At 72.1% G+C, this 229,605-nt stretch carries 206 protein-coding genes, 3 tRNA genes, 1 pseudogene and 1 riboswitch (2 of these 211 cut by a window edge); of the genes and pseudogenes, 143 read left to right on the forward strand and 67 right to left on the reverse strand.

Features of this window, described 5'->3' with window-relative positions; all coding sequences use genetic code 11:
• Nucleotides 1-955, reverse strand: the 5' portion of a protein-coding gene (gene ilvD, locus KBX46_RS09295) for a dihydroxy-acid dehydratase (protein WP_210792125.1). 893 nt of this gene lie to the left of the window's left edge; 955 of the gene's 1,848 nt are visible here — the first part of the coding sequence; its start codon is at nt 953-955; the stop codon falls past the left edge of the window.
• Between the two features lie 129 nt (nt 956-1,084).
• Here ilvD and KBX46_RS09300 point away from each other — a divergent pair, with 129 nt between their 5' ends.
• The 5 genes from KBX46_RS09300 to serA all read left to right on the forward strand — a co-directional run bounded on the left by KBX46_RS09300 (nt 1,085) and on the right by serA (nt 9,229).
• On the forward strand, nt 1,085-3,439 hold the full coding sequence (locus KBX46_RS09300; protein WP_247667267.1) for an EAL domain-containing protein: 2,355 nt from the start codon (nt 1,085-1,087) through the stop codon (nt 3,437-3,439).
• Nucleotides 3,440-3,626: 187 nt separating this feature from the next.
• On the forward strand, nt 3,627-5,510 hold the full coding sequence (locus tag KBX46_RS09305; protein WP_141908174.1) for an acetolactate synthase large subunit: 1,884 nt from the start codon (nt 3,627-3,629) through the stop codon (nt 5,508-5,510).
• 82 nt (nt 5,511-5,592) lie between these two features.
• Nucleotides 5,593-6,108: an acetolactate synthase small subunit gene (gene ilvN, locus KBX46_RS09310; RefSeq protein ID WP_088946549.1), complete on the forward strand. Its 516-nt coding sequence runs from the start codon at nt 5,593-5,595 to the stop codon at nt 6,106-6,108.
• A gap of 93 nt (nt 6,109-6,201) precedes the next feature.
• Entirely contained in the window at nt 6,202-7,215 is a 1,014-nt protein-coding gene (gene ilvC / locus KBX46_RS09315) for a ketol-acid reductoisomerase (protein ID WP_088946550.1), read from the forward strand.
• Between the two features lie 415 nt (nt 7,216-7,630).
• Nucleotides 7,631-9,229: a phosphoglycerate dehydrogenase gene (gene serA / locus KBX46_RS09320; RefSeq protein ID WP_088946551.1), complete on the forward strand. Its 1,599-nt coding sequence runs from the start codon at nt 7,631-7,633 to the stop codon at nt 9,227-9,229.
• A gap of 75 nt (nt 9,230-9,304) precedes the next feature.
• Here serA and KBX46_RS09325 read toward each other — a convergent pair whose 3' ends face one another.
• Nucleotides 9,305-9,661: a hypothetical protein gene (locus KBX46_RS09325; protein WP_210792127.1), complete on the reverse strand. Its 357-nt coding sequence runs from the start codon at nt 9,659-9,661 to the stop codon at nt 9,305-9,307.
• 385 nt (nt 9,662-10,046) lie between these two features.
• Nucleotides 10,047-10,889 carry an FAD:protein FMN transferase gene (locus tag KBX46_RS09330; RefSeq protein ID WP_088946553.1) on the reverse strand — a complete coding sequence of 281 codons (843 nt, stop codon included), beginning with the start codon at nt 10,887-10,889 and terminating at the stop codon, nt 10,047-10,049.
• Nucleotides 10,890-11,120: 231 nt separating this feature from the next.
• On the opposite strand from KBX46_RS09330, the gene KBX46_RS09335 reads away from it, so the two are divergent.
• Nucleotides 11,121-12,152 carry a 3-isopropylmalate dehydrogenase gene (locus tag KBX46_RS09335; RefSeq protein ID WP_210792128.1) on the forward strand — a complete coding sequence of 344 codons (1,032 nt, stop codon included), beginning with the start codon at nt 11,121-11,123 and terminating at the stop codon, nt 12,150-12,152.
• Nucleotides 12,153-12,315: 163 nt separating this feature from the next.
• The gene (locus KBX46_RS09340) at nt 12,316-13,413 is read left to right on the forward strand and encodes a branched-chain amino acid aminotransferase (protein WP_088946555.1); all 1,098 of its coding nucleotides are present in this window, start codon (nt 12,316-12,318) and stop codon (nt 13,411-13,413) included.
• 79 nt (nt 13,414-13,492) lie between these two features.
• Here KBX46_RS09340 and KBX46_RS09345 read toward each other — a convergent pair whose 3' ends face one another.
• Both KBX46_RS09345 and KBX46_RS09350 read right to left on the reverse strand, forming a co-directional pair.
• A complete protein-coding gene (locus KBX46_RS09345) occupies nt 13,493-14,248 on the reverse strand; it encodes a tyrosine-protein phosphatase (RefSeq protein WP_308159435.1) in 756 nt (251 codons plus the stop codon).
• Between the two features lie 56 nt (nt 14,249-14,304).
• Nucleotides 14,305-14,763 (reverse strand): hypothetical protein, encoded by a 459-nt coding sequence (locus KBX46_RS09350; RefSeq protein WP_088951510.1) that lies wholly within the window; start codon nt 14,761-14,763, stop codon nt 14,305-14,307.
• Between the two features lie 366 nt (nt 14,764-15,129).
• Here KBX46_RS09350 and cimA point away from each other — a divergent pair, with 366 nt between their 5' ends.
• Nucleotides 15,130-16,713, forward strand: coding sequence for a citramalate synthase (gene cimA, locus KBX46_RS09355; RefSeq protein ID WP_210792130.1), 1,584 nt, complete (start codon nt 15,130-15,132; stop codon nt 16,711-16,713).
• 121 nt (nt 16,714-16,834) lie between these two features.
• Here cimA and KBX46_RS09360 read toward each other — a convergent pair whose 3' ends face one another.
• On the reverse strand, nt 16,835-17,842 hold the full coding sequence (locus tag KBX46_RS09360; protein WP_210792131.1) for an endonuclease/exonuclease/phosphatase family protein: 1,008 nt from the start codon (nt 17,840-17,842) through the stop codon (nt 16,835-16,837).
• A gap of 339 nt (nt 17,843-18,181) precedes the next feature.
• Between KBX46_RS09360 and KBX46_RS09365 the strand changes: the two genes are divergently transcribed.
• The 7 genes from KBX46_RS09365 to arfB all read left to right on the forward strand — a co-directional run bounded on the left by KBX46_RS09365 (nt 18,182) and on the right by arfB (nt 23,752).
• Nucleotides 18,182-18,691, forward strand: a complete 510-nt coding sequence (locus KBX46_RS09365; RefSeq protein ID WP_210792132.1) for a hypothetical protein — start codon at nt 18,182-18,184, stop codon at nt 18,689-18,691.
• Nucleotides 18,692-18,958: 267 nt separating this feature from the next.
• The gene (locus KBX46_RS09370) at nt 18,959-20,002 is read left to right on the forward strand and encodes a MoxR family ATPase (protein ID WP_088946562.1); all 1,044 of its coding nucleotides are present in this window, start codon (nt 18,959-18,961) and stop codon (nt 20,000-20,002) included.
• Entirely contained in the window at nt 19,999-21,018 is a 1,020-nt protein-coding gene (locus tag KBX46_RS09375; RefSeq protein WP_141908182.1) for a DUF58 domain-containing protein, read from the forward strand. The genes KBX46_RS09370 and KBX46_RS09375 overlap by 4 nt, the downstream gene beginning before the upstream one ends.
• Nucleotides 21,015-21,974 (forward strand): VWA domain-containing protein, encoded by a 960-nt coding sequence (locus KBX46_RS09380; protein WP_088946564.1) that lies wholly within the window; start codon nt 21,015-21,017, stop codon nt 21,972-21,974. Before KBX46_RS09375 ends, KBX46_RS09380 begins: the two co-directional genes overlap by 4 nt.
• Nucleotides 21,975-22,012: 38 nt before the next feature.
• On the forward strand, nt 22,013-22,885 hold the full coding sequence (locus KBX46_RS09385) for a S1C family serine protease (RefSeq protein WP_088946565.1): 873 nt from the start codon (nt 22,013-22,015) through the stop codon (nt 22,883-22,885).
• A gap of 110 nt (nt 22,886-22,995) precedes the next feature.
• On the forward strand, nt 22,996-23,292 hold the full coding sequence (locus KBX46_RS09390; protein WP_088946566.1) for a hypothetical protein: 297 nt from the start codon (nt 22,996-22,998) through the stop codon (nt 23,290-23,292).
• Nucleotides 23,293-23,326: 34 nt separating this feature from the next.
• On the forward strand, nt 23,327-23,752 hold the full coding sequence (arfB, locus tag KBX46_RS09395; RefSeq protein WP_099851126.1) for an alternative ribosome rescue aminoacyl-tRNA hydrolase ArfB: 426 nt from the start codon (nt 23,327-23,329) through the stop codon (nt 23,750-23,752).
• 13 nt (nt 23,753-23,765) lie between these two features.
• On the opposite strand, the gene KBX46_RS09400 is transcribed toward arfB, so the two are convergent.
• Nucleotides 23,766-24,632, reverse strand: a complete 867-nt coding sequence (locus KBX46_RS09400; protein WP_141908183.1) for a 3-methyladenine DNA glycosylase — start codon at nt 24,630-24,632, stop codon at nt 23,766-23,768.
• A 33-nt stretch (nt 24,633-24,665) separates the two neighbouring features.
• Entirely contained in the window at nt 24,666-26,102 is a 1,437-nt protein-coding gene (locus KBX46_RS09405) for a hypothetical protein (protein WP_210792133.1), read from the reverse strand.
• Between the two features lie 172 nt (nt 26,103-26,274).
• Between KBX46_RS09405 and KBX46_RS09410 the strand changes: the two genes are divergently transcribed.
• The 4 genes from KBX46_RS09410 (at nt 26,275) to KBX46_RS09425 (ending at nt 27,702) form a co-directional block, all read left to right on the forward strand.
• Nucleotides 26,275-27,078 (forward strand): fumarylacetoacetate hydrolase family protein, encoded by an 804-nt coding sequence (locus KBX46_RS09410; protein ID WP_210792134.1) that lies wholly within the window; start codon nt 26,275-26,277, stop codon nt 27,076-27,078.
• 108 nt (nt 27,079-27,186) lie between these two features.
• Nucleotides 27,187-27,258 (forward strand) — tRNA-Gln (locus KBX46_RS09415).
• A gap of 135 nt (nt 27,259-27,393) precedes the next feature.
• Nucleotides 27,394-27,466: transfer RNA gene (locus KBX46_RS09420), tRNA-Glu, on the forward strand.
• A 163-nt stretch (nt 27,467-27,629) separates the two neighbouring features.
• Nucleotides 27,630-27,702: transfer RNA gene (locus tag KBX46_RS09425), tRNA-Glu, on the forward strand.
• A 195-nt stretch (nt 27,703-27,897) separates the two neighbouring features.
• On the opposite strand, the gene KBX46_RS09430 is transcribed toward KBX46_RS09425, so the two are convergent.
• The gene (locus tag KBX46_RS09430) at nt 27,898-28,584 is read right to left on the reverse strand and encodes an IclR family transcriptional regulator (protein WP_007456408.1); all 687 of its coding nucleotides are present in this window, start codon (nt 28,582-28,584) and stop codon (nt 27,898-27,900) included.
• Between the two features lie 49 nt (nt 28,585-28,633).
• On the opposite strand from KBX46_RS09430, the gene leuC reads away from it, so the two are divergent.
• From leuC to KBX46_RS09450, 4 genes are all read left to right on the forward strand, one after another.
• Entirely contained in the window at nt 28,634-30,079 is a 1,446-nt protein-coding gene (gene leuC, locus KBX46_RS09435; RefSeq protein WP_210792135.1) for a 3-isopropylmalate dehydratase large subunit, read from the forward strand.
• Nucleotides 30,080-30,093: 14 nt separating this feature from the next.
• Nucleotides 30,094-30,681, forward strand: a complete 588-nt coding sequence (gene leuD, locus KBX46_RS09440; RefSeq protein WP_088946572.1) for a 3-isopropylmalate dehydratase small subunit — start codon at nt 30,094-30,096, stop codon at nt 30,679-30,681.
• A 172-nt stretch (nt 30,682-30,853) separates the two neighbouring features.
• Nucleotides 30,854-31,558 (forward strand): HU family DNA-binding protein, encoded by a 705-nt coding sequence (locus tag KBX46_RS09445; protein WP_172861965.1) that lies wholly within the window; start codon nt 30,854-30,856, stop codon nt 31,556-31,558.
• Nucleotides 31,559-31,698: 140 nt separating this feature from the next.
• Entirely contained in the window at nt 31,699-33,612 is a 1,914-nt protein-coding gene (locus KBX46_RS09450) for an endonuclease/exonuclease/phosphatase family protein (RefSeq protein WP_210792136.1), read from the forward strand.
• 25 nt (nt 33,613-33,637) lie between these two features.
• Here the strand turns inward: KBX46_RS09450 and KBX46_RS09455 are convergent, their stop codons facing one another.
• From KBX46_RS09455 to cofC, 5 genes are read right to left on the reverse strand one after another with little or no spacing between them, the layout of a single operon-like run.
• A complete protein-coding gene (locus KBX46_RS09455; protein ID WP_088946575.1) occupies nt 33,638-34,516 on the reverse strand; it encodes an NUDIX hydrolase in 879 nt (292 codons plus the stop codon).
• Complete coding sequence (locus KBX46_RS09460) at nt 34,504-36,024, reverse strand: CYTH and CHAD domain-containing protein (RefSeq protein ID WP_210792137.1); 1,521 nt, start codon at nt 36,022-36,024, stop codon at nt 34,504-34,506. The genes KBX46_RS09455 and KBX46_RS09460 overlap by 13 nt, the downstream gene beginning before the upstream one ends.
• A 24-nt stretch (nt 36,025-36,048) precedes the next feature.
• Complete coding sequence (locus KBX46_RS09465) at nt 36,049-38,403, reverse strand: RNA degradosome polyphosphate kinase (RefSeq protein WP_210792138.1); 2,355 nt, start codon at nt 38,401-38,403, stop codon at nt 36,049-36,051.
• 54 nt (nt 38,404-38,457) lie between these two features.
• Nucleotides 38,458-38,655: a cold-shock protein gene (locus KBX46_RS09470; RefSeq protein ID WP_030335323.1), complete on the reverse strand. Its 198-nt coding sequence runs from the start codon at nt 38,653-38,655 to the stop codon at nt 38,458-38,460.
• 23 nt (nt 38,656-38,678) lie between these two features.
• Entirely contained in the window at nt 38,679-39,329 is a 651-nt protein-coding gene (gene cofC, locus KBX46_RS09475) for a 2-phospho-L-lactate guanylyltransferase (protein WP_210792139.1), read from the reverse strand.
• Nucleotides 39,330-39,457: 128 nt separating this feature from the next.
• Between cofC and KBX46_RS09480 the strand changes: the two genes are divergently transcribed.
• From KBX46_RS09480 to KBX46_RS09500, 5 genes are all read left to right on the forward strand, one after another.
• A complete protein-coding gene (locus tag KBX46_RS09480; protein WP_088946579.1) occupies nt 39,458-40,195 on the forward strand; it encodes a 1-acyl-sn-glycerol-3-phosphate acyltransferase in 738 nt (245 codons plus the stop codon).
• A complete protein-coding gene (locus KBX46_RS09485; RefSeq protein ID WP_088946580.1) occupies nt 40,192-41,199 on the forward strand; it encodes an NAD(P)H-dependent glycerol-3-phosphate dehydrogenase in 1,008 nt (335 codons plus the stop codon). Before KBX46_RS09480 ends, KBX46_RS09485 begins: the two co-directional genes overlap by 4 nt.
• Before the next feature lie 8 nt (nt 41,200-41,207).
• The gene (locus KBX46_RS09490; protein ID WP_210792140.1) at nt 41,208-42,338 is read left to right on the forward strand and encodes a cystathionine gamma-lyase; all 1,131 of its coding nucleotides are present in this window, start codon (nt 41,208-41,210) and stop codon (nt 42,336-42,338) included.
• Nucleotides 42,335-43,123, forward strand: coding sequence for a putative protein N(5)-glutamine methyltransferase (locus tag KBX46_RS09495; protein WP_210792141.1), 789 nt, complete (start codon nt 42,335-42,337; stop codon nt 43,121-43,123). Before KBX46_RS09490 ends, KBX46_RS09495 begins: the two co-directional genes overlap by 4 nt.
• An 84-nt stretch (nt 43,124-43,207) precedes the next feature.
• On the forward strand, nt 43,208-44,257 hold the full coding sequence (locus KBX46_RS09500; protein WP_088946583.1) for an ROK family protein: 1,050 nt from the start codon (nt 43,208-43,210) through the stop codon (nt 44,255-44,257).
• 171 nt (nt 44,258-44,428) lie between these two features.
• Here KBX46_RS09500 and KBX46_RS09505 read toward each other — a convergent pair whose 3' ends face one another.
• Nucleotides 44,429-44,629: a DUF397 domain-containing protein gene (locus KBX46_RS09505; RefSeq protein ID WP_088946584.1), complete on the reverse strand. Its 201-nt coding sequence runs from the start codon at nt 44,627-44,629 to the stop codon at nt 44,429-44,431.
• Between the two features lie 5 nt (nt 44,630-44,634).
• On the reverse strand, nt 44,635-45,480 hold the full coding sequence (locus tag KBX46_RS09510; protein WP_099851149.1) for a helix-turn-helix transcriptional regulator: 846 nt from the start codon (nt 45,478-45,480) through the stop codon (nt 44,635-44,637).
• Between the two features lie 278 nt (nt 45,481-45,758).
• Between KBX46_RS09510 and KBX46_RS09515 the strand changes: the two genes are divergently transcribed.
• Together KBX46_RS09515 and KBX46_RS09520 are read left to right on the forward strand one after the other, a co-directional pair.
• Nucleotides 45,759-45,977 (forward strand): hypothetical protein, encoded by a 219-nt coding sequence (locus tag KBX46_RS09515; protein WP_088946586.1) that lies wholly within the window; start codon nt 45,759-45,761, stop codon nt 45,975-45,977.
• 195 nt (nt 45,978-46,172) lie between these two features.
• Nucleotides 46,173-47,273: a D-alanine--D-alanine ligase family protein gene (locus KBX46_RS09520; RefSeq protein ID WP_088946587.1), complete on the forward strand. Its 1,101-nt coding sequence runs from the start codon at nt 46,173-46,175 to the stop codon at nt 47,271-47,273.
• Between the two features lie 76 nt (nt 47,274-47,349).
• Here KBX46_RS09520 and KBX46_RS09525 read toward each other — a convergent pair whose 3' ends face one another.
• Both KBX46_RS09525 and KBX46_RS09530 read right to left on the reverse strand, forming a co-directional pair.
• Nucleotides 47,350-48,009 (reverse strand): DUF3515 domain-containing protein, encoded by a 660-nt coding sequence (locus tag KBX46_RS09525; protein ID WP_088951511.1) that lies wholly within the window; start codon nt 48,007-48,009, stop codon nt 47,350-47,352.
• Nucleotides 48,010-48,018: 9 nt separating this feature from the next.
• On the reverse strand, nt 48,019-48,252 hold the full coding sequence (locus KBX46_RS09530; protein WP_030487446.1) for an Lrp/AsnC ligand binding domain-containing protein: 234 nt from the start codon (nt 48,250-48,252) through the stop codon (nt 48,019-48,021).
• Nucleotides 48,253-48,405: 153 nt separating this feature from the next.
• Here KBX46_RS09530 and KBX46_RS09535 point away from each other — a divergent pair, with 153 nt between their 5' ends.
• The gene (locus KBX46_RS09535; protein ID WP_374223644.1) at nt 48,406-49,338 is read left to right on the forward strand and encodes a thiamine-phosphate kinase; all 933 of its coding nucleotides are present in this window, start codon (nt 48,406-48,408) and stop codon (nt 49,336-49,338) included.
• Between the two features lie 29 nt (nt 49,339-49,367).
• On the forward strand, nt 49,368-49,829 hold the full coding sequence (locus tag KBX46_RS09540) for a GNAT family N-acetyltransferase (protein WP_099851152.1): 462 nt from the start codon (nt 49,368-49,370) through the stop codon (nt 49,827-49,829).
• Between the two features lie 200 nt (nt 49,830-50,029).
• On the opposite strand, the gene rpmB is transcribed toward KBX46_RS09540, so the two are convergent.
• Complete coding sequence (gene rpmB / locus KBX46_RS09545; RefSeq protein WP_007456456.1) at nt 50,030-50,221, reverse strand: 50S ribosomal protein L28; 192 nt, start codon at nt 50,219-50,221, stop codon at nt 50,030-50,032.
• Between the two features lie 288 nt (nt 50,222-50,509).
• On the opposite strand from rpmB, the gene KBX46_RS09550 reads away from it, so the two are divergent.
• Both KBX46_RS09550 and recG read left to right on the forward strand, forming a co-directional pair.
• Nucleotides 50,510-52,123, forward strand: a complete 1,614-nt coding sequence (locus tag KBX46_RS09550; RefSeq protein WP_210792142.1) for a DAK2 domain-containing protein — start codon at nt 50,510-50,512, stop codon at nt 52,121-52,123.
• A complete protein-coding gene (recG, locus tag KBX46_RS09555) occupies nt 52,120-54,318 on the forward strand; it encodes an ATP-dependent DNA helicase RecG (protein ID WP_210792143.1) in 2,199 nt (732 codons plus the stop codon). Before KBX46_RS09550 ends, recG begins: the two co-directional genes overlap by 4 nt.
• A 107-nt stretch (nt 54,319-54,425) precedes the next feature.
• Here the strand turns inward: recG and KBX46_RS09560 are convergent, their stop codons facing one another.
• Nucleotides 54,426-55,430 carry an LPXTG cell wall anchor domain-containing protein gene (locus KBX46_RS09560; RefSeq protein WP_210792144.1) on the reverse strand — a complete coding sequence of 335 codons (1,005 nt, stop codon included), beginning with the start codon at nt 55,428-55,430 and terminating at the stop codon, nt 54,426-54,428.
• A gap of 451 nt (nt 55,431-55,881) precedes the next feature.
• Here KBX46_RS09560 and rsmD point away from each other — a divergent pair, with 451 nt between their 5' ends.
• The 9 genes from rsmD (at nt 55,882) to KBX46_RS09605 (ending at nt 63,806) form a co-directional block, all read left to right on the forward strand.
• The gene (gene rsmD / locus KBX46_RS09565) at nt 55,882-56,445 is read left to right on the forward strand and encodes a 16S rRNA (guanine(966)-N(2))-methyltransferase RsmD (protein WP_088946594.1); all 564 of its coding nucleotides are present in this window, start codon (nt 55,882-55,884) and stop codon (nt 56,443-56,445) included.
• Nucleotides 56,442-56,924 carry a pantetheine-phosphate adenylyltransferase gene (coaD, locus tag KBX46_RS09570; RefSeq protein WP_088946595.1) on the forward strand — a complete coding sequence of 161 codons (483 nt, stop codon included), beginning with the start codon at nt 56,442-56,444 and terminating at the stop codon, nt 56,922-56,924. The genes rsmD and coaD overlap by 4 nt, the downstream gene beginning before the upstream one ends.
• A 226-nt stretch (nt 56,925-57,150) precedes the next feature.
• Entirely contained in the window at nt 57,151-57,648 is a 498-nt protein-coding gene (locus KBX46_RS09575) for a hypothetical protein (protein ID WP_099851159.1), read from the forward strand.
• Nucleotides 57,649-57,757: 109 nt separating this feature from the next.
• Nucleotides 57,758-58,321 carry a DUF177 domain-containing protein gene (locus KBX46_RS09580; protein WP_088946597.1) on the forward strand — a complete coding sequence of 188 codons (564 nt, stop codon included), beginning with the start codon at nt 57,758-57,760 and terminating at the stop codon, nt 58,319-58,321.
• A gap of 5 nt (nt 58,322-58,326) precedes the next feature.
• Nucleotides 58,327-58,500 carry a 50S ribosomal protein L32 gene (gene rpmF / locus KBX46_RS09585; RefSeq protein ID WP_030335284.1) on the forward strand — a complete coding sequence of 58 codons (174 nt, stop codon included), beginning with the start codon at nt 58,327-58,329 and terminating at the stop codon, nt 58,498-58,500.
• Between the two features lie 111 nt (nt 58,501-58,611).
• Nucleotides 58,612-59,598, forward strand: a complete 987-nt coding sequence (locus tag KBX46_RS09590) for a hypothetical protein (protein ID WP_088946598.1) — start codon at nt 58,612-58,614, stop codon at nt 59,596-59,598.
• Nucleotides 59,595-60,515: a ribonuclease III gene (rnc, locus tag KBX46_RS09595; RefSeq protein WP_374224952.1), complete on the forward strand. Its 921-nt coding sequence runs from the start codon at nt 59,595-59,597 to the stop codon at nt 60,513-60,515. The genes KBX46_RS09590 and rnc overlap by 4 nt, the downstream gene beginning before the upstream one ends.
• A complete protein-coding gene (gene mutM / locus KBX46_RS09600; protein WP_210792145.1) occupies nt 60,508-61,365 on the forward strand; it encodes a bifunctional DNA-formamidopyrimidine glycosylase/DNA-(apurinic or apyrimidinic site) lyase in 858 nt (285 codons plus the stop codon). Before rnc ends, mutM begins: the two co-directional genes overlap by 8 nt.
• 221 nt (nt 61,366-61,586) lie before the next feature.
• A complete protein-coding gene (locus tag KBX46_RS09605; protein ID WP_210792146.1) occupies nt 61,587-63,806 on the forward strand; it encodes an MMPL family transporter in 2,220 nt (739 codons plus the stop codon).
• A 269-nt stretch (nt 63,807-64,075) separates the two neighbouring features.
• Here the strand turns inward: KBX46_RS09605 and KBX46_RS09610 are convergent, their stop codons facing one another.
• Nucleotides 64,076-64,918: an endo alpha-1,4 polygalactosaminidase gene (locus KBX46_RS09610; protein WP_210792147.1), complete on the reverse strand. Its 843-nt coding sequence runs from the start codon at nt 64,916-64,918 to the stop codon at nt 64,076-64,078.
• Between the two features lie 117 nt (nt 64,919-65,035).
• Nucleotides 65,036-66,184: a CAP domain-containing protein gene (locus KBX46_RS09615; protein ID WP_307871301.1), complete on the reverse strand. Its 1,149-nt coding sequence runs from the start codon at nt 66,182-66,184 to the stop codon at nt 65,036-65,038.
• Nucleotides 66,185-66,557: 373 nt separating this feature from the next.
• Between KBX46_RS09615 and KBX46_RS09620 the strand changes: the two genes are divergently transcribed.
• The 3 genes from KBX46_RS09620 to KBX46_RS09630 all read left to right on the forward strand — a co-directional run bounded on the left by KBX46_RS09620 (nt 66,558) and on the right by KBX46_RS09630 (nt 71,345).
• The gene (locus KBX46_RS09620; protein ID WP_007456482.1) at nt 66,558-66,752 is read left to right on the forward strand and encodes a hypothetical protein; all 195 of its coding nucleotides are present in this window, start codon (nt 66,558-66,560) and stop codon (nt 66,750-66,752) included.
• Between the two features lie 358 nt (nt 66,753-67,110).
• Entirely contained in the window at nt 67,111-70,725 is a 3,615-nt protein-coding gene (smc, locus tag KBX46_RS09625; protein ID WP_210792148.1) for a chromosome segregation protein SMC, read from the forward strand.
• Nucleotides 70,725-71,345 (forward strand): HAD-IA family hydrolase, encoded by a 621-nt coding sequence (locus KBX46_RS09630; protein WP_210792149.1) that lies wholly within the window; start codon nt 70,725-70,727, stop codon nt 71,343-71,345. The genes smc and KBX46_RS09630 overlap by 1 nt, the downstream gene beginning before the upstream one ends.
• 13 nt (nt 71,346-71,358) lie before the next feature.
• Here the strand turns inward: KBX46_RS09630 and KBX46_RS09635 are convergent, their stop codons facing one another.
• Nucleotides 71,359-72,309 (reverse strand): SMP-30/gluconolactonase/LRE family protein, encoded by a 951-nt coding sequence (locus KBX46_RS09635; RefSeq protein ID WP_247667230.1) that lies wholly within the window; start codon nt 72,307-72,309, stop codon nt 71,359-71,361.
• A 77-nt stretch (nt 72,310-72,386) separates the two neighbouring features.
• Between KBX46_RS09635 and KBX46_RS09640 the strand changes: the two genes are divergently transcribed.
• A complete protein-coding gene (locus tag KBX46_RS09640) occupies nt 72,387-73,358 on the forward strand; it encodes a helix-turn-helix transcriptional regulator (protein ID WP_210792150.1) in 972 nt (323 codons plus the stop codon).
• Nucleotides 73,359-73,371: 13 nt separating this feature from the next.
• Here the strand turns inward: KBX46_RS09640 and KBX46_RS09645 are convergent, their stop codons facing one another.
• From KBX46_RS09645 to KBX46_RS09665, 5 genes are all read right to left on the reverse strand, one after another.
• A complete protein-coding gene (locus tag KBX46_RS09645; RefSeq protein WP_088946607.1) occupies nt 73,372-73,902 on the reverse strand; it encodes a DinB family protein in 531 nt (176 codons plus the stop codon).
• A gap of 42 nt (nt 73,903-73,944) precedes the next feature.
• A complete protein-coding gene (locus KBX46_RS09650; protein ID WP_247667231.1) occupies nt 73,945-74,439 on the reverse strand; it encodes a universal stress protein in 495 nt (164 codons plus the stop codon).
• Between the two features lie 11 nt (nt 74,440-74,450).
• Nucleotides 74,451-76,070, reverse strand: coding sequence for an MDR family MFS transporter (locus KBX46_RS09655; protein ID WP_210792151.1), 1,620 nt, complete (start codon nt 76,068-76,070; stop codon nt 74,451-74,453).
• Nucleotides 76,071-76,214: 144 nt separating this feature from the next.
• A complete protein-coding gene (locus KBX46_RS09660; protein ID WP_231927243.1) occupies nt 76,215-76,655 on the reverse strand; it encodes a MarR family winged helix-turn-helix transcriptional regulator in 441 nt (146 codons plus the stop codon).
• Between the two features lie 9 nt (nt 76,656-76,664).
• Nucleotides 76,665-78,392: an alkaline phosphatase D family protein gene (locus KBX46_RS09665; protein WP_210792152.1), complete on the reverse strand. Its 1,728-nt coding sequence runs from the start codon at nt 78,390-78,392 to the stop codon at nt 76,665-76,667.
• Between the two features lie 149 nt (nt 78,393-78,541).
• Here KBX46_RS09665 and ftsY point away from each other — a divergent pair, with 149 nt between their 5' ends.
• The 9 genes from ftsY to KBX46_RS09710 all read left to right on the forward strand — a co-directional run bounded on the left by ftsY (nt 78,542) and on the right by KBX46_RS09710 (nt 89,964).
• The gene (gene ftsY, locus KBX46_RS09670) at nt 78,542-79,729 is read left to right on the forward strand and encodes a signal recognition particle-docking protein FtsY (RefSeq protein WP_088946610.1); all 1,188 of its coding nucleotides are present in this window, start codon (nt 78,542-78,544) and stop codon (nt 79,727-79,729) included.
• A gap of 6 nt (nt 79,730-79,735) precedes the next feature.
• Nucleotides 79,736-80,599 (forward strand): aminoglycoside phosphotransferase family protein, encoded by an 864-nt coding sequence (locus KBX46_RS09675; RefSeq protein ID WP_172861967.1) that lies wholly within the window; start codon nt 79,736-79,738, stop codon nt 80,597-80,599.
• Between the two features lie 276 nt (nt 80,600-80,875).
• Nucleotides 80,876-82,285 (forward strand): ammonium transporter, encoded by a 1,410-nt coding sequence (locus KBX46_RS09680; RefSeq protein ID WP_088946612.1) that lies wholly within the window; start codon nt 80,876-80,878, stop codon nt 82,283-82,285.
• A 25-nt stretch (nt 82,286-82,310) separates the two neighbouring features.
• The gene (locus KBX46_RS09685) at nt 82,311-82,649 is read left to right on the forward strand and encodes a P-II family nitrogen regulator (RefSeq protein ID WP_172862163.1); all 339 of its coding nucleotides are present in this window, start codon (nt 82,311-82,313) and stop codon (nt 82,647-82,649) included.
• A 16-nt stretch (nt 82,650-82,665) separates the two neighbouring features.
• Nucleotides 82,666-84,942: a [protein-PII] uridylyltransferase gene (locus KBX46_RS09690; protein ID WP_210792153.1), complete on the forward strand. Its 2,277-nt coding sequence runs from the start codon at nt 82,666-82,668 to the stop codon at nt 84,940-84,942.
• 383 nt (nt 84,943-85,325) lie between these two features.
• On the forward strand, nt 85,326-86,489 hold the full coding sequence (locus KBX46_RS09695; protein WP_247667232.1) for a sensor histidine kinase: 1,164 nt from the start codon (nt 85,326-85,328) through the stop codon (nt 86,487-86,489).
• Nucleotides 86,486-87,142, forward strand: a complete 657-nt coding sequence (locus KBX46_RS09700) for a response regulator transcription factor (RefSeq protein ID WP_088946614.1) — start codon at nt 86,486-86,488, stop codon at nt 87,140-87,142. The genes KBX46_RS09695 and KBX46_RS09700 overlap by 4 nt, the downstream gene beginning before the upstream one ends.
• A 114-nt stretch (nt 87,143-87,256) precedes the next feature.
• Complete coding sequence (gene ffh, locus KBX46_RS09705) at nt 87,257-88,819, forward strand: signal recognition particle protein (RefSeq protein WP_088946615.1); 1,563 nt, start codon at nt 87,257-87,259, stop codon at nt 88,817-88,819.
• Nucleotides 88,820-88,884: 65 nt separating this feature from the next.
• A complete protein-coding gene (locus KBX46_RS09710) occupies nt 88,885-89,964 on the forward strand; it encodes an amidohydrolase family protein (RefSeq protein WP_210792155.1) in 1,080 nt (359 codons plus the stop codon).
• A 174-nt stretch (nt 89,965-90,138) separates the two neighbouring features.
• On the opposite strand, the gene KBX46_RS09715 is transcribed toward KBX46_RS09710, so the two are convergent.
• Complete coding sequence (locus tag KBX46_RS09715; protein ID WP_210792156.1) at nt 90,139-90,741, reverse strand: TetR/AcrR family transcriptional regulator; 603 nt, start codon at nt 90,739-90,741, stop codon at nt 90,139-90,141.
• A 241-nt stretch (nt 90,742-90,982) separates the two neighbouring features.
• On the opposite strand from KBX46_RS09715, the gene proS reads away from it, so the two are divergent.
• The 12 genes from proS to KBX46_RS09775 all read left to right on the forward strand — a co-directional run bounded on the left by proS (nt 90,983) and on the right by KBX46_RS09775 (nt 99,359).
• Nucleotides 90,983-92,389, forward strand: coding sequence for a proline--tRNA ligase (proS, locus tag KBX46_RS09720; protein WP_210792157.1), 1,407 nt, complete (start codon nt 90,983-90,985; stop codon nt 92,387-92,389).
• 83 nt (nt 92,390-92,472) lie between these two features.
• Nucleotides 92,473-93,120: a DUF402 domain-containing protein gene (locus tag KBX46_RS09725; RefSeq protein WP_210792158.1), complete on the forward strand. Its 648-nt coding sequence runs from the start codon at nt 92,473-92,475 to the stop codon at nt 93,118-93,120.
• A 229-nt stretch (nt 93,121-93,349) separates the two neighbouring features.
• Nucleotides 93,350-93,868: a 30S ribosomal protein S16 gene (gene rpsP, locus KBX46_RS09730; RefSeq protein WP_099851197.1), complete on the forward strand. Its 519-nt coding sequence runs from the start codon at nt 93,350-93,352 to the stop codon at nt 93,866-93,868.
• The gene (locus KBX46_RS09735; protein ID WP_172862164.1) at nt 93,843-94,103 is read left to right on the forward strand and encodes an RNA-binding protein; all 261 of its coding nucleotides are present in this window, start codon (nt 93,843-93,845) and stop codon (nt 94,101-94,103) included. The genes rpsP and KBX46_RS09735 overlap by 26 nt, the downstream gene beginning before the upstream one ends.
• Nucleotides 94,103-94,663 (forward strand): ribosome maturation factor RimM, encoded by a 561-nt coding sequence (rimM, locus tag KBX46_RS09740; protein ID WP_210792159.1) that lies wholly within the window; start codon nt 94,103-94,105, stop codon nt 94,661-94,663. The genes KBX46_RS09735 and rimM overlap by 1 nt, the downstream gene beginning before the upstream one ends.
• 12 nt (nt 94,664-94,675) lie before the next feature.
• Nucleotides 94,676-95,449, forward strand: a complete 774-nt coding sequence (gene trmD / locus KBX46_RS09745; protein ID WP_099851201.1) for a tRNA (guanosine(37)-N1)-methyltransferase TrmD — start codon at nt 94,676-94,678, stop codon at nt 95,447-95,449.
• A gap of 142 nt (nt 95,450-95,591) precedes the next feature.
• Complete coding sequence (gene rplS / locus KBX46_RS09750) at nt 95,592-95,948, forward strand: 50S ribosomal protein L19 (protein WP_088946622.1); 357 nt, start codon at nt 95,592-95,594, stop codon at nt 95,946-95,948.
• Nucleotides 95,949-96,129: 181 nt separating this feature from the next.
• Nucleotides 96,130-96,999: a signal peptidase I gene (gene lepB, locus KBX46_RS09755; RefSeq protein ID WP_210792160.1), complete on the forward strand. Its 870-nt coding sequence runs from the start codon at nt 96,130-96,132 to the stop codon at nt 96,997-96,999.
• Between the two features lie 10 nt (nt 97,000-97,009).
• Nucleotides 97,010-97,645 carry a signal peptidase I gene (gene lepB, locus KBX46_RS09760; RefSeq protein WP_210792161.1) on the forward strand — a complete coding sequence of 212 codons (636 nt, stop codon included), beginning with the start codon at nt 97,010-97,012 and terminating at the stop codon, nt 97,643-97,645.
• Between the two features lie 54 nt (nt 97,646-97,699).
• The gene (locus KBX46_RS09765) at nt 97,700-98,233 is read left to right on the forward strand and encodes an NUDIX domain-containing protein (protein ID WP_307871307.1); all 534 of its coding nucleotides are present in this window, start codon (nt 97,700-97,702) and stop codon (nt 98,231-98,233) included.
• Nucleotides 98,227-99,039, forward strand: a complete 813-nt coding sequence (locus KBX46_RS09770) for a ribonuclease HII (RefSeq protein WP_088946626.1) — start codon at nt 98,227-98,229, stop codon at nt 99,037-99,039. The genes KBX46_RS09765 and KBX46_RS09770 overlap by 7 nt, the downstream gene beginning before the upstream one ends.
• Nucleotides 99,036-99,359, forward strand: a complete 324-nt coding sequence (locus KBX46_RS09775; protein ID WP_007075222.1) for a DUF2469 domain-containing protein — start codon at nt 99,036-99,038, stop codon at nt 99,357-99,359. Before KBX46_RS09770 ends, KBX46_RS09775 begins: the two co-directional genes overlap by 4 nt.
• Before the next feature lie 81 nt (nt 99,360-99,440).
• Here KBX46_RS09775 and KBX46_RS09780 read toward each other — a convergent pair whose 3' ends face one another.
• On the reverse strand, nt 99,441-100,568 hold the full coding sequence (locus tag KBX46_RS09780; protein WP_210792163.1) for a sulfite oxidase: 1,128 nt from the start codon (nt 100,566-100,568) through the stop codon (nt 99,441-99,443).
• Nucleotides 100,569-100,729: 161 nt separating this feature from the next.
• Here KBX46_RS09780 and KBX46_RS09785 point away from each other — a divergent pair, with 161 nt between their 5' ends.
• Together KBX46_RS09785 and KBX46_RS09790 are read left to right on the forward strand one after the other, a co-directional pair.
• Entirely contained in the window at nt 100,730-101,176 is a 447-nt protein-coding gene (locus KBX46_RS09785) for a DUF4240 domain-containing protein (protein ID WP_210792164.1), read from the forward strand.
• Between the two features lie 119 nt (nt 101,177-101,295).
• Nucleotides 101,296-102,033: a M23 family metallopeptidase gene (locus KBX46_RS09790; RefSeq protein WP_210792165.1), complete on the forward strand. Its 738-nt coding sequence runs from the start codon at nt 101,296-101,298 to the stop codon at nt 102,031-102,033.
• Here KBX46_RS09790 and KBX46_RS09795 read toward each other — a convergent pair.
• The 5 genes from KBX46_RS09795 to KBX46_RS09815 form a co-directional block, all read right to left on the reverse strand.
• Entirely contained in the window at nt 101,954-103,135 is a 1,182-nt protein-coding gene (locus tag KBX46_RS09795; RefSeq protein ID WP_210792166.1) for an aminotransferase class V-fold PLP-dependent enzyme, read from the reverse strand. The genes KBX46_RS09790 and KBX46_RS09795 overlap by 80 nt on opposite strands.
• A gap of 43 nt (nt 103,136-103,178) precedes the next feature.
• Entirely contained in the window at nt 103,179-104,282 is a 1,104-nt protein-coding gene (locus tag KBX46_RS09800; protein WP_210792167.1) for a tyrosine recombinase XerC, read from the reverse strand.
• A 295-nt stretch (nt 104,283-104,577) separates the two neighbouring features.
• Nucleotides 104,578-105,792, reverse strand: coding sequence for a DNA-processing protein DprA (dprA, locus tag KBX46_RS09805; RefSeq protein WP_210792168.1), 1,215 nt, complete (start codon nt 105,790-105,792; stop codon nt 104,578-104,580).
• Nucleotides 105,789-107,309 (reverse strand): YifB family Mg chelatase-like AAA ATPase, encoded by a 1,521-nt coding sequence (locus KBX46_RS09810; RefSeq protein ID WP_210792169.1) that lies wholly within the window; start codon nt 107,307-107,309, stop codon nt 105,789-105,791. The genes dprA and KBX46_RS09810 overlap by 4 nt, the downstream gene beginning before the upstream one ends.
• A gap of 32 nt (nt 107,310-107,341) precedes the next feature.
• Nucleotides 107,342-107,701: a YraN family protein gene (locus tag KBX46_RS09815; protein WP_099851219.1), complete on the reverse strand. Its 360-nt coding sequence runs from the start codon at nt 107,699-107,701 to the stop codon at nt 107,342-107,344.
• Nucleotides 107,702-107,860: 159 nt separating this feature from the next.
• Between KBX46_RS09815 and KBX46_RS09820 the strand changes: the two are divergent.
• From KBX46_RS09820 to KBX46_RS09855, 8 genes and pseudogenes are all read left to right on the forward strand, one after another.
• Nucleotides 107,861-108,968: pseudogene (locus KBX46_RS09820) on the forward strand (hypothetical protein).
• A 391-nt stretch (nt 108,969-109,359) separates the two neighbouring features.
• Entirely contained in the window at nt 109,360-110,274 is a 915-nt protein-coding gene (rpsB, locus tag KBX46_RS09825) for a 30S ribosomal protein S2 (protein WP_088946655.1), read from the forward strand.
• A gap of 133 nt (nt 110,275-110,407) precedes the next feature.
• A complete protein-coding gene (tsf, locus tag KBX46_RS09830; RefSeq protein ID WP_088946656.1) occupies nt 110,408-111,235 on the forward strand; it encodes a translation elongation factor Ts in 828 nt (275 codons plus the stop codon).
• Nucleotides 111,236-111,396: 161 nt separating this feature from the next.
• Nucleotides 111,397-112,164, forward strand: a complete 768-nt coding sequence (gene pyrH, locus KBX46_RS09835) for a UMP kinase (RefSeq protein ID WP_247667234.1) — start codon at nt 111,397-111,399, stop codon at nt 112,162-112,164.
• Between the two features lie 83 nt (nt 112,165-112,247).
• Nucleotides 112,248-112,805, forward strand: a complete 558-nt coding sequence (frr, locus tag KBX46_RS09840; RefSeq protein ID WP_088946658.1) for a ribosome recycling factor — start codon at nt 112,248-112,250, stop codon at nt 112,803-112,805.
• A 392-nt stretch (nt 112,806-113,197) separates the two neighbouring features.
• On the forward strand, nt 113,198-114,478 hold the full coding sequence (locus KBX46_RS09845; RefSeq protein ID WP_141908231.1) for a phosphatidate cytidylyltransferase: 1,281 nt from the start codon (nt 113,198-113,200) through the stop codon (nt 114,476-114,478).
• Between the two features lie 103 nt (nt 114,479-114,581).
• The gene (rlmN, locus tag KBX46_RS09850; protein WP_088946660.1) at nt 114,582-115,739 is read left to right on the forward strand and encodes a 23S rRNA (adenine(2503)-C(2))-methyltransferase RlmN; all 1,158 of its coding nucleotides are present in this window, start codon (nt 114,582-114,584) and stop codon (nt 115,737-115,739) included.
• Nucleotides 115,740-115,770: 31 nt separating this feature from the next.
• The gene (locus tag KBX46_RS09855) at nt 115,771-116,937 is read left to right on the forward strand and encodes a DivIVA domain-containing protein (RefSeq protein WP_099851225.1); all 1,167 of its coding nucleotides are present in this window, start codon (nt 115,771-115,773) and stop codon (nt 116,935-116,937) included.
• A gap of 85 nt (nt 116,938-117,022) precedes the next feature.
• On the opposite strand, the gene KBX46_RS09860 is transcribed toward KBX46_RS09855, so the two are convergent.
• The gene (locus tag KBX46_RS09860) at nt 117,023-117,244 is read right to left on the reverse strand and encodes a DUF2631 domain-containing protein (RefSeq protein ID WP_210792171.1); all 222 of its coding nucleotides are present in this window, start codon (nt 117,242-117,244) and stop codon (nt 117,023-117,025) included.
• A 199-nt stretch (nt 117,245-117,443) separates the two neighbouring features.
• On the opposite strand from KBX46_RS09860, the gene KBX46_RS09865 reads away from it, so the two are divergent.
• Complete coding sequence (locus KBX46_RS09865; protein WP_210792172.1) at nt 117,444-119,024, forward strand: Rieske 2Fe-2S domain-containing protein; 1,581 nt, start codon at nt 117,444-117,446, stop codon at nt 119,022-119,024.
• Between the two features lie 129 nt (nt 119,025-119,153).
• On the opposite strand, the gene KBX46_RS09870 is transcribed toward KBX46_RS09865, so the two are convergent.
• Nucleotides 119,154-120,749 carry an NAD(P)/FAD-dependent oxidoreductase gene (locus KBX46_RS09870; protein ID WP_210792173.1) on the reverse strand — a complete coding sequence of 532 codons (1,596 nt, stop codon included), beginning with the start codon at nt 120,747-120,749 and terminating at the stop codon, nt 119,154-119,156.
• Nucleotides 120,750-120,760: 11 nt separating this feature from the next.
• Nucleotides 120,761-121,600: a YhjD/YihY/BrkB family envelope integrity protein gene (locus tag KBX46_RS09875; protein ID WP_088946665.1), complete on the reverse strand. Its 840-nt coding sequence runs from the start codon at nt 121,598-121,600 to the stop codon at nt 120,761-120,763.
• A 51-nt stretch (nt 121,601-121,651) separates the two neighbouring features.
• Between KBX46_RS09875 and KBX46_RS09880 the strand changes: the two genes are divergently transcribed.
• Both KBX46_RS09880 and KBX46_RS09885 read left to right on the forward strand, forming a co-directional pair.
• Entirely contained in the window at nt 121,652-122,203 is a 552-nt protein-coding gene (locus tag KBX46_RS09880) for a GNAT family N-acetyltransferase (RefSeq protein WP_210792174.1), read from the forward strand.
• 374 nt (nt 122,204-122,577) lie between these two features.
• Nucleotides 122,578-126,270, forward strand: a complete 3,693-nt coding sequence (locus KBX46_RS09885; RefSeq protein WP_210792175.1) for a CARDB domain-containing protein — start codon at nt 122,578-122,580, stop codon at nt 126,268-126,270.
• A gap of 155 nt (nt 126,271-126,425) precedes the next feature.
• Here the strand turns inward: KBX46_RS09885 and KBX46_RS09890 are convergent, their stop codons facing one another.
• Complete coding sequence (locus KBX46_RS09890; RefSeq protein WP_088946668.1) at nt 126,426-126,869, reverse strand: hypothetical protein; 444 nt, start codon at nt 126,867-126,869, stop codon at nt 126,426-126,428.
• A 15-nt stretch (nt 126,870-126,884) separates the two neighbouring features.
• Between KBX46_RS09890 and KBX46_RS09895 the strand changes: the two genes are divergently transcribed.
• The 5 genes from KBX46_RS09895 (at nt 126,885) to ispG (ending at nt 131,799) form a co-directional block, all read left to right on the forward strand.
• On the forward strand, nt 126,885-127,145 hold the full coding sequence (locus KBX46_RS09895) for a hypothetical protein (RefSeq protein WP_210792176.1): 261 nt from the start codon (nt 126,885-126,887) through the stop codon (nt 127,143-127,145).
• 322 nt (nt 127,146-127,467) lie between these two features.
• Complete coding sequence (locus tag KBX46_RS09900) at nt 127,468-128,112, forward strand: Uma2 family endonuclease (protein WP_210792177.1); 645 nt, start codon at nt 127,468-127,470, stop codon at nt 128,110-128,112.
• Between the two features lie 43 nt (nt 128,113-128,155).
• Nucleotides 128,156-129,367: a 1-deoxy-D-xylulose-5-phosphate reductoisomerase gene (dxr, locus tag KBX46_RS09905; protein ID WP_088946670.1), complete on the forward strand. Its 1,212-nt coding sequence runs from the start codon at nt 128,156-128,158 to the stop codon at nt 129,365-129,367.
• Entirely contained in the window at nt 129,367-130,617 is a 1,251-nt protein-coding gene (locus tag KBX46_RS09910) for an RIP metalloprotease (RefSeq protein WP_210792178.1), read from the forward strand. The genes dxr and KBX46_RS09910 overlap by 1 nt, the downstream gene beginning before the upstream one ends.
• A gap of 9 nt (nt 130,618-130,626) precedes the next feature.
• Nucleotides 130,627-131,799: a flavodoxin-dependent (E)-4-hydroxy-3-methylbut-2-enyl-diphosphate synthase gene (gene ispG, locus KBX46_RS09915; protein ID WP_088946672.1), complete on the forward strand. Its 1,173-nt coding sequence runs from the start codon at nt 130,627-130,629 to the stop codon at nt 131,797-131,799.
• 176 nt (nt 131,800-131,975) lie between these two features.
• Here the strand turns inward: ispG and KBX46_RS09920 are convergent, their stop codons facing one another.
• Entirely contained in the window at nt 131,976-132,566 is a 591-nt protein-coding gene (locus KBX46_RS09920; protein WP_099851240.1) for a PadR family transcriptional regulator, read from the reverse strand.
• 112 nt (nt 132,567-132,678) lie between these two features.
• On the opposite strand from KBX46_RS09920, the gene KBX46_RS09925 reads away from it, so the two are divergent.
• Both KBX46_RS09925 and KBX46_RS09930 read left to right on the forward strand, forming a co-directional pair.
• Complete coding sequence (locus tag KBX46_RS09925) at nt 132,679-134,019, forward strand: MFS transporter (RefSeq protein ID WP_210792179.1); 1,341 nt, start codon at nt 132,679-132,681, stop codon at nt 134,017-134,019.
• Nucleotides 133,949-134,788, forward strand: a complete 840-nt coding sequence (locus KBX46_RS09930; protein WP_210792180.1) for a DUF4081 domain-containing GNAT family N-acetyltransferase — start codon at nt 133,949-133,951, stop codon at nt 134,786-134,788. The genes KBX46_RS09925 and KBX46_RS09930 overlap by 71 nt, the downstream gene beginning before the upstream one ends.
• 445 nt (nt 134,789-135,233) lie before the next feature.
• Here the strand turns inward: KBX46_RS09930 and KBX46_RS09935 are convergent, their stop codons facing one another.
• Nucleotides 135,234-135,797: a hypothetical protein gene (locus KBX46_RS09935; protein WP_210792181.1), complete on the reverse strand. Its 564-nt coding sequence runs from the start codon at nt 135,795-135,797 to the stop codon at nt 135,234-135,236.
• Nucleotides 135,798-136,687: 890 nt separating this feature from the next.
• On the opposite strand from KBX46_RS09935, the gene KBX46_RS09940 reads away from it, so the two are divergent.
• Nucleotides 136,688-140,245, forward strand: a complete 3,558-nt coding sequence (locus tag KBX46_RS09940) for an ABC transporter ATP-binding protein/permease (RefSeq protein WP_210792182.1) — start codon at nt 136,688-136,690, stop codon at nt 140,243-140,245.
• 58 nt (nt 140,246-140,303) lie between these two features.
• Here the strand turns inward: KBX46_RS09940 and KBX46_RS09945 are convergent, their stop codons facing one another.
• The 4 genes from KBX46_RS09945 to KBX46_RS09960 all read right to left on the reverse strand — a co-directional run bounded on the left by KBX46_RS09945 (nt 140,304) and on the right by KBX46_RS09960 (nt 144,586).
• On the reverse strand, nt 140,304-141,371 hold the full coding sequence (locus KBX46_RS09945; protein WP_210792183.1) for an NADH:flavin oxidoreductase/NADH oxidase: 1,068 nt from the start codon (nt 141,369-141,371) through the stop codon (nt 140,304-140,306).
• Nucleotides 141,372-141,441: 70 nt separating this feature from the next.
• A complete protein-coding gene (locus KBX46_RS09950; RefSeq protein ID WP_185755468.1) occupies nt 141,442-142,746 on the reverse strand; it encodes a dicarboxylate/amino acid:cation symporter in 1,305 nt (434 codons plus the stop codon).
• Between the two features lie 225 nt (nt 142,747-142,971).
• A complete protein-coding gene (locus KBX46_RS09955) occupies nt 142,972-143,628 on the reverse strand; it encodes a DUF998 domain-containing protein (protein ID WP_210792184.1) in 657 nt (218 codons plus the stop codon).
• Nucleotides 143,621-144,586 carry a glutathione S-transferase family protein gene (locus KBX46_RS09960; RefSeq protein ID WP_210792185.1) on the reverse strand — a complete coding sequence of 322 codons (966 nt, stop codon included), beginning with the start codon at nt 144,584-144,586 and terminating at the stop codon, nt 143,621-143,623. The genes KBX46_RS09955 and KBX46_RS09960 overlap by 8 nt, the downstream gene beginning before the upstream one ends.
• Before the next feature lie 106 nt (nt 144,587-144,692).
• Between KBX46_RS09960 and pcaF the strand changes: the two genes are divergently transcribed.
• The 6 genes from pcaF (at nt 144,693) to KBX46_RS09990 (ending at nt 152,238) form a co-directional block, all read left to right on the forward strand.
• The gene (pcaF, locus tag KBX46_RS09965) at nt 144,693-145,898 is read left to right on the forward strand and encodes a 3-oxoadipyl-CoA thiolase (RefSeq protein ID WP_210792186.1); all 1,206 of its coding nucleotides are present in this window, start codon (nt 144,693-144,695) and stop codon (nt 145,896-145,898) included.
• Between the two features lie 110 nt (nt 145,899-146,008).
• Entirely contained in the window at nt 146,009-146,821 is an 813-nt protein-coding gene (locus tag KBX46_RS09970) for an SAM-dependent methyltransferase (RefSeq protein ID WP_141908251.1), read from the forward strand.
• Nucleotides 146,822-146,825: 4 nt separating this feature from the next.
• Nucleotides 146,826-148,991, forward strand: coding sequence for a bifunctional diguanylate cyclase/phosphodiesterase (locus tag KBX46_RS09975; protein ID WP_210792187.1), 2,166 nt, complete (start codon nt 146,826-146,828; stop codon nt 148,989-148,991).
• A 55-nt stretch (nt 148,992-149,046) separates the two neighbouring features.
• A complete protein-coding gene (locus tag KBX46_RS09980; protein ID WP_088951520.1) occupies nt 149,047-149,547 on the forward strand; it encodes a DUF456 domain-containing protein in 501 nt (166 codons plus the stop codon).
• 60 nt (nt 149,548-149,607) lie between these two features.
• Nucleotides 149,608-150,354: an MBL fold metallo-hydrolase gene (locus KBX46_RS09985; protein ID WP_210792188.1), complete on the forward strand. Its 747-nt coding sequence runs from the start codon at nt 149,608-149,610 to the stop codon at nt 150,352-150,354.
• Between the two features lie 297 nt (nt 150,355-150,651).
• Nucleotides 150,652-152,238, forward strand: coding sequence for an amino acid permease (locus KBX46_RS09990; RefSeq protein ID WP_210792189.1), 1,587 nt, complete (start codon nt 150,652-150,654; stop codon nt 152,236-152,238).
• A 17-nt stretch (nt 152,239-152,255) separates the two neighbouring features.
• Here KBX46_RS09990 and KBX46_RS09995 read toward each other — a convergent pair whose 3' ends face one another.
• Nucleotides 152,256-153,401, reverse strand: coding sequence for a sorbosone dehydrogenase family protein (locus KBX46_RS09995; RefSeq protein WP_210792190.1), 1,146 nt, complete (start codon nt 153,399-153,401; stop codon nt 152,256-152,258).
• Nucleotides 153,402-153,492: 91 nt separating this feature from the next.
• Here KBX46_RS09995 and KBX46_RS10000 point away from each other — a divergent pair, with 91 nt between their 5' ends.
• From KBX46_RS10000 to KBX46_RS10025, 6 genes are all read left to right on the forward strand, one after another.
• Nucleotides 153,493-154,857, forward strand: coding sequence for a glutamine synthetase family protein (locus KBX46_RS10000; protein ID WP_099851258.1), 1,365 nt, complete (start codon nt 153,493-153,495; stop codon nt 154,855-154,857).
• Nucleotides 154,858-154,879: 22 nt separating this feature from the next.
• Nucleotides 154,880-156,235, forward strand: coding sequence for an aldehyde dehydrogenase (locus tag KBX46_RS10005; RefSeq protein ID WP_210792191.1), 1,356 nt, complete (start codon nt 154,880-154,882; stop codon nt 156,233-156,235).
• Nucleotides 156,236-156,240: 5 nt separating this feature from the next.
• Nucleotides 156,241-157,008: a 3-oxoacyl-ACP reductase gene (locus tag KBX46_RS10010; RefSeq protein ID WP_210792192.1), complete on the forward strand. Its 768-nt coding sequence runs from the start codon at nt 156,241-156,243 to the stop codon at nt 157,006-157,008.
• 173 nt (nt 157,009-157,181) lie between these two features.
• The gene (locus KBX46_RS10015; RefSeq protein ID WP_308159440.1) at nt 157,182-157,880 is read left to right on the forward strand and encodes a gamma-glutamyl-gamma-aminobutyrate hydrolase family protein; all 699 of its coding nucleotides are present in this window, start codon (nt 157,182-157,184) and stop codon (nt 157,878-157,880) included.
• A 47-nt stretch (nt 157,881-157,927) separates the two neighbouring features.
• Nucleotides 157,928-158,479 carry a pyridoxamine 5'-phosphate oxidase family protein gene (locus KBX46_RS10020; protein WP_088946691.1) on the forward strand — a complete coding sequence of 184 codons (552 nt, stop codon included), beginning with the start codon at nt 157,928-157,930 and terminating at the stop codon, nt 158,477-158,479.
• A gap of 193 nt (nt 158,480-158,672) precedes the next feature.
• Nucleotides 158,673-162,332, forward strand: coding sequence for a SpoIIE family protein phosphatase (locus tag KBX46_RS10025; RefSeq protein WP_210792193.1), 3,660 nt, complete (start codon nt 158,673-158,675; stop codon nt 162,330-162,332).
• A 21-nt stretch (nt 162,333-162,353) separates the two neighbouring features.
• Here KBX46_RS10025 and KBX46_RS10030 read toward each other — a convergent pair whose 3' ends face one another.
• Nucleotides 162,354-162,668, reverse strand: a complete 315-nt coding sequence (locus tag KBX46_RS10030) for an STAS domain-containing protein (protein ID WP_179782588.1) — start codon at nt 162,666-162,668, stop codon at nt 162,354-162,356.
• Nucleotides 162,669-162,763: 95 nt separating this feature from the next.
• On the opposite strand from KBX46_RS10030, the gene map reads away from it, so the two are divergent.
• Both map and KBX46_RS10040 read left to right on the forward strand, forming a co-directional pair.
• Nucleotides 162,764-163,621: a type I methionyl aminopeptidase gene (gene map, locus KBX46_RS10035; RefSeq protein ID WP_088946694.1), complete on the forward strand. Its 858-nt coding sequence runs from the start codon at nt 162,764-162,766 to the stop codon at nt 163,619-163,621.
• A gap of 55 nt (nt 163,622-163,676) precedes the next feature.
• Nucleotides 163,677-164,390 carry a VIT1/CCC1 transporter family protein gene (locus tag KBX46_RS10040; protein WP_088946695.1) on the forward strand — a complete coding sequence of 238 codons (714 nt, stop codon included), beginning with the start codon at nt 163,677-163,679 and terminating at the stop codon, nt 164,388-164,390.
• Between the two features lie 6 nt (nt 164,391-164,396).
• On the opposite strand, the gene KBX46_RS10045 is transcribed toward KBX46_RS10040, so the two are convergent.
• The 7 genes from KBX46_RS10045 to KBX46_RS10075 all read right to left on the reverse strand — a co-directional run bounded on the left by KBX46_RS10045 (nt 164,397) and on the right by KBX46_RS10075 (nt 170,849).
• Nucleotides 164,397-165,131, reverse strand: a complete 735-nt coding sequence (locus KBX46_RS10045) for a nucleotidyltransferase domain-containing protein (protein WP_210792194.1) — start codon at nt 165,129-165,131, stop codon at nt 164,397-164,399.
• Between the two features lie 92 nt (nt 165,132-165,223).
• Nucleotides 165,224-165,724: a nitroreductase family deazaflavin-dependent oxidoreductase gene (locus tag KBX46_RS10050; protein WP_088946697.1), complete on the reverse strand. Its 501-nt coding sequence runs from the start codon at nt 165,722-165,724 to the stop codon at nt 165,224-165,226.
• Between the two features lie 84 nt (nt 165,725-165,808).
• Nucleotides 165,809-168,580 carry an FtsX-like permease family protein gene (locus KBX46_RS10055; RefSeq protein ID WP_210792195.1) on the reverse strand — a complete coding sequence of 924 codons (2,772 nt, stop codon included), beginning with the start codon at nt 168,578-168,580 and terminating at the stop codon, nt 165,809-165,811.
• Nucleotides 168,577-169,311 (reverse strand): ABC transporter ATP-binding protein, encoded by a 735-nt coding sequence (locus KBX46_RS10060; RefSeq protein ID WP_231927249.1) that lies wholly within the window; start codon nt 169,309-169,311, stop codon nt 168,577-168,579. Before KBX46_RS10060 ends, KBX46_RS10055 begins: the two co-directional genes overlap by 4 nt.
• Complete coding sequence (locus KBX46_RS10065) at nt 169,308-169,910, reverse strand: PadR family transcriptional regulator (RefSeq protein ID WP_210792196.1); 603 nt, start codon at nt 169,908-169,910, stop codon at nt 169,308-169,310. Before KBX46_RS10065 ends, KBX46_RS10060 begins: the two co-directional genes overlap by 4 nt.
• A 52-nt stretch (nt 169,911-169,962) precedes the next feature.
• Complete coding sequence (locus KBX46_RS10070; RefSeq protein WP_088946701.1) at nt 169,963-170,400, reverse strand: ferritin-like domain-containing protein; 438 nt, start codon at nt 170,398-170,400, stop codon at nt 169,963-169,965.
• Nucleotides 170,397-170,849 (reverse strand): hypothetical protein, encoded by a 453-nt coding sequence (locus KBX46_RS10075; RefSeq protein ID WP_210792384.1) that lies wholly within the window; start codon nt 170,847-170,849, stop codon nt 170,397-170,399. Before KBX46_RS10075 ends, KBX46_RS10070 begins: the two co-directional genes overlap by 4 nt.
• A 230-nt stretch (nt 170,850-171,079) precedes the next feature.
• On the opposite strand from KBX46_RS10075, the gene rimP reads away from it, so the two are divergent.
• From rimP to KBX46_RS10120, 9 genes are all read left to right on the forward strand, one after another.
• Nucleotides 171,080-171,769: a ribosome maturation factor RimP gene (gene rimP, locus KBX46_RS10080; RefSeq protein ID WP_088951521.1), complete on the forward strand. Its 690-nt coding sequence runs from the start codon at nt 171,080-171,082 to the stop codon at nt 171,767-171,769.
• Complete coding sequence (gene nusA, locus KBX46_RS10085; RefSeq protein WP_210792197.1) at nt 171,766-172,809, forward strand: transcription termination factor NusA; 1,044 nt, start codon at nt 171,766-171,768, stop codon at nt 172,807-172,809. Before rimP ends, nusA begins: the two co-directional genes overlap by 4 nt.
• A 16-nt stretch (nt 172,810-172,825) precedes the next feature.
• Nucleotides 172,826-173,158, forward strand: coding sequence for a YlxR family protein (locus tag KBX46_RS10090; protein ID WP_088946704.1), 333 nt, complete (start codon nt 172,826-172,828; stop codon nt 173,156-173,158).
• A gap of 93 nt (nt 173,159-173,251) precedes the next feature.
• The gene (gene infB / locus KBX46_RS10095) at nt 173,252-176,287 is read left to right on the forward strand and encodes a translation initiation factor IF-2 (RefSeq protein ID WP_210792198.1); all 3,036 of its coding nucleotides are present in this window, start codon (nt 173,252-173,254) and stop codon (nt 176,285-176,287) included.
• 90 nt (nt 176,288-176,377) lie between these two features.
• Nucleotides 176,378-176,674: a DUF503 domain-containing protein gene (locus tag KBX46_RS10100; protein ID WP_088946706.1), complete on the forward strand. Its 297-nt coding sequence runs from the start codon at nt 176,378-176,380 to the stop codon at nt 176,672-176,674.
• Between the two features lie 126 nt (nt 176,675-176,800).
• Nucleotides 176,801-177,301 (forward strand): 30S ribosome-binding factor RbfA, encoded by a 501-nt coding sequence (rbfA, locus tag KBX46_RS10105; RefSeq protein ID WP_099851284.1) that lies wholly within the window; start codon nt 176,801-176,803, stop codon nt 177,299-177,301.
• On the forward strand, nt 177,298-178,356 hold the full coding sequence (locus KBX46_RS10110; protein WP_099851286.1) for a bifunctional oligoribonuclease/PAP phosphatase NrnA: 1,059 nt from the start codon (nt 177,298-177,300) through the stop codon (nt 178,354-178,356). Before rbfA ends, KBX46_RS10110 begins: the two co-directional genes overlap by 4 nt.
• A gap of 100 nt (nt 178,357-178,456) precedes the next feature.
• Nucleotides 178,457-178,864, forward strand: a complete 408-nt coding sequence (locus KBX46_RS10115) for a hypothetical protein (protein WP_088946709.1) — start codon at nt 178,457-178,459, stop codon at nt 178,862-178,864.
• The gene (locus KBX46_RS10120) at nt 178,864-179,073 is read left to right on the forward strand and encodes a DUF6186 family protein (protein WP_172862168.1); all 210 of its coding nucleotides are present in this window, start codon (nt 178,864-178,866) and stop codon (nt 179,071-179,073) included. Before KBX46_RS10115 ends, KBX46_RS10120 begins: the two co-directional genes overlap by 1 nt.
• A 566-nt stretch (nt 179,074-179,639) precedes the next feature.
• On the opposite strand, the gene KBX46_RS10130 is transcribed toward KBX46_RS10120, so the two are convergent.
• Nucleotides 179,640-180,542 carry a hypothetical protein gene (locus tag KBX46_RS10130; RefSeq protein WP_210792199.1) on the reverse strand — a complete coding sequence of 301 codons (903 nt, stop codon included), beginning with the start codon at nt 180,540-180,542 and terminating at the stop codon, nt 179,640-179,642.
• 194 nt (nt 180,543-180,736) lie between these two features.
• Between KBX46_RS10130 and KBX46_RS10135 the strand changes: the two genes are divergently transcribed.
• The 8 genes from KBX46_RS10135 to KBX46_RS10170 all read left to right on the forward strand — a co-directional run bounded on the left by KBX46_RS10135 (nt 180,737) and on the right by KBX46_RS10170 (nt 189,989).
• Nucleotides 180,737-182,077 carry an MATE family efflux transporter gene (locus KBX46_RS10135; protein WP_210792200.1) on the forward strand — a complete coding sequence of 447 codons (1,341 nt, stop codon included), beginning with the start codon at nt 180,737-180,739 and terminating at the stop codon, nt 182,075-182,077.
• Between the two features lie 57 nt (nt 182,078-182,134).
• On the forward strand, nt 182,135-183,019 hold the full coding sequence (gene truB, locus KBX46_RS10140) for a tRNA pseudouridine(55) synthase TruB (RefSeq protein ID WP_210792201.1): 885 nt from the start codon (nt 182,135-182,137) through the stop codon (nt 183,017-183,019).
• A gap of 75 nt (nt 183,020-183,094) precedes the next feature.
• Nucleotides 183,095-184,024 (forward strand): bifunctional riboflavin kinase/FAD synthetase, encoded by a 930-nt coding sequence (locus tag KBX46_RS10145; RefSeq protein WP_210792202.1) that lies wholly within the window; start codon nt 183,095-183,097, stop codon nt 184,022-184,024.
• A gap of 199 nt (nt 184,025-184,223) precedes the next feature.
• The gene (rpsO, locus tag KBX46_RS10150; RefSeq protein ID WP_030337594.1) at nt 184,224-184,493 is read left to right on the forward strand and encodes a 30S ribosomal protein S15; all 270 of its coding nucleotides are present in this window, start codon (nt 184,224-184,226) and stop codon (nt 184,491-184,493) included.
• Between the two features lie 227 nt (nt 184,494-184,720).
• Nucleotides 184,721-187,120, forward strand: a complete 2,400-nt coding sequence (locus KBX46_RS10155) for a polyribonucleotide nucleotidyltransferase (RefSeq protein WP_210792203.1) — start codon at nt 184,721-184,723, stop codon at nt 187,118-187,120.
• Nucleotides 187,121-187,167: 47 nt separating this feature from the next.
• Complete coding sequence (locus tag KBX46_RS10160) at nt 187,168-188,565, forward strand: pitrilysin family protein (protein WP_210792204.1); 1,398 nt, start codon at nt 187,168-187,170, stop codon at nt 188,563-188,565.
• A 109-nt stretch (nt 188,566-188,674) separates the two neighbouring features.
• Nucleotides 188,675-189,442: a 4-hydroxy-tetrahydrodipicolinate reductase gene (gene dapB / locus KBX46_RS10165; RefSeq protein ID WP_179782607.1), complete on the forward strand. Its 768-nt coding sequence runs from the start codon at nt 188,675-188,677 to the stop codon at nt 189,440-189,442.
• 61 nt (nt 189,443-189,503) lie between these two features.
• Complete coding sequence (locus tag KBX46_RS10170; RefSeq protein WP_210792205.1) at nt 189,504-189,989, forward strand: GNAT family N-acetyltransferase; 486 nt, start codon at nt 189,504-189,506, stop codon at nt 189,987-189,989.
• Between the two features lie 45 nt (nt 189,990-190,034).
• Here the strand turns inward: KBX46_RS10170 and KBX46_RS10175 are convergent, their stop codons facing one another.
• The gene (locus tag KBX46_RS10175; protein WP_210792206.1) at nt 190,035-190,619 is read right to left on the reverse strand and encodes a GNAT family N-acetyltransferase; all 585 of its coding nucleotides are present in this window, start codon (nt 190,617-190,619) and stop codon (nt 190,035-190,037) included.
• Nucleotides 190,620-190,654: 35 nt separating this feature from the next.
• Here KBX46_RS10175 and KBX46_RS10180 point away from each other — a divergent pair, with 35 nt between their 5' ends.
• Nucleotides 190,655-191,929, forward strand: coding sequence for a glycosyltransferase 87 family protein (locus tag KBX46_RS10180; RefSeq protein ID WP_210792207.1), 1,275 nt, complete (start codon nt 190,655-190,657; stop codon nt 191,927-191,929).
• Here KBX46_RS10180 and KBX46_RS10185 read toward each other — a convergent pair.
• A complete protein-coding gene (locus KBX46_RS10185; protein WP_141908279.1) occupies nt 191,828-192,379 on the reverse strand; it encodes a GNAT family N-acetyltransferase in 552 nt (183 codons plus the stop codon). The genes KBX46_RS10180 and KBX46_RS10185 overlap by 102 nt on opposite strands.
• Nucleotides 192,380-192,458: 79 nt before the next feature.
• On the opposite strand from KBX46_RS10185, the gene KBX46_RS10190 reads away from it, so the two are divergent.
• The 5 genes from KBX46_RS10190 (at nt 192,459) to KBX46_RS10210 (ending at nt 198,057) form a co-directional block, all read left to right on the forward strand.
• Complete coding sequence (locus KBX46_RS10190) at nt 192,459-193,688, forward strand: winged helix-turn-helix domain-containing protein (RefSeq protein ID WP_210792208.1); 1,230 nt, start codon at nt 192,459-192,461, stop codon at nt 193,686-193,688.
• 106 nt (nt 193,689-193,794) lie between these two features.
• The gene (locus tag KBX46_RS10195; RefSeq protein ID WP_210792386.1) at nt 193,795-194,340 is read left to right on the forward strand and encodes a DUF2752 domain-containing protein; all 546 of its coding nucleotides are present in this window, start codon (nt 193,795-193,797) and stop codon (nt 194,338-194,340) included.
• Between the two features lie 261 nt (nt 194,341-194,601).
• The gene (thyX, locus tag KBX46_RS10200) at nt 194,602-195,342 is read left to right on the forward strand and encodes an FAD-dependent thymidylate synthase (protein WP_088951523.1); all 741 of its coding nucleotides are present in this window, start codon (nt 194,602-194,604) and stop codon (nt 195,340-195,342) included.
• Nucleotides 195,343-195,389: 47 nt separating this feature from the next.
• A complete protein-coding gene (gene dapA / locus KBX46_RS10205) occupies nt 195,390-196,316 on the forward strand; it encodes a 4-hydroxy-tetrahydrodipicolinate synthase (protein ID WP_210792209.1) in 927 nt (308 codons plus the stop codon).
• A gap of 52 nt (nt 196,317-196,368) precedes the next feature.
• Complete coding sequence (locus KBX46_RS10210) at nt 196,369-198,057, forward strand: ribonuclease J (RefSeq protein WP_088946724.1); 1,689 nt, start codon at nt 196,369-196,371, stop codon at nt 198,055-198,057.
• A gap of 63 nt (nt 198,058-198,120) precedes the next feature.
• Here the strand turns inward: KBX46_RS10210 and KBX46_RS10215 are convergent, their stop codons facing one another.
• From KBX46_RS10215 to KBX46_RS10225, 3 genes are all read right to left on the reverse strand, one after another.
• Nucleotides 198,121-198,528, reverse strand: coding sequence for a hypothetical protein (locus KBX46_RS10215; protein WP_210792211.1), 408 nt, complete (start codon nt 198,526-198,528; stop codon nt 198,121-198,123).
• 70 nt (nt 198,529-198,598) lie between these two features.
• Entirely contained in the window at nt 198,599-200,248 is a 1,650-nt protein-coding gene (locus KBX46_RS10220) for a YbjN domain-containing protein (protein WP_210792212.1), read from the reverse strand.
• Entirely contained in the window at nt 200,245-200,724 is a 480-nt protein-coding gene (locus KBX46_RS10225) for a YbjN domain-containing protein (protein WP_088946726.1), read from the reverse strand. The genes KBX46_RS10220 and KBX46_RS10225 overlap by 4 nt, the downstream gene beginning before the upstream one ends.
• Before the next feature lie 113 nt (nt 200,725-200,837).
• Here KBX46_RS10225 and KBX46_RS10230 point away from each other — a divergent pair, with 113 nt between their 5' ends.
• The gene (locus KBX46_RS10230; protein WP_088946727.1) at nt 200,838-203,297 is read left to right on the forward strand and encodes a DNA translocase FtsK; all 2,460 of its coding nucleotides are present in this window, start codon (nt 200,838-200,840) and stop codon (nt 203,295-203,297) included.
• 98 nt (nt 203,298-203,395) lie between these two features.
• On the opposite strand, the gene KBX46_RS10235 is transcribed toward KBX46_RS10230, so the two are convergent.
• Nucleotides 203,396-203,641, reverse strand: a complete 246-nt coding sequence (locus KBX46_RS10235) for a hypothetical protein (RefSeq protein WP_210792214.1) — start codon at nt 203,639-203,641, stop codon at nt 203,396-203,398.
• A gap of 74 nt (nt 203,642-203,715) precedes the next feature.
• Nucleotides 203,716-204,030 (reverse strand): multidrug efflux SMR transporter, encoded by a 315-nt coding sequence (locus tag KBX46_RS10240; RefSeq protein ID WP_179782620.1) that lies wholly within the window; start codon nt 204,028-204,030, stop codon nt 203,716-203,718.
• Between the two features lie 56 nt (nt 204,031-204,086).
• Nucleotides 204,087-204,160: riboswitch (guanidine-III (ykkC-III) riboswitch) on the reverse strand.
• A 92-nt stretch (nt 204,161-204,252) separates the two neighbouring features.
• Here KBX46_RS10240 and KBX46_RS10245 point away from each other — a divergent pair.
• The 7 genes from KBX46_RS10245 (at nt 204,253) to KBX46_RS10275 (ending at nt 210,767) form a co-directional block, all read left to right on the forward strand.
• On the forward strand, nt 204,253-205,176 hold the full coding sequence (locus KBX46_RS10245) for an ornithine cyclodeaminase family protein (protein ID WP_210792216.1): 924 nt from the start codon (nt 204,253-204,255) through the stop codon (nt 205,174-205,176).
• An 88-nt stretch (nt 205,177-205,264) separates the two neighbouring features.
• Nucleotides 205,265-206,773 (forward strand): 30S ribosomal protein S12 methylthiotransferase RimO, encoded by a 1,509-nt coding sequence (gene rimO / locus KBX46_RS10250; RefSeq protein ID WP_210792222.1) that lies wholly within the window; start codon nt 205,265-205,267, stop codon nt 206,771-206,773.
• 77 nt (nt 206,774-206,850) lie between these two features.
• A complete protein-coding gene (pgsA, locus tag KBX46_RS10255; protein WP_210792224.1) occupies nt 206,851-207,444 on the forward strand; it encodes a CDP-diacylglycerol--glycerol-3-phosphate 3-phosphatidyltransferase in 594 nt (197 codons plus the stop codon).
• Nucleotides 207,445-207,642: 198 nt separating this feature from the next.
• Nucleotides 207,643-208,200: a CinA family protein gene (locus tag KBX46_RS10260; protein WP_210792388.1), complete on the forward strand. Its 558-nt coding sequence runs from the start codon at nt 207,643-207,645 to the stop codon at nt 208,198-208,200.
• A gap of 242 nt (nt 208,201-208,442) precedes the next feature.
• Complete coding sequence (locus KBX46_RS10265; RefSeq protein WP_088946732.1) at nt 208,443-208,883, forward strand: helix-turn-helix domain-containing protein; 441 nt, start codon at nt 208,443-208,445, stop codon at nt 208,881-208,883.
• Between the two features lie 199 nt (nt 208,884-209,082).
• Nucleotides 209,083-209,955 (forward strand): PspA/IM30 family protein, encoded by an 873-nt coding sequence (locus tag KBX46_RS10270; RefSeq protein ID WP_088946733.1) that lies wholly within the window; start codon nt 209,083-209,085, stop codon nt 209,953-209,955.
• A gap of 23 nt (nt 209,956-209,978) precedes the next feature.
• Complete coding sequence (locus KBX46_RS10275; RefSeq protein ID WP_088946734.1) at nt 209,979-210,767, forward strand: hypothetical protein; 789 nt, start codon at nt 209,979-209,981, stop codon at nt 210,765-210,767.
• Between the two features lie 32 nt (nt 210,768-210,799).
• On the opposite strand, the gene KBX46_RS10280 is transcribed toward KBX46_RS10275, so the two are convergent.
• Complete coding sequence (locus KBX46_RS10280; protein WP_210792226.1) at nt 210,800-214,405, reverse strand: hypothetical protein; 3,606 nt, start codon at nt 214,403-214,405, stop codon at nt 210,800-210,802.
• Nucleotides 214,406-214,571: 166 nt separating this feature from the next.
• Nucleotides 214,572-215,408 carry a DNA-formamidopyrimidine glycosylase family protein gene (locus KBX46_RS10285; RefSeq protein ID WP_210792227.1) on the reverse strand — a complete coding sequence of 279 codons (837 nt, stop codon included), beginning with the start codon at nt 215,406-215,408 and terminating at the stop codon, nt 214,572-214,574.
• 109 nt (nt 215,409-215,517) lie between these two features.
• Here KBX46_RS10285 and KBX46_RS10290 point away from each other — a divergent pair, with 109 nt between their 5' ends.
• Nucleotides 215,518-216,783, forward strand: coding sequence for a hypothetical protein (locus KBX46_RS10290; protein ID WP_210792229.1), 1,266 nt, complete (start codon nt 215,518-215,520; stop codon nt 216,781-216,783).
• Nucleotides 216,784-216,810: 27 nt separating this feature from the next.
• On the opposite strand, the gene KBX46_RS10295 is transcribed toward KBX46_RS10290, so the two are convergent.
• Nucleotides 216,811-217,053 carry a CPCC family cysteine-rich protein gene (locus KBX46_RS10295; RefSeq protein WP_088946738.1) on the reverse strand — a complete coding sequence of 81 codons (243 nt, stop codon included), beginning with the start codon at nt 217,051-217,053 and terminating at the stop codon, nt 216,811-216,813.
• An 83-nt stretch (nt 217,054-217,136) separates the two neighbouring features.
• Complete coding sequence (locus tag KBX46_RS10300; protein WP_210792230.1) at nt 217,137-217,634, reverse strand: GNAT family N-acetyltransferase; 498 nt, start codon at nt 217,632-217,634, stop codon at nt 217,137-217,139.
• Nucleotides 217,635-217,781: 147 nt separating this feature from the next.
• On the opposite strand from KBX46_RS10300, the gene KBX46_RS10305 reads away from it, so the two are divergent.
• On the forward strand, nt 217,782-218,348 hold the full coding sequence (locus KBX46_RS10305) for a hypothetical protein (protein ID WP_210792232.1): 567 nt from the start codon (nt 217,782-217,784) through the stop codon (nt 218,346-218,348).
• 154 nt (nt 218,349-218,502) lie between these two features.
• Here the strand turns inward: KBX46_RS10305 and KBX46_RS10310 are convergent, their stop codons facing one another.
• Nucleotides 218,503-223,149 (reverse strand): ATP-dependent helicase, encoded by a 4,647-nt coding sequence (locus tag KBX46_RS10310; protein WP_210792234.1) that lies wholly within the window; start codon nt 223,147-223,149, stop codon nt 218,503-218,505.
• 177 nt (nt 223,150-223,326) lie between these two features.
• Here KBX46_RS10310 and KBX46_RS10315 point away from each other — a divergent pair, with 177 nt between their 5' ends.
• The 7 genes from KBX46_RS10315 to mnhG all read left to right on the forward strand — a co-directional run.
• Nucleotides 223,327-223,713, forward strand: a complete 387-nt coding sequence (locus KBX46_RS10315; protein ID WP_210792236.1) for a hypothetical protein — start codon at nt 223,327-223,329, stop codon at nt 223,711-223,713.
• Between the two features lie 100 nt (nt 223,714-223,813).
• Nucleotides 223,814-226,648: a Na+/H+ antiporter subunit A gene (locus tag KBX46_RS10320; RefSeq protein WP_210792238.1), complete on the forward strand. Its 2,835-nt coding sequence runs from the start codon at nt 223,814-223,816 to the stop codon at nt 226,646-226,648.
• Nucleotides 226,645-227,124 carry a Na(+)/H(+) antiporter subunit C gene (locus KBX46_RS10325; RefSeq protein ID WP_088946744.1) on the forward strand — a complete coding sequence of 160 codons (480 nt, stop codon included), beginning with the start codon at nt 226,645-226,647 and terminating at the stop codon, nt 227,122-227,124. The genes KBX46_RS10320 and KBX46_RS10325 overlap by 4 nt, the downstream gene beginning before the upstream one ends.
• Entirely contained in the window at nt 227,124-228,629 is a 1,506-nt protein-coding gene (locus KBX46_RS10330) for a Na+/H+ antiporter subunit D (RefSeq protein WP_210792240.1), read from the forward strand. The genes KBX46_RS10325 and KBX46_RS10330 overlap by 1 nt, the downstream gene beginning before the upstream one ends.
• A complete protein-coding gene (locus KBX46_RS10335) occupies nt 228,626-229,237 on the forward strand; it encodes a Na+/H+ antiporter subunit E (RefSeq protein ID WP_210792242.1) in 612 nt (203 codons plus the stop codon). Before KBX46_RS10330 ends, KBX46_RS10335 begins: the two co-directional genes overlap by 4 nt.
• Nucleotides 229,234-229,497: a monovalent cation/H+ antiporter complex subunit F gene (locus KBX46_RS10340; RefSeq protein ID WP_088946747.1), complete on the forward strand. Its 264-nt coding sequence runs from the start codon at nt 229,234-229,236 to the stop codon at nt 229,495-229,497. Before KBX46_RS10335 ends, KBX46_RS10340 begins: the two co-directional genes overlap by 4 nt.
• Nucleotides 229,497-229,605: the start of a monovalent cation/H(+) antiporter subunit G gene (gene mnhG, locus KBX46_RS10345; protein ID WP_141912432.1), read on the forward strand. 251 nt of this gene lie beyond the right edge of the window; only the first 109 of its 360 coding nucleotides appear in the window; the start codon lies at nt 229,497-229,499; its stop codon lies beyond the right edge, outside the window. Before KBX46_RS10340 ends, mnhG begins: the two co-directional genes overlap by 1 nt.

The raw sequence follows: 229,605 nt of genomic DNA on the forward strand, positions 1-229,605 counted from the left end.
TCGGCGCGACCTTGGCCAGGCACGGCACCCGCCGGGAGATCGCGTCGATGTCGGCGACGCCGAAGTCCATCTCCGCCTCCCGGGCGGCGGCGAGCAGGTGCAGCACCGTGTTGGTGGACCCGCCCATCGCCACGTCCAGGGCGACCGCGTTCTCGAAGGCGGCCTTGGAGGCGACAGTGCGGGGCAGCACCGAGTCGTCGTCGCCGTCGTACCACCGCTTGGAGATCTCCACGACGGTGCGGCCGGCCTCGACGAAGAGCGACCGGCGCGCGGCGTGGGTGGCCAGCGTCGAGCCGTTGCCCGGCAGAGCCAGCCCGATCGCCTCGGTGAGGCAGTTCATCGAGTTGGCGGTGAACATGCCGGAGCACGAGCCGCAGGTCGGGCAGGCGGAGCGCTCGATCTCGCCGAGCTGCTCGTCGGTGACCGCCTCGTTCGAGGAGGCGATCATCGCGTCGATCAGGTCGATCTTGCTGTGCACGACGCCCTCGATCGCCATCGTCTTGCCGGCCTCCATCGGGCCGCCGGAGACGAAGACGGTCGGGATGTTGAGCCGCAGCGCGGCCAGCAGCATCCCCGGGGTGATCTTGTCGCAGTTGGAGATGCAGACCAGGGCGTCCGCGCAGTGCGCGTTGACCATGTATTCCACCGCGTCGGCGATCAGCTCCCGGCTGGGCAGCGAGTAGAGCATGCCGCCGTGGCCCATGGCGATGCCGTCGTCGACCGCGATGGTGTTGAACTCCCGGCCCACCCCGCCGGCCTCGGCGATCGCGTCGGCGACCAGGCCACCCATGTCCTTGAGGTGGACGTGACCAGGCACGAACTGGGTGAAACTGTTGGCGATGGCGACGATCGGCTTACCGAAATCGTCGTCGGTCATCCCGGTGGCCCGCCAGAGGGCCCGGGCGCCGGCCATCGTCCGACCGTGTGTGGAAGTCCTCGACCGCAGCTCAGGCATGCATACCAGCATGACACCGTCGCCACGGGGGCCGGCCCCGGTGGGCGCCGTGTCCCAACAGATGCACACCCAGCCCCCCACGACTCGCGCGCATCCGGCACTCTTGGGAGCGTGCATCTCCCCCCGGGCATGGTCGCTGTGGCGGCGCTCAGCGGGCTCGCCGCCGCCGTGGCCGCCGTGCTGCTGACCGTCGTCGCCTGGCGGCGTACCGGGCCGCGCCGGCCCGCACACGTGCTGCTCGCCGCGGCCGCCGGGGTCGCGCTGCTCAGTCTGCTGGCCGGGGTCGTGGCCGCGCTCAGCGCCAACGACCACTGGGCCCACGAGCAGGGGCAGCGTACGGGCTGGGCGACGGTGGTGGCGATCGGCGCGGCAGTGAGCGGGCTGGCCTTCGCCGCCGGTCTTCTCCGGCTGCCCGGGGTTGCCGCCACCGCGTCGGGAACGGCCCGGCTCGCCCTGGACGGGTTGGTCATGGCGGCCGCGCTGTGGTTCGTCGGCTGGGTGCTCTTCTCCGAGCCCACCCGGCTGCTCGGCGCCGCCACCCCGATGGCCTGCCCGGCGATCCTGGTGGCCACGGTGAGCGCCGCGCTCGGCGCTGGGCTCGCCGTGATCGTGGTCTTCCGGGCTGCGACCCCCCGTCGACGGCTCGCCGCGCTGGGTTCCGGCATCACCGCGGTGACCTGCGGTGGTCTCGGCCTGAGCGCCGGGCTCTGCCAGGCCGGGCCGACGATGGCGCTGACCGGTGCTGCGGTGCTCGCCGCCGGCCTGCTGACCGTCGCGCTCTCGGTGTACCGGGCGGACCGGCCCGGGCAGGTCGATCTGGACCTGATCGGCCGCGACGGCGAGTACGCCATCGCCCCGATGTTGGCGATGGCCGCGTCGGCGATGTACCACCTCGCCCAGGACGGCCGGTTCACGGCGGCGGGCATCGTGGCCGGCAGCGTGGAGGGCTTCGCCCTGGTGGCACGGCAATACCTCACCCTCCGCGACGTCCGGGGGTACGCGGACCGCCTGGCCGAGCGGGAGGCGCACTTCCGCGAGCTGGCGCACACCGACCCGTTGACGTCGTTGGCCAACCGGCGTGGTCTGCTCCGCGCACTGCACGACAGCGCCGCGACGGGCAACCCCCGCGTCCTGCTCGGCCTCGACCTGGACGGCTTCAAGAACGTCAACGACATGCGCGGTCACGACGTGGGCGACGCCGTGCTGGCCGAGGTGGGCCGGCGACTGCGCGCCAACCTGCGCCCCGGCGACGTGGCCGCCCGGTTGGGCGGCGACGAGTTCGCCGTCCTCATGCAGGGCCGGCCGGCCGAGGCGGACCGGGTCGCCGAACGGTTGCTCGGGGTGGTCAACCGGCCGTACGACGAGCCGGAGGGGCCGGTCTTCCTGTCGGTCAGCATCGGGGTGGCCGGGTCGGCCGGCGAGGGAGACGTGGAGCTGCTGCTGCGCCACGCCGACCTGGCGCTGCGCTACGCCAAGCAGCGCGGCAAGAACCGGATCGAGCGCTACGACGCGGCGTACGACCAGCTGTTGCGTCGGCGGACCGCGGTGGAGCATGAGCTGCGTGGTGCCATCGACCGCGACGAGCTGCGGTTGGCTTTCCAGCCGGTGGCGTCGCTGCCGTCGGTGCGGCCGGTCGGCGCCGAGGCTCTGCTCCGCTGGCACCACCCCGAGCTGGGCAACGTCCGTCCGGACGAGTTCATCCCGCTCGCCGAGGAGTGCGGGATGATCGCTCCGCTCGGTGCCTGGGTGCTGCACCAGGCCTGCTACCAGCTCTCCCGGTGGCTGGCCGACGGGCACGACGTGTGGGTGTCGGTCAACGTCTCCCCGCGTGAGCTGCACGCCCCGGAGTACGTGGTGCAGGTCGCCGAGGCGCTGCGCGCCCACCACGTGCCGCCGCAGCGGCTGGTGCTGGAGGTCACCGAGCACGCCGTCGCCACCGACCTGGACGAGCTGATCCGGCGGCTGACCGCGCTGCGGTTGACCGGTGTCCGGATCGCGCTGGACGACTTCGGGGCCGGCTACTCGTCGCTGGGGCAGTTGCGGCGGCTCCCGATCGACATCCTGAAGATCGACCACAGCCTGGTCGCCGAGCACGAGCCGGTCCGCCCGGTCGACCAGGACGGTCCGGCGTTCGCGCCGATGGTCGACATCGTCATGCGACTGGGCCACCAGCTGGGGCTGGAGGTGATCGCCGAGGGGGTGACGACGCCGACCGAGCTGGCCGCCGTGGTGGCCGCCGGATGCCGGTTCGGCCAGGGCGCGCTCTTCGGCTGGGGAGTGCCGGCCGAGCACCTGGAGGCGATGCTGGAGGCGGCGACCTCGCCCGGTGCGCGGCCTGCTCCGCTGCCCACGCCACGTCGGCATCCGGGCGGGTCAGGGCAGCTCAACCCGCCTGCCGACAGCGCGTCGCCGACCGACGCGCCGACGCCCGTTAACCAACATGTGGGATCAGTTGACTCATCGCGTGAGATGCGTCAGGCTTAGCCGCATGTCGTCGTACCGGTCGCTGCGAGTACTTACCTGAGCGCACTCTCCCTCCTGAGAGTGCGCTGGCCCCGTGCATCTGCACGAGGGCCGTTTTTATTGCCATCGGAACCTGGCGACGCGAGCCCCGCCCGTGTCGCATCGCTTGACTAGCCACCAGCCACTCCAGCCGAAGGCCAGAACCGTCATGACGAGACCCACGCCCGAGACCCTCGCCCACACCGCCCGCCGGGCCCGCGCCTCCGCCGACCCCGCCGTCGACGTCGACCCGGCCGCCGCACGCAGCGCGGCCACCCCGGCCGTCCCGGCGGTACGACCCACCGCCTCGGCCCAGGTCTCCGGGGCCGGCTCGCTCGTGCGGTCCCTCGAGGCGCTCGACGTCGACGTCGTCTTCGGCATTCCGGGCGGCGCGATCCTGCCCGCGTACGACCCGCTCTACGACTCCACCGTCCGGCACATCCTGGTGCGGCACGAGCAGGGCGCCGGACACGCGGCGACCGGGTACGCGCAGGCCACCGGCAAGGTCGGCGTCTGCATGGCCACCTCCGGCCCGGGCGCGACGAACCTGGTCACCCCGATCGCCGACGCGTACATGGACTCGGTGGCGATCGTCGCGATCACCGGGCAGGTGGCCAGCCCGTTGATCGGCACCGACGGCTTCCAGGAGGCCGACATCCAGGGCATCACCCTGCCGATCACCAAGCACAACTTCCTCGTCCAGAACGCCGAGGAGATCCCGCGGGTGCTGGCCGAGGCGTTCCACCTGGCCAGCACCGGGCGACCCGGCCCGGTGCTGGTCGACATCCCCAAGGACGTGCTCCAGGCGCCGACCACCTTCAGCTGGCCGCCGACCCTGGACCTGCCTGGCTACCGCCCCACCCTGCACCCGCACGGCAAGCAGATCCGGGAGGCGGCGCGGCTGATGGCCGGCGCCCGCCGGCCGGTGCTCTACGTGGGCGGCGGCGTGCTCAAGGCCGGTGCCACCGACGGGCTGCGCCGGCTGGCCGAGCTGACCGGCATCCCGGTCGTCACCACGCTGATGGCGCTCGGCGCGTTCCCCGACTCGCATCAGCAGCACCTGGGGATGCCCGGCATGCACGGCACTGTCGCCGCGGTCTACGGCCTGCAGAAGGCGGATCTGATCGTTGCGCTGGGTGCCCGGTTCGACGACCGGGTCACCGGCAAGCTGGACTCGTTCGCCCCGGACGCGACGGTGGTGCACGCGGACATCGACCCCGCCGAGATCGGCAAGAACCGGCACGTGGACGTGCCGATCGTCGGCGACGCCAAGCACGTCATCGACGAGCTGATCGCCGCGGTGACCGTCGAGCGGTCGGCGGGTCACAGCACCGACCTGGGTGACTGGTGGACCCAACTGGACGACCTGCGCAACCGCTACCCGCTGGGCTACGACGAGCCGTCCGACGGCACGCTCTCCCCGCAGTACGTGATCAAGCGCCTGGGCGAGATCGTCGGCTCCGACGCGATCTTCGTGGCCGGGGTGGGCCAGCACCAGATGTGGGCGTCCCAGTTCATCTCCTACGAGAAGCCGTACACCTGGTTGAACTCCGGCGGTCTCGGCACGATGGGCTACGCGGTGCCGGCGGCGATGGGCGCCAAGGTCGGCAAGCCGGACACGGTGGTCTGGGCGGTGGACGGTGACGGCTGCTTCCAGATGACCAACCAGGAGTTGGCCACCTGCGCGTTGGAGGGCATCCCGGTCAAGATCGCCGTCATCAACAACGGCAACCTCGGCATGGTCCGCCAGTGGCAGACGCTGTTCTACAACGAGCGCTACTCCAACACCGAGCTCGGCACCCACAAGCACCGCATCCCCGACTTCGTCAAGCTCGCCGAGGCACTGGGCTGCGTCGGTCTGCGCTGCGAGAACGCGGCGGACGTGGACAAGACCATCGCCGCCGCCATGGAGATCAACGACGCCCCGGTGGTGATCGACTTCGTGGTCGGCAAGGACGCGATGGTCTGGCCGATGGTCGCCGCCGGCACCAGCAACGACGAGATCATGTTCGCCCGCGGCGTCCGCCCGACCTTCGACGAGGATGACATTTAACAATGAGTGAGCGAAGCGAACGAATCATCGAGCTCAGTGATGCGCAGGGGCGTGCCAGGACCGAGCGAAGCGAGGTCGTGGCATGACGATGCACACTCTGTCCGTTCTCGTGGAGAACAAGCCGGGCGTGCTCGCCCGGGTCTCCGGCCTGTTCTCGCGGCGCGGGTTCAACATCGACAGTCTCGCCGTGGGTGAGACCGAGAACCCGGACGTCTCCCGGATCACCATCGTGGTCAACGCGGAGTCGTCCCCGCTGGAGCAGGTCACCAAGCAGCTGAACAAGCTGGTCAACGTGCTGAAGATCGTCGAGCTGGATCCCCAGGTCTCGGTTGCCCGCGAGTTGCTGCTGGTGAAGGTCCGCGCCGACAGGTCCGCGAGGTCCCAGGTGCTGGAGACCGTCAACCTGTTCCGCGCCCGGGTCGTCGACGTCGCACCGGACACGCTGACCATCGAGGCCACCGGCACCCCGGACAAGCTCGACGCGCTGCTGCGCGATCTCGAAGCCTTCGGCATCAAGGAGATGGTCCAGTCCGGCCTGGTGGCGATCGGGCGCGGCTCGCGTTCGATCACCGCCGGTCCCGCGCTGCGGGCCGCCTGACCGCCACCCGGTAGGCCCTGGCGGGCTGCCCCGGAACCCATCAACACAGACCACGACGGGCCGCCCCGGCCGTCGTACGAAAGGGAAGTTCTCATGAGCGTTGAGGTGTTCTACGACGACGATGCCGACCTCGGCCTGATCCAGGCCAGGAAGGTCGCGGTGATCGGCTACGGCAGCCAGGGTCACGCCCACGCGCTGTCGCTGCGTGACTCGGGCGTCGACGTGGTGATCGGTCTGCCAGAAGGCTCGAAGAGCCGTCCCAAGGCCGAGGAGCAGGGCTTCCGGGTCCTCACGCCGGCGCAGGCCTCCGCCGAGGCTGACGTGATCATGGTGCTCGCACCGGACACCGCCCAGCGTTCCATCTACTCGGAGTCGATCGCCCCGAACCTCGCCCCGGGCAAGGCCATCTTCTTCGGCCACGGCTTCAACATCCGGTACGGCCTGATCACGCCCCCGGCCGAGGTGGACGTGGCCATGGTCGCGCCGAAGGGCCCCGGCCACCTGGTGCGCCGCCAGTACGCCGACGGCAAGGGGGTGCCCTGCCTCGTCGCCGTCGAGCAGGACGCCAGCGGCAACGCGTTCGCCCTCGCCCTCGCGTACGCCAAGGGCATCGGTGGCACCCGCGCCGGCGCGATCAAGACCACCTTCACCGAGGAGACCGAGACCGACCTCTTCGGCGAGCAGGCGGTGCTCTGCGGCGGTGCCTCCGCACTGGTGCAGACCGGCTTCGAAGTGCTCACCGAGGCGGGTTACGCCCCGGAGGTCGCCTACTTCGAGTGCCTGCACGAGCTGAAGCTGATCGTCGACCTCATGTACGAGGGCGGCATCGCGAAGATGCGCTACAGCATCTCCGACACCGCCGAGTACGGCGACCTCTCCCGCGGCTCGCGCATCATCGACTCCCGGGTCAAGGACGAGATGCGCAAGATCCTGGGCGAGATCCAGTCCGGCGAGTTCGCCCGCGAGTGGGTCGCCGAGGACGAGGCCGGCCGGCCCAACTTCACCAAGTGGCAGGCCGAGGGTGCGGCGCACCCGATCGAGGAGACCGGCAAGAAGCTGCGCGGCATGATGAGCTGGGTCGACCGCCCGATCACCGAGACCGCCTGACGCATCCTGCGACACCGACGGCCCCGGCCGGCGCTCTCCCCAGCGTCGCCCGGGGCCGTCGACCATGCGCCGCCCGCCCCTCAACGCGCTCGATGCCCTCCGTGATCCGCGCAACATCAGGGATATTGCGCCCTCAGGCTGCTTCGAGGCAGCAGTTTCCCCGATGTTGCGCGGGTCATGGCGCCAGTGGGCGGGCGGGACCGTTTCGGCCCGGTGAATGGTCGATGTCCGTCGCCAGACCGGGCGTGTGAGGGCCCTCACCCCGAAGACCGGAACATGCTGGGCAGCAAGCCACCTACGATCGCGGGTAGGTGCAGCAGCCGGCACCTGACGGCCACGGCACGGATCAGCGCAGGGTGCAGTGCGGCGCCCCGCCCGCCCGGGCCGATCGCAAACACGACCTCTACGAGGACCGATGAATCCTGTCGTACTGATCGCCGAAGAACTCGCCCCCGCCGCCATCGAGGTGCTCGCCCACGACTTCGACGTCCGTCACGTCGACGGCACCGACCGTCCGGCCCTGCTCGCGGCGCTCTCCGAGGCCGACGCCGTGATCGTGCGCAGCGCGACCCAGATCGACGCCGAGGCGGTCGCCGCCGCGCCGCGACTCAAGGTGGTCGCCCGGGCGGGCGTCGGGCTGGACAACGTCGAGGTGCCGGCCGCCACCGCCCGGGGCGTCATGGTCGTCAACGCGCCCACCTCCAACATCGTCTCCGCCGCCGAGCAGGCCGTCGCACTGCTGCTGGCCGTCGCGCGTAACACCGCGAGCGCCAGCTCCGCGCTCAAGGCGGGGGAGTGGAAGCGGTCGAAGTACACAGGCGTCGAGGTGCAGGGCAAGACCGTCGGCGTGGTGGGGCTCGGTCGGATCGGGGTGCTCTTCGCGCAGCGCATCGCCGCGTTCGGCACCCGGCTGATCGCGTACGACCCGTACATCCAACCGGCCCGCGCGGCGCAGCTCGGCGTACGTCTGGTCGGTCTGGAGGAGCTGCTGCGGGAGAGCGACTTCATCTCCATCCACCTGCCCAAGACGCCGGAGACGGTGGGGCTGATCGGTGAGAAGGAGCTGGCGATCGTCAAGCCCGGCGTTCGCATCGTCAACGCCGCCCGTGGCGGGCTGGTCGACGAGCAGGCGCTCGCGAACGCGATCGCCGAGGGGCGGGTCGCCGGCGCCGGTGTCGACGTGTACAGCAAGGAGCCGTGCACCTCGTCGCCGCTGTTCGCCTTCGACAACGTGGTGGCCACCCCGCACCTGGGCGCCTCCACCCACGAGGCGCAGGACAAGGCGGGTCTCGCCGTGGCCAAGAGCGTCAAGCTGGCGTTGCAGGGTGAGTTCGTCCCGGACGCGGTGAACGTGCAGGCCGGCGGCGTGGTCGCCGAGGACGTCCGGCCGCTGCTGCCGCTGGCGGAGAAGCTGGGTCGGGCGTTCACCGCTGTCGCCGGTGGGGTTGCCGCCAGCGTCACGGTCGAGGTGCGTGGCGAGATCGTCAGCCACGATGTGTCGGTGCTCAAGCTCGCCGCCACCAAGGGCCTGTTCAGCTCGGTGGTCGAGGAGCAGGTCACCTACGTCAACGCCCCGCACCTGGCGGCCGAGCGTGGCGTCGAGGTCACCCTGGCGACCCTGGCCGAGACGGCCGAGCAGCCCACGTTGGTGACTGTGCGTGGCGCACTGCCCGATGGTCGTACGGTCAGCGTCTCCGGCACTGTCACCCACTCCGGTGCCCGGGACGTCCTCAAGCTGACCGAGGTGGACGGCTTCGACGTGGAGATCGGCGCGGAGGGCATCCTGCTCTTCCTGCGCTACGCCGACCGGCCCGGCGTCGTCGGCACCGTCGGCACCCTGCTCGGCGAGTCCGGCATCAACATCGCCGCCATGCAGGTGGCTCGGCGTGAGGCGGGCGGTGAGACGCTGATGACGCTCACCGTCGACCAGGCGCTCGGCGCGGACCTGCTGACCTCGGCCGCCGACTCGATCGGTGCCACGTCGGCCAGTGCTGCGGACCTGCGCGACGAGTAGCAGACGACAAACACTGTGGGGGGCCTGGCGATTCGCCGGGCCCCTCGTCATTTCCCGTCCGAGCCGCCGGTCAGGTCAGCCGGGCAGCCGGGCCGGGGGCGGGTAGACCGAGCCGTCCTGCGGGTCGAAGAGCATCAGCCCGTGCTCGCCGGCCAGCCGTTCGATGTCCAGCAGCACCTGGTCCGCGCAGGTCGCGTGCAGGTTCAACTCGACGTGATCGTGTGCGGCGTGCAGTGGCGCCACCGCCCACGGGCTGTTCGGGCCGGGGTGGCGGTCCGGATAGGAGGCGGTGATGGCGCGGTAGAAGCTGACCACCCTCGGGTCGGGGTAACGGTCCACGTGTCGCCCCTGTCGGCAACCGTCGACCGCTGTCCGTACGTCCTCGGGCGTCGCCCCGTGCTCCAGGGCCCACACGCTCAGATCGAAACTCACGGCGGACAGCGTGCCATCCGTCGTTCACCATGTCGAAACTGCCTCGCCGCCGGGTCAACCACCGGATACCGCAGTCTCCGGTCACGACGGTCCGCTGTGGAGACTCTTGCGTCGAGTTGCGTCGATTCGCTAGCGTACGTCTGCGGTCACTGGCCGAGTTCGAGGCGCCGGCCCGTCTTCGGGTGGCGCGGTCGACGTCCGGCCCGACCGGTCCGCACCCCTCGATTGTGCGAGCCACGCGCACTCGTCGCTGACCGGCCCCCACGGTCGTTGCCGAGACCGTGGGGGCCGATCGCATTGGCCCGTCCGGCCGCCTGTTAGCGGCCGAGGTGCGAATCGGGCCCGAGCGCCGCGGGGAGACGGGCTCGCTGCGACCGCGTTCTTCTCAGCGTCGGTGTGCGAACAGCGCCCGATAGTCGGAGTTGCCACGGAACCACGACAGGCCGGTGGGGCCGGCCGCGTAGAGCGCTGTGGCGTAGGCGTCGGCGATGGTGAGGTCGGGGCCCACGACGGTGGCGGCGACGAGCTGGTCGGCCGGCTCACCGGTGTGCGGGTCCACCACGTGCCCCTGCCGCCCGGTCACCCCGGACGTGCCGACCGCTCCGGCGGTCATCTCCAACACCAGCGGGGCGCGCTCGGGTGCGGTGGGGTGGTGCACCGCGACCCGCCAGGGCCCACCGTGCGGCGCGTGGCCGCGAACGACGAGGTCGGCACCGGTGAGGACGGCGTAGTCGTGGATGCCGGCGGCGCGAAGCCGCTCGGCGGCGCGTTCGACAGCCCAGCCGCCGAGCAGACCACCCGGGTCGAAGCCGCCGGGCACCGCCCAGGCGTCGAACCACCCGTCGGTGGCGGCGCGCATGGCCGTGCAGCGGTCCACCAGGTCGGCGAGTGGCGGGTACGAGTCGGGGCTGATCTCGCCTCTGCGCAGGCGGGAGACCAGGCTCTCCGGCCGGTTGGGACCGTAGGTGAGGTCGATGGCGCGCAGCTCCGCCACGCTGTCCCGCAGTGCCTCGCCGACGCCGCGGCGGCCGAGCCACGCGGGGGCGTTGAGCAGGAGGGTGTATTCGGCGGTCGCGGTGCGAACGGTGTGCTGCACCGCGATCCGGCCATCGGTGGCGGAGGTTGGGTCGATGCGGTGTCGACGGCTGCCGAGTCGGAGGTCCGGCCGGCGGTGGCGGAATGCGGCCGGGTCCGGCCAGCGGGTCCGCGGCTGCTCGTCGATGCGCATCGCATCTACCCCCTCGCGCTTGGCGTCGCGTCGTCGCGACGCCGATGGTCGGCAGGCCCCCGTGACCCGCTGACCACCACGGTATGCAGCGGACATGACCGCCCCATGAGTCTCAGCTGAGAGGGTGCTGTGCATCCGCGCGTCCCGAATAATGGAAGGCGCGTACCGGGAGGCGGGACACCCACGTACCGTTGCCCCGGAGGAGAACCCGTTGAGCAGAGGAGTGCGGTCGTGGCGCGGATCGCGGTGGTTGCCGGGGACGGTATCGGGCCCGAGGTGGTCGCGCAGGCCCGCAAGGTGCTCGACGCGGTGCTGCCCGGCGTGCAGGCCACCGAGTACGACCTCGGCGCCGCCCGCTGGCACCGTACCGGAGAGGTGCTGCCCGACTCCGTGCTGACCGAGCTGGCCGGGCACGACGCGATCCTGCTCGGCGCGGTCGGTGACCCGACGGTCCCGCCGGGCGTGCTGGAGCGCGGGCTGCTGCTCAAGCTCCGCTTCGCCTTCGACCAGTACGTCAACCTGCGCCCGTCCCGGCTCTGGCCCGGGGTCGCCGGCCCGCTGGGCAACGTGAAGCCGGGCGAGGTCGACCTGGTGGTGGTGCGCGAGGGCACCGAGGGTCTCTACGCCGGGGCCGGTGGTTCGCTGCACCGGGACACCCCCGCCGAGGTCGCCACCGAGGAGAGCCTGAACACCCGGCACGGCGTGGAGCGGGTCATCCGCGACGCTTTCGCCCGCGCCGGCCGCCGCGAGCGGCGCAAGGTCACCCTGGTGCACAAGACCAACGTGCTCACCCACGCCGGATCGCTCTGGTCGCGCACCTTCGACGTGGTCGCCGCCGAGCACCCGGACATCGCCACCGAATACCAGCACGTCGACGCGGCGGCCATGTTCCTGGTCACCCAGCCCCAGCGCTACGACGTGGTGGTCACCGACAACCTCTTCGGCGACATCCTCACCGACATCGCCGCCGCCGTCACCGGCGGGATCGGGTTGGCCGCCAGTGGCTGCATCAACCCCGAGGGGGCGTACCCCTCGATGTTCGAGCCGGTACACGGCTCGGCGCCGGACATCGCCGGGCAGGGCATCGCCGACCCGGTCGCCGCGGTGCTCTCCGCCGCGTTGCTGCTGGAGCAGCTCGGGCACGCCGAGGCCGCGGCCCGGGTCAACGCGTCGGTCGCCGTCGAGCTGGCCACCCGCGCTCCGGGCGTGACGCTGCGTACCGAAGAGGTAGGCGACCGGCTCGCCGCCCACGCCGTAGCCTGACCGACCCGACCCCACCAGCGACCGGCCCGGCCTCGGCCCGGCCGGGCCGCTCTGTCTCGCCCGAGCGGCGCTACCCGCTGAACGACCGTTCGGGGTAAGTTTCTGGCACAGCCAAGTCGGTGTGCGATTCCGCATGCCGTTGTCCCGCAGGGAGGTCAGCGCGATGAGCGGTGGTGACAAGCTCGACTTCGAGATCCGTCCGAATCCCGCACCGGTATCGGCCGCCGACCGGGCCGCCCTGCTGGCCAACCCCGGGTTCGGCCGCGTCTTCACCGACCACATGGTCACGGTCCGTTACGCCGACGGCAAGGGCTGGTACGACGCCCGGGTCGAGGCGCGGGCCCCTATCCCGATGGACCCGGCCAGTGCGGTGCTGCACTACGCGCAGGAGATCTTCGAGGGGTTGAAGGCGTACCGGACGGCCGACGGTGGCGTGACGATGTTCCGACCGGACGCCAACGCCGCACGCTTCGCCACGTCGGCGCAGCGGATGGCGATGCCGGTGCTGCCGCCCGAGGTGTTCGTCGACTCGCTGCACAAGCTCATCGAGATCGACCGGGAGTGGATCCCCACCGACGAGCACGGCAGCCTCTACCTGCGGCCGTTCATGTTCGCCAGCGAGGTCTTCCTCGGCGTCCGCCCGGCCAACGAGTACCTCTACATGGTGATCGCCTCACCGGTCGGCGCGTACTTCACCGGTGGCGTCAAGCCGGTCACCGTCTGGGTCTCCCCGGACTACACCCGGGCCGCGCCCGGCGGCACCGGCGCGGCCAAGTGCGGCGGCAACTACGCCGCGTCGCTGGCGGCCCAGGCCGAGGCCATCGAGGCCGGCTGCGACCAGGTCGTCTTCCTGGACGCGGTGGAGCGCCGGTTCGTCGACGAACTGGGAGGCATGAACGTCTTCTTCGTCTACGACGACGGCACGGTGGTCACCCCACCGTTGACCGGCACGATCCTGCCGGGCATCACCCGCGATGCCATTCTCGCGCTGGCCGGGGCGGCCGGGCACCAGGTCGAGGAGCGGCCGGTCAGCTTCGCCGACTGGCAGGCCGACGCCGCCAGCGGACGCCTGAAGGAGGTGTTCGCCTGCGGCACCGCCGCGGTGGTCACCCCGATCGGTGGGGTCCGCTTCCCGGACGGCGAGTTCCTGATCGGTGGCGGCGAGCCCGGCCGGGTCACCATGGCCCTGCGTCAGCAGCTGGTCGAGATCCAGCGTGGCGAGGCCGCCGACCCGCACGGCTGGGTGCAGCGGGTCTTCTGACATCCGTCGCTGCGCCGGCCCGTCCAGAGGGACGGGCCGGGGCAGTCGGACCGGTACAGGCGTCCGGAACCTCGGCGGTCTACGCCTCGGTGGGCTCGGCGAGCAGGTGGTCGCGGAGGGCGGCGAGCTGCTCGTCGGTCACGCCGGCGTGCCGCAGGTACGCCTCGACCGAACCGTGCCCCTCGCGCAGCTCGTCCAGGAAGATCTGCATCGCCTCGGCGGGTGAGGCCAGGAACGGCGCCGGCAGGTCCCCGCCGTCCGGGTTGATGGAGGCCAGCCACGCGCTGTACCGGGCCGACGCCTCGCTGCTGAGCGCGTAGTCCGCGGTGATGTCCGCGTCGTCGACGCCGAGCACGGCGAGGGTCAGCGCGCAGACGATGCCGGTGCGGTCCTTGCCGGCGACGCAGTGCACCACCACCGGGGCGTTGGCGGAGTCGGCGATCAGACCGACGGCCTCGGCGAGCCCGGCGGTGCCGGTCTGGGCCAGGGCGGCGTACCGGTCCGCGAGGTACCGGGCCAGGCTCGCGCCCTCCTCGTGCGGCACGCCCGCCCAGTCGTCGTGCTCCGGGTGGATGTGCCGGTAGGTCAGCCCCTGGTATGCCGGCACCCGGCCGTCCCGCTCCACCTCGGTGGGGCGGCGCAGGTCGATGACCGTGCGGATGCCGATCGCGACGAACGCGTCCCGGTCCTGTTCGGTGAGGCGGTGCAGCGAGTCGGAGCGGTAGAGCCGACCACGGCGTACGGGTCGGCCACCGTGCCCGAGGTAGCCGCCGGCGTCGCGGAAGTTGAAGGTGGCGGGGAGCGGGATCTGTCGGCTGTCGTCGATGGCGTCCACGCCCTCACGGTAACGGCCGGTGGGTCCGTGCCCCACCGGCCGTCGGGGCCGAACCGTCAGCGTGCCGTGCCGGGTGGAAGCGCACCGTACGTCTCGTCGTAGTAGCCGCCCAGCTGGTCCCGGTAGCTCGGGTCGCTGTGGCTGGTCTCGTCGTACTCCGGGGCGGCCTTGATCTGGTCGCGGGTCCGGTCGACGGAGACGGTGCGCTGGTCGTGGTCGACCTGGTTGACGGTGCCGGCCGGCAGCATCACCTTCTTACCGAAGATCCAGGGGCCGGTGTCCACGACCAGGTAGCTGCCGTCCACCTCGTGGCTGGCGCTGTCGATCTTGCCGATTCCACCGTCGGTGGCCTCGACCTTGTAGCCGACCAGGTCGGCGTCGGCCACCCCGGCCTGGTCCCGGTAGCGCCAGGGGTCGAAAGTGCCGGCCGGCGCGCCGCCGGGCACCGTGCCCTGGTCGCCACCGCGGAGCGGGTCCGGCCCGGCGTGGGTGGCGTGGGGATCGATCCTGTCCATGCCGTTCACTCCTGACTGTCGCCGATCGTCTCGGCGTAGGTGGGTGCGTCCCCGCAGGAGCTACCCGTCCGCCGGGGGCCGGAAACGGCGGGAGGCCGAGGCCGCGGCGCAGCGGGACGCCGAGCCGCGCCGTGTGGCGGCGGCCCGTCGGGGCGTACGTGCTCCGCCCGGCGCTGGGGGCCACCCAGAGTGACCGTCCCGCTATATGGATTGTTCCTCCCAAAACCACGGGCGGAGTGGCAGAGTGGCCATCGTGACCAGCACCGCCCTGATTATTGCGACCTAGCGCGCCGGCCCCCCTCCGCCGAGCGCGCAGACCTCCCGCATCCGCGGGAGGTCTTTTTGTTGCTCCGAGAAAGGATCCTGATGACGTTCCAGGTCTTCGACACGACGTTGCGCGACGGCGCCCAACGCGAAGGGCTCACCTACTCGGTGGTCGACAAGCTGGCCGTGGCCCGGCTGCTCGACGAGTTCGGGGTCGGCTTCATCGAGGGCGGTTGGCCGGGCGCGGTGCCCAAGGACACCGAGTTCTTCCGCCGGGCGCGCACCGAACTGGACCTGCGGCACGCCGTCCTGGTCGCGTTCGGCGCCACCCGAAAGGCCGGTGTGGCGGTCGCCGACGACCCACAGGTGCGTGCCCTGCTGGACGCGCAGACGCCGGCGGTGGCGCTGGTCGCCAAGGCCGACAGCCGGCACGTCGAGCGCGCGTTGCGCACCACCGGTGCGGAGAACCTCGCGATGATCCACGACACCGTCAGTCACCTCGTCCGCGAGGGCCGACGGGTCTTCGTCGACGGTGAGCACTTCTTCGACGGCTACCGGCACGATCCCGCGTACGGCGCGGCGGTGGTGCAGACCGCGCTGGCCGCCGGCGCCGAGCGGATGGTGCTCTGCGACACCAACGGCGGAATGCTGCCGTCCCAGGTGACCGCCGTGATCGCTGACCTGACCGACAGGCTGGGGGTCGACGCCGGGCTGCTCGGCATGCACGCCCAGAACGACACCTCCTGCGCGGTGGCCAACACGATCGCCGCCGTGGAGGCGGGTGTCCGCCACGTCCAGGGCACCGCCAACGGGTACGGCGAACGCCCCGGCAACGCCGACATCTTCGCGGTCGTCGCCAACCTCCAACTCAAGCTGGGCATGCCCGTCCTACCGGAGGGCTGCCTGGCACAGATGGTGCGGGTCTCGCACGCCATCGCCGAGATCGCCAACATCGCCCCCGACACCCACCAGGCGTACGCCGGGGCCGCTGCCTTCGCTCACAAGGCGGGGCTGCACGCGAGTGCGATCAAGGTCGACCCGTTGCTCTACAACCACGTGGACCCGTCGGTGGTGGGCAACGACATGCGGATCCTGATCACCGAGATGGCCGGCCGGGCCAGCGTCGAGCTCAAGAGTCGTGAGCTCGGCCTGGACCTGGCCGGCAGTCCGGAGGCGCTGACCCGGGTCACCAATCGGGTCAAGGAGCTGGAGGCGGGTGGCTGGTCCTTCGAGGCCGCGGACGCTTCCTTCGAGTTGCTGGTCCGCTCCGAGTTGCCGGAGGGCAGCCCGGCCCGACCGTTCACTCTGGAGTCGTACCGGGTGCTGGTCGAGCACCGCGAGGACGGCGCGGTGGTCTCCGAGGCGACCGTCAAGATCCGGGTACGCGGTGAGCGGGTAATCGCCACCGCCGAGGGCAATGGCCCGGTCAACGCGCTCGACGAGGCGCTGCGGGTGGGGCTGGCCCGGCACTACCCGCAGCTGCGCGACTTCGAGCTGGCCGACTACAAGGTGCGCATCCTGGAGGGTAGCCACGGCACCGGCGCGGTGACCCGGGTGCTGCTGGAGACCGCCAACGGCACCGGCCGGGACTGGACCACTGTCGGTGTGCACCCCAACGTCGTCGAAGCGAGTTGGCACGCCCTGGTCGACGCCCTCACCTACGGCCTGGCCCCCACCACGGTCTAACCCTCACCCACCTGGTCGATCATGGAGTTGTGGCGCTTCGCAAGACGGATTTCCGTTCCCAAAATGCCCACCACAACTCCATGATCGACCGCAGCTGGGTGGGCGTGACGACCGCAGGGGGTTACCGGGTTGGGAGGGTGACGGTGGCTAGGACGGGGCGGTGGTCGCTGCCGGGTAGGGCGAGCACCTTCACCGACCGGACCGCGATGCGCCGGTCGACGAGCACGTGGTCGATGGTGACCGGTGGGATGAGATCCCCGTCGTACGGGCCCCAGGTGCCGGTCAGGCCCTTTCCGGTGGCGTCGGCGGCGTCGACGTAACCGGTGCTCAGCAGGGCCCGCAGAGGGCTGTGGTCGAGGGTGGCGTTGAAGTCGCCGGCGAGGATCTGCAGGCCGCCGTCCGGGGTGGCCGGTGGTTGACCCTTCAGGTCGGCACGCCAGGCGCCCACCTGATCAACCGCGTACGGCGCCGAGGGGTGGGCCGACTCCACGCGGACCGGGGGCGCGTCGGGGATGGTTATCGTGCCGTGCGCCTGGGTGAAGCCCCAGCCGCCGAGGTTGCGCCGTAGGCCAACGTCGGTGAGCGGCCACCGCGAGTAGAGCCCGGAGCCGGGTGTGCCGATCTCCGGGTTGAGCTGCCGGTGCGGCAGCAGCCCGTCGAGGCCGAACCGATCCAGGGTCGCCTGTGCGTCCGGGGTGAACTCCTGCACGGTGAGCACGTCCACCTCGTAGCGCCGGACCAGCTCGACCAGGGTCGGCGCGTCGCCGGCGCCGGCGAGCAGGTTGGCGGTGAGCAGCCGGACGGTCGGCCCGGCCACCGTCGGCTGCGCGGAGGCCAACGCCCGGGGTGCCACGGCACCGAGCAGCGCCACCGCCGCCACCGCCGCGAGGGTCGCCGGCCACCAGCGCCGCAGGGCGAGGGCCAGGGCCAGGGGCAGCACGCTGAAGCCCGCGACGTACGGCGTGAAGGCGAGCGCCTGCACCAGCGGCCCCCGGTCCAGGCCGATCAGTCGGAGGGCGGCCCAGAGGGCTGTCGGGGCGACCACCAGCCAGCAGACCGCCGTGCGGAGCCGAGCGCTTCGGTGCCACCCCGGCGTGGGAGTGGGCGTTGACGGAGCGTCGACGATCATGGCGCTGATCCTAGTTCAGAAGACCGAAGCAATTTCGTGAATGGTGACGCGCTCATCTTTCACAATTATTTGACGGCTGATTGACAGCTCGACAAAGTGAGATCAACTATTGACTCCCGGCTTTTTCCGGTGCTACGTTCCATCTGGCCTAAACGACGCAACTCTGAGTAGTAATACCAGCTCAGATGGGTTGAAACTCGTTGAGAAATCAACCTCACTGGGTGCAGGAGAAACAACTTGCCCCCGCCCTGCCGTCGTCGTGTCGCCTATTTGAGGGCAGTCATCCGTCCCGCCCCGCGGGTCGGCCGAATTCGCACGGTCACACAAGGGGGACCTGTCATGAGCACATCTTTCCGACGTAAGGCGGCAGCGGTCACGTTCGCCGTCCTGGCGCTCAGCCTGGCTGGTGGGGGCATCGCTATCGCCCAGCCGTCGGCGAAGGCGCCGCAGGAGGCCGTCCAGCCGGCGGCCCGCGGCACGAACTCGCAGCCGCCGGTCACCGCCGAGTCGGCCCGGATGGCGAAGGCCGCGCTGAAGTCGGGTGCTGCCACCACGCTGGTCGCCAGCACCAGCGTCGTCGTCGTCAACTCCAACGGCACCAAGGCACGCGGCGTCGGCACCGTCATCAAGTACGGCGTCGGCCAGTACGAGGTCCAGTTCGGTTACACAGTCACGTCGGGCGTCTTCGTGGCCACCGTCGGCCGGGCTGACGCCTGCTGCATCCCGCCGGCCGGCGAGATCTCGGTCGCGCCCCGGCTCAGCACGCCCAACGGGGTCTTCGTGCAGACCCGCAACTCGGCCGGCACCCCGACCGACCTGGGCTTCCACCTGGTCGTCCACCTCCCCTGATCGACCGACGTCCGGCCCCCGTGCCTCGTGCGCGGGGGCCGCACCATGTCCGCTGCGGGGCCCACCGGTCCCAGCCCGACTCCGGCTCTGATCCACTCGGTCTCCCGCAAGGTCCGGTTTCCGTGGTCCCGAGTCGATCGGCCGTCGCCGCGTGCCTCGTGCCGTTCTTCACCCGTTCGCGCGGCTCATCCCCGTTCGGGTCACCCAGGGCCGGTCCGGCCCGCACAATCCGACGTTTGCCGGGCACGTGCCCGGGAAGCAAGCACCGTGACGGACATCTCGGACACCCTGGCCAGCATGCCCAGCTCGGTCGATCCCGAGCCGACGGGCGCCGAGCTGGAACAGACCCTCTTCGAGGTCAAACGCGTGATCGTCGGGCAGGATCGCCTCGTCGAACGCCTGCTCACCGCACTGGTCGCCAACGGGCACTGTCTCCTGGAGGGGGTGCCCGGCGTCGCCAAGACACTGGCCGCCCAGACCCTCGCCACAGTGGTCGGTGGCAGCTTCTCGCGGATCCAGTTCACTCCGGACCTGGTCCCCTCCGACATCGTCGGCACCCGGATCTACCGGGCCTCCAAGGAGACCTTCGACATCGAGCTCGGCCCGATCATGGCCAACCTGGTGCTGGCCGACGAGATCAACCGTGCCCCGGCGAAGGTTCAGTCGGCGCTGCTGGAGGCGATGGCCGAACGGCAGGTCTCGATCGGCGGGCGGAGCTGGCCGGTCCCGGAGCCCTTCCTGGTGCTGGCGACCCAGAACCCGATCGAGTCGGAGGGGGTCTACCAGCTCCCGGAGGCGCAGCGCGACCGGTTCCTGATGAAGGTGGTTGTCGACTACCCCAGCGACGCCGACGAACTGGCCATCCTCTACCGGATGAGCACCGACCGGCCGAGCCCACGGCGGGTGCTCGACGCCCAACGGCTGCGGGACCTCCAGCTCCACGCCGAGAGGGTCTTCGTCCACCACGCGCTGGCCGAGTACGTGGTGCGGCTGATCCTCGCCACCCGGGACCCGGGCCGGTTCGGGCTGCCGGAGATCGCACCACTGCTGGCGTACGGGGCCAGCCCGCGGGCCACCCTGGGCCTGGTCGCGGCCGCCCGGGCGCAGGCCCTGCTGCGGGGACGGGAGTACGTGCTGCCCGAGGACGTCCGTGAACTCGCCGTAGACGTCCTCGCCCACCGGCTGGTGCTCTCCTTCGACGCGGTGGCCGACGGGGTGTCGGCCGAGAGTGTGGTGCGCCGCCTGGTCGAGGCGGTGCCACCGCCTCGGCTGGCCAGCCCACAGCAGACGCCGGATCTGGCGGCGGCATGAGACGCGTGCAGGTGGCACCAGCCGCCGCGCCGGCCGACCCCGGCCTGGCCGAGCTGGCCCCCGACCAGCGGTTGCGCCGCCTGGAGCTGACCGTCACGCGCCGACTGAACGGCCTGCTGCACGGCCAGTACCGCGGCCTGCTGCCCGGACCGGGCAGTGAACCAGCCGGCAGCCGTGAGTACCGGCCGGGCGAGGACGAGGTGCGCCGGATGGACTGGGCGGTGACGGCCCGTACCGCCGTACCGCACGTCCGGCAGGTCGACGCCGACCGTGAGCTGACCACCTGGCTGTTGGTCGACGGCAGCGCCAGCATGGAGTTCGGCACCGCCGAGCTGGACAAGCGGGAGCTGGCGGTGGCAGCCGTCGCGGCGGTCGGGTTCCTGACCGCGGGCGTCGGCAACCGCCTCGGCGCCCAGGTGCTGCGCGCGGACGGGGTACGCCGCTTCCCCGCCCGCGCCGGACGTACCCATCTGCTTGCTCTGCTCCGCGCGCTGCTCGCCGCCCCTCGTGCCACCGCGCCCGGGTCGGAGGCCGGGGGACAACCCCGCCCGCCGGATCTGGCCGACGGGCTCGACGCGCTGCACCGGATCGCCAACCGGCGGGGACTGGTCGTGGTGGTGTCCGACTTCCTCGACGGGCTGCCCGACGACCCCGACAGGCAGGCGCCCTGGGAACGGACGCTGCGCCGGCTGACCGCCCGGCACCAGGTGCTGGCGATCGAGGTGACCGACCCGCGTGAGCTGGAGTTGCCGGACGTCGGCCTGATCACGCTGATGGACCCGGAGACCGGGCGTTGCCGTGAGGTGTGCACATCGGACCGTCGGTTGCGGGAGCGGTACGCCGAGGCCGCCGCCGCCCAACGCGATCAGGTCCGCCAGGCCTTGCGCCGCAGCGGGGTCACCCACCTGCCGTTGCGCACCGACGGGGACTGGAGCGCGGACATCGTCCGGCACGTCCACGCCCAACGTCGGCTCGCCGCCGCGCCGGCCGGCCACCGACGGGGAGGTGTCGCGTGATCTGGCAGTCGCCACTGCGACTCTGGCTGCTGCTCGGCGTGCTCGCCCTGGTCGTCGCGTATCTGGTGGTGCAGCGCCGACGCAGCCGCTACGCGGTCCGCTTCACCAACCTGCGGTTGCTGGACCGGGTTGCCCCCGAGCGGCCCGCCTGGCGCCGGCACGTGCCGGCCGGGCTCTTCCTGGCCATGCTGGCGCTGCTCGTGGTCGGGTTCGCCCGACCCAGCGCCGAGGTCCGGGTCCCCCGGGAACGCGCCACGGTGATGGTGGCGGTGGACGTGTCCACGTCGATGCTCGCCACCGACGTGGAACCGGACCGGTTGACCGCCGCGAAGCAGGCGGCCCGGCGCTTCGTCGAGGGCCTGCCCGACGAGTTCAACGTGGGGCTCGTCGCCTTCGCGGGCAGCGCCGCCGTGCTGGTGCCGCCCGGCACCGACCGGGGTGCCCTCGACGAGGGGATCGACCGGCTCGCCGAGGGAATCACCGGGGTGCAGGGCACCGCGATCGGCGAGGCCATCAACACCTCGCTCGGCGCGGTCAAGAGCCTGGACAGCGAGGCCGCGAAGGAGACGCCGCCGGCCCGGATCATCCTGCTCTCCGACGGCGCCAACACTTCCGGGATGGACCCGATGGAAGCGGCGGCGGAGGCGGTGACGGCCGAGGTGCCGGTGCACGCCATCTCGTTCGGCACACCGTCCGGGTTCGTGGACCGTGGCGGACGGCCCATCCAGGTGCCTGTCGACGGGCAGACGCTCAAGGCGGTCGCCGAGGAGACCGGCGGCATGTTCCACGAGGCCAGCACCACCGACGAGCTGCGAGCCGTCTACGACGACATCGGCAGCTCGGTCGGATACCGCACCGAGCGGCAGGACGTCTCGGCCCGGTTCATCGGCCTCGGACTGGTGTTCGCGATGGGTGCCGCCGCCGGCTCGATGCGCTGGTTCTCCCGGCTGCCCTGATCGCCGCGCACGACCGACGTCGACCGTGAGGAGTACGCATGGCAGTGCAGACCGGACTGGGCGAACCGCGCGGTCCCTGGTTCATCTCGCCGGAACTCGACCCGGACGGGCGCGGGTGGTGGGACCCACCCGAGCGGGAACCGGGCGGGCGACAGCCTGGGCGGCTGCTCGCCGTGCTGGCCGTGGTGGCGGTCTCCGCGGTCTCCGGTGCTCTCGCCGGTGGCGTGGTGGCCAGCCGGGACGGGGCTGGGGGCCCGGCAGCGGCGTCCGCCGCCCCGGTGCCGGCCGAGCTGGTCACGGCGGCGGAGCGGACCGTACCCGGGGTGGTGTCGGTGCTGGCCGGCGGCGGCGCGACCGGCGGGTCCACGACCAGCGGGTCCGCGACCGGTTCGGGCTTCGCCGTCGACGACCAGCAGCACCTCATCACCAACGACCACATCCTGGCCAAGGGGGGCGGTGGGCCGGTGACAGTGGAGCTGCCCGACGGCCGCCGGTTTGCCGCCGAGGTGGTCGGACGGGAGCCGCGCAGCGACCTGGCCGTGCTGAAGGTGCCGGCATCGGCCGGGCTCACCCCGTTGCCCCTGGCCAAGCCGGGAGCGACCCGGGTCGGCGAGCCAGTCCTCGCCGTCGGTTCGCCGCTCGGCCTGGCCGGGACGGTCACCGCGGGCATCGTCAGCGCGTTGGACCGCGAGGTGCGGCTGGGCAACAACCGGCACACTGCGGTGCAGACCGACGCCTCCATCAACCCCGGCAACTCCGGTGGGCCCCTCGTCAACGCCCGCGGGGAGGTGGTCGGGGTGAACACCGCGATCGCCACCATCGACGGAAACGGATCGATCGGCATCGGCTTCGCCATCCCGATCGACCAGGTGCAGCAGACCGCCGACACGATCATCGGCAAGGGTGGCTGAGCTGCCCGGACGGCCTCGCGGCGGGCGGTGGCAGCGCGGCCACTGTCAGATATCCGGCGGGACAGCATCGGGCCATGGAAATATTACGGTCGGTATGGATACTGGCGGAGGTGGAGAGTCCCCTTCTTGCGGTCCTCCTGCTGGTGGGCCTGGTCATCGGATGTGCAGTGGGGTCGGCGTACGCCCGGGCACGACGCGGGTGGAACGATTACCAGACCGTCAAGAAATCGGTGCCGGGCGCCCGTCGAGGCGCCTGGACACTCGTCCGTGGGCTCGTCGTCAAGGCCGCGGTGATCGCGCTGCTGCTCTTCGGCGCGGTGGCGTACGCGGCGGTCGGCGCCGACGAGGAAACCGCCGGGCCGACGCCCAGCCAGTCCCCGCCGCAGAGTGAGCGTCCGCACCGATGACCCCCGGCGGGTCGTCGCAGGTTAGCCTCGGGGCGTGGACGACGGACTGCGGGTGACCGACCGGTGGGTCGTCCCCGCCGGGGAGCTGCGGGAGCGCTTCTCCCGCTCGTCCGGGCCGGGTGGGCAGGGAGTGAACACCGCGGACTCCCGGGTCGAGCTGAGCTATGACCTGGCCAACTCGCCGGCCGTGCCCGAGTGGTTGCGGTCGCGGGCCCTGGCCCGGCTGGCCAACCGCCTGGTCGACGGGGTGCTGACGATCGCCGCCAGTGAGCACCGGGCCCAACTGGCCAACCGGGAGGCGGCCCGCGAACGGATGACCGCCCTGCTGCGGGAGGCCGCCGCACCCCCGCCGCCGGCCCGCCGAGCGACCCGCCCGTCGCGGGGGGCCAAGGAACGCCGGCTGGCTGAGAAGAAGCGCCAGTCCCAGCGCAAACGCGACCGCCGCGCCGACGACGACTGACTGGCGGCCCGGCTCAGGCCGGGACGGCGGCGAGCAGCCGGTCGCGCAGCACGGCGGCCCGGTCGGCGAACCCACGTTGCGCCGCCGCGTACTCCGCCCGACCCTCCGGCGTCTCCACCCGCACCGGCGGACAGCCCAGCGCCGCCAGGTCGTACGGGCTGGCCCGCATGTCCAGCGTGCGGATCTCCCGGGCCAGCTCGAACGCGTCGGCCACCAGTTCCGAGGTGACCAGCGGGGACAGCTTGTACGCCCACTTGTAGAGATCCATGTTGGCGTGTAGGCAGCCCGGCTGTTCGAGTGCGTGCTGCGTCTCCCGGGTCGGGGTGAGCAGGTTCAACTGTCGAGCCGGCGGCGTGAAGAACCGGAACGCGTCGAAGTGGCTGCACCGCACGCCGCGCTCCTCGACGACCGCGGCGGTCCGCTCCGGGGTCAGCCGCAGCGGCCAGGCGTTGTGCCGCAGCTCCTCACGGGTCTGCCGGTAGACCATCGCCCACTCGTGCATCCCGAAGCAGCCGAAGTGCGGGGCCCGCCCGGCTGTGGCCGCCAGCAGGGAGCGGATCCAGGTGATCGACTCGCCGCGCCGCGCGCGTACCGCATCGGTGTCGAGGGTGACCCCGGCGGCGGTGGCGCGGTAGTCCCGGCCGAACTCGGCCGGGTCGGCGTCGCGCAGCTCGACCCCGGCCCCCGGGTGCCAGCGACGGAGCTGGGCTGGTCGGTGCGAGTAGTAGGTGAACAGGAAGTCGGCCACCGGATGCCGCTCACCACGCCGTCGGCGGGCCAGGTGCGGCGTCAGCCAGACGTCCATGCGCTCCTCGTGGGCCCGTCGGCGGGCCTGCCACTGCGCCACGTCGAGCACGGCGGGGGCGAGGGCGGCGGTCACGCACCCAGGGTACGACCGCCGCCCGCACACCGGTCAGGGCATGTGCACCCGGACGCCGGCGGAGAACACCCCGCTGCGCAGCTCCAGTTGCTGGGGCGGGTCCCGCCCGTCGACGGTGAAGACCAGCGGGAGCACCATCCGGGTGCCCGCAGCCATCGGGTCGGCGAAGATGTCCCGACCCAGGTTGGCCGCCCGGGTGGCCGGCTCGTCGGTGCTCACCCAGCGCCCGCCGGGCAGGTACGCCCGTTGCAGTTGACCGTGCCAGGGCTGGTGGTCCCCGGTGACGTTGCGCACACCCACTGTGGCCTGGCAGCGTCGACCGTTGGCCGGTGCCGCACCACCGCCGTCGGTCTTCGCGGCAGAGCCGGGCGCACCACACGACATCCGGTACACGGTGAACTCGAACGCCGACTCACGCAGCGGCACACCCACCGGTCCGGTCACACCGCTACCCATCCACGCGCCGCTGGTCGGCTGCTTCTGCGTGTCGATCTCCGAGACCTGCCGGGTCGCCGTCCAGCCGGCGGTGCCGACGACGCCGGCCAGCACCACGACGGCGGCACCCACCAACAACCAGACCGGCGGGGTACGCCGACGACTCGCCGGCCTCGGGGCTGCCGGACGCGGATAGATCGTCCCGCGATCACCCTCCGGCCCGCCGCTGGTGGCCAGTGCGGCAGCCGTCACCCGACGTCCGCGCCGACGACGCCACACCCACAGCAGCGCGGCGCTGACCAACAGCAGGACCGCCAGGCCGGCGAGCAGCACCGGGTACCGCCGCCAGGGCGGCGCCTCGGTGACCTCGGCCGCCGGTGCTCCCGCCGCCTTCCAGGTGGCCGTCGCGCAGTCGTACGGCCGGCTGCCGTCACTGGTGAACGCGCAGGCCGGCGCGGTCAGCGGCTGGCCCGGTGCGGTCGCGGCGAGGGCGGTGCCCAGCGTGGTGCTGCTGTGCGCCGGCAGCCGCAACCGCCAGGTCACCTCCGTGCTGGACCCGCCGGCGCTGGTGGACCGGCCGCCGGCGCTGATCGCGGTCGGCGACGAGCCGGCCGGCAGCTCCTGACGCACAGTGGTGTCCACGGGCGCGTTGCCCACGTTGCGCACCTGGATCCGGTACCTCGGCGCCGGGCTGCTCTCCGGCGCGACCGCCACCGTGACCTGTTGCGGGGGCGCTGACGCCGGTGCCCGGGAGGGTGGTGCCACCGCCGGTGGCGCCGAGGGCGGGGTGGGCTCGGTCAGCCACGCGACCACCGCGACCGGCGGCTGCGTGACGGTCGGCCCGGCGGTCTCCGCCGGTGGCCGCGCGGCGCCCGGTCGTGGCGTCGCGGTCGTTGGTTGTGGCGTGGCGGCCGGTGGTCGTGGCGTGGCCGCCGCCTCCGGGGCCGCCGACGGCAGGGCCGGCACGGCGGCGAGGATGCCGAGGCAGTGTACGAACACTGCGAGGGCTCTGTGGTGTCGTGTCGATGCAGGCATACGAACGAACCTCCGGAGCCGACGGTAGGGGCGAGTTGCCTCCGTGCGGGTACGAAGTCGGGAAGACCGCCCCGCTCACCTCCTGCTCCGATAGGGTGCCGCGCTGACGTGTTGCGCACACCGCACGGCCGGTCCTGGCCGGTGGAGGTGTCGGCGGGGCTAGATTGGCCGGGTGCGTATCGCTCGTTTCGCCCATGCCAAGGGAATGTCGTTCGGTGCCGTCGAAGGCGAAGCGGGGGCCGGGCCGCAGGGCCTGACCATCGCCGAGATCGAGGGCCACCCGTTCGGCAAACTCTCCTTCAGTGGGGCCCGTTGGGCCCTTTCCGACGTTCGGCTGCTCTCGCCGATCCTGCCCAGCAAGGTCGTCTGTGTCGGCCGCAACTACGCCGACCACGCCGCCGAGCTCGGCAACGACGTGCCTAAGGAGCCGCTGCTCTTCCTCAAGCCGTCCACCTCGGTGATCGGCCCCCGCGACGCCATCCGACTGCCGATCTTCTCCAAGCAGGTCGAGCACGAGGCGGAACTCGCGGTCGTGATCGGGGCACCGGGGGCGCGCCGCGCCGACCGGGCGGCCGCCGAACGCGCCATCTTCGGCTACACCTGCGCCAACGACGTCACCGCGCGGGACCTCCAGCGCTCGGACGGGCAGTGGACCCGGGCCAAGGGCTTCGACTCGTTCTGCCCGATCGGTCCGTGGATCACCACCGGTCTGGACGTCTCCGACGTGGAGATCCGCTGTGAGGTGGGTCGCAACCCGGAGGAGATGGAGGTACGCCAGCTCGGCCGGACCAAGGACATGGTCTTCGACGTGGCGGGCCTGGTGTCGTACATCTCGCACGTGATGACTCTGCTGCCCGGAGACGTCGTTCTCACCGGCACTCCGGCCGGGGTTAGCCCGCTTGTCGAGGGGGATACGGTCACCGTGCGGATCGAGGGCATCGGCGAGCTCACCAACCCGGTGGTTCCCGTCGCCTGATCCGTCCGATGCCCCTGTTTTCGCAGCTCACGAGCGGTTCGGGGGGATCGGATTTGGCCAGTCGGCACCGGGAGGGTAAAGTTCACTCCCGGCGCCGCAAGGTGCCAATGGGGTATGGGGTAATTGGCAGCCCGACTGATTCTGGTTCAGTTAGTCTAGGTTCGAGTCCTGGTACCCCAGCGCTGCTGGAATTCGCGAGAGTTCCAGACGCTGGATTCTGACGGAGTTCGACTCCGCCCCTTCGGGGGCGGAGAGTGGTCTTCGGTAGAGTGCAGCTCCTCCGCCCGCACGGGTGGGGGAGCAAAAGCTAGTTCTGGCCCCGTCGTCTAGTGGCCCAGGACGCCGCCCTCTCAAGGCGGTAGCGCCGGTTCGAATCCGGTCGGGGCTACATTGTGCACAGCCCGTCTCACCTGGTGAGGCGGGCTGTTTTGTTGTCCGCTTTGCTGTCCGCGCCGGCCCGCTGTGCGCCCGCACCCCGCGATTACCCCGGCGCGACGGTGCCGCTAGACTACAGCCGTGCCGCCCGCGAGGGCGGTGAACGGAAAAGTTCTGGCCCCGTCGTCTAGTGGCCCAGGACGCCGCCCTCTCAAGGCGGTAGCGCCGGTTCGAATCCGGTCGGGGCTACAACACCCAAAGCCCGTCCCGCCAATGGCAGGACGGGCTTTCCCGTACCCCACCACCGGCCCCGGCCGCCTCCACCTCTGCCTCGGTGATCAAGAGCTTTGCGTCACCGCTTTCGGCGTGTCATGACGCAAACCTCTTGATCACCCGCGCTGGGTGGGAGGGGGCGGGGACAGGGGTGGGTGGGGGACAGGGGGGTTAGAGGCCGGAGAGGCGTTGGCCGGCTCTCACCACTGCCATGGCGTGGCGTTCGCCGGGGCGGCGGCCCAGGCGCTCTATCGGGCCGGAGATGCTCACCGAGGCGATCACCCGGCCGGTGCGGTCACGGATCGGCGCGGAGACGCTCGCCACACCGGCCTCCCGCTCGGCGACGCTCTGCGCCCAGCCACGACGGCGTACCTCGGCAAGGGTCCGGCCGGTGAACTTGCTGCGCGGCAGCAACGGCATCACCGCCTCCGGCGGCTCCCAGGCGAGCAGGATCTGGGCCGCGGAGCCGGCCGTCATCGGCAGCACCGAGCCGACCGGAACGGTGTCCCGCAGGCCGCTGGCGCGCTCTGCCGCCGCCACGCAGATCCGCTCGTCGGCGCGGCGCAGGTAGAGCTGTGCGCTCTCGCCGGTGGCGTCGCGCAGGGCGGCCAGCAGTGGCTCGGCGGCGGTGAGCAGAACGTCCGGTGCGGCGTTGGCCAGCTCACCCAGGCGGGGGCCCGGTCGCCACCTGCCCTGGGTGTCGCGCACCAGCATCCGGTGAATCTCCAGGGCCTGTGCCAGCCGGTGCGCGGTGGCTCGGGGCAGCTTGGTGCGTTCAACGAGTTCGGCCAGGCTGGCGCCGTCGACGCAGGCGGCCAGGATGACCACCGCCTTGTCGAGAACGCCGACACCGCTCATACTGTGTCCCACAAGCCGAAACTTACCTCCCAGAATTTAGGATGTCCAGATGGTGGGAGTCACTCCTGAGCCGAGGACCCTGGCCGAGAAGGTCTGGGACACGCACGTCGTACGGTCTGCCGCTGGTGAGCCGGACCTGCTCTTCATCGACCTGCACCTCCTGCACGAGGTGACCAGCCCGCAGGCGTTCGACGGGCTGCGGCTCGCCGGGCGCCGGGTGCGTCGTACCGACCTGACCCTCGCGACCGAGGACCACAACACCCCGACCGGGTACGCCGACCCGGCGTTCCGCCTCCGCCGTGGTGACCTGCTCACCATCGAGGACCCCACGTCGCGTACGCAGATCGAGACGCTGCGCCGCAACTGCGCCGAGTTCGGGGTGCGGCTGCACCCGCTCGGTGACGACAACCAGGGCATCGTGCACGTCATCGGCCCGCAGCTCGGTGTCACCCAGCCGGGCATGACGATCGTCTGCGGCGACTCGCACACCGCCACCCACGGCGCGTTCGGCGCGCTCGCCTTCGGCATCGGCACCAGCGAGGTGGAGCACGTGCTGGCCACCCAGACGCTGCCGCAGAGCCGGCCGAAGACGATGGCCGTGAACGTCACCGGCCGCCTCGCCCCCGGCGTCACCGCCAAGGACCTGGTGCTGGCGCTGATCACCCAGGTCGGCACCGGCGGTGGGCGCGGGCACATCGTCGAGTACCGCGGCGAGGCGATCCAGGCCCTCTCCATGGAGGGGCGGATGACCATCGCCAACATGTCCATCGAGTGGGGCGCCAAGGCCGGCATGATCGCGCCGGACGAGACGACCTTCGCGTACCTCAAGGGTCGGCCGAACGCGCCGCAGGGCGCGGACTGGGACGCGGCGCTGGCGTGGTGGCGGACGCTGCCCACCGACGAGGGCGCGCGCTTCGACGCCGAGGTGACCCTGGACGCCAGCCAGGTCACCCCGTTCGTCACCTGGGGCACCAACCCCGGCCAGGGGGCGCCGCTGAGCGCGCCGGTGCCGGATCCGGAGGAGTTCACCACCGACTCGGAGCGCGCCGCCGCGCGTCGCGCCCTGGAATACATGGACCTGCGCCCCGGCACCCCCCTGCGGGAGCTGCCCATCGACGTGGTCTTCGTGGGCTCCTGCACCAACGGTCGTCTGGAGGACCTGCGGGCCGCCGCCGACGTGCTGCGGGGGCACCAGGTCGCCGACGGCGTCCGGATGCTCGTGGTGCCCGGTTCCGCCGCAGTGCGGGAGGCCGCCGAGGTCGAGGGGCTGGACAAGGTCTTCACCGACGCCGGGGCCGAGTGGCGGTTCGCCGGCTGCTCCATGTGTCTGGGGATGAACCCCGACACGCTGAAGCCGGGCGAGCGCTCCGCGTCCACCTCGAACCGCAACTTCGAGGGCCGTCAGGGCCGGGGTGGGCGTACCCACCTGGTCTCCCCACCGGTCGCCGCCGCCACCGCCGTGGTCGGCCGGCTGGCCGCCCCCGCCGACCTGTAGAAGGGACCGAGGAGATGGACAAGTTCACCACCCACACCGGCACCGCCGTGCCGCTGCGGCGGTCCAACGTGGACACCGATCAGATCATCCCCGCCGTGTACCTCAAGCGGGTGACCCGGACGGGTTTCGCCGACGGGCTGTTCAACGCGTGGCGGGAAGATCCGGAATTCGTGCTCAACGATGACAGCTATTCCGGGGCGTCGATCCTCATCGCCGGCCCGGAGTTCGGCACCGGCTCCTCCCGGGAGCACGCCGTGTGGGCCCTGCGGGACTGGGGCTTCCGCGCGGTGGTGGCCCCGCGCTTCGGCGACATCTTCCGTGGCAACGCCCTCAAGGAAGGTCTGTTGCCGGTCGAGTTGGAATTGAAAGCCGTCGAAGAGTTGTGGGATCTGGTCGAGTCGGATCCAACCACCCCGGTGACCGTCGACCTGACCGCCCGCCAGCTCCGGGCGGGGGACGCCAGCTGGTCGTTCCCGCTGGACGACTTCAGCCGTTGGCGGCTGCTGGAGGGCCTGGACGACATTGGACTCACCCTTCGGCACGCCGCCGACATCGACTCCTACGAGGCGCGTCGACTGCCGTTCCTGCCCTCCGTGGCATAGCCGTACGCCCGCTCACACAGCGAATTCCACCCCCATCGGTCCAACCGGTGGGGGTGAATCCGTTACGACACAAGGGCTTTTTTCTACCGAATGTTTGTGTCTCGGCAGCACAGGGCATAACGTGCGCGCAGAATGGCTCGCGTCGAGTCAGTTGCACAATCGGGAGGAAGTCGTGAACAAGGCCGAGCTCATCGAGGCGCTCGCTGTTCGCCTGGGGGACCGGAAGATGGCGACGGCCGCGCTCGACGCGGTCCTCACCGAGGTCCAGGCGGCAGTCACCAAGGGCGAGAAGGTGGCGATCACCGGATTCGGAGCATTCGAAAAGCGTGTACGTGGCGCGCGAACAGCGCGCAACCCTCGTACCGGCGAGGCGGTGAAGGTCAAGAAGACGTCAGTCCCGACCTTCCGCGCTGGCGCCGGGTTCAAGGAGATGGTGGCCAGCGGCAAGGTGCCGAAGGCCACGGTGGCGACGAAGAAGGCCGCCACCAGCACCGCCACGGCCAAGGCGGCCGGCACCAAGGCAGCCGGCACCAAGGCGGCTGGCACCAAGGCTGCCGGCACGAAGGCCGCTGGCACCAAGGCGACCGCGGCCAAGACGGCCGCCAGCAAGAAGACCGCCCCGGCCAAGGCGAGCAAGAGCACCACGACGGCCAAGACGGCCGCCAGCAAGAAGACCGCCCCGGCCAAGGCGAGCAAGAGCACCACGGCGACCAAGACGGCCGCCAGCAAGAAGACCACCGCGGCGGCGAAGAAGACCACCGCGGTGACCAAGTCGACCGCAGCGAAGAAGACCACCGCGGCGGCGAGCAAGAGCGCGGCGGCCAAGAAGGCGCCGGCGAAGAAGGCTCCGGCCAAGAAGGCGGCCAGCAAGCGCTGACCGACCTGTTCCGAAAGGGCGTCCACCCGTGGGTGGGCGCCCTTTCGGCGTACGGGGACCGTTGACCCGCTCGCCTCGCTCGCGCAGAATCGCCGTGCCGGTCCCCCTCCGCCGGCCCGTCGACGCGAAATGGGGCGCCGGTGCGCTACCGCCAGCTCACCACCGGGACGCTCGCGCTGGGCGTCATCCTGCTCATCGACGTGCTGCGGGTCTGGCTGCCCGGCATCATCACCATCTTCGGCCAGGCGGCGTCCACGCCGGCCGAGCTGATGGGCGCGTTCGCCCTCGGCTGGTTCGTGCTCGCGCTGGGCGCACCCGCTGTGGTCCGCCGGGTCGGCGCCCGCCCCGTCACGGTCGTCGCCGCCGTTTTGCTCGCCGTCGCCCGGCTCGCGCTCACCGCAACACCCGGCGGGCGTACGCAGCTCTGGTTGGCCACCGCCGGGCTGCTCGCCGGGCTGGTCTGGCTGGTCGGCGTCGCCGCCGACACCGACCGCCCGGTTCCGGGGCTGGCGTTGGGTTTCGCTGTCAACGCGGCCCTGCACGCGGTGTTGGACACCGTCGACCTGGTGTGGCGGGGCGGCTGGTTGGCCTGGCTGCTCAGCTCCGTCGCGGTCGTGCTGTTCGTGCTCGGGACGGCGCAGCCCGGCACCCGTGCCGATGGCGTGACCGGTACCGGTGGGGTGCGGGACTGGCTGCTGGCCGGGCCGGCGCTGCTGCTGGCCGCAATGGTGGCGCTCTCCCCGGCACTGGCCCGGACCGGGATGTCGTACCTGGTGGCCGGGGACGGTGTGGCTCGTTCGCCGCTGTTCGGCCTGGCGCCGGTGTCGGTGGCGGTCGCCGGGTTCCTGTGTACCGCGTTGACCCGACCGCCCCGGGGGTGGAGCCGCGCGTACGGGCCGGTGGCGCTGCTGGCCGGCGCGGTGCTGTTCGCCCTCGACCGGGGTGACCTGCTCCTCCCGGCCATCCTGCTCGCGGCAGTCGGTCTCGGTGCCTGCCTCGCGCTGACCGACGACGCCAGCGGCCCGGACAGCGACACCGCGAACGCCAGCGACAACGCCAGCGCCAGAGCGGCCCGCCGGGGGTACTCGGTGGCCGCCGGCATGCTCGTCTTCGCGCTGGGGGCGGTCGGGTACTACTCCGCCTACGACCTCGGTTACCCCAACGCGGCGGTGCCCGTGCTGGTGGCCGGTCTCGCCGCCGTCGTGGCGTTCGCCGCCCGTCCCGTCGTGCACCGGCTCCCCGGGCCGTTTCCGCCACTACGGGCCGCCGCCGCGGTCACCGCGCTGGCCCTGCTGGCGCCGGTGCTCGCCGACGACATCCCGGTGGCCAGCAACCGGGACGGCCCGCCGGAGCGGCTGACCGTGGTGGCCTACAACATCCGGATGGGTTTCGGGCTGGACGGTCGGTTCGACCTGCCCGGCCTCACCGAGGTCGTCGAACGGCAACGACCCGACGTGGTGCTGCTCAGCGAGGTGGACCGCGCCTGGCTGCTCAACGGTGGGCACGACACCCTGGACCTGCTGGCGGGCCGGCTCGGTATGCCGTACGTCTTCGGGCCGGCCGCCGACCCGGTCTGGGGTGACGCGGTGCTCAGCCGTTGGCCGATGCGCGACCCGCGCAGCCTCCCGCTGCCGGCCGTCGGGGCGCCCACCGGTGCGCAGGCCCTCGCCGTCACGCTGGACCTGGGTGACGGTGTCCGTACCGCCGTGGTGAGCACCCACCTGCAACCGCCACCGGGGCGGGGCCCTGTGGTGCAGGCCCGCGCGGTCGCGGACTTCGCCACCCGGTACGCGGCCGGCCGACCCCTGGTTGTCGCCGGCGACCTGAACACCGAGCCCGGCGACGAGGCGTACACGGAGTTCACCGACGCGGGCCTGACCGACGCGTTCGCGACCGCCCGACCGCTGGCGACCAGCCCGGCGGACGACCCGCGCCAGCAGATCGACCACATCTTCGTCTCGCCCGGCCTGACTCCCGGCGACCCGGTGGCGCCCCGCAGCACGGCCAGCGACCACCTGCCGGTCGCGGTGACCCTGACCCTCCCGCCCCGCTGAAACGCCCTACAGGCGGTCGACGGCCCTACAGGCGGTCGACGGCCAACAGGCGGTCGGCGGTGAAGGCAAGCAGCCAACCGCCGCCCTTGGGCGTCGTGAAGTCCTCGTCGGTGCGGCCGGTGAGCTGCTCCAGGGCGCCCGGCAGCACCTTGCCCTGGCTGCACACCGCCACCTGCCCACCGGCGTTGGCCAACTCCAGCAGCCGGGCGGCGGTGGCCAGGATCTGCTCGTCGCTCTGCTGGCCGGGCTGGGGTTCGTCCAGGTCGCCGCAGATCTCGATCGGCAGGTCGAGCAGCGCCGCCGCCGGGTCCAGTGTCTGCACGCACCGTCGCGGTGACGCCGACACCAGCCGGGACGGCCTGATCAGGGCGACAAGGTCGGCCAGGGCGCTCGCCTGGGCCCGTCCCTCGGCGTCCAGGGGCCGCCCGACGTCCGGGCCGGACCAGGTGGCCCGCTTGCCTGCGTGCGCGTGCCGGACCAGCGCGACAGTCGCGGTCACCGGCGGCAGCGCGGCGAACGCCGCCAGGACCTCGGCGTCGTGCGGGTAGCTGACCAACCGGATCGCGTCGTCCACCGCGAGCCAGCGCATGTCGTCCACCTCGGTGTCCGGTTGGAAACCGCCGCTGGCCACAGCGAGCATCGACCAGTAGTCGACGAGCTTGGCCTGCCCCTCGCTGCGGTACCGCACCGACGGCAGCCGGACCTGCGGTACGCCCCGCACGTCGGACTCCTCGGCCACCTCACGGACCGCCGCTGCCAGCGCGTGCTCACCCGGCTCCAGCTTGCCCTTCGGCAGGGTCCAGTCGCCGTAGCGGGGGCGGTGCACCACACAGACGCGTACGCCGTCGGGGGTCGGCCGCCAGGCCACCCCGCCCGCCGCCCGGATGCCGATCACGGCAGCCAACTGGTCCGCCGTCGTCGGGTCGCCCGGTGCCAGGCGGCCGGAAGGAGGCCGCGTGTGCGGCGTACGGACCCGCGTTCCCGCTCGGCGAGCCGCCCGGCGGTGACCGCCAACTCGTGGTCGTCCGGCCGCTCGGCCGCGATCTCCAGCCAGGTGTCCGCCGCGACTGCCGCATCCTGGTGCTCGCCGAGCACGTCCTGAACCTGGGCCAGGGCGCGGGACAGGCGACGCGCACCCTTGCCGACCGTCGGTGCCACGGCGTTGACCGCGTAGCGGGCCTGCTTGGCCTCCTTGCGAACGGCGTGCCAACTGTCGTCCGGCGACTGTGCGTCGAGCCCGTCGACCCCGTCCGGCCCGGCCAGCCGCGTCCACGGACGGGCCACCAGCGCGGGCAGCACCTCACCTGCGGGCGCGGCCGCCCTGCGGGTGAGCCGGGGCGCGCGGGCGGCCAGCACCAGGGAATCCACCAGGGCCAGGTAACGCGCGGAGCGCAGCGCCTCGTCGATGGCGGCGTGCGCCGTCCGCTGCCGTTGGGCGAGCACCTCGTCCAAGCGGTCCACCGCGCCCTGGTCGAGCGGGCTGAGCGGGTCGGCGTCGGCGGTGCGGCGCAGCCGTGCGCGCAGCACCTCGGCGTCGCGGGCCGCGCCGAGGACACCGGCCAGCCAGCGCAGCTCGTCACGCAGCGGACGGGACCACGTCTTGCGGAGCAGCGGCCTGAAGGTGCGCAGGTCACTGCGCAGGCGTCGACAGGCGACCCGCATCTGGTGCACGGCGGTGTCGCCACTGGCGGCCGGGGCGCGTAGCCGGACCAGTGGGTCGTGCGCCAGCAGCCGGCGGATCTCCTTGCGGACCGCTTCGGTCACCACGTCGCCCGCGCTCGCCTCGGCGGGCAGCCCGGCCGGCGCGACCAGGTCCGGATCGGCCTGCGCCGTCTCGCCCAGCGCCCGTACGTGCTTCGGGGTGAACGACCCACCCCGGGCACCAGCCTCGCGCAGCACCGCGCCGATCCGGTCGAGCAGCTCGCTGTCGCCGGCCTTGCGTTCCGCCTCCACCTCGCGGAACGTGTCGGTGGTGGCGCCGGAGTCCTCCAGCACCGTCACCCGGTCGTCCACCACCTCGGCGAGCACCGTGCCGGCCTTGTCGCACACCTCGTACGCGTGCCGCACCGTCCGCACCACAGTCACCGGGGCCAGCGGCGCCCCCCGGTGCAGGACGGTGACCAGCTCCACCAGCTCCGGTGGTGGCCGCCCCTTCGGCCCTGGACGGGAGATCTCGTGCCGGACACCCGGTGTCCCGGTCGGCAGTTTCACCGTCCAGGGCAGCTCGTCGCCCTTGCGGTGGCGCAGTGAGGCACCGGCGCGGGCCAGCCGCAGGTCGACGGTGTCGAGATAGCGGGCGACCAGCGTCACCGGTGGCAGCGCCCGGACCCGACCCCCGGCCGGGGCCGTGGCGGCCAGGTCCGGCAGCACGTAGGCGTCGTCCACCTCGTACTTCTGCTCCTCCTCGACCATCAGCTCAGCCTATGCGCTGATCGTTCAGCCGGCCGTGCCACCGACGCGGCGCAACAACAGTTCCTGCAGATGCACCCGGGCGTTGTCGTCGGCGCTGGTCCGCCGGGTCCAGCTGCCGTCGCCGGCCAGCTCGAACGCGTCAACGTCCGGGCTCATCGCGGCGGTCAGCACGTGGTCCAGCTCGGCACGGGCGATCGGGTCGGTCACCTTCACCAGCGCCTCCACCCGACGGTCCAGGTTGCGGTGCATCAGGTCGGCCGAGCCCATCCAGAACTCCGCCTCGCCGTTGTTGCCGAAGCGGAAGACCCGCGAGTGCTCCAGGAAACGGCCGAGGATCGAGCGGACGCGGATGTTCTCCGACAGCCCGGGCACCCCGGGACGCAGCGTGCACATGCCCCGGATGAGCAGGTCGACGTGGACGCCGGCCCGGGAGGCCCGGTACAGGGCGTCGGTCACCCCCTCGTCGACCAGAGAGTTGACCTTGAATTGGACCAGGCCGGGCATGCCCAGTCGGACGTGCGAGATCTCCCGCTCGATCCGCTCGATGAGGCCGGTGCGGATGCCCTGCGGGGCGACCAGCAACCGCCGGTAGGCGGTCTGCCGGCTGTAGCCGGTGAGGACGTTGAACAGGTCGGTGAGGTCGGCGCCGATCTCGGGGTCGGCGGTGAGCATCCCGAAGTCCTCGTAGAGTCGGGCGGTCTTCGGGTGGTAGTTGCCGGTGCCGATGTGGCAGTAACGGCGGATCTGGTTGCCCTCCTGGCGGACCACCAGCGCGGTCTTGCAGTGCGTCTTCAGGCCCACGAGGCCGTACACCACGTGGCAGCCGGCGCGTTCCAGCGTGCGGGCCCAGCCGATGTTGGCCACCTCGTCGAAGCGGGCCTTCACCTCCACCAGCACCACCACCTGCTTGCCGGCGGCGGCCGCGTCGACCAACGCGTCGACGATCGGGGAGTCGCCGCTGGTGCGGTAGAGGGTCTGCTTGATGGCCAGCACGTTCGGGTCGGCGGCGGCCTGCTCGATGAAGCGCTGCACGCTGGTCGCGAACGAGTGGTACGGGTGGTGCACCAGGATGTCCCCGTCGCGCAGTGTGGAGAAGACGCTGCGCGGCACCTCGCCCTCGGCGAGCCGGGGGTGGGTGGAGGGCACGAACGGCGGGTCCTTGAGGTCTGGCCGGTCGGCCTCGCCGTAGACCTGCCACAGCGCGGACAGGTCCAGCAGTCCGGGCACCCGCAGTACGTCCTGGTCGTCCATGTCCAACTCGCGGACGAGCAGCTCCAGCACGTGGTCGGAGATGGACGCGGCCACCTCCAGCCGGACCGGTGGACCAAACCGCCGCCGGGCCAGCTCCCGTTCCAGAGCCTGCAGCAGGTCCTCGTCGCGGTCCTCGTCGACCTCCACCTCGGCGTTGCGGGTGACCCGGAACAGGTGGCACTCGACCACCTGCATGCCGCTGAACAACTGCCCCAGGTGCACCGAGATCAGGTCTTCCAGGGGCAGCATCCGTACGCCCGGCTGGCCCCTGTCGACCCGTACGAAGCGGGGCACGTTGTTGGGCACCTTCACTCGCGCGAACAGCTCGGAACCGCCGTTCGGGTCGCGGACCGCCACCGCCAGGTTCAGCGAGCGCCCCGAGATGTACGGGAACGGGTGCGCCGGGTCGACCGCGAGCGGGGTCAGCACCGGGAAGATGTGCTCCCGGAAGTAGGTGCGCAGGCGTTCCCGCTCCGGGTCGCCCAGCTCGCCCCAGCGCAGGATGCGGATGCCCTCGTCGGCCAGCTTGGGCAGCACGTCGTCGACGAAGCAGGCGGCGTGCCGGGCACCCAGTGCCGCGGTGCGCTCGGCGATCAGCTCCAACTGGGTACGCAGGGGCAGCCGGTCCCCGCCGCGCACCGGCAGGCCGGCGGAGAGTCGCCGCTTCAGCCCGGCGATCCGCACCATGTAGAACTCGTCCAGGTTGCTGGCGAAGATCGCCAGGAACTTGGCCCGTTCCAGCAGTGGGGTGCGCTGGTCCTCGGCCAGGGTGAGCACGCGGGCGTTGAAGTCGAGCCAGGAGAGCTCCCGGTTGAGGAACCGGTCCTCCGGCAGCGGCGCCGGCGGCTCGTCGTCCTCGTCATCGGCGCCGGTCGGTAGGTCGCCGGGCAGGACCTGGTGGACGCCACCGGCGGTCGGACCGGCAGCCTCGACGCTCGGCGTGGGGTCGAGGACCTCGTCCAGCCCGGAGGAGGCGGCAGCCGGGTCGTCGGCGAGGGTGTCGGCGCGGGCGGCGCTGGCCCTCTCCGCGCGGGACGGGCGGAAGCGGCCGTCGGTGCCGCGCGTGCGGGAGCCGTTGCGGAGGTCGGTGGTGGGCGGGTGGGCCGGTTGCTCGCGAGGGGTGCTCACCCGCTCATAATCACCCGATTACGGTGAACGCAAAATGAACTTGGGCTCGCCGGCTCAGATCATCGTCGGCAATGTCACCCGGACGACCTCTCCGTCGGGATCCGTGTCGATGCGGACCCGCTGGCCCAGCCGGAGCAACCGCAGCCCGGAGGCATCGAAGGCCCGCGCGGGGAAGCGCATCTCGGTGCCGTCGTCGAGCAGCAGCACACCGCTGCGTGTTGCCGCGTCATAGCTGGCCACCGTGCCCTGCATGCTGGCACCGTACACCCGGGGGGTCACCCCGCGGAGCGGGCCGGACGGCTGGCGGTGGCGACGAGCGCGGCGGTGCGTGGCCCCAGTCCGAGCCGGGCGGCGGCGGCCAGGTCCGCGGCGGTGTCCACGTCCCGGCGCAGGCTGGGCCAGTCGCCGGTCAGGGGCAGCGCCCCGCTCGCCGCGTGCGCGACCGCCGAGCCCACCCCGAAGCGAGGATCCAGCGGCACACCCGGCGGGGCGGCGAGCAGCACAGTGCCGCTGCCGGGCGCGTCCGGCACGAACCGGCGTACCCCTTCCCGGCCGTTCTGCGCCGCGAGCAGCGCGCCGGCCAGCTCGGCCGGGCGCAACGCAGGCAGGTCCGCGGTGAGCCCGGCCACCCAGCCGGCGGTGGTCCCGGCGGCGCCGTGTCGGAACGCCGCGTTCAGGCCGGCGTCCGGCCCGTCGGGCAGCACCCGCGCGCCGGCGCCCAGCGCCGCCGCCGCGACCCGGGCGTCGTCGGTGACCACCAGGACCTCGGCGACCGCCGGGCAGGCCAGCACCGCGCGGAGGGTGTCGGCCGCCAGGGCCAGCGCCAGCTCCTCGTGCGGTACGCCGGACAGCGCGCCCCGCAGCCGGCTCTTGGCAGCGGCCAGATGCTTCACCGGCACCACCACGGCCCACCTCGGCTGACTCACGCCCGCAATCCTGCCAGCCGCACGGCGGGACCCTCACTGGCCGTACCGGGGGCGAGCAGGCATGATTTCCGCTGCGGGTGTCGCGGGCGGGATTTCGCGGCGGGGTTGGGGCGCGACGAGGAGGCACAGTGGCACGGCGGAGGCTGGGGTTCTGGCAACGGTTCGCCGTGTGGCTGGTCAAGCCGGTGATGACCGTGTGGACCCGGCGCACCTGGCGGGGCCAGGAACACCTCGGCGGCGACGGTGGCGTGATCATCGTGGCGAACCACATCTCGCACGCCGACCCGCTCGTCTCCGCGCACTTCATCTACGACTCCGGGCGCTGGCCGCAGTACCTGGGCAAGGCCAGCGTGTTCCGGGTGCCGGTGGTCGGCTGGATCCTGCACCGGTGCCTACAGATCCCGGTCGAGCGGGGCAGCGTCGACGCGGTCCGCTCGCTGGACGCACTCGTCGCCGCGCTCGACGAGGGCGGTGCCGTGGTGATCTACCCGGAGGGCACCACCACCCGACAGCCGGAGCTGTGGCCGATGAAGGCCAAGACCGGTGCCGCCCGGCTGGCCCTGGCCACCGGCGCACCCGTCGTACCGGTGGTGATGTGGGGACCGGAGCGGATCTTCGACCCCCGGACCAGCCGCGTCAACCTGCGCCCCCGGACCCCGGTGACCGTCGTCGCCGGAGACCCGATCGACCTGAGCCGGTGGGCGGACGCCCCGCCGACCCGGGCCACCCTCGAGGAGATGACGGACACCATCATGTTGCGGCTGCGGGACATGCTCGCCGAGATCCGTGGCGGCACCCCGCCGCCGCTGTGGGAACGACCGGCCCGGTCCTCCGTCCGGCACGAGCAGCAGGGCGACCTGGCATGACCGGCCACGTCGCGGTGCTCGGCGCCGGTTCCTGGGGCACCGCGTTCGCCAAGATCCTGGCCGACGCGGGGCGTGACGTGACCGTGTGGGCCCGCCGTGCGCCGGTCGCCGAGAGCATCCGGACCGAGCGCCGCAACCCGGAGTACCTGCCCGACCTGCTGCTGCCGGCCCGGGTCACCGCCACCGCCGACGCGACCGAGGCGATCACCGGCGCGGAGCTGGTGGTGCTGGCGGTGCCGTCGCAGACCCTGCGCGGCAACCTCGCCGAGTGGGTCGGACACCTGCACCCCGACTCCACCCTGGTGTCGCTGATGAAGGGCATCGAGCTCGGCACCACCAAGCGGATGAGCGAGGTCATCGTGGAGACCGCCGGGGTCGCCGCGGACCGGGTGGTCGTCGTGTCCGGCCCGAACCTGGCACCCGAGATCGCCGCCGAGCAGCCCGCCGCGACAGTCGTCGCCGGGACGAACAGCCACCGCACCGCGCTCGTGCAGGCGTCGATCCGGACGCCCTACCTGCGCCCGTACACCAACGACGACGTGATCGGCTGCGAGCTGGGCGGGGCGGTCAAGAACGTGATCGCCCTGTCGTACGGCATCGCCACCGCGATGGGTTTCGGCGACAACACCCGGGCCATGCTGATGACCCGAGGGCTGGCCGAGACCGCCCGGCTGGGCGTGGCGCTCGGCGCGGACCCGATCACCTTCGCCGGCCTCGCGGGAATGGGCGACCTGGTCGCCTCCTGCTCGTCCCCGCTGGCCCGCAACCGCACCTTCGGCGAGCACCTGGGCCGGGGCGAGACGCTGGAGCAGGCCCAGACGGCCACCCGGCAGACCGCCGAGGGTGTGAAGAGCTGCCTGGCGATTCGCGACCTGGCCCGCGCGCACGGTGTGGAGATGCCCATCACCGAGCACGTCGAGCGGATCTGCCACGAGGGGATGGACCCACGCCTCGCCGTGGAAGCCCTGATGAGCCGCACCGCCAAACCCGAGTCGTACGAGTGAGGAATCCGATGAGCGAGTTGGGAGACGGCACCCGCTGCGTACGCGCCGGCCTGCCCGAGCCGGCACCAGGGGACCCGTTCCTGCCCGGGCCGGTCTTCGCCGCGCCGTACCACCTCGACCCGTTCCAGGGCCAGGGCACGTCGCCGAACGGCTACGGTCGCCCCGACAACCCGACCCGGCGGCTCCTGGAGGCGGCCGTGGGCGAGTTGGAAGGCGGCGACTGCCGCGTCTTCGCCACCGGTCAGGCGGCCATCACCGGCTTGCTGCTCACCCTGCTGCGCCCGGGGGACACGGTGGTGCTGCCCTCCGACGGATACTTCCCGGTCCGGGCGTTCGCCACCGACGTACTGGAGGGCATCGGCGTCCGGGTGCTGTTCGCGCCGACCGCCGGACCGTACCCGTCGTTCGAGGGCGTCCGGCTGGTGCTGGTGGAGACGCCCGCCAACCCGGGCCTGGACGTGGTCGACGTGGCGGCCCTGGCGGAGAGGGCGCACGCCGCGGGCGCGCTGCTCGCGGTGGACAACACCACCGCCACCCCGCTCGGTCAGCGCCCACTGGACCTCGGCGCGGACCTGGTGGTCGCCTCGGGCACGAAGGCGCTCACCGGCCACTCCGACCTGCTGCTGGGTTACCTGGCCAGCCGGTCCACCGAGCTGGTCGGGGCGGTGACGACCTGGCGTACGACCACCGGGGCGGTGCCGGGAGCGTTCGACGCCTGGCTGGCACACCGGTCGCTGGCCACCCTCGATCTGCGGCTGGCCCGGCAGAGCGCGAACGCCGCCGCGGTCGCCGACCTGCTGGCCGGCCGGCCGGACGTGACGGGCCTGCGCTGGCCGGGGCGGCCGGGCGATCCCGCGTACGCGGTGGCCTCGGCCCAGATGCGTCGGATGCCGGGGGTGCTCTCGTTCGATCTGGGTAGCGCCGACCGGGTGGGCCGGTTCATCCAGGCCGCACGGCTGGTGGCGGCGGCGACCTCCTTCGGTGGCCTGCACACCACGGCGGACCGGCGGGAGCAGTGGGGCGACGACACCGCACCCGGCTTCGTCCGGCTCTCCTGCGGTGTGGAGGACACGGCCGACCTGGTGGCCGACATCTCCGCCGCCCTGGACGCGGCCGGGTCGGTCCGAGGAGGCTCGTGACGTCAGCGCCCCTGGCCGACCGGTCCGCGCTCGTGGGCCGGCTACGCGCCGCCGGCTGCGTCTACGCCGAGGACGAGGCCGACCTGCTGCTGGCCGCCGCGGACACCCCGGCGGCGTTGGCTGAGCTGACCGACCGCCGGGTGGCCGGTGAACCGCTGGAGTACCTGCTCGGCTGGGCCGAGTTCTGCGGGCTGCGGATAGCCGTCGACGCTGGCGTCTTCGTGCCGCGTGGGCGGACCGCGCTGCTGGTCGAGGTGGCCGCCGAACTGACCGGCCCGGCCCCGGCCGTGGCCGACCTCTGCTGCGGCTCCGGGGCCACCACCGTCGCGTTGGCGCACCGGCTCGCCCCACGCTGGCTGGCCGGTGCCGACATCGACCCGGCGGCCGTGGCGTGCGCACGCCGCAACCTCGCCGGGCTGGACGCCGAGGTGTACGAGGGCGACCTCTTCACACCGCTGCCCCGGCAGTGGCGGGGTCGGCTGGACCTGGTGGTCGCCAACGCCCCGTACGTGCCGACCGACGCGGTGGCGCTGATGCCCGCCGAGGCGCGGCTGCACGAGGCCCCGGTGGCGCTCGACGGCGGGCCGGACGGGCTCACCGTGCTGCGCCGGGTGGGCGTCGGTGCCGCCTCCTGGCTGGCACCCGGCGGACACCTGGTGGTCGAGGCCAGCGACGCCCAGGCGGACGTGCTCTGCGCGGCGCTCGACGCCGCCGGGCTGGTGCCGAGCGTGCGACACGACGAGGACCTGGACGCCACAGCGGTAACCGCCCGCCGCCCCGACTGAGCCCGCTCGGGTGGCCGGGCGTAGCGGGGGAGGAGGGTTGGCACTAGCCTCGGCTCACACTCATGACGGCGGGAGGCGGTATCGGTGGGCAGCGCAGGTGTGCCGGTGGTCGTCGGGCTGGACAACGGCGGCACCAGCAACAACGCCACCGTGCTGACGGTGGACGGCCGCTTCCTGGTGGACGGGCTGTTGGAGATCCCCAGCGAGGTACGGGCCGGGCCGGAGGCGGCGATCGAGGCACTCGCCCAGGCGCTGGACGGCGCCCTGGCGCAGACCGGGGTGCCGCGCGACCTGGTCCAGGCGGTCGGGCTGGACACTCCCGGCCCCGCCAGCGCCGACGGCGTCATCTCGTCGCGGGGCTCCACCAACTTCTCCCAGCCGGCCTGGCGGGGCTTCGACGTGCGGGGCGCGCTGGAACGACGGCTCGGCCTGCCGGTCGTCTATCACAACGACGGCAACGCGGCGGCGCTCTACGCCCACCACGTGTACTTCGGCGCCGACGCGATGGGCCGCTCGTCGGTCTCCGCGATCGTGGGCACCGGCCTCGGCGGCGGTGTGGTCGAGAGCGGTCGGGTGATCGCCGGTGCGGCCGGAATGGCCGGGGAGCTCGGTCACGTGCACATCCCGCTGAACGGGCTGCTCAGCCCGGGGCAGCAGGAACCCACCTGTGCCTGCGGCTTCACCGGTGACGTCGAGAGCGTGGCCTCGCTGACCGGCATCGAGCGCAACCTGCTGCCGTACTGGCTGACCCGCTACCCCGACCACCCGCTCGCCGCCGAGCCGCTGGCTCGGGCGGCCAAGCTGGTTCGCGGGTACGGCGAACGGGGAGACGCCCTCGCACGGGACCTCTTCACCCAGCAGGCGATGGCGCTGGGCCGGCTTTTCACCGTTGCGGCGAACTTCACCGACCCGCACGCGTACTTCGTCGGTGGCGGGGTGGTCGAGGCGGCACCGGAGTTCCGCGACTGGTTCCTGGCGACGGTCCGCGAACACACAGTGCTCCGCGAGGAGCAGGCCGCGGTGGCCACCTTCGCGCTGGTGCCGGACCGGGACATGGCTGGCGCCCGGGGCGTGGCGATCGCCGCGCTGGAGGCCCTGCGCGCCGTCCCGGAGCCCCGCCCGCTGGTCGCCTGAGCCCACCGGGCCTGAGCCTGCCGGGCCTGAGCCTGCCGCGCCTGGGCCTGCCACATGCCTGGCCTGGCCCGCCGCGCGCCCTGATCGGCGGCGCGGCGGGCGGTCAGCAGGGGGCAGTGCCCGGTCCGGGCTGCGGTGGCCCCAGGTCGGGTCAGCGGTGCGACGGCCTGGTCAGCGGCGAGGTGGCGCCTGAGCGAAGGCGGCCCAGGCGCCCGTTGCGAACAGCAGAGCCGGGCCGGCCGGGTCCTTGGAATCGCGGACGGCCACCAGCCGCGGCAGCGCGGCAACCTCGACGCAGGCACCCTCGTCGCCGCTGCGGCTGCTCTTGCGCCACGCCGCCGCGGCCAAGGCCGCTGTGATTGTCGGTGTCATCGGTCCTACCGTCCCTTCAGGACTGACAGGAGCATCTCGCGGCTGTCCGCCGGGCTGAGCGCCACGCTTCGGAGATGCTCCATGATCTTGGTGCAGGTACGCGTCTCGCCGGCCCGGTCGAGGATCATCTGACCTGCCACGGTTTCCACCGAGGCGATGATCGGGTCCTCCGGGTCGGCGAACTCCAGGATGTGCAGCGAACCCCGCGTGCCCCGGTGGTAGCCGGCGGAGAGCGGGATCACCTGGACGCTGATGTTGGGCAGCTCGGCCATCTTGACCAGGTGACGCAGTTGCCCGTCCATCGCCGACTTGTCACCGACGGGACGCAGTAGCGCGCCCTCGTCGATGATCGCGTCGAAGATGGGCGGGTTGTCGCCGGTGAGCCGTTGTTGACGGTCCAGCCGGATTTTGACCCGTTGCTCCACCAGGTCGTCGCCGAGGGTGTGCGGCCCACCGCGCATCACGCCACGGACGTAGTCCGCGGTCTGCAGCAGGCCGGGCACCACCGAGGGCTCGAAGTTGGCGATGGCCGTCGCCTCGGCCTCCAGCGCGATGAAGTCGATGGTGCGCGGATCCAGCAGGTACGAGTACGACACCCACCAGCCCGGCTTGCGGGCGTCCTTGGCGAGCTGCACCGCCGCAGCCACCTCCTCGGCACCCACCCCGTACGACGTGAGCAGGGCGCGCACGGTGGCCGGGCTGATCAGGGTCTGGGCGTTCTCGTACCGGGAGAGGGTGCTGCGGGTGCTGTTGATCTCATCCGCCGCGGTTTCCAGCGTCAGACCGGCGGCTTCCCGGTGATGGCGCAGGGCGATGCCGAGCCGGCGGGCGCGGGCGGTCTTGGGGGCCATGCATCGATGGTCGCACACATTTGCGGGAACGTCTGCATGAGAAAACGTCGATGAGAGTTGCATTCACGGCTGTACACGTGTCAATCTGTTACCGCGTCCTCACCGCCGGTTGTCGTGGCGACGGTGGTGGTGAGCGACCGGAGGGGATGGGGCGCGCGGCGATCGGGTTTCTCCCCCGTGCCCGATCGTCGCGTGCCGCCCCGCCATCCCGTCCCGCCGGAAGGAGACGACGTGCGAACCTGTCCGGAGCCCTCCGCCGTGCACCCGGGCGGCTGTCGATGACCCGCTTCCTCGTGGTGCTCACCGACGTGCGCCCCGTCGAGGGCATCGACCGCAACGAGAGGGTCGCGCCCGAGCGGCGCCGACAGGTGGTCGGCGCCAGCAGTCGGGAGGCCGCCGACCGGATCGCCGGAGCGTTCATGGCGCTGGGCATGGTGCGGGCCGGCCGGCAACGGGTCAAGGTGATCGCGGTCGGTCGCCGGCACTCCCGGGACTGAGCAGGCCCAGGTCACCGGCCTGCGACACCGCGACTGTCCCGTCACGCACCGTACATCCTTTGTTGACCGATTGCCGTGTCGTGCTGTGGCTCGCCGGGTATCGCCTCGCCCTATCGCCACGCACAGTAAGGTCAACCGGGTGAGCGCCACCGGCGAGCACGACCAGCCGCAGTCGCGTACGAAGAGGTGACCGGAGTGACCACCCCAGGCAAGACCCGCGTGGCGATCGTGTTCGGCGGCCGCAGCCCGGAGCACGGCATCTCCTGCGTCAGCGCCGGCAGCGTCTTCGGCGCGCTCGACCCCGACGAGTTCGAGGTGGTGCCCGTCGGCATCACCCGGGCCGGCCAGTGGGTCCTGACCAGCGGAGATCCCGCCCAGCTCGCGATCAACGCCCGTCAGCTGCCGGAGATCACCGCCGACTCCGGCGACGACATCGTGCTGCGCGCCGACCCCACCGGCAACGGGCTCATGGTGCTCGACCCGACCGAGGGCCCCCGGGTGCTCGCCGACGTCGACGTGGTCTTCCCGGTGCTGCACGGCACGTACGGCGAGGACGGCACCATCCAGGGAATGCTGGAGATGGCCGGCATCCCCTACGTCGGGGCGAACGTGTTCGCGTCCGCAGCGGCGATGGACAAGGAGTTCACCAAGAAGCTCTGCGCCGTCGAGGGCATCCCGGTCGGCTCGTACGCCGTGCTGCGCAACGGCATGACGCTCAGCGAGCAGGACAAGGAGCGGCTCGGTCTGCCGGTCTTCGTCAAGCCGTCCCGGGCCGGGTCGTCGTTCGGCATCACCCGGGTCACCGACTGGGCGCAACTCGACGACGCGGTCGCCGCCGCCCGGCAGTTCGACCCGAAGGTCATCATCGAGGCCGCGATCATCGGCCGCGAGGTCGAGTGCGGTGTGCTGGAGGGCGAGGCCGGCGGTGCGCCCGAGGCGTCCGTGCTGGCCGAGGTGCGGGTCGTCGCCGACCACGACTTCTACGACTTCGAGGCGAAGTACCTCGACGACTCCTGCGAGTACGACATCCCGGCCGGCCTGCCGGACAAGGTGACCCGCCAGGTGCAGGAGTACGCCGTCCGCGCGTTCACCGCGCTGGACTGCGCGGGCCTGGCCCGGGCCGACTTCTTCGTCACCCCCGAGCTGGACGTCTACCTCAACGAGATCAACACGATGCCCGGGTTCACCCCGACGTCGATGTTCCCCCGGATGTGGGCGGCCTCCGGCCTGGAATATCCGAAGCTGGTCAACCGCCTGATCCGCACCGCCCAGCGGCGCGGCGTCGGCCTGCACTGAGCCACCCGGCCCAGGAGCGTCAGACAGCCGAGCCGCCCGGTCCCGCCCGACGTGCGTCAGGCGGCGCGGGATCGGGTCAGCGCTGGCAGCCGGACGGGATGGCGCCGCCGGAGGGCACTGTCGCCACGATCGTGCTGGAGATGGTCGTCAGCCACTGCAACGGCTGCTCGTAGGAGCGCGGGACACGCACCGTGATCAGCGTCTCCCGGTCGACAGTGCTGAGCACCGCCGCGTCGGCCTGCTCGGCCAGGTGCCAGCAGACCCGGTTCACCGTCCAGACCTCGTCGGTGCTGGGGAACTCCGGCTCGGTGCCGCCGCAGGCCACGGTGAGAGCGGGATCTCCGTACGCCGCGTTCTGCTCCGGGCCGGCGGTGACCGGCCGCTGGGTCAGGTCGCGGATGTTCGCCGGCAGTTGGGAGAGCAGGGCCCGGCAGACAGTGGCCGGGCGGGCGGCCAGCGCCGGGGCGGCCATCTCCACCGGGGCGGTGGACTGCACCCGGGGAGTCGTCGCGGACGGGGTCGGCGCGGCCGCGGGTGCGCCCGGGCTGAGCTTGTTGAAGGCCAGCACGGCCACCAGCAGCGTGATCGGCAGCGCGATCACCGTGGCCAGTAGCGCGGCGCCGCGAATGGTCCGGTCCCGGCCTGCCGGCGCGGCGGCGGCGGTGTCGGCCGGGTCGCGGTTACCGTCAGCCGGCTCACGCGTCCGGTCGTCGTCACGTGCAGAGGAGGCCGTCATCTCGTCCACTTACAGCCGCACCACCGAACACGTGAGGGTGCGGGTGATGCCAGGCACCATCTGCACCTTGCTGACGATGAGCTTGCCGAGCTCGTCGACGGTGTTCGCCTCGGTGAGGACGACCACGTCGTACGGCCCGGTGACGGCGTCGACGCGCACCACGCCGGGGATGTCCGCGATGAGACCCGCCACGTCACGTGCGCGGCCGACCTCGGTCTGGATGAGGATGTACGCCTGTACCACGACTCGACCTCCGTCCGTCGCCGCCCGGGAGCGGCCCGAAGGGTGAAACTACCTTACGGACCAGGTCTGATCCCTATCGGTCGTCAAGGAGCAGCGGTGAGCGAGCACGGCGGAGCCGGGCAGCACGGGCAGAACGCCGGCAGTGGCGCCAGTGTGTCCGGGATCGGGGAGTTCGGGCTGATCGGGAAGATAACTGCCCGACTCTCGTTCGGACCCACGACCCTGCTCGGTCCCGGCGACGACGCGGCGGTGGTGGCGGCCCCGGACGGCCGGGTGGCGGCCTCCACCGACGTGCTGGTCGACGGTCGGCACTTCCGGCGGGACTGGTCCTCGGCGCGCGACGTCGGGCACCGGGCGGCGGCGGCCAACCTGGCCGACATCGCGGCGATGGGCGCCACGCCAACTGCCCTGCTGGTCGCGCTCTGCATGCCGGCTGACCTGGAGACCGGCTGGGCGGAGGAGCTGGCCGACGGGCTCGCCGCCGAGGCGGCGACGGTCGGCGCCAGCGTCGTCGGCGGGGACATGTCGGCGAGCCCCACCCTCACCGTGGCGGTCACCGCGTTGGGCGACCTGGAGGGCCGCCCACCCGTGCTGCGCTCCGGCGCCCGTCCCGGTGACGTGCTCGCCCTGGCCGGGCGCAGCGGGTACGCGGCTGCCGGGCTGACCGTGCTCACCCGCGGCTTCCGCACTCCCCGGCTGCTGGTCGAGGCGTACCGGCGGCCGCAGGTGCCCTACCAGGCCGGCCCGCAGGCCGCCCGGCTCGGCGCCACCTCGATGATCGACGTGTCGGACGGGCTGCTCGCCGACCTCGGCCACGTGTCGGCGGCCAGCGGGGTGGCCATCGACGTGCGGCGGGACGCGTTCGAGGTGCCCCGGCAGATGGCCGACGCGGCGCAGGCACTCGGCGTCGACCCGTACACCTGGATCCTGGCGGGTGGCGACGACCACGCGCTGGCCGCGACCTTCCCCCCGGCGGTCGTGCTGCCGCCGGACTGGCGGCCGGTGGGCCTGGTCACGGAGGGTGCCGGGGTGACGGTCGACGGCGCGCCCCACGACGGCCCGACCGGCTGGGACCATTTCCGGTGAGGACTGGGGCCCGCCGTACCCTGGACACCGTGAGTGAGATCGAGATCCGGACGGTGCGGTTCGACGCACCGGTGGCACAGCAGTTGATCCAAGCCGCACTGGCCGACCTCGGCGCCCGCTACGGCGGCACCGGCGACGACACCCCGGTGGACGCGACCGAGTTCGAGCCGCCGGATGGCGCGTTCCTGGTCGCCTACCTGGCCGGCGAACCGGTCGGGTGCGGTGGCTGGCGCAGCCACGGCGCGGACACCGCGGAGCTGAAGCGGATGTACACGGCCCCGGCTGCGCGTGGGCGGGGCGTGGCCCGCACGGTGTTGGCGGCCGTCGAGCGCTCGGCCCGGGAGCAGGGCCGTAAGCGGGTGGTCCTGGAGTGCGGGGACAAGCAGCCCGAGGCGATCGCAATGTACAGCTCCGCCGGTTACGAGCGGATTCCGAACTTCGGCTTCTACAAGGACGCGGAGGGCTGCGTCTCCTTCGGCCGCACCCTCTGACTCCGTTGCGGTGATCGACTCGGGTTTCTTGAACTCGGGCTGTCCCCAGCGCCGGACACCCCGACTCCCGGAAAACCGAGTCGATCAAGGCGGCACGCCACAGCTCAAGCAGCACAGCTCAGGCGGCGACCGGACGCGACAGAGCCGGCGGACCTCAGGGTCCGCCGGCTCCGCCGTACGAGAAGGTGGGTGCTACCGCGTCAGGCGCGGGTGACCTTGCCGGCCTTGATGCACGAGGTGCAGACCTGCAACTTCTTGGTGTTGCCGCCACCGGCCGGGGTACGCACCGACTGGATGTTCGGGTTCCAGCGGCGGTTGGTCCGCCGGTGCGAGTGGGACACGTTGTGGCCGAAGCCCGGTCCCTTGCCACAGACGTCGCACACGCTAGCCACGGGATACTCCTGGGATTGATACGTTCATGGGGTCGCCGGCAGGTGCTGCCCGGGCAACCTGGTCAGGTTACCCGATGACTCGCCGACCCGGCCAACCGGCCCGGTCCGGCGCTCGCCCGTGCCCCGGCTTGTGCCTGGTCGTGGGCCCGCCCGCCCGTGGGTGGGACCGGCCCGGCGGCAAGGGTACCGGAGGAGTTTGCCCGTGTTACGGCCACCGCCGGAGCGGGGCGCGGGGGACACGCGGGACGAGTCCGACGCGTGTCGGTGCGCGCCAGTAGGCTTCTGGCCGTGCTGGACACCCTCGACGCCGCCGCGGTCCGCCGCTGGTGTGCGAGCGGGTTGGCCGCGCTCAAGCGTCACCAGGGCGAGATCGACCAGCTCAACGTCTACCCGGTGCCCGACGGCGACACCGGCACCAACCTGGTGCTCACCCTCACCTCGGCCCAGCAGGCTCTCGCCATGAACCTGGACACCCTCCCCGACAGCGGGCCGACCGCGCACGGGCACGCGTTGCGGCTGATGGCGCAGGGCGCGCTGCTCGGCGCGCGGGGCAACTCCGGGGTGATCCTCTCGCAGATCCTGCGGGGGTTCGCCGACGAGGTCGCCGGGGTGCCGGCGGTGCGCGGTCGGGAGTTGGCCGCCGCGCTGCGCTCCGGCTCCGCCGCGGCGTACACCGCGGTTGCCCGGCCGGTCGAGGGCACGGTGCTCACGGTGGTCGCAGCGGCGGCCACGGGCGCCGAACGGGCGGACAGCGACGACCTGCCGGCGGTGGTCCGCGCCGCAGCCCGGGCCGCTGCCGAGGCGCTCTCCCACACCCCGGAGCAACTGCCGGCGCTGGCCCGCGCGGGCGTGGTCGACGCGGGTGGCCGAGGGCTGTGCGTGCTGCTCGATGCCCTGGTCGCGGTGCTCACCGGGGAGAGCACCCCTCAGCCCGCGCCGACGCCGCGCTCCGCCCGCCCGGCGGCCACCGTCGCCCGGGAGACCGGTTCCGACGAGTACGCGTACGAGGTGCAGTTCCTGCTCGACGCCGGGGGGGAGGCGGTCGACGGGTTGCGACGGGCGCTGGACGCGCTGGGGGATTCGCTGGTCATCGTCGGCGACGGGCGTGAGCCCGAGGGCACCTGGAACGTGCACGTGCACGTCAACGACGTGGGCGCAGCGGTCGAGGCGGGGGTCGCCGCCGGTCGCCCGTACCGGATCTCGGTGACCCGCTTCGCCGACCAGCCGGAGCCGCCCTCGGGCCCCGTGACGGCCGGGCGGGCCGCGGTGGTGGTCGCCACCGGCGGAGGCATCGCCGAGTTGTTCGCCGCCGAGGGCGCCACAGTGGTGCCGGGCAACCCGTCCACGGGTGAGCTGCTGGACGCCGTGCGCAGCACCGGCGCGGCCCGGGTGGTGGTGCTGCCCAACGACGCCAACACCGAGGCGGTGGCGAGCGCGGCGGCCCGCGAGGCCCATCGGCACGGCATCAAAGTCAGCGTGGTGCCGACCCGATCGCCCGTGCAGGCGCTGGCCGCCCTCGCGGTCCGCGACGGCGACCGCCGCTTCGAGGACGACGTGATCGCGATGGCCGAGGCGGCCGGCGCCTGCCGCTACGCCGAGGTCTGCCACGCCAGCCGGGAGGCGCTGACCGTCGCCGGCCCGTGCCGTCCCGGCGACGTGCTCGCGCTGGTCGAGGGGGAGGTGCACCTCATCGGCACCGACCTCACCGACACCTGCGCCGCCGTGGTCGACCGGATGCTCGGCGGCGGTGGCGAGATGGTCACCCTGCTGGCCGGGGCAGACGCCCCGGCCGGGCTCACCGATGCCGTCCGCGCGCACGTCGCGAGACGCTGGCCGTTCGTCGAGGTGCACGCGTACCCGGGGGGCCAGCCGTTTTATCCGCTCCTGGTAGGGATCGAATGAGCGAACCAGCCACGGTGGACACTGCGCTGAAGAAGCTGGTCGGGGACAAGACGGCCAAGGCGCTGGCCACGCACCTCGACCTGCACACCGCGGGTGACCTGGTCTACCACTTCCCTCGTCGTTACGACGAGCGCGGCGAGCACACCGACATCCGCTCGCTGGACGTCGGCGAGCAGGTCACCGTGCTGGCCCAGGTGCAGCGCACCGCGGTGCGCCCGATGCGGCAGCGGCGGGGCAACCTGCTGGAGGTGACCGTCGGCGACGGCTCCGGCGGGGTGCTGACACTGACCTTCTTCGGCAACCAGGCATGGCGCGAACGGGAGCTGCGCCCCGGCCGGTGGGGGCTGTTCGCCGGCAAGGTCACCGAGTTCCGGGGCAAACGGCAGCTCAACGGCCCGGAGTACGTCCTGCTCGGCGAGGGTGGCGACGGCGAGGCGGCGGTCAGCGACGAGATCGAGGAGTTCGCTGGCGCGCTGATCCCGGTCTACCCGGCCGCCGCGGCCGTGCCGACCTGGGTGATCGCGCGCTGCGTGCGAGTCGTCCTGGACACGTTCACCCCGCCGGACGATCCGCTGCCGGGCACCGTGCGCGCCAGCCGCAAGCTGGTCGGGTTGGGCACCGCGTTGACCGAGATCCACCGTCCGTCCAGCAAGGAGGAACTGCACCGGGCGCGGCGGCGGCTCAAGTGGGACGAGGCGTTCGCCGTCCAGCTGACCCTTGTACAGCGCAAACACCGGGCAGCCGACTGGCCGGCGCGACCCCGCCCGGCACGGTCAGGTGGGCTGCTGGACGCCTTCGACGCCCGACTGCCGTACGAGCTGACCGCCGGTCAGCGCGACGTCGGTGTGGAGATCGCCGCCGATCTGGCCGCGCCGCACCCGATGCACCGGTTGTTGCAGGGCGAGGTCGGCTCGGGCAAGACAGTGGTGGCGCTGCGGGCGATGCTCCAGGTGGTCGACGCGGGCGGGCAGGCCGCGCTGCTGGCGCCCACCGAGGTGCTGGCCGCCCAGCACTACCGCGGCATGCTCGACCTGCTCGGGCCGCTCGGGCGGGCCGGCGAGCTGGGTTCCGCCGAGCACGCCACCCGGGTCGAGCTGGTCACTGGCTCGCTGGGCGCTGCCGCCCGACGGCGGGCCCTCGGTGAGGTCGCCAGCGGCGCCGCCGGCATCGTGCTCGGCACCCACGCCCTGCTCTACGAGGGGGTCGACTTCGCCGATCTCGGCCTGGTGGTCGTCGACGAGCAGCACCGCTTCGGTGTGGAGCAACGCGACGCTCTGCGCTCCAAGGCCGACCAGCCGCCGCACGTGCTGGTGATGACGGCCACCCCGATCCCACGCACGGTCGCGATGACCGTCTACGGCGACCTGGAGGTCTCCACCCTCTCCCAGCTGCCCCGGGGCCGGTCGCCGATCGCCTCGCACGTGGTTCCCGCCGCCGAGAAACCGGCCTACCTGGACCGGGCCTGGCGCCGACTGCGCGAGGAGGTCACTGCCGGCCACCAGGCGTACGTGGTGTGCCCGCGCATTGGTGAGGGGCCGGCCAGCGAGGAGGAGCCGCCACCGGTGGACGACAACGGCCGCCGGCCCCCGCTGGCGGTGACCGAGGTGGCCCCGTTGCTGGCCGAGGGGCCGTTGCACGGGCTACGGATCGGGGTGCTGCATGGCCGCCTGCCGGCCGACGAGAAGGACGCGGTGATGCGCTCCTTCGCGGCCGGTGACCTGGACGTGCTGGTGGCGACCACAGTGATCGAGGTCGGCGTGGACGTGCCGAACGCGACCGTGATGATCGTGCTGGACGCCGACCGCTTCGGTGTCTCCCAGCTGCACCAGCTCCGTGGCCGGGTCGGCCGGGGCTCCGCCGCCGGGCTCTGCCTGCTGGTCAGCGAGGCTGCCGAGGGTTCGTCGGCGCGTGAGCGGCTGGACGCCGTGGCGTCCACGAGCGACGGCTTCAAGCTCGCCGAGCTGGATCTGGAGCAGCGCCGCGAGGGTGACGTGCTGGGTGCCACCCAGTCCGGGCACCGCTCACACCTGCGGTTGCTGTCTCTGAAACGCGACACGGAGCTGATCCGCGACGCCCGTGCCGAGGCGATCACCCTGGTCGAGGACGACCCGGAGCTGACCCGCAATCCCGCGCTGGCCGCCTCGGTGGCCGCGCTGGTGGACGAGGACCGCGCGGAATACCTGGAGAAGGGCTGAGGATCGCCCGCTCCGTGATCCCCGGCCCGGCCGGTGATCCTCCGAAACAGACCAAGGGCGCGTCGACCGGGTGGTCGACGCGCCCTCAGTTGTCAGAGCGGGTTGTCTCAGGCGGTGAAGCGCACCCGACGACGACGCGCCATCACGAACAGGCCAGCACCGGCGGCGAGCAGCACCACGGCGCCCGCGATGATCCCGCCGGTCGCGGCACCGGTCAGGGGCAGGGTCGGCTCGTCCTTGCCGCCACCCTGACCCGGGTTGCACTCGGCCGGCTTGACCCACTTCACGGCCTCGGAGGCGTCGCCCTCCTCACCGTCGATGCTCGGAGTGACGGTCAGCCCCTCGTACGCCTCGAAGGAGACCTCGGTCTTCTTGCCCGGGACCAGCTCGAGCTTCTTGACGACCTTCTTCTCGGAGGTGAGCACCAGAGTCTCGGTGATGCCGTCCGCCGGGTTGTCGGCGGTGACGACGAGTGCGTCACAGTCGAAGATGATCTCGAACACCGGGGCGTTGGGCTCCTCCGGCACCAGCGGGCCGGTCGGCTCGCTCGGCTGCGGGGTCGGCACCGGGCTGGTCGGGGCCGGCGTGGTCGGGGCCGGGGTCGTCGGCGCGGGGCTGGAGGGCGTCGCGCTCGGCGTCACGCTCGGCGTCGGCGTGGGCTTCGTCGGCGTGGGGGTGGCGGTCGGCGGCGTGGCGGCGCAGTTCTTGCGCACGACAGCGGTGCCGGAGGCGGTGTTGGTGTGCAGCTTGCCGCCGCGCGTCCACTCCGCCGTGACCTTCAGCTCCAGCTTGGCGTCCTTCTTGGTGTACTGCACGCCGACCACGTCGCCCTCGGACGGCTTCGGCAGCGCAGTGTTCGCCGCGATGCCGGTGATGGCGGTGCCGGACGGGGTCCACACCTGCGTGATGGTGCCGGCGAGGTCGCGCTCGCTGTTCACCACCTTCCACTCAACGCGGTAAACGCCCTTCGTGTCCGTCTTGCAGGCGGTGCCGGAGATGGTGGTGTGGTGGGCGAGCGCCGGGGAGGCGACCGTCGCTACGCCGGTGAGGCCGATCAGCGCGCCGGCGGCGATGGCCGCGATGCGCCGGAACGGAGTCTTGGGAGGGTTCACGCAGGCTCCTGGTGAGGGGGTACGGATCGCGTGCGGGAGGGACGGGAGGCGGGACGACCGGGCGGGTCGTCTGCTCACCGGGGTGTCGCGCGACGCGGGGGTGTTCCCGCGCGAAGCGGGGACAGACGGTGACTGTACTGACGGGTCATGAATGAGGGGAGTTCAGATCATTGCCAGAAGGCAATGTAACGAATTCGTGATCTTTGATGTACGGATGGTGTCCAGCTGATCACCGTGGATCTCCGACGTCGATGGCTCCGCAATGGATCTGGAGCGGCTGCGTGTGCCCCGACCAGCCACAGAGCGGCCGCCCGGCTGCGTTCCGGTGGTCACTCCGGCTGGAGCGGCACGCGGTTACGAAACGTGGGAACGCGCCCACGCTGACATGGGTGGTGTCGGTCGTGATCTCCTCCGGCTCGCGTAGCGTCGCGGGCATGAGCAGGAGGAGACCGTGACCCGGATCGTGGCCGGGACGCTCGGCGGCCGGCGGATCGCCGCGCCCCCCGGTGCCGGCACCCGACCCACCTCCGACCGGGTCCGCGAGGCGCTGTTCAGTGCCGTCGAGGCCGAGGTCGACCTCGACGGCGCCCGCTTCGCCGACCTGTACGCCGGCTCCGGCGCGGTCGGGTTGGAGGCGCTCTCCCGCGGGGCCGCGCACGTGCTGCTGGTCGAGTCGGACGCGCGGGCGGCCCGGGTGATCCGGGAGAACGTGGCGGCTCTGCGTGCCGGCCCCGCCGCCCGCCTGGTCACCGGCAAGGTGGCGACGGTGCTGGCCGCCGGTCCGGACGGTGGGCCGTACGACGTGGTCTTCGCCGACCCGCCCTACGCCGTGCCGGACGCGGAGATCACCGCGCTGCTGACCACGCTGGTCGACGGCGACTGGCTGGCGCCGGACGCGCTGGTGGTGGTGGAGCGGTCCCGGCGGACCAGGGAGTTCGACTGGGTGGACGGGATCACCCCGGAGCGCAGTCGCCGTTACGGCGAGACCACCCTTTGGTACGGTCGCCGATCATGAGACGTGCGGTGTGCCCCGGTTCGTTCGACCCGGTCACCAACGGACACCTCGACATCATCGGGCGGGCCAGTCGGCTCTTCGACGAGGTGATCGTCGGTGTGCTGATAAATCAGTCGAAGAGTGGCCTGTTCACCGTCGAGGAGCGGATCGAGATGCTCCGCGAGGTGACCTCGTCGTACGGCAACGTGCGGGTCGAGTCGTTCCGAGGGCTGCTGGTGGACTTCTGTCGGGCCCAGCAGGCGAGCGTGCTGATCAAGGGTCTGCGGGCGGTCAGCGACTTCGACTACGAGTTGCAGATGGCCCAGATGAACATCGGGCTGGCCGGCGTCGAGACGCTCTTCATGCCGACCAACCCGCTCTACTCGTTCCTCTCCTCAAGCCTGGTCAAGGACGTGGCCAAGTGGGGTGGCGACATCTCCGCGCACGTCCCCGACCTGGTCCGTGAGGCCCTTCAGGCCCGGCTCGGCCCCCGCCCCTGACACTCCCCGTCCGGCGGTCCTGCCGCTTCGGTCGCCGTGACGCCCCTTTTGCGGAAAATTGACGCAAGAGTGCGGGCAGGGTGGGCGCGGTGTGACGATGTCGCGACGCGCCGGGTTGGGGTGGATGGGGCCGGTGTGGGGCCGGCACGACATGATTGGTGGCGCGGGGAACGGCCGTAGCCCGCATCATGGAGGTCGGCCGAAGAACGACAGGAGTGAGGTACCGGTGGACCCGCTCGATCGCATCGACGAACTGATCGCCATGGTGGAGCAGGCCCGCTCCGTCCCGATGTCGCGTAACAACTGCATGGTCGACCGGGGTGAGATGATCGCGGTCCTCGACGAGATGCGCGCCGACCTCCCCGCCGACCTGCGTCGCGCCGCCGCTCTCCTGGAGGAGCGCGACAAGATCATGGAGGCCGGCAAGCGCGAGGCGGACCGGATCATCAGCGAGGGTGAGGCAGAACACGCCCGCCTGGTCTCGGTGAACGAGATCACCGTGTCGGCCGAGCACGAGGGTGCCCGGATCATCGCCGAGGCCCGGGCCGAGGCGCAGCGCCTGCGTGAGGAGGTCGACGACTACGTCGACACCGCGCTGGCCAACTTCGAGCAGTTCCTCACCCGGGCGCTGGCCTCGATAGAGCGCGGCCGGGACAAGATGCACGCACTGCGGGAGATCGGCACCTTCGCTGGGGATGAGGCGGAACGCCCGCTACCCTTCTGAGCGGCACCTCACCAGCCGACTTCTCAGGCGGGCGTCGCCCCCGGTTCGACGGTCCGGCGGTCGTCCAGGTAACCTTTTTTGTCGGCCTCTCACCGGCCGGAGTCTGACTATGCCCAAGCACTCGCCATCGACACTCAACCCCAGGTCGCCGTTGGTCCTCGACACGAGGGACCTCCCGCGCCGCCCTGGCGCGTTGCGTGAAGTCCGGCGGGTCGTGCCGGCACCGGCGGACCTCGGTGTGGAGTTGATCGGCGTGCCGGAGGGCGCGGACCTCGACCTCGATCTGAGGTTGCAGTCGGTGTCCGAGGGCGTGCTCGTCTCCGGGACCATCACCGGTCCCGTTCAGGGCGAGTGCGGCCGTTGCCTGCGCGAGATCAACGACTCGATGGGCGTGACGATCCAGGAGCTGTACGCGTACGAGGACAGCACCACGGACGCCACGACCGACGAGGACGAGGTGGGCCGGATGCAGGGCGATCTGATCGACCTGGAGCCGGCGCTGCGGGACGCGTTGGTGCTCACGCTGCCGACCAACCCGCTCTGCCGGGAGGACTGCCCAGGACTGTGCCCTGAATGTGGGGCGCACTGGGACGATCTGCCGGCCGACCACAGTCACCAGCAGATCGACCCGCGTTGGGCGGGCCTGTCGCAAATGACCGTTACAGAGGAGTAAGAACCGTGGCCGTCCCGAAGCGCAAGATGTCGCGCAGCAACACCCGGTCCCGCCGGGCGAACTGGAAGGCGACCGTGGTCGCGACCGTTGCGTGCCCGCAGTGCAAGTCCCCGAAGCTGCCGCACGCCGCCTGCTCCGTCTGCGGCACCTACAACGGCCGCCAGGTTCTCGAGGTCTGACCTGGACGCCGAGTGACGCCCCCGACCCCAGGTCGGGCGGCGCGCGCATCCTGGCATTCGCCCGGTGCCCCGGCTCCCTCCGACGCTCGGCCCACTCCGGCCGGCGTCCCGGTGGAGCCGGGCACCGCGCGGATCGCCGTTGACCTCCTCGGCGGGGACGACGCTCCCGCCGTCGTGGTTGACGGCGCTCTGCGGGCCATGCGCGCCGACCCTGACCTGCACCTGCTCCTCGTCGGCCCGACCGAGGTCGCCGACGGGATGATTGCTGCCCTCGATCCGGCGCAACGTGCCCGGATCACTGTGCGGCCCGTCCGCGATGTCGTCGGTATGGCCGACCACCCCAGTGCCGCCCGCGCGGAGAGCACCGTCCGGGCCGCGGTCACCGCCGTTCGCGACGGCACCGCCGACGCCCTGGTGTCCGCCGGTGCCACCGGTGCCACCGTCACCGCCGCCGTCCTCGGCCTCGGCCGTTGGCCGGAGATCCGCCAACCTGCCCTGGCCGCCACCCTGCCCGCCGTGGCCGGGCCGGTCGTCCTGCTCGACGTCGGCGGCTCCCTCGAACCCCGCCCGGCCACTCTCGCCCGCCACGCCGTGCTCGGCGCCGCGTACGCCGCGGTGGCGCACTCGATCGCCGCGCCGCGGGTCGGCCTGCTCTCGGTCGGCACCGAGGCCGGCAAGGGCGACCGGGTCCGCCGGGCCACCGACCCGTTGCTCGCCGTCGAGCCGCTCCCCGGCGGGGCGCGCTACGTCGGCCTGGTCGAGGGGTACGACGTGGCCCTCGGCGCGCGCGCCGATGTGGTCGTCACCGACGGCTTCACCGGTAACGTGCTGCTCAAGGCCATCGAGGGCGCGTACGCCATGGCTGGCGGCCCTCCCAGCGGGGGCGGCGCGCCCCGCGCGGCCGCCCTGTTGGGCGTCGCGGGGACTGTGGTCGTCTGCCACGGTTCCGCCCGCGCCGACGACGTCGCCTCCGGCATAGCTCTCGCCGCTCACCTGTGGCGGCGGCGCGCCACCGATCTGGTCTCCGCGTTGCTCGACGGCGACGCCGCGACGGACCGCACCGACCGTTCCACCGACACCGAGGTACGCACATCATGAGCAACGACAAGCGGCGGCGGGCGTCCGTCGGTCACCTGGAAGCCGCCTTCGGCGTGAGCCTGGAACCCGAGCTGCTGCAGCGTGCGCTGACCCACCGCTCGTACGCGTACGAGAACGGCGGGTTGCCCACCAACGAGCGGCTGGAGTTCCTCGGCGACTCGGTGCTCGGCGTGGTGATCACCACGGCGCTCTTCCACAACCACCCGGACCTCCCCGAGGGGCAGCTGGCCAAGCTGCGCGCCAGCGTGGTCAACATGAGGGCCCTCGCCGACGTGGCCCGTGGTCTGGGCCCGGACGGCCTCGGCGCGTACCTGCTGCTCGGCAAGGGCGAGGAGACCACCGGCGGCCGGGACAAGGCGAGCATCCTCGCCGACACGCTGGAGGCGCTGCTCGGCGCGATCTACCTCCAGTACGGGTTGGACACCACCGGGATCGTCATCCACCGGCTCTTCGACCCGCTGATGGCCGAGTCGGCCGGCCGGGGCGCCGCCCTGGACTGGAAGACCAGCCTGCAGGAGTTGACGGCGGCGCTCGGGCTCGGCGTCCCGGAGTACCGGATCGAGGGCACCGGCCCGGACCACCTGAAGACGTTCACCGCCTGGGTGGTGGTGGCTGGCAACCGGTACGGCGGCGCCGAGGGGCGCAGCAAGAAGGAGGCCGAGCAGCGGGCCGCCGAGGCCGCCTGGCGGACGCTCGCCGAGCAGAACGGCCAGAACGACGACGGTCAGGACGGGCGGGCCGACGACGGGCGCGAGGACCAGCCGGTCGACCGGGGCGGCTCGGCCGACTCCGACGAGCCGTTCGGGCCGTTGGAGCGCGCCGAGCGGGCGGCCCAGGCCGAGCAGGCCGACCACCTGGCGCATGCACTGCCGGCCGGGGGTGCCGACGGCCACGAGACGGGGTCACGGGGTGCCTGAGCTGCCCGAGGTGGAGACCGTCCGGCAAGGGCTGGCCCAGTGGGTCGTCGGCCGCCGGATCACCTCGGTCGAGGTCCGTCACCCGCGTGCGGTCCGTCGGCACATCCCGGGTGACGTGCACTTCGCCGACGTGCTCGCCGGCCGGACGGTGCTCGACGCCCGCCGTCGCGGCAAGTACCTGTGGCTGCCACTGGACAGCGGCGACGCCATCATCGGGCACCTCGGGATGTCCGGCCAGATGCTGCTCCAGCCACCCGGCACCACCGACGAGACCCACCTGCGGGTCCGGTTCCGGTTCGCCGACGACGGGCCGGAGCTGCGCTTCGTCGACCAGCGCACGTTCGGCGGGCTCTCGGTGAGCGAGGGCGGCGCCGAGCTGCCCGACGAGATCGCGCACATCGCCCGCGACCCGATGGACCCGGAGTTCTCCGACGCGGAGTTCGTCGCCGCGCTGCGCCGCCGGCACACCGAGGTGAAGCGGGCCCTGCTCGACCAGACCCTGATCTCCGGGGTGGGCAACATCTACGCCGACGAGGCGCTCTGGCGCGCTGGGCTGCACGGCTCCCGACCCACCGACGCGCTGACCGGCCCTGCCGCGCAACGCCTGCTCGGCCACGTCCGCGACGTGCTCGGCGAGGCGATCACACAGGGCGGCACCAGCTTCGACGCCCTCTACGTCAACGTCAACGGCGAGAGCGGCTACTTCGACCGGGCGCTGAACGCGTACGGCCGCGAGGGTGAGCCGTGCCGGCGGTGCGGCGCACCGATCCGACGCGAGGCGTTCATGAACCGGTCCTCGTACAGCTGCCCGCACTGCCAGCCACGGCCCCGGGGTTCCCTTCGGGGATGACCCGGAGCCGACTCCGGGGTGGTGCCGGCGGGTCGCGGCCGGCCGCTCCGGGCTGGACCCTGGCGTACGTCCCGATAGCGGGCTGACGCCCGCCGAACCGACCCCCGCGCGCCCTGCGGTGATTCCGGGGTGCGCCGGGGCCGATCCCCGATGTGACCGCCTCGTCACGCACCTAACGTCAGCACCGATCACTGGGGGGCTGACGTGACAGGGGAGTCGGAATGAGGAAAAGACCGGTGACGGTGCGGCTGGCGCGGTGGAGCGCCGAGCACCCGTGGCGGGCGCTCGCGATGTGGGCGGTGTTCGTGGCGGTGTGCTTCGTCGGCGGCAGCGCCGCCGGTCTCAACGAGGCCACCAGCGGCGACCAGGCGATCGGCGAGACGGGGCGGGCCGGCCTGATCGTGGACGCCGCTGACTTCGACGACCCGGCCGTGGACAACGTCCTCATCACCTCCCGGGGCGGTGCGCTGGACGAGGCGGCGGCCCGGGCGGCGGCCGACGACGCGGCGGCCCGGCTGCGCACTGTCGTCGGGGTCGCCTCGGTGGGCCAGCCGGTCACCGCCCGGGACGGCTCGGCGCTGCTGCTGCCGATCACGATGTCCGGTGACCCGGAGACGGCCTCGGAACGGGTGCAGCCGTTGCGCGACGCCACCGCCGGCGTGCAGGCCGAGCACCCGCAGTTGCGCGTCGAGCAGGTCGGCGGGCCGTCGATCGGCCAGGCCCTCGACGACACCCTGGGCAAGGACTTCAAGCGTGCCGAGCTGCTCAGCCTGCCGGTCACCCTGGCGATCCTGATCATCGCGTTCGGGGCGCTGATCGCGGCCAGCGTGCCGGTGCTGCTGGCGCTCTCCTCGGTCGCCGCCGCGATGGGTCTGTCCACTCTCGCCTCACACCTGGTGCCGGCCACCGACACCACCGCCCCGGTGATCCTGCTGATCGGCATGGCGGTCGGGGTCGACTACTCGCTGTTCTACATCCGTCGGGAGCGGGAGGAACGTGCCAAGGGCCGATCCGGCCTCGACGCCGTGGAGATCGCCGCGGAGACCTCCGGACACGCGGTGGTGGTCTCCGGCTTCGCGGTGATCATCTCGATGGCCGGGCTGCTGCTCGCCGGCGACGTGGTCTTCTCGTCCCTCGCCGTCGGCTCGATCCTCGTGGTCGCCGTCGCGGTGACCGGCTCGCTGACCGTGCTGCCCGCCCTGCTGGCCAAGCTCGGCCGCTGGGTCGACCGGCCCAGGGTGCCACTGCTCTGGCGGCTGACCGCGCCGCGCACCGGCCGGCACGGCGAGCCCCGCAAGCCCCGGCTCTGGCCCGCGGTGCTCCGGCCCGCGCTACGCGCTCCGGTGGTGACGCTGGTCATCTCGGTCGGATTGCTGCTCGCGCTGGCAGCGCCGGCGCTCGGCATGAAGCTGAAGTTCCCCGGCATGGAGGACCTGCCCCGCACCACGCCGGCCATGCAGGCGTACGACCGGCTCACCGCCGCCTTCCCGAGCACCGGCACCAATCACGTGGTGGCCGTGCGGGCGCCGGCCGAGCAGACCGACCGGGTTCGCGCCGCCCTCACCGAACTGTCCACCCGTGCCGCCGGTGATCCGTTGTTCGCTCCGGTCGAGGCGGACGGTCCGAAGATCGAGGTGTCGGCCGACCGGCGGGTGTCGGTACTGGACGTGGCCACCCCGTACGCCAGTCGGGACGACCGGTCGGTGCAGTCACTGGAGAAGCTGCGCGCGGACCTGGTCCCGGCGGAGCTGCGGGGCATCCCCGGCATCGAGTACGCGGTCGGCGGCAGCGTGGCCGACAGCGAGGACTACGCCGCTCACGTCCGGCAGAAGTTGCCGCTGGTCATGGGCTTTGTGCTGGTGTTGACCTTCCTGGTCATGGTGTTCACCTTCCGGTCGGTGGTGATCGCGGCGAGTTCGATCGCGCTGAACCTGCTCTCCGCCGGCGCCGCGTACGGGCTGCTGGTGCTGATCTTCCAGGGTGAATGGGCCGAGGGTTTGCTCGGTTTCACCTCGATGGGCGCCATCGTGTCCTGGCTGCCGCTGTTCCTCTTCGTGGTGCTCTTCGGCCTCTCGATGGACTACCACGTCTTCGTGGTCAGTCGGATCCGCGAGGGGATCCGGGCGGGGATGCCCAACCGCGACGCGGTGTCCTACGGGATCACCTCCTCGGCCGGGGTGGTGACCAGCGCCGCGATCGTGATGGTCGGGGTCTTCTCGATCTTCGCCACGCTGAGCACGATCGACATGAAGCAGCTCGGCATCGGCCTCGCGGCGGCGATCCTGCTGGACGCCACGATCATCCGGGGCGTGGTGCTGCCGGCACTGATGACCATGCTGGGCGACGCCAACTGGTGGGCCCCGCGCTTCCTGCGCCCGCGTCCGGCGCCCGCGCCGGCCGACCCGCCGGCCCCCGCCCCGGAGCTGGTGCCGGTGCCCTGACCCCATCCGGAAACGGCCCGCGCCGTCCCCGCCCCACCGCTCGCCGTTCTTGCCCCTTGATCAACTCGGGTTCATTGATGTCGCGGTATCCCAGGGCGCCTGATACCGCGACATCATGAAAGGCGAGTCGATCAAGGGGCGGAGGCCAGCGGGGCGGGGAGCGGTGGGGTGTGGCGGGGCTGGGCTGGGTGCAGCCGGGCTGGGTGCAGCCGGGCTGGGTGCAGCCGGGCCACGGCCACGGCCGGGCCACGGCCCGGCCCACAGCCGTGTCAGGGCAGGGGGCAGGCTTCCCGCCAGGCGTCCAACGGACGGTCCTTCCGGATCGACGCGAAGCCGTAGCCGACGGTGGTGACGCAGAACTCGTCGGTCGAGCTGGCGTACTCCACGTGGAAGACCGGTTTGCCGGCGTCGACGAACGGCAGCAGCTTGGCGCACTGGCCCAGCCGGACGCACTCCTCGTTGACGACGAAGTCGAAGTCCGGGGCCAGTGCGGCGAGCTGGGGCACGTCGTTGACCAGCCCGGGGGAGAGGCTCAGCGCGCGGGCCAGCTCGGCCAGCCGGCGGTTGAACAGCAGTTGGTCGTCGAAGTCGAGCGGGAAGCCGGTGCGGGACGCGTACCCGTCGGCGTCGGCGAGCGCCACCGCGCCGAAGCCCTTGCCCCGGCAGAGTCGGAAACGGTCGGCCAGTACCGGCTTGAGCGCGTCCCAGCTCCGCACGTCCAGCCACCGGCTGTCGGGCCGACGTCCGGTCGAGCCCTGGACGATATCCGGGAACCGGCTGGCGTCCGGGTCGGTGGTGCGGACCGACCCGACGTGCACCTGGCAGATCAACCGGCGGTCCCGGGAGCGCAGGTCGGCGGTCTGTTCGGTGGTGGTGACCACCGGGTCGAGCAGGAAGACGTCTGCTTCCACCGTCGGGTCGAGCGGGCCGCTGAGCTGCCACTGCCACTGCCAGGTGCGGGCAGACGCGGCCGGCCAAGCGGTGGGCGCGCCGGGCGGGGTCAGCTTGGCTCGGCACCCGTACGCCGGCACGACCAGGAGGAGCGCGACGCCGGCCGACAGGACGCGGCGCAGTGGGCGTACGGCGACGTGTCGCCGCGGCCGGATCCACATCGGCAGCTCCCGGGTCCCGGACGGCCCGTCGCCGCCCGCACCGGTACGCCGCCCCGCACCCTCGGCCCGACGTACCTCACCGGGTCAAACGAGCGCGGGGGCGCGGACGACGCGCGGTCAGCGCGGCGCGGCGAAGACCTGCGTCCAGTACGGCCCGTTGCTGTTGGCGATGCCGACGCCGATCTCGGTGAACGCGCAGTTCAGGATGTTGGCCCGGTGGCCGGAGCTGTTCATCCAGGCATCCATCACCGCGGCCGGGGTCTTCTGGTTCCAGGCCACGTTCTCGCCGTACGTGCGCCAGGTGTAGCCGACCCGGTTCAGGCGGGTGCCGGCGTTGCTGCCGTCGCTGCCGGTGTGCGACATCTTCCGGTGGTCGGCCTGGTCCTGACTGTGCTTCTGTGCGGCGGTCATCAGCTTGGCGTCGATGCTCAGCGCCTTGCAGCCGGCCTTGGCCCGCTCGGCGTTGACCAGGTTCACCACCTCGCGGGCCTGGGCGCTGACGGTGCCGCTGGAGCCGCTGGACCCGCTGTTCGTGTTCGGCGCGGTGCTGCGCTCGACGCTGCGGCGCGACGCGGCGGTGGTCCGTGATGCCGCCGGGGTCGGCTTGACGACCTTGCTCGGCGAGGGGCTCGGCTGCGCCGGGCTGGGCGTGGCGGATGGGGAGGGTGCGGCCAGGGTGTCGATGGCCGGCTGCTCGGCCGGGGCCTCCGTCGCGAAGGTGTCGTCGACGGCGGTTGGCTGACTGCCCCCGTTGTCACCGCCGGGCAGCGCGAGCGCGCCGACGCCGAAGCTCACCACGAGGGTGGCCGCTGCGGCGGCGCCTCCGATCATCAGTGGCTTGCGCCAGCGGCGGGGGGAGCGGTGCCGGCCCTCGCCGGGCCGGCCGGTAACGCCGACTGTCGTCTCCGGGTCGGCGTCGGTGTGCCAGCCGCCGGTGGTCTCCGCGTCGGTGTCCGGGTGCCAGCCGCCGGTGGGGTCCTCGGCCGGGCGGCTGTTGGCCCAGGCGCCGCTCCCGCCATCGGGGCGGTGGGCCGGCCAGGTGGCGGTGTGGGCGTCGGCCGAGGCGGCGGGTGTCGCCGGGCCCGACTGCCAGTCGGCGGAGGGCTGCTCCGGGTGCCACTCGTCGCCGGTCTGGTTGGAGTCGTCACCGAACAGGTAGGCCGAGCGGGGCTCCGGACGGTCGTGCAGCCAGGCCGGCTCGTCGGTCGGCCGTTCGACGCGCCGGGGTGCGCCGTTCGGGTCCATCGGGTCGGTCCAGCCGTACACGCCTATGCCTCCAGGGGTCGGTTGCGGGCCGGGGTGACGCTACGGCGCGCCCCCGAGCTGCGGCAACGTGGCTAAGGAAGAGTTAAGGGGAAGTCGGACGCGAGGGGGCGGACTTCCGGAAATCCGGGCGTACAGTAAAGGTGTCCGGACAGAGAGTGTCCGTGCCTTGAAGGCAGCCCCCCGACAAGTGGACAGGTCGACGTGGAGATGATCTACGGCCTGCGAGAACTTGACGAAGGAGGGGGTTTCGGCTCAATATATAGGTGTCGCCAGTCGCGCCCGGTCATGCCCAGATACAGCCTGGAATGACAGCCGCGTACTTAATGGGCGCGCGTTGGCCGGCCTTTCCGGCAGCGCATATCAAGGAGTCAGCATGGCGAAGGCCCTCTACGGCCACGTAGGTGCAGCGCCCGACCGGCGTCTGCTCGACGAGGTCACCCGACTGCGTGCCAGGGTGCAGGCACTGGAGTTCGAGATCACGCGTCTGCGTGCCGACAACGATCGGCTCGCGGCGGCTGCGGCGGAGGCGGACGATCTGCTCCGTCTGGCCGAGCCGGCGCTGACCTGATCTCCACCTCGACAAAACTGAATCGCACTATCGCAAAAAGCGCGCCGACACGTTCTGTGCCGGCGCGCAACACTGTCCGGTTCCTTTCGGGCCGACGATTTGTGATCTTGTGGTCGGTCGCACGGGAACCGTCCCGGCCGCATCCGAATAGCGCGCCCACGGATAAGCCGATCATGAACTGCTCTCGCCATTATCGGGGCCGTCGGAACAACAGCGCGGTGGTGCCTCGCGCCCTCGACGCACACGACCCGGGGCGGGTCGCGTGCTCCTCCGTTCCCACCACCGGGTTAGTCTGCGAGTTCACCCAGGTCCCCAGAGCCGGCGACGGTACGGCGGCCACCGGACGAGGATCGAGAAGGTGTATCTCAAGAGCCTGACGGTGAAGGGCTTCAAGTCCTTCGCCTCCGCCACGACGTTGAAGCTGGAGCCCGGGATCACCTGTGTGGTGGGCCCGAACGGCTCCGGCAAGTCCAACGTCGTCGACGCCATCGCCTGGGTCCTCGGCGAGCAGGGCGCCAAGGCCCTGCGCGGCGGCAAGATGGAGGACGTCATCTTCGCCGGCACCGCCGGCCGGGCGCCACTGGGCCGCGCCGAGGTCACCCTCACCATCGACAACACCGACGGCGCGCTGCCGATCGAGTACACCGAGGTCTCCATCACCCGCCGGATGTTCCGCTCCGGCGAGAGCGAGTACGAGATCAACGGCAACACCTGCCGGTTGCTCGACATCCAGGAGCTGCTGTCCGACTCCGGCATCGGCCGGGAGATGCACATCATCGTCGGGCAGGGCCGACTCGACGGCATGCTGCACGCCAAGCCGGAGGACCGGCGGGCGTTCATCGAGGAGGCGGCCGGCGTCCTCAAGCACCGCAAGCGCAAGGAAAAGGCGCTGCGCAAGCTCGACGCGATGCAGACCAACCTCAACCGCCTGACCGACCTCACCGCTGAGCTGCGCCGTCAGCTCAAGCCACTGGGCCGGCAGGCCGAGGTGGCCCGCCGTGCCGCCGCCATCCAGGCCAACCTGCGCGACGCGCGGCTGCGTCTGCTCGCCGACGACCTGGCCACCCTGCGCACCACTCTCGATCGGGAGATCGCCGACGAGACCGCGCTGCGCGAGCGGCGTGAGCAGATCGAGGGCGAGCACGTCGAGGTGCAGGGCCGGCTCGGCGAGTTGGAGGCCGCCCTCGCGGAGGACGCGCCGCTGCTCGCCGCCGCCCAGGACACCTGGTACAAGCTGTCCGCCCTCCAGGAGCGCTTCCGCTCGATCGAGCAGTTGGCCCGGGAACGGCTGCGGCACCTCAGCGCCAGCGGCGACGACGAGCGGCCCGGCCGCGACCCGGACCAGCTGGAGGCCGAGGCGGAGCGCGTCCGCGAGCAGGAGGAGGAGCTGCGCGGGGCACTGACCGACGACCAGATCCGGCTGGCCGAGGCGGTCGAGCACCGCCAGGAGCTGGAACGGCAGCTCGCCGCCGCCGAACGGGAGCTGGTCGCCGCCGCCAAGGCCATCGCCGACCGCCGGGAGGGGATGGCCCGGCTCACCGGGCAGGTCAACTCGGCCCGCGCCCGGACGACCAGCGCCGGCGAGGAGATCGAACGACTCGCCGTCGCGCACGCCGACGCGCTGGGCCGCGCCGAGCAGGCGCAGGCCGACCTGGACGCGGTGGCCGCCCAGTCCACCGAGGCCGACCGGGACAACGCGGACCTGGACGCCCGGCACGCCGAGGCGGTCGCCGTGCAGGAGCGGGCGCAGGCCACCGTGCGCTCGCTGTCCGACGCCGAGCGCGCGGCGGAGAAGGACGCCGCCACCTGGAAGGCCCGGGAGGAGGCGCTGGCGCTCGGGCTGCGCCGCAAGGACGGCGCGGGAGCGCTGCTCGCCCGGGCCGGCGACGTGCCCGGCCTGCTCGGCAGCCTCGCCGGGCTGCTCACCGTCGCGCCCGGCCACGAGGCCGCGCTGGCCGCCGCGCTCGGCGGTCTCGCCGACGCGGTCGCCGTCAGCGGGGTGGACGAGGCCGTCGAGGCGATGCGCCTGCTGAAGATCTCCGACGCCGGCCGGGCCGGCCTGCTCGTCGGCAGCCCGGCGGGGCCCGGCATGACCGGTTCCGCCGACGCGCTGCGCCCGAAGCTGCCCGACGACGCCCGGTGGGCCCCCGACCTGGTGGAGTGCAGCGCCGAGCTGCGTCCGGCCGTGCACCGGGCACTGCGCGACGTGGCGCTCGTCGACGATCTCGCCGCAGCCGCCGACCTGGTCGCCAGCAACCCCGAGCTGCGGGCGGTCACCCCCGACGGTGACGTGGTCGGGGCGTACGCGGCGGCTGGCGGGTCGGCCAAGGCCCCCAGCTACATCGAGGTGCAGGCCGCCGTCGAGGAGGCCCGCGCCAACCGGCTCACCGCCGAGCGCGCCGGTGTGGAGCTGCGCGACCAGCTCGTCGAGGCGCGCGCCGAGGTCGCCGCCGCCAAGGAGACCGTGCAGCACGCCGCCGCCGAGAAGCGTGAGGCGGAGAGCCACCGCAACGCCGCCGCCCGCCGGCTGGCCGAGCTGGGTGCGGCGGCCCGCTCGGCGAAGGCGGAGACCGACCGGCTTGGTGAGTCCCGCTCCCGCGCCGAGGCGGCTCGACAGCGGGACCTCATCGCACTCGCCGAGCTGGAGGAACGGCTGCGGCTGGCCGAGGAGACCCCGGTCGACGCCGAGCCGTCCAGCGAGGAACGGGACCAACTCGCCGCGATGGTGCCGCAGGCCCGGCAGAACGAGATGGAGGTCCGGCTCGCCGTGCGTACCGCCGAGGAGCGGGTCTCCTCGATCGCCGGTCGGGCCGACTCGCTGGCCCGGCAGGCCACCGCGGAGCGGGCCGCCCGGGAGCGCGCCGCAGCCCGGCGGGCCGCGCGCACCAGGGGTGCGGGCATCGCCCGGGCCGTCGCCGGCGGCGCCCGGGAGGCCCTCACCCGGCTCACCACCTCGATCGCGACGGCCGAGGAGCACCGCGACGCGGTCGCGCTGGAACGCGCCGCCCGCGAGGCGGAGCTTCAGGAGGTACGCGGGGCAGCCAAGCGTCTCGGTGCGGAGCTGGAGCGGCTGACCAGCCAGGTGCACCGTGACGAGGTGGCCCGCGCCGAGCAACGACTGCGCATCGAGCAGTTGGAGGCGAAGGCCGCCGAGGACTTCGGGCTGGACGTGGAGACGCTGGTCGCCGAGTACGGCCCCGCGCAGCCCGTTCCGCCGACCCAGGTCGACGTCGCGACGGCCGAACGGGACGGCCTGCCGGTGCCCGAGCCGGTGCGCTACGAGCGGCCGGTGCAGGAGAAGCGCGCCGCCAAGGCGGAACGCGAACTGGCCCTGCTCGGCAAGGTCAACCCGCTCGCGCTGGAAGAGTTCGCCGCGCTGGAGGAGCGCTTCAAGTTCCTCTCCGAGCAGTTGGAAGACCTCAAGGCCACCCGTCGGGACCTGCTCACCGTGGTCAAGGACGTGGACGAGCGGATCCTGGAGGTCTTCGCCAGCGCCTTCGAGGACACCGCTCGGGAGTTCGAGCAGGTGTTCACGGTGCTCTTCCCCGGCGGCGAGGGCCGGCTGATCCTCACCGAGCCGGACGACCTGCTCACCACCGGCGTCGAGGTGGAGGCCCGCCCGCCGGGCAAGAAGATCAAGCGGCTCTCGCTGCTCTCCGGCGGCGAGCGGTCGCTGACCGCGGTGGCCATGCTTGTGGCGATCTTCCGCGCCCGGCCCAGCCCGTTCTACATCATGGACGAGGTGGAGGCGGCCCTCGACGACGTCAACCTGGGCCGGCTGATCCTGTTGCTGGCACAGTTGCGGGAGAAGAGCCAGCTGATCGTCATCACGCACCAGAAGCGGACGATGGAGATCGCGGACGCGCTCTACGGGGTCACCATGCGCAGCGGGGTCACCCAGGTGATCAGCCAACGGCTCAACCGGGCCGACGAGGACGACCAGCGGCACGGCCGCGGCGAGGAGAACGGGTAGTGGCTCGGGAACGCGCGACGGCGCTCCTGCTGGACTTCGACGGCGTACTGCGCCGGTGGGATCCGGCGGTGGCTGCCGGTGTCGAGCGGGAGTACGGCCTGTCCGAGGGGGTGCTCGGCGAGATCGCCATGCAGTGGGGCCGGCTTCAGCCGGTGCTCACCGGCCAGGTCAGCCACGCCGAGTGGGTGAGCAGCGTGGCCGACGCTCTCGCCGAGCCGGCCGGTGGCCCGGACCGGGCCCGGGCAGCGGTGGAGCAGTGGCAGCGCTACCGGGGTGAGGTGGACACCGAGGTGCTCGACTTCGTCCGCGAGGTACGCGCGGCCGGGATCACTGTCGGGCTGGGCACCAACGCCACCGACCTGCTCGACGCCGACCTGGCCGCCCTCGGTCTGGTCGGCGAGCTGGACGTGGTGGTCAACTCCTCCACCCTCGGAGTGCACAAGCCCGCCCCGGAATACTTCCAGGCCGCCTGCCAGGCCCTGGCCACCCCGCCGGCCCGGGTGCTCTTCGTCGACGACGAGGACTGGGCCGTACGAGGTGCCCGCTCCGCCGGGCTGTCGGCGCACCGCTGGGGCGGCCACGCCGACCTGCGTTACCTGCGGGCGGCTCTGGACCACTGAGCCGCGCCGCCTCTCAGCGCAGGCCGGGGACCTCGGTCACCGTGAACGGTGGCGCCGGCGCGGTCGCGTTGAGCTGGCTGTTGACCCACAGCAGCCGGTCGTGGTCGCGGGCCAGGGTGGTCGGGGACTGCTCCAGGCCGGCGGTGTGGGACTGCCGGACCACCCGGGCGGCCCGAAGGTCGCCGTCCAGCACCGCCAGGTTGACCGCGAAGCGGTACCCGCCAGCGGGATCGGGGAAGTTGACCACGCCGTAGAGGCGGTCGCCCTCCAGCAACAGCCCGTCGGCGCCGAGCTGTCCACCCGACACGGCGACCTCGCTGGCCGTGGCGTCGGCGAGGTCGATGCGCCACAGACGTTCGCTGCCCGGCTCACCGGTGCCCTGGTCGGCAACGAGCGCGAGCCGACCGTCGGCGGTGGCGACGATGCCGTTGAGGAAGCCGGGGGCGGCCGGGAAGTCGGACGGCAGCAGCCACGGTACGAGCGGGCCGACGCGTCCACCGTCCAGCGTGGCCCGCCAGATCGTGCCGCTGGCCGAGTCGGTCACGTACACGGCATGGTCGGTGATCACCAGGTCGTTGAGAGCCGACCTGGTCACCGCGCTCCGCTTCGCCAGCAGGCGGCCGTCCGGGTCGTACACGAAGAGGGTCGCGGTGTCGTAACCGGCCACGAAGAGCCGGCCGGCGCGATCGACGTGGACCCCGGCGGCGCGGGTCCGCCCGTCCGAGCCGGCGGGGAGGAACGGGCGCAGCCACCGGTGCCGGACGTCGCCGCGGTAGACGGCGCCGGTGGCGACGCTGGTGACGTACATGGTGCCGGTGCGGGTGACGGCGATGCCCTCGGGCAGCACCCCCGGCTCGCCGGAGACGACGTACGTGTCGGGACGCGCGACGGCGGCGTGCGCTGGCGCTCCCGAGGTGCCGGTGAGCACGACCAGGCTGGTGGCCAGGACAAGGAAGATGTTCATGGGCCGAGGATTCCGGTCCGGTCGCAGCCTGCTCCATGCCCTTTCAGGCAGGGCCGAAGGGTGGCTAGCGTCGGCTCATGCTGACGTTGCAGCTCACCGCGACGGATCTGAGCCGCACCGTCTTGCGCTCCGAACCCGCGGTGCTGCTGGAGCTCGGGGCGGCCGGCCAGCGGCTGTTCGAGGCCGCACCGGAACACCTCACGGTCTGGCGGGCACGCACCCGGGCGGCGCTGCGCCCGGAGATGCGCCCGTACCTCGACCTGTGCCGGCTGCCCTGGTGGTTTCCGGACTTCCTCACCCCGCCGAGCCTCGGCAGCGACCTGCCGGCCGCCCTGGACGAGGTGCTGGCCACCCCGACGGCGACGCTGGCGGCGGAACTGCGCCCCCGGATCGCCGCCGGCGACCTGCCGGCCCGGGTCGGTGCCCTCGCCTCCGGCGAGACGGCCGCCCGGCAGCGACTGAGCGCGGCGATGCGGGCGTTCCACCAGGTCGCGGTCGCGCCGTACCAGGACACGATCACGGCAGCGGTCCACGGTGACCGGGCCGTGCGGGCCCACACCATGGTGGACGCCGGGATCGACCGGGTCCTGCGTGACCTGAGCCCGTACCTGTTCTGGAAACCGTACGGCGAGCGGTACGAGTTGTCGTACGAGTGTGGGTTCGCCACCGGAGTCACCCTGGCCCCGGCCGGCCGAGGCGTCACGCTGGTGCCGTCGTACCTGCTGCCCCGACCCTGCGTCCTGGACGACCCGGCCGGCCCGATGGTGCTGGCCTACCCGATCCGGCCCACCCGACGGGCGCTGGTGAGCAGCAGACCCCTGGCCGACCTGCTGGGGCGCACCCGAGCGGCGGTGCTGGGTGTGATCGCCGACGGCCCGAGCACCTCACAGGTGGCCCGGACGGTCGGCATCTCCCTGGCCTCGGCCAGCCAGCACGCCACCATCCTCCGGTCGGCCGGGTTGGTCACCACCCGCCGGGCGGGCCCGGCGGTGCGACACACGCTCACCCCGCTGGGCGAGCACCTGCTCCGGGCCGGGCGCCCCGGCTGACGAGGGCAGCGGGTCAATCGCCGGTGACGCCGTCGATGCGTTCCCGGATCAGGTCGGCGTGGCCGTTGTGCCGGGCGTACTCCTCGATCATGTGCAGGTACGCCCAGCGCAGGCTGAAGGTGCGTGTCCCGTCGCTGCGGGTCAGCATGAACGTCTCGTCCAGGGACCGTCCCTCGGTGGCCGCCCGTGCCGCTTCGACCTCGGCTCGGAAGGCGGCGAAGGCGGCCTCCGCGTCGGCGCCCGCCGCAGCGTGGAAGTCGGCGTCGTTGTCGGTGGAGTAGTCGAAGAGGTCGGGCAGGTCCTGGCCGGCGAAGCGCTGGCGGAACCAGGAGCGCTCGACGTCGGTCATGTGCAGGACCAACCCGAGAAGGCTCAGGCCGGAGGGCTCGACGCTTGCCGTGCGCAACTGCTCGGCGGTCAGGCCGGCGCACTTGTGCAGCAGGGTGTCGCGGTGGTAGTCGAGCCAGCCCTCCAGCATGGTGCGCTCATCTGCGACCAGAGGCTCGTGACTGCGGTCGATCTCCGGTGCTCTCCATGTCGTCATCGGGTCATCCTGCGGCTCGGGTACGACAGCCGCGACCGGTTATCAGGGCACCACGACGACGGGCCACCGGCCGGTGCGGACCAGCCGGGTGGCGACCGAGCCGACCAGCCGGTGACCGGCCTGCTCGGACGCGCCCACCACCACCATGTCGGCCTGGAACTCGTCCGCCGCCGCGCACAACTCCCCGTACGCGTCACCGCGCCGGGACAGGAAAGTCAGCGGTACGCCCAGTTCCTCGGCCCCGCGGCGGCACTCCCGGCGCAGATCGGCGGCCAGCTCGTCGTGGGTCCGCTGCACCGCGCCGGCGTCCATCCCCGGCATCAGGGCGGTCAGCCCGCTCGTCGAGCTGACGTAGACCACCACCAACGCGGCACCCTGCCGGCGGGCCAGGCCGGCGGCGTACCAGCCGGCCCGCTCGGAGGTGCGGGTGCCGTCGACGCCGACCAGGACCACCCGGGGCCCGTCCGTGCCGCGTTCGAACGGCAGCGGGCGGGTCCGGGGGCCGTACTCCTCGCGGTCCGGTGCTCCCACGCTCATGGCTGGCTACCTCACCTCTGCTCGCCGGTGCGGACCACGGCGGCACCAGCGCCGGCCGCGATGGTTGATTCCTGCTCGACCTCGGTGCCGACCGGAGAGCTGCTGTGCTGCCGCAGCGGCACCTCCTTGATGAAGCTCACAGCGATCAGTGCGATCAGCGCGAAGGGGGCGGCGGCCAGGAAGATGTCGCCGGCGCCGTGGCCGTACGCGCTCTCCACCACGGCCCGGATCGGCCCGGGCAGGGTGTGCACGTCGGGCAGGACACCACCGCTGCCCGAGCCGGACGCGGCGATCCCGAGCCGGCCGAGGCCCTCAGCGGTGTAGCCCGTGACCTTGTGGGCGAGCACCGCGCCGAGCACGGAAACGCCGATCGCGCCGCCCAGGCTGCGGAAGAACGCAACCGTCGAGCTGGCCACGCCGAGTTCGTGCGTGCCGACGGTGTTCTGCACGGCGAGGACCAGGTTCTGCATGGTCATGCCCAGGCCGATGCCGACCAGCGCCATGTAGATGCTGAGCAGTGTGAAGCTGGTGTCGGCCCGGAGCGTGCCCATCAGCGCGAAGCCGGCGGTGAGCAGCGCCGTACCGATGACCAGGAACCTCTTCCAGCGGCCGGTACGGGTGATGATCCGTCCGCTCAGCGTGGAGGAGACCAGCAGACCGAGGATCATCGGCAGCGTCATCAGGCCGGACATGGTCGGGCTCTGGCCGCGGCTGATCTGGAAGTACTGGCCGAGGAAGACCGAGGCGCCGAACATGCCCACGCCGACCGCGATGCTGGCGACGACGGCCAGGGTGATGGTGCGGTTGCGGAACAGCCGCGGCGGGATCATCGGCTCGGCGGCCCGGGTCTCGACCCGGATCGCCAGCGCGCCGAGCACCAGGGCACCGACCACCATGACGGCGCTCTGCCAGGAGGCCCAGGCGAACTGGCCGCCAGCGAGCGAGACCCAGATCAGCAGCAGCGAGACGGCTGCGGTGATCAGCGTGGCGCCCCACCAGTCGATCTGTGCCTTCCGCTTGATCACGGGCAGGTGCAGGGTCTTCTGGAGCACGACCAGCGCGGCGATGGCGAACGGCACGCCGACGTAGAAGCACCAGCGCCAGCCGAGCCAGGAGGTGTCCACGATCACACCGCCGATCAGCGGGCCGCCGATGGTGCCGACGGCCATCACAGCGCCGAGGTAGCCGCTGTAGCGGCCCCGCTCGCGTGGCGCGATCATGGTCGCCATGATCACCTGAGCCAGCGCGGTGAGGCCGCCGGCGCCGATTCCCTGGAGCACCCGGCAGGCGATCAGCTCGCTGGTGCCCTGTGCGGCCCCGGCCAGCACCGAGCCCAGCACGTAGATCCCCAGGGAGATCTGGACCAGGAGCTTCTTGCTGGTCAGGTCCGCGAGTTTGCCCCAGATGGGGGTGGTCGCGGTGGTCGCGAGCAGGGCTGAGGTGACCACCCAGGTGTACGCGGACTGGCTGCGGTGCAGTTCGGTGATGATCCTCGGCAGCGCGTTCGAGACGACCGTGGAGGAGAGGATCGCGACGAACATGCCCAGCAGCAGGCCGGAGAGGGCCTGCAGGATCTGCCGGTGCGTCATGTCGACGCCGGTCGCCCGTGGGGGCGCTGTCGCCTGGGTCATCGTTGCTGCCTCCGGAGGGAGTCGAGGTGAAGCGACGGGGGCGGTTTCGCGAGGGTCGCCTGAGAGTTGCCTGAGGCAACCGTATATTTGGTTGCCTGAAGCAACAACCTGACGGAGCGGTGCGCTATTCCCCGTCTCGGAGCGCTACTGCCAGGAGTCGTTGAACCGGCCCAACAGCCGGGCGAACTCCTCGACGTCCCGGGCCGGCCAGTCGTTCAGCGTGCGCAGCAACTCTCCCACCCGCGCAGACCGGGCTGCGTCGAACCGGCGCTGGCCCTCCTCGGTGAACGTGATCTGCGCGGCCCGTCGGTCGCTCGGGTCGGGGTCGCGGTAGACCAGGCCGAGGACCTCCAGGGCGTTGATCTGCCGGCTCAGCGTTCCCTTGCCCACACCGAGCCGCGCCGCCAACTCGGTCAACCGGATCGACCCACTGCGCCGCAACCAGAGCAGGAGCCCGTAGGTGTTCGGCTCCAGGTTCGGGTGCACCTCGCGGGCGATCTCCCAGGAAACCGCCCGCCCACGGCGCAGCAGGGCGGTCAACTCGTGCTCGACCGCCCGGATCGGTTCTGGCAGGTGCTCGTCCACGCGTAGAGACTACGGCGAGGTCGGCCGTGCGGCGGCCGAGAGTCGGCGCCGCATCACGGGGCGTAGGTGGCCGTCCTTCGTGGTGCCCTCGATGACCACGTCAGCCCTGCGCCCCTCATGCGTCAGGGTCGCGACCGCGTTGCCGAAGTAGGGACCGGCCAACTTGCGCCACCGCACCCCCGGCCGCCGGACACCCGCGGAGCGAGCCAGCGCCCGGGTGGCACCGGCCGGACCGGCCGACCAACCGAGCCGCATCAGCGGACGGATGCCGGCCGGCACCTGGTTGTGGATCGGTGAGCAGGTGAGCTGGTGCACGGGTGTGACCACCGCCGGGTCGCCGAACCGGGCCCGGGCCACGTACGAGTGGTGCACGTCCCCGGAGAGCACGCTGATCGACGCCGGCGGGGCGTACGCCGGACCGGCGCCGACCCGCGCGCCGGACTCCCGGGGGGTGCCGGTGCCGATGCGGGTGAAGGTCTCCGCCAGCGCCTCGAAGGAACGCCGGAACGCCGCCCAGTGCTCCAGGTCCAGTGCGCGGCGCAGCTTCTCCGCCCCGCGTGCCACCCAGGGGCGACGCGAGTCCGCCAACTTCTCGTTCCACGCCTCGATGTGGTGGATGCCCTGCGGCAGCAGCCAGGGCAGCGAGGCGCCGACCACCAGGTGGTCGTAGACCCCGTGCGCCTGGTCGAGGAACCAGGACCACTCGCCCGGCGGCAGCATCGCCCGGCTGCCCGGGTCGAGCACCCGGCTGCACCTGTTGTCGAGCATGACCAGCCGGGTCCGGCCCAGGTCCAGTGCGTAACTCCACTGGTACTGCACCGCGCGCCAGCGCTCGGTGTCGTGCGCCACATCCGACTCCTGGTCGACCCGGTGCCCGAAATCGCGCAGCACCCCGGTGGCGTCCTCGGCGGCGGCGACCTTCGCGAAGACCGGGTCGGCGGCGATCTCGTCCGGGGAGAGGTTGCCGAGGTGCTGGTAGACCCAGTACGAGGCGAGCCCGCTGCCGATCCGCTCCTGCCACCACGGCTGCTCGCGCATCTCGGCACGCCACGCCGCCGAGGTGTTCCAGTCGTCGATGATCTCGTGATCGTCGAAGATCATCACGCTCGGCACGGTGGAGAGCAGCCAACGGATCTCCGGGTCACGCCAGGACTCCAGATAGAGCTTCGTGTACTCGTCGAAGCTCACCACCTGGTCGGCCGGGGCGCCCTTCGGACGCCGCCGGCGCCGACGCAGCAGCCGGCGCACCGTGGGCGAGGTGACGTCGGCGTAGACCTGGTCACCGAGCAGCACCAGCAGGTCCGGCGGCGGGTTCGCCTCCGGGTCGGCCATCAACCGTCGGGCGTACGCGTCCAGCGCGTCCGGTGGCAGCTTGCGGGTCGTGGAGTGCTGGGTGGTCTCGCGGCACGAGCCGAAGATCAGGTTGACCGGCTGGTCCCGGTCGTCGGCGGCCCGGGTGCGGATCACGCTCGGCGGGAAGCCGCTGCTCGGCACCGGCCAGACCACCTCGTCGTCGACGACCACCTCGTAGGTGGTCGCGCTGTCCGGGGTCAGCCCCTCCACCACCACGAGGGCGTAGTGGTGGTCGTACGCCGAGAAGGTGGGCGCGGTGCCGGTGGCGCCGTCGGCGGTGCGGACGGTGACCACGGCGGGCGCGGCCGTCTCCACCCAGACGGTCGCTCGGGTGTCCACCACTCGCCGCAGGAGTGGGCCGATGAGGAGGTGTGCGGCGGGCATGCGGCCGAGCCTACCGCCGGTTCCCGGCACCGGCCTGGTGCGGTGGTTGAGACTCCGGGCACCGCTCGGGGTGCGGTGGCTGAGACTCCGGGCACCGCCCCGGGTGCGGTGGCTGAGACGCCGCCGCCCGCATCTGACAGGATTCCGGCATGGCCGAATATCTCGTCCTCGCTCTGGTCCTGCTCGGTGTGTTGATCGCCGGCACAGTAGGGCTGGTCGTGCCGCGCCTGCGGCGTCGGCCCGAGCCCCCGCTGCCGCACACCGAGGTCGACACCAGGGCCGAGGAAGATCTCGCCGGCCCGCCGGTCGAGGCACCGGAGTCCGAACTGTCCACCGGCGTCCTGGTCGAGCCGCCGCCGGTCATCGAGGCGCCCGCACCGGTGGAGGTGCCCGAGCCGACCGCCGGGCGGCTGGTCCGGCTCCGCTCGCGACTGTCCCGCTCGCAGAACGTCTTCGGCAAGGGCCTGCTCGGCCTGCTCGCCCGCGACCACCTCGACGAGGACGTCTGGGAGGAGATCGAGGACAGCCTGATCACCGCCGACGTCGGCGTCGACGCCACCCGCGACATCGTCGACCGGCTTCGTGAGCGCACCCGGGTGCTCGGCACCCGTTCGGCGTCCGAGCTGCGGGCACTGCTCGCCGCCGAGCTGGTCAACGCGCTCGACCCGAGCCTGGACCGCTCGTTGCGGACCGCCCCGAAGGACGGCGTGCCGGCGGTGGTCCTCGTCGTCGGCGTCAACGGCGCCGGCAAGACCACCACCTGCGGCAAGATCGCCCGAGTGCTGGTCGCCGACGGCCGTACCGTGCTGCTCGGCGCCGCGGACACCTTCCGGGCCGCCGCCGCCGACCAGCTGGAGACCTGGGGCTCCCGCGTAGGCGCGGAGACCGTCCGGGGGCCCGAGGCCGCCGACCCGGCCAGTGTCGCCTTCGACGCGGTCAAGCGCGGCATCGACACCGGCGTGGACACCGTGCTCATCGACACCGCCGGCCGCCTGCAGAACAAGGTCGGCCTGATGGACGAGCTGGGCAAGGTCAAGCGCGTGGTGGAGAAGCAGGGCCCGATCGACGAGACACTGCTCATCCTGGACGCCACCACCGGCCAGAACGGCCTGGAGCAGGCCCGGGTCTTCACCGAGGTGGTCAACGTGACCGGCGTGGTGCTGACCAAGCTCGACGGCACCGCCAAGGGCGGCATCGTGATCGCCGTGCAGCGCAAGCTCGGCATCCCCGTGAAGCTGGTCGGCCTCGGTGAGGGCAAGGACGACCTGGCCCCGTTCGACCCGGCGCAGTTCGTCGACGCGTTGCTGGGGACCGAGGCCACCGGACGGGACGCGTAGTCTCGGGTGTCCAGTGACAACCGCGCATACGCGGGCTGGCGTGACCCCGGCCACCCCTCGCAGCGCCTCGGGAGACCGTACGTGACTTCGCAGGAGATCCCGCTGCACGGCGGCAACGTGAGCACCGTCGTCCGCGTCGGTGACACGGTCCGCCGCAACGCCGGGCCGTGGACACCGTCCGTGCACGCCCTGCTGCGGCACCTGGAGTACGTGGGCTTCACCGGCGCACCCCGGGCGCTCGGCATGGACGAGCGCAACCGCGAGGTGCTGTCGTACCTGGAGGGGGAGTGCGGGGAATACCCGCTCGCCCCGCACTGGGTGACCGACGAGGCGCTGGTCACCGTCGCCACCATGCTGCGGATGTTCCACGACGCGCAGTACGGCTTCACCCCGCAGCCGGGGGCGGTCTGGCGCTCGTTCGGGCCCCCGCCACCGGACACCGAGGTGATCTGCCACCACGACGCAGCGCCGCACAACGTGATCTGGCGGCCGGACGGCACCCTCGGGCTGATCGACTTCGACCTCGCCTCACCCGGCGCGCGGATCTACGACGTGGCGTACGCGGCCTGGACCTGGGTGCCGATCTTCGCGGACCGTGACTCGATCACGCTCGGCTGGAAGCACCCGGACCGGCCGCGCCGGCTCCGGCTCTTCGCCGACGCGTACGGGCTGATCCCTCGGGACCGGCACCGGCTGATCCGGACCATCCGTAAGCGGATCGTGGACCACGTCGAGGGCATCCGCCGGATGGCCGCCGCCGGTGAGCCGGCGTTCGTCCGGATCGTGCACAAGGGCCACCTGCGCCGACCGATGCGCGATCTGCGGCTGCTCGACTACGAGCGGCACGCACTGGAGAACGCCCTCCGCTGACCGTCGACCGCTCGATGCTCGGCCGGTCCCGTCAAGCGGACCGGTCGATGGGCCTGGCCGGTCAGCCATCGACGTCAACCGTCCGAACGATCCACCATTGTCCATGCCGCCGACTGTGCGGACTTCGTGACACGTACGAAACAACCCGTCACGAAACGGAAACCCGCCCGGGACCCTGTGTGAAACAGCCGGCCGCGAAGCTTCCGCGCAACCGGCCTACGGGCGACGCTGCCCCGGAAAGCCGCGAAGGAGGAATTCACCCTTTAGGAGGCCAGCGTGCCTGAAGCACCGACGATCGACGGCGCCAACACCACGTGGCTGCTGGTTTCGACCGCGCTCGTGCTGCTCATGACCCCGGGACTGGCGCTGTTCTACGGCGGCCTCAACCGGGCCAAGGGCGTACTCAACATGATGATGATGAGCTTCTCCGCTATCGGGCTCATCTCTATTCTGTGGTGGTTCTACGGATTCAGCGTCGCCTTCGGGACCGACGTGAACGGCTTCTGGGGCGACCCGGGGGCGTACCTCGGCACCAAGACGTTCCTCGCCGAGACCGACCTGTGGGGTGCCACGGCGGAGAACCCCAGCGGCATCGGGGTCCCGCTCTACGTGTTCATGGCCTTCCAGATGGTCTTCGCGGTGATCACCGTCGCGCTGATCAGCGGTGCCATCGCCGACCGGGCAAAGTTCGCCGGCTGGCTGCTGTTCGCCTTCGGCTGGGCCACCCTGGTCTACTTCCCGGTCGCCCACTGGGTGTGGGGCGGCGGCATCATCGGCGCCGACATCCACGCCCTGGACTTCGCCGGTGGCACCGCGGTGCACATCAACGCCGGTGCGGCGGCCCTGGCCGTGGCTCTGGTGCTCGGCAAGCGGCTCGGTTGGCCGCGTGAGGGCATGAAGCCGCACAACATCCCGCTGGTCGCGCTCGGTGCGGGTCTGCTGTGGTTCGGCTGGTTCGGGTTCAACGCCGGCTCCGAGCTGACCGTCGACTCCGTCGCCGGCCTCGCCTTCATCAACACCCAGCTCGCCACGGCGGCGGCGGTGCTCGGCTGGATCGCTGTCGAGTGGGTCAAGACCCGTAAGCCGACGATGGTGGGCGCCTCGTCCGGTGCCGTCGCCGGCCTGGTCGCCATCACCCCGGCCTGTGGTTTCATCGCCCCGTGGGCGGCCGTCCTGCTCGGCATCGTCGCCGGTGCGGTGTGCGCGCTCGCCGTCAGCCTCAAGTACAAGCTCGGCTACGACGACTCGCTCGACGTGGTCGGCGTGCACTTCGTCGGTGGTTGGATCGGCTCGCTCTGGCTCGGTCTCTTCGCCACCAACTCGGTCAACGCCGCGATCAGCGACGTGGTGGGCGCCTCCGACGGTCTCTTCTACGGCGGCGGCGCGACCCAGCTCGGGCGGCAGGCCCTCGCCGGCCTGATCGTCACCGTCTGGTCCTTCGGCATCGCCTGGGTGCTGGCCTTCGTCATCGAGAAGACGATCGGCTTCCGGGTCAAGGGTGAGGACGAGGTCGAGGGCATCGACATCGCCGAGCACGCCGAGAGCAGCTACGACCTGTCCCCGGCCGGTGGTGGCACGGGCAGCGCGTTCGCGATGGCCGGTATCGGCACCCCCGGTGGCGGCACGAGTGGTGCCAAGCCGCCGGCGGAGCCCGCCGAGACGGTCAGCGAAAAGGTCGCCGGTTAACGTTCCTGGGATGGAGGGGTTGGACATGAAGCTGGTGACCGCAGTCATCAAGCCGTACCAACTGGACGCGGTGAAGGAGGCCCTGCACGCCCTCGGGGTGGCCGGGCTGACCGTCAGCGAGGTTCAGGGGTACGGGCGCCAGAAGGGGCACACCGAGGTCTACCGGGGTGCTGAATACACGGTCGAGTTCCTGCCCAAGATCCGGGTGGAGGTGCTCACCGACGAGATCGACGTGGACAAGGTGGTGGACGCCATCGTCGGGGCGGCCCGCACGGGCAAGATCGGTGACGGCAAGGTCTGGGTCACCGGTGTCGAAGAGGTCGTCCGGGTGCGTACCGGCGAACGCGGCCTAGACGCCCTCTGATCGCGCAACGACCGACATGACCTCGTTGATCAAGAAGAACGCGTCAGGACACGCCGGCGACGGTGACGCGAACCTCTTGATCAACGAGGTCGTCGGCGTTCCCGGGGGGATCGGGGAGTCCGCCCGGCTGGGGCGGGCGGGCGCTTACGACACCTTTCTGCGAGGGCTGCTGCCTTCGCGGGAGGGGGTCGCGCTGATCGCCGTCGGGGGGTTGGGGAGGCGGCAGTGCGCCCCGTACGGCGACCTCGACTTGGTTCTGCTGCACGCCGGGGTGCCCGGCACCGACGAGTTGGCCGCCTCGGTCTGGTACCCGATCTGGGATGCCGGCCTACGGCTCGACCACTCGGTACGCACCGTCTCCGAAGCACTGTCGGTGGCCCAGGACGACGTCAAGGTCGCCCTCGGGCTGCTCGACGCCCGGCTGGTGGCGGGCGACCAGACGTTGGCCGACGCGCTGATCCGCACCGCCGCCGACCACTGGCGGCGCACCGCGGTCCGGCACCTGCCCGGCCTGCGGGCGGTCACCGAAGCACGCTGGCAGGCCCACGGCGAGCTGGCCTTCCTGCTGGAGGGCGACCTGAAGGAGGCCGCCGGCGGTCTGCGCGACGTGGGGCTGCTGCGAGCGATCTCCGCCGCCGGCATCACCGACGCGCTGCGCCCCGCCGTACGCGCCGCCCACCTGCGTCTGCTGGACATTCGGGACGCCCTGCACCAGCAGGTCGGCCGCCGGGTCGACCGGCTGGTCGCCCAGGAACGAGACGGTGTGGCCGCGCTTCTCGCGCTGGAGGACGGCGACGCCCTCCTGCGACGGGTCGCCGGTGACGCCCGCACGGTCAGCCACGCCCTGGACGACGCGTTCCGTGCCGCCGACCGGCTGCGATCCGGCCGGTCCCGAGGGGGCGGCGCTCCCCCCGCGCGCCGCCCGGTGGCCCGCGACGTGGTCGAGCACGACGGCGAGCTCGTGCTGGCCCGTACGGCAATCGGGGCTCGCCCCGACCCGAGCCTCTCGCTGCGGGTGGCCGCCGCGGCGGCCACGACCCGACTCCCGATCGCCCGGGCCACCTGCGAATGGCTGGCGGCGTACTGCCCGCCACTGCCCGCACCCTGGCCGGCTGATGCCCGGACCGCGCTGACCACCCTGCTCGGCGCCGGTCCCGGCCTGGTGCCCGCCTGGGAAACCTGCGACCGGTACGGACTGGTCGACAACTGGCTGCCCGAATGGACCCGGCTGCGCAGTCTGCCGCAGCACAACCCGGTGCACCGCTACACCCTCGACCGGCACCTGGTGCAGACCGCTCACGAGGCCAGCCGGCACGCCCGTGAGGTGGAACGGCCCGACCTGCTGCTCCTCGGCGCTCTCCTGCACGACATCGGCAAGGGACTTCCCGGTGATCACAGCACCGTTGGGGTGCCCGTCGCCCAGGCGGCGGCGACCCGGATCGGTCTGCCCCCCACCGAGGTCGAGCTGATCGGCACGCTGGTCCGGTTGCACCTGCTGCTGCCCGACGTGGCCACCCGCCGTGACCTGGCCGACCCGGTAACCATCGCCTCGGTGGCCGAGTCGGTGGGGGACACCGGCACCCTCGACCTGTTGCACGCGCTGGTCCGCGCCGACGCGGCGGCGACCGGGCCGGCGGCCTGGTCGGACTGGAAGGGCCGACTCGTCGCCGAACTGGTCGGTCGGGTCCGCACCGCGCTGGACACCGGCGTACTGCCCGAACCGCCCACCCCGGACCCGGCGCTGCTGGCCGGGCCCCTCCCGGTCGTCCACCTGACCGGCGATCGGGTGTCGGTCGCCGCGGCCGACCGGCGGGGCCTGCTCGCCACGGTCGCCGGCTGCCTGGCGCTGCACCGGCTGGAAGTGATCTCCGCGGATGCCTCCGTGGTCGACGGCCGTGCCCTGGTCGAGTGCCGGGTCCAACCCCGCTACGGTCTCCCGCCCGACCCGGTCCCGCTCCGCGCCGACCTCCGTCGTGCGGTCGGCGGCGACGTGTCGGTCACCCAGCGGCTGCGGGGTCGGGCGCTCGCCGCCCGCGGCGGTGGGGCTGCTCCCCGGGTCGTCTGGCACCGCGAGGCGGCCACCAACGCCGTGCTGCTGGAGTTGCGCGCCGCCGACGCCGCCGGGTTGCTCTACCGGGTCGCCTGCGCGCTCGACGAGGCGGGCGCCCTGGTCCGCGCGGCCCGCATCTCCACTCTCGGCGCCGACGTGGTGGACGCCTTCTACCTGGTCGGCGGCTGGCCGGACGACGCCACCCGGGCCCGTCTGGAGGCGGCCGTCCTCGCCGCCGTCTGACCTACGGCGACACCGCTGGCGGTTGCTGTCCGGCTGCGGCGCGTTGCACGGCCTGGCCGCCTCGTCGACCTGCTGCCTTGCCGCCTTGCTGCCTGGCCGACGAGTGCGGCCCGGTGCTGCTCGGCCGTTTGGCCGCCCGTGCCAGCCGGTCACCCCCGCGAGCGTGATGCCCCAGAGTCATCTTGATGCCTCACAGTCATCAGGCTCATGAGGGTGTCCGCTGCCGCTGCGGGGTGCGGTCGGGCGTGTCATCAGGATCGTGAGGTGTCCGCCGCCAACGCGGCGCGATCGAAGGCCCGGTGCGCGGGTACGTCCGGGGGCGTAGGTGCGGTGCCGCTCGTGGACGCACGTCAGGTGGCCTCGGCGCGGGCAGAATGACGGCCATGCGAGGCAGCGGGCGGTGGCGGTGGCCGGAGGTGGCGGCAGACGCCGCGCTGGCTCTGGTGCTGCTCGGGTTCGGGCTGCTCGCCACCGGTCTGGCCGGGGACAACCAGCCGGGGTCGACGCCGGTGGACGCCGCCAGCCGGGTGCTGATCGCGGTCGCCGCGCTCGCTCTGCTGTTCCGCAGGCGCGCCCCGATCGCCACTCTCGCCGTGGTCACCGTGGCCACGTCGACGTACCTGGTGTTCGGCTACCCGTACGGGCCGATCCTGGTCGCGTTCCTCATCGCGGTGTACACCGTGGCGGTGCGACTGCCGGTGCGCCCGGCGGCGCTCGCCCTTGGCGGCGCGTTCGTCCTGTTGTTGGCGCACGTCTTCTGGTCCGAGGGTCCGGCGCCCGGCTGGGCCGGAGTGCTGCCCGCGTCGGCGTGGGTGGTCGTACCGTTCGCGGTGGGGGTCGTGGTGCGGGTCAACCGCGAGACGGCCGCGCGCAGCCGGGCCGAGGCGGCCCGCGATCGCGCCGAACAGGCCCGGCGGCAGGCCGACGAGGAGCGACTGCGCATCGCGCAGGAGGTGCATGACGTGGTGGGGCACGGGCTTGCCGCGATCAGCATGCAGGCGGAGATCGCCCTGCACCTCCTGCCGAAACGGCCTGAGCAGGCGGAGACCGCGCTGACCGCGATCAGCCGGACCAGCCGGGAGGCACTGGACGAGCTTCGGGTCACCCTCGGCGCGGTGCGGCAGGGCGCCGAGCGAGGCCCGGTGCCCGGTCTGGCCCGGCTCCCCGCGCTGCGCGACCGGCTCGCCGGGGCCGGACTCGCCGTCGACCTGCGTGTGACCGGCGACGCTCGGGACCTGCCGGCGGCGCTGGACCTGACCGCGTACCGGGTGGTGCAGGAGGCGTTGACCAACGTGCTGCGTCACGCGGGGGTGGCCAACGCGGAGGTGCGCGTCGACTACCGCGCCGACGAGGTGACCGTCGAGGTCACCGACGAGGGCACCGGCGTGCGGCGAGGCCGGACGGATCCGGTCGACGACGAGAGTGGGCACGGTCTGGCCGGGATGCGGGAGCGGGTCGCGGCGTTGGGCGGGCGGTTGGCCGCCGGGCCGCGCCCCGACGGCGGATTCCGGGTGTACGCCCGGCTGCCCGTGGGGCCCACCACGTGATCCGGGTGCTGGTCGCCGACGACCAGGACCTGGTCCGGCTCGGTCTGCGCGCGCTGGTGGAGAGCGAGGACGACCTGGCCCTCGCCGGCGAGGCGGCCGACGGTTTGCAGGCGGTCGAGCTGGCGCGCCGGGAACGGCCGGACGTGGTGCTGATGGACATCCGGATGCCCGGCATCGACGGCATCGAGGCGACCCGGCGGATCGTCGCGGACCCCGACCTGACCGGTACGCGGGTGGTGGTGCTGACCACCTTCGAGCTGGACGAGTACGTCTTCGACGCGCTGCGGCACGGCGCGAGCGGGTTCCTCACCAAGGACACCCGACCGGCCGAGCTGCTGCGCGCCATCCGGTTGGTCGCCGAGGGGGAGGCGCTGCTGTCGCCGTCGGTGACCCGTCGGGTGGTGCGGGAGTTCGCTACCCGACCGTCGCGGGTGCTTCGTCCGCACCCCCGGCTGGGCGCGCTGACCGATCGGGAGCGCCAGGTCGTCGGTCTGGTCGGGGAGGGCCTGAACAACGAGGAGATCGCCGCCCGGTTGGTGGTCAGCCCGGCGACCGCGCGGACCCACGTCAGCCGGGCGATGGGCAAGCTGGGAGCCCGGGACCGGGCCCAGCTCGTCGTGTTCGCGTACCAGTCGGGGTTGGTGTCGGGGTGAGGCCCGGGCCGGGCGACAGCGGCCTTGCGGCGGGGCGGTTACCCTAGCGGTGGCCGGACTCCGCAGTGCCGGCCGCGTTGTGCCCGCCGGAACACTGACAAACGGGATGTTCGCGTGTTTGACACCTTGAGTGACCGCCTGTCCGGGATCTTCACCAAGCTCCGCGGCAAGGGGCGGCTCACCGACGCCGACATCGACGCCACCGCGCGCGAGATCCGCCTCGCGCTGCTGGAGGCGGACGTCGCGCTGCCGGTGGTCAAGGGCTTCATCGCGGCCGTCAAGGAGCGGGCCCGCAGCTCCGAGGTCTCCCAGGCGCTGAACCCGGCCCAGCAGATCATCAAGATCGTCAACGAAGAGCTGATCACCGTGCTCGGCGGCGAGGGCCGGCGGCTCCAGTTCGCCAAGCAGCCGCCGACCGTGATCATGCTGGCCGGTCTCCAGGGTTCCGGTAAGACCACCCTGGCCGGCAAGCTGGCCCGCTGGCTCAAGGGCCAGGGGCACCAGCCGCTGCTCGTCGCCGCCGACCTCCAGCGCCCCAACGCCGTCGGGCAGCTCCAGGTGCTCGGTGGCCGGGCCGGTGTCGAGGTGTACGCCCCGGAGCCCGGCAACGGCACCGGTGACCCGGTGCAGGTGGCGCGCGCCTCGATCGAGCACGCGAAGCGGGCTGCCCGCGACATCGTCATCGTCGACACCGCCGGCCGCCTCGGCATCGACGCCGAGATGATGCAGCAGGCCGCCGACATCCGCGACGCGGTCCAGCCGGACGAGGTCATCTTCGTCATCGACGCGATGGTCGGCCAGGACGCCGTCCGCACCGCCGAGGCGTTCCGCGACGGCGTCGGCATCACCGGCGTGGTGCTCTCCAAGCTCGACGGCGACGCTCGCGGTGGTGCCGCGCTGTCGGTGCGCGAGGTCACCGGGCAGCCGATCCTCTTCGCGTCCACCGGTGAAAAGTTGGAGGACTTCGACGTCTTCCACCCCGACCGGATGGCCAGCCGGATCCTCGGCATGGGCGACGTCCTCACTCTGATCGAGCAGGCCGAGCAGGCCTTCGACTCCGATCAGAAGGAGAAGATGACCGCCAAGCTGATGGGCGGCGAGCAGTTCACCCTGGAGGACTTCCTCGACCAGCTCATCGCGGTCCGACGGATGGGCCCGATCGCCAACGTGCTGGCCATGATGCCGGGCATGGGGCAGATGAAGGACCAGCTCGCCGAGCTGGACGACACCCACTTCGACCGGGTCACCGCGATCATCCGGTCGATGACCCCGGGCGAGCGGACCAATCCGAAGATCATCAACGGCTCCCGCCGGGCGCGTATCGCCAACGGCTCCGGGGTCACCGTGATGGACGTCAACCAGCTGCTCAACCGCTTCACCGACGCGCAGAAGATGATGAAGCAGATGGGCGGCATGATGGGCCTGCCCGGCGGTGGCCGGCGCAAGGCGACCAAGTCGCCGAAGAACAAGCGCAAGGGCACCAAGGGTGGCGGTCGGCCGCGTACGGGAGCGGGTGCCGGGGCCGGGATGCCGGGCGGCTTCCCGGGTGGCATGCCGCAGCTCCCGCCGGGGATGGACCCGAACGATCTCGCCGGTGGCCAGGGCCTTCCGCCCGGCTTCAAGCTCCCGAAGATCGACTTCAACAAGCTCGGCAAGGGCGACAACCGCCCCCGCTGACCTCGGTGCCGGTCGAGGGTGACCTGCTCGCCCCCGACCGGGCGTGATCGGGTAGGACTGTGCGCATGGCTCTTCACGTGCGCGGTGTGCTGCTCCCCGACGACGAGGTCCGGGATCTCTGGCTGGTCGGGGACCGGGTGACCTTCACTCCGGTGTCCGGTGCGGAGACGGTCGTCGACGGCGGCTTCGTCCTGCCGGGGTTGGTCGACGCGCACTGCCACATCGGTATCGCCCGAGGCGGCGCCCCGATCACCTCACTCGACCAGGCCCGCGAGTTGGCCCACATCGACCGGGACGCCGGCGTGCTGGCGATCCGCGACGCCGGGTCGCCGTACCCGTACCCCGAACTCGACGACGAGCCGGATCTGCCGCGACTGGCCCGCGCCGGCCGGCACGTCGCGCCGCCGAAGCGCTACCTGCGGGACATCGGCGTGGAGGTCGACGCCACCGACGTGGCCGCGACGGTGGCCGCCCAGGCGCGGGCCGGCAACGGCTGGGTCAAGCTGGTCGGCGACTGGATCGACCGGGGCGTGGGTGACCTCGCACCGGCCTGGGACGCGGACACCCTCACCGCGGCCGTCCAGGCCGCCCACGACGCCGGGGTACGCGCCGCGGTGCACACCTTCTCCGAGTCGGCGGTCGAGATCATGGTGCGGGCCGGGGTGGACTCGGTGGAGCACGGCACCGGGCTCAGCCTGGACCTGATCGACGAGATGGCCCGGCGGGGCACCGCGCTGATCCCCACAATGATCAACATCGCCACCTTCGGCGGCATCGCCGAGCAGGCGAGGGGCAAGTTCCCCGGGTACGCGGAGCACATGCTCGCGCTGCGCGACGGCTTCCCCGAGGTGGTGCGTGCCGCGTACGAGGCGGGGGTGCCGATCTACGTGGGCACCGACGCCGGAGGCGGCATCGACCACGGCCTCGCCGCCGAGGAGATGCTTCTGCTGCACGAGCAGGCTGGCATGGCGCCCATCGACGTACTTGCCGCCGCCTCCTGGGGCGCCCGACAGTGGCTGGGCTTCCCCGGCCTGGTCGAGGGTGGCCTCGCCGACCTGACCGTCTACCCCGAAGACCCCCGCCGCGACCTGCGCGTCGTCCGCGCACCCTCCCGCACGATCCTGCGCGGCCAGGTAGTGCGCTGACCCCTGGCCGTGCCCCGGCGCGCCGTGCCCCCGGCCAGGGGAGGCAGCAACATCGGGGATGCTGCTGCCTCCCGCGCGCCGGAGGCAGCAACATCCGGGAAGTTGCGGGCGCGGCGCCGCTCGGCGGTGCGGGTGCGGGTGCGGGTGCGGGGGAGTGCGGCGCGGCGGGCGGGGTCAGCGGATTGGGCGGATGGCGGCGCTGAAGAGGTGTACGGCCAGGTCGGCGAGGGCCGTGGCGGTCTGGTCGATCGGCGCGCGGGGGAGCACGATGTGGCTCACCACCAACCGGACGATCGTGTCGGCGGCGAAGGCCAACGCGGCCTGATCCGCTCCGGGAAGGTGATCGCCGGCCCACTCGATGAGCGCCCCGGACGCCTCGGTGAGCACCACCTCGGCCCGCGTGGTGAGGTACGGAAGCAGCTCGTCCGAACCACCTCGGGCGCTGGTCAGGATGGCCTTGACCAGCGGGTTGTCGGCTGCCGTGGCGAGGGTGTGCGCGATCGCGGCGTACGCGCCGGTCCGTACGTCGGTCCCGTGCGCGAGCAGGGCGGCACGGACGTCGCCGACGAAGCGGTCCACCTCGCGGCGGGCGAGTGCCTCGGCCAGCCCGGCCTTGTTGCCGAACTCGTTGTAGACGGTCTGCCGGCTCACTCCCGCCGTGGTGGCCACGCCGCCCATCCGGACCGCGTCCCAGCCGGCGGCGATGGTCTGCGCGCGGGCGGCATCCACGATCGTGTCGCGCAGCCGCTGACGCGGCGAGTCCGTCGTTGCAGTCATGATGGTCGAATTCTAGGGGCCGCGCGGCCCGCCCGCCCAGAGCGCATGGCCCGCCCGCCCGACGTGCGCCACCAGCCGGCCAGCGAACGCCGTCGAGCCGCCCACCGGCCGCCGTCGAGTTGTCCAGCGCCGTCACCACCGACGCCGCGAGCGTGCGCAACAGCCACCAGAAGGGGCTGCGACACGGCGCTGCGGCTCCCGGGCGCGGTGTCGCCCCGCGTGACGCATAGGATGTGCGGTCATGGCACGCGTGCTCACTCCCCGTGCGGAGGATTTCCCCCGCTGGTACCAAGACCTGATCGCCAAGGCAAAGCTGGCCGACAACGGCCCGGTTCGCGGCACCATGGTCATCCGACCGGCCGGCTACGCCATCTGGGAGCGTATGCAGGCCGAGATGGACGCCCGGATCAAGGCGGCGGGTGCGGAGAACGCGTACTTCCCGCTCTTCATCCCGGAGAGCTACCTCAAGCGTGAGGCCCAGCACGTCGAGGGTTTCTCGCCGGAGCTGGCGGTCGTCACCCACGGTGGTGGCAAGCCCCTGGCCGAGCCGATCGTGGTGCGCCCGACCAGCGAGACGGTCATCGGCGAGTTCATGGCCAAGTGGATCGACTCGTACCGGGACCTGCCGCTGCTGCTCAACCAGTGGGCGAACGTGGTCCGGTGGGAGCTGCGCCCGCGGCTCTTCCTGCGTACCAGCGAGTTCCTCTGGCAGGAGGGGCACACCGCGCACGCCACCCGCGAGGACGCCCGTGCGTACGCGCGGAAGATCCTGCACGAGGCGTACGAGGACCTGATGGTCAACGTCATCGGCATTCCGGTGGTGGTGGGCCTGAAGACGACGCGCGAGCGGTTCGCCGGGGCGACGGCCACGTACACCTGCGAAGGCATGATGGGTGACGGCAAGGCGCTGCAGTTGGGCACCAGCCACGAGCTGGGCCAGAACTTCGCCAAGGCGTTCGACATCAGCTATTCCTCCAAGGAGGGCGGCCGGGAACACGCCTGGACCACCTCCTGGGGCACGTCCACCCGGATGCTGGGTGGCCTGATCATGGCGCACGGCGACGACAACGGTCTGCGCGTGCCGCCGAGGCTGGCCCCGATCCAGGCGTACGTCATGATCGTCAAGGACGGCGAGGGCGTCGCCGAGGCGGCGGCCAAGCTGCGCGACGGCCTGCGTGACGCCGGTGTCCGGGTCGCGCTCGACGACCGGACCGACACCGCGTTCGGCCGCCGGGCCGTCGACGCCGAGCTGCGTGGCTATCCGGTACGCGTCGAGGTCGGCCCCCGGGACCTGGCCGTCGGCAACGCGACGGTGGTGCGCCGCACCGACGGCTCGAAGTCCCCGACGCCGGTGGCCGACGTGGTCGCCGCTGTGCTGGCCGCGTTGGAGACGGACCAGCAGGTGCTGCACGACCAGGCGTTGGCCAACCGCGAGTCGCGCACGGTGGAGGTCGCCACGCTGGCCGAGGCGATCGAGGCCGCCGCGAACGGCTGGGCACGGGTGCCGTGGTCGGCGGTCGGCGTGGCCGGCGAGGCCGAGGCGAACGGTCAGGGCGTCACGGTGCGCTGCCTGCTGCGCGCCGACGGCTCGGTACCGGACTCCGAGGACGAGCCCGACCTGGTCGCCATCCTCGCCCGCGCCTACTGAGGTGTAGGGACGCCTGGGCCGGCGCGCCTGGGCATCCTTCTCCACGCCGGCGGCAGAGGAAGAACAACCCGAAGGTGGGTGCGGTGCGCTTCGAGCCGGGTCGGTTGATCATGCATCGGAACGTGCGGCACGGTCGGATCGGGTGGGTCCGGCCGGGCCGCGTGGTCAGCGACGACGACCGGGGTCTGCTGGTGTGGATCGCCCGCGACTCCCCGGTGGCCCACGAGGTGACCGAGGCCGGGCTGGGGATGCGGGCGATGCCGTTCGCCCAGTGGATCTCGTCGTCGTACCGCTTGGCGCACGGGCGCTGGAACGGGCCGCCGCTGCTGAAGTTCCTGCCCACCGGGGCGGCGCACTCCGTCTGGTGGTTCCGCGACGCGCAGGGCCGGTTCGCCAACTGGTACGTCAACCTGGAGGAGCCCGGTGTCCGCTGGGACGACGGTCCGGTGGCCGGCGTCGACGTGGTGGACCAGGACCTGGACGTGGTGGTGCGACCGGACCTCAGCTGGGACTGGAAGGACGAGGACGAGTTCGTCGAGCGGCTCGCCTTCGGCGACGACTACTGGGTGACCGACGAGAAGGCGGTCCGCGCCGAGGGGGAGCGGGTGATCGCGCTCGCCGAGGCCGGCGAGTTCCCGTTCGACGGCACCTGGTGCGACTTCACACCCCCGCCAGACTGGGACGTACCGGATGAACTTCCACCTGGATGGGACCGTCCGCCGGTGCGCTGAGAGGTGTCCCGCGTCACCGGTGACGCGGTGTCCGGGTCCGATGCGTGCGATCGGCATCGGATCTGGCAGAATGGGTCGCTGGTATCCGGCGCGCGTCCGGCGCCCTCTAACCCGGGCACGTCGCTAGTCCACCGAGTAGTCTCCGGCCCAACCCCACGGGTCCGGTCGGCGCTCACCCATGCACACCGCCCGCACGGGCCGGTGAGATCGCAACAGGAGCGAAACAACTGTGGCCGTAAAGATCCGGCTCCTGCGGATGGGCAAGATCCGCAACCCGCAGTACCGCATCGTCATCGCCGACTCGCGCACCAAGCGTGACGGTCGGGCGATTGAGTTCGTCGGGATTTACCAGCCGAAGGAAGACCCTTCGATCATCGAGGTCAAGTCGGAGCGGGTCCAGTACTGGCTGTCCGTCGGCGCTCAGCCGAGCGAGGCGGTGCAGCGGCTGCTGGAGCTGACCGGTGACTGGCAGAAGTACAAGGGCCTGCCGGCCCCGCCGCCGCTCCTGGTCGCCCCCGAGCGGGCCGACCGCAAGGCTGTGTACGAGGCTGAGTCGAAGGCCGCCGCCGGGCTCGCCCCGGAGACGCCGGCCAAGCCGGCCAAGAAGGCCGCCAAGACCGCTGAGGCTCCGGCCGAGGCGCCCAAGGCTGAGGCTCCGAAGACCGAGGCTCCGGCTGAGGCTGCGAAGACCGAGGCTCCGAAGGCTGAGGCTCCGGCCGCCGCTGCCGACGCCGGTGAGCAGGCCTGACATGCCTCTGCGTCCGGCGTTGGAGCACCTGGTCAAGGGCATCGTCGACCACCCGGACGACGTCCGGGTGCGGATGGTCGATTCCCGTCGGGGCAAGCGGCTCGAAGTCCGCGTGCACCCCGAGGACCTCGGCACGGTGATCGGGCGGTCCGGCCGGACCGCCAAGGCGCTGCGCCAGGTGATCGGCTCCATCGGCGGGCGCGGGGTACGCGTCGACATCGTCGACTCGTACTGATGCAGCTCGTCGTTGGCAGGATCGGCAAGCCGCACGGCGTCCGCGGTGAAGTCACCGTGGAAGTGCGGACCGACGAGCCCGAAGCACGGTTCGCCCCCGGCACAGTGCTGCGCACTGAGCCGGGGGCGATGCCCCCGCCCACAGCCTCGGAAGACGAGCCCGGCGTTCCGTTCCGAGTTCCGGCGGAGCTGACCATCGAGGAAGCTCGCTTCCACCAGGGCCGGGTGCTGATCGCGTTCGCTGGAATCCCGGACCGCAACACCGCAGAGGCGCTGCGCGGCACCCTGCTCGTGGTGGACAGCGCCGATGTGACCCCGCCGGACGACCCGGAGGAGTTCCACGACCACCAGCTCGTCGGGCTGGCCGTGGTCACCCCGAGCGGTGAGCGGCTGGGCGAGGTGGCCCGGATCGACCACGCGCCGTCCTCGGACCTGCTGGTGCTGCGACGCCCCGAGGGGCGTACCGCGTTGATCCCGTTCGTCCGGGCGATCGTCCCGGAGGTCGACCTGGCCGGTGGACGTGTGATCGTCGACCCGCCAGCCGGACTGCTCGATCTCTAGGATCACCCCGCTATGCGCGTCGACGTTGTGTCGATCTTTCCGGAATACTTCGCCCCGCTCGACCTGTCGCTGATCGGGCGGGCGCGGGCCAACGGCGTACTCCAGCTTGCCGTGCACGACCTGCGGACCTGGACCCACGACGTGCACCGCACCGTCGACGACACTCCCTACGGCGGCGGGCCGGGGATGGTGATGCGTCCGGAGCCGTGGGGTGAGGCGCTGGACGCGCTCGCGCCGGCCGAGGCCCCGCCACCCCGGTTGCTGGTGCCGTCGCCGGCCGGTGCCCCGTTCACCCAGGCCATGGCTCACGAGCTGGCCGCCGAGTCGCATCTGCTCTTCGCCTGCGGCCGGTACGAGGGCATCGACCAACGCGTTCTGGCGCACGCCGCCACCCGGATGCCGGTCACCGAGGTCTCGCTCGGTGACTACGTCCTCTTCGGTGGCGAGGTCGCGGTGCTGGTGATCCTGGAGGCGGTCACCCGGCTGCTGCCGGGGGTGCTGGGCAACGCGGGCTCGCTGGACGAGGAGTCGCACGCGCACGGGCTGCTGGAGGCGCCGATCTACACCAAGCCGCCGAGCTGGCGCGGGCACGACGTGCCCGAGGTGCTCCGCTCCGGTGACCACGGCAGGATCGCCCGTTGGCGGCGCGAGGAGGGTCTGCTGCGCACCGCCGCCCGCCGCCCTGACCTGCTCGCCGCGCTGCCCGCCGATCGGCTCGACAAACGGGACATCGCGGCCCTGGACCAGGCCGGATTTCAGCTGCCGGCGGGGGATGTGGCAAAGTAGGGGGGTTGCCGCATCCGTCCGCGCCCGCGGGCGGCTGCGAGGATCCCCGACCGGGGTCGGTCCGCCGACATCACCCGGGGATCAGAATCACCCACCCGCGCACCGAGTGACGGTGCGCCGTGAGCCTTACGAGGACGCAGCGATGAACATCCTGGACGCCCTTGACGCCCAGTCGAAGCGGACCGACCTTCCCGACTTCCGGGCCGGTGACACCGTCAAGGTGCACGCCCGCGTCGTCGAGGGCAACCGGTCCCGTGTCCAGATCTTCCAGGGCGTCGTGATCCGCCGCCAGGGTGACGGTCTGCGCGAGACCTTCTCGGTCCGCAAGGTCAGCTTCGGCGTCGGCGTCGAGCGGACCTACCCGATCAACGGCCCGGGCATCGACCGGATCGAGATCGTGACCCGCGGTGCCGTGCGCCGCGCCAAGCTCTACTACCTGCGCGAGCTGCGCGGCAAGAAGGCCAAGATCAAGGAGAAGCGGGAGAAGCAGCCCAGCTGACTTCCCGCTCACCACGCCGCCTGAGCTGTGCGTATGCCGTACCGACCAGACCGCACTACCCTGGTCGTACGGGCGCAGCGAGGCGGCGGCCCCGCCCACGTGGCGGGCAGCCGTCCACTACCGCCCGTGGAGCCTCGACGAGGCTCCCGGGCGGTAGTGCTTCTGTGGACCGGGGAGTGGCGTGGTGCAGACGCTTGACGAGGACGGCACCGTCGATCCGTGGCGCCGGCGGGCTCGCCGTGCCCGCCGCCAGATGCCCCTCTGGCAGGAGCTCCCGCTGCTGCTGGTGGTCGCGTTCTGCCTCGCGGTGCTGATCCGCACCTTCCTGCTCCAGGCGTTCTTCATCCCGTCCAGCTCGATGGAGGACACGCTCCTCATCGGGGACCGGGTGCTGGTCAACAAGGTCGTCTACGACGTACGCGACCCGCAACGCGGCGAGGTGGTGGTCTTCCGGGGCACCGACCGTTGGGCACCGCAGGTCGACGAGCAGCCGGCGCCCGGCGTCGCCGGCAAGCTCACCCGCACCGTCGGTGACCTGGTCGGGGTGAGTCGCCCCGGCGAGAAGGACTTCATCAAGCGGGTGATCGGTCTCCCCGGCGATCGGGTCAAGTGCTGCGACAGCCAGGGCCGGGTGACCGTCAACGGCACGCCGCTCAACGAGCCGTACGTGCTGCGGGACTCCCCGCTGGACCTGCCGCCCAACCCGGCGGAGTGCCGCTCCCGGCGCTTCGACGAGGTCGTCGTACCGCCCGGTCAGATCTTCGTGATGGGTGACCACCGCGAGGTCTCGCAGGATGCACGCTGCCAGGGTCCGGTGCCGATCGACAACGTGGTCGGCCGGGCCTTCATCGTGGTCTGGCCCCAGTCGCGGTGGACTTCGCTGTCGGTGCCGTCGACCTTCGACGACGTGTCCGCGCCGGCGACGGCTTCCCCCGGCGCACCCCCGGTGCAACCGACCCCGCAGGGCGGTGTGCTGCTGATACTCCCGTTGGTAGCCGCACTGCGTGGTTCCCGCGCGTTCCGGTCGGTGGCGTCCAGTTCGGCAACGTAGGCTCCTTGGCGTGATTGACGAGCAGACCGACAAGCCGCGCAGCTCCTTCTGGAAGGAGCTGCCGATCCTGCTGGGTGTGGCGATCCTGGTCGCGGTGCTGGTCCGCGCCTTCGTGCTGCAGACCTTCTTCATCCCCTCCCCGTCCATGGAGAACACTCTCAAGATCGACGATCGGGTGCTGGTCAACAAGCTGGTCTACGACTTCCGATCGCCGCACCGCGGCGAGGTGATCGTGTTCAAGGCTCCGACCGCCTGGAGCGGCAACCCCGACGGTGAGGACTTCATCAAGCGGGTGATCGGCGTCCCCGGTGACCACGTGGTCTGCTGCGACCCGGAGGAACGGCTGATGATCAACGGCAGGTCGTTGGACGAGCCGTACATCTTCTCGATGGACGGCATCCGCGACAAGCCCGCCGATCAGGAGTTCGACATCACCGTGCCGAAGGGCCGGCTGTGGGTGATGGGCGACCACCGCTCGGCTTCCGGCGACTCCCTGGAGCACTGGCAGCAGTCCGGGCAGAACATCACCGAGGCCACGATCCCCGAGGACGACGTCGTCGGTCGAGCGTTCACCGTCTTCTGGCCGGTGAGTCGGGCCACCTGGCTGACCGTGCCAGACCAGTTCGACGGCATTCCCAAGCCGTAGGCCGCCCGGGGCGTGGGCGATCCGCCGCCGGTCTGGCAGGCTGGGGCGGTGACCGTGAGCGCGAGGAGTGAGCCTGCGAGCCCCGCAGCCGCGAGCAGTGCCGACCGTGCCTACACCCCTCGACGCGCCGCCCGCGTGCTGCTCGTCGACGCGGCCGGCCGGGTCCTGCTGTTCGAGGGCTTCGACCCGGCCCGACCAGGGCACCGCTACTGGTTCACCCCCGGCGGTGGGCTCGACCCGGCGGAGTCCCCGGCAGCCGGCGCGGCACGGGAGCTGGCCGAGGAGACCGGGTTGCGGCTCGACCCGGCCGAGTTGGGCGAGCCGGTCTGGTGCGACACGACCGAGTTCACGTTCGACGGCACCTGGTACCGCCAGGAACAGGACTTCTTCCTTGTCCGGGTGCAGTCCTGGCAGGTGGACACCACGGGCTTCAACGACGTCGAGCAGCGCAGCATCGCCGATCACCGCTGGTGGCTTCCCGCCGAGTTGGCGGTCAGCGGTGAGCGGTTCTATCCCCCCGAGCTGCCCGTCCTGCTGACCCGGCTGGGGCAGTCGACCGGCGCGGGCCAGGGCGAGGCGTCGTGCTGACCCCGCCGCGCACCGTCGTGCGCCGCGAGGCCGGCCTGTACGCCCTGGAGCGAGCGCTCCAGCGGCGCGGCTTCCGGCACGTCGCCGGCGCGGACGAGGCGGGCCGGGGCGCGTGTGCCGGTCCGCTGGTCGCCGCGGCGGCGGTGCTGCCCGAGGGGCGGCGCGGCGAGATCGAAGGGCTGGCCGACTCGAAGCTGCTCACCCCGGCGAGCCGGGAACGGGTGTACGCGGAGGTGGTGGACCGGGCACTCGCGTACGCCGTGGTGGTCATCCCCGCGGACGAGGTCGACGCCCGGGGGCTGCACGTGTGCAACCTCGCGGCGATGCGTCGGGCGCTCGCCTCCCTCACCACCCGCCCGGAGTACGTGCTGACCGACGGCTTCGGCGTGGACGGCCTGGGCGTGCCCGGCCTGGCGGTGTGGAAGGGTGACCGGGTCGCGGCGTGTGTGGCGGCGGCCAGCGTGCTCGCCAAGGTCACCCGGGACCGGATCATGGTGGAGCTGGACGGGGTGTTCCCGGCGTACGGCTTCGCCGAGCACAAGGGTTACATCACCCCGGAGCACTCCGCTGCGCTGCGGGAGCACGGGCCGTGCCGGGAGCACCGGTTCTCGTACGTCAATGTCGCCGCGGTCTCCGGCCGCGACGGCCGGCCGCCGCGGGCCCGACGGCCCGGCGGTCACGCGCTGGAAGAGCCGATGGAGCGCTCCTGGGCGTCAGGGGGTACCGTCGGCGTGGCGTTGGGCGAGCAGCCTCGGCCTCCGGCGCCGGTGGGGGAAGATGTGGCCATGGAAGGCGGAGTGCGATGAGCGCGGAAGATCTCGAGAAGTACGAGACCGAGATGGAGCTGCAGCTCTACCGGGAGTACCGCGACATTGTCCGCCAATTCTCGTACGTGGTGGAGACGGAACGTCGGTTCTACCTGGCCAACCAGGTCGACCTGCACGTGCGCAACTCCGACGGCGAGGTCTACTTCGAGGTCGAGATGCACGACGCCTGGGTGTGGGACATGTACCGTCCTGCCCGCTTCGTGAAGAACGTCCGGGTGATGACCTTCAAGGACGTCAACGTCGAAGAGCTGGAGAAGCCCGACATCTCGCTGCCCGCCGACTCCGGCTTCGGCGGCTGACCGCACCCACGCCGACCGGCCGCACCACGGGCCCCCACCCGCGGTGTGACCCCCGCCGCCGATCACTCGGCCGGCACCAGGTCACTCGGCCGGCACCACGACCTCGACCCGCTGCACCAGGTTGTTGGCGAAGCCGCCACGGTTCCACGGCTGCTCGACCGGCTGGGTGCGACCCGACGCGTCGGTCGCCCGGGCACCGAGCACGTGCCGGCCCGGCGTGGCGGACCACTCGTAGCGCCACCGCCGCCAGGCGAAGTCGCCGCCGTCCGCCGGGTCCAACTCGGCCGGCACCCAGCTCTGCCCACCGTCGGTGGTGACCTCCACGGAGACCACCGGCGCGTGCCCCGACCAGGCCCGACCGTCCACCGTGCACGGCCCGGGCCGCAGCACCCGGCGGCGGGACATGAAATCGGGGAAGCCGGGCGGGCGGACCAGCGCGCGGGGTTCGATCCGGGTGACCGGAACGCCCGGGTCGTCGGCGTCGGTGCGCACCCGGTACGCGACGGCGTTCTGGTAGCCCTCGAACGGCTCGGTGCGGATCTCGACCGACTGGAGCCACTTCACGTGCGCCATGCCGTACCAGCCGGGCACGATCAGCCGAAGCGGGGCGCCGTGCTGCGGCAGCAGGGGAGCGCCGTTCATCTCGTACGCCAGCAGCACCTCCTCGCGCAGCGCGTCGGCGACCGGAAGGGCCCGCTGGTAGTCCTGCTCGACCCCACGCTCGACGCCGTGGTCGGCGCCGGTGAAGACCACGTCCAGGGCGTCCGGCCCGAGGCCTGCCTCCCGCAGCAGCGGAGCGAGGGGGGTGCCGGTCCACTCGGCGTTGCCGACCGCCTCGACCAGCCAGGGCTGGCTGACCGGCCGGGGGTGCAGCAGGGCTCGCCCGTTGCCGGCGCACTCCAGGGTCACCTGCTGGGTGACCCGTGGCCGCTCACGCAGGTCGGCGAGGGTGACCGTCAGCGGGCGGTCCACCGCGCCGCCGATGGTCAGCGTGTGCGCCGCCGGGTCGACGTCCGGGATGTCGTAGTGGATCAGCAGGTAGTGCAGCCCGGCCGGGGTGACGTCGTAGCGCAGCGCTTCCAACGGGATGCCGTGGTTGCGGGCGGCGAGCTGCAACTCCTCGGCGCTGATCGCCTCGTCCGGCTCCGCGAGCCGGGACGGGCCGCTCACGTCGGCCACCGTCGGCGTCCGGTCATCGACAGTGGTCATGCCTGGGCCTCCCCGGTCCACACGGCGGCACCCGCCGTACGCGGACCAGCCTAGGCCCTCCCTGGCAGCACGAACATGGCCCGGGGGACGGTGGGGTGAGGTCAGCGGGGGAGGAGGAGACTGGCGCCGGTTCGGCCGAACAGTCCCGGTGGAGGCTCCCAGTGCTCGCGGATGAGGAATTCTGGCGGCTCGTCGACATGTTGGGCGGTCAGCCGGAGGTCCAGGACGACCGTCCGTACGAGCGGTTGACCTCGGTGCTGTCGGAGCAGCCGGTGGAGCGGATCGTCGACTTCGCCGAGGCGCTGGCGTTCAAGCTCCACCAACTGGACCGTCGGGTGCTGGCCCAGGCCGTCCTGCCCGGCGCCGACCGGCTGTCCGATGACGACTTCCTGTATGCGCGGTGCGCGGTGGTGGTGGCGGGACCAGCGGCGATGGCAGCCGTGCTGGCGGATCCCGCAGCGTTCGAGCGCTTCACCACCGTCGAGGCCGCTCATGCGGAATCGATCCTCGACGTCCCCTCCGACGCCTACCAGCAGGCGACCGGGAAGGAGTGGGACCACGTCGAGGAGTACGACTACGAGACCGGCTCGAACGAGCAGTGGTGGTGACCTGACCGGCCGTAGCAGATCCTCGGCATCACTGGGTGGTCGTCCACAGGACCTCCGGTTGTCCACAGGTCCGCAGGCCGGGCTGGCGGACGACCCGGCTTCGGTCGGAGGCTGCCGTCATGCGACCCCCACCCGTCCCGCGCACCGGCCCGGTCCGCCATGCCGGGCTGCTCCGCGCCGCGCTTGCCCTCGCGCTGATCGTCCAGCTCTGCGGGTTGGTCGAGGCGACACCCCGCGAACCACCGACGCCGACCGTGCCGGTCGCGGCGGCCCTGCCGTCCTCCCCGGAGCCTGCGGGCCGGTTCCGCTGGCCGCTCGACGGGCCGCCTCGTCCGGTACGCCGATTCGACCCGCCGCCCCGGCCGTGGCTGCCCGGTCACCGGGGCGTCGACCTGGCCGCGCCGGCCGGAACGGTGATCCGCAGCGCCGGTCCGGGCACCGTGCTCTTCGCCGGTCTGGTGGCCGGGCGACCGGTGATCACCGTGGGGCACCCCGACGGGCTGCGAACCACCCACGAGCCGGTCCGACCGGCCGTACGTCCCGGCCAGCAGGTCACCGCCGGCACGCCGCTGGGCGAGCTGCTCCCCGGACACCCGGGTTGCCCGGCCGCGGCGTGCCTGCACTGGGGCCTGCGCCGTGGCACGGACTATCTGGACCCGCTGGCACTGCTCGGCCTCGGCCCGGTGCGACTGCTGCCGGTCCATGAGGCCGGCCCACCGCTGCCGGTCCATGGGGTCGGCCCACCGTTGCCGGTCCGCGGGGCCGGCCTCGGCGAGGTCAGCGCTGGGCGAGCAGGGCCGGCAGCCGCACGGCCAGCCGCTCGTACTCGTCGGCGGTGTTGTAGACCTGACCGGTGAGGCGCAACCACCCCCGGCCGTTCCAGCTCATCACCGCCACCTCGGCGGTGAGCCGTTCGCCGATCCGCGCCTGCAACGCCCGCGCCGCGTCGATGGTGGCGGCCAGGCCGGCCGGCAACGGAATGAGGCGCAGAGACACCTCCGGCCCGCCGGGGTCGGGCAGTTGGGCGGGAGGCACCCCCAGCGCGTCCGCGACCACCCGCTGGCCGTACGCGGCGAGCGCGGCGTTGTGCGCCCGCACCCGGTCGACGCCGAGACTGCGCAGCGTGAACAGACCCGCCGGAGCGGCCAGCCAGGACGTGTAGTCGAGGGTCGCCTGCCACTCGACCCGGGCCGGGAAGCCAGACTCCTGCTCCCAGGACACCACCAGCGGCTCGATCCGGTCCCGCCACTGCGGTGCCACCGCCAGCAGGGCGGTCCCGCGCGGGGCGTACGCCCACTTGTGCAGGTTGCCCACCCAGAAGTCCGCGCCGATGCTGGCCACCGTCGTGGACAGCATCCCCGGGGCGTGTGCGGCGTCGACCAGGACCGGTACGCCGTGTTCGCGGGCCACCCCGACGATCGCGGCGGTCGGGAAGAGCTTGGCCGTGGCAGAGGTGAGCTGGTCGACGACGAGCACCCGGGTCCGACCGGGGCGCAGGCCTTCGCGGATGATCTGCACGAGCTGCTCGTCGCTCGCGGCCAGCGGGATCGGCAGCACCCGGCTGACCGCTCCGGTGCGACGGCACTCGCGCTGGATGGCCAGGCTCACCGCCCCGTACCCGTGGTCGGTGCTGAGCACCTCGTCGCCGGGTTGCAGACCCAGCGACTGGAGCACGACGGCGACGCCGGTCGTGGTGTTGCCCACCAGGGCGCTGCCGTCGGGGTCGGCACCCAGGAACCCGGCGAGGTGCCGGCGGGTGTGCGCGATCCGGTCGACCAGGCCCTGGGTGAAGAAGCGCAGCGGGTTGGCCTCCATCTCGTCACGCAGCCGCTGCTGGGCCCGCTGCACCCCGATCGGGACCGCGCCGAACGAGCCGTGGTTGAGGTGGCTGACCGCCGGGTCCAGGGAGAAGAGCAGGCGGGCGCCCGGAATGGGTTCAGGGGGCTGCGGGACGCTCACGTGATGATCGTAACCGCCGGGGCCCCCGCCCTCCGGCCCTTGATCAGGCGCGCGGGTGGGCCTGACGGTAGGCGGCACGCAGCCGCTCCACAGAAACGTGCGTGTAGATCTGCGTGCTGGCCAACGACGCGTGGCCGAGCAGCTCCTGCACGGCCCGCAGGTCCGCGCCGCCCTCCAGGAGGTGGGTGGCCGCCGAGTGGCGCAGACCGTGCGGGCTCGTCCGGGGCAGGCCGGCGGCCTCGGCGTACGCACCGACGATCTGACGGGCCGTCGTCGGGTTGAGCCGGCCACCCCTGGCACCCAACAGCAGCGCGTCCCCGGAACGCGCACCCACCAACGCCGGACGGCCTCGGCGCAGCCATTCGTCCAACGCCCGCTGTGCGGGCACCCCGTACGGCACCGCGCGCTCCCGTCCGCCCTTGCCGAACACGCGGATCACCCGTCGGCCGTGGTCGACGTCCCCGACGTCCAACCCGCACGCCTCGCTGACCCGTACACCGGTGGCGTAGAGCAACTCCAGCAGCACCCGGTCGCGCAGCGGCACGGCCTCGGCCTCGGCCGTCTGCGCCGCGCCCGGTGTCGGCCCGGGAGATGGGTCAGTGGGAGCTGGGCTTACGGACGGCGCCGGCCGCACCGGCGGGTTGGTGGGAGCTGGGTCCACGGGCGGTGCCTGCCGTGCCGGCGGGTTGGTGGGAGCTGAACCCACGGGTGGTGCCTGCCGCGCCGGCGCCTCGACCAGGGCGGCGGCCTGGTCGGCGCGTAGGACGCTGGGCAGCTCGCGGTGCGCACGCGGACTGGCCAGCGCCGCACCGACGTCGGCGGAGAGCAACCCGGCCCGGTGCGCCCATGCGCTGAACGCCCGTGCCGACGCGGCCCGGCGGGCCAGCGAGGTGCGGGCCGCGCCGGTGGTGCGTTGCTTCGCCAGCCAGCTGCGCAGCACCGACAGGTCCAGCTCGGCCAGGTCGACGCAGCCCATCCGGACGGCGTGGTCGAGCAGCGAGACGAGATCGGTGACGTACGCGCGGACGGTGTGCGCCGACCGGTTACGCACCCGGGACAGGTGCTCGGCGAAGTCGTCCACGGCGTCACGCAGCTCGGGCGGTAGTGCCTGGTGCATGGCCCGGGTGCCCCGGTCCGGCCGGCTCATCGTGGCTGCACCAACTTGCGGACCGGGCCATCGGCCCCGGCACCTTCACTGGCAGCTGGCACGGCACCAGCCTACGGCCGAGCGACGAGGATCACCGGCCCCCACGGTGCCGGTGTTCGTCGGGCCTCGACTATCGCCTGTTGGACCTCCTGATCAGCACCACCACCAGGCCGGCAATGAGCACGGCGGACGTGAAGAGACAGCACAGCACCGTGATGTGCCACGGCTTGACAGCACCCATGACCGGGCACCGTACCGGTAGGAGCGACATCTCAGTGCCCCCGCGCTGAGGCCCTCAGGCCGACCCGGACGTCGTCGCCGCCGTCGTGCGCTTCGGTCGGGAGCGCGGGATGAGGGCGTAACCGCCGTCGCGACGAACCACCATGGACAACTCCTCCAGGAGAGACAACTTGCGCAACGCGGTCCGCACGTCGACACCCGCGCGGGCGGCGAGGCGGTCCACGCCCATCACGCCTCGCCGCGGCAGCGCCTCCAGCAGTGACCGCGCGTCGTCGTCGAGCGCGTCGGCGGGCCGTTGCGGGCCGCGCGTCAACGGAGCCAGGTCCGCGCCGATCCGGCCCACCTCCTCCAGCACGTGCGCCACCCCGGTGACCAGCCGGGCCTTGTCGGGGAACTCGCGCAGCAGCTCGTGCGCACCGACGGACATCGCCGAGGTCACCGGCCCGGGCACCACCATGGCCACGCGGTTGGTGTGGATGGCTCGCCGCGCGGTCTGCGTCGCGCCACTGCGTGCCGACGCCTCCACCACGACGGTGCCCAGGGTGCCTCCGGCGATCACCCGGTTGCGGATCAGAAACCGGGGTCGCAGCGGTTCGGCGCCGGGCGGCCACTCGCTGACCAGCAACCCGGTGTCGGCGATCCGGTCGAAGAGTGCGGCGTTGCCCATCGGGTACGGCCGGTCCAGCCCACAGGCGAGCACCGCGACGGTCAGGCCGCCGGCGTTGAGGGCACCCCGGTGGGCGGCGGCGTCGATGCCGAACGCGCCACCAGACACGACCGTCCAGTCCCGCTCGGCGAGCCCGTAACCCAACTCGGTCGCGACGTGCTGCCCGTAGCCGGTGGCCGCCCGCGCGCCGACCACGGCCACCGAACGATCCAGGGCCTCGCCCAACGGCCAACTTCCGCGGACCCAGAAGCAGAGCGGCGGGGCGGTCTCCACGTCCACCCGGCGGGTCACATCCGGCAGGCGCAGGTTGGCCAGGACCGCGACCTGGGCTGGCCACTCCTCGTCGTCCGGCGTGACCAGGCGTGCTCCGAGCCGGTCCGCGCGCTCCAGCGCCTCGGCCGCCACCGCCCGGGCGTCGCCGGCCGCCGTCCGGGCGGCCACCGTGCTGTGCAGCCAACCGTCCGGGCTGCCGCCGTCGAGCAGCAGGTCCAGGGTCGCCACCGGGCCGTGCCGTTCGACCAGTCGGTGCACCGCGCGGGTGCCCGGCTCGGCCAGCCAGGTCAGGGCGACCCGGGCCAGCCGCCGTTCGTCGTCGGCGCTCATGTCGCTTCTCCCGTCCGGAGTTGGATCGCTTCCCGCACGTCGTCCAGGTCCGGCCGATCCCGGCCGTCCAGGTCAGCGATGGTCCAGGCCATCCGAATGACCCGATCGAAGCCGCGCGCCGACAGCGAGCCGGAGTCGAGCCGGCCCCGTAGTTCGGCGGTGACCCGGGCGGGCAGCCGCCACGGCGGTCGGCGCAGGTGCGGGCCGTCCACCTCGGCGTTCACCCGCCGGCCGAGACCGGCCCAGCGGGTGGCCGCAGCCTGCCGGGCCGTTGCCACCCGGGCGGCGACCGTCGCCGACGGCTCGGTGTCGCCCTCGGGTGCCAGCAACTCCGCCGCCCGCACCGGCATCAGCCGAACCTGTACGTCGATCCGGTCGAGCAGCGGCCCGGAGAGCCGGCCCAGGTAGCGGCGGCGGACCAGCGCTGTGCACTCGCAGTGCGCGTCGCCGGACGGCTTCGCACACGGGCATGGATTTGCGGCAAGCACCAGTTGGGTCCGGGCCGGGTACACGGTGCCACCCCCGCTGCGACTCAGCTGGATGCGACCGTTTTCCAGTGGTTGGCGCAGGGCCTCCAACGCGCCCTTGCTGAACTCGGGGGCCTCGTCCAGGAACAGCACCCCGCGGTGTGCCAGCGACACCGCGCCGGGCCGGGCCAGCCCCGAGCCTCCACCGACCAGCGACGGCACGGTCGCGGTGTGGTGCGGCGCCTGGAACGGCGGGCGACGCAGCAACCGGCCGCCCGGCGGCAGCAGCCCGGCAATCGAGTGCAGCGCCGTGACCTCCAGCGCCGCGTCGTCGTCCAGCTCGGGCAGGATCGACGGCAGCCGTTCGGCCAGCATCGTCTTGCCGGCACCCGGAGGGCCGAGCAGGGCCACGTGGTGCCCGCCGGCGGCGGCGACCTCCAAGGCGCGTCGACCCAGCTGTTGCCCGGCGACATCGGCGAGATCCGGTCCGTCGTCCAGCGGTGCCGGGACGGCCGTCGGAGGCTCGATCAGCGGAGTGCCGTCGCGAACGAAGGCGACCAGCCGGTGCAGGTTGTCCACCGCTCGCACCCGTACCCCCGGGATGACCGCGGCCTCGGCGGCGTTGCCGACCGGCACGATCACCCGCCGGACGCCGGCCTGGGCCGCGGCGGCGACCATCGGGAGCACGCCGCGCACCGGTCGGACCGTCCCGTCGAGCCCCAACTCGCCGAGGACCACGACCCCCTCCAGGGGGAGCAGCGGCAGTTCACCGGAGCCGCCGAGTAGCGCCGCGGCGATGGCGAGATCGAAGGCCGAGCCGAACTTCGGCAGCGTGGCGGGCAGCAGGTTGAGGGTGATCCGCCGGTTGGGCCAGCGCTGGCCGGAGTTGACCACGGCGGCACGGACGCGGTCGCGGGCCTCGTGCAGGGCGGTGTCCGGTAACCCGGAGATCGCCACCGCCGGCAGGCCGGCGGCCAGGTCGGCCTCCACCTCGACCAGGTGACCGGTCACCCCGACCAGGCCCACAGAGAGCACCTTGGCGTAGCTCATGGCGCCGTCACCGATCCTTGGGAGCGCGCATGTCAGAATGCGCCCTTGAGGTGGTCGACCTGCGCCGGGCCGGCGTCGGGCAGCCGCACCGACAGCACGTCGAAACGCACCTCCTCGGCGGTCGTGCCGGTCTCGGTCAGCCAACGGGCGGCGAGCCCTCGCAGCCGGCGGGCCTTGGCCGGAACGACCGCCTCGGCCGGGGTGCCGAAGTTGTCGCCCCGGCGGGTCTTCACCTCGCAGAAGGCGAGCACCGGCCCGTCCCAGGCGATGATGTCGATCTCCCCGGCCGCGCAGCGCCAGTTGCGGGCGATCGGGCGCAGCCCTGCCTCGGTCAGGTGCCGGGCGGCACACCGCTCGCCGTACGCGCCGACCGCCTGGTTCCGATTCGTCATGGCCGGCACGGTGCCCGCCAGAGAGCGCGTTTCGCGACCCCGGTGACGGCCCAGCTGTGGACGACGGGCGTCCTGTGGACAACCGGACGATCATGCCCGGATGTGCTACGACGACATCCTGGACAGGTTGTGCCTGCAGTGTCGCTGAGCTGGGGCCGGATGGCGCGCGGGCTGCCGGTCGCATACGGTGCCTGACGTGGACGGACGACGGAGCTTTCCGGAAGATCAGGAGTCGCGCTGGTACCCCGATGAGCGGGGTCGCGGTTACGGCGAGTCGGAGTGGCGCGGCACGGGCGAATCGCGGTACCGGGACACTGAGGTTCCCGAGCAGCGCGGCCCCGACGAGAGCCGCTCCGTCGAGGACACCGGCGTCGGTCGCCGCCGGGAGCCGGACTCCGGTCGCTTCGGCGCCGTCGATGCGAGCGGCCGCTTCGGTACGCCTGAGTCGGACTCGGGTCGGCTGAGCGCGGTGGACGCGGGCCGGTTCGGCGCCCCCGAATCGGACTCGGGCCGCTTCGGTGCCGTGGAAGCCCCGCCTGGTCGGTTCGGCGCGAGTGAGCCTGAATCGGGGCGATTCGGCGCGGTCGACCCGTTGAGCGATGCGCGATCGGAAGCGGACGGTTATCGGGCGACCCGCTCGCGGAGGGCTGACCGGGACCCCTCGGAGGTCTCCGGTGAGCTGCCCGGTCGACGGGCCGCCCGCGAGTCGACCGGGCTTGGTTCACCGCTGACCACCGGCCTGCCGGAGGCCACCAGGGACGCCCTGCCGGCGTCCGACACGTCCGCTGCCGTGCTCGCCGACCAGGTGCGTCCCGCCCCGCTGGCTGGCTACCCGATCATCGAGCCGAGCCGGGGCGGTGACACGCCACACCCGCTGGAGATGCCGACCGGCCCGATGCCGGGGATCGGTCCCCGCCCGGACCTACCCGCGACGGAGCCGTCGACGTACCCCCCGGTGGCTGACGGCGTCTACCGGACCCGCCGGCCGGTGCTGGCCGTACTCTTCGCTCTGCTGGTGTTGATCTTCGAAGTCCCCGCGCTGCGGGTGCTGTTGGCGGGTGTGACCGGCGACCCGGTGGACGCCGGGAACGTGGTGGTGGGTATCGCCCTGGTCGCCGGGCTGCCGATCTTCGCGACCGGGCTCTACGGGCTCCGGACCGGCGGTCTGGCGCTCTCCGACGGTGGTCGGGGGTGGCTCCGCCCGCCCACGGCCTACCTGACGGTCGGGCTGGTGCTCTTCCTCGCCGCAGCGCTCGCTGTCGGCTGACCCGTCGAGCGCCACCAGCTGTGCGTGGCGCTGCCTGCCGCGTCTTGATCGACTCGGCTTTCAGGAAGTCGCGGTGTCCGGATGGGCGCGAAGCCGCGGTTTCCAGGAAACCGAGTCGATCATCGCCGAACGCGCCGCCCCGCCGTGCGCCCGCCGCGCATCCCGCGCACTTCGCACCCCGGGGCGGCTGAACGGGCGAGGGGCGTACACTGGCCAACTGGCGACCGCCTCGTGCGGTCGACCTCGCGCGCCCTCTTCACGAATCGTCGTGGAGCGACGGCCTCCCTGGTCCCGATCTTGATCGGGTCCACCATGGGTCGGCGACCAGGCGCCAGGACGCCCGGCCACCGGCCGGGCGTGACAACCAGGGATCTTGAGGAGTACCCCAACCATGGCCGTCGTGACCATGCGCCAGCTGCTGGAGAGCGGTGTCCACTTCGGGCACCAGACCCGGCGCTGGAACCCGAAGATGAAGCGCTTCATCATGACCGAGCGCAACGGCATCTACATCATCGACCTGCGCCAAACCCTCGAGTACATCGAGAAGGCGTACGAGTTCGTGCGTGGGACCGTCGCCGAGGGTGGCAGCATCCTGTTCGTCGGCACCAAGAAGCAGGCCCAGGAGGCGATTGCCGAGCAGGCGACCCGGGTCGGCCAGCCGTACGTCAACCACCGCTGGCTCGGTGGCATGCTGACCAACTTCCAGACGGTGTACAAGCGGCTCCAGCGGATGAAGGAGCTGGAGGGTCTGGGTGACCTCAGCGGCACCGCCGCCGGTTACACCAAGAAGGAGACCCTGCAGCTCTCCCGCGAGAAGATCAAGCTGACCCGCACCCTCGGTGGTCTGCGGGACATGCAGAAGCTTCCCGCCGCGGTCTGGATCGTCGACACCAAGAAGGAGCACATCGCCGTCGACGAGGCCCGCAAGCTGGGCATCCCGGTGATCGCGGTGCTGGACACCAACTGTGACCCGGACGAGGTCGACTTCCCGATCCCGGGCAACGACGACGCGATCCGCTCGGCGGAGCTGCTGACCAAGGTCGTCGCCGCCGCCGTCGCGGATGGTCTGATCGCGCGTTCCGGCCGTCGCCGGGGCAACGACGAGAAGCCCGAGGGTGTCGCGAGCGACGAGCCGCTGACCGAGTGGGAGCGCGAGCTGCTGGAGCCGAAGAAGGCCGACGAGTCGGCCGCCCCGGCCGCCCCGGCCGAGCAGCCCGCCGCTGCTGCCGCCGAGCAGCCCGCCGCCACCCCGGAGCAGCCGGCGCAGGCCGCCACCGAGCAGCCGGCGGCCGCCACCGCGGAGTGATCGCACCGTCGCTGCCCGCCGTCCGTTTTCGCGAACGGCGGGCAGCGACGGTACGCCGGGCACGATCCGCCCGGATCCGGGTAACCGTCACCTCTGACCATCCACACGCCGTCTCAACACCGAAGAGAGAGCCATGTCCCAAATCACCGCCGCGGACGTCAAGAAGCTCCGCGACCTCACCGGCGCCGGCATGATGGACAGCAAGAAGGCGCTGACCGAGGCCGAGGGCGACTTCGACAAGGCCATCGAGATCCTGCGCGTCAAGGGCGCCAAGGACGTCGGCAAGCGGGCCGGTCGTACGGCCGCCAACGGCCTGGTCGCCCACTCCGGCAAGGCGCTGCTCGAGCTCAACTGCGAGACCGACTTCGTCGCCAAGACCGAGTCGTTCATCGCGCTGGCCCAGCAGCTGGTCGAGCACGGCGAGCGCGCCGGCGTGAACACCGCCGAGGAGCTGCTCGCCACCGAGCTCGACGGCAAGGTCGTCGCGGACCTGATCCAGGAGCAGTCGGCCAAGATCGGCGAGAAGCTGGTGCTCAACCGGTTCGCCCGGGTCGAGGGCACCACCGCCGTCTACCTGCACCGCAAGGCCCAGGACCTGCCGCCGGCCGTTGGTGTGCTGGTGTCGTACACCGGTAAGACCGACGAGGCTGGCGACGCCGACGCCCGTGGTGTGGCCATGCAGATCGCCGCGATGCGGCCGAAGTACCTGACCCGGGACGAGGTTCCGGCTGAGGTCGTCGAGTCCGAGCGGCGCATCGCCGAGCAGACCGCCCGCGAGGAGAACAAGCCCGAGGCGGCCCTGCCGAAGATCATCGAGGGTCGGGTGAACTCGTTCTTCAAGGACTACGTCCTGATCGAGCAGTCGTCCGTCGCTGACAACAAGAAGTCGGTGAAGCAGTTGCTGGCCGAGGCTGGCATCGAGGTCACCCGCTTCGTGCGGTTCGAGGTCGGCCAGGCCTGAGCCGTCACCGGGCGCCGTGGGCGCCCGTGGGCAGAAGACGTCGACGAGGAGGCCGCCGGTGTACGTGACAGGCACCGCGGCCTCCTTGTCACATAGGGTCGGCAGCGGCAGGTTCGCGGTACGCGCCGCACGGGGCGTGCGCGTGGGGAAGGGCGGGGCGGATGACGCAGGTTGTGAGTGACCGGACGCTGGCGGTGGACGATCCGACGGCACCGCCGCTGGGACGCGCCCGCCGGGTGGTGCTGAAGCTCTCCGGTGAGGTGTTCGGCGGCGGCGCGATCGGCGTCGACCCGGACGTCGTCCAGGCCATCGCCCGGCAGATCGCCACCGTGGTCCGTCGCGGCGTGCAGGTCTCCGTGGTGGTCGGCGGCGGCAACTTCTTCCGCGGCGCGGAGCTGCAGAAGCGCGGGATGGACCGGGCCCGCGCCGACTACATGGGCATGCTCGGCACCGTGATGAACTGCCTCGCGTTGCAGGACTTCCTGGAGAAGGAAGGCATCGAGACGCGGGTGCAGAGCGCGATCACGATGGCTCAGGTCGCCGAGCCGTACATCCCCCTGCGGGCGATCCGGCACCTGGAGAAGGGCCGTGTGGTCATCTTCGGCGCCGGCGCCGGGATGCCGTACTTCTCCACCGACACGGTGGCCGCCCAGCGGGCTCTGGAGATCCGGGCCGACGTGGTGCTGATGAGCAAGAACGGCGTGGACGGCGTCTACACCGCCGACCCGCGGATCGACCCCACCGCCAGCAAGCTCGACTCGATCACCTTCTCCGAGGCGCTGCGCCGCAACCTGCGGGTGGCCGACGCGGCGGCGTTCAGCCTCTGCATGGAGAACGGCCTGCCGATGCTGGTCTTCGGCGCGCAGGGTGACGACACCATCATCCGCGCTGTGGGTGGCGACAAGATCGGCACCCTGATCACCGCCTGAGCCCCGCCGACGGCGACGGCAGCGGCGGTCCTGACGACTTTCAGCAGAGCCCACCACGAGCACAGAAGGAGGCGAGGAGACCGGTGATCGACGACACCCTCCTCGAGGCCGAGGAAAAGATGGAGCGTGCGGTTGAGCACGCCAAGGAGGAGTTCGGCGCCATCCGTACCGGTCGCGCCAACGCCGCCATGTTCTCCAAGGTCATCATCGACTACTACGGCACGCCCACGCCGCTGACCCAGATGGCGTCCATCGCGGTGCCCGAGCCGCGGATGGCCATCATCAAGCCGTACGACAACTCGCAGATCAATGCGATGGAGAAGGCGATCCGCGACTCGGACCTCGGGGTGAACCCGAACAACGAGGGCAACCAGTTGCGCATCCTGCTCCCGCAGATGACCGAGGAGCGCCGCCGCGACATGATCAAGGTGGCCCGGCACAAGGGCGAGGAGGCCAAGGTGGCGATCCGCAACGTCCGCCGCCGTGGCAAGGAAGAGCTGGACCGGATCGTCAAGGACGGTGAGGCCGGCGAGGACGACGGTCGCCGCGCCGAGAAGGAACTCGACGACCTGACCCAGCGCTACGTCGCCAGCATCGACGACCTGGTCAAGCACAAGGAAACCGAACTGCTCGAGGTGTGACCGTCCGCCCGTCGCTCGGGTGAGATGCGCCGAGGCCCGACCCCCACCGGGGCCGGGCCTCGTGTCGTACGTGAGCGGGGAAGCCAGACGGTCCTGAGGCTCTTCCCGGATCGTGCGGGAGACGAGTCGGATCATGACTGCGGTCTGCGTACCGGATGGGTGGGTATCGCTCGGCGACGGGCCGCCGGCCAGGGGCGATGTCGATCGCCGTGCCTCGTCCGCCGTGCCGATCCGGCGGGTGCAGTAGGCTCGGCAGGATTCCCGGCCACCGGGCGGTGAACACCGGGAATCGACCGACCGTCGGGGCGGTCAATCGGAGGAACATCGCGCGTGTAGGGGATGCTTGTGGTCTTGCGTCATGTGGTGGTTCTCGCGCCTCGTCGCGGTGCGTGATGTCCCACCCCGACCCCTACGGCAGCGAGCCTCGCGGCTGGGACCGCGCCGAGCGCCCGGTGGCACTGCCGTGGCCCGAGCAGGACCTGGAGGCCGGCCAGTGGAGCCGCCGTCCCACGGCTGGCCCTGAGCTGTACGCCGACCCGCACACCCGGCCGTACGCGGACCCGAACCCGTACGACGAGCGCGGCCGGACCGTCCGCCCGGACGACCGGGACCGTTTCGACGACCGCGACCCTCGCGAGGACGACGAGCCCGGCCGTTACGACGGCCCGCAACCGTTCGACGGACCGGTCCGCTACGACGACGACGCCGGTTACCCGACCGCGCAGCTCGCGCCCATCGGGGCCGAGATCGCACCGGACCCGGAGCCGGTGATCGAGCCGGAGCCGCCGTCCGGTCGGCGGACGAAGGGCCGACGCCGGGCCAGTGTCGATCGACCGGCCACCCAGCAGTTGGGCACCGGGCGTGCCGGCCGCAACCTGCCGGCGGCGATCGGCGTGGGGCTCGGCCTCGGCGCGTTGATCGTGGTGCCGCTGGTGGTCTACCCGTTGGCGTTCCTGCTGGTGCTCGCCGGTGCCGTCGCCGTCGGCATGTGGGAGATGGCCCGGGCGGTCCGACGCAGCGGCGCGCACCCGCCGTTGGTGCCGCTGATCGCCGGTGGCGTGCTGACCGTGGGCCTGGCCTGGTTCGCCGGCCCGGACGCGCTCAGTCTGGGGCTGCTGGTCACCGTGCTGGGCACCATGATCTGGCGGCTGGGTGACGGGCCGGCCGGCTTCCAGCGGGATCTCACCGCCGCCACCCTGATCGCGGTCTACGTGCCGTTCCTCGCCGGGTTCGCGGCGTTGCTCGCGGCGGCCCCCGACGACGGCCCACTGCGCATCCTGGCCACGCTGATCGCGGTGGTCCTCTCCGACACCGGTGGGTACGCGGCCGGCGTCTCCTTCGGGCGGCACCCGATGGCCCCGTCGATCAGTCCGAAGAAGTCCTGGGAGGGCTTCGCCGGCTCGGTCACGGCGGCGGCCCTGGGCAGTGCGCTGCTGTTGTGGCTGATGTTCGAGGTGGCCCCCTGGTGGGGTGCGGTGTTCGGGGTGGCCGTCTCCTGCGCGGCGGTCCTCGGCGACCTGGCCGAGTCGATGATCAAGCGGGATCTCGGCGTGAAGGACATGAGCAACCTGCTGCCCGGCCATGGCGGTCTGATGGACCGGCTGGACTCGATCCTGTTCGCGGTGCCGACGGCCTACCTGCTGCTGGCCGTCTTCGTGCCGGTGGTGAACTGAGGCATGATCACGGCGTTCCGGTCATCTGGCTGCGGCGGTCGCCGCCCGTTCGACACCTCCGCACCGGCACCTGCCGCCGACGGCGTGACACACTAGACCAGCCATGACGAGCCTGCCGTTGATCCCCGCCATCTCGGACGCCACCGCCGCGCGCCGAGCCTCCATGCCGCCGAAGCACCTCGCCGACCTGGACCTGGCCGGCCGCCAGGCGCTGGTCACCGAGTTGGGTGAGCCCGCGTTCCGTGCCAAGCAGGTCTCGAATCACTACTTCGGGCGGCTGGTCCGCGACCCGCAGGCCATGACCGATCTGCCCGCGGCGACCCGGGAGCGGCTGTCCGAGCAGCTCATGCCCACCCTGCTCACCCCGGTGCGCGAGCTGGCGTGTGACGACGGCGCGACCCGTAAGGCGCTCTGGCGGCTGCACGACGGCGCTCTGGTGGAGAGCGTGCTGATGGGCTACCCGGACCGGGTGACCGTCTGCATCTCCAGCCAGGCGGGCTGCGGGATGGCCTGCCCGTTCTGCGCGACCGGCCAGGCCGGGCTGACCCGCAACCTGTCCACCGCCGAGATCGTCGACCAGGCCGTGTACATGGCCGGCGTGGCGGCCTCCGGCGCGGTGGTCGGCTCCCCGCCGCGGCTGTCGCGTGTCGTGTTCATGGGCATGGGCGAGCCGTTGGCCAACTACAACCGTGTGATCGGTGCGATCCGTCGCCTGGTCAGCCCTGCTCCGGAAGGGCTCGGCCTGTCCCAGCGGCACATCACCGTTTCCACGGTCGGCCTGGTTCCGGCCATCCGCCGACTGGCCAGCGAAGACCTCTCAGTGACCCTTGCGCTGTCGTTGCACGCGCCCGATGATGATCTGCGCGACGAACTCGTGCCGGTGAACCAGCGCTGGAAGGTAGCCGAGGTGCTGGACGCAGCGTGGGACTACGCCGCCCGGACGGGCCGTCGCGTGTCGATCGAGTACGCGATGATCAAGGACGTGAACGACCAGCCGTGGCGAGCCGACCTCCTCGGGCGGCTGCTGGCCGGCAAGTTGACCCACGTGAACCTCATTCCACTCAATCCGACGCCGGGCAGCCGCTGGGACGCGAGCCCGAAGCCGGTGGAGCGGGAGTTCGTCCGGCGGTTGCGCGATGCCGGGGTGTCCACCACCGTACGGGACACCCGAGGTCGCGAGATCGACGGCGCGTGTGGTCAGCTCGCCGCCGCCGAGGACAACGACACCAACACCGACCGCGCCGGAGAGGCACCGGCGTGACCGGGCGTGGCGAACGAGACCAGGAGACATAGTGGCGAGTCAGGGTCAGCGTTTCCGGCGCAAGGCGCTCCGCCGGGGATACAAGGTCGACGAGGTGGATGCCTTCCTCGACCGGGTCGAGGCGACACTCGACGGCCGACAGGTCGGCGCGCCGGTGGCCTCCCAGGAGGTCCACGACGTCGTCTTCCGGGTCCGGTTCAACGGCTACGACGAGTGGCAGGTCGACCTGCACCTGGACCGGGTGGAGCGGCAGCTGGCCGAGCTGGAGGAGCGCAACAGCGCCGGGCGCGGTGGCGACCCCCGAATGGGTGACCGGATGGGCCCACCGGACCGGATGGGGCCGCCGATGCGCGATGAGCGGGGCATGGTTCCGCAGCCGATGCCGCCCCGTCCGATGCCCGCGCAGGCCGGCCCGCCCGACCGCTACGGCCGCTACGACGAGCCGACCGGTGCCTTCGCCGGTGGGTACGACGCCCCCCGCGGCGGTTACGACGCGCCGCGCGGCCCGGCCGGCCCTGGCCCGATGGGTCCCGGCGGCCCGATGGGCCCCGGCCCGATGGGTGGCCACGGCGTTCCGCCGCGCGGCCTCCCCGCCGGCCCCTCGGGTTACGGCCAGGACGACCAGCGCTCGCCCGGTGGTTACGGCCAGGACGACCAGCGCTCACCGGGTGGGTACGGCCCGGACGACCAGCGCTCGCCCGGCGGCTATCCGCCGGAGGAGCCGCGCTTCGACGGCTTCGAGGCCGGGCGACACGGTCGGGCCGACATGACCGCCGAGATCCGGATGCCGGAGCGGGACCTGCGCGACATGCGCCGGGGCCCGGCCGGTCCGCCGCAGCTGCCTCAGCAGGGCATCGGTGGCCCGCCGATGGCCGGCCCGCCCGCCGTGGCCGGCCCCCCGATGGGCGGCCCGCCGATGGGTGGTCCGCCGATGGCCGGCCCGCCCGGCAGCGATCTGTACCGGGTCGACCAGATCCGCCGCAGCTTCCAGGTGCGCCGGTTCGGCAGCGGTTACGACCCGGACCAGGTGGACCGGTTCTTCGAGACCCTGCTCGGCGGCATGCAGCGCCGCAACCCGATGCCGGTCGACCCGAAGGACCTGGACACGCTCCGGTTCGGGCTGGTGCCCGGCGGCTACTTCGAGGCTGAGGTCGACGCCGCGCTCAAGGACGTGCAGGACATTCTCTTCGGGCGCTGACCCCGACGCGTACGGACGAGGGCCCGTCCCCCGGGTGGGGGCGGGCCCTCGGCGTCGTCGGCCGGTCGTCCGGCGGTCGGTCGGGTCAGGAGCGCAGACCGTTGCGCCGAAGCACGATGTCGCCGATCACGATGATCAGCAGCAGCACGGCCAGGCCGATCAGCCAGAGGTCCTCGACCCTGCCCTCGTGGTTGCCGCAGATCATCGCCAGCAGCGCCAGTGCGGACAGCACGGCGCCGATCTGCCCGGCCTTGCGGTGCCCGGGCTTGTGCTGGTCTGGCGACGTTACCGGCTCGCTTCCTGCCACTGTCGGTCCTTCCCTCGCGATCGGATCTTTGGTTAGTCTGGCACGCCTCCTGCTCGGCGCGGCGGGGTGGGGGTTTCCCGGCCGTCAGGCCCTGCCCACCCGGGGCCGAACGGCACTACCGGCGTCGCGGGGCGGCGGTCAGACTCCCTCCGGTAGCGTTTGGCGTACACCTGATTGTCTGTTTGAGGGGGACTGTGCGGTGCGAGTGACCGGAACCGGGCACGCCAGCATGCGGATCGACACGGCCGCGGGCAGCATTCTGTGCGACCCGTGGGTCAATCCGGCCTATTTCGCCTCGTGGTTCCCGTTCCCGGACAATTCCCTGCTCGACTGGGAGACTCTGGGCCAGGTCGACTACCTGTACGTGTCCCACCTGCACCGGGACCACTTCGACGCCAAGCACCTGCGGGACTTCATCTCCAAGGACGCCACGGTCCTGCTCCCCGAGTTCCCCACCTCGGAGATGGAGGACGAGTTCCGGGCGCTTGGTTTCACCAAGTTCCTGAGGGCGCCCAACGAGCAGGTCGTGGAGCTGCCCGGCGGCCTCAAGATCATGATCCAGGCGCTGACCAGCCCGACCGACGGACCGATCGGCGACTCGTCGCTCTGGGTCGAGCACGACGGGGTGCGGCTGCTCAACCAGAACGACGCCCGCCCCACCGACCTGAGCGTCTTCGCCGAGTTGGGGCACGTGCACGCGCATCTGCTCCAGTTCTCCGGCGCGATCTGGTACCCGATGGTCTACGAGCTGCCGCAGGCGGCGAAGACCGCGTTCGGCAAGCAGAAGCGTGACCGGCAGTTCGACCGGACGTGGCGCTACATCGACGACCTGAAGGCCGACCACGTCTTCCCGATCGCCGGCCCGCCGTGCTTCCTCGACGACGAGCTGTGGCAGTTCAACGACATCCACGGCGACGAGGGCAACATCTTCCCCGACCAGTCCGTCTTCCTGGCGGAGTACGCCAAGGTCGGCGGCACCAACGGCATCGTGCTGCTGCCGGGCAGCGTCGCCGAGGTCACCACCGAGGGCGCGAGCACCACCCACCCGGTGCCGGTGGAGGAGTTCTTCGCGAACAAGGTCGCCCACCTGGAGGAGATGCGGGACCGTAAGCGCCCGGTCATCGAGGCCGAGAAGGCATCCTGGCGGCACCCCGAGGTGGACGTCCTCGGGGAGATGAAGCGCCGCATCGAGCCGCTGCTGGACGAGTCGATCTACCTCGCCAAGGGCGTGGGTGGCCCGGTCCGCTTCGACCTGGTCGGCTACGACGGCGAGAGCGTCGAGTCGATCGTGGTGGACTTCCCGGGCAAGGAGGTCCGGCCGTACGCCGACGAGAAGGTCCGCTACCGGTTCCGTACCGAGCGGTCGCTGATCGAGCACCTGCTCTTCATCGACGAGGTGGACTGGGTCAACTCGCTCTTCCTGTCCTGCCGCTTCTCGGCGGCCCGGATCGGCCAGTACAACGAGTTCGTCTACGCGTTCTTCAAGTGCCTCTCCGAGGAGCGTCTCCAGTACGCCGAGGGCTGGTACGACGAGCACGAGCGCAGCACCGACGCCGAGGACATCACCCTGGGCGACTGGGTGGTGCAGCGGCGCTGCCCGCACCTCAAGGCGGACCTGACCCGGTTCGGCATCGTCGACGGTGACCAGCTCACCTGCCAGCTGCACGGCTGGCGCTTCGACCTGCCCAGCGGCCGTTGCCTCACGAGCGTCGGCCACAAGGTGAGAGCCCACCGGGTGGACGCGGAAACTCCGGCCCCCGCAGGCGAAGCGGTGATCTGACCCCGCGCCTCCAGGCGCGCGTCGATCATGGAGTTGTGGTGGGTGGCAAAGGTTGCTTCCGGTCCCAAACCAGGCACCACAAGTCCATGATCGACCCGGTGAGAGGGTTCGCGCGGTGAGGGACCGGGGTCAGACCGACAGGTCCGTGAGGATTCGGCGGGCGGCGTTGTGGCCGGCTGCGCCGATGACGCTGCCGGCCGGGTGGCAGCCGGCGCTGCCGGCGTACACGCCGTCGATGCCGGTGGCGTAGGGCATCCGGTCGGTGAACGAGACCGTGTTGTCGACGTGGTGGATGTGCCCGCCGGTGATGCCGAAGTGCTTCTCGATGCCGGGCGGGGGGAGCGGCACCGCGTCGGCGATCAGGTCACCGGTGCCGGGGGCGTACCGCTCGACGATGCCGATGAGCCGGTCGACGTAGCCGGGCAGTGCCGCGTCCCAGGTGGTGCCGGCCAGCTCGTAGGGGACCGACTGGACGAAGAGCGCCGACGAGTGGTGCCCGGCGGCGTCGGAGAGCGACGGGTCGACGGTGGTGTGCAGGTACCACTCGATGGTCGGCTCCGCCGGCAGTCGCCCGGCCTGCACGTCCGCCCACATCGAGCGCAGCGCGGTCATCGGCGACGTGTCGTCCCCGCCGACCAGCGACGCGGAGCCGGGCAGCAGGTGGATGGTCGAGCCGAACGGGCTCGGCGCGTCGGCCGGCAGACAGGAGAACCGGGGCAGCCCGGTGAGCGCCAGGTTGAGCTTGAGGGTGGTGCCGGGGCGGCGGACCGCGGCCATCCGTTCGCCGAGCGGCGCCGGGAGCGCGCCGTCGGGCAGCAGGTCCATCAACCGGTACGGGTCACACGCGCCGAGCACCACCCGGGCGGCGACCTGTCGGCCGTCGGCCAGCACCACTCCGCTGGCCGCGCCGCCGTCGAGGGTCACCGCACTCACCGGCGTACCGGTCAGGATTGTCGCCCCGGCGGCGCGGGCGGCCTCGGCGAACGTCCGTGAGACGGTGCCCATCCCGCCTTCGGCGATCATCCAGGTGCCGCCGGAGCCGGGCAGCCGGCACATGTTGTGCACGAGGAAGTTGTGGCCCGTGCCGGGGTCGTCCGGGCCGGCGTTGAGGCCGGACAGCCCGTCGGTGACCGCGTACATGCTGACCAGCAGCTCGGAGCGGAATTCGAACCGGGCCAGGTAGTCGGCCACCGAGCCCTGCACGAGGTCGACGAAGACCTGCCGCAGCGCCGGTCGCACGTGCCGCTCGGCGGTCTCCTGGACACTCAGTGGCTCGGCCAGCCAGGCCGGGGCGAGATCCTCGCGCAGCGCGGCCAGCTCGGCCTGCATGGCGTCGTCGGCGGCCACGTCGGCGGGGGAGAAGAACTCCGCGAGCTGCGCCCGGGTGGCTGCGGTGTCGCTTCCGAAGAGCAGGTACGGCGAGCCGAGGCCGCCCGGCGTGGGCAGGAAGTAGTGCGGGTCGCGGCGCAGCACCGGGATCCGGACGCCGAGCGTGGCGAGCAGTTCCGGTGGCATCAACCCGAGCAGGTACGAGCCGGTGGAGTGCCGCAGCCCTGGCACCTTCGGGAACGGGTTCTCGGTGCGGGTCGCGCCGCCGATCACGTCGGCCGCCTCCAGCACCAGGACGTCCAGACCGGCGCGGGCCAGCAGGACTGCGGAGACCAGGCCGTTGTGCCCGGCACCGACGATCACGACGTCGGCGCGGGCCGGAATCTCACTGCTCATGCCGCCGCAGCCTAGTCCGTGGAGCCGGTGCGCTGGGCGCGCCAGCGGGAGAGGGTCAGGGTGGCGGAGTAACCGGCCAGGACGATCACGTGGAACATGTAGAGCCACAGGAGCACGGCCACGCCGGCGCCGATCTCGTCGAAGCCACCGAACGGCACTCCCAGGTCCAGGGGGAGCGAGGCGAAGAGCACGAAGCCGTGCAGGAAGCCGGAGAGGTTCGCCGCGGTGAACGACCCGATCCCGAGCGTGGAGAGCCAGTCCGGGGAGGCCGACCCGACGACCCGGAACACCCACACCAGCACCGGCGTGAGCACCAGCCAGACCGCCAGGAACGACAGCACCACGCCCAGCGCGCCGACCCAGCCACCCTGACGGACGAGACGGGTGGTGAGCGGGAGTGCCAGCAGGATCGACAGCAGCAGCGCGGGGGCCGGCGCGAGCAGCGGCAGCAGGAGGATCCGACCCCGCCAGCCGACCAGGTGCTCGTCGGAACGGGGTGCCGCCACCGAGACGAACGCCCGGCGCAGCCCTTCGCCGTACAGGGACGCGGGCAGCAGCGAGGCCAGAGCCAGCAGCGGGGTCAACTCCACCCCGGCGTTGACCAACGCGTCCACCGCGCGGGGTGCGCCGATTGCGGTGGGCAGGGCTTCCACGGCGTACGAGGTGAGCCGGCGTACCCGGTCGGCTCCGGCGACCAGGGAGGTGAGCCAGATCGCCAACAGGGCGACCGGCACCACGGCGATCGCGCCGTAGAAGGTGATCGCGGCGGCGTGCAGTGACAGGTCCCGCCCACGTAGCGGGCGGAACGCGGCCCGGGTGATCCGCTTCGCCTGCTGCCATCCGCTGCCCATCGTGATGCCTTTCCCTGTCGTCGGGGCCGCCACTCCTTAAGATCGCGGGTCATGACTGTTGTCACCACGGAACGCCTCATCCTGCGCGATTGGACCGACGATCCGGCTGATCTGGCCCGGATCTACGACATCTACTCCCGCCCCGAGATCACCCGCTGGCTGGGCGCGGCACCGGGGCTGCCGCTGACCGACCCGAGCGAGGCCATCGATCGGCTGCGCATCTGGCAGGCCCGGCACGCCGCCGACGGAGGCCGGTACGGCACCTGGGCGATGGAGGTACGCGAGACCGGGCTGGTGGCGGGCACAGTGTTGCTCAAGCGGCTGCCGGGGAACCCGGAGACGCAGCTCACCGAGGACATCGAGACGGGCTGGCACCTGCATCCGGACTCTAGGGGTCACGGCTACGCCACCGAGGCGGCCCGTGCCCTCATGGCGCGGGAGTTCGCCGCCGGCACCTCGGAGATCTACGCGGTCGTGTCGCCGGGCAACGAGCCGTCGATGGCGGTCTGCCGGCGCCTCGGCATGGAGCACGTGGGCCGGCGCACCGAGTGGTACGGCGGTGAGGAGTTGGAGACCTTCGTCCGAGCGGCGCCGACTGCCTGAACACCCGGGCACCTCCGTGCCCGTGCCGTGAGCCCAACGCGTCGCGAACCCTGATGCCGGTGAGTCGTTCTGACGACTCGCCGGCATCACTGTTGTGCCGACGGGCGCCCGCCACAGCGAAGCGGCGACGGCCCGCAGGACGCGCATGCCCATAAATAGTCACGGTGGTCGAAGTGTTGACGCTCCCGTAGCACGTCAGTAACCTTTGGTCAAAGTAGCGCAAGATTTTGACAAAGACGTGCGCGATTTAACGCATGCTCTCGGAAGATTCAACGGGCCCCCTGGAGGGGCCCGTTGATGGTCGTCCCACCGCCGCACCCCCACCCCCCGTGGTCAAGCCGCCGCGGCAGCCGTCCCCGACGACAAGGACAGTGATGAGACGAACGAATCTGTTCAGGATGGTGGCGGCGGCAGCCGCGGCCACGCTGATCGCCACGGCACTGGCCACCGCCCTCGCGAACCCCGCCGGTGCCGCCCGCCCCGCCAACACGGCGGCCGCGCCGAGCGCCGGCCTCGCCGCGGCGGCCACCAACCTCGCGCAGGGCCGGCCCACCCAGGAGAGCGGCCACGCCGACGTCTACGACTCGTCGAAGGTCGTCGACGGCAACGCGGGCAGCTACTGGGAGAGCGTCAACAACTCCTTCCCGGAGTGGGTCCAGGTCGATCTCGGCTCATCGCAGAGCGTCACCCAGGTCGTACTGAAGCTGCCGACCTCCGGTTGGGGCACCCGGACGCAGACGTTGAGCGTGCAGGGCAGCGTCAACGGTTCGTCGTTCACCGACCTGGTCGGGTCCCAGACGTACACCTTCAACCCGGCTAGCGGCAGCACGGTGACCATCAACTTCGGTCAGACCTCCACCCGCTACGTGCGGATCACCATCACCGCCAACAGCGCCTGGCCGGCCGGGCAGCTCTCCGAGCTGGAGGTGTACGGCAGCGGCGGCACCACCCCGGACACCACAGCGCCGAGCGTCCCCGGCAACCTCTCGTACACCCAGTCGGGCACCACCATCAGCCTCAACTGGGTGGCCTCGACCGACAACGCGGGCGGCAGCGGCATCGCCGGCTACGACGTCTACCGCAACGGCGCGTTCCTCCAGTCCATCGGGAACGTGACCACCTTCAACGACACCCAGCCGACGACGGCCACCGTGTCCTACCACGTCCGCGCCCGTGATGGGGCTGGCAACCTGTCCGGCAACAGCAACACCGTCACCCGGACCGGCAGCAACCCGCCCGCCTGCACCAACGTGGCGCAGGGCAAGAGCATGACGGCGAGCGGCTCCACCTTCAGCTTCACCCCGGACAAGGCCAACGACGGGCAGCTCGCCACCTACTGGGAGGGCGCGGCGAGCTACCCGCAGAACCTGACCGTCGCGCTGGGTGCCAACCACTCCATCTCCGGCGTCACCGTCAAGCTCAACCCGGACCCGGCCTGGGGCACCCGTACCCAGACCATCCAGGTCCTCGGTCGCGACCAGGCCTCGTCCTCGTACACCAGTCTGGTGTCGGCGGCGACCTACCAGTTCGTCCAGGGCACCAACGTGGTGAGCATCCCGGTCACCGCGACCACCGCGGACGTGCAGTTGCGGTTCACCGGCAACACCGGCGCCCCGTCCGGCCAGGTGGCCGAGTTCGAGGTGTGCGGCACGCCGGCGCCCAACCCGGACCTGGTCGTCAGCTCGGTGACCTGGTCGCCGACCTCGCCCAGCGAGGTCTCCCCGGTCACGCTCTCGGCCGTGGTGCGCAACATCGGCTCCGCCGCCGCCGCGGCGACCACTGTGAACTTCAGCCTGGCCGGCGCCGTCGCCGGCAGCGCCACGGTGGGCGCGCTCGCCGCGGGCGGCTCGACCACCGTGTCGTTCAACGCCGGCACCCGGCCGATGGGCAGCTACGCCGTCTCGGCGGTGGTCGACCCGACGAACACGATCGTCGAGCAGAACAACGGCAACAACAGCTTCACGGCGGCGTCGCCGCTGGTGGTCGCGCAGGCGCCCGGCCCGGACCTGCAGGTGCTCAGCATCGCCTCGAACCCGCCGAACCCGGCGGTCGGCGCGTCGGTCACCTTCACCGTGGCGGTCCGCAACCGTGGCACCACCGCGACCGGCGCGACCACTGTCACCCGGTTGGTGGTGGGCAGCACCACGCTCAACACCAGCACCGCCTCGATCGCGGCCGGCGCGACGGTCAACGTGGCCGTCACCGGCAGTTGGACCGCCACCAGCGGAGGTGCCACCATCACGGCCACCGCCGACGCGACCAACGCGGTGACCGAGACCAACGAGACCAACAACGGGTTCAGCCAGTCGATCGTGGTCGGGCGCGGTGCAGCCGTCCCGTACGTCTCGTACGAGGCCGAGGCCGCTCGCTACCAGGGCACGCTGCTGGAGCCCGACGCGCTGCGTACCTTCGGCCACACCAACTTCGCCAGCGAATCCTCCGGCCGCAGGTCGGTACGGCTCAACAGCACCGGCCAGTTCGTCGAGTTCACCTCGGCCAATCAGGCCAACTCCATCGTGGTGCGCAACTCCATCCCGGACGCGCCCGGTGGTGGCGGCATCGAGGCGACCATCAGCCTCTACGTCAACGACGTCTTCTCCCGGAAGTTGACACTGTCGTCGCGGCACAGCTGGCTCTACGGCAACACCGACGGGCCGGAGGCGCTGACCAACACCCCGCAGGCCGACGCCCGACGGCTCTTCGACGAGTCGAACGCGCTGCTGGCGCAGTCGTACCCGGCCGGCACCCGGTTCAAGTTGCAGCGCGACTCGGGTGACACCGCCTCGTTCTACGTCATCGACATGATCGACCTGGAGCAGGTGGCCCCGGCGGCGAGTCAGCCGGCCGGCTGCACCTCGATCACCTCGTACGGTGCGGTCCCGAACGACGGAATCGACGACACCGCCGCCATCCAGCGCGCGGTGACCGACGACCAGAACGGCGTCATCAGCTGCGTGTGGATCCCGGCCGGGCAGTGGCGGCAGGAGCAGAAGATCCTGACCGACGACCCACTGAACCGGGGCATGCACAACCAGGTCGGCATCAGCAACGTCACCATCCGGGGCGCCGGCATGTGGCACTCGCAGCTCTACACGCTGACCGAGCCGCAGAACGTGGTGGGTGGCATCAACCACCCCCACGAGGGCAACTTCGGCTTCGACATCGACAAGAACACCCAGATCTCCGACATCGCCATCTTCGGTTCCGGCCGGATCCGTGGCGGTGACGGCAACGCCGAGGGTGGCGTCGGTCTGAACGGTCGCTTCGGCACCGGCACCCGGATCAGCAACGTGTGGATCGAGCACGCCAACGTGGGTGTCTGGGTGGGTCGCGACTACGACAACATCCCCGACCTGTGGGGGCCGGCCGACGGGCTGGAGTTCACCGGCATGCGGATCCGCAACACGTACGCCGACGGCATCAACTTCAGCAACGGCACGCGCAACTCGCGGGTGTTCAACTCGTCGTTCCGCACCACCGGTGACGACGCGCTCGCGGTCTGGGCCAACCCGTACGTGAAGGACCGCAACGTCGACATCGCCCACGACAACCACTTCGTCAACAACACCATCCAGTTGCCCTGGCGGGCCAACGGCATCGCCATCTACGGCGGCTACGACAACTCGATCGAGAACAACCTCATTTACGACACGGCGAACTACCCAGGCATCATGCTGGCGACCGACCACGACCCGCTGCCGTTCTCCGGCACGACGCTGATCGCCAACAACGGGCTCTACCGCACCGGTGGCGCCTTCTGGAACGAGGACCAGGAGTTCGGGGCCATCACGCTCTTCCCCGCCACCAGGGACATCGTCGGCGTCACGATCCGCGACACCGACATCATCGACTCCACGTTCGACGGCATCCAGTTCAAGAACGGCGGCGGCAACATGCCGAACGTCGCCATCACCAATGTGCGGATCGACAAGTCCAACAACGGCGCCGGCATCCTCGCGATGAGCGGCGCGCGCGGCAACGCCAACCTGACGAACGTGACCATCACGAACTCGGCCGACGGCAACATCGTCATCCAGCCGGGCTCGCAGTTCGTCATCAACCCCTGATCACCACGTTTTCCAGGAAGTCGGGGTGTCCGCAGCACGCGGACACCCCGACGTCCGTAAGCCCGAGTCGATCAAGCCTGTGCGTCGCGGAGACATCGCCGCAGTGCCGGCAACGCCACCGCCGTGGCGGCCAGGCCGACGCGGGCCGGCCCCGATCAGGCTGTCGGCACCGGCGCCAGGGCTGCCGCGAGCTCCTCGGCGTTCTTCTTGTCCACCCGCGGGAAGGTCAGGCTGACGCCGTCCCCCGTACCGCCGAAGGCGAGGCGGAGCAGGCTCACGAGGCCCATCTTCGCCTCGGCGAGCTCGACGTGTTCCCGGGGCACCTCGCCGAGAACACCGGTGCCGGGCCCGCCGAGGAAGGTCTGCGGCAGAAAGATCAGCCGCTGGTCGGTGAGCACGACGAACTGCTTCTTGGTCCGCGCCAGCGCGGCACCCGTCGCACCGGCAGCAGCCTGGATCAGCCCCTGAGCGACGGCCGTCCCGAGCCGACTGGCCGAGAAGCTTCCGACCATCGCCCGGGTCGCGGTGACCGGCCGTTCCCCCGGCTTCAGGATCGGCGCCACCCGCTCGAACGCGCGGGCCTGGAGTTTCTGGTTCATGGTGTTCCCCCGTCTGTGACCGTGATCGCCGCTGATGTTACGGAGCAGGCCACGGCGGGCTATCCGTCGATCGGACGCATGATCATGACGGTCGGACGGCAACGGGCCCCGAGTGAACCGCAGGCCGTGATGCCTGTTGCGGGAGAGTGGCGTCATATGTTTCGCGCGTCGATTGATTCTGGTGGCGGCCTAGTTGATATTGCTCGCATAATCAGGCTTCATGGAGAGCCTGGTCAGTACATTCAGGCGGCAGCAGCATTGCGGCAAGAGTTTTGATTCAAGATTGTTGAAGCCTTGGCTGTTGTGGGTTGGGCTGAGGGGAACGACGACAGCGAAGCATCTCTGTTAGAAATGTGCCGTAAGATCCGAACCGGAATAAGACAGCTCCATTAACCCGGGTGACGTGCTCGGCGTAGCGTCTCCTGACGCTGAACCTCCCCTTTCGATGAGCCAAGGAGAGACTGCTACCGCTCAGCGCTTGGCAACGCACGGAGGGTTGTCCTTGCGGACGCCGGACTGGGTGTGCGACGACGCACAGCTGAGGCTGCGGTGGCTAGGCTGAGCTGAGCAGAATGTCCCGCTGAGGGGGTGAGTCCGGATGGCCCAGGCCGCGTTCGCGCCGGAGCCGGCGCCGCAGCACACCGAGCCGTCGTTCGACGTGCTGCGGTGGCACGACGAGCCGTGGACCGCACAGCTCGCCCTCGACCTGTTGCCGGAGACCAACGGCCCCAAGGTTGAGGTCCTGAGCGGAAGCGTGATCGTGACACCACATGCCGGGTACGACCATCAGGACGCGGAGCTGGACCTCGCCTATCTCCTCAAGCAGGCGGCGCGTCGCGCGAAACTGTGGCTCTATCTTGAGGCGAACATCGTCTCGGGCGAGGATCTCTTCATTCCGGACATCGTCATTCTCGACGCTCCGGGCGGCGGTCGAACGACGATGGACATCGGGCACGCCGTGCTTCTGGGGGAGATCGTCTCCCCCGGAAACCGGCGCAAGGACATCATCGACCGCCCACGTGAGTACGCCGCTGCCGGCGTGCCCTTCTTCCTCCGGGTTGACCTGCGCAATCGGGTGCCCATCATCGCGTTGTACGAGCTGACCGAGGGGGAGTACCGCCCGGTGGCTGCCGCTGCGGCGGGGACGCGCTTCGTCATGCGGGAGCCGTTCGAGTTCTCCATCGATCCGGCCGACCTGCTCGGCGAGGAGGCGCTGCCGGACGCGTCGGACGGGGACGCCTGAGGCTCCCAGTGGGCATGCAGCGGGGGTGGGGAAGAATGGCCTCGTGACTTCCCCCCGCGACCTTGTCCTGCTCGGGTCCACCGGCTCGATCGGCACGCAGGCCATCGACATCGTTCGGCGTAACCCCGACCGGTTCCGGGTGGTCGCCGTGGGTGCGGGCGGCGGCAACGTTGAGCTGCTCGCCGCGCAGGCCCTCGAACTGGGCGTCGAGGCGGTCGGGGTGGCCAAGGCGTCCGCCGCGCAAGACCTGCAACTGGCGTTCTACGCCGAGGCGAGCCGGCGCGGCTGGGCCACCGGCGACTTCAAGCTTCCCAAGATCGTGGCCGGTCCCGACGCCATGACCGAGCTGGCCCAGTGGCCGTGCGACGTCGTGCTCAACGGGGTGGTCGGCTCGCTGGGCCTCGCTCCTACGCTGGCTGCGCTGCGTGGTGGTCGTACGCTCGCGTTGGCCAACAAGGAGTCCCTCGTGGCCGGCGGCCCGCTGGTCAGGGCCGCGGTGACGCGGCCGGGGCAGATCGTGCCGGTCGACTCGGAGCATTCGGCGCTGGCCCAGTGCCTGCGCTCCGGCTCGCGCCCTGAGGTGCGCCGGTTGATCGTCACGGCCAGCGGCGGCCCGTTCCGCGGTCGGCGGCGCGACGAGTTGACGCAGGTCACACCCGAGCAGGCGCTCGCCCACCCGACGTGGAACATGGGGCCGGTCGTCACGATCAACTCGGCGACCATGGTCAACAAGGCTCTTGAGGTGATCGAGGCACACGAGCTGTTCGACGTGCCGTATGCCGACATCACCGTGATGGTGCACCCGCAATCGGTGATCCACTCGATGGTCGAGTTCGTCGACGGGTCGACGATCGCCCAGGCCAGCCCACCGGACATGCGGCTGCCCATCGCGCTGGGCATCGGCTGGCCGGACCGGGTGCCGGAGGCGTCCAGGGCGGTGGACTGGACGGCCGCGCACACCTGGGAGTTCGCGCCGCTGGACGACGAGGCGTTCCCGGCCGTCGCGCTGGCCAAGGCGGCGGGGGAGGCCGGGCGTTCCCGGCCGGCGATCTACAACGCGGCGAACGAGGAGTGCGTCGCGGCGTTCGTGGCGGGCCGGCTGCCGTTCCTCGGCATCGTCGACACCCTCGAACGCGTGTTGGAGGACGCTCCGGACTTCGACGAACCAGGTACCGTCGAGGACGTGCTCGCTGCCGAGTCGTGGGCACGCGCGCACGCGCAGGAGATCATCGCGGGTTCGGTGGAAGGAGCTTGATGTCGTACCTGCTCGGGGTGGTCCTCTTCGCCCTGGCCATTCTCATCTCGGTGAGCCTGCACGAGGCGGGTCACCTGCTGACCGCCAAGGCGTTCGGGATGAAGGTCACGAAGTTCTTCGTCGGTTTCGGCCCCACCGTCTGGTCGTTCCAGCGAGGCGAAACCGAGTACGGCGTCAAGGGCATCCCGCTCGGCGGCTTCTGCAAGATCGTCGGGATGACTCCGCAGGACGACGACGTCGAGCCGGGTGACGAGTCGCGGGTGATGTGGCGCTACCCGGTCTGGAAGCGGACGATCGTGATGGCCGCCGGCTCGGTCACGCACTTCGCGCTCGCCCTGATCACGATCTGGATCCTCGCCGTCTCCGCCGGCCTGCCCAACCCGGACTTCCCGACCACCGACGCGCAGGCCCGCCAGGAGCCCGCGGTCATCCAGCTCAGCGATTGCGTGGTCCCGGAGAACGCGGTCCGCGCGTGCACGAGCGCAGACGCGGCCAGCCCCGCCGCGCAGGCGCAACTGCGCAACGGTGACCGGATCACCTCGGTCAACGGCACGCCGGTCAACTCCTACGGCGACCTGCTCACCACGCTGCGCGGGCTCAAGCCGGGCGACACCGCGCAGATCGCGTACGTCCGCGACGGGCAGCCGGGCACCACCAGCACGGTGCTCGCGCAGACCCAGCGTCCGCCGCTGGACAACCCGACCGGTGCCGCCGCGCCGGTGGCCGCGCTCGGCGTCGGGCTCGTCCCCAGCACGCCCACCCGCGTGACGTACGGGCCGGTCGGCGCCTTCGGTGCCACCGCCGACTTCACCGGTGAGCTGGCCGTCGGCACCGTGAAGGCGCTCCAGCGTCTCCCGCAGAAGGTCCCCGCCCTGTGGACCGCCCTCACCGGCGGCGAGCGGGACGTCGACACCCCGATCAGTGTGGTCGGCGCCAGCCGACTCGGCGGCGAGGCGGTGGAGAACAACGCCTGGCTGGTCTTCTTCATGCTCTTCGTGTCGCTGAACTTCTTCATCGGCGTGTTCAACCTGCTGCCGCTGCTCCCGGTGGACGGCGGCCATATCGCCATCGCCTGGTTCGAACGGGCCCGCTCCTGGGTCTACGCGCGGATCGGGCGGGCCGACCCCGGCCGGGTGGACTACCTCAAACTGATGCCCTTCACGTACGTGGTGATCCTGATCGGTGGCGCGTTCACGCTGCTGACCATCGCCGCGGACGTGGTCAACCCCATCACGCTCTTCTCAAGGTGAGTGCCTGAAGTGACCGCTATCAGTCTCGGTATGCCAGCCGTGCCGCCCCCGCCGCTCGCTCCCCGTCGGGCCAGCCGCCAGATCATGGTCGGTTCGGTGCCGGTCGGCGGCGGTGCGCCGGTGTCGGTGCAGTCGATGACCACGACCCTCACCTCCGACATCAACGCCACCCTCCAGCAGATCGCCGAGCTGACCGCGTCCGGCTGCCAGATCGTCCGGGTGGCCGTGCCGTCCCAGGACGACGTCGAGGCGCTGCCCGCGATCGCCAAGAAGTCGCAGATCCCGGTGATCGCCGACATCCACTTCCAGCCCAAGTACGTCTTCGCGGCGATCGACGCCGGCTGCGCGGCGGTCCGGGTCAACCCCGGCAACATCCGCCAGTTCGACGACAAGGTCAAGGAGATCGCCCGCGCCGCGGGGGCGGCGGGGGTGCCGATCCGCATCGGCGTGAACGCCGGCTCGCTGGACAAGCGGCTGCTGTCCAAGTACGGCAAGGCCACCGCCGAGGCGCTCGTCGAGTCGGCGCTGTGGGAGTGCTCACTGTTCGAGGAGCACGGCTTCCGCGACATCAAGATCTCGGTCAAGCACAACGACCCGGTCGTGATGATCCGCGCGTACCGGCAGCTCGCCGAGCAGTGCGACTACCCGCTGCACCTCGGTGTCACCGAGGCCGGCCCGTCCTTCCAGGGCACCATCAAGTCGGCGGTCGCCTTCGGCGCCCTGCTCGCCGAGGGGATCGGCGACACCATCCGCGTGTCGCTGTCCGCCCCGCCGGTCGAGGAGATCAAGGTCGGCAACCAGATCCTGGAGTCGCTGGGCCTGCGCGAGCGGGGCCTGGAGATCGTCTCCTGCCCGTCCTGCGGACGCGCCCAGGTCGACGTCTACAAGCTCGCCGAGGAAGTCACCGCCGGTCTGGAAGGGCTGCCGGTGCCGCTGCGGGTCGCCGTGATGGGCTGCGTCGTCAACGGTCCCGGCGAGGCCCGCGAGGCCGACCTGGGCGTCGCCTCCGGCAACGGCAAGGGCCAGATCTTCGTCAAGGGCAAGGTCGTCAAGACGGTGCCCGAGGCGCAGATCGTGGAGACGCTGATCGAGGAGGCGCTGCGGATCGCCGACGAGATGGGCGCCGAGCTGCCCGAGGAGCTGCGCGGGCTGATCACCGGCCCGACGGTCACCGTGCACTGATTTTCCAGTTGGAAAAGCGGCCGTTCCCTCGGGGGAACGGCCGCTTTTGTTGCATCCCTGCCCCGTCGGTGCGGGGCGTGGTTGGTGTGCGGTGGGTGCGGCTCGCGTCACTGCGGGCTCGCGTCACTGCGGTTTCGCGTCACTGCGGTTTGGCCTCGCGGTGGTGCGGGCTGGTGTCACTCGGATTCGGCGAGGATCGCGTACAGCTTGCGCCGCGTCTCGTCGAGCACCTGGGCGGCCCGCTCACGCTGGTCGTCGGTGCCGTTCATCATGACCTGTCGTAGCGCGTTCATCGCCTGCGCGCCAGAGTCGCGGATGTCGTGCCAGCTGCTCACCGTGCCCTGGGCGACGTCCGCCCACGCCGGGGTCTGCGCCGCCTCGGTGGCCTCGGCCTGACCGGCCTCGGTGACCGTGAACCGCTTCCGTCCGCCGCCGGACTCCTCCGTGCTGGCGACGATCACGCCCTCGTCCTCCAACAGTTGGAGGGTGGGGTAGATCGAGCCCGGGCTCGGCCGCCACGCGCCGCCGGTGCGGGAGTCGATCTCCTGGATCATCTCGTAACCGTGCATCGGCCGCTCGGTGAGCAGGGCCAGCACGGCCGCCCGGACGTTGGGGCGTCGGCCCCGACCCCGTCCACGGCCCCGACCGCCCCAGGGGCCGCCGTGTCCGTGCTCGCCATGTCCGTGCGGGCCGGGTGGAACCGGCGGGAAGCCGAACCCACGCATCCGGGCCTCGTGCATCGGGTGGTGCTGTCGATGGAACCTCATCGGGTTCTCCCTCTCTTCGTACTGTCGCTGATGCATCAACGATATATCGGCAATGCATCGCTGACAAGCAACTCTTTACAAACCGTACGTACGTATTGTTAGGGTGTCGGTCATGCGCCTGCTTCCCCCACCGGGCCCGGCCCGGGTCCTCACCGTCGGCACCCTGGTCAAGACCGTCGGGCGTGGCCTGTGGCTCGTCGCCAGCGCGCTCTTCCTGACCCGGTCGGTCGGCCTGTCGGCGACCCAGGTGGGCATCGGCCTGACCATCTCGGCCCTCGTCGGCGTGCTGGCCAGCACACCCAGTGGCTACCTGGCCGACCGGGTCGGCCCGCGCGGCGTACAGGTCGGCGCGTTGTTCGCCGCCGGCACCCTCACCGTCGGCCTCATCGCCGTCCGGTCGTTTCCCATGTTCGTGCTGGTGGGAGCCGCCACGGCGCTCGCCGACGCGGTGGAGCGCGGTGCGCGGGGCGCGCTGATCGCCGGGGCGATCCCGGCCGACCAGCGGGTACGCACCCGCGCCTACCTCCGGGCCACCACCAACGTCGGGATCTCCGTCGGCGCGGTCCTCGGCGGCTTCGCCATCGCCGCCGACACCCGCACCGGGTACGTCGCGCTGATCCTGGCTGCGGCGGCGGCGTCGCTGGCCGCAGCGGTGGTCTTCATCCGGCTGCCCAGCATCGCTCCGGTCGCCGCCCCCGCGCACGGCCCTCGACTGGTCGCCCTGCGGGACCGCCCGTTCCTTGCCTTCACCCTGGTCGACGGGCTGATGTCCATGCACTTCAGCCTGCTCACCATCGCCCTGCCGCTGTGGATCGCCGAGCACACCCGGGCGCCCATCTGGATGATCTCCGCGTTGACCCTGGTCAACACCGTGCTGGTGGTGCTCCTCCAGGTCCGCGCCGCGGGCGCCGCCGCCACCCTGCCCGGAGCCGCCCGTGCCGCCCGTCGAGCGGGGGTGGCCATCGCCCTGGCCTGCGTACTCTTCGCCGCCAGCGGCGCACTGCCCACGGCCGGTGCCGTCGGCCTGCTTGCCTGCGGTTCGGTCGCCCACGTGACCGGGGAGCTGTGGCACTCCGCCGCCGGCTGGGGGATCTCCTTCGGCCTCGCGCCAGCGGACGCCCAGGGCCAGTACCAGGGGGCGTACGGCATGGGCTACGAACTGGGCAAGATGCTCGCGCCGGTGGTGGTGACCAGCCTCGCGCTCGGCTGGGGCGTACCGGGCTGGTTCGTGCTCGGTGGCCTGTTCCTCCTGCTCGGGGCACTGGTGCCCCCGGTCGTCCGGTGGGCTGGTCGAACCCGGCCGCTCAGTGAGCCGACAGAGCAGGTGCCAGCCTTGTCACTCGACCGGCGGACCGGGGGGTCGATCTGGCAGGCTGGGAGTCGTGCTGACGGTGCCGGTACGCCAACTGGGGGAATCGGAGCGCCGCGCGGTCGAGCGACTACTCGACCATGACCCGTTCGCGGGCGCGCAGGTCGCCGAACGGATCGCCGCGCGCGGCCTCTCGTGGTGGCGGGCCGAGGGCAGAATCCTGGGGTACGGGGCACGGCGCAACCTCGAATCGCTGTGCTGGCTCGGCGGCAACCTGACGCCGGTGCTGGCGAGCGACGCCGCGGTGGCCGCCTTCGCCGACCTGCTCGCGGGCGAGGAGCGGTTGTGCTCGTCCATCGTCGGTCGGGCCGACGCAGTGCTCGGGCTGTGGGACCGGCTCTCCGACACATGGGGGCCAGCGCGAGACGTCCGCCCCAACCAGCCGCTGCTGGTCGCCGACTCCCTGCCACCCGTACCCGCCGACCCGGAGGTACGCCAGGTCCGCTCCGGCGAGGTCGACCGGCTCTTCCCCGCGGCAGTTGCCATGTACACCGAGGAGGTCGGCGTCTCCCCACTGGCCGAGGACGCCGGGCGCAGCTACCGCCGGCGGGTCAACGACCTGGTCCGCGCCGGTCGGGCGTACGCCCGCTTCGTCGACGGCAAGGTCGTGTTCAAGGCCGAGCTGGCCGTGGTGACCAAGCGGACGGCGCAGGTCCAGGGCGTCTGGGTCGCACCCGAGTGGCGTGGCCGAGGGATCGCCACAGCCGCCATGGCAGCCGTGGTCCGCGACGCGTTGCTGCGGGTCGCCCCCACTGTCAGCCTCTACGTCAACGACTTCAACCTCCCGGCCCGCCGGGTCTACGAACGCTGCGGCTTCCAGCCGGTCGGCACCCTCGCCACGGTCCTCTTCTGACCCTGGCCGGGCGCCCTGTGCCGAGCGCGGGTGCCGCACCGGCCACCGGCACCGGGTGCGGGGCGCCACGTATGCCGCACTGGACACCGGACGCCGTGTGCCGTGTGCCGTGTGCCGCATTCTGCGTGCCGGTGCCGGGTGCCGCACTCGGACACCGGACGCCGCGTGCTGTGCCGCGTGCCGCGTGCCGCACCGCCCCGCCAGCACCTGGGCCGCGCGGATCTGCCGAGTCCCCGCGGCCCCGGCGCACCCCTGCCGGGTGCCGAGGGGGCGATCTCTGCCGCGTCGTCAACGCGAGATCTTGGACAGTTTCCGTTATCGGCTAACGGAAAGTGTCCAAGGTCTGCCGGGTCTCGTTGTCGGTGTCCTTGTGGTTGTGCGGGATATGCCGCTGGCCGGCACCCCCGGGGGTGCCGGCCAGCGGTCGGGTCGTTCAGTGTTGGTGTCAGCTGTTCCAGTGCTGGGCGACGAGGTCGGTGGCCTGCTGCTCCCACTGGGCGTAGGCGTCGGGGTAGGCGGAGACCTGGACGGTCTGTGCGGCGTCGGTCAGTGCCATGTCCTGCCAGCCGTCGACCTGGCGGAGGCCCTTGAGGAACGCGGTGGTGGAGTAGGCGGGGTCGGTGATCTGCTCCGGTGTGCCCCAACCACTGGTCGGGCGCTGTTGGAACAGGCCCAGCGAGTCGTGGTCATTCTTGTCGCCGAGGTGGCCCAGGTTTTCCAGCTTGGACTCCTGCAGGCTCGTGGCGATGGAGATGACCGCGGCGCGCTCGGGCAGGCCGGCCTTCTTCGTGGCGGCGATGATCGCCTTGACGTTGGCGGTCTGCTCATCGTTGAGGGTGATGTGGGACTGGTCGCCCTGGGGCTTCGGGGCGGTCGACTGCACCGCTACCGCGACCGGCTTGCCATCCACGGGGTTGGCAGCGTGGGCGGCGATCGGGCCGGCGAAGACACCACCGGCGAACGCGAGACCAGCAACAGACAACATGCTCTTACGGAAGATCGTGTTCATGGGGGTAGCTCCTTCGGGGGTAGGAAACACCCGCACCGCCAATGGGGGTCGGCGACGCAAGGGTGTGAGCACCTCGTCCGGCGCTGCATCAAAATCAAGGGGAAAAGTCTTAGGGAGATCGGCACCGTCAAGCGGGGGGCTTGCGGGGGCCGGGTCGGCTGCCTGCGAGCGGGGCTCGGGCGCCGGGTCCATGTGTAACGACCGGGGGTCGGGGGTCATTCCCCGGTGGGCCCACCGCCGACACCGGCTCGTGTGAAGCGGTGCTCGGGTGGTCGCTCGTGGGGACTGCAACGACCGGGGACCCGGGGTCATTCCGCAGGCCGGGCCATTCCGTCGCACCCGTTGGAGCGGGGTGCTGGGGAGGCTTCAACGATGCGGACCGGGTCGGCATTCCAACCCCGCTACCAGCTGTTCCAACCCCGGTTGGGCGGGGCGGTGAGGCGGTGGTCCTGCGATCGTCAGAGTGTGTAACGACCCCGCCCGGGCCATCATTCCGACCCACCGGTGCGACCGGTCACAGGCCAAACACCCCGAAGGCCGCAACCCTCGTACCAGGCCCATCGGCGCTCTCGCCTTAACCCCTCAGACCGGACAAACCTCGCATCAGCCGACCGGTGCCCGAGCAGGCCGGGGCCGCACCGTCCCGCCGGCCCGGGTGCCGCGCGCTTGGGACCCATCGGGCACGCACCACCCCCATGCGGGCATGATCCACTCGACTTCACGGAAACCGCGGCATCCGCGACAGGCCGACACCCCGACTTCAATGAAGCCCAGTCGATCATGAGGTTGGCGATGACTGACGCCCTGCTCAGGGCCGGAAATTCGGTTGAATCTACGCGCAGGCGCCGGCAGGCTGAAGTCTCCGCCACCCCACATCCGGAGGACTTTCCATGCGCCTGCTCCGTGATCTGTGGGGCACCTCGGCACGTCGTATGACGGTCGTGGCCGTCCTGATCGTGCTCGGCGCCGCCGGTCAGGCGGGCGCCTCGGCGCTGGCCGGAGCGGTGCTGGTGCATCGTTCGGCCGGCTTTTTCGTTGTGCTGGCCGCGGCGCTGGTCGCCGTGGTGCTCAGCGACCTCGCGGTGAGCCTGCTGATGGCCGGCTTGACCGCCGACTGGTCCGCCGACGTCCGCCGACGGCTCTGCCGGGTCGCCTTCGGGCAGGACCTGCCCACCCTGGAGACCACCCCGGTGGGTGAGCTGCTCGACCGCATCGACGGGGACGTCTACCAGGTGGCGTCGGCGATCCGTAACCAGGGCACCCGGCTCGCCCAGGGGCTCTGCGTCGGTCTGTTGTCGATGGTCGTGGCGTTGGTCGTGTGGTGGCCGGCCGGTGTCGCGATGCTGCTGCTCACTGTGGTGCTCGCAGTCAGTCTGCGCCGGCCCACGGCGCGGATCGCCCCGGCCCGGATGGCTGAGGAGGAGGCGTGGTCCGACCTGGCCGCCGTGATGGAGGAGGCGGTGCACGGCCAGGACGACGTACGGACCAGCCTGGCCCGCCCGTACGTGCTGCGGCTGTACGCACGGCGGGCCGCCGCCGTGCTGTCCCGGGGCGGCCTGGTCTGGGTGTTGTCCGCCCGGGTGGCCGCCGCCGCGACCGCGACGATCCGGGCTGGCATCGGCGCGGTGGTGCTCGGCGGGGCCTGGGCGTTGACCACCGACCGGATCGACGCCGCCCGGCTCACCGCCATCTGGCTGCTCGCCCTGGCCTTCGGTGCCACCGCGGAACACGTCAGCCGGATGGTGCCGGAGATCCAGGAGGCTCTCGGCGCGTGGGCCCGGGTGCAGTTGCTGCACAAGGCACGGCAGGAGCCCGTCGGCGGCGCCAGCCCGACCGAGGGTGACCTGCGCATCCGCGACCTGACCTTCGGATACCAGGTGAGTGGCCCGGAGGGCGGTCGGGGGGCCGCGCTGCGCGGGCTCAGCCTCACCTTCGCGCGTGGGCGCTCGTACGCGCTGATCGGGCGGACCGGTTCGGGCAAGTCCACGCTCGCGAAGGTGCTCACCAGGGCTGTCGACGTGCCGTCGGGCACTGTCTTCCTCGGTGGCACCGACCTGTGTGACCTCGACGTCGAGCAGTTGCGCCGCTGGGTGGCACTGGTGCCGCAACGTACCGAAATCGTGGCCGGCACCCTCGCGGAGAACGTGGCGCTCTACGACCCCGAGCTGCTCGACGCCGCGGCCCAGGCACTGAACGAGCTGGGCCTGGCCGGCTGGATCGCCGAGTTGCCGGACGGGTTGGCGACCCGGCTGGGGGAGGGCGGGCACGTGCTCTCCGCCGGCCAGGAGCAGCTGGTGGCGTTCGCCCGGATCCTGGTCCGGGACCCGCATGTGGTGATCCTCGACGAGGCCACCGCACGTCTGGATCCTGTCACCGAGGCGCGGGTGCAGCGGGCCACCGAACGACTGCTGCGCGACCGGATCGGCATCGTCATCGCCCACCGACTCTCCTCGGTGCGCCGCTGTGACGAGGTGGTCGTGCTGGCCGACGGCGCGGTGGTCGAGGCCGGCCCGTTGGAGACGTCGACGCGCTTCGCCGAACTGCTGGCGACCAGTCACGCGGCCGCGTACGCCGCAGTGGCACCGGCCGGCCGCGCCGGCGCCGGCACCGGCACCGACCTGCTGGTCGGCCCCGACCCGGCCGACGCCTGGCCGAGCGAGCCGACCACCGAGCCGGTCGAGAGGGCCGGGCAGGTCGAGAGGGCCGGGCAGGTCGAGTCGGTCGAGAAGGCCGGGCCGACGCGGGCCGACCCGCCACCGCTGCCTCCCGTGCCGCCGGCCCGGACGCTGCGGGAGATCATCCGACTCTGCACCAACGATCCCCGGTACGGGCTGGCGGCGATCGGGTTGTTCCTCGGGCTCAGCCTGCTGGGGCTGGACGGCCCGGTGCTGCCCTGGCTGTGGGCCGACCTGGTCGACGGGACCGGCAACCCGTACCTGCCGGCGGTCGGGATCGTGGCCGGGCTGCTGGTCACCATGCCGCTGCCGTACTACACCCACGTCTGGTTCCCCCAGTGGTGGGTGCGGCAGATGCTGCGCATCGGCCTGCGCCTGGTGCACGGCCAGACCGGGGCGCGCCGGGTCAGCTCGCACACCCCGGCGGAGGTCGTGGCGCAGGGCGGTGACACCGAGCGGGTGGTCCAGCTCGCCGACAACGTGCTGGACCAAGGCGTCGCGCTGGTGCTGGTGGTCGCCATGACGGCGGTCACCGGGAGCGTCGTACCGGGGCTGTTCTTCCTCGGCACGATGGTGGTCTCCGGGCTGGCCGCGACGTTGTTCGGGCCGAAACTCGAACGCGCGGCCCGGGCGACGGTGGCGGCGCGGGCCGCCTTCGCCACTGCGTTGGTCTCCGCGCTCTCCGCGGCGCGGACGGTGAAGCTCGCCGGCGCGACCACGGCGGTGCTGCGTCACCTGGCGGGCCTGGACGTGCTGCGCAGCGACCGGCAGCGGCGGGAGATCTCGGTGCAGGTGTGGGCGCGTTCCACGCCGTCGGTGGCCAGCGGGCTGTTGCCGATCGGCGCGTGGGCGCTCTACCTGAGCGGCTCGCTCTCCGCCGGGGCGGTGCTGGTGGCCGTCTCCACGCTGGGCGCGGCGCGCTGGTTCGCCTGGACCACCGCGTCGTTGATCTCCCAGCTGCCCTCGGCGCGGGTCTGGACGCGGCGCACGGCGGCGATGACCGGAGTGAGCGCGTACTCCGCTGGGGTTTCGGCTGTCGACCTGGCCGCCGGGACGGCGCCCGCGCCGACGCCACCACCCCGGCATCCGCTGCGCCGCTTGGAGCTGCGCGGCTTCGGGGTGGTGCATTCCGACGGTACGGTGGCCGTCCGGGACGTCGACCTGACCGTGCAGCGTGGGCAGTTGGTGCTGGTCGTCGGGCCGGTGGGGTCGGGCAAGTCCTCGTTGCTGCGGGCGCTGGCCGGGATCGTGCACCACACCGGTGAGCTGGCCTGGAACGGTGACCCGGTCACCGAGCCGGAGCTGTTCCTGCGCCCCAACCAGGTCGGTTACGTCGGCCAGTTGCCTCGGGTGCTGTCCGGCACTGTCGCCGACAACATCGCGCTCGGGCACGAGGTGGACGCGGCCGGGGCGGTCAGCACCGCACAGCTTGACCACGACCTGGCCGCCGCTGGCGGTGGGCTCGGTCTGCTCATCGGGCACAAGGGCACCCGGCTGTCCGGCGGCCAGTTGCAGCGGTTGGCGCTGGCCCGTGCGCTGGCCCCGCGTACCGAACTGCTGGTCGCCGACGACGTGTCGTCGGCGCTGGACGTCACGACCGAGCTGGCGCTGTGGCAGGCGTTGCGGGACCACGGGGTGACAGTGGTCGGCTCCACCGCGAAGCGCGCCGCGCTGGTCCGGGCCGACCACGTGGTGGTGCTGCTCGGCGGGCAGGTGGCGGCCCAGGGGACCTGGCAGGACCTGGAGGGTCGCTGGTCACACCTGGCCGGCTGAGAGCGGGATGACGGTCGGGGGGCGGCGCACACCGGCCGCCGCCCGACCGCCCGGAAGATCAGGCCGCGCGGGCGTACTGGGCGGGGCCGGAGTACGGGACGCCGAGCTTGGCGGCGGCCCGGCGCGGCCAGTACGGGTCGCGCAGCAGCTCCCGGCCCAGCAGCACCAGGTCGGCCTCGCCGCTGGCGACGATCTGCTCCGCGTGCTCGGGCTCGACGATCAGGCCCACCGCGCCGGTCGGCACACCGGCGTCGCGGCGGATCTGCGCGGCCAACGGCACCTGGTAGCCGGGGCCGAGCGGGATGCGCTGGTCGGTGCTGACGCCACCGGAGGACGCGTCGACCAGGTCGACGCCGACGCCGGCCAGCTCGCCGGCGAGCACCACGCTGTCCTCGATCGTCCAGCCGCCCTCAGCCCAGTCGGTGGCGGAGATCCGGGTCAGCACCGGCACGTCCTCGCCGACCGCGGCGCGCACCGCGCGGGCCACCTCCAGGGTGAGTCGCATCCGGGCGGCCCGGTCGCCGCCGTAGGAGTCGGTGCGGTGGTTGGTCAGCGGCGAGAGGAACTCGTTGAGCAGGTAGCCGTGCGCGGCGTGGATCTCCACGGCGGCGAAGCCGGCGTCCAGCGCGCGTTCGGCGGCCGCGGCGAACGCCTGGACCACACCGGCGATGCCGGCCTCGTCGAGGCTGGTCGGCGTCCGGTAGTCGGTGGTGAAGGGCTCCGAGCCGGGCGCGACGGGCGTCCAGCCACCCTCGCTGTCCGGCACGCCACCGCGTTCCGGTGCCCACGGCCGGTAGGTGGAGGCCTTGAAACCGGCGTGCGCGAGCTGCACGGCCGGCACGGCGCCGTGGGCGGCGACGAACGCGGTCACCGGTCGCCAGGCGTCGACGTGCGCGCCGGACCACAGCCCGGTGTCCTGCGGGCTGATCCGGCCCTCGGGGAGCACGGCGGTCGCCTCGGTCAGGATCAGACCGGCACCGCCGACCGCGCGACTGCCCAGGTGGATCAGGTGCCAGTCGGTGGGCAGGCCGTCGGGGCCGGCGGAGTACTGGCACATGGGGGCCATGGCGATCCGGTTGGGCAGTGTGACCGCGCGCAGGGCCAGGGGGGTGAACAGGGAACTCATGGGGTCATCCTCTCGAAGACGGCGACGGGCCCCTCCGGGGAGGGGCCCGTCGCCGTCGGTGTCAGCTGGATCAGGCGGGTACGGGGCTCAGCTCGTCCTGTCGGGTCGGCCGGGGGTCGGCGACCGGCTCCGGGTCGGTCAGGTCCCGCCGACCGGCGGACTCGTACGCGGCCCGGTCGAGGGTGCCCTCCCGGGCGGCGACCACTGTCGGCACGAGTGCCTGCCCGGCCACGTTGGTGGCGGTGCGGATCATGTCCAGGATCGGGTCGATGGCCAGCAGCAGGCCGGCGCCGGCCAGCGGCAGACCCAACGTGCTGAGGGTCAGGGTGAGCATCACGATCGCGCCGGTCAGGCCGGCGGTGGCCGCCGAGCCGACCACCGAGACGAAGGCGATCAGCAGGTAGTCGGTCACGCCGAGCTGCACACCGAACACCTGGGCCACGAAGATCGCGGCGAGGGCCGGGTAGATGGCGGCGCAACCGTCCATCTTCGTGGTGGCACCGAACGGCACCGCGAACGAGGCGTACTCGCGGGGGACGCCGAGGCGCTCGACGGAGCGCTGGGTCACCGGCATGGTGCCGACCGAGGAGCGGGACACGAAGGCCAGCTCGATCGCCGGCCAGGCGCCGGCGAAGAAGCGCAGCGGGTTGAGGCGGCCGGCGAGGATCAGCACCAGCGGGTAGACCACGAACAGCACGATGGCGCAGCCGACGTAGACGGCGGTGGTGAACTTCGCGAGGGGGGCCAGCAGGTCCCAGCCGTACGAGGCGACGGCGTTGCCGATCAGGCCGAGGGTGCCGATCGGGGCGAGGCGGATGACCCACCAGAGCGCCTTCTGGACGATCTCCAGCAGGGACCGGTTCAGCGCCACGAACGGCTCGGCGGGCTCGCCGACCAGCAGGGCCGCGGCGCCCACGACGACGGCGAGGAAGACGATCTGGAGGACGTTGCCCTCGACGAACGCGCCGACCGGGTTGGTGGGCACGATGCCGGTGAGGAAGTCGGTCCACGAGCCGGTGTTCTTCGGCGGGGCCGCGCCACCCAGGTCGAGGGTCACGCCCTTGCCCGGGTTGGTGAGCAGGCCGAGGCCGATGCCGATGCTCACCGCGATCAGGGCGGTGATGCCGAACCACATCAGGGTCTTGAGGGCGAGCCGGGCGGCGTTCGCGACGCCGCGCAGGCTGACCACGCTGACCACGATGGCGGTGAAGACCAGCGGCGGCACCGCCAGTTTGAGCAGCTGGATGAAGAGGCTGCCGACGGTTTGCAGGGTGGTGGTCAGCCAGCTCAGGTCGTTGGCGCGGGCCAGGAAGCCCAGCGCGACGCCGAGCACGAGGCCGAGCAGGATCTGCACGGAGAAGGGAATCTTGCGCAGGCCGAAAGGCATGAGACGTTGTCCAATTGTCTGGTTCCGAGCGAGTGGGCGTGTGTGTGTCGCGGCTATGCCGGACAGACGCCGCTGGCCTGCAGTCGGAGATCGACGTACAGGCGCTCGGTGAGGCCCCAGACATTGGTCATCGCTCGCCGACGTTACGCCGATTCCCGCTCGGAGGAAGGGGTGATCGGCGTGAGGCTCCTTACATCCGGCCCGCCCGCCGTCCTATCGACGGGCCAGGGCGAGGGCTGTCGCGGTCGAGAGGCCCCACAGCACCGCGACGGCGAGGACCAGCCGTTCCAGCACGCCCACCACCGCACCCCGGCCGAGGACGAGCATCGCCAGCCCCACCGCGGCGCAGAGCGGCAGCGCCACCGCGGCGGCCAGGCCGGCCAGCCGACGGAGCACCGGGCCCGCCGGCCCGGACACGGCGAGCGTGACCATGGCGAGGACCACCGACGCGGTCGCCGCGATGCTCGTGCCGCCGTGCACCAGATCCGCCGCCGTCGCCCGCTCGAACGGTGGCAGCGGGCAGCCGGCGGAGCAGGTCACGGCCCCGGACACGGCGGTGAAGACCGCGCCGGTGGCGAGCAGGGCCGGTGCCGCCCACACCCCGGGAGGCAGCGCCGCGCCGACCAGCAGCAGCGCTGCGGCCAGAGCGAGGATCCCGATCCGGTACGTCGTGGCGTGACCACTGCCGGCGATGCCCGCCTCGCTGACGTACCCGGTGAGCCCCGGACCGGGACCGGCGATCACGGCGACGGTCACCGCGACCGCCCCGGCCAGCGCGCAGCCGGCCGCGGCGGACCCGGCGACCCGGCGGGCGACGTCGGCGCGGGCCCTCGGCGCGGTCGTGGTGCCGGGCCGACCCGGCTCAGCCACGCCCGTGTGGCGTGCTCCAACCGGAGTCGTCAGGCCCGAGCGGCACGATGCCGCTCGGGTTGATCTCCCGGTGGGTGCCGTAGTAGTGCCGCTTGATGTGGTCGAAGTCCACCGTCTCACCGAAGCCCGGGGTCTGGAACAGGTCCCGGGCGTACGCCCAGAGCACCGGCATCTCGGTCAGCTTCTGCCGGTTGCACTTGAAGTGTCCGTGGTAAGCGGCGTCGAACCGGACCAGTGTGGTGAACAGCCGCACGTCGGCCTCGGTGATCGCCTCACCCATCAGGTAGCGCTGCCCGGCGAGGCGTTCGGACAAGGCGTCCAGCCGGGCGAAGAGTGCCCGGAATGCCTCTTCGTACGCCTCCTGCGAGGTGGCGAACCCGCACCGGTACACGCCGTTGTTGACGTCGGTGTGGATCTCGGCCATCAGCGCGTCCATCTCGGGGCGCAGTTCGACCGGGTACAGGTCCGGTGCGTCGGGCGCGTGCAGCGACCGCCACTCGGTGGAGAGGTCGAGGGTGAGCTGCGGGTAGTCGTTGGTGACGACCCGGCCGGTCAGGGTGTCGACCAGCGCCGGCACTGTCACCCGGCCGGTGTAGTCCGCGTCGGTGGCCAGGTACGCCTCGGAGAGGAAGCTGACGCCGAGGACCGGGTCGAAGCCGTCCGGGTCCAGGGCGAACGCCCATCCCCGCTCGTCGCGGATCGGGTCGACGGTGCCCAGCGAGATCGCGTCGTCCAGGCCGAGCAGGCCCCGCACGATCCTCGCCCGGTGTGCCCAGGGGCAGGCGCGGCACCAGATCAGCCGGTACCGGCCGGCCTCCAGCGGCCAACGGTCCTGCTCGTCGGGCCCGCCACCGGGTGGGGAGGTGGAGTCGGCGGTGACCCGACCGGTGAACCGGTTGGGCTGACGGACGAACGCGCCGCCGCCGCTGGTCTCTGCGCTGAACTGGGCCCGGGCCATGCCGCCAACCTATCCGCTGCTGACGCGGATATCCTGGCGGCCGGCAGCCCCCGCGACCCGGTGGGCGTGCCCCACCCCCGCCGTCTGCACCCCCGAAGGACTCGCGATGACCGTGGCATACCTGGTGGCCGGTGTCCGTACCCCGATCGGCCGGTACGCCGGCGCGCTGGCCGGCGTCCGCCCCGACGACCTGGCCGCGCACGTGATCCGCGAGTTGGTCGCCCGGCACCCGTCGGTGGACTGGGCGCGGGTCGACGACGTCGTGCTCGGCTGCGCCAACCAGGCCGGCGAGGACAACCGCAACGTGGCCCGGATGGCGGCGCTGTTGGCCGGCCTGCCGCAGGAGGTGCCGGGCAGCACCGTCAACCGGCTCTGCGGCTCGGGCCTGGACGCCCTGGCCACCGCCGCCCGGTCCATCGTCGCCGGGGACGCGGAGCTGGTGATCGCCGGCGGGGTGGAGAGCATGAGCCGTGCCCCCTTCGTCATGCCGAAGGCCACGTCGGCGTACTCCCGCTCCGCCGAGGTGTACGACACCACGCTGGGCTGGCGGTTGGTGAACCCGCTGATGCGCGACGGGTGGGGCGTCGACTCGATGCCGGAGACGGCGGAGAACGTGGCCGCCGAGTACGGCGTGAGCCGGGCCGAGCAGGACGCCTTCGCGTACCGCTCGCAGCAGCGCGCGGCCAAGGCGCAGGCCGACGGCCGGTTCGCCGAGGAGATCGTGGCGGTGGCCGTGCCGGCCGGCCGCCGGGAGACCCGGCTGGTCGAGGTCGACGAGCACCCCCGGGAGACCACGCTAGCGAAGTTGGCCTCGCTGCCGACCCCGTTCCGCGACGGCGGCACGGTGACCGCCGGCAACTCCTCGGGCGTCAACGACGGGGCGGTGGCCCTGCTGGTCGCCAGCGAGGCGGCGGTGCACCGGTACGGCCTCACTCCGCTGGCCCGGATCGGCGGGGCGGCTGCGGCCGGCGTACCGCCCCGGATCATGGGGATCGGCCCGGTGCCGGCCACCCGCAAGCTGCTCGACCGGGTCGGCGTCGAGCTGAGCGCGGTGGACGTGGTGGAGCTGAACGAGGCGTTCGCCGCGCAGTCGGTGGCGGTGTTGCGCGAGCTGGGGCTGCCCGTGGACGCCGAGCACGTCAACCCGAACGGCGGGGCCATCGCACTGGGGCACCCGCTCGGCGCCAGCGGCGCGCGGCTGGCATTGACCGCCGCCCTGGAGTTGCGCCGTCGCGGCGGTCGCCGGGCTCTGGCCACCATGTGCATAGGTGTTGGTCAAGGGATCTCCCTGTTGCTGGAGTCAGCCGCCTAGAGTGGTCCACACCACACGACCCGCGGGTCGACCGGTGCCCACGCGTGACCGCTGCGCGCCCCGACGCCGGTGCTGTCCCGCGCCGCGGCGATGAACTGGGGAGCACGCTGATGCCGGACGGACTGCCGACCGAGATCGATCTGACCAGGCCGAGCGCGGCCCGGGTGTACGACTATTTCCTGGGCGGGGCGCACAACTTCGAGATCGACCGGCAGCTGGCCGAACAGATCGCCAGCATGACGCCGAATCTCGCCGCCACCATGCGTTCGGGCCGCGAGTTCCTGCGCCGGGCCGTCCGGGTGCTGCTCGACGCCGGCATCGACCAGTTCCTCGACATCGGCTCCGGAATTCCCACCGTGGGCAACGTGCACGAGGTGGCCCAGGGGGTGAACCCCAAGGCCCGAGTGGTGTATGTCGACATCGACCCGGTGGCGGTCGCGCACAGCCGGGAGTTGCTTGCCGGCAACGAGCTGACCGGGGTCATCCACGCCGACCTGCGTGAGCCGGAGCGGATCCTCGCCGAGACCCGGCAGCTCGGGCTGATCGACTTCAGCCGGCCGATGGGCATCCTGCTGGCCGGGGTGGTGCACTTCATCCCCGACAGCGACCGGCCTGAGGAGATTCTGGCCACCCTGCGGGCCGCCGCCGCTCCGGGCAGCTTCCTGGTCATCTCGCACTCCACGTTCGAGGACCAGCCGCAGGAGATGCTGGACGCCCAGCGTCTCTCCGCCCGGACGGACACCGAGATCACCCTGCGCTCCCGCGCCCAGGTCACCGGTTTCTTCGGGGACTGGACGGTCCTCGAACCGGGCGTGGTGCACATGCCGCTCTGGCGGCCCGACTCACCGTCCGACGTGGACGAGCACCCGGAGCGGTTCGGCGCCTTCGGGGGCGTCGCCCGGTACGACCAGCCCGCCGGCTGATCCCGTGGCCGCCGTCCCGGACCCCGCCGGGGTCGGTGCTGGCCGGGCCGACGCCCAGGGGTACGCCGCCGACTGGGCCCGTGCGGTGCGCCGCCTCGGGTTCGTGCCGCTCAGCGCGGCCGAGACCGAGCGGCTGCTGCTGGTGCACACGATCCGGCTGGCGCAGGCGGTGCGGGCGGAGCCCTTCTCCGCCCGCCCGGCCGAGGAGGTCGGGTGGGCGCTGGTGGAGGCGCACCTCACCGAGCCGCAGGCCCTGGACTGGACGCTGCATGCCCTCGGTGCGGATTTCGCCGACCGGGTGCTGGGTGCCCTCGACCGGCCGGCGGACCTCGCCGACCGGATCGCGGCGGTGCAGGGCGGGCTGGCCGCCGGGTTCGCCCGCGCGCTTCGCGACCGCACCTTCAGTCAGCAGGAACGGATCGCCCGGTCCGCCTGGCAGGCGCGTGACGAGGTCGAGCAGGCGCTGCGCGACAGCGAGGCACGGTTCCGGGCCGTCTTCACCGGTGCCGCCATCGGGATCGGCATCGCCGGCGTGGACGGTCGGATCATCGACGTCAACCAGGCCTTCGCCGACATGCTCGGTTACTCCATGGAGGAGTTGCGCGGGACCAACGTGGCGGCACTGTTCCACGTGGACGACGCCGCCGGGATGTGGGAGCTGTACCAGGAGCTGATCGAGGGCAAGCATGACGCGGCCCGGGTGGAGAAGCGCTACCACCGCAAGGACGGCAGCGTGGTCTGGACGGATCTGGCCGTCTCACTGATCCGCCACGACGACGGCCGGCCCCGGTTCACCGTCGCGATGATCGAGGACATCACCCAGCGGTACGAACTCCAGCAGCGGCTGCGCTTCCAGGCGCTGCACGACCCGCTGACCGGGCTGCCCAACCGGACGTTGTTCTTCGAGACGCTGGCGCGGGTCCTCGACGGCGCGGACAACGGGCGGCGAGTCGGGGTGTGCTTCCTCGACCTGGACGGCTTCAAGGCGATCAACGACAGCCTCGGTCACGACCTCGGTGACCGCCTGCTGGTGATGATCGGCCGGAGGCTGGCCGCGTGCGTGGCCGACCACGGCCACCTGGTCGCCCGGATGGGCGGCGACGAGTTCGTGATCCTCGTCGACGGTGGGAACGACATCGACGACGCGGTGGCCGTCGCGGAGGCCGCGCTGGCCGCCGTCGCGTCCCCGGTGCACGTCGGTGACCACCAGTTGGCCGTCTCGGCCAGTGTGGGCATCGTGCAGTGCCCGGCTGCGGAGACCTCCCCGTCGGAGCTGATGAAGGCCGCGGACACCACGCTGTACTGGGCGAAGGCGGCGGGCCGGGGCCGGTGGGCGGTCTACGACCCGGAGCGCAGCGCCCGGGACATCGCCCGGTCGGCGTTGGTGGCCGGGCTGCCCGCCGCACTGGACCGGGGCGAGTTCGTCCTGCACTACCAGCCGATCGTGTCGCTGCTGGAGGGCAGCATGCTCGCGGTGGAGGCGCTGGTCCGGTGGGAGCATCCGGAGCTGGGCCTGATCGGGCCGGACCGGTTCATCGGCCTGGCCGAGGAGACCGGCCTGATCGTCCGGCTCGGTGAGTGGGTGCTGCGGCAGGCCTGTCACGACGCCGAGCGGTGGTGGCGGCAGTTCCCCGAGGCCAGGCTGGTGGTCAGCGTCAACCTCGCCGCGCGGCAGGCCGACGACCCGGCGATCGTGGAGACGGTGGCCGACGCGCTGCACACCAGCGGACTGCCGGCCGAGCTGCTTCAACTGGAGCTGACCGAGAGCGCCGTGATGGGCAGCGCCGACGAGCCTCTGCGCAGCCTGTACCGGCTCGCCGCGCTCGGCGTCCGGCTGGCGGTCGACGATTTCGGCACCGGATACTCCAACCTGGCGTACCTGCGGCGGCTGCCGATCCACTGCCTGAAGCTCGCCGGCCCGTTCGTCGAGGGCATCCGCGCCGACGGCACCGACGTCGCCGCCGACCACCGTGACGAACGGATCGTCGACGCGCTGGTCCGGTTGGCGCACGCGCTGGAGCTGTGGGTGACCGCCGAGGCGGTGGAGACCGAGGTGCAGGCGGAACGGTTGCGGGCGCTGCGCTGCGACACCGGGCAGGGACGATTCTTCGGCGCCCCGGCCCCGGTCGACACGATCACCGCCCGGCTCCGTGGCGGGGCGACGGCGTGAGCGGGGGCCCACTACGGTTCGGTCGGCACCGATGGCGGCGATGGAAGGTGGCGACGTGAGCCTGACGGACTCGCAGACCGTGGTGACGGTGGTGGCCGGCCTGGCCATCCTGGCCGGGTTGGCCGGCGTGGTGGTGCCCGGCCTGCCGGCGTTGCCGCTGTGCTGGGGTGGGGTGCTGGTCTGGGCGGTCTTCGGCGGTGCGGGCATGGTCGGCTGGGCGGTGTTCGGCGCTGCCACTGTGGTCGTGGCGGGCGGGACCGTGATCAAGTACGCGTGGCCGGGCCGGAACCTGAAGCGCACCGGTGTGCCGACGTCCACACTGCTCGCCGGCGGCGTGCTCGGCATCGTCGGGTTCTTCGTGGTGCCGGTCGTGGGGCTGGTGCTCGGCTTCGTCGCCGGGGTGTGGGCGGCGGAGCGGCTGCGGCTCGGCAGCAACCAGCTCGCCTGGCCATCCACAGTGCAGGCGCTCAAGGCCGCCGGTCTGTCGATGCTGGTCGAGTTCGCCGCCTGTCTGGTCGTTACCGCACTGTGGCTGGCCGGCCTGCTGCTGGCGTGATCCCCCGGTCGGACGAGTTCGGGGCGATAAGGCGGAGCGGCAGCGGCTAGGGTCGATCCCATGCGCGTCGTGGTGCTTGGCGGTCTTGGTGCCTGGCCCTCCGCCGAGCAGGCGTGTGCGGGCTTTCTGGTCGAGCACCAGGGCTTTCGGCTGTTGGTCGATCCTGGCTACGCGACAGTGCAACCGCTGCTGACCCGGCTGCCCGCCTCAGCGGTCGACGCGGTGTACGTCAGCCACGGCCATCCCGACCACTGCGCCGACCTGCAGCCACTGCTGCGGGCCAGGGTGTTGCCCGACCGGTCCGCGCCGGCCCTGCCGGTGTACGCGCCAAGCGGCAGCCTCGACCCGCTGCTCGCGATCGACGAGTCAGGGCTCATCGACACGGCGTACCGACTGCACGGGTTCACCCCCGGCGACAACTTCGGCGTCGGTCCGTTCACCGTGCGGACATGGTCACTGCCGCACTGGGTGCCGAACGCCGGGGCCCGTTTCACCGCCGGCGGGACGGTGCTGGCCTACACCGGGGACACCGGGCCGAGCCCGATGTTGGTTGAGTTGGCCCGCGACGCCGACCTGCTGATCGCCGACGCGACGTATGTCGACGAGATCCCGGACCGGCATGTCGGATTCCTGTCGAGCGCCGCCGAGGTGGGTCGCTACGCCACCGCGGCGCGGAGCAGAGCGGTCCTGCTGACGCACCTGTGGCCTGGCACGGACCCCGACGCGGCCGTCGCCGCGGCACGGCGGGCATACAGCGGTTCGGTCGACGTGGCCCGGTCGGGCCTGCTGGTCGATCTGCCCGCCTGACGCCGGGGCTCGTAGTGACGGGCTGGGGGCGCGGGGCACTGGTCGGGTACGGCGACGCGCCGTACGTGAGAGAGAGGTGTGCCCCGCGCCGCCGCGGTCCGGGCGGTCCGAGCGCCCGGGGGTACGCCCGTCGCGAACGGGCTGGTCACGGGCTCAAGGATGCGGCCGGGGTGGCCGCAGGGGCAACACAATTAGCCGTCGGCGGTGACATTCCCGCCGAGTATGTATTGACCGTCTTGATCGCCCGGGATCACACTTTGCCCACTCGCACGCGGAACCACCTCAGGGAGGTGTGCAGTGGCAACGACCCCAGTGCCGACCGCCGAGCACCCGATGGACGACGACGCCCGACGGCTCGCCGAACTCGGCTACAAACAGGAGTTGCGCCGCAAGTGGAGTGGCTTCTCCAACTTCGCCATCTCGTTCTCGATCATCTCGATCCTGGCCGGCTGCTTCACCACCTTCGGTCAGGCGTGGAACAACGGCGGCCCGGTCGCCATCTCCTGGGGCTGGCCGCTGATCTCCCTGTTCATCCTGATCATCGGTTTCTGCATGGCCGAGCTGGTGTCGGCGTACCCGACCGCTGGCGGGATCTACTGGTGGGCGGCCACCATGGGTCGCCCGGTGCACGGCTGGTTCACCGGCTGGCTGAACCTCATCGGTCTGGTGGCGGTCACCGCCTCGGTGGACTACGGCTGCGCGACGTTCCTCAACCTCACCCTGTCCGCGCTCTTCGACGGCTGGGCGGGGACGCTGCGCCAGGCGTTCGTCCTCTTCGTGATCATCCTGGTGCTGCACGGGCTGATCAACATCTTCGGGCACCGGATCATCGACGTACTCCAGAACGTCTCGGTCTGGTGGCACGTGGCCGGCGCGGCCGTCGTGGTGGCCATCCTGGTCTTCGTGCCGGACAACCACCAGAGCTTCCAGTTCGTGTTCACCGAGCGCTTCAACAACTCCGGGTTCGGTGACGGCGACGTCGGCGGGCTGACGTTCTGGTTCTACGTGCTGCCCCTGGGTTTCCTGCTGACCCAGTACACGATCACCGGCTTCGACGCCTGCGCGCACGTCTCCGAGGAGACCCGCGGCGCTTCGCAGGCCGCCGCGCGGGGGCTCTGGCAGTCGATCTTCTATTCCGCTGTCGGCGGCTGGATCCTGCTGCTGGCGTTCCTCTTCGCGGCCACCGACGTCGAGGCGGTCAACGCCGCGGGCGGCTTCTCCGGTGCCATCTTCGAGTCCGCGTTGACGCCGGTCTTCTTCAAGATCGTCATCATCATCTCCACCATCGGCCAGTTCTTCTGCGGGATGAGCTGCGTGACCTCGATGAGCCGCATGGCGTACGCGTTCAGCCGGGACCGGGCGGTGCCCGGGTGGCGACTCTGGTCGACTGTCGACCGCAACGGCACCCCGGTCAACGCGATCATCGGTGCGACCCTGGCCGGCCTGGTGCTGACCCTGCCGGCTCTCTACGAGAGCTCGGCCGGCATCCCGATCGCCTTCTACGCGGTGGTCTCGGTGGCGGTGCTCGGGCTCTACCTGTCCTTCCTCATCCCGATCGCACTGCGGCTGCGGATGGGCGACCGGTTCGTGCCCGGGCCGTGGACGCTCGGCCGCAAGTACAAGCTGCTCGGCTGGATCGCGGTGATCGAGATTGCCGTCATCGCGGTCTACTTCGTGCTGCCCATCGTGCCCGCCGGGGTGCCCGGCAACGACGGGTTCACCTGGTCGGCCGTCAACTATGCGCCGCTCGCCGTCGGCGGGGTGCTGCTGGTGGTCGCCGTCTGGTGGTACGCCTCGGCCCGCACCTGGTTCACCGGGCCCGTCCGTACCGTCGAGGAGCCGGCCGCGAGGTCAGAGCCTGCGGCGGTCGACGGCCCCGAATGACCCGAGCCCTGCCGGGGTCAGGGCTGCACCGGGTCCGCGAGACGGAACCCGGCACGGCCGGCGGGTGGCGGCTGCCGCTCGCCGGTCGTGAACCGGACGATGCGGTCGTCCTGTGGCCTCGGCGTGCCATTGCCGTCGCGGTTGCTGGTGGCCACCCAGAGGGAGCCGTCCGGGGCCACCTCGACGGTACGGAGCCGGCCGTAGGCACCCACCAACTCGGCGGCCGGTGTGCCGACCGTCCCGGCGGGGCTGATCGGGACGGCCCACAGCCGGGCTCCCCGCAGCGCGGCGACGAACAGGGTGCCGCCCGCGAAGGCGGCACCACTCGGCGACGCCTGCGCCGGGGGCCAGACGACCACCGGGGCACGGAAGCGGGGATCGTTGCTCGGGCCCTCCACGACCGGCCAGCCGTAGTTGCCGCCCGGGACGATGCGGTTCACCTCGTCCCAGGTGGCCTGGCCGAACTCGGTGGCGAACAGTCGGCCCTGCGCGTCCCAGGCCAGACCCTGCACGTTGCGGTGGCCGTAGCTGAACACCGGCGAGCCGGGGAACGGGTTGCCCGCGGGGACGCCACCGTTCGGCCGGATCCGCAGGACCTTGCCATTGCGGCTGGCCAGGTTCTGCGCGTTGGCTGGGACGCCGGCGTCACCGACGCCGACGTAGAGCATCCCGTCGGGGCCGAAGGCGATCCGTCCACCGTTGTGGATGGACGCCCGCACCGGGCCGCTGAAGATCACCTGCTGGCGTTGCGGCGCGTTCAGCCGGAACCGCGCGATCCGGATGTCGGACGCGGTGGTGAAGCAGACGTAGACCCACCGGTCCAGGCGGTACCGGGGAGAGACGGCCAGGCCGAGCAGGCCTCCCTCGCCGCCGCCGACCACTCCGGCGATCCGGGCGACCTGCACCGTCGGTTGGCCGGGTCGGACCCGCAGCACGGTGCCCTGGTTGCGCTGAGCCACCAGGGCGCTGCCGTCGGGCAGGAAGTCGAGCCCCCAGGGTGCTTCCAGCCCGGTCGCGACGACCTCCGGTTGGGCGAAGTCGAACCCGCCGGCACCGGCAGCGGTGACCGACCCGTCCGGCGTACGAACCCCCGCCTCGGCGCTCACCGCCGTGCCGAGCGCGATGGCGAGAGTGACGACGGTCAGGACTGCTCGAAGACGCATGACAACTCCTCGCGTGGTTTGCCGCCGACCACGCCGGGGGCATTGACGGTGATCCGGTTTGCCAGTAGACCTTGGTGATGGAGGCCCGCTCATGAGCAGAACGCCACTGACGCTGGAAGAGTTGCGGGTCGCTGTCGAGGCCGGCGAGATCGACACCGTGGTGTTGGCCCTGGTCGACATGCAGGGGCGCCTGCAGGGCAAGCGGTTCCACGCGCCCTTCTTCCTCGACCAGGTGGTGGCCAACGGCAGTGAGGGTTGCAACTACCTGCTCGCCGTGGATGTCGACATGAACACCGTCGACGGGTACGCGATGTCGAGCTGGGAGCGCGGCTACGGCGACTTCGCGATGGTGCCGGACTTCGGCACGTTGCGCCGCACACCGTGGCAGCCCGGCTCCGCGATGCTGCTGGCCGACCTGACCTGGCTCGACGGAACGGGCGACGTGGTCGCCTCGCCCCGGCAGATCCTGCGCCGGCAGTTGGACCGGCTGGCCGAGCACGGGCTGACCGCGTACGCCGGCACCGAGTTGGAGTTCGTGCTGTTCCGCGACTCGTACGAGGACGCCTGGCGGCGCGGCTACCGCGATCTCACCCCGGCCAACCAGTACAACGTCGACTACTCCCTGCTCGGCACCGCCCGGGTGGAGCCGCTGCTGCGCCGGATCCGCACCGAGATGGCCGCTGCCGGGCTCACCCCGGAGAGCGCCAAGGGCGAGTGCAACCTCGGCCAGCACGAGATCGCCTTCCGCTACGACGAGGCGGTCGCCTGCGCCGACCACCACGTGATCTACAAGAACGGCGCCAAGGAGATCGCCGCCCAGGAGGGCATGTCGATCACCTTCATGGCCAAGCCGAACGAGCGGGAGGGCAACTCCTGCCACATCCACTTCTCCCTGCGGGACAGCACTGGTGGCTCGGCGATGCTCGGCGACGGCCCGGCGCACCTGTCGCAGACCGGGCAGCGGGTGCTCGCCGGGCTGCTGGCCACCATGCGGGAGTTCAGCCTGCTCTTCGCCCCGAACATCAACTCCTACAAGCGCTACCAGCCCGGGTCGTTCGCCCCCACGGCACTGCGGTGGGGGGTGGACAACCGCACCTGCGCGCTGCGGGTCGTCGGGCACGGGCAGGGCATGCGGGTGGAGAACCGGGTGCCCGGCGCCGACGTCAACCCGTACCTGGCGATCGCCGGCCTGGTCGCCGGCGCGCTGCACGGCATCGACAGTGAGCTGGAGTTGGGCGACGAGTGCACCGGCAACGCGTACGACGACCCGGAGGCCGAGCGGGTCCCCGGCACCCTGCGCGACGCCCTAACCCTCTGGGAGGGCTCCACTGTCGCCCGGGAGGCGTTCGGCGACGAGGTGGTGGCCCACTACGCCAACCAGGCGAGGGTGGAGCTGGCCGCCTTCGATGCGGCGGTGACGGACTGGGAATTGACCCGAGGCTTCGAGCGTCTGTGATCGACGGAGCAGGGGGGCGAGCGTGACGGTTCTGGTGGACCCGGCTTCCGGGGTGGGATTTCAGGAGGTCGCGGGGGCTTCCGTCGACGAGGTTGACCAGGCGATCTCGCGGGCGGCCACCGCGTTCGAGGCGTGGCGGAGGGTGGCTCCCGGGGACCGGGCACGCCTGCTGCGGCGGTTCGCCTCCGTGGTCGACGCGCACCTGGACGAGCTGGCCGCGCTGGAGGTCCGCAACTCCGGCCACACCGTCGGCAACGCCCGGTGGGAAGCCGGCAACGTGCGGGACGTCCTGGACTACTACGCCGGGGCGCCCGAGCGGTTGACCGGGCGGCAGATCCCGGTGCCGGGCGGGCTGGACGTCACCTTCCACGAGCCGCTCGGCGTGGTCGGCGTGATCGTCCCCTGGAACTTCCCGATGCCGATCGCGGCCTGGGGGTTCGTCCCGGCCCTCGCCGCCGGCAACACAGTGGTGCTCAAACCCGCCGAGCTGACCCCGCTGACCGCGCTGCGGCTGGCCGAGCTGGCCCGCGAGGCAGGCCTGCCCGACGACGTGTTCATCGTCGTACCGGGCGAGGGCGCGGTGGTGGGGGAGCGGTTCGTCAGCCACCCGGCGGTCCGCAAGATCTGCTTCACCGGCTCCACCGAGGTCGGCACCCGGATCATGGCCGGCTGCGCGGCCCAGGTGAAGCGACTCACCCTGGAGCTGGGCGGCAAGAGCGCGAACATCGTGTTCGCCGACGCCGACCTGGAGCGCGCCGCCGCGACCGCGCCGGGCGCGGTCTTCGACAACGCGGGCCAGGACTGCTGCGCACGGTCGCGGATCCTGGTCCAGCGCCCGGTGTACGACAGGTTCCTGGCACTGCTCGAACCAGCGGTACGCGCGGTGCGGGTGGAGGACCCGTCCCGGGACACCGCCGAGATGGGTCCGCTGATCTCCGCGGCCCAGCGCGACCGGGTCGCCGGCTACCTGACCGGGGCGACTGTCGCCTTCACCGGCTCCTGCCCCGACGGCCCCGGGTTCTGGCACGCCCCCACAGTGCTGCTGGCCGACTCTCCAGCCGACCGGCACTGGCGGGAGGAGATCTTCGGCCCGGTGGTCTCGGTGCTGCCGTTCGACGACGAGGCCGACGCGGTCCGGCTCGCCAACGACACCGAGTACGGGCTCTCCGGCTCGATCTGGACCCGGGACGTGGGTCGGGCCCTGCGCCTGGCCCGCGCCGTCGAGTCGGGAAACCTGAGCGTCAACTCGCACTCCTCGGTGCGCTACTGGACCCCGTTCGGCGGGATGAAGCGTTCCGGGCTCGGCCGTGAGCTGGGCCCGGACGCGCTGCACTCCTTCACCGACGTCAAGAACGTGTTCATCGCGACAGAGGAGTGACGCCAGTGCAGGGTCGATTGCAGGACCGGGTGGCCGTTGTCACCGGAGCGGGCAGCGGCATCGGGTTGGCCACCGTCCGGCGGTTCACCGCCGAGGGGGCCCGGGTGGTCTGCGTGGACATCGACGTGGCGGCCGGCGAGAAGGCCGCCGAGGAGTGCGGCGGCGAGTTCGTCCGCGCCGACGTCGCCGACGAGTCGGCGGTACGCGACCTGTTCGACGGGGTGGTCGACCGGCACGGCCGGGTGGACATCGCGTTCAACAACGCCGGCATCTCGCCGCCCGACGACGACTCCATCCTGGACACCGGCCTCGACGCGTGGGAGCGGGTGCTGCGGGTCAACACCACCAGCGTCTACCTCTGCTGCAAGTACGCGATTCCGCACATGCGCCGCCAGGGCAAGGGGTCGATCATCAACACGGCCTCGTTCGTGGCGCTGATGGGCGCGGCGACGTCGCAGATCGCGTACACCGCGAGCAAGGGCGGCGTGCTGGCGATGACCCGGGAGTTGGGTGTGCAGTTCGCCCGCGAGGGCATCCGGGTCAACGCGCTCTGCCCCGGCCCGGTGGCCACCCCGTTGTTGCTGGAGTTGTTCGCCGCCGACCCGGAGCGGGCCGCCCGTCGGCTGGTGCACGTACCGATGGGCCGCTTCGGGCAACCCGAGGAGATCGCCGCCGCGGTGGCGTTCCTGGCCAGCGACGACGCCTCGTTCATGACCGCCGCGCAGTTCGTGGTCGACGGCGGCATCACGGGCGCCTACGTCACCCCACTGTGAGCGCGAGGAGTGAGCCGGTCTTGCGAGCCCCGCAGTCGCGAACGAGGCCGGCACTGTGAGCGCGAGGAGTGAGCCGGTCTTGCGAGCCCCGCAGTCGCGAACGAGGCCGGCACTGTGAGCGCGAGGAGTGAGCCGGTCTTGCGAGCCCCGCAGTCGCGAACCTTGGCAGCCTTGTGAGCGCGAGGCCGCTGATCGGGATCAGCGCGTACGTCGAACCGGCCGACTGGGCGGTCTGGAGGGGCGTGCCGGCCGTGCTGGTGCCGGCGGCGTACGTGCGGGCGGTGACGGCGGCGGGCGGCCGGGCGGTGGTGCTGCCCCCGGACGACGTGGACGGCGAGGTGGTGGCCGTCCTCGACGGGCTGCTGCTGGCTGGTGGTGCCGACGTGGGTCCGGGGCGGTACGGCCAGCGGCCCGACCCGCGTACCGAGGACCGGCCGGACCGGGACGCCGGTGAGTTGACCCTGCTGACCGCCGCTCTCGCCGCCGAGTTGCCGGTGTTGGGGGTGTGCCGGGGGATGCAACTGCTCGCCGTGGCCTACGGCGGGACACTGCACCAGCATCTGCCCGATGTGGTCGGTCACGAGGCACACCGTCCGGCGCCCGGGGTGTATGGCAGCCATCCGGTGCGGTTCGCGCCGGGCAGTCTGGCCGCGACGGTGTTGGCCGGGGTGGACCGGGTCAACTCGTACCACCATCAGGCGGTCGCCGACCCGGGCCGGTTGTCGGTGACGGGTTGGGCGGAGGACGGCGTGGTCGAGGTGGTGGAGGACCCGGCCCGGCCGTTCGTGCTGGGGGTGCAGTGGCACCCGGAGAACGAGCCGGACCCTCGTCCGATCACCGCACTGGTCGGGGCCTCTGGCCAGCGGGTGTGACGGACATCGCCCCCGCGCGCTCGTGCCGCCGGTGGGAGGATCAGCGTATGGGCAAGGTCTATCCGGAGATCGACGCTCGACTGCGTGACTTCATCGCGGCCCAGGCGGTCTTCTTCGTGGCCACCGCTCCGTCCGGCGCGGAGGGCCACGTCAACGTCTCGCCGAAGGGCATGCGGGGCACGTTCGTGATCCTCGGGGCGCACCGGGTGGCCTACCTCGATTACCACGGCAGCGGGGCAGAGACCATCGCCCACCTGCGGGACAACGGCCGGATCACGCTGATGTTCTGTGCCTTCGACGGGCCGCCGAAGATCGTCCGGTTGCACGGTCGGGGCAGCAGCGTCGCCGTGACCGAGGACGCCTTCGCCGACCGGCTCGCCGAGTTTCCCGCACCGCCGGACGTGCACGCCGTCCGGGCGGTGATCACGGTCGAGGTGGAGCGGGTCAGCGACTCCTGCGGCTACGCGGTGCCATTGATGGACTTCCGCGCCGAACGTGATCTGTTGCTCACCTCACACTCGCGTCGTACGGCCGATGACCTGGTGGTCTACCGGGCCACCAGGAACGCGGCGAGCATCGACGGGCTGCCTGTCTTCTGACGCGTCGGGGCGCCTCTGCGACCGCCGTCCGACGCCGCCTCGGGCCCGCAGTGTCCGGTGCCCGACCGCTCAGGCGTAGGTAAACAGCGTCCGCCGGTCGTGATGCGTTACGTTGCTGGTCCGCTTGGGTACAAGTCGAGGCACGGCGGGTGAAGATCAACGGTCGAGGGGTACGGCCGGAGCGGGAGGCTGCATGAGCTCGGCTCAGGGGGGCGGGGACGTCGGGCATCCCTTCGTGTCCGGCCGCGAGATCCCCCCGATGCTGGCAGCGGCGTTCGCGTCCGGTGGCGAGATGGGCGAGCGGCTGAGCAGCTTCGACTGGTCCACCAGTTCGCTCGGCGAGCCCGGTCGCTGGCCGTTGGCGCTCTCCAACGCGGTCGGCATGATGCTCGCCTCCAGTGCGCAGATCGTCATGTTCTGGGGCGACGAGCAGTCCGCCTTCTACAACGACGCCTACCGGCCGACCATCGGTGCCAAGCACCCGCAGGTGATCGGCCAGCCGGCCCGCCAGCACTGGGCGGAGACCTGGGCGGTGCTCGGCCCGCTGCTCGACGGCGTCCGGAGCACCGGGCGTTCCTACCGCGGAGAGGATCACCCCTTCCTGCTGGACCGGTACGGCTTCGTCGAGCAGACCTACTTCAACGTCTCGTACGACCCGATCCTGGGCGACGACGGCTCGGTCAGTGGCGTCTACTGCATCGTCAACGAGACCACCGGGCGGGTGCTCGGCGAGCGTCGGCTGCGGGCGCTCGCCGAACTGGGTGCCGAGCTGAACGACAGCGGCAGCGCCGCCGAACTCGGCCGGACCGCCGCCACGGTGCTCGGCCGGCACCGGGCGGACCTGCCGTTCGCCCTGATCTACCTGGCCGACGACAGCGGCCAGCTCGCCCTGTCTGGCGCCACCGGCACCGCCCCGCCGGCCGTCGACGTCACGTCTCAGCTGCTCACCCGGGTGATCGCCGATGGCGCGCCCGCCACGGTCGAGGTGACAGAGCTGCTCGATGCACCGCCGGCCGACGCCGCCGGTGAGGCCCTCGTGCTGCCGCTCACGGCGACCAACCAGACGGTCGGCGCGCTGGTCGTCGGCGTGGCCCGCCAGCTGCCGCTCAACGACGACTACCGCGACTTCCTCGACCTGGTCGCCGCCCAGATCTCTCGGGCGGCGGGCATTCAACGGGCGTACGAGCAGGAACGCGCTCGCGCCGCCGAGCTGGCGGCGTTGGATCGGGCGAAGACCAACTTCTTCGCCAACGTCAGCCACGAGTTCCGTACCCCGCTGACCCTCGTGCTCGGCCCGCTGGAGGACATGCTGGCCGACCCGGCGCTGCCCGCCGCCGACACCGAGCGGCTCACCATGATGCACCGCAACGCGCTGCGCCTGCTCAAGCTGGTCAACACCGTGCTGGACTTCTCCCGACTGGAGTCCGGCCGGCTCGCCGCCCGCTATCAGCCCACCGACCTCGCCGGCTACACCGCCCGGCTGGCCAGCACCTTCCGCTCGGCCACCGAGCGGGCCGGACTGCGGCTGGTGGTGGACTGCCCGCCGCTGCCCGCACCGGTCTTCGTCGACCGGGACATGTGGGAGAAGATCGTCCTCAACCTGGTGTCCAACGCCGTCAAGTTCACCTTCGACGGCGAGATCCGGGTGCGGGTCCGGGCCGTGGACGACATGGCCCGGCTGGACGTGACAGACAGCGGCATCGGCATCGTGCCGGAAGAGTTGCCGCACGTCTTCGAGCGGTTCCACCGGGTGCCGGGGGTGCGTGCACGCACCCATGAGGGCACCGGGATCGGTCTGGCACTGGTCCGGGAGCTGGTCGAGATGCACGGCGGTGAGGTCGGGCTGACCAGCGAGGTCGACCGGGGCAGCACCTTCACGGTGACCGTGCCGTTCGGGTCGGCCCACCTGCCCGCGGACCATGTGGCGGCGTTCCGCCCGCTGCCCGCGGGTGAGCCCGAGCAGGCCCGGCTCTATGTGGCGGAGACCGCGCTGTGGACCGGCGTCGAGCCGGCAGCCGAGTTCGACAGCCGACCGACGGCGGCCGCTCCGGCCGGTCGGATCCTGGTCGTCGACGACAATGTGGACCTGCGCGAGCACGTCACCCGGCTGCTCTCGCCCACCTGGGAGGTGGTCACCGCGAGCGACGGGCTGGCCGGCCTGCAGCTGGCCCGCGAGGGCGGGTTCGACCTGGTGCTCACCGACGTGATGATGCCCCGGCTGGACGGGTTCGGGCTGGTGAGCGCGCTGCGCGCGGACCCGCGTACCCGTCATGTGCCGATCGTGCTGCTCTCCGCCCGGGCCGGCTCCGCGGAGGCCGTCGCCGGTCTGTCCGTCGGTGCCGACGACTACCTCACCAAGCCGTTCACCGGCCAGGAGTTGATCGCCCGGGTCCGGGCCAACGTCGAGCTGGGTCAGCTCCGTGGCCAGATCATCCGTCGGCTCCGGGCCCTGGCCGACGCGGCGGTGGATGTCAACACCGCCCGCTCGACCGGCGACGTGCTCCAGGTGGCCGCCGGGCACGCGCTCAGCCTCGCCGAGGCCGCCCGGGTGGTGGTCACCGCGACCGGCGCCCGTGGCGAGGCGGACACCGGCGGCGCCACCGCCACCGACCCGTCCTTCGTGGCCGAGCTGACCGGCACCACCAGCAAGCCCCTCGGCGAGCTGCGGGTCTGGGGGCCGGCCGCTGACGACACGCAGGCCGACGAGGCCGCGTTGACCCAGCTGGCCCGCCTGGTCGGGGTGCGGCTGGAAAACGCCCAGCTCTACGAGGCCGAGCACCGCATCGCCAGCACGTTGCAGCACAGCCTGCTGCCCCGGTCGCTGCCTCGACTGCCGGGAGCGGTCGTGGCCAGCCGTTACCTGCCCGGCAGCGCCGACGTCGAGGTCGGCGGCGACTGGTACGACGCGATCGCCCTCGAAGAGGACGAACTGGTGCTGGTCATCGGCGACGTGGTGGGCAAGGGTGTCCAGGCCGCTGCGGCCATGGGACAACTACGCAACGCGCTGCGGGCGTACCTGTTGGAGGGCTACGACCCGGGGGAGTCGCTGACCCGCCTCAACCGACTGGTCGTGTCCACCGAACGCCGATCCTTCGCCACGGTGGTCTGTCTGCTGTTCAACCCGCGCACCGGCCGTCTGCGATACGCGAGCGCCGGCCACCCATCGCCGCTGCGGATCACGGGAGGCGACGTGACGTTCCTGCACGACCGGGCGCTCGGTCCACCGGTCGGCGCCCTCCCCGGCGCGACGTACGAGGCGGTCGACGGGGAGTTGGCTCCCGGCAGCCGGCTGCTGCTCTACACCGACGGGCTGATCGAGGACCGCCAGATCGACATCGACGCCGCGCTGGCCCAGCTGCGCGTCGACGCGGCGGCCCCCAGCGAGCACATGGCGGACCTGATCGACGCGGTGGTGAAGCGGGTCGCCGGTCGGCCGCGCCGCGACGACGTGGCCGTCCTCGCACTGGAGGCGGTGGAGCTGAACCGTTTCGCGTTGCGACTGCCGGCGGACCCGACCCGGCTGAGTGTGCTGCGTAAGCGTCTGGAGGACTTCCTGGTCGCGCACGCCGTCAACGAGACGGACGTGTTCGACCTGACCGTCGCGGTCTCCGAGGCCGCCGCCAACGCCATCGAGCACCCGATCCACCCCGCCGAGGCCATGATCAGCGTGGAGGTGGCCATCGAGGACCGGACGGTGACGGCCACCGTGCGCGACAGCGGGCAGTGGCGCGAGTCGACCGACTCCGGTTTCCGGGGGCGCGGCCTGTCCCTGATCAGGGCGCTGGGCGACCTCACGGTGCGGCGTACCGATGAGGGCACCGAGGTGACGCTGCGCCGGCAGCTGCGGGACTGACGGTGCGCCCGGCGGCGTCTCTCAGGCCGGGTCGAGCCAGGTCTGCTCACCCAGGCCGGAGATCTCCAGCACCCGGCGGACCTGCCGGGACGGCAGGACGGTGAGCGCGCCCGGAAACTGCTGGGCGAGCCGGACCAGAGCATGGATGGCGGCCGAGTCGAAGAAGGTGACAGCGCTCAGGTCCAGGGTGATCTGCCCGGCGGGTTCGCGCAGCGCGGTCTGGAGCATGGTGTCGGCAGTGGCCATGTCGACCTCACCAGCCACCACCACGTGGAGGTGGTCACCATCGATCTCCGCGCTGGCGGAGAAGACTGGCGGTGCTCCACCTTGATCCACGCTGACACCATGGCACAGCCGACCAGGCTGGGCAACAACCACTCCCGGGCGGCCGTGGCGCGGGTCACCAGCCGCCCCGGCGATAGGCTTGTCGCATGACCGTTCGCCCGCCGCTGACACCAGGCACGCTCTCCCCGCTGCGACCGGTGCCATCCCAGATCACCCGACCGGAGTACGTGGGCAAGAAGCGCCCGCAGGAGTGGCGCGGCTCGCACGTGCAGACGCCGGAGACCATCGAGAAGATGCGAATCGCCAGCCGGCTCGCCGCCCAGGCGACCCAGCTCGCGGGCGAGCACTGCAAGCCGGGCGTGACCACCGACGAGATCGACAAGGTGGTGCACGAGTTCCTCTGCGACCACGGCGCGTACCCGTCGACGCTGGGTTACAAGGGCTTCCCGAAGTCCTGCTGCACCAGCCTCAACGAGGTCATCTGCCACGGCATCCCCGACTCCACAGTCCTGCAGGACGGCGACATCATCAACGTCGACGTGACCGCGTACATCGGTGGGGTGCACGGCGACACCGACGCCACCTTCTGCGTCGGTGAGGTCAGCGAGGAAGCCCGACTGCTGGTCGAGCGCACCCACGAAGCGATGATGCGCGGCATCCGCGCCGTCGCCCCGGGCCGCCAGATCAACGTGGTGGGCCGGGTCATCGAGTCGTACGCCAAGCGGTTCGGCTACGGCGTCGTCCGCGACTTCACCGGCCACGGCATCGGCGAGTCCTTCCACAGCGGGCTCTACGTTCCGCACTACGACAGCCCGCGCCCCACGGACATCATGGAACCGGGAATGACGTTCACCATCGAGCCGATGATCACGCTCGGCACCTACCAGTACGACATGTGGGACGACGGGTGGACCGTGGTCACCAAGGACCGCAGGTGGACGGCCCAGTTCGAGCACACCATCGTGGTGACCGACAGCGGTCACGAGATCCTGACCCTGCCGTGAGCGCGAGGAACGCAGCGAAGCGAAGTCCCGCAGTCGCGAACGAAGGGCAGGCGCCGTGACCGACGCCCCGGCAGCCCTGCGCGAGGCGCACCACGCGGACGTCTCCGGCGGTTGGTTGCGCCCTGCCGTCTTCGGCGCGATGGACGGCCTGGTCACCAACATCGCCCTGATCGCCGGCGTCGGCGGCGGCGGGGTTTCGTCGCACAGCATCGTGCTCACCGGCTCCGCCGGCCTGGTCGCCGGTGCGATCTCGATGGGCCTCGGCGAGTACACCAGCGTGCGCTCCGCCAACGAGCAGGTCGCTGCCGAGGTCGCCAAGGAGCGGCGGGAGCTGGAACGGCACCCCGAGGCCGAGGCCCGGGAGCTCGCCGACGCGTGGGTGGCCCGCGGCCTTCCCCGTGATCTCGCCACCCAGGTCGCCGAAGCCGTGCGGCGCGACCCGGAGGAGGCGCTGCGGGTGCACGTCCGCGAGGAGCTGGGCGTCGACCCCGACGACCAGCCCAGCCCGTGGGCCGCGGCGATCTCGTCGTTCCTGTTCTTCTCGTTGGGCGCACTGGTCCCGCTACTGACCTACCTGTTCGGCGCCACCGAGCTGTGGCTCGCACTGGCCGTCGGCGGGCTCGGGCTGTTCGTCGCGGGCGCGGTGGTGGCCCGCTTCACCAACAGGCCCTGGTGGACCAGCGGCCTGCGCCAACTGCTGCTGGGTGCCGCCGCAGCCGGCGCCACCTACCTCATCGGCTCGCTGATCGGCGTGCAGGGCGGGCTGTGACACCGGTCAACCGGTGAGCAGCTCGTCGATGGTGCCGTCCACCCCACGACCACGGGCGGCCAGCTCCTCGGCCTGCCGGGCCAGCACCACACCCACCTCGGTCATGTCCGCGCCGGCCAACCCGGTGCGTCGAACCGCGTCCCCGGGATCACGGAAGTAGGTGCGACTCAGCAGACCGGTCACCGTGGCCGCCGCCAACCGGGCCTCACCCAGCATCAGCAGGGCCTGGTCGGTCTCGTACCACTCGGCCAGGCGGGCCGCCCGGGCGTGCGCCGCGCTGCCCCTGTACCAGGCCTGCCGCGCCGCGGTGCTGAACTCCGCCGGCCGGGCCCTCGCCAACCGGCCGAGGTGCTCGTCGCGCAGCGTCCGCAACCAGCCCGTCGGGTCGTGCAACGCCTGCGTGGTGACGTACCGGTCGGCGGTCAACGGCCACAGTGGGGAGAGCACCCGGGCCTGCGCCAGGTAGTCCTCGGCAGCGGCCACGGTCAGGTCGACCAGCACCCCGTCCACCCGCCGGGTCGCGGGCGGTGGACCCGCGCCGGACCGGTAGGTGACCACCAGCATCCCCGCCTCGCGATCACCACCGCCGTCGTCGTCGCCGTGCGCCAGGGGCCCGTGCACCGCGACCGCGAGCACGTCCGCCGGAAACCGCCGTCGGACCGCCTCGGCGACCCGCTCCGCGACCGTCCACCGTCGATCATCGAGGTCCCGGCCGCCAGCCGGCTCACTCCTCGCGCTCACGGGGTCGCCTCTGTTCGCGACTGCGGGGCTCGCAAGCCCGGCTCACTCCTCGCGCTCACGGGACCACCTCGCCTCGGCTACCGAGCGTCAGCCTAGCCAGCCGGCGGCGGGCCGGCCGGTGCGCCGCGCCCGGTCGGCACCAGCCGGAAGATGCGGATCTCCCGGCCGCCGGCCCGCTGCACGTAGCTGCGGTACGCGGGCCACTCGGTGACCAGCAGTTGCCACAGCCTGTCGCGTTCGGCTCCGGACGCCAGGTCGGCCCGCACCGGGACCCGCAGGCCCTTCACGTCCACCTCGGCGGTCGGACTGGCGAGCAGGTTCATCGCCCAGCCGGGCTGCTGCGTCTGCCCCCAGTTGGAACCGATCACCACGTACGCGTCGCCGTCGGGCACGTAGAGCAGCGGGTTGCTGCGTGGCTTTCCGGAGCGGCGGCCGGTCGTGGTGATGACCAGGGAGGGGATCAGGCCGAGTGCCACCACCCGGCCCCGGGTGAGCCGACCGACCACCCGGTCGGCGGGCACCAGCAGGCGTGCGGCGGCACCGAACCAGCGATGATGACCGACTCGACGGGTGAGAGTTCCCAGCACTGACACGCGAATCAGTCTGCCCGCTGCGGGGCTCCGGCGGCACCCCCCGTACGCGCCCGGATCGCCGACCGGCCGGCCACTGGGCGGCGGTCAGTCCATCTGCCGCTCGATCGGCAGCCGGGCGCGGGTGAACAGCCCGGCCCCGAGCATCGCCACCACCGGCACCAGCACCAGGACCCCGAGCGCCGGCCACGGCACCAGGATCGGGTACGGGTCGGCGAACGGCCAGTCGTCCGCGTACTGCCGGTTGACCGAGAACAGCACGATCGCGGCGGTGCCGAGCCCGGCCACGATGCCGAGCACCGAACCGAGCCCAGCGATGACCCCGGCCTGGCAGATCGCCAGCAGCCGGCGTAACGCGGGTGCCGCGCCGACGGCCGCGAGGGTGGTCATCTCGGCGCGCCCCTCGGCAGCGGCGAGCGCGGTGGCGATCCCCGCCGCCCCCACCGTGATCACACCGGCCGCCGCCGCGAGGAGCAGCAGCAGCGGTGACACGTCGCGGGGTGCACCGCCGTACTCCACGCTCAGCGAGACCGTCCCGGAGGACCGCAGGGCGGCGGTGAAGCGCTTCCGATGGTCCTCGTCGGGCGGAGTGGTGGTGCCGATCACCCAGCCGGCCGGGGACCAGCTCAGGCCGAGTTGTCTGGCCGCGGTCCCGGACAGCAGCAGGCGGGGCGGGCCGACCGCCCGGGGCAGCGCGTACCCCGGGAGGTCGCGGACACCGGTCGGCGGGTCCGGTCCGGCCTCCACCTCGTTGACGCGTACGGTCACCAGGCCGTCGTGCAGGTAGCGCGGGTCGGTCACCACCACGCCACCGGCGCGCAGCACCGCCGCGGCGGCGGCGGTCGTCGCCGGGTCCGCGCCGGTGAGCAGTGGCAGAGCGGTCCCGTCGTCCACCCCGGTCTGCACGTACCCGCCGAAGTAGTCCATTTCACGGATGCGACAGCGGGGGTCGGCGCGGGCCTGCCGGCGGTCGGACTCGGGAAGGCCGACCCGGGGCTGCCAGGGGCAGGCCTGTTCCACCGGGAGCACGGGCGTGACCTCGCAGTAGCCGGTGCTCGCCGGCCCGCAGCCCAGGCTGTGCAGCGGGGCGACAGCGCCGGTGCCCAACTGTTCCCGGGCCGCGGCGGCGACCTGGGTCAGCGTGGGCTGCCGGGTCGACTCGATCGGGTCGACCCGCACGTGGCCGACCGGCAGCGCCGCCTGGTAGGCGCGCGCGTCGCGCTCACCGTCACTGGCGAGGTACGCGCCGAGAGCGACGCTGCTGGCGACGGCGGCCATCACTGCACAGATGGCCGGCGCCGCGGCGGCCCGGTTGCGGCTCGCGTCGCGCAACGCGATCCGCGGGGCCAGTGGCAACACCCGACCGAGGCGGGCGAGCGCCCCGATCAGCGTGGGCGTGCAGCAGACCAGGCCCAGTTCGCCGAGGATCAGGCCGGTGAGGATCACCGCCGGTGAGGTCCGGGCGGCCCCGAACGCCGCCAGCCCGGCCCCGCCGGCCACCAGTCCCAGGCCGAGGGCCAGCCAGCGGGCCTGGGACACCGGTGGGGTACGCCGACCGGTCAGGCCGGCGCTGACGTCCTGCCGGGCGGCCGACCAGGCCGGTGCCAGCGCGGCGAGCACCCCGGCCAGGACCGCGACCCCACCGAGCAGCACCAGCGCCGCGGGCCAGCAGCGGTACCCGCCGAAGCGCGCGCCGAACACGTACTGCTCCACCAGGGGACGAGCGGCGAACGCCGCGAGGACACCGACGAGCAGGCCGGCGGCGGCGCCCAGCACACCCAGCACCACTCCGTCGGCCAGCACGACCCGGCGGAGCTGGGCGGCGTCCCCGCCGGCCACCGCGACCAGCGCCAGATCCCGCCGACGGCGACGGACGCCGACGGCGAACGCCGGCCCGACCAGGAGTACGACCTCCAGCAGCCCGAGGCCGGCGATCAGCACGCCGGTGCTGAGGTCGTTGGTGTCGCCCAGGTTGATCGAGCCGAGCCACGACCGGTCCGGTTGGGTCGGGGGACGTGGGGTGACCACCACCCCCCGGTCGTTGAGCCGGGACACCAGGGCGGCGTCGACGGCTCCGGGTATGTCCGCCAGCCACACGCTGTCCGTCTCGGGACCGGTCGGCGGCGCGGCTCCCGGGTGCAACGCCACCAACGGGCCGAGATCGTCGGGGAACTCGACCACCCCGACCACGGTGTACGCCCTGCTTCCGTCGGCCACGGCGACGGCACGGCCGAGGTGGAGGTCCAGGCGACGCAGCGCCGCCGGGCTGACCGCGACCTCGCCGGGCTGCTGCGGCGCCCGGCCGGCCCGGAACTGCACCAGCGCGCGGGCCAACGGGTCGTCGAGGTCCAGCGCCCGCCCGGTCACCTCCTCGTCGCGGTGTGGGCCACGCAGCGTCAGGGTGATGTACGTGCGTATCTCGGTGACCCGGCTTCCGGGCCCGAGCAGCGCGGTCAACTGGGCCGCGGTCGCCTTTGCGGGGGGCAGGTACGTGTCGTCCCGCGTGAACCAGCCCTCACCCCGATCGTCCTGTCCCACCGGGTTGTCGGCGATCCAGCGCAGCTCCGCGTCGGCCACGCCGAGCCGGCGGTCGACGCGTTCCTGCGGAGTCAGCTCGGCCATGTCGTAGCTCGCCGCCAGGAAGGCCAGCGCCGCCACCGGCAGGGCGATCATCGCGAGCACCAGGGCGGTCCGTCGTCGGGCCCGACGGGACTCCCGCCGGGCGATGCGCAGCGCCGCCCGCCAGGAGCCGGTCAGCTCGGCGATCCGCCGCCGGCCGACGAGAGCGGGTGGCTCGACCGGCTCCGCCGTGGGGGCGTCCACCCGGCCAGGGGCCTGCCTGGTCCGGCGGATGGTCACCGGTCGCTGCCGGACAGCAGTTGCTCCACGCTGCCCAACGGTGCCGTGGTGTCGACCAGCACACCGTCGCGGAGGAACACCACCCGGTCGGCCCAGCCGGCATGTCGCGCCTCGTGGGTGACCAGCACCCCGGCGGCGCCCGCGTCGATCCGGCGGCGCAGCAGGTGGAGGACCGCCTCACCGGTCTGCGAGTCCAGTGCCCCGGTGGGCTCGTCGGCGAGCACCAGTCGGCGTTCTCCCACCAGGGCACGGGCGATGGCCACCCGCTGCTGCTGGCCGCCGGAGAGCTGGTCGGGGAAGCGGTCACCCAGTGCGGGCAGACCCACCTCGGTGAGCGCCGCCATGGCCAGCGCCCGGGCCCGGCGTCCGCTGGTGCCGTCGAGTTCCAGCGGGAGCGCCACGTTCTCCAGTGCGCTCAGGCTGCCGAGCAGGTTGAGCTGCTGGAAGATGTAACCGATCCGGCGGCGACGCAGTTGGGCGAGCCCGCGCCGGTCCAGTGCCCCCAGCGGTTGCCCCTCGACCCGGACCTCGCCGCCGGTCGGGCGGTCCAGCCCTCCGGCGAGGGCCAGCAACGTCGACTTGCCGGAGCCGGACGGCCCCATCACGGCGACCAGCTCACCGGGCCGGACGGCCAGGCTGACGCCGCGCAGCGCGTGCACCGCCGCCGGTCCGGCGCCGTGGGTGCGGTGGACGGCGCGGAGTTCCAGCACCGCGTCGTCCGATCCGCTCACCGTCGCGCCTCCTCGCCGGCCCATCTGGCAGCGGCACGTGCCTCGGCGTCACCCGGTCGGGGAGGTGCGGGTGCCTGATCACTGGGCTGGTGCCGGACCAGGCTCGTCTCGCAGTGGTCCAGCCAGCGCACCTCGGCCTCGGCCTGGAACACCATCGAGTCCAGCACGAGGCGCCAGGGGAGGTCCTCCGGTCGGTTGCTGCCGTACTTCAACCGGGTCAACTCCTGCAGGGCCCGCATGGTCGCGCTGCGCTGGGCCTGCACCACGGAGCGGACGTCGACACCGGGGGTGGTCAGCGCCAACGCCAGCTTGATCGCCAGCTCGTCGCGGGGCCGGTCGGTTCGGCTGACCGGGGTCGCGAACCACAACGCCAGGTCCGCCCGGCCGGCGTCGGTGATCTCGTACGGGCGCTGCCCAGCCTCGCTCTCCGGCAGCGGGCGCACCAGACCGTCGCGCTCCAGCCGGGACAGCGTGGTGTAGACCTGCCCGATGTTCAGCGGCCAGGTCGAGCCGGTCGACTCCTCGAACGCGGCGCGCAGCTGGTAGCCGTACATCTGGCCGCGTTCGAGCAGGGCGAGCAACCCGTGACGGATGGACATGGCAACGGAGTATGCATACCTGGTATGCGCACCGCAACCGGAGTGGACCCGCTCAGGCCGGACGTCCGGGAAACGGGACAGTCAGCGGGGTCGACCCGGCCGTCTTACGCCACCGGGTGGCGCGCACGGCGTACTCGACCAGGGCCGCCAACGCCTGGTCCCGGTCGGCGCCGGTGGTGGACGCCAGAGCCGCCCGCCAGTGCGCTGCCGTGCGTTCCTCGACCTCGGCGGCGAGCCGCAGGGCGCTCGCCCGGTCGGTGACCGGGAACGGCAGCGCGTACCCGGCGCGGTCCGGAGGCACGACGCCGCCGGCGGTGGTGAGCTGCACCACGAGGGTGTCGCGTCGGCGTCGATGCGCGGCCTCCGCCTGGTGCGCCGCCTCCCGGGCGGCGCCGGTGAGCCGGACGCCGATCCGCCCGTAGGCGTAGATGGCCGCGTACTCGGCGGACAGGGCGGAGGCGAGGGCCTCGCCGGAGGACGGCTGCCTCACTTCAGTGCCTCCTGGTGGGTGGCTCGGGCGGCGACGATCGACCCGAGCAGCGCGGCCCGTTCCGCTGGCGCTGCGGCGCAGGCCTGGGTGGCGGACTGCTGGGCGGTCTTCTCCAGGGCGCGCAGTGCGGCGAGCGCTCCGGCCGGCTCGGCCGCCGGGGCGGTGGTGGGGGCGGTGGCCGCCGCCGACGGCAGGGCGACACCGATCACCCGGGCCAGTTCGGTGGCGTGTGCGGTGTGCGCCTCGGCGATCGGACCGAGCCGGTCGGCCAGGTCGGGATGAGCGGTGGCCGCACTCCGGTATGCCTCGGCCAGCGCCAGTGACTCGTCCACCATCGGGCGCAGCGGGTCCGGTGGTGGCGCCGGCTGGTCGTCACGGTCGAAAAGATCACAGCCGGTCAGCGGCGCAGCGACGCCGCCGAGCACCAGCAGCGCCCCGCCGCGCAGCAACTTTCGCCGGGAATGTCCGGATGCCTGGTCGCGCTGTGTCGTTCTGCCGATCCCCACCGGGCAAGTCAACACCATCGGCGTCGGTCCAGGGGCGACCGGCGTCGGTGCGCCGCCCGGTCCGCTGCCGGGCAGGCGCGTTACGCTCTGCGCAGCCACCGGCGTGTCCGCTCCGGTGGCGTGCCGGCATGGCGGGACGGCCGATCACCGTCGACCAGGGAAAGGGTGCGGAGATGACGCAGCGTGGCCGTGCCACCAGGCCGACAGGTCGACCCCGTGATGCCGCGGGTCCCCGCGGTGGTGATCTCGCCGGGCGACGTGCCCGACTACGAGCTGTGATCGAGCCGGTCGTCAACGACGCCGGCTACGACCTGGAGGACCTGACGGTCTCCCGGGCCGGTCGCCGGCACGTGGTGCGGGTGATGGTGGACGCCGACGGCGGGATCGACCTGGACGCCGTCGCGGACGTCTCCCGGGCGGTCTCGGCCGCGCTGGACGCCGCAGAGGAAGCCGGCGGCGACATCGTCGCCGGGGAATACCAGCTGGAGGTCAGCTCGCCGGGCGTCGACCGGCCACTGACCCTGCCCCGGCACTGGCGGCGCAACGTGAGCCGGCTGGTCAAGGTCACCGTCCGGGGCGCGGCCGCGCTGCCCGAACAGCGCGGCGAGCAGCCCACCGGCGACCGCCAGCTGACCGGTCGGGTGATCGCGGCCGACGACGAGGGCGTGCAGCTGGAGACCGAGGACGGCCGCACCTCCTGGGCGTACGCCCAGCTGGGCCCGGGCCGCGTGCAGGTCGAGTTCACCCGGCTCGCCGAACTCGGTGAGCCGGACGAGGAGTTCGACGACGCGGACGATTCAGACGAGATCGACGATTCAGACGACATCGACGACGAAGATGATGTGGAGGACGAGGAGAGGTGAACATCGACCTCGCGGCGCTGCGCGCACTCGAGCGCGAGCGGGAGATCCCGTTCGACACGATTCTCGCGGCGATCGAGACCGCGTTGCTGACCGCCTACCGGCACACCGACGGCGCCGAGTCGCACGCCCGGGTGGAGATCGACCGTAAGTCCGGCGCCGCCCTGGTGTACGCGCAGGAGATGGACGCCGACGGCAGCCTGGTGCGGGAGTGGGACGACACCCCGCACGACTTCGGCCGCATCGCGGCCATGACCGCCAAGCAGGTGATCCTCCAGCGTCTGCGGGAGGCCACCGACGAGGTGCACTTCGGCGAGTACGTGGGCCGCGAGGGTGACCTGGTCACCGGCGTGGTGCAGGCGCACGAGACGCGCACCGAGAAGGGCATCGTCAGCGTCGACCTGGGCAAGCTGGAGGGTGTGCTGCCGCAGTCCGAGCAGGTGCCCGGTGAGCGGTACGCCCACGGTGAACGGGTCCGCTGCGTCGTGGTGCACGTGGCCAAGGGCATGCGCGGGCCGCAGATCACCCTGTCCCGGTCGCACCCGGCGCTGGTCAAGAAGCTGTTCGCGCTGGAGGTGCCGGAGATCGCCGACGGCACTGTGGAGATCGGCGCGATCGCCCGTGAGGCAGGTCACCGTACGAAGATCGCCGTACGCTCCACCACCCCCGGTGTGAATCCCAAGGGCGCCTGCATCGGCCCGATGGGCCAGCGGGTGCGCGCCGTGATGAGCGAACTGCACGGCGAAAAGATCGACATCATCGACTGGTCGGACGACCCGGCCACCTTCGTCGGCAACGCGTTGTCACCTGCCAAGGCGTTGCGGGTCGAGGTGGTCGACCTGGCCAACCGGGCCGCCCGGGTGACCGTCCCCGACTTCCAGCTCTCGCTCGCCATCGGTCGGGAGGGGCAGAATGCCCGACTCGCTGCCCGCTTGACCGGTTGGCGGATCGACATTCGCTCGGATGCGGAGCAGACCGCCCCGGCCGCGCGAGGGTCGGCTGATCACGTGCGGGAGCCGGGCGGAGCGATCTCGGGCAGCTAGGGGTAGACTTCCTCCAGTGGTACGACGCGCGCTGCCGGAGCGCACCTGTGTGGGTTGCCGGCAACGTGCGCCGGCCAGCGAATTGCTGCGGATAGTCGCGGTCAGGGACGAGGCTGGTTACAGTCTCCGGCCTGATCCGCTTCGCAGGCTGCCGGGTCGGGGAGCGAACATGCACCCGGATCCGGCCTGCTTCGCGCTGGCGGTGCGGCGCCGCGCCTTCGGGCGTGCGTTGCGCATCACCGAGGTCCTTGACCACGGTGTGCTGGCGGAGCACGTCGATGCGCCAACCACTACGTCCGGTCAGCCCGACCGGGCGAGGGTCGCTAGCAGGGTAGGACGACCGACATGAGCACACGATGAAGTCCCTGAAATGACCAGGCTTCAAGTGCACGAGTGAGGTCGCTGCGGGTGCTGCCCGCACGACCTCGGAGTGAGGAGTGCAGTGGCAGGCAAGGCCCGCGTACACGAGCTTGCAAAAGAGCTCGGGGTCGAGAGTAAGACCGTTCTCGCCAAGCTGAAGGAAATGGGCGAGTTCGTGAAGTCCGCGTCGAGCACCGTCGAGGCGCCCGTCGCCCGGCGACTGCGTAACGCATTCGTCGCGTCCGCCGGTGCTCCGGCACCGGCCGCCGCCCCGTCGGCGCCCGCGTCGACGCCGGCTTCGACCCCGACCCCGACCCCGACGACGGCCCCGACCCCGGGCGCGCCCCGGGTTTCGGCCAAGCCGATGCCGCCCCGGCGGCCGACCGCGCCGGCTCCCGGCCCGAAGCCGAAGGGTCCGGTGCCTGGTGCACCGCAGCCCGCGGCTCCGGTCGCCAAGCCGGCGAGTGCCCACGACATCGAGGTGGCGGCCGCGGAGGCGCGTGCCGCCGCGCTGAAGGCTGAGCAGGAGGCCGCGGTCAAGGCCGCGCAGGCCGCCCGCCAGCAGCAGCGGGACAACCCCGTACGCCGGGAGCCCCCGGCAGACGGCGGCAACCGCCCCGGCCCTCGGCCGGGTCCCGCTGCAATGCCCCCTCGTCCCGGTTCACCGGCAGCTCGTCCGAGCACGCCGGCTCCGGGTCCGGGTGCCCGACCTGGTGGTCGCCCGCCGGCGCGTGGCGCCGGTAACAACCCGTTCGGCATCCAGGGTGGCCAGCAGCAGCGGCCCCCGGCCGCGGGTGCGGGTGGCCCCCGTCCCAACAGCCCGGCGGGCATGCCGCCGCGGCCGAGCCCGAACTCGATGCCGCCGCGGCCCAGCCCGGCGTCCATGCCGAGTCAGCGTCCGGCTGCCGGTCGCCCTGGTCCCGGTGGCGCTGGTCGCCCCGGTGGCGGTGGCGCTGGTCGTCCCGGTGGCGGTGGCGGCGGCGGTGGCTTCCGTGGCGGTCCCGGCGGTGGCGCCGGTGGCGGTGGCGGTTACCGAGGCGGCCCTGGTGGCGGCGCGGGTGCCGGCGGTGGCGGTGGCTACCGTGGCGGTCCCGGCGGCGGTGGCGGTGCTCCCGGTGGCGGTTTCCGTCCGGGTGCTCCGTCCGGTGGTGGCGGTCGCCCGGGTGCGGGTGGTCGTGGCCGTGGCGGCGGCGCTGCGGGTGCCTTCGGGCGTCCGGGTGGCCGGCCGACGCGCGGTCGCAAGTCCAAGAAGCAGCGCAGACAGGAGTTCGACAACCTGTCGGCTCCGACCATGAGCTCGGGTGCTCCCCGGGGTCAGGGTCAGATCGTCAGGCTCTCCCGTGGCGCCTCGCTGTCCGACTTCGCGGACAAGATCAACGCCAACCCGGGTTCGCTGGTCCAGGAGATGTTCAACCTGGGCGAGATGGTCACCGCGACCCAGTCCTGTTCTGACGACACCCTGCACCTGCTGGGTGAGCACCTGGGCTTCGACATCCAGATCGTCAGCCCGGAGGACGAGGACCGCGAGCTGCTCGCGCAGTTCAACATCGACCTCGACGCGGAGGTGGCCGAGGAGCGTCTGGTCAGCCGTGCGCCGGTGGTGACCGTCATGGGTCACGTCGACCACGGTAAGACCAAGCTGCTCGACGCGATCCGCAAGGCGAACGTCGTAGCCGGTGAGGCGGGTGGCATCACCCAGCACATCGGTGCGTACCAGGTCCACGTCCCGCACGAGGGCGAGGACCGGGCGGTCACCTTCATCGACACCCCGGGTCACGAGGCGTTCACCGCCATGCGTGCTCGTGGTGCCCAGGTCACGGACATCGTGATCCTGGTCGTCGCGGCCGACGACGGTGTGATGCCGCAGACGATCGAGGCGTTGAACCACGCCAAGGCGGCCGACGTGCCGATCGTGGTCGCGGTCAACAAGGTCGACAAGCCGGACGCCAACCCGGACAAGGTCCGCCAGCAGCTGACCGAGTACGGCCTGGTCGCCGAGGAATACGGCGGCGAGACCATGTTCGTCAACGTGGCAGCCAAGCCGGGCATCGGCATCGAGGAGCTGCTCGAGGCTGTCCTGCTGACCGCCGACGCGTCGCTGGAGCTGACCGCTCCGATCGACGGGCCGGCCCAGGGTGTGGCCATCGAGGCGCACCTGGACAAGGGCCGCGGTGCGGTGGCGACGGTGCTGGTGCAGAAGGGCACCCTGCGGGCAGGCGACTCGATCGTCGCCGGTGGGGCGCACGGCCGGGTTCGGGCCATGCTCGACGAGAACGGCAACCAGCTCACCGAGGCTGGGCCCGCGCGTCCGGTCATGGTGCTGGGTCTGACCGCGCCTCCCGGCGCGGGCGACACGTTCCTCGCCGCGGCGGACGACCGCACGGTGCGGCAGATCGCTGAGCAGCGGCAGGCACGGCGGCGGGCGGCGTCCTTCGCCAACTCCCGTGGTCGGGCCACCCTTGAGACGCTCATGGAGCAGCTCAAGGAGGGCGAGAAGACCTCGCTCAACCTCATCCTCAAGGGCGATGTCTCCGGTTCGGTGGAGGCTCTCGAGGACGCGCTGTTCAACCTGGACATCCCCGAGGAAGTCCAGCTCAAGGTCCTCGACCGTGGCGTGGGCGCGATCACCGAGAGCAACGTGATGCTCGCGAGTGCCTCGTCCGAGCCGGTCACGATCATCGGCTTCAACGTGCGGGCCTCCAACAAGGTCCGTGAGATGGCCGACCGCGAGGGCGTGGAGATCCGGTACTACACCGTCATCTACCAGGCCATCGAGGAGATCGAGGCAGCGCTCAAGGGCCTGCTCAAGCCGGAGTACGAGGAGGTCGAGCTGGGCAGCGCGGAGATCCGCGACGTCTTCCGCTCGTCCAAGATCGGCAACATCTCCGGTTGCATCGTCCGGTCGGGTGTCCTTCGGCGCAACGCCAAGGCGCGCCTGCTGCGAGACGGGGCGGTCGTGGCGGACAACCTCACGATCAGCTCGTTGAAGCGGTTCAAGGACGACGCCACCGAGGTTCGCGAGGGCTTCGAGTGTGGTCTGACCCTGGGTGGTTACAACAACGTCCAGGTCGGCGACGTCATCGAGACCTTCGAGATGCGGGAAAAGGTTCGCGCCTGATCCGGCAGTGACACGCTGATCAAGGGGTTTACGCCGTACGGCGTAAACCCCTTGATCATGCGGGGCGGGTTGGCGGTATCGTCCGGAGCGATGTTTACCGGAACCGCGGTCTTCGACCTGCTGCTGCCGGGTGACTCCCGGTCGCTCAAAGCCAAGAGATCATATGTACGGCCGATCGTGGCGGCGCTGCGCCGCTTCGAGGTGTCGGCCGCCGAGGTGGGTGCGCTCGACCTGCACGGTCGAGCGCAGATTGCGGTGGCCGTGGTGGCCGCCGAGACGGCGCACGTCCGCGAGGTGCTCGACTCCTGTGAGCGCTTGGTGGCCGGCCGTCCCGAGGTCGAGCTGTTGTCGGTTCGACGCCGGTTGTACGGCGTGGACGACGACTGACCACGGTGCCGGCTGTGCCGGGCGACCGGTGCGGCCGCGAAGGTAGTGTTCGAGATGTTGGCCGGTCGGCCGGCGGCCCCCGGGTCGCCGGGTCGGCCGGGAGCAGGACGCCGTGGAGGTGGCGAGATGTCTGATCCGGCCAAGGTACGCCGGCACGCGGAACGGGTGCGTGAGCTGGTCGCGTCGGTGGTGCGGAGCCAGATCAAGGACCCGCGGCTCGGGATGATCACCATCACCGATGCCCGGATTACCGCTGACCTGCGCGACGCGACGGTCTTCTACACCGTGCTCGGTGACTCGGTGGCCCAGGCGGACACCGCGGCGGCTCTGGAGAGCGCCAAGGGGCTGCTGCGCAGCACTGTCGGCAAGGCGCTCGGGCTGCGTCACTCGCCGACCCTCACGTTCGTCCTCGACGACGTTCAGGACCAGGTCAAGCACATCGACGACCTGCTCGCCGCGGCCCGCAACGCCGACGCCGAGGTGCAGCGGCTCGCCGCCCAGGCGAAGTACGCGGGCGAGGCCCAGCCGTACCGGGTCGACGACGAGACGGACGAGGACGACGAGACGGACGAGGCCGATGAGGCCACCGACGTCAAGGAGACCCCGCGGGGTGGGGAAACGCGGTGACGAGCACCGCCAGCGTCCCGCTCGCCGGGGCGGCCGGGGTCGCTCCCGCCGAGTTGGACTGGGCCGCGGCCGAGGCGCTGCTGCGGGCTGTCCCGCCGAACGGCCGGGTGCTGCTGATCTGTCACGTCAACCCGGACGGCGACGCGCTGGGCAGCATGCTCGGCTTCGGTCTGGGTCTGCGGCAGCTCGGCGTACGCGAGGTGCAGGCGACCTTCCCTGGGCCGCCGGAGGTGCCGGAGCCGTTCCACGGGCTGCCCGGCCTCGAGTTGCTGGTCCCGGCGGACGCCGCGGACGTCGCACCTGATCTGGTGATCTGCTTCGACGCGGCGAGCGAGTCGCGCCTCGGCGAGTTGGCCGGGCGGCTGTCGTCGGCGGGTGCGGCGCTGGTGCTGGACCACCACGCCTCCAATCCGGGGTTCGGCACCGTCAACCTGGTCGACCCGGGCGCTGCGGCGACGTCGGTGGTGGCCGAGCAGTTGCTGGCCAGGCTCGGGGTCGTGGTGGATCGGGCCATCGCCGAGTGCCTCTACGTGGCCCTGACCACGGATACTGGTTCGTTCCGGTTCGCGGCGACGACCCCGGCGGTGCACGAGATGGCCGCCCGGTTGCTGGCGACCGGCATCTCGCCCGGTGACATCTCCCGGCGGGTCTTCGACACCCGGCCCTTCGGCGCGGTCCGCCTCTTCGGTGAGGTGCTCGGCCGTGCGCAGCTGGAGCCGAGCGCTGCCGGTGGCAGGGGGCTGGTCTGGACCTTCGCCACTCTCGATGACCTGGCCCGGCACGACCAGCGTCCGTACGTGCTTGAGGCGTTGATCGACTCGGTGCGCTGCACGGCCGAGGCGGATGTCGGCTGTGTGTTGAAGCAGACCACGTCGGGCGAGTGGGCGGTGTCGATGCGCAGCAAGGGCGCGGTGGACGTCAGCCGGGTCGCTGTCGCGCTGGGCGGTGGTGGTCACACGTTCGCGGCCGGGTTCACCGGTCGGGGCACCGTCGAGCAGGTGGTGGAGTCGATCCGCGGCCAGCTGGACGCCGCGCTGGTCCGTTCCGCACGCTGAAACGGCGTTCGCCGCCGCCGTCGGTCGGTTCCGAAGATCAGGGTCAGCTCCGGGGAGTGTTGGTCTTCCCGCGCTCCGTGAGACCGGGAAGAATTGCGGGATGGAGCAGCCGCACGACCTCACCGTGGAGGCCCCCCGCGCATGGGACCGGCCCGCCGTCTCCGTTCCCGTCCTGGTCTGCCTTTCGCTCGTCGGTGGCCGGTTCGCGTCCTTCTCCACTGAGGCGAATCTTTTCACGCTCGGCACCGGCGGGGTGCTGATCTGGCTCGGTCTGAGCAATCGGGTGCCCCGCCGACCGGCCCCGCGTCGTCTGGGTGCGGGGGCGGCCTGGTGGGCGGTGCCGGTGGTGGTCTTCGGCGTCTTCGAGGGGGCGACCTTCGTGATGGCGGTCGGGGATGACTTCCCCACCTTCTCCCGGCTGGCCGACCCCCTCCTGGAAGATCACCTGACCCGCTCGGCGGTCTGGTTCGCCTGGCTGGCGGCCTTCTGGGGGCTGGTGCGGCGATGATGCGGGCGCTCGCGATCGGCGGCTTCCTGACCGCGCTGGTCCTCTTCGCGGTGGTCGAGTGGATGGCCCGTCGGGAGGGCTCCCGGATCCCCACTCTGGGCGAGATGTGTGCGTACGTGATGCGCTACGAGGTCGGTCCGGTGCCGGTGGGCCGGATCGGTCTGTTCGGGTTCTGGTGGTGGCTGGGCTGGCATTTCCTGGCCCGCTGAGCCGGGTTGTCGACTGTCCAGATGGCGGGAACCGAGAGCAGCATGTGGACCTGAACGATAACTTGGGAGAGGGCCGGCGCCGCATGGCGGCGCAGCTCATGGGTGGTGGTGCCACACCTCGTGCCGCCTCCCTCCAGGGTCGCACCGACCCGGGCTCACGCTGCCCAGTCGGCTGCTCCGGTAATCCCGGACCGCCGTGGGGCGCTCAGCACGACCGCCCGTGAGGGCCGCCGCGTGTCGGTGGCTCGCTCCCTGGAAGGACCACCACCATGCCGAACAAGCCCAAGCCCGAGACCACCGACGACGCCCGCGAGCAGGCCCGCCGCGCGCTGCAGACGTCGATGGACACGCGTCAGTAGACCGTTCCTGCCGGTGGGACGCCGCCGAGGCGTCTCGCGGCAGCGCGGCCACCCGTCCGGTTTGACGCCCTACCTGGTTGCCGCTCGCAATCCTCGTCGAGCCGCGCCTGTGCGCTCGACCATTCGACCCGGAAGCTCTGGAACCACCGTCGGGCGGCCGGGGCGGCCGGGTGTAACCGTCCTGCCCCGGCCGCCCGTGGGGGCCGCTCAGGACAGGAACTTGTCCAGGGCGCTCTCGATGGTGCCGGCGTCCGGCGACGCGTACGCCTTCATGGTGACGTTGTTGTACGAGATGACGCTCGGGCACCTGTTCGCCGGGGCTGCCACGGTGCCGCCGTCGCCGACCTTCTCGCCGGTCTTGGCGGCGTAGAAGGTCAGGACGTAGCGCGACGAGACATAGTCGACAGTGACCTGCTTGCCGGTCTTGTCCTTGTACAGGCACTTCGTCGGCTCACCCTCGCTGCCCTCCACGAACTTCAGGCAGCCGACCACTGACACCGCCTCGTACTCGGTGGTCTTGGCGGAGTAGGGCTTGGTCGATGAGACGTACTTCGACGACCAGGACGTCGGCCGGTCCGGGCTGTTCGAGAACGTGTACGCCTTGGCGCCAGCCGGGCCGTTGTAGGGTGCCGAGTTCAGGATCCGGCTGCCCTGGCAGACGTTCGACAGGTCGCTGGAGAAGCGGGCCGTCATCGAGTTGTTGTCGCTCGGAGCATCCGACTGCCCGGGTGCGGGTGAGGCCGTCGTCCCCGGCGTGGTGCCGGAGGTGGGTTCGGCGGACGTGGCCGTCGTGGGCTCGTCGTCGTCGCCATAGGCGACCAGGAGTCCGATACCGCCGCCGCAGAGGGCGAGGATCAGGACGACCGCACCGACGACGAGTCCGATGATCAGACCCTTGTTCGACTTCTTGGCCGGCGGAACGGGGGCGCCGTACTGCGGCATCGGGGGCTGCTGCCCGTACTGCGGCATCGGGGGCTGCTGCCCGTACTGCGGCACCGGGGGCTGCTGCCCGTAGGGCGGTTGCCCGCCCTGCTGCGGCGCGGGGGGCCCGCTCCACGGCGTGACGTTCGGGTCAGGCTGCTGCCCGTACGGAGGGTATTGGTCACTCATCGTAAGCCCTTATCGCTGTCAGTGCGTTGTCAAGATCGTGGAACGTGGTCAGGGTAGTAAGCCCTGCAAGTGGGACGCCCGGCACTCACTCGTGGCCACGCTCGCCTCGCCGGCTAGCGTCAAACGGGGAAAGGCCCACGTAAGTCGCTAGGTGCCTTGCACTCCTTACTGGGGCCGTGCCAGGATCGGCGGCGATGAGTCAGCCAGCCCACACCGACACCGCGACGGCCACCAGCGGGTCCGCCTCGCCGCGCCGCATCGCCAGCCTCGCCCTGCCGGCCCTCGTGGTGCTCGCCGCCGAGCCGCTCTACGTGCTGGTCGACACGGCCGTGGTCGGTCACCTCGGCCGGGTGCCGCTCGCCGCACTCGCCGTCGGCGGCACCGTGATGACCCTCACCGCATGGGTCGGCACCGTGGTCGCGTACGGCACCACCGGGCGCGCGGCTCGCCGCTTCGGCGCGGGTGACCGGGCCGCCGCGGTGGCCGAGGGCGTCCAGTCGTCCTGGCTGGCGTTCGGTGTCGGTCTGCTGATCGCGATCGGCATGCAGTTCGGCGGCGGCGCGCTCGCGCGTACCCTCGCCGGCGGTGGTGGCGAGGTGGCCGACGCCGCCGCGCACTGGCTGCGCATCGCAGCCCTCGGCGCCCCTGGCCTGCTGCTCGCCGCCGCCGGCAACGGCTGGCTGCGCGGTGTGCAGGACACCCGACGCCCGTTGTTCTTCGTGCTCGGCCCCAACCTGCTCTCCGCGCTGCTCTGCCCGCTGCTGGTCTACCCCGGTGGGCTGGGTCTGATCGGCTCGGCGGTGGCCAACGTCGTCGCGCAGACGCTCTGCGGGGCGCTGTTCGCCGCGGCGCTGGTCGCCGAGCGGGTGTCGCTGCGGCCCCGGCCCCGCGTGATCCGCCAGCAACTGGTGCTCAGCCGCGACCTGCTGATCCGAGGGGTGGCGTTCCAGGCCAGCTTCCTCTCCGCGACCGCCGTCGCCGCCCGCTTCGGCGCCGCCGCCGTCGGCGCCCACCAGATCGCCCTGCAACTCTGGTTCTTCACCGCGCTGGTGCTCGACGCGCTGGCCATCGCCGCCCAGTCGCTGGTGGGCGCCGCGCTCGGCGCCGGCGACGACGCCGGGGCCCGGGCGCTCGCCCGCCGGATCGGGTTGCTCGGCGGCGTCTGCGGCGTCGGCTTCGCGCTGCTCATCGCCGCTGGCGCCGGCGTCGTGCCGTCGTGGTTCAGCTCCGACGCGGGGGTACGCGAGCAGGCCATGGCCGCCTGGCCGTGGTTCGTCGTGATGCTGCCGCTGGCCGGGGTGGTGTTCGCCCTGGACGGCGTGCTGATCGGCGCGGGGGACGTGCGGTACCTGCGCAACCTCACCATCGTGGCGGCGCTCGGCGGTTTCCTGCCGGCCATCTGGTTGGCGTACGCCCTCGACCTCGGGCTGGGCGGTATCTGGGCCGGGCTCACCCTGTTCGTGGTGATCCGGCTGGTCGCCCTGCTGCTGCGCCTGCGCAACGGCGGTTGGGCGGTCACCGGCGAGGTCCGCTGACCGGGTCGGCCCGCCCACACACCGCCGGGTGCCGGGCATCTGGCAGGCTTGGCCGACGTGAGCACCGATGGTCTGATCGTGGTCGACAAGCCCGGCGGCATGACGTCGCACGACGTGGTGGCGCGCATCCGCCGGCTGGCGAAGACCCGGCGGGTCGGGCACGGCGGCACCCTCGACCCGATGGCCACCGGCGTGCTGGTGATCGGTGTGGGCCGAGCCACCCGCCTGCTGACCTACGTCATCGGCGCGGGCAAGAGCTACACCGGCACCATCCGGCTGGGCCAGGCCACCGTCACCGACGACGCCGAGGGCGACGTGATCGCCACCGCGCCCGCCGGTCACCTCACCGACGACGCGATCCGGTCGGCGCTGACCGCGCTCAGCGGCGAGGTCGACCAGGTGCCGAGCGCGGTCAGCGCCATCAAGATCGACGGGCAGCGGGCGTACAAGCGGGTCCGCGACGGGGAGAGCGTCGAGCTGCCCGCGCGCCGGGTCACCATCTCCCGGCTGGAGGTGCTGGCGATCCGCCGTATCGAGCCGGACGTGGTGGACGTCGACGTGGACGTGACCTGCTCCTCCGGCACGTACATCCGGGCCATCGCCCGGGACGCGGGCCTGGCCCTCGACGTCGGCGGCCACCTGACAGCGCTGCGCCGGACCGCTGTGGGCGGCTTCACCCTCGCCGAGGCGGCGACCCTCGACGAGCTGGAGCAGCGTGCCCCGGACGTGGTGAACCTGCCGCTGGACGCTGCGGCCGACCGCTTCTTCCAGCGCCGCGAGGCGACACCCGAGGAGGCCCGGGTGCTCGCCCACGGCGGGCCGCTGGACCCGGCCGGCCTCACCGGGCCGTACGCCGTCTTCGGACCGGCCGGCGGCCTGATCGCTATCGTCAGCGAGCGGGACGGGCGGGCCCGCGCGGAGATCGTGCTCGCCCCGGCCTGACGGCGGGGAGCAGGTCCGCCGGCCCGGGGCCGGCGGTGTCGACCCGCCGGCCGGCGGGACACAGGGAGGAACGGCATGCAGCGGTGGCGGGGGTACGACGCGGCGCCCGGTGGGTGGGGACGCTCGGTCGTCACCATCGGCGTCTTCGACGGCGTGCACAGAGGGCACCAGGCGACCATCGGGCACGCCGTTGCCCGGGCCCGGGAGCTGGGCGTGCAGTCGGTGGTGGTCACCTTCGACCCGCACCCGGCCGAGGTGGTCCGCCCCGGCTCGCATCCGGCGGTGCTCACCGAGCCGGCGCGCAAGGCTGAGCTGATCGAGGCACTCGGCGTCGACGTGCTCTGCGTGGTGCCGTTCACCCAGGAGTTCTCCCGGCTGCCGGCCGAGCAGTTCGTGCACGACGTCCTGGTCGAGAACCTGCACGCGGCACTGGTGGTGGTCGGCAGCAACTTCCGCTTCGGGCACCGGGCGGCCGGCGACGTGGCCCTGTTGGAGCGGCTGGGGCAGACCTTCGGCTTCGCCGTCGAGGGCGGCCCGCTGGTCGCCGAGGACGGCACCGTCTTCTCCTCCACGTACATCCGCTCCTGCGTCGACGCGGGCGACGTGGGCGCGGCGGCCGCCGCGCTGGGCCGCCCACACCGCCTGGAGGGCGTGGTGGTCCGTGGCGACCAGCGGGGCCGGGAGCTGGGCTTTCCCACCGCCAACCTGCTCTGCCACCGGTACGCGGCGGTGCCCGCCGACGGGGTGTACGCGGCCCGGCTGATCCGCCGTGGGCAGCATGAACCGCTGATGGCGGCGGTGTCCGTGGGCACCAACCCGACCTTCTCCGGCCGGGAGCGGCGGGTGGAGGCGTACGCGCTGGACTTCTCCGGCGACCTGTACGGCGAACGGCTGGCCCTGGACTTCGTGGCGCGCCTACGCGGCCAGATCCGCTACGACTCGATCGAGCCGTTGATCGCCCAGATGAACCAGGACGTCGAGCGCACCCGGCGTGCTCTGGCCTGATCATCTCCGACCGGCGGGGCCCTGCCGAGGCCCTTGGCCGGGTGTTACCGGTGAGTGCTGGTAGTCTTGCCGAGACGTCGGGTGACCGGCGTGGGGCCTCGCGTGCCTGCTCGACGCCGCGGGTGCGAGGTACCGGTCCGTTCCCGGTCCATCGGGACGACGGACACCCACTTGATCAACCCACCGAAACAGGGAGAACATGGCGCTCGATCAGGAAGCCAAGGCCAGCATCCGCGCGGAGTACGCGACCGCCGAGGGCGACACCGGTTCGCCGGAGGTTCAGGTCGCGGTCCTCACCAAGCGGATCGCCGAGCTGACCGAGCACCTGAAGGTGCACAAGCACGACCACCACAGCCGCCGTGGGCTGCTGCTGCTGGTCGGCCGTCGCCGTCGGCTGCTCAACTACGTCCAGAAGAAGGACATTGCGCGCTACCGGTCGCTCATCGAGCGGCTCGGCCTGCGCCGGTGACGTGACGGGGGAGTGGCCGACCGGCCGCTCCCCCGTACCGCGTCCCATCTGAAGAAACACGGGCCGCGCGACCACCCGAGAGGGAGCCGGTCAGCGTACCGGTCTCCGGTAGTGGCCCCCGGGAACTCCGGCATCATGCCGGCCACCCGGGCGCTTCGATCGAAGACCGGCCGGCTGAGCAGCTCCCCGATGTCGTGGGCCCACGACGCGAAGGAGCACGACAGCACATGACCGAGACCAAACTCGGCACCGAATCCCGCACCGCCGTGATCGACAACGGGTCCTTCGGCACCCGTGAGATCACCTTCTCCACCGGTCGGCTGGCTCGCCAGGCCGCCGGTTCCGTCATCGCCCAGCTGGGCGAGACGGTCGTTCTCTCCGCCACCACCGCCGGTAAGCACCCGAAGGAGCAGTTCGACTTCTTCCCGCTGACCGTCGACGTCGAGGAGCGGATGTACGCCGCGGGCCGCATCCCCGGCTCGTTCTTCCGCCGTGAGGGCCGGCCGAGCGAGGACGCGATCCTCACCTGCCGCCTGATCGACCGGCCGCTGCGCCCGTCCTTCGTGAAGGGCCTGCGCAACGAGGTCCAGGTCGTCGAGACCATCCTCGCGCTGGACCCGCAGCACCCGTACGACGTCGTGGCGATCAACGCCGCCTCGATGTCGACCAAGCTCTCCGGCCTGCCGTTCTCCGGCCCGATCGGTGCGACCCGCGTGGCCCACATCGACGGCCAGTGGGTCGCCTTCCCGACCCTGGAGGAGCTGGCCCGCGCCACCTTCGACATGGTCGTGGCCGGCCGCACGCTCGAGGACGGCGACGTCGCGATCATGATGGTCGAGGCCGAGGCCACCCCGAACGCCGTCGCCCTGATCTCGGCCGGTGCCACCGCCCCGACCGAGGAGGTCGTCGCCAGCGGCCTGGAGGCCGCCAAGCCGGCGATCCGTGAGCTGTGCCGCGCGCAGAGCGAGCTGGCCGAGGTCGCCGCCAAGCCGGTCACCGAGTTCCCGGTCTTCCTGGACTACCAGGACGACGTGTTCGCCGCAGTGGCCGACCTGGCCCGTGGCGAGGTGGCCGAGGCGATCACCATCGCCGGCAAGGCCGACCGCGAGGAAGCCCTGGACCGGGTCAAGGCCCGGGTCGCCGAGGAGTTGGGTGCTCGGTTCGAGGGTCGGGAGAAGGAGCTCAGCGCCGCCTTCCGCTCGCTGACCAAGTCCGAGGTGCGCAACCGCGTGCTGCGCGAGCAGGTCCGCATGGACGGCCGCGGCCCGCGTGACATCCGGGCGCTGACCGCCGAGGTCGGCGTGCTGCCCCGGGTGCACGGTTCGGCGCTGTTCGAGCGGGGCGAGACCCAGATCCTGGGCGTCACCACGCTGAACATGCTCCGGATGGAGCAGATGGTGGACACGCTGTCCCCCGAGAACCGCAAGCGCTACATGCACAACTACAACTTCCCGCCGTACTCGACCGGTGAGACCGGCCGGGTCGGCTCGCCGAAGCGTCGCGAGATCGGCCACGGTGCGCTCGCCGAGCGTGCGCTGATCCCGGTGCTGCCGTCGCGCGAGGAGTTCCCGTACGCCATCCGGCAGGTGTCGGAGGCGCTCGGCTCCAACGGCTCCACCTCGATGGGTTCGGTCTGCGCGTCGACGCTGGGCCTGCTCTCCGCGGGTGTCCCGCTGAAGGCGCCGGTCGCCGGCATCGCGATGGGGCTCATCTCCGACGAGGTGGACGGCAAGACCCAGTACGTGACGCTGACCGACATCCTCGGTGCCGAGGACGCGTTCGGTGACATGGACTTCAAGGTCGCCGGCACGCCGGAGTTCGTCACCGCGCTCCAGCTCGACACCAAGCTCAACGGCATCCCGTCGGACGTGCTGGCTTCCGCGCTGCAGCAGGCGAACGAGGCCCGGCAGGTCATCCTCGGTGTCATGAAGGCCGCGATCGAGGCTCCGGCCGAGATGTCGGACTACGCGCCGCGGGTCACCACCGTCAAGATCCCGGTCGACAAGATCGGCATGGTGATCGGCCCGAAGGGTCAGACCATCAACGCGATCCAGGACGAGACCGGCGCCGAGATCTCCATCGAGGACGACGGCACGATCTACGTCGGCGCCACCAACGGCCCGTCGGCCCAGGCGGCCGTCGACCGGATCAACGGGATCGCCAACCCGACGCTGCCGAAGCAGGGCGAGCGGTTCCTCGGCACGGTGGTCAAGACCGCCGCGTTCGGCGCGTTCATCTCGCTGCTGCCGGGTCGTGACGGCCTGCTGCACATCTCCAAGGTGGGCGACGGCAAGCGGGTCGAGCGCGTTGAGGACTTCCTCAACGTCGGTGACCGGGTCGAGGTCGAGATCGCCGACATCGACGCGCGCGGCAAGATCTACCTGGACAAGGTCCGGCCGGAGGGCACCGAGGCGCCGGCCGCCGGCGAGGCCGCCGGTGGCGACCGTCCGGCTGGTCGTGACCGCGGCGACCGGGCTCCGCGTGACCGCGGCGACCGCGAGCGTGGCGGCGACCGGGGCGGGCGTGGCCCGGAGCGCGGCAACGGCGGCGGCGAGGGCGGCAACGGCGGCGGCGGCGAGGGTGGCGAGGGCGGCGAGCGTCCGCGCCGCCGGACCCGGCACAGCTGACCGTCGTACAACGCATCACCCACCCCTCGTCGAACCGGGAGCAAGTCGTGAGTCGGGCCTTCAGCGCGCCGTTTCCACCGGATCGACGGGGGGTGGCCCCCTCTCGGGACACCGGGGCGGGCCGCTCCGGCGGCACCGCCCGCGCGGTGACCCGGACGCTCAGTGACGATCCGCTGGGCGGCACGGTACGACGTACCGTGCTGCCCAGCGGGCTGCGCGTCCTCACCGAGGCGATTCCGGCGATGCGCAGCGTCTCGTTCGGCGTCTGGGTGGCGGTCGGCTCGCGCGACGAGACCGGCCCGCAGGCCGGTGCCGCGCACTTCCTTGAGCACCTGCTGTTCAAGGGCACGCACAAGCGCACCGCCCTGGAGATCTCCTCGCAGATCGAGGCGGTGGGTGGCGAGACCAACGCCTTCACCACGAAGGAATACACCTGCTACTACGCCCGCGTGCTGGACGAGGACCTGCCGCTCGCGGTCGACGTGATGTGCGACCTGGTGGCCGACTCGCTGTTGGAGCCGGCCGACGTCGAGACCGAGCGTGGCGTGATCCTGGAAGAGATCGCCATGCACGACGACGAGCCCGGTGACGAGGTGCACGACCTCTTCGTCCAGGCCGTCTACGGCGACCACCCGCTGGGCCGACTGATCTCCGGCACCGCCGAGACCGTCACGCCGATGACCCGCCGGCAGATCCAGACTTTCTACCGGGGCCGCTACACGGCACCGCAGATCGTCATCGCCGCCGCCGGCAACCTCGACCACGCCGCAGTGGTCAAGATGGTCCGCCAGGCGGTGCGTGGCACCCCACTGGACAGCGACCCGGCAACCCCGGCGCCACACCGCGCGGCAACCCCCACCGTACGGACGAAGCCGGCGACCACAGTGGTGGAGCCGAAGGAGACCGAGCAGGCGCACGTCATCCTCGGCTGCCCCGGCATCGACCGCCTCGACGATCGGCGCTTCGCCCTCGGGGTGCTCAACAACGTGCTCGGCGGCGGCATGTCCAGTCGCCTGTTCCAGGAGATCCGCGAGCAGCGCGGCCTGGCGTACTCGGTCTACTCCTACGCCAGCCAGTACGCCGACACCGGCCTGTTCGCCGTCTACGCCGGCTGCGCGCCGGGCAAGGTGGACGAGGTGCTGGCCCTGACCCGCGCCGAGCTGGCCCGGGTCGCCGCCGACGGGTTGACCGAGGCCGAGGTGGCCCGGGGCAAGGGCATGAGCAAGGGCTCGTTCGTGCTCGGCCTGGAGGACACCGGTTCCCGGATGAGCCGGCTGGCCAAGGGCGAGCTGCTCTACGGCGACCTGATGCCGGTCGACGAGCTGCTCCGACGGGTCGACGAGGTCACCGTGGAGGACGTCAACGTCCTCGCTGCCGAGCTGCTCAGCCGGCCGATGTCGCTGGCCGTGGTCGGCCCCTTCGGCGCGGGCGACTTCGCGGTCTGAGGGCTGCCGCGCGGCGCGGTCGACGGCACCCCGGTCGGGGCGTCCCGGCCGGTGGAGCGCACCGGATCCGGCCGGAAGGGCACGTCCCGATTGGGATAGGTTGTGCCCCGTGACTGACGAGCAGGACAAGACCCCGGCCGAGCCGCTGCGGGTCGGCGTGTTGGGTGCCCGCGGCCGGATGGGCATCGAGGTCTGCAAGGCGGTCGACGCCGCCGACGACCTCGAACTCGCGGCGTCGATCGACCAGGGCGACAGCCGCTCCGCCGTGTCCGCCGCCGAGGTGGTCGTCGACTTCACCACGCCCGATGTCGTCATGGACAACCTGCGTTGGTGCATCGACCAGGGCATCAGTGCGGTCGTCGGCACGACCGGCTTCACCGAGCAGCGGCTGGAGCAGGTGCGTGGCTGGCTGGCCGACAAGCCCGGGGTGGGCGTGGTCATCGCCCCGAACTTCGGCATCGGCGCGGTGCTGATGATGCAGTTCGCCGCGCGGGCCGCCCGGCACTTCGAGTCCGTCGAGATCATCGAACAGCACCACCCGCGCAAGCTGGACGCTCCGAGCGGCACCGCCACCCACACCGCCCGGCAGATCGCCCGGGCCCGCGCGGAGGCCGGCCTCGGCCCGGTGCCGGACGCCACCAAGGACGAGGTGTCGGGCGCGCGCGGCGCCGACATCGACGGGGTACGCGTCCACGCCGTTCGTGCCACCGGCCTCGTCGCCCACCAGGAGGTGCTCTTCGGCACCACGGGCGAGACGCTGACCATCCGGCACGACTCGTACGACCGGGCGTCGTTCATGCCGGGCGTGCTGCTGGCCGTCCGCGCGGTGCGCAACCGCCCCGGCCTCACCGTCGGTCTGGACGCCCTGCTCGACTGACGGTCCGTTCCTCCGCCACGCGGCCAAGATCTGAGCCCCCAGCTCGGGTAGCATCCGGCGGATGATCAATGGGGGACACCTGGACCGGGCCGGGCGACGGGTGACGCTCCGGCCGGTCGACGACGACAACTGGCGGGCTGTGGCCGACGTCGCCCCGCGTGACGACCAGCGCCGGTTCGTGGCCGCGCTGGGCGCGCGGTACCTGCTGCTGAGCAGCCGCTCGGAGGTGTGGACCTCGCTCGCCGTGTACGCCGACGAGACGGTCGTCGGCCACGTCATGTGGGGCGTGGACGACGACGGCTCGCACTGGATCGGCGGAATGCTGATCGACGCCGCCGAGCAGGGCCGGGGCGTCGGCCGGGCCACCGTGCAGACGCTGGGCCCCTGGCTGGCGGCGAGGGATGGCAACCCGCCGGTCCGCCTCTCGTACCACCCGGACAACACCCCGGCCGCCGCCCTCTACACCTCCCTGGGCTTCCACCCCACCGGAGCGGTCGACGACGAAGAGCTGGTCGCCGAAGCCAACGGCGGGTCGGACAAGGGCTGACCGACACGGTGCAGCGGCCCGGCAGAGGCCGCCACACCGGCCGCGTCACTCGTCTGCGGGCACCTTCTCCGCCGGGACGCCGACGTGCAGGCGCACCTGAGGCACCAGCATGTCGTCGACGTCCAGCGCGCGGGCCGCGCCGTCGAGCTCCCAACCGGTGCTGGTGAGGAACTTCCGGGTCGCCTCGTCACCCTCGAACGCCCAGGCCACCGCCCGGCTCAGGCCGTCCTCCCGCCACAGGTCGACCGCGGCGGCGAGCAGCCGGCTGCCGTGCCCACGCCGGCCCCACCGCGGCTCGACCAGCAGGTCGGTCACGGCGGCCACGTCCGGGCCGAGCGCGTCGGCCGGCTCACCCGGGGCCAACGCCTCGGCGTCAGCCGGGCCGGAGGCGGCGAACCCCACCAGATACGATTGCTCGGCCTGTTCGACGGCGACCAGCACCCGGTGCGCGCCCGAGGGCGGCTCCAGCACCGCGGCGCTCCACCGCCGGGCGAGGAACGCCTCGTCCAGGTTGTCGAGCACGTGCCGAGGCAGAATGCGGCGGTACGCGACCCGCCAGGTTGCGAGCTGGATGCGTGCGATCTCGCCGGCGTCCTCGGGACGCGCCGGGCGGACGTACCCGAGAGCCATGGGACGGAAGCCTACGCAGGGCGAGGGAGACGACGGTGGCGCAGGGTGCCAACAGGACGACCGCGCAGGTCACCGGGGTGGTGGTGCTCGCCGCGGCGGTCACCGCGTTCCTCGCCGTCGCGGCCGTCCGGCACGGCTTCTTCGACCTGAAGGTCTACTACGGCGCGTTGACCTGGTGGGTGCACGACGGCGGGGAGATCTACGACTACCTCAAGCCGGGCACCCAGTACGGCTTCACGTACCCGCCGTTCGCCGCGCTGGTCATGCTGCCGATGGCGTACCTGCCGTGGACGGCCGCGATCGTGGTGAGTGTGCTCGCCAGCGTGGTCACCACCGCGGTGCTGCTCTGGTGGCTGATCGACCCGATCGCCCGCCGGGCCGGCTGGACCCGGTGGTTCGCGCTCGCCGTGGCGCTCTGCCTGGCCGCCGCGTTCGAACCGATGCGGGAGACGGTCAACTTCGGTCAGGTCAACACGCTGCTGCTGTTCCTGGTGGCCGTGGATCTGCTGCGGCTGCTGCCGGCCGGCAACCGGTGGGCCGGGGTGGGCATCGGGCTCGCCACCGCGATCAAACTGACCCCGGGTGTCTTCATCGTCTATCTGCTGGTGACCGGGCGATGGCGGGCGGCCCTCACCGCCGGCGGCACCGCCGCCGGGGTGACGCTTCTGGCGGGTGCCCTCTTCCCCGACGCGTCCCGGGAGTTCTGGACCGAGGCGCTGTGGAACACCGGCCGGGTCGGCGAGCTCGCCTTCGTCTCCAACCAGTCGCTGCGCGGGGTCGTCGCCCGGCTCGACCCGCAGCACCCGAGCACCCTGCTCTGGCTGCTGCTGGTGCTCGGCACCCTGGCGCTCTGGGCCTGGCGGTCCCGGGCCGCCGTCGCGGCCGGCGACGAGGCGACCGGCCTGGCGTTGACCGGCGCGGTGATGTGCCTGGTCAGCCCGGTCACCTGGGTGCACCACCTGGTCTGGCTGCTGCCCGCGCTGATCCTGCTGGTCGACAACGCGATGGCCGCGCCGGCCGGCCGCCGACGGCGGGTCCTGCTGGTCGCCGCGACCATCGGGTACGCGGTGCTGATCAGCCGCACCGTCTGGTTCTGGGAGAAGGACTTCACCGGGGTCGACGGCTTCCTGGGCAGCAACGCCTACGTGTGGATCAGCCTGGCGCTGCTGGCCTTCCTGCCGATCCGCCGTTGGCTGACCCCGGGCGGCTCAGCCGTCGAGGCGTCCGGCGTACCGCAGCTCGACCAGCCCGACCGGCGGGCTCCCACCGGCAAGCGGCACCTGGTAGGTCGACTGCTCACCGTCCGGTGACAACCCGGCCCGCTCACAGAATCGTCGGGCCCGCCGGTTGTCCGCCAGCACCCACAGCCGATAGTCGGTCCAGCCCCGCTCGTGCAGCCCCGCCCGGGCGGCGGCCAGGAGCGCGGTGGCGGTCCCGTCACCCCAGCACGCCGGCTCCACGTAGATCGCCAGCACCTCGCCGACCGTCGGGTCCAGGTCGTCGCGGTCCTGGTCGCGGCGGTACGGCCCGAACGTCGTGAAGCCCACGACCAACCCGTCCACCTCGCCGAGCAGGGTGGTGAACGGGTGCTCGGGGTCGGCGGTGCCAATGTCGCGACGGCGCTGTGCCCACGCCGCCACGTTCAGCCGCCGCAGCACCTCGTCCGGCATGAAGCCGGCGTAGCCCGCCTGCCAGCCGTGCACGTGCACCCGGGCGACGGCTTCGGCGTCGTCCGGCTCCTCCCGACGGATGGTCAGCATTGCACCGTTCTATGCCCCGTTGGCCGTCACGTCCAGCTTCCCGCACCGGCGTCGTACCGATGAATTATCGTCGCCGACGATGACCGCACCGGAATCACTCTCGCTCGCCCAGGCCCGCCGCGTGGCGCTCGCCGCCCAGGGCTTCGCCGACCCCGCGCCAACCGGCGTGCCGACGCGCCGGCATCTGCGCCGGGTGCTGGACCGGGTCGGGTTGATCCAGATGGACTCGGTCAACGTGCTGCAACGCGCGCACTACCTGCCGCTCTACAGCCGGCTCGGGCCCTACCCGACCAGGTTGCTCGACCAGGCCGCCTACCGCCGCCCCCGCGAGTTGTTCGAATACTGGGGTCATGAGGCGTCGCTGGTGCCGGTCGAGCTGCACCCGGTGCTGCGCTGGCGGATGGCTCGCGCGCACAGCGATTCCTGGGGCGGCATGCAGCGGATCGCCCAGGAGCAGCCGGAGCTGGTCGCCTGGGTTCGCGACGAGGTGGCCGCCCGCGGCCCGCTGACGGCTGCCGAGATCGAGCACGACGCACCTCGGGAGACCGGCAACTGGGGGTGGAACTGGTCGGCGGTCAAACGGGCGTTGGAGTTCCTCTTCTGGGCCGGCGAGGTGACCGCCGCGGAGCGCAGCACCTCCTTCGCCCGCCGCTACGACCTGCCCGAGCGGGTGCTGCCCGCGGCGGTGCTGGCCGCGCCCACCCCGACCGACGCCGAGGCGCACCGCACGCTGGTCGCCCTCGCCGCGCGGTCGCTCGGGGTAGCCGCCGAGCCGGAGCTGCGCGACTACTTCCGACTGCCGCTGGCCGGTGCCCGCCAGGCCGTCGCGGAGCTGGCCGAGGCCGGTGAGCTGGTGCCGGTCACCGTGGCAGGCTGGCGACAGCCGGCCTGGCTGCACGCGTCCGCGCGGCTGCCCCGGTGGATTCGCGGCAACACCCTGGTCAGCCCCTTCGACCCGTTGATCTGGGAACGTGCCCGCACCGAGAGGTTGTTCGACTTCAGCTACCGGATCGAGATCTACGTCCCGGCGCCACAGCGGGTCTACGGCTACTACGTGCTGCCCTTCCTGCAGGGCGACCGGTTCACCGCCCGGGTCGACCTGAAGGCCGATCGCAAGGCCGGTGTGCTGCTGGTGCCGGCCGCGTGGGTCGAGCCCGGCGCCGACCCGGGGGAGACCGCTGTGGCGCTCGCCGCCGAGCTGCACCGACTCGCCGGCTGGCTCGGTCTGGACGCGGTGGAGCCGCCCACGGCCGGCGACCTGGCCGGTCCGCTCACCGCCGCGTTGACCGGCGTGTCCGGTGTACCGTGAGCGCGTGACGAGCGCTCCCGGACCGGTCGACCAGCCGCAGCCCGCCCCCGGGGCGGTTCACCCGGTGCCTGTCGGCGCGGTGTCGACCAGCTCCGGTCCGACCGGCCTGGCATCGGCCGGCGAGGTCCCGGCCGACCCGGCATCGGGTGGCTCGGGTCCGGCCGGCTGGCCGACGGCCCCGCCGGATGGTTACGCGGAACTGAAGCCGGACCGGATCACGCGGTTCGTGCTGCGGCTCTACGAGCGTTCACCGCGCTGGGCGGTGCCGCTGGCCGCGGTCGGTTGCGTCGCCATCGGCATGGGCTACGCGTTGCTCAGCAACCCGACCCACGCCGCCCCGGACGCCGCGCCCACCTGTCTGCTGAAGTTGACCACCGGGCTGGACTGCCCGGGCTGCGGGGGCACCCGCGCACTCTGGTACGTGCTGCACGCCGACCTGCCAGCCGCCGCCCGGCACCACTTCCTGTTCGTCTTCGCGCTGCCGTTCCTCGCGTACCTCTTCGTGGCCTGGGCGGGAAACCAGGCGTTCGGTTGGCGACTGCCGGAGCTGCGACTCAGCTCGAAGGTCATCGTCGGGTTCATGGGCGCGTGGCTGGCCTTCTCGGTGTTGCGCAACCTGCCCTGGGCGCCGTTCACCTCGCTGTACGTCTGAGCGCGCCTGCCGCCCGAGGATCGCCACAACGCCGGCATGTGCTGCCACTCCGATGATCGACTCGACATTCAGGGAAGCGGGCCGTCCACCCGCCCCGGACACCCCGACTTCCAGGAACCCGAGTCGATCACGCGGCGAGCGCCGCGCAGGCGGGCGCGTCCCGGCGGCGGGCCGCCGCTGCCTGAGTGATCGACATTGCACGAGGCGTGCCTGAGTTGGGGCGGGAGGCACCGCGCCACTACAGTCCCTGGCATGCCGGAGATGGTGCAGCCCCAGGTCAAGTTGATCGCGTGGACCCAGTTCGCGGCCCCGGACGACGTGCCGTGGTCGACCGACGCGGAAGGTGGCCAGGCGCTCGCCGAGTTCGCCGGCCGGGCCTGCTACCAGTCGTGGAAGAAGCCGAACCCGGCGACCGCCACCAACGCCGGCTACCTGGCGCACATCCTGGAGGTCGGGCACCTGTCGGTGCTGGAGCACGGGTCGGTCACCTTCTACTTCACCGGAGTGTCGCGCTCCTTCACCCACGAGTTGATCCGGCACCGGCACTTCTCGTACTCCCAGCTGTCCCAGCGCTACGTCCCGGAGCGGGACGCGGCCATGGTCGAGCCGGCCGTCATCGCCGACGACCCGGAACTGCACAAGAAGTTCACCGAGGCCGCCGAGGCGAGCGTTCGGGCGTACAACGAGTTGCTGGAGGGCCTCGAAAAGCGCTTCTCCGACGAACCGAACCCGACGCTGCGCCGTAAGCAGGCCCGGCAGGCGGCCCGGGCGGTGCTGCCCAACGCCACCGAGACGCGGATCGTGGTCACCGGCAACTACCGGGCGTGGCGGCACTTCGTCGCGATGCGCGCCACCGAGCACGCCGATGTGGAGATCCGTGAGCTGGCCGTGGAGTGCCTGCGGCAGCTCCAGGACGTCGCCCCCAACGTGTTCGCCGACTTCGTGATCTCCACGCTGCCGGACGGCACCGAAGTGGCGGCCAGCCCGCACGAGGCGTCCTGAGCCCTTCCCCGGCGGGCCCCGGCTGGTCGTCCGCTAGGTTGGAGGGTATGACGCACGACCACCTCGACGCCGCGGCACGACCGGCGTCCCGCCCCTTCGGCCGGCTGCTCACCGCCATGGTGAGCCCGTTCACCCCCGACGGCTCGCTCGACCTCGACGGCGCCGCCCGGCTGGCGAGCTACCTGGTCGATGAGCAGGGCAACGACGCACTGGTGGTCAACGGCACCACCGGCGAGTCGCCGACCACCACCGAGGCGGAGAAGGACCACCTGATCCGGGCCGTGGTGGAGGCCGTCGGTGACCGCGCCAAGGTGGTCGCCGGGGTCGGCACCAACGACACCCGGCACACCATCGAGCTGGCCGCCGCCGCCGAGAAGGCAGGTGCGCACGGTCTGCTGGTGGTGACCCCGTACTACAACAAGCCGCCGCAGAGCGGGTTGTTGCGGCACTTCACCGCGGTGGCCGACGCCACCGGCCTCCCGGTGATGCTGTACGACATCCCACACCGCTCCGGCGTGCCGATCGACACCGAGACGCTGGTCCGGCTCGCCGAGCACGGCCGGATCGTCGCGGTCAAGGACGCCAAGGGCGACCTGACCGCCACCAGCTGGGTGACCAGCCGGACCGCCCTCGCCTTCTACAGCGGCGAGGACGCCCTCACCCTGCCGGCGCTGGCCGTCGGCAGCGTGGGCCTGGTCGGCACCTCGACGCACTTCACCGGGGCGCTGGCCGCACAGATGATCGAGGCGTACGACGCGGGGGACATGCCGACCGCGCTGGCGCTGCACCGGCGGCTGCTGCCGCTGTTCACCGGCATCTTCCGCACGCAGGGCACGATCCTGGTGAAGGCGGGCCTGGCATCGCTGGGTCTGCCGGCCGGCCCGGTGCGACCCCCGCTGGTGGACGCCACCAACGACGAGATCGCCCAGCTGCGCGCGGACTTCGCGGCAGCGGGCATGGAGCTGCCCGAATGATCAAACGACACGATGGACGCCGAGTGACGGCGTCGCAGATTGAGGTGGACGCGTGACCGAGGCGCACATCGAGGCGGAACTACCCCCGCCGCTGCCGGAAGGTGGCCTGCGGATCATCCCGCTCGGCGGGCTCGGCGCCATTGGTCGGAACATGACCGTCTTCGAGTTCGACGGCAAGTTGCTGATCGTCGACTGCGGGGTCCTGTTCCCCGACGTCGAGCAGCCAGGTGTGGACCTGATCCTGCCCGACTTCGGGCCGATCCTGGACCGGCTTGCCGACGTCCAGGCGATCGTGCTGACGCACGGTCACGAGGACCACATCGGCGCGGTGCCCTACCTGCTCGCCCACAAGCCCGACATCCCGCTGGTCGGCTCACAGTTCACCCTCGCCCTGGTCGAGGCCAAGTTGGCCGAGCGGCGGATCCAGCCGTACACGCTGACCGTGCGGGAGGGCGGCCGGGAGCGGCTCGGCCCGTTCGAGTGTGAGTTCTTCGCGGTCAACCACTCGATCCCGGACGCCCTCGCGGTGGCCATCCGCACCCCTGCGGGCCTGGTGCTGCACACCGGCGACTTCAAGATGGACCAGCTCCCGCTGGACGGTCGGATCACCGACCTGGCCGGCTTCGCCCGGCTCGGCGCCGAAGGTGTCGACCTGCTGCTGTCCGACTCCACCAACGCGGAGATTCCCGGCTTCGTCACCCCGGAGCGGGAGATCGGGCCGGTGCTCGACTCGATCTTCGCGAAGGCCAAGGGCCGCATCATCGTGGCGTCGTTCGCGTCGCACGTGCACCGCGTGCAGCAGGTCTTCGACTCCGCTGCGGAGCATGGCCGCAAGGTCGCGTTGATCGGGCGGTCCATGGTTCGCAACATGGGCATCGCCCGGGACCTCGGCCTGCTCAACATCCCGGCCGGGCTGGTCATCAGCATCGACGAGGCGACCACGCTGCCGCCGGACGAGATCGTGCTGATGTCCACCGGTTCGCAGGGTGAGCCGATGAGCGCGCTGGGCCGGATGGCCAGCGGCGATCACCGGCACATCACCATCGCGCCCGGCGACACCGTCGTGCTGGCCTCCTCGCTGGTGCCCGGCAACGAGACCTCGGTCTACCGGGTGATCAACCGGCTTGCCCGGGCCGGCGCGGTCGTCGTGCACAAGGACGTCGCGAAGGTGCACGTCTCCGGGCACGCCCCCGCCGGAGAGCTGCTCTACCTGCTCAACGTGGTTCGGCCCAGCAACCTGATGCCCGTGCACGGCGAGTGGCGCCACCTGCGTGCCCACGCCCGGCTCGGCATCGAGTCCGGGGTCGCCGCCGACCGGGTGGTGATCTGCGAGGACGGCGACGTGGTCGACCTGGTCGAGGGTCGCGCCACCCTGGTCGGGCACGTGAAGAGCCGGTACGTCTACGTGGACGGCCTCGCCGTCGGTGACGTCAGCGAGTCGCTGCTCACCGAGCGGCGGATCCTCGGCGACGGCGGCTTCATCGCCACCACCGTCGTCGTGGACTCGGTCACCGGCAAGGTGGTCGCCGGCCCGACGCTGTCCGCGAAGGGCTTCTCCGAGGACCCGGAGGCGTTCAACCCGGTGGTCCCGCTGGTCACCGAGGCGCTCAACCGGGCCGCGGCGGACGGCATCACCGACCCGCACCAGCTCCAGCAGATCGTCCGACGCACGGTGGGGCGGTGGGTCAACGACAAGTACCGTCGTCGCCCGATGATCGTGCCCACCGTCGTCGAGGTCTGACACACGCGTGACCGGGCCGGTCGCCGACATCCCCCGTGGATGTCGGTGGCCGGCCCGGCTCGTTCAAGAGGGTGTTCCGGCTCGGCGTGGTGGTCGGAGCGGCCGCTGGCGGGGTGGTGGCGTCGCCGGCACCTGACCCCCCGAGCCGTTCAGGCGCAGCGTCAGCGCGGTGTCCTTGTTGGTGTAGCGGTTGGCGGGGGAGAGCGACACCTTCACGGTCTTCGTGCCCCCGGTGACCGCCAGCCGTACGTCGAAGCTGTCGGTGGCGCCGTCGGCGAGCACGTTCGGTCGCAGGATCTCGCACGCCCCGAAGACCGGCTCCGCAGCTGTCGAGGCCACCGTCAGCCGGTACACCCGCTCACCCCCGGCCGGCAGTTCCGCACCGCCGCAGAGCCAGGTGCGCGGCGTGCCCTGGACGGTCCGGCAGTCCCCGCCGAGGGTTAGGTCGGTGTTGGCCGGCAGGCGCAGCACGAAGAAGCCCTTCGCGGCCGTGCTGCCGGGGTTCCTGACGGTGGCCTCCAGCGCGCCGCCCTATTCGCGACTAGGGGAGCGCCGCGACCGCCTCGGCGTAGGCGACGCCGGTGGCGATGGCCGCGTCGACCAGCACCGTGAGCTGCGCCGGGGCCACCCCGTGGGTCAGATCGGTGGCCACGTCGCCGGCCAGCACCAACTCCTCGCCGATGTCGTGCGCGTAGGCCTTGGGCAGCAGCCGGTCATGGTTCCAGGCGTTGCAGAAGGCGTACGCCTCGGAGCGGCGGGTCGCCGGCAGCCGGCGGGCGGCCATTGCCCGGGCGTGCAGCACCTCGCCACGTTCGCCGGCCCGCCGGAACTGGATCACCACGCCGCCCCACCGGCCGACGACGGTGTCGCCCTCTTCCACCAGGTACTGGTCGCCGCGCCGCTCCAGTACCGCGGTGATCATGTCGACGGTCAGCGCCATCAGCTCCCGCTCGCCCGACACGCTCGCCTCGTCAGACCCGTCGGCGTCGGGCCCGTCCGGCTCGTCGTCGGCGGGCAGCACTACCGGTGCCGTGAGCGGGCGCTCCGCGAGCCAGGCGGCCATCCGGCCGGAGTGGTGGCCGGTGCCGTTGCGGGCGTCGAAGCTGCCGGCCAGCTCACTGGCCACCCCGAGCAGCAGGGCGCCGAGTGTGGAAACGTCCGGCTCGGTGGCGGGTCGTCCGCCGTACGCCGGTCGTGGCAGCGGTCGCCCACCCAGCCCGGCCTCCTCGGCCAGCGCGCAGACCAGCGCGCCGGCGGCGGCGAACTCCATCGCGGCGAGGTCGTCGCTGGGCCGGTCCAGTCTGGGCAGCTGTTCGGTCAGGATGGTCAGCCCTCGTTCCAGGTGCCCACCCAACGCGCAGAACCGCAGGTGCGCGGCGAGGTACGGGAACGCGGCCGGCTCACGCCGGTGCCGGCGGTACGCCCGCACGTGCGCCGCCGCGGCCCGCGCCGGCTCCCCAGCCCGCAGGGCGGGCAGCAGACCGGCGACCAGATCCCGTTCGGGCTGGTCGGTGCAGGGCTCCGGCTCGCCGTCGCGCTTCTCCAGCTCGCCAAGCGCGGCTCGCCACTCACCCCAGCCGGCCAGCAGCTCCGCCCGCCGAGCGGAGGCGCAGCCCGGGCACCCACCGGCGGGGCCGGGCCGTTTCCCGGACCACCGCTCATACCAGTGGCGGGCGGTGGGCTCGTCGCCCAGGTGATCGGCGATTCGGCAGTGCAGCTCCGCGACGGTTGGCGCGTCCGGACCGTCCGTGCCGACCCGGTGGGCCAGGTCGTGCAGCAGGGCCCTGGTCTGGTCCAGCCCGACCCGGGGGGTGCCGAGCAGTGCCTCCACCGCGTACCGCTGGTAGCGCAGCAGCAGCCCGGTCTCGTTGTCGGTCAGCAGCTCGGGTCGGTGGTCGGCGGCCGCCCGGCAGCGCCGGACCGGCTCGACCAGGCGCCACCGCTCCCCGTCGAGCAGGTACGCCTCGATCAGCGCGAACCGGGCGTCCACCCCGGACCGGACGTCGCCGGCGGCGTCGGCGCGCTCGGCGAGCCGTTCCAGGGTCACCTGCCGGTCCGGGCCGTCGGGCAGGTCCCGGGCATCGGCGAGCGCGGCCTCCAGCGCCGGAAGGCGACCCCCGCCGACCGGGCCGTCGGGCGCAGCGCCGGCCCGGTTGGTGCGACTGCCCGTGAACTCGTCCCGGCCGGTCACGACAGCACCGCGCCGGGCAGTCGACGGACCGCCACGGCGAGCTGGCAGCCGGTGGAGATGCCACAGTCGAGCAGTTGGTCGAGCTGGTGCGGGGTCACCCCGCGTTCCAGGTCGGTGATCACCTCGCCGTAGACCCGGGCTCGACCGTCGTCGTCGACGTGCACGAACGCCTTCGGCCAGAGCCGGTCGTGGTTCCACGAGTTGCAGAAGGCGTACAGGGCGGGCACCTGCTCGATTCCGAAGGTGGGAGTGACCATGGTGCGTACTTGGAGCAGCTCCCCGTCGCCGCCCAGGCGGAGGAACCAGATCATGTTGTCGTCGAAGCGGCCCACCAACTCGCCGTCCACGGTCAGGCCGACGGACCGGCCACGGGCGGCGAGCACCGCGGCGACCAGTTCGCCGCTCAGTGGACGCAGCGCACCGGGGTGCCCGGCCAGCGGATCGTCGGGATCGCCCGCGGTTTCCGGCGACGCCATGGGGCATCCCTTCTGAGGCGGATATCACGACCGGCGGTGGCGGTCGTGTTGCGACGCGCGGACACGACCCGGAAAAGCGGGGATCTGCCCGGCCCCACCGTTACCGTGACTCTATGGCGGGCCGTACCTCTCAGGCGAGCCGGCGGCGCGGCGCGTCGCCGCGCGGTGGCACCAACAGTCGTGCCCGTCAACCGGCGAAGAAGACCCGGGCACCGGTCCGGCGGCGCACCGCGCCCGCCCGACCCGGCCCGGCCGTCTACGTGGGCCGGGCGGTCGGCGCACTGTGGATGGGTCTGGCACACGGGATGGGCTGGGCGGTGCGGGCCGCCGGCCGGCAGGCCGCCTCGGCCCGCGACCTCGACCCGGAGCACCGCCGCGACGGCGCCGGGCTGCTGCTGTTCGGGCTCGCCCTGCTCTCCGCCGTGGCGCTCTGGCTCTCCGGAGCGGGCCCGGTGGGCGCGCGACTGGCCGACACGATCCGGCTGTTCCTGGGCGCGATCTCGGTGGTCGTGCCGGTGCTGCTGATGATCGGGGCGTGGCGGCTGATGCGTCAGCCGGCCGACCCCGAGCACCGGGGCCGTGGGCTGATCGGCTGGGGTTCGCTGCTGGTGTCGACCGCAGCGCTGCTCCAGATCGGCCAGGACCCGGCCGACCCGCTGGAGCGTGACTTCGCGGGCGGTCTGGTCGGCGCGGGCGTCGGTGGTCTGCTGGAGCGGGCCGTCACCGCCTGGGTGGCGGTGCCGCTCCTGGTCCTGCTGCTGCTCTTCGGTCTGCTCGTGGTGACCGCGACGCCGATCAACAAGATCCCCGAGCGCCTCGGGCTGCTCGCCGGTGGGCTGGTCGCCGCACCGGACTCCTCCACGGAGGACGCCGACGAGCAGGCCGCGAAGCCGACGCGTAAGCGGCCGGCGAAGCGGATGCCTCCGCCGCTCGACCCGGACGACTTCGAGGACCTGGACGGCGCGGACCTCCAGGAAACCATGGTGCTGCCGCGCAAGTCGCCGGCGAAGGTGCCGGCGAGCCGCAAGCCGCCGGTCGAGCCGCCGGAGCACTCGCCCGCGCCGACCCGGGCCGAGCAGCTCGCGTTGACCGGGCTCTCCGGGGACTACACCCTCCCGCCGCCCAACATGCTCAGCGCCGGCGCCGCCGCGAAGACCCGCAGCAAGGCCAACGACGAGGTGATCGCCGCGCTGACCGGCGTGTTCGACCAGTTCGATGTGGACGCGGCGGTCACCGGCTTCACCCGCGGCCCGACGGTCACCCGCTACGAGGTGGAGTTGGGGCACGGCGTCAAGGTCGAACGGATCACCCAGCTGTCCCGCAACATCGCGTACGCGGTGAAGTCGCCGGACGTGCGGATCCTCAGCCCGATCCCGGGTAAGAGCGCCGTCGGCGTGGAGATCCCGAACACCGACCCGGAGAACGTCGCCCTCGGTGACGTGCTGCGCTCACGGGCGGCGACCAGCGACCACCACCCGATGGTGGTGGCCCTCGGCAAGGACATCGAGGGTGGCTACGTGGTGGCCAACCTCGCCAAGATGCCGCACATCCTCATCGCCGGCGCCACCGGCGCGGGCAAGTCGAGCTGCCTCAACACCCTGCTGGTGTCCATCCTCACCCGGGCCACCCCGGACGAGGTGCGGCTGCTGCTGATCGACCCGAAGCGGGTCGAGATGACCGGCTACGAGGGCATCCCGCACCTGGTCACCCCGATCGTCACCAACGCCAAGAAGGCGGCCGACTCGCTGGACTGGGTGGTCCGCGAGATGGACATGCGCTACGACGACCTCGCCGCCAACGGGGTTCGGCACATCGACGACTTCAACCGCAAGGTCCGCAACGGCGAGATCAAGGCCCCGCCGGGCAGCGAACGGGAGATGCGCCCGTACCCGTACCTGTTGGTGATCGTGGACGAGCTGGCCGATCTGATGATGGTCGCGCCGCGCGACGTGGAGGACTCGGTCGTCCGGATCACCCAGCTCGCCCGGGCCGCCGGCATCCACCTGGTCTTGGCGACCCAGCGCCCCTCGGTCGACGTGGTGACCGGTCTGATCAAGGCGAACGTGCCGTCCCGGCTGGCGTTCGCCACCTCCTCGCTCGCGGACTCGCGGGTCATCCTCGACCAGCCGGGCGCGGAGAAGCTGCTCGGCCGTGGCGACGGGCTGTTCCTGCCGATGGGTGCCTCCAAGCCGGTCCGGATCCAGGGCGCCTGGGTCACCGAGCGGGAGATCGCCGACGTCGTCAAGTTCTGCAAGGACCAGCGCGAGCCGGAGTTCCGCAAGGACGTGCTGGCCCCCGCACAGGAGACCAAGAAGAAGCCCGACGAGGACATCGGCGACGACCTGGACCTGCTGGTGCAGGCGGTGGAGCTGGTGGTCACCTCGCAGTTCGGCTCGACCTCGATGCTCCAGCGCAAGCTGCGGGTCGGTTTCGCCAAGGCGGGCCGTCTGATGGACCTGATGGAGACCCGTGGGGTGGTCGGGCCGTCCGAGGGGTCGAAGGCGCGCGACGTGCTGGTCAAGCCGGACGAGCTGGAGGACGTCCTGGCCGGCCTGCGCGGCGACGGGGAATGACCGGGGAATAGCGGCGAGGGCCGGTCGACGGTACGACCGGCCCCGGAACGCACGACGGGCCCGCCGAGACAAGGCGGGCCCGTGGCTGGGAAAGCGTGTCAGTTATTGATCAATGCGGCGAAGACCACCACGCCGAGGATCGCGCCGACGACGCTGGCTGCGGCGGCGTACCAGCCGAGCGGCTTGTCGCCGAGCACGGCGCCGACGATGCCCGCGATCACGCCGAGCACGCCGAAGATGATCGGGCTGAGCAGCAGGGCGAGGACCGCGAAGACGAAGCCCACGATGGTGAGGATGCGGGCGGCGTTGCTGCGGGGACGGGCGGTGCTCGGCATGTCGGCCATGTCTTCCTCCGTGTGAGAGCCTGTCGTGACGGATCGATGACTACCCACTGTGCGGACTTGTCACGCGTACTTCCTCAGTGGAAGATCTTCAGACCGATCACGCCCACGACCACCAGCAGCAGGCAGAGGATCCGGGGTAGGCTCGCCGACTCGCCGAGCGCCAGCATCCCGACCAGCGCGGTGCCGACCGCGCCGATGCCCACCCAGACCGCGTACCCGGTGCCGACCGGGATCTCCCGGAGGGCGTACGACAGCCCGGCCATGCTCAGCAGCAGGGTCACCACGAACACCACGGACGGGATCAGCCGGCTGAAGCCGGCGCTGCGGTCCAGGGCGATCGCCCAGGCCGTCTCCAACAGTCCCGAGATCACCAGCACGAGCCAAGCCATCGTCCACCTCACGAAAAGGCGCCCGGGCTGTCGCGCCGGGACGAGTCTGCACGTCACACGGGGCGTCTTGGCCTGACCGGGTACGCCCACCACTCGTCCGGGGCGGCCACGAGCATCCTCCGGCCACCGAAGCCGACGCTAGCACCGGCGCCGGGCGTCGGGCGGTGACTCCCGCCACGGCCCGTTGACCTCCACTTCACTTCAACTTGCAGTATTGCTGGCATGACTCTGCTCTACGCCGACCCCGAGGTCGCCGCCGCGCTGGACGCCGCCACCACGGTCGCCGCCATGCGGGCCGCTCTCCTGGCCGCGTACGAGGGACGGCTGATCGCTCCGCCTCGGACCGCCGCCCCGCTCGACGGCGGGCGGATGGTGCTCACCGCCGGGCACCTGGTCGGCGAGTGGTACGGCTTCCGCTCCTACGACACCTTCGGCCATGAGCAGGGCGAACAGTTGGTGGTGCTGCACGACGCCCGCACCGGGGCGGTCCGGGCGGTGGCGGTCGGCGAGGAGTTGGGCTCCCGGCGTACCGGAGGGTTGGGCGGCCTCGCGGTCGACGCGCTGGCCCGCCCGGACGCGGCCACCCTCGGTGTGATCGGCTCCGGCCGGCAGGCGTGGACGCAGGTCTGGGCCGCCGCGACCGTCCGCCCGTTGCGCGAGGTGGTGGTGCACAGCCGCTCCGCCGCCCGCCGGGACGCCTTCGCCGCCCGGGTCCGCGCCGAGCTGGGTGTGCCGGCCCGCGCGGTGACCACCCCGGGCGCAGCCGTCGCAGGGCGCGACCTGGTGGTGCTCGCCACCACCAGCCCGACCCCGGTGCTCTGCGCCGCCGACCTCAGCCCCGGCACGCACGTCAACGCCGTCGGCTTCAAGCAACTCAACCGCAGCGAATTCGGCACCGACCTGCTGGACACCGCCGACCTGCTGGTCACCGACTCACCGGCCCAGGCGGCGGACTACCAGCCGCCCATGCTCGCGGCCACACCCCCGTACGCCGAGCGGTTGCGCGACCTGGGCGGCATCCTGGCCGGCGCGGTCCCCGGCCGGACCACCGCGGACCAGGTTTCCGTCTTCTGCTCCACCGGCCTGGCCGGGACCGAGGTCTTCCTGCTCGACGCGTTGACCCGCGTCGGTGTCGCGGCGCGCTGACCGGCCGCGGGCGGGGCGGAACGACGGTGCGTGGGTCGTGCCCGCAGCCCGCGTGCGTGGGGTTCCCCGGCCGGCCCGGTACCCTCGGATGGTGTCTGCCACCGCTCCTTCTCCTTCCGACCACGCCGAGGGCCGTCGTGTCGCCCTCCTGACCCTCGGCTGTGCCCGCAACGAGGTCGACTCGGAGGAGCTGGCCGCCCGGCTGCACGCCGACGGCTGGCAGGTGAGCACCGACGGCGAGGGCGCTGACGTGGTGGTCGTCAACACGTGTGGTTTCGTGGAGAAGGCCAAGCAGGATTCCATCCAGACCCTGCTCGCCGCCGCCGGCACCGGGGCCAAGGTCGTCGCCGCCGGCTGCATGGCCGAGCGGTACGGCCGGGAGCTCGCCGACAGCCTGCCCGAGGCACAGGCGGTGTTGAGCTTCGACGACTACCCGGACATCGCCGCCCGGCTGAACGCGGTCGTTGCCGGTGAGCAGATCACCGCGCACACCCCCCGGGACCGGCGGGAGCTCCTGCCGTTGACCCCGGTGAAGCGGCGCGACAGCGGCGTGTCGCTGCCCGGGCACGGCACCGTGACCCGCACCACCACCGACACCGACGAGCACACCCCGGCACACCTGCGGCAGATCCTGCGCCGTCGATTGGACACCGGCCCGGTGGCCTCGCTGAAGCTCGCCAGCGGATGCGACCGGCGCTGCGCGTTCTGTGCCATCCCCGCCTTCCGTGGGGCGTTCGTCTCGCGTACGCCGGACGAGCTGCTCGCCGAGGCGGAGTGGCTGGCCAAGTCCGGCGTACGGGAGCTGGTGCTGGTCAGCGAGAACTCCACCTCGTACGGCAAGGACCTGGGCGACCCCCGCGCGTTGGAGAAGCTGCTGCCGCAGCTGGCCGCCGTGACCGGCATCGTCCGGGTGCGTGCGAGCTACCTCCAGCCGGCCGAGACCCGGCCCGGGCTGGTCGAGGCGATCGCCAACACCCCGGGCGTGGCCCCGTACTTCGACCTGTCGTTCCAGCACTCCAGCGAGCCGGTGCTGCGCCGGATGCGGCGTTTCGGCTCCACCGACCGGTTCCTGGAGCTGCTGGCGAGTGCCCGTGCGCTGGCGCCGGACGCGGGCGCCCGGAGCAACTTCATCGTCGGGTTCCCCGGCGAGACGCGCGCCGACGTCGACGAGCTGGTGCGGTTCCTGACCGAGGCCCGGCTCGACGCGATCGGCATGTTCGACTACAGCGACGAGGACGGCACCGAGGCCGCCGGCCTGCCCGGCAAGGTCTCCGCCGCCACGATCAAGCGACGGTACGACCGGCTCAGCGCGCTCGCCGACGAGCTCTGCTCGCAGCGGGCCGAGGACCGCCTCGGCTCGTCGGTCGAGGTGCTTGTCGACACGATCGAGGACGGCGTGGTGGAGGGCCGGGCGGCGCACCAGGCGCCGGAGGTGGACGGCTCCACCACCCTGGTCGCCCCGGCCGAGGGTGGGGTCGACCTCTCTGCGCTGCGCCCGGGTGACCTGGTGCGCGCAACGGTGACCGGCACTGAAGGGGTGGACCTGCTCGCCGTGCCGGATGAGATGATCTCGGCGGCGCCCGGCGCGGCACGGTGACGGCGGGCCCGAGCGGAGCGGGGGAGCCACGTGGTGCGGTACCGGGAACGCCACGGCGACCCGAGCGGGGTGCGGCGGTGACCGGGGCGACGGAGTCGACGCCCGGCCGGGCGGTGGTGGCGGTGGTGCCCGTCCTCAACGCGGCCAACGCGCTGACCGCCCTGCGGCTGGTGCTGGTGCCGGTCTTCGCCGCCTCGGTGGTGGTGTCCGGGATGACCCACTCCGGCTGGCGGATGGCGGCGTGCCTGATCTTCGCGGTGGCCTCGGCGACCGACCTGGTGGACGGCTGGATCGCCCGCCGGTTCGGGCTGGTCACCTCGGTCGGCAAGGTGGCCGACCCGATCGCCGACAAGGCGCTCACCGGCGCGGCCCTGGTGCTGCTCTCCTGGTACGACCTTCTGCCCTGGTGGGTGACCGCGCTGATCCTCGTCCGCGAGCTGGGCATCACCGGCCTGCGGTTCTGGGTGATCCGGCACGGTGTGATCGCTGCCAGCCGAGGCGGCAAGGTCAAGACGGCGCTCCAGATCCTGGCCATCGCCTGGTACCTCTGGCCGATGCCGGCCGCCCTGGCCGCCGTCGGCCCGTGGATCATGGCCGCCGCCGTGCTGGTCACGGTAGCCACCGGCTTCGACTACATAGCCCAGGCCCTACGCCTCCGCCGCCCCCGCTGAAAAACCAACCCCCACCCCTCTGTTGATCATGAAGTTGTTGCCATCCGCAGCGGCGTGTCGTGGCGATAACTTCATGATCGACGCGATCGGGTCGGCAGGGTTGGGGGCCGTTGGGTGGGGAAGGACGAATTCATGCAGCGCGAGGCTAGTGGTGGTGTCGAGCGGCCGTCGGATGGTGCGGCGTCGGACGAGGCCGTGATGGGCAGCGCGGCGGCAGGTGTGGTGCACCGGTTGGTGCAGCGGCACGAGACCCTCGCGACTGTCGAATCGCTCACCGGCGGGTCGCTGGCCGCGTCGATCGTCGACATCGCCGGGGTCAGCGGGATCTACCGGGGTGGCCTCGTGGTCTACGCCACCGAGTTGAAGGGCACCCTGGCGGGCGTCCCCACCGACCTGCTGTCCGAGCGGGGCCCGGTGGACCCGGACGTGGCGGCGGCCCTCGCCGAGGGCGGTCGCCAGCGCTGCGGCGCGGACTGGGGGGTGGCGACCACCGGCGTCGCCGGCCCCGAACCGCAGGACGACAAGCCCGTCGGCCTGGTCTACGTCGCGGTCGCCGGTCCCAACGGTGGGGAGGTCCGCCAGCTCGACCTGGACGGCGGGCGGGACCACGTCCGCGCGGTCGCGGTGATCGAGGCTCTGCGGCTACTCGCCGAGCGGATCCACGACGCCGACGTGAAGGACCCCGACCTCGACCCCGACGCCCAGGGCTCCGACCCCGACGCCCAGGTCCCCGAACCCGCAACCGACCACCCCTAGGCCCCAGAAGTCGACGGGCCGGAAGATCCAGCCGAGACCGCCGGGGGCACCCGGGACAGGGCCGGAACGGCCGACGCCGCGCGCCGGTGAGCCCGCGCCGGCGAACCGACGGGCGGGGCGGGATGTCGGCCGGGCCCGCAACGGGTACGGTTGCGGGAAGGCTCCGACGTTCGGGGTCGGCGCGGTCCGCCGCGACCGGCTGCCCAACGGCGGGCGCGAGGTATCCCTCAGGGGGAGGTGCGATGATCCTGCTACGCCGGGTGATCGGTGACGCACTGCGGGCGCGCCGGCAAGGCCAGCAGCGCACGCTGCGTGAGGTCTCCACCGCCGCCAACGTCAGCCTCGGTTACCTCTCCGAGATCGAGCGGGGGCACAAGGAGCCGTCCAGCGAGCTGCTCGCCGCGATCTGCGACGCCCTCGGCGCGCGCCTGTCCGAGCTGCTGCGTGAGGTGAGCGACACCGTGGCGCTCGCCGAGCAGATGCCCGGGGTGCTCGTCTCGATGCAGGAGGAGCAGGCCGATTCCTCGGCCGCGTCCAAGAGCACCAACCGGGGTGTGCGTCAGGTCACCTCCGATGGCAAGGTCGCCGTGTCGGTCCGTCAGGATTCGCCGCTCAAGGCCACGCTGCGCAGTGCCCGCGTCCGCCCGAACGAGCGCGATCGGGACGTGGTCTGCGCGGCCTGAGCCCGTCCTTCCGGTTGACCATGGGCGGGCTGGCCCCGGCCGCGTAGGGTGGCCCGCAGGAGCTGCCGGTGCCGTCGACCGCCCCGTACGGATGCCTCGTTGGCGTTCGGCTGGGACGATGGAGACCGGCCGGTCGTGGTCGGTCGGTCCATCCGGCCCGGCTGTGGTGGAGCGACGCTACTGAGGGGATACCGCGGAGATGGCGAACCCGTTCGTCAAGGGTTGGAACTACCTGATGGCGCTCTTCGGTGCGAAGATCGACGAGCACGCCGATCCCAAGGTGCAGATCCAGCAGGCCATCGAGGATGCCCAGCGGCAGCACCAGGCGCTGGTCCAGCAGGCCGCCGCCGTGATCGGCAACCAGCGTCAGCTGGAGATGAAGCTGTCCCGGCAGATGTCTGAGGTCGAGCGGTTGCAGGGCAACGCCCGACAGGCCCTGGTGCTGTCCGACCAGGCCCGGGCCAAGGGTGACGAGGCCGAGGCCGTGCGGTTCGAGCAGTCGGCGCAGACCCTGGCCACCCAGTTGGTCTCCTCCGAGCAGGCCACCGAAGACCTCAAGACCCTGCACGACCAGGCGTTGGGTGCCGCAGCCCAGGCCCGCCGTGCGGTCGAGAACAACTCGATGATCCTCCAGCAGAAGCTCGCCGAGCGCACCAAGCTGCTCAGCCAGCTGGAGCAGGCCAAGATGCAGGAGACGGTGGCCCGCTCGCTGGAGTCGATGTCGTCGTTGACCGCGCCCACCAACACCCCGTCCCTGGACGAGGTGCGCGACCGCATCGAGCGGCGCTACGCCAACGCGATGGGCCGCGCCGAGCTGGCCGGCAACTCCGTCGAGGGCCGGATGTTGGAGATCCAGAAGTCAACCATCGACTCGGCCGGCTCCGCCCGGCTGGAGCAGATCCGATCCAGCATGGCGGGGGAGCAGCTCGGCGGCGCGTCGCAGCGACCGGCCGTGCCTCAGGGCGAGAAGGCCGGCCCGGCCACCGACCCGACGGCCGCCGCCCGGCTGGACGAGCTGCGCGCCAGCATGGCTCGCGAGCGCGGCACCGGCGACCCGACCGCCGCCGGCTGAACGACCGGACCGAGGGGGTCAGGGTGGCAGCAGACGAGCGGACTCGATACTTCCGGAGGCTGGACCGGCTTCGCCGCTCCGCCCGGCGGTGGAGCGTGCTGGCCGGTGGGCTCGGCGGCGCGGCGGCGGTGCTGACCCCGTACGCCGGCCTTGGTCTGCCCGACGCGGCCTGGGCCGGCGCCGCGGGCAGCGCGGTGGCGCTCGCCGCCTGGCGGTGGATCGACGCGCGCGCCCTGGCCGCCCAGCCAGCGCCTCCCGCACTCGACCCGGCCGAGGCCGCGGCCCGGTCGCGGGCCCGGTTGATCGCCGCCGTCGAGCGGCTGCCGGTCGGCCCGGGCGTGCTGGCCGAGGTTCGCCGGGTCCGCTCCCGGATCGCCCTGCGCGGCACCAGCGCGGGCGAGCAGTGGGCCCGACTGGATCGGGCGGCACTCACCCTGGCCGGGATGGCCCCCCGACTCACCGGGCTGGCCGGGCCGGCCGTGCAGGAGGCCGCCACCGCCGATGCTTCGCTGCGCGACCTGGCCGCACGGGTGGCCAGCGTCGAACGTGCGCTGCGGCTGGCCCCGGCCGACGCCCGGGCGCCGCTGGCCGAGGCGCACGCCGTGCTGACCGGCCAACTGGAGAGCGGGGTCGCGGCCTACGAGCGACTGGTGGTCGCTGCCGCCGGCTACCTGGCCGAGGACGCCCGACCGGAGGCCGCCCACCCGGCCGCCGACCGGCTCACCGAGGCGACCGACCTGCTGCACGGCGTCGCCGGCGCCCTGGCCGAGCTGCGCGCCGTCGGCACGCCGCTGCGCGCACCGACCCGCTGAGGGCAGCGCCGACGGCCGGCCCGTCGGGCCGGTCACTGTGGTGTCGTGACCAGCACCAGGCCGGTGTACGGCGAATTGCCCACGACGTTGAACGACCGGATCCGGTAGTGGTAGGTCACGCCCCGGGCCAGCCCCGTGTTGGTGAAGCCTCGACCGGTCACGGTGAAGGTGGCGACCTCCCGGTCGAATGCCGGGTCCAGTGCCCGTTGCACGATGAACCCGGACCCGGGGCCGGTGGGTGTGCTCGCCGCCCAGGCCAGGATCACCGTCGCCGTGTCCGGCCCGGGAGCGCTGGCCGTGGCGCTCACCCCGCTGGGGGTGCCGGGTGCGGGTGGGCAGCTCACCGTGGCGACTGTCGACCAGGCCGAGGCGGCGCCCAGGTAGGTGGTCCGAACCCGGTAGTAGTACGTGGTGTCCGGTGCGACAGTGACGTCCAGGTGGTTGTCGCTGACCCCGATCGCCGTGGTGCCCGGGCCGCTGGTGAACGTCGGGTTGGTCGCCCGCTGCACGTCGATGCCGGTGGCGAAGGACCGGTTCGACCAGCGCAGCGCCACCCGCAACGGCGCGGCTGGCGGCAGCGCCGCGACCAGGCCGCTCGGTGCCGCCAGGTGCACCGAGGCGGGCACCCCGTTTGACCAGGACGAGTAGCTGACGGCGTTCTCCGCCCGGATCCGGTAGTGGTACGTCACCCCGGGGGTGACTGTCGCGTCCGTGTACCGGGTGGCGGCGGCCGCGACGGTGATCGTGGTGACCTCGCCGCCGAAGGTCGCGTCGGTGGCCCGTTGCAGCAGGTGGCTGGTGGCAGGTGGTCGCCCGCCGTTGCTGGTCCAGGCCAGGGCGATCGCGGGTAGCGCGGTGGCCGAGCCGGGCGCCGGTGTGGCGGTCAGCCCGGTCGGTGCCTTCGGCGCCACCCGCAGCACCAGCGGCCGGGTCATCCCGCCGTCGCGGTGGCCGGCGAGGTGGCTGTGCCAGCGGTACTCCCAGCCCAGGTTGACCAGTTGGTTGACCACCGTGGCGGGCCGCCCGTCCGCGGGGCTGACCGGCGTCGACCCGGTGCGCGCCCCGGCCGGGAGGCCCGGGTCGAGCAGCCGGACGCTGTCGCCCAGCTTGAACGGCAGCACCGGGGCGACCGGGCGCAACGCCACCACGACGTCCTCCCGCGGGTTGACCCGGACGACGTCCTTCCAGCCCAGCTCCGTGCCGTGCGGCGGCCGCAGCGTGCCGTCCCAGCCGACCCGGTTGACCACCTGCACGTCGCAGCCGCCGAAGTGCAGCGGCTCGGTCTGCCGGACGTTGCCACTGATCCGCCAGAGTTGGGTGCCATCGGTCGGGGTGCCCACCGGTACGGCGGGATCGGTGGCGAAGAGCACCTCGGTCACCGGATCGGTCGGGCCCAGCGGCAACGTCGTCGGGTTGAGCGGCCCGGCGTGCGGGTGCCCGACGCCGAGCCGGCCGGCCCACCGGCCGTGATCCGGCTCGAAGACCTGCTGGGCGGCCTTGACCGCGATCGGCAGGGTCACCGGGCCGGCACCGCCCGCCGGAGTGAACGTCACAGTGGTGGCGTGCACCGGCACCGCCGTCTCCGACGTTGTGCGGGTGCCGAACGCCGGGTCGTACGCCGGCTGCGGCACGATCGGCGGGCGTTGGCTGGCCGCGTACGCCAGGGGCAGCCTCTCCCGTAGGCGGGCCAGGTCGTACGGCGGCGCGGGTGTCCCGGTCACCCGGAACTGGAGCAGGGTGCGGGTGTTCGGGCCGTACCCCGGCTCGGTAGGCGGCGGGCCACCCTCGGCGGTCCGGTCCGCTGCGTCGGTGTGCTGGTCGTAGCGGGGGTCGTAGCCCGGCAGCGGAGCGGGGGCGTCGTTGTACAGGATCAGCGTGCTGCCCGGTGGCACGGCGGAGAAGTCGACCAGCACGTCGGCCCGCTCACCCGGGGCGAGCAGCAGGGTGTGCCCGTCGACGTTCAGCACTGTCGGGTCGAGCCGGTCGTACCGGTAGCCGATCGGCCGGTTCGGCAGCACCACCGGGGCGGGCAGCAACCCGGCCTCGTTGCCGATCTGGATGAACTCGGGCCCGGCCGTGCGCGGGTCCGGCACGCCGCCGTCGCGTCCGTCGGTCGGCCACCCGGCCGGTCGGTCCGCGGCCCGCACGGCGGGCACCATCGGCACCTCGCCGGCGTCGGCGTCGGCGAGCGCGCCGTCGGCCGTCCACATCGCCGCGTCGGAGCAGGCGCGGTAGAGCTGGAGGTTGAGGCTGCGGTCCAGGCAGGCGTTGAGGATCCGGAACCGGTACGCGCGCGGCCGAACCTCCAGGTACGGGTAGGCGACGCCGTTGACGAGCGGGGTGTCGCCGTACGCCTCGGGGACCGCCGACGGGTGCGGCAGCCCAGGGCTCAGCGGCGGTTCGTCCGGCGCGTCCACCGGGTCGTGGTGCGGGTTCGGGGCCCACCCGTCGGTGCGGGTGCCGCCCGGGGTGGGGTTGCGCGACCAGGGGCCGTAGTCCCACCGACCGGTGGGGTTGCGTCCGCCGGACCGGTACGGGTTCTGCCGCGGCTGGTACACGTGGGGATGCCAGAGGCTTCCCCGGGCACCCCAGCGTTCCCGGTCCCAGGTCGGGTCCTCGGCGGCGAGTTGGGTGTCGTCCGGCACGAACGTCTTGTCCTCGATCACCAGCGGCAGTTGGTCGGCCGGCAGCACGTCGTCGGCGACGAGCTGGTCCTCGGCCGGGTCGGTGAGCAGGTAGAGCGCGAGCTGACCCCCGTAGACGGTGAGGCGGGCCAGGCCGAGGGTGTTGTCGTGCAACCACAGCAGTCGGCCGCTCTGCTCGTTCGGGTAGTAGAGGGTGGTGGCCCCGGCACCCGGCGCCGGCATGTCCGGCACGGGCGTCACGCCCATCCCGGTCGGGTACGGGGTGATCTCCCCGGCCGGAGTGATCCACTCCCCCGGGTTGCCCGCGCTGGTCCAGCCGGTCTGCACCCCGGCCAGGTGCAGCACCGCCCGGTTCTGCGGGTACGGGGCCGGCCCGTCCAGCGGGCCGGGACCGGCACCCTCGATCGTGTCGTCCACGGGCAGGAACAACTCGCCGGCCCGGCCGGTGGGGAGCTGGTTGATGAACTTCACCCGGACCGGTCGACCCCGGCGGGCGAGGATCATCGGGCCGAGGTGCCAGGGCCGTTCGGGGGGTGCCACCGTGTTGTGGCCCGTCTCGTCGGTGCCCAGGTTGAGCTGCCGGTAGCCGCGCAGCCGGGTGGCCGGCAGGTCCCGGTGCAGCCGCTGCGCGTACTCCTGGAGGCCGATCTCGTAGTAGTCGCATCCCGGGTAGCTGATGGTGTCCGGGGCTGCCACCGGCAGGTGGCTGCCGAGGTCGGTGCGGCTCTGCTGGCCCGGAACGGGCAGCGGGTCGACGAACTTGCGCAGCCCGGTGCCCGGCACCACCCGCCCTGCGGGGTCACGCGCCGGGCGAGGACTGTGGGCGAAGTTCGGCACGGGACCGAAGCTGCGCGGCACCACGGCCGGGTCCAGACTCGGTGCCGGCGTGGTCTCCTCGGCGGTACGCGCGGCCGGCACGGACGCCGTCCGGCCGTTGGTCTGGCGGGTGGTCCGCTCGAAGAAGGTGGAGCGGAGCCTGCGGAACATCGCCATGACTCTCCCCGGGGTCGGGGCGCGACGTCCGCCACCCCGGCGTGGCGGACCTCGGCACTGTGCTGACGGTCGGTGAGGGTTCAACCGCAGCATGCGACTTCGGCGGCCGGATAGGAATTACCCAATCGTCCGTTTCTGGCGTGGCGTTGGTGAATGGCCGGCCTGGTCAGCCGGTTTCAGGCCGGTCCGGGTGCTCGGGTTGGCAGACCGGACACCAGTAGGTGACCCGTTCGCCCAGCTCCTCCTTGCGGATCGCGGTGCCGCAGCGGCGGCACGGCTGGGCGCGGCGGCCGTACACGTAGCTGGTCTGCCCCCGGTGCAGGGAGCCGGTGCTGCTCTGCGTCCACCGTCCCCGGTTGGCCGCGAGCAACCGTTGCGCGAGGGCCACCATGCCGGGCAGGTCCGGCACCGCGCCGACCGGCGTCCACGGCGACACACCCCGCAGGAACAGCACCTCGCACTTGTAGAGATTGCCCACTCCGGCCAGGTTGCGCTGGTCGAGCAGCGCCTCACCGATGGTCTGCTCCGGGTGGTCGGCGAGCCGGCGGACCGCCTCGGCCGGGTCCCAGTCCGGCCCGAGCAGATCGGGGCCGAGGTGGCCGACCAGTCGGTCCTCCTCGGCGGTCGGCAGCAGGGTCATCTCGTGCAGGTGGTAGCCGACCGCGACAGCGCCGGGGCTGTGCAGCACCACCCGGATCAGGTGCGCGGGCCGTCCGCCCCACCGTTCCCCCGGGGCGTACGCCCGCCAGGCGCCGTCCATCCGCAGGTGCGAGTGCAGGGTCCAGAGGGCGTCGGGCGCGGGTCGCCCTGCGGGACTCCTGTCGGGGGCGCTGAGGCGCAGCAGCAGGTGCTTGCCCCGGCTGGCCGACTCGCGCACGGTCCAGCCGCTGAGATCGGTGGTCGCCAGTTGCGGCACCCGGAAGTCACTTTTGGTGATCCGCGCGCCGGCCAACGCGCGGTGCAGCACGCGCGCGGTGTTCCAGACGGTGTCGCCTTCGGGCACCCTGCCATCCTCCCTCTTTTGAGCAATATTCGCATGTGTCGCTATTTGTACACAGCTTCCTCATGATCTCCCGACATGCGAAGGTCAGGGGGTTCTGAGGAGAATGCCCATGACGCGACCTCGTTGTCGTATTCCATCCGTCGCCCTCGTCGCCACTCTCTCCCTGTTGCTCGCCGCCGCGTTCCTGCCCGCCACCAGCGCAGACCGGGCCACACCCGTCGCCGGCAGTCCGATCATCCTCACCGCCGGGGCGCCCGGTGGCGAACGGTGGGACGTCGATGTCTCGGTCGTCGACCGCGACGACGTCAACGTCCGCCGCACCTCTGCCGGGCTGCGACTGCGGGAGGCCAGGGCCACCGGCCACCGCGCCCGAAGCCCACACAGCGCAGTCGCCGAAGGCATGCTGCTGACCACGCCCCGCACCCTGGCCCGACCGGCCACCCGGGTCCGCGCCGAGATCAGCGCCTCGGTCCCCGGTGGGGCGACAGTGGAGGCGCAGGTCCGCGGCTGGCGGACCGCCGGCTGGACGGAGTGGCAGGCCGCCACCGGCGGTGCGGTCTTCGACCGGCCGGTCACCCGGGTGCAGACCCGGGTGGTGCTGACCGCGCCCAACGGCGGGGCCACCGCGACCGTGAGCGGCGTGCGGCTCACCGCCGACGCGACAGCCGCCGTCTCCGCCGCCACGCCCGGCCGCACCTACCGGGTGTACGCCACCCGTATCGGGTTGGTCGGCGAGGTGACCGCCAACGGCCGTACCGTGCAACCCCGGGACCACTTCGTGGCACTCCCGTCGCGGCGCGGTCTCTCCCCACTCAACACCGGCGACTACACAGTGCGGGTCTGCACGACCAGCGGCGCCCGCTGCGAGTACGCCCCGGTCTGGGACGTCGGTCCGTGGAACACCCGCGACGACTACTGGAACCCCTCGTCGGTGCGGGAGAACTGGAAGAACCTGCCGCAGGGCCGGCCCGAGGCGCAGGCCGCGTACCAGTCCGGCTACAACGGCGGGCGGGACCAGTTCGGGCGTACGGTGCTCAACCCGGCTGGCATCGACCTGGCCGACGGCACCTTCTGGGACGGCCTGCGGTTGACCACGAACGCCTGGGTGGACGTCGCCTACCTGTGGACCGGCGGCGGGCCGCGTGGCGTGGTCGGTGACGGCCCGCTCAACATCCGCTCCGGGGCCAGCACGTCGTACGCGACCCGTGGTCTCGCCGCCCGGCTGGCCCACGTGCCGATCCAGTGCTACGTCACCGGTCAGTCGGTGGCCGGCCCGTACCGCACCACCACCCGCTGGAACCGCCTGACCACCGGCCAGTACGTCAGCCACGCCTACATTTCGAGCGTGTACGGCGGCAGCGTGCCGGTCTGCTGACCCGTGCCCGCCCCGTCGAGTGCTGCGTCAGGGGCGCTCGTCGGGGCGGGCCTGGCGCACCATGTCCTGGTAGCGCGGGTGGCTGGCACCGTAGACGGCGTAGTTGAGTCGGGCGTGCGAGAGGCTCAGGTCGCCGTTGGGGCCACCCCGGACGGCGTCGGCGTCCGCGTCGGTCTGGCCGTCGTCGGTCCAGAAACAGACCGGGCAGGTCCCCCCGCCGGTCCGGGATGCACAGCAGGGACAACCCACGGGAACCACTTGTTCACCCACCGGGGCAGCATTCCACAGTCGAACATCGGCCCGATACCCGCAGGAGGTCCCTCGGGAGACACCCCGGGGAGCCCCACCGTGGGCTAACGCCCGGCGTCGGGCCGCCACTCCAGGATGAGTTCGTCGTGCAGGGGGATCCCGTCGTCGCCCAGCAAAGGGATCTCCGGCTTGAGCAGGCGGGCCCGATCGACCGCGCCCCGGTCCACGCCGACCAGCCGCATGCCGCGCCGCTGGTAGAACCGCAGCGCCCGCAGGTTGTCGTTCGAGGTGATCAACCACACGCGGGTCAGGCCCATCGCCACGGCGGTGGCCGTCGCCGCCGTGAGCAGCGCCGTGCCGCTCCCACCGCCGGGCACGGCCGCGACCAGGCTGACGACCTCCAGGCCGTCCTCGTCCGCGTTGTAGGTCAACGCGCCGGCCACCGCCCCGGCGTCGTCGACCGCCACCAGGGTCGGCAGGGTACGCAGGTCGTGGCGGGTGTCGTGTGCGACCACGTACGGGCCGCCCCACTCGCGCTCGTGCAGCGCGTCGACCGCCGTCCGCTCGTCGGGTCGGATCGCCCGTACCTCGAACCCACCCACGCCCCGGCCTCCGCTCGTCGCCGTCGCCGCCCTGCCGGCCGGGATCGTACCTGCGTCGAGTGGTCCAGCGGTGGGTGGCGGATACGGGACAGCGCAGTGACCGACCGGCCCCTCCCGTCGCCGGAAGCCGTTGGGCAGACTGCCCTGGTGACAATTCGGAGCCTGCCCGCCGTCGGAGCCCTGCTGGTCGCCGTTGCCCTCACCGCCGGTTGCGGCAGTGACGACGACGGCCGGTCGAGCGCAGCCCCATCCGCCTCGTCCGAGGTGACCCCCACCGGCGTTCCGAGCGCGCCGACGTCCCCCACCACGAGCGCGCTGGTCGCCCCGGTGTCACCTTCCGCCGGGGCGCAGGGTCCGACCCAGCGCCGACCGGCCAGCCCGCCACCGGTGGTGCTGCCAAAACGGCCGGCCAGTGCGCCCGGTGCGAAGCAGGTCGTCGACGCCTTCCGGGCCGCTGGCCTGAAGGTGCCGCGCCCGAAGGACCGTTCCGTCGACTGTGGCCCGGACGGCCTCGGTCTGGGCTGCTCCGAGCTGATCGCCACCGACGCGGTCACGGTCTACGTGTTCCCGGACGACACGAGTGCCAGTGACATCGCGGAAACCTGGGGTGGCCAGTCGTACCAGCGTGGCGCGGTGGTGCTGAACTATCTGGAGGCGAAGACCCCGGCTGCTGACCGCCCGCGCTACGAGAAGGTGCTCGACGGCCTGCGCTGAGCACCGGGCCTGGCGTCGGCGGGGCCGGGGCATGTCGCTCTTCTGAGTGTGATGCCTGTGAGTCATCTTGATGACTCACAGGCATCAGGGTCTGTGTGGCATCGCCCGACAAGCGCCGAGCGGGCGGTCGGGCGCGGCCGGGCGGGCTGGCGGGTCAGCCGCGCAGGCGGAGGCCGCGGGGGGTGGCCCGGAAACCGGCGGCGGTCAGCGCGTCGCGCAGCGGTGAAGAGTGCACCGCCTCGCCGTCGGCCCGCTCCACCGACATCGCGCCCAACGCCCCGGAGTGAACGGCGTCGGCGAGCGCCTTGCCGGCCGCGGCCAGGGTGTCGGTGTCGTCGCTGAAGGAGAGCAGCGTGCGGCCGCCGCGTTCGACGTAGAGGACGAGGTCGCCACCAACCTGCACCACCAGCGCACCGGCCTTGCGGCCGGCCCGGTGCCCGGTCGCCGGGGCGGCCCCGTCGCCGGAGTCGAGCACCCGTTCCGGCCAGGGCAGCGCCGCGCCGTACGGGTTGGCGGGGTCGGTGGCCGCGAGCACCGTGGCTGGGGTGCCCCGGCCCCGGGCGCCGTCGGCGGGCTCTGCCAAGGCGCGCAGCCGGTCCACCGCGCCGGGCACCGCGAACTGCGCCGCGCCCAAACCCTCGACGAAGTAACCCCGACGGGCCGCGCCACGCTCCTCCAACGCCGACAGCACCGGGTAGACCGCAGAGAAGCCGCCGACCACCTGCTCGGCCATCACCGCGCCGCGGGTGACCACCCCGTGCCGCTCCAGCAGGACGTCGGCGAGCGCGGCGGCACGTCGCGTCGGGTCGACGTCCCGTTCCGGGAGGCGTGACCAGCGACCGGCGACGGTCGGCGGACCACCCCGGGTGGGCAGCGCCACCCGACCGGGCCGCCGGTAACGGGTGCGCGGCGCGGAGGGCCGCGAGCGGTGTGCCCCGCCCGCACCGAGCACCGCGCGCAGCGGCGCCAGGGTGTCGTTGGTGAGGTGCCCGGCCCACACCAGATCCCAGATCACTGTGGTCAACGCCGCGTCGTCGGTCGAGCCGACCCGGTCGGCCAGCGGCCGGAAGAACAGCGCCTGCCCGTCGCCGAGCGCGTCGAGCACCGCGTCGTGCAGCGGAGTGCGGGTCAGCGCCTCGTCGGGCGGCGGGAGGAGCAGCGGTGCGGCGTCCGCGTACGCGAGGGTGACCCAACCGTCGCCGCCGGAGATCGCTCCCGACCCGGCCCAGAGGACCTCCCCGCTGGCGCACAGCTCGTCGAGCTGGGCAGGGGAGTAGTCGGCGACCCGACCGGGCAGCACCAACCGCTCCAGGGCGGACGCCGGCACCGCCGCGCCCTGCAACTGCTCCACCGTCGCGGCGAGCGCCTCCACACCTCGGGCGGACGAGCCGACCTGCTGCCAGCGGGGCAGGAACGCGGCCAGCGCCCGGGGTGGCACCGGCTCGATCTCCCGGCGCAGCGCCGCGAGCGAGCGGCGGCGCAGCATCCGCAGCACCTCGGCGTCGCACCACTGAGCGCCGGCCGAATCCGGGGTGAACTCACCGGAGACCACCCGCCCGGTGGCACCGAGCCGACGCAGCGCCTGCTCGACGACGAACACGCCCAACCCGAAGCGGGCCGCGCAGCTGGCCGCGGCGAACGGCCCGTGGGTGCGGGCGTAGCGGGCCACCAGGTCACCGAGCGGATCGGCCACCGGGGCGAGGTACGCCTCGGCCACCCCGACCGGCAACGCCACGCCGAGGGCGTCGCGCAGACGGGCGGCGTCCTCGACACCCACCCAGCGCTGTTCGCCGGCGATGCGGACCCGCAGCACGCGGCGGGTCGCCTCCAGCTCGGTCAGCCAGGCCTCCGGCACACCCCGCTCGGTCAACTCGGCGTCGCTCGGGTCGCCGAGCACCCGCAGCAGCTCGACGACGTCCTCCGCATCGCGGGGGCGGCGCTGCTCGGTCAGCCAGCGCAGCTGCCGATCGGTCTCGGTGAGCACGGCCGGGTCGAGCAACTCGCGCAGGTCGACCCGGCCCAGCAGCTCACCGAGGAGGGTGGAATCCAGGGCGAGCGCGGCGGCGCGACGCTCGGCGAGCGGCGCGTCGCCCTCGTAGAGGAACGCGCCGACGTAGCCGAAGAGCAGCGACCGGGCGAACGGCGACGGCGCGCTGGTCTCGACCTCGACCAGCCGCACCTTGCGGGTGGCCAGGTCGCGCATCAGGCCGGCCAGCGCCGGCTGGTCGAAGACGTCCTGGAGGCACTCCCGGGCAGCCTCCAGGGTGACCGGGAAGTCCGCGTACTCGCGGGCGACGTCGAGCAGTTGCGCGGCGCGTTGGCGCTGCTGCCAGAGCGGCTGGCGGCGGCGCGGGTCGCGGCGGGGCAGCAGCAGTGACCGGGCGGCGCACTCCCGGAAGCGGGCGGCGAAGAGCGCGGAGGTGCCGACCGACTCCTCCACGAGCTGGGTGATCTCGTCGGGCTCGAAGACCACCACGTCGGCGCCGGGCGGCTCGTCCGCGGTGTCCGGAAGTCGGACCACGATGCCGTCGTCGGAGGGCATCACCTGGGCGTCCACCCCGTACCGTTCGGCGAGCCGGCGGCCCACGGCGAGCGCCCACGGCCCGTTGACGCGGGCGCCGAGGACGCTGTGCACGGCGAGCCGCCAGTCGCCCAGCTCGTCGCGGAACCGCTCGACCACGACCGTGCGGTCGTCGGGCAGCGAGCGGGTGGCCTCCCGCTGCTCGCGCAGGTAGGCCATCAGGTTGCTGGCGGCCCAGTCGTCCAGACCGCCGTCACGCAGGGCGGCCAGCGCCGCCTCGTCAGTCTGTCGCAGCAGGGTGCGCACCCGGGCGCCGATGGCCCGGCCCAGCTCCACCGGCCGGCCCAGCTGGTCGCCCTTCCAGAACGGCATCCGCGCGGCCTGACCGGGGGCGGGCGAGACCAGCACCCGGTCGGGCGTGATCTCCTCGATGCGCCAGGAGGAGGAGCCGAGCAGGAAGACGTCGCCGACCCGGGACTCGTAGACCATCTCCTCGTCCAGCTCGCCCACCCGGGCGGCCCGCTCGGCGCCGGCCAGGAACACCCCGAACAGGCCCCGGTCGGGAATCGTGCCGCCGCTGGTCACGGCGAGCCGCTGCGCGCCGGGACGGCCGGTGAGCAGGTCGGTGGCCCGGTCCCAGACCAGTCGGGGGCGTAGCTCGGCGAAGGCGGTGGACGGGTAACGGCCGGAGAGCATGTCCAACACGGCGTGCAGCGCGGAGTCGGGCAGCTCGGCGAAGGGCGCGGCCCGGCGGACCAGCACGGCCAGGTCGCCCAGCGGCCACGGCTCCAGTGCCACCATCGCGACGATTTGCTGGGCCAGCACGTCCAGTGGGTTGCGTGGGTAGTGCAGCTCCTCGATCGCGCCGTCGGCCATCCGCTCGGCGACCACCGCGCAGGAGAGCAGGTCGCCGCGGTGCTTGGGGAAGACCACCCCGCGCGAGATCGCGCCCACCTGGTGCCCGGCCCGGCCGACCCGTTGCAGGCCGGAGGCCACGCTGGGCGGCGCCTCGATCTGCACCACCAGGTCGACAGCGCCCATGTCGATGCCCAGCTCCAGGCTGGAGGTGGCCACCACCGCCGGCAACTGGCCGGACTTGAGCGCCTCCTCGATGTGTTTGCGCTCCTCCCGGGAGACGCTGCCGTGGTGGGCGCGAGCGATCACCGGCGCCGCGCCGGTGGCCGCGCCGGACTGGGCCATCACCTCGGCCGGCGGCCGGTTGCGCACCGGACCGGCCGGGTCACCCCACCGCTGCGCGCCACCCGCCGGGTCGTCGCCGGCCGGCAACCCTCCCGGTACGCCGATCGCGCCGTCGTCCGACGCGGCGGCCACCGCCTCGGCGGCCAGCTCGTTGAGCCGGGCGCAGAGGCGCTCGGCGCTGCGGCGCGAGTTGGTGAAGACGATGGTCGAGCGGTGCTGCCCGATGAGGGTGAAGACCCGCTCCTCCACGGCCGGCCAGATCGACGCGCGGCGTGGCCCGAGGCCGCCGAGGTCGTCCTCCGGTTGCTCCTGCTCGTCCAGGCGGGTCATGTCCTCCACCGGGACCTGCACGCTGACCTCGATGGTCTTGGCGGTGGCCGGCTGCACCACGTCGACCGGGCGGGCGCCGCCGAGGAACTGCGCGCAGGCGTCGATCGGGCGGACGGTGGCGGAGAGCCCGATGCGCTGCGCCGGAGCGGGCAGCAGCTCGTCGAGGCGTTCGAGGGAGAGGGCGAGGTGGGCGCCGCGTTTGCTGCCGGCCACCGCGTGCACCTCGTCGACGATCACCGTCTGGACGCCGCGCAGCGAATCGCGCGCCGCGGACGTGAGCAGCAGGAACAACGACTCGGGAGTGGTGATGAGGATGTCCGGTGGGGTGCGGGCGAAGGCGCGCCGCTCGTCGGCCGGGGTGTCGCCGGTGCGCATGCCGACGGTGATGTCGGGCGGTGCGACGCCCAGCCGTGTCGCTGCCTGCCGGATCCCGGCCAGTGGGGCGCGCAGGTTGCGCTCCACGTCGACGGCGAGGGCCTTGAGGGGGCTGACGTAGAGCACGCGACACCGCTGGCGGGCCTCGGCCGGTGCCGGCTCGCGGGCGAGTCGGTCCAGTGACCAGAGGAAGGCCGCGAGCGTCTTGCCCGAGCCGGTGGGTGCCACCACGAGGGCGTTGCGACCGGCTGCGACCGAGCGCCAGGCGCCGGTCTGTGCGGCGGTGGGAGCGGCGAAGGCGGCGTCGAACCAGGCGCGGGTGGCCGGACCGAACCCGGCGAGCACCGCGCCGGCGTCTGCGTCTGCCCCGGTCACCGATCCATCGTGCCCCGCCGGTACGACAACCACGAGCGACCCCGGGGGAATGCGCCCCGAGACTAGCAAAAAGCGTGGAAGGTGCGCTTGATCCGTTAAGTCTCACTTAACTGCTTGCTTGTACGGAGCAACATAAAGTAACTTCACCCGCAACGCGAACCGGGGTGAGGGGATTTGATGGCCGGCGAGCAGCGCACCATCGAACCGGGCACCGACGTGCTGATTCGCAAGGTCGACAGCCACCTTGCCACTCTCCGTGGCGGCCTGCACGGCCCCGAGCTCGACCTTGCCGAACGCCTCGCCCACTGCCTGCGGGAGCTGGTCCTCTGCACCGCCCAGGCGAGCGCCGCCGATCGCGGTCAGGTGCGCGTCGCCGTCCACTACTTCGTGCTGCGCCGGGAGAGCCGAGGCCGGTTGCTGTCGGTGCGCTCACTGGCCGCCGCGGAACGGGTGGTCGACCGGGTCGCGCGTCAGCTCGGCCGCCTCGACCTGCTGGCCGAGCTGCGCCGCGACCGCCCCGCACACGACGATGCCCAACCCCTGGCCAACACCCTGCTTCACTGACGAATTCTGGCAAAACCGCCCGGAGGGCCACGAACTGGCGTCTGATCGCTGCTAGGCGCCACCGCTGCACGGGCGTCGGCCACCTCGATCGGGAGCGCAGGTGCTGGTACTGCTCGTCCTCCACCTCGTGGCGGCTCTCGCCGCGCCTCTGCTCGTGCGGTGGTGGGGATCCAATGCCTGCTACGCCCTGGCGCTGGCGCCAGCCGCCGCGTTCTGCTGGGCGCTGGCCCGCACCTCGGCTGTCAGCGACGGCGGGGCTGTGGTCGAGACGTACCCGTGGATCGGGCAGTTGGGCCTGGACATCGCGTTGCGGCTCACCACGCTGTCCTGGTTGATGACGCTGCTGATCGGCGGCATCGGTGCGCTGGTGCTCATCTACAGTGCCCGCTACTTCGACGCCCGCTCGACCGGCCTCGCGCAGTTCGCCGGGGTCCTGGTCGCGTTCGCCGGCGCGATGCTCGTCCTGGTCCTCGCCGACGACCTGCTGCTGCTCTACGTCGGTTGGGAACTGACCACGATCTTCTCCTACCTGCTGATCGGGCACAGCACCGAACGGCGCTCCAGCCGGTGGGCGGCGGCGCAGGCGTTGACCGTCACCACGCTGGGTGGGCTCGCCATGCTGGTCGGGTTCATCATGCTGGGCGAGCACGCCGGCACCTACCGCTGGTCGGAGATCGTCGCCCAGCCACTGCCCGGCGGCGGCTACCTGGTGGGCGCCGTGCTGCTCATCCTGGCCGGTGCGCTGTCCAAGTCGGCGATCCTGCCCTTCAGCTCCTGGCTGCCGGTCGCGATGGCGGCACCCACGCCGGTCAGCGCGTACCTGCACGCCGCCGCCATGGTCAAGGCCGGCGTCTACCTGGTCGGGCTGCTCGCGCCGGCGCTCGCCACTGTCGGTCCGTGGCGACCGGTGGTGCAGATCGCCGGCGTGGCCACCATGCTGCTCGGCGGTTGGGCCGCGTTGCGGCAGACCGATCTGAAGCTGCTGCTGGCGTACGGAACGGTCAGTCAGCTCGGCCTCCTGATCGCGGTGACCGGGTCCGGCACCCCGGACGCCGCTCTGGCCGGCGCGGCGATGTTGCTGGCGCACGCGTTGTTCAAGTCGGCGTTGTTCCTGGTCGTCGGCGTCATCGACCACGGCGCCGGCACCCGTGACCTGCGCGAGCTGTCCGGGCTGCGGCACTGGTCCAGGCCGCTGTTCGTGGTCGCGGTGCTGGCCGCGGCGTCGATGGCCGGTGTGCCGCCGCTGGTCGGCTTCGTGTCCAAGGAGGCGGTGTTCGGGGCGTTCACCGATCAGCCGGTGCTCCTCACCGGCCTGGTCGCCGGGACGGTGCTCACCGTCGCTTACAGCGCCCGCTTCCTCTGGGGCGCGTTCGCCGACCGGCCGGGGGTGGAACCGGTCCAGTCGGAACCCATCGCCGCGTCCCTGCTGGTCCCGCCGGCGGTGCTCGCCGGGGTCGGTCTGCTCGCCGGTCCGGCCGCGGGTGTGCTGGACAAGCTGCTGCGTCCGTACGCCGATCTGCTCGGTGGGGTCGACGCGCACCTGGCGCTGTGGTCCGGGCCGACCCCGGCGCTCGCCCTGTCCGTGGTGGCGCTCGTCGGTGGCGGCCTGCTGTTCGCCGTGCGCGGGCCGTTGGCCCCGGTGCTGGCCCGGCTCCGCTCGCCGGTGGGAGGCAATCAGGGGTACGAGTGGATCGTGGGCCGGTTCGACCGGTTGGCCATCGAGGTCACCGGCGCGACCCAGCGCGGTTCCCTGCCGCAGTATCTGGGCATCATCCTGGTCACCCTGGTGCTGGTGCCCGGCACGGCGATGGTCTCCGCCAGCCCGTGGAGGGCCCGGATCCCGCTCTGGGACAACCTGCTGCAACCGGTGGTCGTCCTGGTGATCGCGGTCGCCGCGGTGCTGGCGGTCGGTGCCCGCCGTCGCCTGACCGCGATGCTGCTGGTGGGGATGACCGGCTACGGCACCGCGATGCTGTTCGTCCTGCACGGCGCGCCCGACCTGGCGCTCACCCAGTTCCTGGTGGAGACCGCGACGATAGCGGTCTTCGTGCTGGTGCTGCGGCGCCTGCCGGAGCGTTTCTCGGCCCGTCCGTTGCGGCGGACCCGCTGGGTCCGTCGGGCGATCGGGGTGGCGGTGGGTGTGGTGGCCGCCGGGCTGGCCCTGACCGCCGTCGGCGCCCGCCGGGCACCGGACATCAGTGCCGCCTTCCCGGACCTGGCGGTGCTGGAGGGGTACGGCCGCAACGTGGTCAACGTGACACTGGTCGACATCCGGGCCTGGGACACCATGGGCGAGCTGTCGGTGCTGGTGGTGGCCGCGACCGGGGTGGCCAGCCTGATCTTCGAGCGGTCCCGGACCGGGCCGCGACCGCGCCGGCCGGAGTCGGATCAGCGGGTGGACGAACCCGGCCGGCCGGTGTGGCTGCGCGGCGGTCCCACCCTCTACGAGGAGCGCCGCTCGATCGTGTTGGAGGTGGTCATCCGGCTGATCTTCCACACCGTGGTGCTGTTCTCTCTCTTCCTGCTGTTCTCCGGGCACAACGCGCCGGGCGGTGGCTTCGCCGGCGGTCTGGTGGCGGGTCTCGCCCTGGTGGTCCGCTATCTGGCCGGCGGTCGGTACGAGCTGACCGAGGCGGCGCCGGTCGGCGCCGGTCCGATCCTGGGCGCCGGCCTGGCCATGGCGGTGGGCAGCGGAGTGGTGGCGCTGCTGGTCGGCGGGTCGGTGCTGGAGAGCGCCAAGGTCGACCGGTCCCTGCCGCTGATCGGGGACGTCCACCTGGTCACGTCGCTCTTCTTCGACATCGGTGTGTACCTGGTCGTGATCGGGTTGGTGCTGGACATCCTGCGCAGCCTCGGCGCCGAGGTGGACCGGCACATCGAGGCCACCGGAACGGCCACCGGCGGCCTGGCCGTCGACAAGGGGGACCGGGCATGACGGAGAGCGGTGCGGGACCGACGCTGGTGCTGGTGCTGGCCGTCGCGGTGCTGGTCGGGTGCGGGGTGATCCTGCTGTTGGAGCGCAGCCTGACCCGGATCCTGCTCGGGGTGATCCTGCTCGGCAACGGGGTGAACCTGTTGATCCTGCTGGGTGGGCGCTCGGGTGGGGCGCCGATCGTCGGCACCGGTGCGGTGGGGCAGATGAGTGATCCGTTGCCGCAGGCGATGGTGTTGACCGCCATCGTGATCACCTTCGGGTTCACCGCGTTCCTGCTCGCGGTGGCGTACCGCAGCTGGTATCTCACCGGCGACGACGAGGTGCCCGACGACCTGGAGGACCGGCAGATCATCCGCCGGGCGGACCGGAACGAGGCGGGCGCCGTCGACCACGGTGGAGAGGGCCCGGACGCCGACCCGGAGCAGGTCGATCCCGAGCCCGCCCGCCGTCGGCTCCGACGGGGGAAGGAGTCGTGATGAGCGCGTTGGTGCCGCTGCCGGTGGTGGTGCCACTGCTCGGTGCGGCGCTGACCCTGCTGCTGGCCGGGAAGCCCCGACTCCAACGCGCGATCAGCGTGTCCTGCCTGGGCGGCACGCTCGCCGTGGCGTTGCTGCTGCTCGTGCAGGCATACCGGCACGGGCCGGTGGTGGTGGCGGTCGGTGGGTGGCCGGCACCGGTCGGCATCGTGCTGGTCGCCGACCAGTTGGCCGCGCTGATGGTGGTGGTCTCGTCGGCGGTGACCCTCTGCGTGCTGCTGTACTCGATCGGCCAGGGCGGCAGCGAGACGAGCGAGTCCGCCCCGGTGTCGATCTTCCACCCGACGTACCTGGTGCTCACCGCGGGCGTCACCAACGCGTTCCTGGCCGGTGACCTGTTCAACCTCTTCGTCGGCTTCGAGATCCTGCTGGCCGCGAGCTTCGTGCTGATCACGCTGGGGGGCACCGAGACCCGGATCCGCACCGGGTCGACGTACGTGGTGGTCAGCATCCTCTCCTCGATGATCTTCCTGACGTCGGTGGGTCTGGTGTACGCGGCCACCGGCACGCTCAACCTCGCCCAGCTCGCCCAGCGTCTCGACGACCTGCCCGACGGCGTCCGACTGGCCCTGGAGCTGATGCTGTTGCTGGCGTTCGCGATCAAGGCGGCGGTCTTCCCGCTGTCGGCCTGGTTGCCGGACAGCTACCCCACCGCGCCGGCCCCGGTCACCGCCGTCTTCGCGGGCCTGCTCACCAAGGTGGGCGTGTACGCGATCATCCGCACCGAGACGTTGCTGTTTCCCGGTGGGCAAGCGGACACGTTGCTCATGGTCGTCGCCGGTCTGACCATGGTGATCGGCATCCTCGGCGCGGTGGCCCAGTCCGATCTGAAGCGGCTCTTCTCGTTCACCCTGGTCAGCCACATCGGCTACATGATCTTCGGGGTGGCGTTGAGCACTGTCGCCGGGCTCTCCGGCGCGATCTTCTACGTGGTGCACCACATCACCATCCAGACCACGTTGTTCCTCGTCGCCGGGCTGGTCGAGGAGCGCGCGGGCAGCACCGACCTGCGCCGCATCGGCGGGCTGGCCCGGGTGGCGCCGCTGCTGGGTGTGCTGTTCTTCGTGCCGGCCATGAACCTCGCCGGTGTGCCGCCGTTCTCCGGTTTCCTCGGCAAGCTCGGCCTGCTCCAGGCCGGCGTGGCGGCCGGCGGGCCGCTGCCGGGGGTGCTGGTGGCGGCTGGCACGGTGACCAGCCTGCTCACCCTCTACGTGGCGTCCCGGGTGTGGAACATCGCCTTCTGGCGCGCGCCCCGGCTGGCCACCAGCGAGCCGGCCGTCCCACTGCCGAGGCTGATGATCGGGGCCACAGTTGCCCTGGTCACCCTAGGGCTGGGGCTGACCCTGCTGGCCGGTCCGCTCTTCGACGTCACCACGGACGCGGCCGCCGACCTGCGGCTGCGCACCCCGTACGTGCATGCCGTGCTGCCGGGCGGTGTGCCGTGACCGGCACCCCCGAGCCGGCTCCCGACGCCCCCGGGCCCGCCGTGGTGGGGCGTGGCCGGCTCGGGCGCTGGCGCGACCAGGTGGTGGCACTCGGGTGGCTGGTGGTGGTCTGGAACCTGCTCTGGGGCGACGTCAGCTGGGGCAACCTGATCGGCGGCCTGCTGGTGGGGGGCGCGGTGCTGGTGTTCTACCCGCTGCCGGCGGTCAGCTTCGGCGGCCGGCTGCGGCCCGGGGCGCTGCTGGTCTTCGCCGGCCGGTTCGTCGTCGAGCTGGTCAGCGCGAGCCTGCACGTCGCCCGGATCGCCGTGCAACCCGGCTACCGGCCGCGCGGCGCGATCATCGGGGTCCAGTTGCGGGTGCCCAGCGACCTGAACCTGGCGCTCACCGCCGAGGCGGTCTCGCTGGTGCCGGGCACGTTGATCCTCGAGGTGGACCGGGATTCCGGAACGCTCTACCTGCACGTGCTGGACACCCACGGGCCGGCTGACCTGGAGGTGGCCCGGCAACGCACCCTCACCATCGAGCGGCGGATCGTCCGTGCGGTGGGCTCGGCCGCCGAACTGCGCCGTATCGAGACCGACCCGTCCGAGAAGGGAACCCGCTCGTGACCACGTTCCTGGCCGTCGTCCTCACCGTCCTGCTGTCGGTGACCGCGCTGCTCGCGCTGGTGCGCCTCTACCGGGGCCCGTCACTGGTGGACCGGGTGATCGCCGCGGACATGCTGCTCGCCACCATGGTCGGCGCGGTGGGCGCCGAGGCGGCGGTCAACCGGCACGCCACTACACTGCCCGTGCTGGTGGTGCTCTCCCTGCTCGGCTTCGTGGGTTCGGTGTCGCTGGTCCGCTTCGCGGTCCGGGAGCAGCAGTGATCGCCACCATCGCGGACTGGCTGGGCGCCGGTTGTCTGGTGGCCGGTGCCGTGCTCGGCCTGGCCGCCGCGATCGGCGTGCTGCGGTTCCCGGACGCGCTGAGCCGGA

The organism is Micromonospora sp. C81, assembly GCF_018070425.1.
GTDB classification, from domain to species: Bacteria; Actinomycetota; Actinomycetes; order Mycobacteriales; family Micromonosporaceae; genus Micromonospora; species Micromonospora zamorensis.

Coding starts and splice junctions, on each gene's coding strand:
- KBX46_RS09360 (WP_210792131.1), bottom strand. CDS start 17,842: ATGATCGTCGACGCTCCGTCAACGCCCACTCCCACGCCGGGGTGGCAC.
- KBX46_RS09650 (WP_247667231.1), bottom strand. CDS start 74,439: ATGAGCGTGGGAGCACCGGACCGCGAGGAGTACGGCCCCCGGACCCGC.
- KBX46_RS09330 (WP_088946553.1), bottom strand. CDS start 10,889: ATGCGCATCGACGAGCAGCCGCGGACCCGCTGGCCGGACCCGGCCGCA.
- pcaF (WP_210792186.1), top strand. CDS start 144,693: ATGACCGTGGCATACCTGGTGGCCGGTGTCCGTACCCCGATCGGCCGG.
- serA (WP_088946551.1), top strand. CDS start 7,631: ATGAATCCTGTCGTACTGATCGCCGAAGAACTCGCCCCCGCCGCCATC.
- KBX46_RS10000 (WP_099851258.1), top strand. CDS start 153,493: ATGAGCAGAACGCCACTGACGCTGGAAGAGTTGCGGGTCGCTGTCGAG.
- dapA (WP_210792209.1), top strand. CDS start 195,390: ATGACGCACGACCACCTCGACGCCGCGGCACGACCGGCGTCCCGCCCC.
- cimA (WP_210792130.1), top strand. CDS start 15,130: ATGACGTTCCAGGTCTTCGACACGACGTTGCGCGACGGCGCCCAACGC.
- KBX46_RS09515 (WP_088946586.1), top strand. CDS start 45,759: ATGACCCGCTTCCTCGTGGTGCTCACCGACGTGCGCCCCGTCGAGGGC.
- KBX46_RS09690 (WP_210792153.1), top strand. CDS start 82,666: ATGACCTCGTTGATCAAGAAGAACGCGTCAGGACACGCCGGCGACGGT.
- KBX46_RS09525 (WP_088951511.1), bottom strand. CDS start 48,009: ATGACGGCCTCCTCTGCACGTGACGACGACCGGACGCGTGAGCCGGCT.
- rbfA (WP_099851284.1), top strand. CDS start 176,801: ATGTCTGATCCGGCCAAGGTACGCCGGCACGCGGAACGGGTGCGTGAG.
- KBX46_RS09940 (WP_210792182.1), top strand. CDS start 136,688: ATGCGCCTGCTCCGTGATCTGTGGGGCACCTCGGCACGTCGTATGACG.
- KBX46_RS09960 (WP_210792185.1), bottom strand. CDS start 144,586: ATGGCCCGGGCCCAGTTCAGCGCAGAGACCAGCGGCGGCGGCGCGTTC.
- KBX46_RS09485 (WP_088946580.1), top strand. CDS start 40,192: ATGACCGGCCACGTCGCGGTGCTCGGCGCCGGTTCCTGGGGCACCGCG.
- KBX46_RS09710 (WP_210792155.1), top strand. CDS start 88,885: ATGGCTCTTCACGTGCGCGGTGTGCTGCTCCCCGACGACGAGGTCCGG.
- KBX46_RS10235 (WP_210792214.1), bottom strand. CDS start 203,641: ATGGCCGACATGCCGAGCACCGCCCGTCCCCGCAGCAACGCCGCCCGC.
- KBX46_RS09460 (WP_210792137.1), bottom strand. CDS start 36,024: ATGGTCGAGGAGGAGCAGAAGTACGAGGTGGACGACGCCTACGTGCTG.
- KBX46_RS09815 (WP_099851219.1), bottom strand. CDS start 107,701: ATGACGAATCGGAACCAGGCGGTCGGCGCGTACGGCGAGCGGTGTGCC.
- KBX46_RS09900 (WP_210792177.1), top strand. CDS start 127,468: ATGGCCCAGGCCGCGTTCGCGCCGGAGCCGGCGCCGCAGCACACCGAG.
- KBX46_RS10065 (WP_210792196.1), bottom strand. CDS start 169,910: ATGTCCATCCGTCACGGGTTGCTCGCCCTGCTCGAACGCGGCCAGATG.
- KBX46_RS09510 (WP_099851149.1), bottom strand. CDS start 45,480: ATGGCCCCCAAGACCGCCCGCGCCCGCCGGCTCGGCATCGCCCTGCGC.
- KBX46_RS09910 (WP_210792178.1), top strand. CDS start 129,367: ATGTCGTACCTGCTCGGGGTGGTCCTCTTCGCCCTGGCCATTCTCATC.
- ftsY (WP_088946610.1), top strand. CDS start 78,542: ATGGCCGAATATCTCGTCCTCGCTCTGGTCCTGCTCGGTGTGTTGATC.
- KBX46_RS10170 (WP_210792205.1), top strand. CDS start 189,504: ATGATCAATGGGGGACACCTGGACCGGGCCGGGCGACGGGTGACGCTC.
- KBX46_RS09775 (WP_007075222.1), top strand. CDS start 99,036: ATGAGCGCGGAAGATCTCGAGAAGTACGAGACCGAGATGGAGCTGCAG.
- leuC (WP_210792135.1), top strand. CDS start 28,634: ATGGTGGGAGTCACTCCTGAGCCGAGGACCCTGGCCGAGAAGGTCTGG.
- map (WP_088946694.1), top strand. CDS start 162,764: ATGACCGTTCGCCCGCCGCTGACACCAGGCACGCTCTCCCCGCTGCGA.
- KBX46_RS10240 (WP_179782620.1), bottom strand. CDS start 204,030: ATGGCTTGGCTCGTGCTGGTGATCTCGGGACTGTTGGAGACGGCCTGG.
- pyrH (WP_247667234.1), top strand. CDS start 111,397: ATGACGCAGGTTGTGAGTGACCGGACGCTGGCGGTGGACGATCCGACG.
- KBX46_RS09405 (WP_210792133.1), bottom strand. CDS start 26,102: ATGCCTGCATCGACACGACACCACAGAGCCCTCGCAGTGTTCGTACAC.
- KBX46_RS09385 (WP_088946565.1), top strand. CDS start 22,013: ATGGCAGTGCAGACCGGACTGGGCGAACCGCGCGGTCCCTGGTTCATC.
- rimM (WP_210792159.1), top strand. CDS start 94,103: ATGCAGCTCGTCGTTGGCAGGATCGGCAAGCCGCACGGCGTCCGCGGT.
- KBX46_RS09470 (WP_030335323.1), bottom strand. CDS start 38,655: ATGCAGGGCACGGTGGCCAGCTATGACGCGGCAACACGCAGCGGTGTG.
- KBX46_RS09685 (WP_172862163.1), top strand. CDS start 82,311: ATGAAGCTGGTGACCGCAGTCATCAAGCCGTACCAACTGGACGCGGTG.
- KBX46_RS10025 (WP_210792193.1), top strand. CDS start 158,673: ATGAGCTCGGCTCAGGGGGGCGGGGACGTCGGGCATCCCTTCGTGTCC.
- KBX46_RS10330 (WP_210792240.1), top strand. CDS start 227,124: ATGAGCGCGTTGGTGCCGCTGCCGGTGGTGGTGCCACTGCTCGGTGCG.
- KBX46_RS09985 (WP_210792188.1), top strand. CDS start 149,608: ATGCGCGTCGTGGTGCTTGGCGGTCTTGGTGCCTGGCCCTCCGCCGAG.
- KBX46_RS09945 (WP_210792183.1), bottom strand. CDS start 141,371: ATGAGTTCCCTGTTCACCCCCCTGGCCCTGCGCGCGGTCACACTGCCC.
- leuD (WP_088946572.1), top strand. CDS start 30,094: ATGGACAAGTTCACCACCCACACCGGCACCGCCGTGCCGCTGCGGCGG.
- KBX46_RS09505 (WP_088946584.1), bottom strand. CDS start 44,629: ATGACACCGACAATCACAGCGGCCTTGGCCGCGGCGGCGTGGCGCAAG.
- KBX46_RS09810 (WP_210792169.1), bottom strand. CDS start 107,309: ATGAGCTACGCCAAGGTGCTCTCTGTGGGCCTGGTCGGGGTGACCGGT.
- KBX46_RS09620 (WP_007456482.1), top strand. CDS start 66,558: ATGGCGAAGGCCCTCTACGGCCACGTAGGTGCAGCGCCCGACCGGCGT.
- KBX46_RS09925 (WP_210792179.1), top strand. CDS start 132,679: ATGCGCCTGCTTCCCCCACCGGGCCCGGCCCGGGTCCTCACCGTCGGC.
- KBX46_RS10230 (WP_088946727.1), top strand. CDS start 200,838: ATGGCGGGCCGTACCTCTCAGGCGAGCCGGCGGCGCGGCGCGTCGCCG.
- KBX46_RS09880 (WP_210792174.1), top strand. CDS start 121,652: ATGACTGTTGTCACCACGGAACGCCTCATCCTGCGCGATTGGACCGAC.
- KBX46_RS10225 (WP_088946726.1), bottom strand. CDS start 200,724: ATGGCGTCGCCGGAAACCGCGGGCGATCCCGACGATCCGCTGGCCGGG.
- thyX (WP_088951523.1), top strand. CDS start 194,602: ATGGTGCAGCCCCAGGTCAAGTTGATCGCGTGGACCCAGTTCGCGGCC.
- KBX46_RS10280 (WP_210792226.1), bottom strand. CDS start 214,405: ATGGCGATGTTCCGCAGGCTCCGCTCCACCTTCTTCGAGCGGACCACC.
- KBX46_RS09715 (WP_210792156.1), bottom strand. CDS start 90,741: ATGACTGCAACGACGGACTCGCCGCGTCAGCGGCTGCGCGACACGATC.
- KBX46_RS10155 (WP_210792203.1), top strand. CDS start 184,721: ATGACCGAGACCAAACTCGGCACCGAATCCCGCACCGCCGTGATCGAC.
- KBX46_RS09610 (WP_210792147.1), bottom strand. CDS start 64,918: ATGTGGATCCGGCCGCGGCGACACGTCGCCGTACGCCCACTGCGCCGC.
- recG (WP_210792143.1), top strand. CDS start 52,120: ATGAGCGAACCAGCCACGGTGGACACTGCGCTGAAGAAGCTGGTCGGG.
- KBX46_RS10265 (WP_088946732.1), top strand. CDS start 208,443: ATGATCCTGCTACGCCGGGTGATCGGTGACGCACTGCGGGCGCGCCGG.
- KBX46_RS09430 (WP_007456408.1), bottom strand. CDS start 28,584: ATGAGCGGTGTCGGCGTTCTCGACAAGGCGGTGGTCATCCTGGCCGCC.
- coaD (WP_088946595.1), top strand. CDS start 56,442: ATGAGACGTGCGGTGTGCCCCGGTTCGTTCGACCCGGTCACCAACGGA.
- KBX46_RS10100 (WP_088946706.1), top strand. CDS start 176,378: ATGTTTACCGGAACCGCGGTCTTCGACCTGCTGCTGCCGGGTGACTCC.
- KBX46_RS10270 (WP_088946733.1), top strand. CDS start 209,083: ATGGCGAACCCGTTCGTCAAGGGTTGGAACTACCTGATGGCGCTCTTC.
- KBX46_RS09800 (WP_210792167.1), bottom strand. CDS start 104,282: ATGAGCCGGCCGGACCGGGGCACCCGGGCCATGCACCAGGCACTACCG.
- KBX46_RS10315 (WP_210792236.1), top strand. CDS start 223,327: ATGGCCGGCGAGCAGCGCACCATCGAACCGGGCACCGACGTGCTGATT.
- KBX46_RS10120 (WP_172862168.1), top strand. CDS start 178,864: ATGCGGGCGCTCGCGATCGGCGGCTTCCTGACCGCGCTGGTCCTCTTC.
- KBX46_RS10325 (WP_088946744.1), top strand. CDS start 226,645: ATGACGGAGAGCGGTGCGGGACCGACGCTGGTGCTGGTGCTGGCCGTC.
- trmD (WP_099851201.1), top strand. CDS start 94,676: ATGCGCGTCGACGTTGTGTCGATCTTTCCGGAATACTTCGCCCCGCTC.
- KBX46_RS10130 (WP_210792199.1), bottom strand. CDS start 180,542: ATGAGTGACCAATACCCTCCGTACGGGCAGCAGCCTGACCCGAACGTC.
- KBX46_RS10175 (WP_210792206.1), bottom strand. CDS start 190,619: ATGGCTCTCGGGTACGTCCGCCCGGCGCGTCCCGAGGACGCCGGCGAG.
- KBX46_RS10260 (WP_210792388.1), top strand. CDS start 207,643: ATGGGCAGCGCGGCGGCAGGTGTGGTGCACCGGTTGGTGCAGCGGCAC.
- KBX46_RS09645 (WP_088946607.1), bottom strand. CDS start 73,902: ATGACGACATGGAGAGCACCGGAGATCGACCGCAGTCACGAGCCTCTG.
- KBX46_RS09365 (WP_210792132.1), top strand. CDS start 18,182: ATGAGCACATCTTTCCGACGTAAGGCGGCAGCGGTCACGTTCGCCGTC.
- KBX46_RS09695 (WP_247667232.1), top strand. CDS start 85,326: ATGCGAGGCAGCGGGCGGTGGCGGTGGCCGGAGGTGGCGGCAGACGCC.
- KBX46_RS09580 (WP_088946597.1), top strand. CDS start 57,758: ATGCCCAAGCACTCGCCATCGACACTCAACCCCAGGTCGCCGTTGGTC.
- KBX46_RS09635 (WP_247667230.1), bottom strand. CDS start 72,309: ATGAACATCTTCCTTGTCCTGGCCACCAGCCTGGTCGTGCTCACCGGC.
- proS (WP_210792157.1), top strand. CDS start 90,983: ATGGCACGCGTGCTCACTCCCCGTGCGGAGGATTTCCCCCGCTGGTAC.
- KBX46_RS09970 (WP_141908251.1), top strand. CDS start 146,009: ATGCCGGACGGACTGCCGACCGAGATCGATCTGACCAGGCCGAGCGCG.
- KBX46_RS09935 (WP_210792181.1), bottom strand. CDS start 135,797: ATGAACACGATCTTCCGTAAGAGCATGTTGTCTGTTGCTGGTCTCGCG.
- KBX46_RS09300 (WP_247667267.1), top strand. CDS start 1,085: ATGGTCGCTGTGGCGGCGCTCAGCGGGCTCGCCGCCGCCGTGGCCGCC.
- ilvC (WP_088946550.1), top strand. CDS start 6,202: ATGAGCGTTGAGGTGTTCTACGACGACGATGCCGACCTCGGCCTGATC.
- KBX46_RS09640 (WP_210792150.1), top strand. CDS start 72,387: ATGCTGACGTTGCAGCTCACCGCGACGGATCTGAGCCGCACCGTCTTG.
- KBX46_RS09605 (WP_210792146.1), top strand. CDS start 61,587: ATGAGGAAAAGACCGGTGACGGTGCGGCTGGCGCGGTGGAGCGCCGAG.
- KBX46_RS09340 (WP_088946555.1), top strand. CDS start 12,316: ATGAGCGGTGGTGACAAGCTCGACTTCGAGATCCGTCCGAATCCCGCA.
- KBX46_RS09665 (WP_210792152.1), bottom strand. CDS start 78,392: ATGCCCGCCGCACACCTCCTCATCGGCCCACTCCTGCGGCGAGTGGTG.
- rimO (WP_210792222.1), top strand. CDS start 205,265: ATGGTGTCTGCCACCGCTCCTTCTCCTTCCGACCACGCCGAGGGCCGT.
- KBX46_RS10185 (WP_141908279.1), bottom strand. CDS start 192,379: ATGCTGACCATCCGTCGGGAGGAGCCGGACGACGCCGAAGCCGTCGCC.
- KBX46_RS09870 (WP_210792173.1), bottom strand. CDS start 120,749: ATGAGCAGTGAGATTCCGGCCCGCGCCGACGTCGTGATCGTCGGTGCC.
- KBX46_RS09790 (WP_210792165.1), top strand. CDS start 101,296: ATGCGACCCCCACCCGTCCCGCGCACCGGCCCGGTCCGCCATGCCGGG.
- KBX46_RS10115 (WP_088946709.1), top strand. CDS start 178,457: ATGGAGCAGCCGCACGACCTCACCGTGGAGGCCCCCCGCGCATGGGAC.
- KBX46_RS09305 (WP_141908174.1), top strand. CDS start 3,627: ATGACGAGACCCACGCCCGAGACCCTCGCCCACACCGCCCGCCGGGCC.
- rnc (WP_374224952.1), top strand. CDS start 59,595: ATGAGCAACGACAAGCGGCGGCGGGCGTCCGTCGGTCACCTGGAAGCC.
- KBX46_RS10290 (WP_210792229.1), top strand. CDS start 215,518: ATGACGCGACCTCGTTGTCGTATTCCATCCGTCGCCCTCGTCGCCACT.
- KBX46_RS10135 (WP_210792200.1), top strand. CDS start 180,737: ATGAGTCAGCCAGCCCACACCGACACCGCGACGGCCACCAGCGGGTCC.
- ilvN (WP_088946549.1), top strand. CDS start 5,593: ATGACGATGCACACTCTGTCCGTTCTCGTGGAGAACAAGCCGGGCGTG.
- KBX46_RS10190 (WP_210792208.1), top strand. CDS start 192,459: ATGACCGCACCGGAATCACTCTCGCTCGCCCAGGCCCGCCGCGTGGCG.
- KBX46_RS09350 (WP_088951510.1), bottom strand. CDS start 14,763: ATGGACAGGATCGATCCCCACGCCACCCACGCCGGGCCGGACCCGCTC.
- KBX46_RS09875 (WP_088946665.1), bottom strand. CDS start 121,600: ATGGGCAGCGGATGGCAGCAGGCGAAGCGGATCACCCGGGCCGCGTTC.
- KBX46_RS10145 (WP_210792202.1), top strand. CDS start 183,095: ATGCAGCGGTGGCGGGGGTACGACGCGGCGCCCGGTGGGTGGGGACGC.
- KBX46_RS09890 (WP_088946668.1), bottom strand. CDS start 126,869: ATGAACCAGAAACTCCAGGCCCGCGCGTTCGAGCGGGTGGCGCCGATC.
- tsf (WP_088946656.1), top strand. CDS start 110,408: ATGTCCCAAATCACCGCCGCGGACGTCAAGAAGCTCCGCGACCTCACC.
- KBX46_RS09995 (WP_210792190.1), bottom strand. CDS start 153,401: ATGCGTCTTCGAGCAGTCCTGACCGTCGTCACTCTCGCCATCGCGCTC.
- KBX46_RS09885 (WP_210792175.1), top strand. CDS start 122,578: ATGAGACGAACGAATCTGTTCAGGATGGTGGCGGCGGCAGCCGCGGCC.
- KBX46_RS10245 (WP_210792216.1), top strand. CDS start 204,253: ATGACTCTGCTCTACGCCGACCCCGAGGTCGCCGCCGCGCTGGACGCC.
- rpsO (WP_030337594.1), top strand. CDS start 184,224: ATGGCGCTCGATCAGGAAGCCAAGGCCAGCATCCGCGCGGAGTACGCG.
- KBX46_RS10020 (WP_088946691.1), top strand. CDS start 157,928: ATGGGCAAGGTCTATCCGGAGATCGACGCTCGACTGCGTGACTTCATC.
- KBX46_RS09375 (WP_141908182.1), top strand. CDS start 19,999: ATGAGACGCGTGCAGGTGGCACCAGCCGCCGCGCCGGCCGACCCCGGC.
- dprA (WP_210792168.1), bottom strand. CDS start 105,792: ATGAGCGCCGACGACGAACGGCGGCTGGCCCGGGTCGCCCTGACCTGG.
- rimP (WP_088951521.1), top strand. CDS start 171,080: ATGACGCAGCGTGGCCGTGCCACCAGGCCGACAGGTCGACCCCGTGAT.
- KBX46_RS09920 (WP_099851240.1), bottom strand. CDS start 132,566: ATGAGGTTCCATCGACAGCACCACCCGATGCACGAGGCCCGGATGCGT.
- rlmN (WP_088946660.1), top strand. CDS start 114,582: ATGACGAGCCTGCCGTTGATCCCCGCCATCTCGGACGCCACCGCCGCG.
- KBX46_RS09845 (WP_141908231.1), top strand. CDS start 113,198: ATGTCCCACCCCGACCCCTACGGCAGCGAGCCTCGCGGCTGGGACCGC.
- KBX46_RS09490 (WP_210792140.1), top strand. CDS start 41,208: ATGAGCGAGTTGGGAGACGGCACCCGCTGCGTACGCGCCGGCCTGCCC.
- rpsB (WP_088946655.1), top strand. CDS start 109,360: ATGGCCGTCGTGACCATGCGCCAGCTGCTGGAGAGCGGTGTCCACTTC.
- KBX46_RS09655 (WP_210792151.1), bottom strand. CDS start 76,070: ATGACCCAGGCGACAGCGCCCCCACGGGCGACCGGCGTCGACATGACG.
- rplS (WP_088946622.1), top strand. CDS start 95,592: ATGAACATCCTGGACGCCCTTGACGCCCAGTCGAAGCGGACCGACCTT.
- KBX46_RS09780 (WP_210792163.1), bottom strand. CDS start 100,568: ATGACCACTGTCGATGACCGGACGCCGACGGTGGCCGACGTGAGCGGC.